This is a genomic window from Planomonospora antibiotica, assembly GCF_014647955.1.
Taxonomy (GTDB): Bacteria; Actinomycetota; Actinomycetes; order Streptosporangiales; family Streptosporangiaceae; genus Planomonospora; species Planomonospora parontospora.
The window spans coordinates 169,967-392,759 of record NZ_BMQE01000001.1 but is presented as its reverse complement, the minus strand read 5'-3'; the positions used below and the strand labels follow the sequence as shown (position 1 = coordinate 392,759).

General features: G+C 73.4%; 208 protein-coding genes, 1 pseudogene and 1 riboswitch (2 of these 210 cut by a window edge). Of the genes and pseudogenes, 99 read left to right on the top strand and 110 right to left on the bottom strand.

What is annotated here, in order from left to right; translation table 11 throughout:
- The 11 genes from IEZ06_RS01800 to uraD all read right to left on the bottom strand — a co-directional run.
- Positions 1-1,798 carry the 5' portion of a tetratricopeptide repeat protein gene (locus tag IEZ06_RS01800; RefSeq protein WP_189234864.1) on the bottom strand. 329 nt of this gene lie to the left of the window's left edge, so 1,798 of the gene's 2,127 nt are visible here — the first part of the coding sequence; the start codon lies at positions 1,796-1,798; the stop codon falls past the left edge of the window.
- Entirely contained in the window at positions 1,785-2,195 is a 411-nt protein-coding gene (locus IEZ06_RS01795; protein WP_189234863.1) for a hypothetical protein, read from the bottom strand. Before IEZ06_RS01795 ends, IEZ06_RS01800 begins: the two co-directional genes overlap by 14 nt.
- Before the next feature lie 121 nt (positions 2,196-2,316).
- Entirely contained in the window at positions 2,317-3,264 is a 948-nt protein-coding gene (alc, locus tag IEZ06_RS01790) for an allantoicase (RefSeq protein ID WP_189234862.1), read from the bottom strand.
- 118 nt (positions 3,265-3,382) lie between these two features.
- A complete protein-coding gene (gene allB / locus IEZ06_RS01785) occupies positions 3,383-4,675 on the bottom strand; it encodes an allantoinase AllB (protein WP_229797701.1) in 1,293 nt (430 codons plus the stop codon).
- A 198-nt stretch (positions 4,676-4,873) separates the two neighbouring features.
- Entirely contained in the window at positions 4,874-6,184 is a 1,311-nt protein-coding gene (locus IEZ06_RS01780) for a glycerate kinase (protein ID WP_203871706.1), read from the bottom strand.
- A 96-nt stretch (positions 6,185-6,280) separates the two neighbouring features.
- Positions 6,281-7,741 carry an 8-oxoguanine deaminase gene (locus IEZ06_RS01775; protein ID WP_229797700.1) on the bottom strand — a complete coding sequence of 487 codons (1,461 nt, stop codon included), beginning with the start codon at positions 7,739-7,741 and terminating at the stop codon, positions 6,281-6,283.
- Positions 7,742-7,812: 71 nt separating this feature from the next.
- On the bottom strand, positions 7,813-8,298 hold the full coding sequence (locus tag IEZ06_RS01770; protein WP_189234860.1) for a (2Fe-2S)-binding protein: 486 nt from the start codon (positions 8,296-8,298) through the stop codon (positions 7,813-7,815).
- The gene (locus IEZ06_RS01765; RefSeq protein WP_189234911.1) at positions 8,298-9,173 is read right to left on the bottom strand and encodes an FAD binding domain-containing protein; all 876 of its coding nucleotides are present in this window, start codon (positions 9,171-9,173) and stop codon (positions 8,298-8,300) included. The genes IEZ06_RS01770 and IEZ06_RS01765 overlap by 1 nt, the downstream gene beginning before the upstream one ends.
- A 12-nt stretch (positions 9,174-9,185) precedes the next feature.
- Positions 9,186-10,082 (bottom strand): factor-independent urate hydroxylase, encoded by an 897-nt coding sequence (pucL, locus tag IEZ06_RS01760; RefSeq protein ID WP_189234859.1) that lies wholly within the window; start codon positions 10,080-10,082, stop codon positions 9,186-9,188.
- 1 nt (position 10,083) lies between these two features.
- The gene (uraH, locus tag IEZ06_RS01755; RefSeq protein ID WP_189234858.1) at positions 10,084-10,398 is read right to left on the bottom strand and encodes a hydroxyisourate hydrolase; all 315 of its coding nucleotides are present in this window, start codon (positions 10,396-10,398) and stop codon (positions 10,084-10,086) included.
- Positions 10,395-10,970: a 2-oxo-4-hydroxy-4-carboxy-5-ureidoimidazoline decarboxylase gene (gene uraD / locus IEZ06_RS01750; protein ID WP_189234857.1), complete on the bottom strand. Its 576-nt coding sequence runs from the start codon at positions 10,968-10,970 to the stop codon at positions 10,395-10,397. The genes uraH and uraD overlap by 4 nt, the downstream gene beginning before the upstream one ends.
- A gap of 308 nt (positions 10,971-11,278) precedes the next feature.
- Between uraD and IEZ06_RS01745 the strand changes: the two genes are divergently transcribed.
- Entirely contained in the window at positions 11,279-12,121 is an 843-nt protein-coding gene (locus IEZ06_RS01745) for a deoxyribonuclease IV (protein ID WP_189234856.1), read from the top strand.
- A 574-nt stretch (positions 12,122-12,695) separates the two neighbouring features.
- Here IEZ06_RS01745 and IEZ06_RS01740 read toward each other — a convergent pair.
- Both IEZ06_RS01740 and IEZ06_RS01735 read right to left on the bottom strand, forming a co-directional pair.
- A complete protein-coding gene (locus IEZ06_RS01740) occupies positions 12,696-13,454 on the bottom strand; it encodes a LytR/AlgR family response regulator transcription factor (protein WP_189234855.1) in 759 nt (252 codons plus the stop codon).
- Positions 13,455-13,694: 240 nt separating this feature from the next.
- Positions 13,695-14,315: a sulfite oxidase-like oxidoreductase gene (locus IEZ06_RS01735; RefSeq protein ID WP_189234854.1), complete on the bottom strand. Its 621-nt coding sequence runs from the start codon at positions 14,313-14,315 to the stop codon at positions 13,695-13,697.
- A 345-nt stretch (positions 14,316-14,660) separates the two neighbouring features.
- Here IEZ06_RS01735 and aroF point away from each other — a divergent pair, with 345 nt between their 5' ends.
- From aroF to IEZ06_RS01720, 3 genes are all read left to right on the top strand, one after another.
- Positions 14,661-15,698, top strand: a complete 1,038-nt coding sequence (gene aroF / locus IEZ06_RS01730) for a 3-deoxy-7-phosphoheptulonate synthase (protein WP_189234853.1) — start codon at positions 14,661-14,663, stop codon at positions 15,696-15,698.
- 287 nt (positions 15,699-15,985) lie between these two features.
- Complete coding sequence (locus tag IEZ06_RS01725; protein WP_189234852.1) at positions 15,986-16,231, top strand: hypothetical protein; 246 nt, start codon at positions 15,986-15,988, stop codon at positions 16,229-16,231.
- A 334-nt stretch (positions 16,232-16,565) separates the two neighbouring features.
- Positions 16,566-16,850 carry a YiaA/YiaB family inner membrane protein gene (locus IEZ06_RS01720; RefSeq protein WP_189234851.1) on the top strand — a complete coding sequence of 95 codons (285 nt, stop codon included), beginning with the start codon at positions 16,566-16,568 and terminating at the stop codon, positions 16,848-16,850.
- 17 nt (positions 16,851-16,867) lie between these two features.
- Here IEZ06_RS01720 and thiI read toward each other — a convergent pair whose 3' ends face one another.
- Complete coding sequence (gene thiI / locus IEZ06_RS01715; protein ID WP_189234850.1) at positions 16,868-18,070, bottom strand: tRNA uracil 4-sulfurtransferase ThiI; 1,203 nt, start codon at positions 18,068-18,070, stop codon at positions 16,868-16,870.
- Between the two features lie 106 nt (positions 18,071-18,176).
- Positions 18,177-18,806 (bottom strand): response regulator, encoded by a 630-nt coding sequence (locus IEZ06_RS01710; protein ID WP_203871709.1) that lies wholly within the window; start codon positions 18,804-18,806, stop codon positions 18,177-18,179.
- Positions 18,807-18,979: 173 nt separating this feature from the next.
- Here IEZ06_RS01710 and IEZ06_RS01705 point away from each other — a divergent pair, with 173 nt between their 5' ends.
- Positions 18,980-19,585, top strand: coding sequence for a hypothetical protein (locus IEZ06_RS01705; protein ID WP_189234848.1), 606 nt, complete (start codon positions 18,980-18,982; stop codon positions 19,583-19,585).
- On the opposite strand, the gene macS is transcribed toward IEZ06_RS01705, so the two are convergent.
- A complete protein-coding gene (gene macS, locus IEZ06_RS01700) occupies positions 19,539-20,684 on the bottom strand; it encodes a MacS family sensor histidine kinase (protein ID WP_189234847.1) in 1,146 nt (381 codons plus the stop codon). The genes IEZ06_RS01705 and macS overlap by 47 nt on opposite strands.
- Before the next feature lie 80 nt (positions 20,685-20,764).
- On the opposite strand from macS, the gene IEZ06_RS01695 reads away from it, so the two are divergent.
- The gene (locus tag IEZ06_RS01695) at positions 20,765-21,619 is read left to right on the top strand and encodes an MHYT domain-containing protein (protein ID WP_189234846.1); all 855 of its coding nucleotides are present in this window, start codon (positions 20,765-20,767) and stop codon (positions 21,617-21,619) included.
- A 51-nt stretch (positions 21,620-21,670) separates the two neighbouring features.
- Here IEZ06_RS01695 and IEZ06_RS01690 read toward each other — a convergent pair whose 3' ends face one another.
- From IEZ06_RS01690 to IEZ06_RS01670, 5 genes are all read right to left on the bottom strand, one after another.
- Positions 21,671-22,696, bottom strand: coding sequence for a 6-phosphofructokinase (locus IEZ06_RS01690; RefSeq protein WP_189234845.1), 1,026 nt, complete (start codon positions 22,694-22,696; stop codon positions 21,671-21,673).
- A 243-nt stretch (positions 22,697-22,939) separates the two neighbouring features.
- Positions 22,940-23,896: a lactonase family protein gene (locus tag IEZ06_RS01685; protein WP_189234844.1), complete on the bottom strand. Its 957-nt coding sequence runs from the start codon at positions 23,894-23,896 to the stop codon at positions 22,940-22,942.
- 73 nt (positions 23,897-23,969) lie between these two features.
- Positions 23,970-24,587 carry an NAD(P)H:quinone oxidoreductase gene (wrbA, locus tag IEZ06_RS01680; RefSeq protein ID WP_189234843.1) on the bottom strand — a complete coding sequence of 206 codons (618 nt, stop codon included), beginning with the start codon at positions 24,585-24,587 and terminating at the stop codon, positions 23,970-23,972.
- Between the two features lie 297 nt (positions 24,588-24,884).
- Positions 24,885-26,030 carry an alkaline phosphatase PhoX gene (locus IEZ06_RS01675; RefSeq protein WP_189234842.1) on the bottom strand — a complete coding sequence of 382 codons (1,146 nt, stop codon included), beginning with the start codon at positions 26,028-26,030 and terminating at the stop codon, positions 24,885-24,887.
- Between the two features lie 307 nt (positions 26,031-26,337).
- On the bottom strand, positions 26,338-26,805 hold the full coding sequence (locus tag IEZ06_RS01670) for a Dps family protein (protein WP_189234841.1): 468 nt from the start codon (positions 26,803-26,805) through the stop codon (positions 26,338-26,340).
- Positions 26,806-26,919: 114 nt separating this feature from the next.
- Between IEZ06_RS01670 and IEZ06_RS01665 the strand changes: the two genes are divergently transcribed.
- The 3 genes from IEZ06_RS01665 (at position 26,920) to mmuM (ending at position 31,106) form a co-directional block, all read left to right on the top strand.
- The gene (locus IEZ06_RS01665) at positions 26,920-27,558 is read left to right on the top strand and encodes a MerR family transcriptional regulator (RefSeq protein ID WP_189234840.1); all 639 of its coding nucleotides are present in this window, start codon (positions 26,920-26,922) and stop codon (positions 27,556-27,558) included.
- Positions 27,555-30,098: a VIT domain-containing protein gene (locus IEZ06_RS01660; RefSeq protein ID WP_189234839.1), complete on the top strand. Its 2,544-nt coding sequence runs from the start codon at positions 27,555-27,557 to the stop codon at positions 30,096-30,098. Before IEZ06_RS01665 ends, IEZ06_RS01660 begins: the two co-directional genes overlap by 4 nt.
- 144 nt (positions 30,099-30,242) lie before the next feature.
- The gene (mmuM, locus tag IEZ06_RS01655) at positions 30,243-31,106 is read left to right on the top strand and encodes a homocysteine S-methyltransferase (protein WP_189234838.1); all 864 of its coding nucleotides are present in this window, start codon (positions 30,243-30,245) and stop codon (positions 31,104-31,106) included.
- A 29-nt stretch (positions 31,107-31,135) separates the two neighbouring features.
- On the opposite strand, the gene IEZ06_RS01650 is transcribed toward mmuM, so the two are convergent.
- Entirely contained in the window at positions 31,136-31,567 is a 432-nt protein-coding gene (locus IEZ06_RS01650) for a DoxX family protein (protein ID WP_189234837.1), read from the bottom strand.
- Positions 31,568-31,653: 86 nt separating this feature from the next.
- On the opposite strand from IEZ06_RS01650, the gene IEZ06_RS01645 reads away from it, so the two are divergent.
- On the top strand, positions 31,654-32,130 hold the full coding sequence (locus tag IEZ06_RS01645; RefSeq protein WP_189234836.1) for a MarR family winged helix-turn-helix transcriptional regulator: 477 nt from the start codon (positions 31,654-31,656) through the stop codon (positions 32,128-32,130).
- A gap of 20 nt (positions 32,131-32,150) precedes the next feature.
- On the opposite strand, the gene IEZ06_RS01640 is transcribed toward IEZ06_RS01645, so the two are convergent.
- From IEZ06_RS01640 to IEZ06_RS01630, 3 genes are read right to left on the bottom strand one after another with little or no spacing between them, the layout of a single operon-like run.
- Entirely contained in the window at positions 32,151-32,510 is a 360-nt protein-coding gene (locus tag IEZ06_RS01640) for a FluC/FEX family fluoride channel (RefSeq protein WP_189234835.1), read from the bottom strand.
- Entirely contained in the window at positions 32,507-33,022 is a 516-nt protein-coding gene (locus IEZ06_RS01635) for a FluC/FEX family fluoride channel (RefSeq protein WP_189234834.1), read from the bottom strand. The genes IEZ06_RS01640 and IEZ06_RS01635 overlap by 4 nt, the downstream gene beginning before the upstream one ends.
- A complete protein-coding gene (locus IEZ06_RS01630; RefSeq protein WP_189234833.1) occupies positions 33,019-33,732 on the bottom strand; it encodes a lysophospholipid acyltransferase family protein in 714 nt (237 codons plus the stop codon). Before IEZ06_RS01630 ends, IEZ06_RS01635 begins: the two co-directional genes overlap by 4 nt.
- 149 nt (positions 33,733-33,881) lie before the next feature.
- Between IEZ06_RS01630 and IEZ06_RS01625 the strand changes: the two genes are divergently transcribed.
- Positions 33,882-34,646, top strand: a complete 765-nt coding sequence (locus tag IEZ06_RS01625; protein ID WP_189234832.1) for an alpha/beta hydrolase — start codon at positions 33,882-33,884, stop codon at positions 34,644-34,646.
- A 68-nt stretch (positions 34,647-34,714) separates the two neighbouring features.
- Positions 34,715-35,197 (top strand): hypothetical protein, encoded by a 483-nt coding sequence (locus IEZ06_RS01620; RefSeq protein ID WP_189234831.1) that lies wholly within the window; start codon positions 34,715-34,717, stop codon positions 35,195-35,197.
- 22 nt (positions 35,198-35,219) lie between these two features.
- Here IEZ06_RS01620 and IEZ06_RS01615 read toward each other — a convergent pair whose 3' ends face one another.
- The 7 genes from IEZ06_RS01615 to IEZ06_RS01585 all read right to left on the bottom strand — a co-directional run bounded on the left by IEZ06_RS01615 (position 35,220) and on the right by IEZ06_RS01585 (position 41,433).
- Positions 35,220-36,371 (bottom strand): WD40/YVTN/BNR-like repeat-containing protein, encoded by a 1,152-nt coding sequence (locus IEZ06_RS01615; protein WP_189234830.1) that lies wholly within the window; start codon positions 36,369-36,371, stop codon positions 35,220-35,222.
- Positions 36,372-36,527: 156 nt separating this feature from the next.
- On the bottom strand, positions 36,528-37,379 hold the full coding sequence (locus IEZ06_RS01610) for an endonuclease/exonuclease/phosphatase family protein (RefSeq protein WP_307811629.1): 852 nt from the start codon (positions 37,377-37,379) through the stop codon (positions 36,528-36,530).
- Between the two features lie 54 nt (positions 37,380-37,433).
- On the bottom strand, positions 37,434-38,378 hold the full coding sequence (locus IEZ06_RS01605; protein ID WP_189234829.1) for an ROK family glucokinase: 945 nt from the start codon (positions 38,376-38,378) through the stop codon (positions 37,434-37,436).
- A 22-nt stretch (positions 38,379-38,400) separates the two neighbouring features.
- Entirely contained in the window at positions 38,401-39,006 is a 606-nt protein-coding gene (locus IEZ06_RS01600; RefSeq protein WP_189234828.1) for a DUF5304 family protein, read from the bottom strand.
- A complete protein-coding gene (locus tag IEZ06_RS01595) occupies positions 38,999-40,168 on the bottom strand; it encodes an ArsA family ATPase (RefSeq protein ID WP_189234827.1) in 1,170 nt (389 codons plus the stop codon). The genes IEZ06_RS01600 and IEZ06_RS01595 overlap by 8 nt, the downstream gene beginning before the upstream one ends.
- Positions 40,165-40,602: an SRPBCC family protein gene (locus IEZ06_RS01590; protein WP_189234826.1), complete on the bottom strand. Its 438-nt coding sequence runs from the start codon at positions 40,600-40,602 to the stop codon at positions 40,165-40,167. Before IEZ06_RS01590 ends, IEZ06_RS01595 begins: the two co-directional genes overlap by 4 nt.
- 63 nt (positions 40,603-40,665) lie before the next feature.
- Complete coding sequence (locus IEZ06_RS01585; RefSeq protein WP_084007938.1) at positions 40,666-41,433, bottom strand: metallophosphoesterase family protein; 768 nt, start codon at positions 41,431-41,433, stop codon at positions 40,666-40,668.
- A 230-nt stretch (positions 41,434-41,663) separates the two neighbouring features.
- Here IEZ06_RS01585 and IEZ06_RS01580 point away from each other — a divergent pair, with 230 nt between their 5' ends.
- Positions 41,664-43,469, top strand: coding sequence for an AMP-dependent synthetase/ligase (locus tag IEZ06_RS01580; RefSeq protein ID WP_189234825.1), 1,806 nt, complete (start codon positions 41,664-41,666; stop codon positions 43,467-43,469).
- 135 nt (positions 43,470-43,604) lie between these two features.
- Here IEZ06_RS01580 and IEZ06_RS01575 read toward each other — a convergent pair whose 3' ends face one another.
- From IEZ06_RS01575 to IEZ06_RS01540, 8 genes are all read right to left on the bottom strand, one after another.
- Positions 43,605-44,741 carry a glycosyltransferase family 4 protein gene (locus IEZ06_RS01575; RefSeq protein WP_189234824.1) on the bottom strand — a complete coding sequence of 379 codons (1,137 nt, stop codon included), beginning with the start codon at positions 44,739-44,741 and terminating at the stop codon, positions 43,605-43,607.
- Entirely contained in the window at positions 44,738-46,030 is a 1,293-nt protein-coding gene (locus IEZ06_RS01570; RefSeq protein ID WP_189234823.1) for a M48 family metallopeptidase, read from the bottom strand. The genes IEZ06_RS01575 and IEZ06_RS01570 overlap by 4 nt, the downstream gene beginning before the upstream one ends.
- Positions 46,027-46,806 (bottom strand): hypothetical protein, encoded by a 780-nt coding sequence (locus tag IEZ06_RS01565; protein WP_189234822.1) that lies wholly within the window; start codon positions 46,804-46,806, stop codon positions 46,027-46,029. The genes IEZ06_RS01570 and IEZ06_RS01565 overlap by 4 nt, the downstream gene beginning before the upstream one ends.
- A gap of 249 nt (positions 46,807-47,055) precedes the next feature.
- Positions 47,056-47,562, bottom strand: a complete 507-nt coding sequence (locus IEZ06_RS01560; protein WP_189234821.1) for a C40 family peptidase — start codon at positions 47,560-47,562, stop codon at positions 47,056-47,058.
- Positions 47,563-47,671: 109 nt separating this feature from the next.
- Positions 47,672-47,830, bottom strand: a riboswitch (cyclic di-AMP (ydaO/yuaA leader).
- A gap of 402 nt (positions 47,831-48,232) precedes the next feature.
- Positions 48,233-49,219 carry a C40 family peptidase gene (locus tag IEZ06_RS01555; RefSeq protein ID WP_229797699.1) on the bottom strand — a complete coding sequence of 329 codons (987 nt, stop codon included), beginning with the start codon at positions 49,217-49,219 and terminating at the stop codon, positions 48,233-48,235.
- A 287-nt stretch (positions 49,220-49,506) separates the two neighbouring features.
- Complete coding sequence (locus tag IEZ06_RS01550; protein ID WP_189234819.1) at positions 49,507-50,829, bottom strand: NYN domain-containing protein; 1,323 nt, start codon at positions 50,827-50,829, stop codon at positions 49,507-49,509.
- A 132-nt stretch (positions 50,830-50,961) separates the two neighbouring features.
- Positions 50,962-51,642 carry a response regulator transcription factor gene (locus IEZ06_RS01545; protein WP_268245569.1) on the bottom strand — a complete coding sequence of 227 codons (681 nt, stop codon included), beginning with the start codon at positions 51,640-51,642 and terminating at the stop codon, positions 50,962-50,964.
- A 216-nt stretch (positions 51,643-51,858) separates the two neighbouring features.
- Positions 51,859-53,118, bottom strand: a complete 1,260-nt coding sequence (locus IEZ06_RS01540) for a sensor histidine kinase (RefSeq protein ID WP_229797698.1) — start codon at positions 53,116-53,118, stop codon at positions 51,859-51,861.
- A 246-nt stretch (positions 53,119-53,364) separates the two neighbouring features.
- On the opposite strand from IEZ06_RS01540, the gene IEZ06_RS01535 reads away from it, so the two are divergent.
- Positions 53,365-55,236, top strand: a complete 1,872-nt coding sequence (locus IEZ06_RS01535) for a DEDD exonuclease domain-containing protein (RefSeq protein ID WP_373293775.1) — start codon at positions 53,365-53,367, stop codon at positions 55,234-55,236.
- Between the two features lie 44 nt (positions 55,237-55,280).
- The gene (locus IEZ06_RS01530) at positions 55,281-55,568 is read left to right on the top strand and encodes an Lrp/AsnC family transcriptional regulator (RefSeq protein ID WP_068894257.1); all 288 of its coding nucleotides are present in this window, start codon (positions 55,281-55,283) and stop codon (positions 55,566-55,568) included.
- Here IEZ06_RS01530 and IEZ06_RS01525 read toward each other — a convergent pair.
- The 3 genes from IEZ06_RS01525 to IEZ06_RS01515 form a co-directional block, all read right to left on the bottom strand.
- Entirely contained in the window at positions 55,552-56,379 is an 828-nt protein-coding gene (locus IEZ06_RS01525; RefSeq protein ID WP_189234817.1) for a sensor histidine kinase, read from the bottom strand. The genes IEZ06_RS01530 and IEZ06_RS01525 overlap by 17 nt on opposite strands.
- A gap of 186 nt (positions 56,380-56,565) precedes the next feature.
- On the bottom strand, positions 56,566-57,615 hold the full coding sequence (gene trpD / locus IEZ06_RS01520; RefSeq protein ID WP_189234816.1) for an anthranilate phosphoribosyltransferase: 1,050 nt from the start codon (positions 57,613-57,615) through the stop codon (positions 56,566-56,568).
- A 141-nt stretch (positions 57,616-57,756) separates the two neighbouring features.
- Positions 57,757-58,155, bottom strand: a complete 399-nt coding sequence (locus IEZ06_RS01515) for a DNA-binding transcriptional response regulator (protein ID WP_189234908.1) — start codon at positions 58,153-58,155, stop codon at positions 57,757-57,759.
- A gap of 195 nt (positions 58,156-58,350) precedes the next feature.
- On the opposite strand from IEZ06_RS01515, the gene ctaE reads away from it, so the two are divergent.
- From ctaE to qcrB, 4 genes are read left to right on the top strand one after another with little or no spacing between them, the layout of a single operon-like run.
- Positions 58,351-58,968 carry an aa3-type cytochrome oxidase subunit III gene (ctaE, locus tag IEZ06_RS01510; RefSeq protein WP_189234815.1) on the top strand — a complete coding sequence of 206 codons (618 nt, stop codon included), beginning with the start codon at positions 58,351-58,353 and terminating at the stop codon, positions 58,966-58,968.
- Positions 58,955-59,797, top strand: a complete 843-nt coding sequence (qcrC, locus tag IEZ06_RS01505; RefSeq protein WP_444544030.1) for a cytochrome bc1 complex diheme cytochrome c subunit — start codon at positions 58,955-58,957, stop codon at positions 59,795-59,797. Before ctaE ends, qcrC begins: the two co-directional genes overlap by 14 nt.
- Positions 59,794-60,906, top strand: a complete 1,113-nt coding sequence (gene qcrA, locus IEZ06_RS01500; protein ID WP_189234813.1) for a cytochrome bc1 complex Rieske iron-sulfur subunit — start codon at positions 59,794-59,796, stop codon at positions 60,904-60,906. The genes qcrC and qcrA overlap by 4 nt, the downstream gene beginning before the upstream one ends.
- Positions 60,903-62,564 (top strand): cytochrome bc1 complex cytochrome b subunit, encoded by a 1,662-nt coding sequence (qcrB, locus tag IEZ06_RS01495; protein ID WP_189234812.1) that lies wholly within the window; start codon positions 60,903-60,905, stop codon positions 62,562-62,564. The genes qcrA and qcrB overlap by 4 nt, the downstream gene beginning before the upstream one ends.
- An 88-nt stretch (positions 62,565-62,652) precedes the next feature.
- On the opposite strand, the gene IEZ06_RS01490 is transcribed toward qcrB, so the two are convergent.
- From IEZ06_RS01490 to ctaC, 4 genes are all read right to left on the bottom strand, one after another.
- On the bottom strand, positions 62,653-63,930 hold the full coding sequence (locus IEZ06_RS01490) for a L,D-transpeptidase (RefSeq protein WP_189234811.1): 1,278 nt from the start codon (positions 63,928-63,930) through the stop codon (positions 62,653-62,655).
- A 236-nt stretch (positions 63,931-64,166) separates the two neighbouring features.
- On the bottom strand, positions 64,167-64,562 hold the full coding sequence (locus IEZ06_RS01485; RefSeq protein ID WP_068894263.1) for a cytochrome c oxidase subunit 4: 396 nt from the start codon (positions 64,560-64,562) through the stop codon (positions 64,167-64,169).
- Positions 64,559-66,220 carry an aa3-type cytochrome oxidase subunit I gene (gene ctaD / locus IEZ06_RS01480; protein WP_189234810.1) on the bottom strand — a complete coding sequence of 554 codons (1,662 nt, stop codon included), beginning with the start codon at positions 66,218-66,220 and terminating at the stop codon, positions 64,559-64,561. Before ctaD ends, IEZ06_RS01485 begins: the two co-directional genes overlap by 4 nt.
- On the bottom strand, positions 66,217-66,969 hold the full coding sequence (ctaC, locus tag IEZ06_RS01475; RefSeq protein WP_307811628.1) for an aa3-type cytochrome oxidase subunit II: 753 nt from the start codon (positions 66,967-66,969) through the stop codon (positions 66,217-66,219). Before ctaC ends, ctaD begins: the two co-directional genes overlap by 4 nt.
- 215 nt (positions 66,970-67,184) lie before the next feature.
- Between ctaC and IEZ06_RS01470 the strand changes: the two genes are divergently transcribed.
- The 3 genes from IEZ06_RS01470 (at position 67,185) to IEZ06_RS01460 (ending at position 69,114) form a co-directional block, all read left to right on the top strand.
- Positions 67,185-68,321, top strand: coding sequence for a cysteine desulfurase family protein (locus tag IEZ06_RS01470; protein ID WP_189234809.1), 1,137 nt, complete (start codon positions 67,185-67,187; stop codon positions 68,319-68,321).
- A gap of 35 nt (positions 68,322-68,356) precedes the next feature.
- Positions 68,357-68,626 carry a sulfurtransferase TusA family protein gene (locus IEZ06_RS01465; protein WP_068894267.1) on the top strand — a complete coding sequence of 90 codons (270 nt, stop codon included), beginning with the start codon at positions 68,357-68,359 and terminating at the stop codon, positions 68,624-68,626.
- A gap of 65 nt (positions 68,627-68,691) precedes the next feature.
- Positions 68,692-69,114, top strand: a complete 423-nt coding sequence (locus IEZ06_RS01460; protein ID WP_189234808.1) for a CBS domain-containing protein — start codon at positions 68,692-68,694, stop codon at positions 69,112-69,114.
- Positions 69,115-69,200: 86 nt separating this feature from the next.
- Here IEZ06_RS01460 and IEZ06_RS01455 read toward each other — a convergent pair whose 3' ends face one another.
- Together IEZ06_RS01455 and erpA are read right to left on the bottom strand one after the other, a co-directional pair.
- Entirely contained in the window at positions 69,201-70,187 is a 987-nt protein-coding gene (locus IEZ06_RS01455) for a carbohydrate kinase family protein (RefSeq protein ID WP_189234807.1), read from the bottom strand.
- A 140-nt stretch (positions 70,188-70,327) separates the two neighbouring features.
- Positions 70,328-70,681, bottom strand: a complete 354-nt coding sequence (gene erpA, locus IEZ06_RS01450) for an iron-sulfur cluster insertion protein ErpA (protein WP_068894270.1) — start codon at positions 70,679-70,681, stop codon at positions 70,328-70,330.
- A gap of 181 nt (positions 70,682-70,862) precedes the next feature.
- Here erpA and nadA point away from each other — a divergent pair, with 181 nt between their 5' ends.
- On the top strand, positions 70,863-72,017 hold the full coding sequence (nadA, locus tag IEZ06_RS01445; protein ID WP_203871705.1) for a quinolinate synthase NadA: 1,155 nt from the start codon (positions 70,863-70,865) through the stop codon (positions 72,015-72,017).
- Between the two features lie 49 nt (positions 72,018-72,066).
- Here nadA and IEZ06_RS01440 read toward each other — a convergent pair whose 3' ends face one another.
- The 3 genes from IEZ06_RS01440 to IEZ06_RS01430 all read right to left on the bottom strand — a co-directional run bounded on the left by IEZ06_RS01440 (position 72,067) and on the right by IEZ06_RS01430 (position 75,835).
- Positions 72,067-74,538, bottom strand: a complete 2,472-nt coding sequence (locus tag IEZ06_RS01440; protein WP_189234805.1) for a serine/threonine-protein kinase — start codon at positions 74,536-74,538, stop codon at positions 72,067-72,069.
- Positions 74,539-74,705: 167 nt separating this feature from the next.
- Complete coding sequence (pspAA, locus tag IEZ06_RS01435) at positions 74,706-74,984, bottom strand: PspA-associated protein PspAA (RefSeq protein WP_068894272.1); 279 nt, start codon at positions 74,982-74,984, stop codon at positions 74,706-74,708.
- Positions 74,981-75,835, bottom strand: coding sequence for a PspA/IM30 family protein (locus IEZ06_RS01430; RefSeq protein ID WP_189234804.1), 855 nt, complete (start codon positions 75,833-75,835; stop codon positions 74,981-74,983). Before IEZ06_RS01430 ends, pspAA begins: the two co-directional genes overlap by 4 nt.
- Before the next feature lie 146 nt (positions 75,836-75,981).
- Here IEZ06_RS01430 and IEZ06_RS01425 point away from each other — a divergent pair, with 146 nt between their 5' ends.
- Positions 75,982-76,590, top strand: coding sequence for a DUF3043 domain-containing protein (locus tag IEZ06_RS01425; protein WP_189234803.1), 609 nt, complete (start codon positions 75,982-75,984; stop codon positions 76,588-76,590).
- Between the two features lie 175 nt (positions 76,591-76,765).
- Here IEZ06_RS01425 and IEZ06_RS01420 read toward each other — a convergent pair whose 3' ends face one another.
- Complete coding sequence (locus IEZ06_RS01420; protein WP_189234802.1) at positions 76,766-78,151, bottom strand: SMI1/KNR4 family protein; 1,386 nt, start codon at positions 78,149-78,151, stop codon at positions 76,766-76,768.
- 56 nt (positions 78,152-78,207) lie between these two features.
- Here IEZ06_RS01420 and IEZ06_RS01415 point away from each other — a divergent pair, with 56 nt between their 5' ends.
- Positions 78,208-79,206, top strand: a complete 999-nt coding sequence (locus tag IEZ06_RS01415; protein WP_189234801.1) for an aldo/keto reductase family protein — start codon at positions 78,208-78,210, stop codon at positions 79,204-79,206.
- A 172-nt stretch (positions 79,207-79,378) separates the two neighbouring features.
- On the opposite strand, the gene IEZ06_RS01410 is transcribed toward IEZ06_RS01415, so the two are convergent.
- The gene (locus IEZ06_RS01410; protein ID WP_189234800.1) at positions 79,379-79,588 is read right to left on the bottom strand and encodes a hypothetical protein; all 210 of its coding nucleotides are present in this window, start codon (positions 79,586-79,588) and stop codon (positions 79,379-79,381) included.
- A 123-nt stretch (positions 79,589-79,711) separates the two neighbouring features.
- Here IEZ06_RS01410 and IEZ06_RS01405 point away from each other — a divergent pair, with 123 nt between their 5' ends.
- Complete coding sequence (locus tag IEZ06_RS01405) at positions 79,712-80,686, top strand: bifunctional adenosylcobinamide kinase/adenosylcobinamide-phosphate guanylyltransferase (RefSeq protein ID WP_189234799.1); 975 nt, start codon at positions 79,712-79,714, stop codon at positions 80,684-80,686.
- A gap of 66 nt (positions 80,687-80,752) precedes the next feature.
- Positions 80,753-81,784 (top strand): adenosylcobinamide-GDP ribazoletransferase, encoded by a 1,032-nt coding sequence (locus IEZ06_RS01400; protein ID WP_189234798.1) that lies wholly within the window; start codon positions 80,753-80,755, stop codon positions 81,782-81,784.
- 126 nt (positions 81,785-81,910) lie between these two features.
- On the opposite strand, the gene IEZ06_RS01395 is transcribed toward IEZ06_RS01400, so the two are convergent.
- The 3 genes from IEZ06_RS01395 to IEZ06_RS01385 all read right to left on the bottom strand — a co-directional run bounded on the left by IEZ06_RS01395 (position 81,911) and on the right by IEZ06_RS01385 (position 84,367).
- Positions 81,911-82,846 carry a CPBP family intramembrane glutamic endopeptidase gene (locus IEZ06_RS01395; protein WP_189234797.1) on the bottom strand — a complete coding sequence of 312 codons (936 nt, stop codon included), beginning with the start codon at positions 82,844-82,846 and terminating at the stop codon, positions 81,911-81,913.
- Positions 82,847-82,976: 130 nt separating this feature from the next.
- Positions 82,977-84,023: a DUF1648 domain-containing protein gene (locus IEZ06_RS01390; RefSeq protein ID WP_189234796.1), complete on the bottom strand. Its 1,047-nt coding sequence runs from the start codon at positions 84,021-84,023 to the stop codon at positions 82,977-82,979.
- Positions 84,020-84,367, bottom strand: coding sequence for a GntR family transcriptional regulator (locus IEZ06_RS01385; RefSeq protein ID WP_189234795.1), 348 nt, complete (start codon positions 84,365-84,367; stop codon positions 84,020-84,022). The genes IEZ06_RS01390 and IEZ06_RS01385 overlap by 4 nt, the downstream gene beginning before the upstream one ends.
- Before the next feature lie 91 nt (positions 84,368-84,458).
- Here IEZ06_RS01385 and IEZ06_RS01380 point away from each other — a divergent pair, with 91 nt between their 5' ends.
- From IEZ06_RS01380 to IEZ06_RS01340, 9 genes are all read left to right on the top strand, one after another.
- Complete coding sequence (locus IEZ06_RS01380) at positions 84,459-85,982, top strand: leucyl aminopeptidase (RefSeq protein WP_189234794.1); 1,524 nt, start codon at positions 84,459-84,461, stop codon at positions 85,980-85,982.
- Positions 85,983-86,099: 117 nt separating this feature from the next.
- Positions 86,100-87,479: a dihydrolipoyl dehydrogenase gene (lpdA, locus tag IEZ06_RS01375; protein ID WP_189234793.1), complete on the top strand. Its 1,380-nt coding sequence runs from the start codon at positions 86,100-86,102 to the stop codon at positions 87,477-87,479.
- A gap of 35 nt (positions 87,480-87,514) precedes the next feature.
- Positions 87,515-88,981 (top strand): 2-oxoglutarate dehydrogenase, E2 component, dihydrolipoamide succinyltransferase, encoded by a 1,467-nt coding sequence (gene sucB, locus IEZ06_RS01370; protein ID WP_189234792.1) that lies wholly within the window; start codon positions 87,515-87,517, stop codon positions 88,979-88,981.
- A 177-nt stretch (positions 88,982-89,158) separates the two neighbouring features.
- Positions 89,159-90,052, top strand: a complete 894-nt coding sequence (locus IEZ06_RS01365) for a TIGR01777 family oxidoreductase (protein ID WP_189234791.1) — start codon at positions 89,159-89,161, stop codon at positions 90,050-90,052.
- A gap of 40 nt (positions 90,053-90,092) precedes the next feature.
- Positions 90,093-90,830 (top strand): Type 1 glutamine amidotransferase-like domain-containing protein, encoded by a 738-nt coding sequence (locus tag IEZ06_RS01360; protein WP_189234790.1) that lies wholly within the window; start codon positions 90,093-90,095, stop codon positions 90,828-90,830.
- A 29-nt stretch (positions 90,831-90,859) separates the two neighbouring features.
- Positions 90,860-91,537: a lipoyl(octanoyl) transferase LipB gene (gene lipB, locus IEZ06_RS01355; RefSeq protein ID WP_229797696.1), complete on the top strand. Its 678-nt coding sequence runs from the start codon at positions 90,860-90,862 to the stop codon at positions 91,535-91,537.
- A 186-nt stretch (positions 91,538-91,723) separates the two neighbouring features.
- Complete coding sequence (lipA, locus tag IEZ06_RS01350) at positions 91,724-92,653, top strand: lipoyl synthase (protein ID WP_189234788.1); 930 nt, start codon at positions 91,724-91,726, stop codon at positions 92,651-92,653.
- A 302-nt stretch (positions 92,654-92,955) separates the two neighbouring features.
- A complete protein-coding gene (locus IEZ06_RS01345) occupies positions 92,956-93,633 on the top strand; it encodes a DUF4191 domain-containing protein (RefSeq protein ID WP_189234787.1) in 678 nt (225 codons plus the stop codon).
- Positions 93,633-94,511, top strand: a complete 879-nt coding sequence (locus IEZ06_RS01340; RefSeq protein ID WP_189234786.1) for a class I SAM-dependent methyltransferase — start codon at positions 93,633-93,635, stop codon at positions 94,509-94,511. Before IEZ06_RS01345 ends, IEZ06_RS01340 begins: the two co-directional genes overlap by 1 nt.
- A 151-nt stretch (positions 94,512-94,662) precedes the next feature.
- On the opposite strand, the gene IEZ06_RS01335 is transcribed toward IEZ06_RS01340, so the two are convergent.
- Positions 94,663-95,127: an RDD family protein gene (locus IEZ06_RS01335; RefSeq protein WP_068894289.1), complete on the bottom strand. Its 465-nt coding sequence runs from the start codon at positions 95,125-95,127 to the stop codon at positions 94,663-94,665.
- Between the two features lie 136 nt (positions 95,128-95,263).
- Here IEZ06_RS01335 and IEZ06_RS01330 point away from each other — a divergent pair, with 136 nt between their 5' ends.
- The 4 genes from IEZ06_RS01330 (at position 95,264) to IEZ06_RS36035 (ending at position 98,636) form a co-directional block, all read left to right on the top strand.
- Entirely contained in the window at positions 95,264-96,292 is a 1,029-nt protein-coding gene (locus IEZ06_RS01330; RefSeq protein ID WP_189234785.1) for a hypothetical protein, read from the top strand.
- Positions 96,293-96,452: 160 nt separating this feature from the next.
- Positions 96,453-97,877 (top strand): type I glutamate--ammonia ligase, encoded by a 1,425-nt coding sequence (gene glnA, locus IEZ06_RS01325; protein WP_189234784.1) that lies wholly within the window; start codon positions 96,453-96,455, stop codon positions 97,875-97,877.
- 103 nt (positions 97,878-97,980) lie between these two features.
- Positions 97,981-98,271, top strand: a complete 291-nt coding sequence (locus IEZ06_RS36040; protein ID WP_229797695.1) for a hypothetical protein — start codon at positions 97,981-97,983, stop codon at positions 98,269-98,271.
- A 41-nt stretch (positions 98,272-98,312) separates the two neighbouring features.
- Positions 98,313-98,636 (top strand): dihydrofolate reductase family protein, encoded by a 324-nt coding sequence (locus tag IEZ06_RS36035; RefSeq protein WP_229797694.1) that lies wholly within the window; start codon positions 98,313-98,315, stop codon positions 98,634-98,636.
- A gap of 121 nt (positions 98,637-98,757) precedes the next feature.
- Here IEZ06_RS36035 and IEZ06_RS01315 read toward each other — a convergent pair whose 3' ends face one another.
- Positions 98,758-99,261, bottom strand: coding sequence for an FBP domain-containing protein (locus IEZ06_RS01315; RefSeq protein ID WP_189234783.1), 504 nt, complete (start codon positions 99,259-99,261; stop codon positions 98,758-98,760).
- A gap of 67 nt (positions 99,262-99,328) precedes the next feature.
- Between IEZ06_RS01315 and IEZ06_RS01310 the strand changes: the two genes are divergently transcribed.
- From IEZ06_RS01310 to IEZ06_RS01295, 4 genes are all read left to right on the top strand, one after another.
- A complete protein-coding gene (locus IEZ06_RS01310) occupies positions 99,329-99,898 on the top strand; it encodes a TetR/AcrR family transcriptional regulator (protein ID WP_189234782.1) in 570 nt (189 codons plus the stop codon).
- 138 nt (positions 99,899-100,036) lie between these two features.
- Entirely contained in the window at positions 100,037-100,258 is a 222-nt protein-coding gene (locus IEZ06_RS01305; protein WP_189234781.1) for a hypothetical protein, read from the top strand.
- Positions 100,259-100,375: 117 nt separating this feature from the next.
- Entirely contained in the window at positions 100,376-100,972 is a 597-nt protein-coding gene (locus IEZ06_RS01300) for a C40 family peptidase (RefSeq protein WP_189234780.1), read from the top strand.
- Between the two features lie 25 nt (positions 100,973-100,997).
- On the top strand, positions 100,998-101,858 hold the full coding sequence (locus IEZ06_RS01295; RefSeq protein ID WP_189234779.1) for an LLM class flavin-dependent oxidoreductase: 861 nt from the start codon (positions 100,998-101,000) through the stop codon (positions 101,856-101,858).
- Positions 101,859-101,884: 26 nt separating this feature from the next.
- On the opposite strand, the gene IEZ06_RS01290 is transcribed toward IEZ06_RS01295, so the two are convergent.
- The 5 genes from IEZ06_RS01290 to glnA2 all read right to left on the bottom strand — a co-directional run bounded on the left by IEZ06_RS01290 (position 101,885) and on the right by glnA2 (position 109,797).
- On the bottom strand, positions 101,885-102,958 hold the full coding sequence (locus IEZ06_RS01290) for a hypothetical protein (protein WP_189234778.1): 1,074 nt from the start codon (positions 102,956-102,958) through the stop codon (positions 101,885-101,887).
- Between the two features lie 170 nt (positions 102,959-103,128).
- A complete protein-coding gene (locus tag IEZ06_RS01285; RefSeq protein ID WP_189234777.1) occupies positions 103,129-106,116 on the bottom strand; it encodes a bifunctional [glutamine synthetase] adenylyltransferase/[glutamine synthetase]-adenylyl-L-tyrosine phosphorylase in 2,988 nt (995 codons plus the stop codon).
- Between the two features lie 194 nt (positions 106,117-106,310).
- Entirely contained in the window at positions 106,311-107,036 is a 726-nt protein-coding gene (locus IEZ06_RS01280; protein WP_189234776.1) for a PaaI family thioesterase, read from the bottom strand.
- 254 nt (positions 107,037-107,290) lie between these two features.
- A complete protein-coding gene (locus IEZ06_RS01275; RefSeq protein ID WP_189234775.1) occupies positions 107,291-108,220 on the bottom strand; it encodes a serine/threonine-protein kinase in 930 nt (309 codons plus the stop codon).
- Positions 108,221-108,435: 215 nt separating this feature from the next.
- Positions 108,436-109,797, bottom strand: coding sequence for a gamma-glutamylpolyamine synthetase GlnA2 (gene glnA2, locus IEZ06_RS01270; RefSeq protein ID WP_068894311.1), 1,362 nt, complete (start codon positions 109,795-109,797; stop codon positions 108,436-108,438).
- 326 nt (positions 109,798-110,123) lie between these two features.
- On the opposite strand from glnA2, the gene IEZ06_RS01265 reads away from it, so the two are divergent.
- A complete protein-coding gene (locus IEZ06_RS01265; protein WP_189234774.1) occupies positions 110,124-111,074 on the top strand; it encodes a terpene synthase family protein in 951 nt (316 codons plus the stop codon).
- A gap of 114 nt (positions 111,075-111,188) precedes the next feature.
- Here the strand turns inward: IEZ06_RS01265 and IEZ06_RS01260 are convergent, their stop codons facing one another.
- On the bottom strand, positions 111,189-112,187 hold the full coding sequence (locus IEZ06_RS01260; RefSeq protein ID WP_189234773.1) for an ArsR/SmtB family transcription factor: 999 nt from the start codon (positions 112,185-112,187) through the stop codon (positions 111,189-111,191).
- A gap of 47 nt (positions 112,188-112,234) precedes the next feature.
- On the opposite strand from IEZ06_RS01260, the gene IEZ06_RS01255 reads away from it, so the two are divergent.
- The 7 genes from IEZ06_RS01255 (at position 112,235) to IEZ06_RS01225 (ending at position 122,823) form a co-directional block, all read left to right on the top strand.
- Entirely contained in the window at positions 112,235-113,554 is a 1,320-nt protein-coding gene (locus IEZ06_RS01255; RefSeq protein ID WP_189234772.1) for an MDR family MFS transporter, read from the top strand.
- Positions 113,555-113,648: 94 nt separating this feature from the next.
- Positions 113,649-115,658, top strand: coding sequence for a sensor histidine kinase (locus tag IEZ06_RS01250; RefSeq protein WP_189234771.1), 2,010 nt, complete (start codon positions 113,649-113,651; stop codon positions 115,656-115,658).
- Between the two features lie 79 nt (positions 115,659-115,737).
- Positions 115,738-117,234: a BTAD domain-containing putative transcriptional regulator gene (locus IEZ06_RS37435; RefSeq protein WP_189234770.1), complete on the top strand. Its 1,497-nt coding sequence runs from the start codon at positions 115,738-115,740 to the stop codon at positions 117,232-117,234.
- Between the two features lie 2 nt (positions 117,235-117,236).
- Positions 117,237-119,378 (top strand): sensor histidine kinase, encoded by a 2,142-nt coding sequence (locus IEZ06_RS01240; protein ID WP_229797693.1) that lies wholly within the window; start codon positions 117,237-117,239, stop codon positions 119,376-119,378.
- A 336-nt stretch (positions 119,379-119,714) separates the two neighbouring features.
- On the top strand, positions 119,715-119,990 hold the full coding sequence (locus tag IEZ06_RS01235; protein ID WP_068894317.1) for a hypothetical protein: 276 nt from the start codon (positions 119,715-119,717) through the stop codon (positions 119,988-119,990).
- 191 nt (positions 119,991-120,181) lie between these two features.
- On the top strand, positions 120,182-121,966 hold the full coding sequence (locus IEZ06_RS01230; RefSeq protein WP_189234769.1) for an NAD+ synthase: 1,785 nt from the start codon (positions 120,182-120,184) through the stop codon (positions 121,964-121,966).
- Between the two features lie 224 nt (positions 121,967-122,190).
- Entirely contained in the window at positions 122,191-122,823 is a 633-nt protein-coding gene (locus IEZ06_RS01225; RefSeq protein WP_189234768.1) for a Uma2 family endonuclease, read from the top strand.
- Between the two features lie 79 nt (positions 122,824-122,902).
- Here IEZ06_RS01225 and IEZ06_RS01220 read toward each other — a convergent pair whose 3' ends face one another.
- The 3 genes from IEZ06_RS01220 to IEZ06_RS01210 form a co-directional block, all read right to left on the bottom strand.
- Positions 122,903-123,520 carry a TetR/AcrR family transcriptional regulator gene (locus IEZ06_RS01220; protein WP_189234767.1) on the bottom strand — a complete coding sequence of 206 codons (618 nt, stop codon included), beginning with the start codon at positions 123,518-123,520 and terminating at the stop codon, positions 122,903-122,905.
- 7 nt (positions 123,521-123,527) lie between these two features.
- Positions 123,528-125,087 (bottom strand): MFS transporter, encoded by a 1,560-nt coding sequence (locus IEZ06_RS01215; RefSeq protein ID WP_189234766.1) that lies wholly within the window; start codon positions 125,085-125,087, stop codon positions 123,528-123,530.
- A gap of 117 nt (positions 125,088-125,204) precedes the next feature.
- Positions 125,205-126,407 carry an MFS transporter gene (locus IEZ06_RS01210; protein WP_229797692.1) on the bottom strand — a complete coding sequence of 401 codons (1,203 nt, stop codon included), beginning with the start codon at positions 126,405-126,407 and terminating at the stop codon, positions 125,205-125,207.
- A gap of 167 nt (positions 126,408-126,574) precedes the next feature.
- On the opposite strand from IEZ06_RS01210, the gene panB reads away from it, so the two are divergent.
- Positions 126,575-127,435, top strand: a complete 861-nt coding sequence (panB, locus tag IEZ06_RS01205) for a 3-methyl-2-oxobutanoate hydroxymethyltransferase (RefSeq protein ID WP_189234764.1) — start codon at positions 126,575-126,577, stop codon at positions 127,433-127,435.
- 199 nt (positions 127,436-127,634) lie between these two features.
- Here the strand turns inward: panB and IEZ06_RS01200 are convergent, their stop codons facing one another.
- The 3 genes from IEZ06_RS01200 to IEZ06_RS01190 form a co-directional block, all read right to left on the bottom strand.
- Positions 127,635-128,555 carry a threonine/serine dehydratase gene (locus IEZ06_RS01200; protein ID WP_189234763.1) on the bottom strand — a complete coding sequence of 307 codons (921 nt, stop codon included), beginning with the start codon at positions 128,553-128,555 and terminating at the stop codon, positions 127,635-127,637.
- 35 nt (positions 128,556-128,590) lie between these two features.
- Complete coding sequence (locus IEZ06_RS01195; protein ID WP_189234762.1) at positions 128,591-129,598, bottom strand: DUF2278 family protein; 1,008 nt, start codon at positions 129,596-129,598, stop codon at positions 128,591-128,593.
- A 195-nt stretch (positions 129,599-129,793) separates the two neighbouring features.
- On the bottom strand, positions 129,794-130,972 hold the full coding sequence (locus IEZ06_RS01190) for a trans-sulfuration enzyme family protein (protein ID WP_189234761.1): 1,179 nt from the start codon (positions 130,970-130,972) through the stop codon (positions 129,794-129,796).
- Positions 130,973-131,243: 271 nt separating this feature from the next.
- On the opposite strand from IEZ06_RS01190, the gene IEZ06_RS01185 reads away from it, so the two are divergent.
- Genes IEZ06_RS01185 through IEZ06_RS01170 form a run of 4 tightly spaced genes read left to right on the top strand, consistent with a single transcriptional unit; the run spans position 131,244 to position 134,780 of the window.
- Complete coding sequence (locus IEZ06_RS01185; RefSeq protein ID WP_189234760.1) at positions 131,244-132,158, top strand: ABC transporter ATP-binding protein; 915 nt, start codon at positions 131,244-131,246, stop codon at positions 132,156-132,158.
- Between the two features lie 2 nt (positions 132,159-132,160).
- Positions 132,161-132,928 (top strand): ABC transporter permease, encoded by a 768-nt coding sequence (locus tag IEZ06_RS01180; protein WP_189234759.1) that lies wholly within the window; start codon positions 132,161-132,163, stop codon positions 132,926-132,928.
- 29 nt (positions 132,929-132,957) lie between these two features.
- The gene (locus IEZ06_RS01175; RefSeq protein WP_189234758.1) at positions 132,958-134,178 is read left to right on the top strand and encodes a sensor histidine kinase; all 1,221 of its coding nucleotides are present in this window, start codon (positions 132,958-132,960) and stop codon (positions 134,176-134,178) included.
- Positions 134,175-134,780 carry a response regulator transcription factor gene (locus IEZ06_RS01170; RefSeq protein WP_189234757.1) on the top strand — a complete coding sequence of 202 codons (606 nt, stop codon included), beginning with the start codon at positions 134,175-134,177 and terminating at the stop codon, positions 134,778-134,780. The genes IEZ06_RS01175 and IEZ06_RS01170 overlap by 4 nt, the downstream gene beginning before the upstream one ends.
- A gap of 55 nt (positions 134,781-134,835) precedes the next feature.
- Here IEZ06_RS01170 and npdG read toward each other — a convergent pair whose 3' ends face one another.
- Positions 134,836-135,501, bottom strand: coding sequence for an NADPH-dependent F420 reductase (npdG, locus tag IEZ06_RS01165; RefSeq protein ID WP_189234756.1), 666 nt, complete (start codon positions 135,499-135,501; stop codon positions 134,836-134,838).
- A 176-nt stretch (positions 135,502-135,677) separates the two neighbouring features.
- On the opposite strand from npdG, the gene IEZ06_RS01160 reads away from it, so the two are divergent.
- Complete coding sequence (locus IEZ06_RS01160; RefSeq protein WP_189234755.1) at positions 135,678-136,268, top strand: hypothetical protein; 591 nt, start codon at positions 135,678-135,680, stop codon at positions 136,266-136,268.
- Positions 136,269-136,285: 17 nt separating this feature from the next.
- Here IEZ06_RS01160 and IEZ06_RS01155 read toward each other — a convergent pair whose 3' ends face one another.
- Positions 136,286-137,242, bottom strand: a complete 957-nt coding sequence (locus IEZ06_RS01155; protein ID WP_189234754.1) for a LysR family transcriptional regulator — start codon at positions 137,240-137,242, stop codon at positions 136,286-136,288.
- A 127-nt stretch (positions 137,243-137,369) separates the two neighbouring features.
- On the opposite strand from IEZ06_RS01155, the gene IEZ06_RS01150 reads away from it, so the two are divergent.
- Entirely contained in the window at positions 137,370-138,035 is a 666-nt protein-coding gene (locus tag IEZ06_RS01150; protein WP_189234753.1) for a cyclase family protein, read from the top strand.
- A 106-nt stretch (positions 138,036-138,141) separates the two neighbouring features.
- On the opposite strand, the gene IEZ06_RS01145 is transcribed toward IEZ06_RS01150, so the two are convergent.
- Entirely contained in the window at positions 138,142-138,321 is a 180-nt protein-coding gene (locus IEZ06_RS01145; protein WP_189234752.1) for a hypothetical protein, read from the bottom strand.
- A gap of 45 nt (positions 138,322-138,366) precedes the next feature.
- On the opposite strand from IEZ06_RS01145, the gene map reads away from it, so the two are divergent.
- A complete protein-coding gene (map, locus tag IEZ06_RS01140) occupies positions 138,367-139,215 on the top strand; it encodes a type I methionyl aminopeptidase (protein ID WP_189234751.1) in 849 nt (282 codons plus the stop codon).
- A 4-nt stretch (positions 139,216-139,219) separates the two neighbouring features.
- Here map and IEZ06_RS01135 read toward each other — a convergent pair whose 3' ends face one another.
- From IEZ06_RS01135 to IEZ06_RS01120, 4 genes are all read right to left on the bottom strand, one after another.
- Complete coding sequence (locus IEZ06_RS01135) at positions 139,220-139,630, bottom strand: sensor histidine kinase (RefSeq protein ID WP_189234750.1); 411 nt, start codon at positions 139,628-139,630, stop codon at positions 139,220-139,222.
- A gap of 181 nt (positions 139,631-139,811) precedes the next feature.
- Complete coding sequence (locus IEZ06_RS01130) at positions 139,812-141,848, bottom strand: bifunctional copper resistance protein CopD/cytochrome c oxidase assembly protein (RefSeq protein WP_203871703.1); 2,037 nt, start codon at positions 141,846-141,848, stop codon at positions 139,812-139,814.
- 160 nt (positions 141,849-142,008) lie between these two features.
- A complete protein-coding gene (locus tag IEZ06_RS01125) occupies positions 142,009-142,641 on the bottom strand; it encodes a copper resistance CopC family protein (RefSeq protein WP_189234749.1) in 633 nt (210 codons plus the stop codon).
- Positions 142,642-142,694: 53 nt separating this feature from the next.
- A complete protein-coding gene (locus IEZ06_RS01120; protein WP_189234748.1) occupies positions 142,695-143,987 on the bottom strand; it encodes a helix-turn-helix domain-containing protein in 1,293 nt (430 codons plus the stop codon).
- Between the two features lie 842 nt (positions 143,988-144,829).
- On the opposite strand from IEZ06_RS01120, the gene IEZ06_RS01115 reads away from it, so the two are divergent.
- The 3 genes from IEZ06_RS01115 (at position 144,830) to IEZ06_RS01105 (ending at position 151,451) form a co-directional block, all read left to right on the top strand.
- Positions 144,830-147,694, top strand: coding sequence for an AfsR/SARP family transcriptional regulator (locus IEZ06_RS01115; protein WP_189234747.1), 2,865 nt, complete (start codon positions 144,830-144,832; stop codon positions 147,692-147,694).
- A gap of 107 nt (positions 147,695-147,801) precedes the next feature.
- Entirely contained in the window at positions 147,802-150,039 is a 2,238-nt protein-coding gene (locus IEZ06_RS01110) for a xanthine dehydrogenase family protein molybdopterin-binding subunit (RefSeq protein ID WP_203871700.1), read from the top strand.
- A 35-nt stretch (positions 150,040-150,074) separates the two neighbouring features.
- The gene (locus IEZ06_RS01105) at positions 150,075-151,451 is read left to right on the top strand and encodes an NCS2 family permease (protein ID WP_229797690.1); all 1,377 of its coding nucleotides are present in this window, start codon (positions 150,075-150,077) and stop codon (positions 151,449-151,451) included.
- Positions 151,452-151,514: 63 nt separating this feature from the next.
- Here the strand turns inward: IEZ06_RS01105 and IEZ06_RS37065 are convergent, their stop codons facing one another.
- Positions 151,515-152,669 (bottom strand): SecDF P1 head subdomain-containing protein, encoded by a 1,155-nt coding sequence (locus IEZ06_RS37065; protein ID WP_203871699.1) that lies wholly within the window; start codon positions 152,667-152,669, stop codon positions 151,515-151,517.
- A 222-nt stretch (positions 152,670-152,891) separates the two neighbouring features.
- Here IEZ06_RS37065 and ald point away from each other — a divergent pair, with 222 nt between their 5' ends.
- Positions 152,892-154,007, top strand: a complete 1,116-nt coding sequence (gene ald, locus IEZ06_RS01095; RefSeq protein WP_189234745.1) for an alanine dehydrogenase — start codon at positions 152,892-152,894, stop codon at positions 154,005-154,007.
- A 123-nt stretch (positions 154,008-154,130) separates the two neighbouring features.
- Here ald and IEZ06_RS01090 read toward each other — a convergent pair whose 3' ends face one another.
- Positions 154,131-155,156: a TerC/Alx family metal homeostasis membrane protein gene (locus IEZ06_RS01090; RefSeq protein WP_189234744.1), complete on the bottom strand. Its 1,026-nt coding sequence runs from the start codon at positions 155,154-155,156 to the stop codon at positions 154,131-154,133.
- Positions 155,157-155,578: 422 nt separating this feature from the next.
- Here IEZ06_RS01090 and IEZ06_RS01085 point away from each other — a divergent pair, with 422 nt between their 5' ends.
- The 6 genes from IEZ06_RS01085 (at position 155,579) to IEZ06_RS01060 (ending at position 160,371) form a co-directional block, all read left to right on the top strand.
- Positions 155,579-155,848 carry a hypothetical protein gene (locus tag IEZ06_RS01085; protein ID WP_189234743.1) on the top strand — a complete coding sequence of 90 codons (270 nt, stop codon included), beginning with the start codon at positions 155,579-155,581 and terminating at the stop codon, positions 155,846-155,848.
- Between the two features lie 897 nt (positions 155,849-156,745).
- Positions 156,746-156,946 (top strand): hypothetical protein, encoded by a 201-nt coding sequence (locus tag IEZ06_RS01080; protein ID WP_189234742.1) that lies wholly within the window; start codon positions 156,746-156,748, stop codon positions 156,944-156,946.
- Between the two features lie 18 nt (positions 156,947-156,964).
- Positions 156,965-157,513, top strand: coding sequence for a MauE/DoxX family redox-associated membrane protein (locus IEZ06_RS01075; protein ID WP_189234741.1), 549 nt, complete (start codon positions 156,965-156,967; stop codon positions 157,511-157,513).
- Positions 157,514-157,529: 16 nt separating this feature from the next.
- Complete coding sequence (locus IEZ06_RS01070) at positions 157,530-158,072, top strand: peroxiredoxin family protein (RefSeq protein WP_189234740.1); 543 nt, start codon at positions 157,530-157,532, stop codon at positions 158,070-158,072.
- Positions 158,069-159,919 carry an ABC transporter ATP-binding protein gene (locus tag IEZ06_RS01065; protein ID WP_189234739.1) on the top strand — a complete coding sequence of 617 codons (1,851 nt, stop codon included), beginning with the start codon at positions 158,069-158,071 and terminating at the stop codon, positions 159,917-159,919. The genes IEZ06_RS01070 and IEZ06_RS01065 overlap by 4 nt, the downstream gene beginning before the upstream one ends.
- Positions 159,916-160,371, top strand: a complete 456-nt coding sequence (locus IEZ06_RS01060) for a S26 family signal peptidase (RefSeq protein ID WP_203871698.1) — start codon at positions 159,916-159,918, stop codon at positions 160,369-160,371. The genes IEZ06_RS01065 and IEZ06_RS01060 overlap by 4 nt, the downstream gene beginning before the upstream one ends.
- A 98-nt stretch (positions 160,372-160,469) precedes the next feature.
- On the opposite strand, the gene IEZ06_RS01055 is transcribed toward IEZ06_RS01060, so the two are convergent.
- On the bottom strand, positions 160,470-161,093 hold the full coding sequence (locus IEZ06_RS01055) for a thioredoxin-like domain-containing protein (protein WP_189234738.1): 624 nt from the start codon (positions 161,091-161,093) through the stop codon (positions 160,470-160,472).
- Between the two features lie 199 nt (positions 161,094-161,292).
- On the opposite strand from IEZ06_RS01055, the gene IEZ06_RS01050 reads away from it, so the two are divergent.
- The gene (locus IEZ06_RS01050; protein ID WP_229797689.1) at positions 161,293-161,868 is read left to right on the top strand and encodes a DUF305 domain-containing protein; all 576 of its coding nucleotides are present in this window, start codon (positions 161,293-161,295) and stop codon (positions 161,866-161,868) included.
- Positions 161,869-161,965: 97 nt separating this feature from the next.
- Positions 161,966-162,265: a DUF3467 domain-containing protein gene (locus IEZ06_RS01045; RefSeq protein ID WP_196452586.1), complete on the top strand. Its 300-nt coding sequence runs from the start codon at positions 161,966-161,968 to the stop codon at positions 162,263-162,265.
- Positions 162,266-162,414: 149 nt separating this feature from the next.
- On the opposite strand, the gene trpS is transcribed toward IEZ06_RS01045, so the two are convergent.
- From trpS to IEZ06_RS01025, 4 genes are all read right to left on the bottom strand, one after another.
- Positions 162,415-163,380 carry a tryptophan--tRNA ligase gene (gene trpS / locus IEZ06_RS01040; RefSeq protein ID WP_189234736.1) on the bottom strand — a complete coding sequence of 322 codons (966 nt, stop codon included), beginning with the start codon at positions 163,378-163,380 and terminating at the stop codon, positions 162,415-162,417.
- A gap of 158 nt (positions 163,381-163,538) precedes the next feature.
- The gene (locus tag IEZ06_RS01035) at positions 163,539-164,618 is read right to left on the bottom strand and encodes a threonine aldolase family protein (protein WP_189234903.1); all 1,080 of its coding nucleotides are present in this window, start codon (positions 164,616-164,618) and stop codon (positions 163,539-163,541) included.
- A 92-nt stretch (positions 164,619-164,710) separates the two neighbouring features.
- The gene (locus IEZ06_RS01030; protein WP_189234735.1) at positions 164,711-165,349 is read right to left on the bottom strand and encodes an SDR family NAD(P)-dependent oxidoreductase; all 639 of its coding nucleotides are present in this window, start codon (positions 165,347-165,349) and stop codon (positions 164,711-164,713) included.
- Positions 165,346-167,553, bottom strand: a complete 2,208-nt coding sequence (locus IEZ06_RS01025; RefSeq protein ID WP_268245568.1) for a DUF6421 family protein — start codon at positions 167,551-167,553, stop codon at positions 165,346-165,348. The genes IEZ06_RS01030 and IEZ06_RS01025 overlap by 4 nt, the downstream gene beginning before the upstream one ends.
- Before the next feature lie 161 nt (positions 167,554-167,714).
- Here IEZ06_RS01025 and IEZ06_RS01020 point away from each other — a divergent pair, with 161 nt between their 5' ends.
- From IEZ06_RS01020 to IEZ06_RS01010, 3 genes are all read left to right on the top strand, one after another.
- Positions 167,715-169,184, top strand: coding sequence for a UvrD-helicase domain-containing protein (locus IEZ06_RS01020; RefSeq protein WP_189234734.1), 1,470 nt, complete (start codon positions 167,715-167,717; stop codon positions 169,182-169,184).
- A gap of 180 nt (positions 169,185-169,364) precedes the next feature.
- On the top strand, positions 169,365-169,730 hold the full coding sequence (locus IEZ06_RS01015) for a DUF2267 domain-containing protein (RefSeq protein ID WP_068894347.1): 366 nt from the start codon (positions 169,365-169,367) through the stop codon (positions 169,728-169,730).
- Positions 169,731-169,888: 158 nt separating this feature from the next.
- The gene (locus tag IEZ06_RS01010; RefSeq protein WP_189234733.1) at positions 169,889-170,869 is read left to right on the top strand and encodes a phosphotransferase; all 981 of its coding nucleotides are present in this window, start codon (positions 169,889-169,891) and stop codon (positions 170,867-170,869) included.
- A 5-nt stretch (positions 170,870-170,874) separates the two neighbouring features.
- On the opposite strand, the gene gdhA is transcribed toward IEZ06_RS01010, so the two are convergent.
- Complete coding sequence (gene gdhA, locus IEZ06_RS01005; RefSeq protein ID WP_189234732.1) at positions 170,875-172,218, bottom strand: NADP-specific glutamate dehydrogenase; 1,344 nt, start codon at positions 172,216-172,218, stop codon at positions 170,875-170,877.
- A 717-nt stretch (positions 172,219-172,935) separates the two neighbouring features.
- Between gdhA and IEZ06_RS01000 the strand changes: the two genes are divergently transcribed.
- The 3 genes from IEZ06_RS01000 to IEZ06_RS00990 all read left to right on the top strand — a co-directional run bounded on the left by IEZ06_RS01000 (position 172,936) and on the right by IEZ06_RS00990 (position 175,564).
- A complete protein-coding gene (locus IEZ06_RS01000; RefSeq protein ID WP_189234731.1) occupies positions 172,936-173,628 on the top strand; it encodes a hypothetical protein in 693 nt (230 codons plus the stop codon).
- Between the two features lie 101 nt (positions 173,629-173,729).
- Positions 173,730-174,899: a sensor histidine kinase gene (locus IEZ06_RS00995; protein WP_189234730.1), complete on the top strand. Its 1,170-nt coding sequence runs from the start codon at positions 173,730-173,732 to the stop codon at positions 174,897-174,899.
- Complete coding sequence (locus IEZ06_RS00990; RefSeq protein ID WP_068894356.1) at positions 174,896-175,564, top strand: response regulator; 669 nt, start codon at positions 174,896-174,898, stop codon at positions 175,562-175,564. Before IEZ06_RS00995 ends, IEZ06_RS00990 begins: the two co-directional genes overlap by 4 nt.
- A 76-nt stretch (positions 175,565-175,640) precedes the next feature.
- On the opposite strand, the gene IEZ06_RS00985 is transcribed toward IEZ06_RS00990, so the two are convergent.
- The 8 genes from IEZ06_RS00985 to IEZ06_RS00950 form a co-directional block, all read right to left on the bottom strand.
- Entirely contained in the window at positions 175,641-177,161 is a 1,521-nt protein-coding gene (locus tag IEZ06_RS00985) for a serine/threonine-protein kinase (protein WP_229797688.1), read from the bottom strand.
- 8 nt (positions 177,162-177,169) lie between these two features.
- Complete coding sequence (locus IEZ06_RS00980; protein WP_189234728.1) at positions 177,170-178,855, bottom strand: hypothetical protein; 1,686 nt, start codon at positions 178,853-178,855, stop codon at positions 177,170-177,172.
- A gap of 130 nt (positions 178,856-178,985) precedes the next feature.
- Positions 178,986-179,585: a Uma2 family endonuclease gene (locus IEZ06_RS00975; RefSeq protein ID WP_229797710.1), complete on the bottom strand. Its 600-nt coding sequence runs from the start codon at positions 179,583-179,585 to the stop codon at positions 178,986-178,988.
- Between the two features lie 66 nt (positions 179,586-179,651).
- On the bottom strand, positions 179,652-180,497 hold the full coding sequence (locus tag IEZ06_RS00970; RefSeq protein ID WP_189234726.1) for an adenosylcobinamide amidohydrolase: 846 nt from the start codon (positions 180,495-180,497) through the stop codon (positions 179,652-179,654).
- Complete coding sequence (locus tag IEZ06_RS00965; RefSeq protein ID WP_189234725.1) at positions 180,466-181,269, bottom strand: ABC transporter ATP-binding protein; 804 nt, start codon at positions 181,267-181,269, stop codon at positions 180,466-180,468. The genes IEZ06_RS00970 and IEZ06_RS00965 overlap by 32 nt, the downstream gene beginning before the upstream one ends.
- On the bottom strand, positions 181,266-182,297 hold the full coding sequence (locus IEZ06_RS00960) for a FecCD family ABC transporter permease (RefSeq protein ID WP_373293774.1): 1,032 nt from the start codon (positions 182,295-182,297) through the stop codon (positions 181,266-181,268). The genes IEZ06_RS00965 and IEZ06_RS00960 overlap by 4 nt, the downstream gene beginning before the upstream one ends.
- Entirely contained in the window at positions 182,298-183,248 is a 951-nt protein-coding gene (locus IEZ06_RS00955; RefSeq protein ID WP_189234724.1) for an ABC transporter substrate-binding protein, read from the bottom strand. It lies immediately after the preceding gene.
- A 342-nt stretch (positions 183,249-183,590) separates the two neighbouring features.
- A complete protein-coding gene (locus IEZ06_RS00950) occupies positions 183,591-184,442 on the bottom strand; it encodes a Gfo/Idh/MocA family protein (RefSeq protein ID WP_203871697.1) in 852 nt (283 codons plus the stop codon).
- 105 nt (positions 184,443-184,547) lie between these two features.
- Here IEZ06_RS00950 and IEZ06_RS00945 point away from each other — a divergent pair, with 105 nt between their 5' ends.
- Positions 184,548-185,129, top strand: coding sequence for a histidine phosphatase family protein (locus IEZ06_RS00945; RefSeq protein ID WP_189234722.1), 582 nt, complete (start codon positions 184,548-184,550; stop codon positions 185,127-185,129).
- Positions 185,130-185,264: 135 nt separating this feature from the next.
- Positions 185,265-185,696, top strand: a complete 432-nt coding sequence (locus tag IEZ06_RS00940; RefSeq protein WP_189234721.1) for a hypothetical protein — start codon at positions 185,265-185,267, stop codon at positions 185,694-185,696.
- A gap of 21 nt (positions 185,697-185,717) precedes the next feature.
- Here IEZ06_RS00940 and IEZ06_RS00935 read toward each other — a convergent pair whose 3' ends face one another.
- From IEZ06_RS00935 to IEZ06_RS00925, 3 genes are all read right to left on the bottom strand, one after another.
- Positions 185,718-185,975: a hypothetical protein gene (locus IEZ06_RS00935; RefSeq protein ID WP_229797687.1), complete on the bottom strand. Its 258-nt coding sequence runs from the start codon at positions 185,973-185,975 to the stop codon at positions 185,718-185,720.
- A gap of 122 nt (positions 185,976-186,097) precedes the next feature.
- Positions 186,098-186,334, bottom strand: a complete 237-nt coding sequence (locus tag IEZ06_RS00930) for a DUF397 domain-containing protein (RefSeq protein ID WP_189234719.1) — start codon at positions 186,332-186,334, stop codon at positions 186,098-186,100.
- The gene (locus tag IEZ06_RS00925) at positions 186,335-187,201 is read right to left on the bottom strand and encodes a Sco1979 family transcriptional regulator (RefSeq protein ID WP_189234718.1); all 867 of its coding nucleotides are present in this window, start codon (positions 187,199-187,201) and stop codon (positions 186,335-186,337) included.
- A gap of 177 nt (positions 187,202-187,378) precedes the next feature.
- On the opposite strand from IEZ06_RS00925, the gene IEZ06_RS00920 reads away from it, so the two are divergent.
- Together IEZ06_RS00920 and IEZ06_RS00915 are read left to right on the top strand one after the other, a co-directional pair.
- Entirely contained in the window at positions 187,379-187,912 is a 534-nt protein-coding gene (locus IEZ06_RS00920) for an ATP-binding protein (protein ID WP_189234717.1), read from the top strand.
- A 387-nt stretch (positions 187,913-188,299) separates the two neighbouring features.
- Complete coding sequence (locus IEZ06_RS00915) at positions 188,300-190,699, top strand: helicase-associated domain-containing protein (protein ID WP_189234716.1); 2,400 nt, start codon at positions 188,300-188,302, stop codon at positions 190,697-190,699.
- A gap of 133 nt (positions 190,700-190,832) precedes the next feature.
- On the opposite strand, the gene IEZ06_RS00910 is transcribed toward IEZ06_RS00915, so the two are convergent.
- A complete protein-coding gene (locus IEZ06_RS00910; protein ID WP_189234715.1) occupies positions 190,833-191,861 on the bottom strand; it encodes an ABC transporter substrate-binding protein in 1,029 nt (342 codons plus the stop codon).
- A gap of 83 nt (positions 191,862-191,944) precedes the next feature.
- On the opposite strand from IEZ06_RS00910, the gene IEZ06_RS00905 reads away from it, so the two are divergent.
- The 3 genes from IEZ06_RS00905 to IEZ06_RS00895 are packed head-to-tail and all read left to right on the top strand — an operon-like array spanning position 191,945 to position 194,843.
- A complete protein-coding gene (locus IEZ06_RS00905) occupies positions 191,945-193,000 on the top strand; it encodes a FecCD family ABC transporter permease (RefSeq protein WP_189234714.1) in 1,056 nt (351 codons plus the stop codon).
- Positions 193,001-193,035: 35 nt separating this feature from the next.
- Positions 193,036-194,046, top strand: a complete 1,011-nt coding sequence (locus IEZ06_RS00900) for a FecCD family ABC transporter permease (protein WP_189234713.1) — start codon at positions 193,036-193,038, stop codon at positions 194,044-194,046.
- A complete protein-coding gene (locus IEZ06_RS00895; protein ID WP_189234712.1) occupies positions 194,043-194,843 on the top strand; it encodes an ABC transporter ATP-binding protein in 801 nt (266 codons plus the stop codon). The genes IEZ06_RS00900 and IEZ06_RS00895 overlap by 4 nt, the downstream gene beginning before the upstream one ends.
- Before the next feature lie 66 nt (positions 194,844-194,909).
- Here the strand turns inward: IEZ06_RS00895 and IEZ06_RS00890 are convergent, their stop codons facing one another.
- Positions 194,910-197,432 (bottom strand): penicillin acylase family protein, encoded by a 2,523-nt coding sequence (locus IEZ06_RS00890; protein WP_189234711.1) that lies wholly within the window; start codon positions 197,430-197,432, stop codon positions 194,910-194,912.
- Between the two features lie 189 nt (positions 197,433-197,621).
- Positions 197,622-199,286, bottom strand: a complete 1,665-nt coding sequence (locus IEZ06_RS00885; RefSeq protein WP_189234710.1) for a DUF885 domain-containing protein — start codon at positions 199,284-199,286, stop codon at positions 197,622-197,624.
- A gap of 187 nt (positions 199,287-199,473) precedes the next feature.
- Between IEZ06_RS00885 and IEZ06_RS00880 the strand changes: the two genes are divergently transcribed.
- Positions 199,474-199,794 carry a GroES family chaperonin gene (locus tag IEZ06_RS00880; RefSeq protein ID WP_068896762.1) on the top strand — a complete coding sequence of 107 codons (321 nt, stop codon included), beginning with the start codon at positions 199,474-199,476 and terminating at the stop codon, positions 199,792-199,794.
- A 40-nt stretch (positions 199,795-199,834) separates the two neighbouring features.
- Here the strand turns inward: IEZ06_RS00880 and IEZ06_RS00875 are convergent, their stop codons facing one another.
- Positions 199,835-200,794: a WD40 repeat domain-containing protein gene (locus IEZ06_RS00875; RefSeq protein ID WP_189234709.1), complete on the bottom strand. Its 960-nt coding sequence runs from the start codon at positions 200,792-200,794 to the stop codon at positions 199,835-199,837.
- Positions 200,795-200,934: 140 nt separating this feature from the next.
- Here IEZ06_RS00875 and IEZ06_RS00870 point away from each other — a divergent pair, with 140 nt between their 5' ends.
- Complete coding sequence (locus tag IEZ06_RS00870) at positions 200,935-201,450, top strand: GNAT family N-acetyltransferase (protein ID WP_229797709.1); 516 nt, start codon at positions 200,935-200,937, stop codon at positions 201,448-201,450.
- 33 nt (positions 201,451-201,483) lie between these two features.
- On the opposite strand, the gene IEZ06_RS00865 is transcribed toward IEZ06_RS00870, so the two are convergent.
- The 3 genes and pseudogenes from IEZ06_RS00865 to soxR form a co-directional block, all read right to left on the bottom strand.
- Positions 201,484-201,927, bottom strand: coding sequence for a TIGR02611 family protein (locus tag IEZ06_RS00865; RefSeq protein WP_189234707.1), 444 nt, complete (start codon positions 201,925-201,927; stop codon positions 201,484-201,486).
- A gap of 277 nt (positions 201,928-202,204) precedes the next feature.
- The gene (locus IEZ06_RS00860) at positions 202,205-205,156 is read right to left on the bottom strand and encodes a cellulose binding domain-containing protein (RefSeq protein ID WP_189234706.1); all 2,952 of its coding nucleotides are present in this window, start codon (positions 205,154-205,156) and stop codon (positions 202,205-202,207) included.
- 345 nt (positions 205,157-205,501) lie between these two features.
- Positions 205,502-205,945, bottom strand: a pseudogene (gene soxR, locus IEZ06_RS00855) (redox-sensitive transcriptional activator SoxR); the annotation flags it as partial.
- A 51-nt stretch (positions 205,946-205,996) separates the two neighbouring features.
- Between soxR and IEZ06_RS00850 the strand changes: the two are divergent.
- Positions 205,997-206,419 carry a PPOX class F420-dependent oxidoreductase gene (locus IEZ06_RS00850; RefSeq protein ID WP_189234704.1) on the top strand — a complete coding sequence of 141 codons (423 nt, stop codon included), beginning with the start codon at positions 205,997-205,999 and terminating at the stop codon, positions 206,417-206,419.
- A gap of 127 nt (positions 206,420-206,546) precedes the next feature.
- Here IEZ06_RS00850 and IEZ06_RS00845 read toward each other — a convergent pair whose 3' ends face one another.
- On the bottom strand, positions 206,547-207,542 hold the full coding sequence (locus tag IEZ06_RS00845) for a LacI family DNA-binding transcriptional regulator (protein ID WP_444544029.1): 996 nt from the start codon (positions 207,540-207,542) through the stop codon (positions 206,547-206,549).
- A 168-nt stretch (positions 207,543-207,710) separates the two neighbouring features.
- Between IEZ06_RS00845 and arfA the strand changes: the two genes are divergently transcribed.
- The 5 genes from arfA (at position 207,711) to IEZ06_RS00820 (ending at position 213,269) form a co-directional block, all read left to right on the top strand.
- Positions 207,711-209,219: an arabinosylfuranosidase ArfA gene (gene arfA, locus IEZ06_RS00840; protein WP_189234702.1), complete on the top strand. Its 1,509-nt coding sequence runs from the start codon at positions 207,711-207,713 to the stop codon at positions 209,217-209,219.
- Positions 209,220-209,222: 3 nt separating this feature from the next.
- Positions 209,223-210,563 (top strand): ABC transporter substrate-binding protein, encoded by a 1,341-nt coding sequence (locus tag IEZ06_RS00835; RefSeq protein WP_189234701.1) that lies wholly within the window; start codon positions 209,223-209,225, stop codon positions 210,561-210,563.
- Entirely contained in the window at positions 210,560-211,453 is an 894-nt protein-coding gene (locus IEZ06_RS00830; protein ID WP_203871695.1) for a carbohydrate ABC transporter permease, read from the top strand. Before IEZ06_RS00835 ends, IEZ06_RS00830 begins: the two co-directional genes overlap by 4 nt.
- Before the next feature lie 49 nt (positions 211,454-211,502).
- A complete protein-coding gene (locus tag IEZ06_RS00825) occupies positions 211,503-212,357 on the top strand; it encodes a carbohydrate ABC transporter permease (RefSeq protein ID WP_189234700.1) in 855 nt (284 codons plus the stop codon).
- Positions 212,358-212,447: 90 nt separating this feature from the next.
- Complete coding sequence (locus IEZ06_RS00820; protein WP_189234699.1) at positions 212,448-213,269, top strand: patatin-like phospholipase family protein; 822 nt, start codon at positions 212,448-212,450, stop codon at positions 213,267-213,269.
- A gap of 85 nt (positions 213,270-213,354) precedes the next feature.
- Here IEZ06_RS00820 and IEZ06_RS00815 read toward each other — a convergent pair whose 3' ends face one another.
- Together IEZ06_RS00815 and IEZ06_RS00810 are read right to left on the bottom strand one after the other, a co-directional pair.
- On the bottom strand, positions 213,355-213,594 hold the full coding sequence (locus IEZ06_RS00815; RefSeq protein WP_189234698.1) for a helix-turn-helix domain-containing protein: 240 nt from the start codon (positions 213,592-213,594) through the stop codon (positions 213,355-213,357).
- A gap of 48 nt (positions 213,595-213,642) precedes the next feature.
- Complete coding sequence (locus IEZ06_RS00810; protein ID WP_229797686.1) at positions 213,643-213,858, bottom strand: DUF6158 family protein; 216 nt, start codon at positions 213,856-213,858, stop codon at positions 213,643-213,645.
- 142 nt (positions 213,859-214,000) lie between these two features.
- Between IEZ06_RS00810 and IEZ06_RS00805 the strand changes: the two genes are divergently transcribed.
- The 3 genes from IEZ06_RS00805 to IEZ06_RS00795 all read left to right on the top strand — a co-directional run bounded on the left by IEZ06_RS00805 (position 214,001) and on the right by IEZ06_RS00795 (position 217,743).
- Positions 214,001-215,020, top strand: a complete 1,020-nt coding sequence (locus IEZ06_RS00805) for a LysR family transcriptional regulator (protein WP_189234697.1) — start codon at positions 214,001-214,003, stop codon at positions 215,018-215,020.
- A gap of 77 nt (positions 215,021-215,097) precedes the next feature.
- Complete coding sequence (locus IEZ06_RS00800; RefSeq protein WP_189234696.1) at positions 215,098-216,633, top strand: S1 family peptidase; 1,536 nt, start codon at positions 215,098-215,100, stop codon at positions 216,631-216,633.
- A gap of 225 nt (positions 216,634-216,858) precedes the next feature.
- Positions 216,859-217,743 carry a hypothetical protein gene (locus IEZ06_RS00795; RefSeq protein ID WP_189234695.1) on the top strand — a complete coding sequence of 295 codons (885 nt, stop codon included), beginning with the start codon at positions 216,859-216,861 and terminating at the stop codon, positions 217,741-217,743.
- On the opposite strand, the gene IEZ06_RS00790 is transcribed toward IEZ06_RS00795, so the two are convergent.
- Positions 217,685-218,104 (bottom strand): hypothetical protein, encoded by a 420-nt coding sequence (locus IEZ06_RS00790; protein WP_068896778.1) that lies wholly within the window; start codon positions 218,102-218,104, stop codon positions 217,685-217,687. The genes IEZ06_RS00795 and IEZ06_RS00790 overlap by 59 nt on opposite strands.
- 118 nt (positions 218,105-218,222) lie before the next feature.
- On the opposite strand from IEZ06_RS00790, the gene IEZ06_RS00785 reads away from it, so the two are divergent.
- The 3 genes from IEZ06_RS00785 to IEZ06_RS00775 all read left to right on the top strand — a co-directional run bounded on the left by IEZ06_RS00785 (position 218,223) and on the right by IEZ06_RS00775 (position 221,838).
- Positions 218,223-220,097: a sensor histidine kinase gene (locus tag IEZ06_RS00785; protein WP_189234694.1), complete on the top strand. Its 1,875-nt coding sequence runs from the start codon at positions 218,223-218,225 to the stop codon at positions 220,095-220,097.
- Between the two features lie 169 nt (positions 220,098-220,266).
- On the top strand, positions 220,267-221,448 hold the full coding sequence (locus IEZ06_RS00780) for an ROK family transcriptional regulator (protein WP_189234901.1): 1,182 nt from the start codon (positions 220,267-220,269) through the stop codon (positions 221,446-221,448).
- Between the two features lie 186 nt (positions 221,449-221,634).
- Complete coding sequence (locus tag IEZ06_RS00775; RefSeq protein ID WP_189234693.1) at positions 221,635-221,838, top strand: hypothetical protein; 204 nt, start codon at positions 221,635-221,637, stop codon at positions 221,836-221,838.
- A gap of 87 nt (positions 221,839-221,925) precedes the next feature.
- On the opposite strand, the gene IEZ06_RS00770 is transcribed toward IEZ06_RS00775, so the two are convergent.
- Both IEZ06_RS00770 and IEZ06_RS00765 read right to left on the bottom strand, forming a co-directional pair.
- Positions 221,926-222,495, bottom strand: a complete 570-nt coding sequence (locus IEZ06_RS00770) for a hemerythrin domain-containing protein (protein WP_189234692.1) — start codon at positions 222,493-222,495, stop codon at positions 221,926-221,928.
- 268 nt (positions 222,496-222,763) lie between these two features.
- A protein-coding gene (locus IEZ06_RS00765) for a hypothetical protein (protein WP_189234691.1) crosses the window boundary here: on the bottom strand, positions 222,764-222,793 show its final stretch. The gene runs 156 nt beyond the window's last position; the window shows 30 of its 186 coding nt (coding positions 157-186); its start codon lies off the right edge, out of view; it ends in the stop codon at positions 222,764-222,766.

Below are 222,793 nucleotides of genomic sequence, written 5' to 3'. Positions count from 1 at the left end.
AGGTCCGTTCGCGGACGTCCAGAACGGCCCGGTACAGCAGGAGGGCATCGTCCAGGCGACCGGTCTCCTCGTAGACGCTGGCCACCTTGTCAGCGCTGGTCAAGGTCTCCCGGTGGGCCCCGCCCAGGAGGCGGGCACGATCCGCCCAGGTGCGTTCGTGCAGCGGGACGGCCTCGGCCAGACGGCCCGCCGCCCGGTAGGCCTCGGCCAGGCCGTAGCGGTTGGCCAGGGCGTAGGGGTGGTCCGGTCCCAGGACCCGTTCGCCGTCGGCCCAGGTGCGTTCGTACAGCGGGACGGCCTCGGCCAGACGGCCCGCCGCCCGGCAGGCCTCGGCCAGGAAGTAACGGCCGATCACGGTGTCGGGATGGCCGTCACCCAGCACCCGCTCGTAGTCGCCCAGCAGGTCCCGCAGCAGGGGAAGGGCCCGGGCGAAGTCGGCGAGCTCGGCCAGGCGGATGCCGCACTCGCCGCGCCGGCCCATCAGGGCGGGGGTCAGCAGGCCTGCGGACCGGGCGACGGCGTACAGGACGTCGATGTGCTCGTGCAGGGTCTCCACCTCGGCGCGGGCGCCCCAGACCGCGGCGCCGTACGGGACCGAGGAGGCGAACGCCTCCAGCAGGCCCGTGGCGTCGTCGACGGCTCGCCGGAGCCGGTCATCGTGGTGGGCGCGCTCGCGCAGGACGCGCTGGACCAGGCGGTGCATGAGAACCGCTGAGCCGTCCGCGCTGAAGCCGATCAGAGCGGCGTCGGCCAGATCGGCCAGGATCTCGTCGAGCCGCTCCCCGGCCGTCTCCCCGGCGGAGCCGGAAGGCGTGCCCGCCGGGTTCGCCGCGGCGTGCAGCAGGGTGCGGGGGATGCCCGCCGGCGACAGCACCGCCAGCGTCTCCAGTGTCTCCCTGGCGCCCTCGACGGAGCCTTCGGCCTGGGCCACCGACAGCAGGATCGCCTGCGCGGTGCCGGCCGGGTAGGCGTCTTCGGCCCGGCTGCGCAGGTGCTGCTCCAGCGGGAACGACCGAAGCCTCTGCAGGTAGCCCGCATACGTGAGGTGGCGGCGGGAGACGAACGACGCCGCCTGGGCCAGTGCCAGCGGCAGGTGGCCGAGCTCGGCGGCGAGCTCGGCGGCGCCGTCCGCGTCGTCCCGGCCGGTGCGCTCGGCCAGGTACGCCCGCGCCTGACCGGGGGTGAAGACCTCGACCTCGACCGTGGCGCAGTGTCGGCCGAAGGCGCGGTTGCGGGAGGTGACGAGCACCCGGACGGCGCCGGTGGCCGGGCACCAGCGCCGTACCAGTGCCACGTCGGCGGCGTTGTCGAACACCACCAGTCCCGGCTCGGTGCAGGCGGCCAGCCATGCCCTGGCTCTGCGCGCGGCGGTGGCGGCGTCGTCGTCGGCGCCGCGCACGCCCAGCCGGGTGGCCAGGGCGTCCAGTCCGGCCAGGATCCGGTCTTCGGTCTCGGCCGAGATCCAGATGATCAGCGGCCAGCCGGCCGCCTGGCGGTCCCAGGCGTAGGAGGCGGCCAGCAGGGTCTTCCCGACTCCGGGGGCACCGATCACCGCGCAGACCGCCGCCGCTCCCCTCACTCCGGCGTGGGCGGCGTGCACGCGAGCCAGGAGGTCCTCGCGCGGCTGGAAGGCGGGGGGCGGCCCCGGGATGTCGTCGCCCTCGACGATCCGACCGGGCGCGGGCTCGGGCCGCGGGTAATGGTGGTGGTGCTCTTCTCTCCCGACGTTCTTGCCGATGACCTCGCCGTTGAAGGTGCCGCCGGAGAAGTCGACGTGGTCGCCGTCAGCCGCGCGCATCGGATCCTCCCCGCGGATCGGCCGCGGAGGCGGGACCGGTGACGGACTTGCCGGTGACGGGGCCGTTGAAGGTGCCGCCGGAGAAGTCGACGTGGTCACCGCCGTAGGCACGCGCGGGAGGCGCCGGCGCCTCGGGCCGCTCAGCGGTGGCCGCGGGCTCCGGCCGTCCCCGCGGCCCCGCCGCGGGTGGACCGGTCTCCGGTACGGCGGGCGCGCCGGTGAGCCGCTGCCCGGCCAGGAGCGCGGCCGCCGACAGCGCGACCGCGGCCAGGCCCCAGCGCCAGTCCCACACACCGTCGTCGAGGATCTGGTTCGCGGCCACCGCCACCGCGACTCCCAGGAGCGCCGCGACCGCGAGCAGCGCGCCTCTCCGCCAGGACGTACGCCGATCCGCCATGTCCTCATCCTGACGGGCGGAGCGCGCGACCGCGATCCATGATGCCGAACCGCGACCGGTCTTTCCGCCCCGCACGGGCCGTCCCTCATGCCGCGCCGGCCGCCCGGTGCGCCGCGGCGGCTCAGCGGCTGAGGAGGCCGTGCAGTCGGACGCGGGCGAGGCCCCCGTCGGGGTAGACGTCGACCCTGACGTGGGTGGCGGCCGCGGCGCCGTCCAGGCGGAAGCGGTGCCGTGTGTCGGGCTGCAGGCGGGTCCGGGGCAGCAGCTCGAACTCCCGTCCGTCCGCCATCCCGGTGAGCGAGACCCAGCCGGGGGCGTTGAACACCAGGTTGGTGGTGTCGATCTCGGCGAGTCTCACGACTCCGGCGCCCGCCAGGCGGATGACCAGCCAGTCGTTGCCCCCGTCGCGGCGGCGGCGGGTCTCCCAGCCCTCGGCCTGGTTGCGGGCCGAGCCGGGGGCGATGACGTTGCCGGGCGAGGAGTAGAACCCGTCGGAGCAGCCGGTGACCAGCCCGCCGTTCTCCAGGGCGGCCAGGTCGAGGCCGAGGCCGTCGTAGACCGACAGATCGGGCCGGGCCTCCCCGTGCACGCGCAGGCGGGCGATGCCGCCGTCGGGGAACGCGTTCAGCCGGACGTACGTACGGCGGTGCCCGTCGGCGACCTCGAAGAGGTGCTCGGCGTCACCCGTCAGGGCGCTCCTCGGAACGATCTCCGTCCACTCGGCGGCCCGGAGCTCGGCGACCGTGGGATACCCCTCCACCGAGGCGGCCTCCACCGACGCGTAGGGCGGGTGGTTGCCGGTGAACCACGCGGTGTCGATCACGATGCCGCGGATCACGCCGGGCAGGCCGAGCCGGACCAGCGCCCAGTCGTGGCCCGGCTCGCGGCGGCGGCGGGTCTCCCAGCCGTCGTAGACCTGCCCCTTGGCGCCGAAGGTGTGCGGCTGGAAGGCGGGGCGCCCGGGGCGGATCAGGCTCTCCTTCTCGGCGAAGGACTCGTCACTGGCCGCGACGACCGAACCTCCGTGGGTGCGCAGGGCCAGGTCGGGCAGCGAGGTGAACGCCTTCACGGGAGAGCCTTTCCGGTGCGGGTGTGCCGCGGCGGCCGGTGGGGGCGTGCGGTCCCGGCGCGAGGCCGCCGTGGACGGGGCGGCCGGCGGAGGTGCGCGCCCCGATCCGGCCAGCCGGTCACAGGAGCCTGCCCAGGGGTGCCCCGCCCGCGATCCGGCCGCGCAGCCAGGTGGCGCGGACGACCCCCCGGAGCGTCCTGCCGTGGTACGGCGTGACCGGGTGCCGGTGGTGCAGGGCCGGGGCGTCCACGGTGCGGCTCGCACCGGGGTCGAAGGCGACCAGGTCGGCGTCGGCCCCCGCGGCGATGGCGCCCTTGCCGTCCAGTCCGGCCAGGGCCGCGGGGTTGCGGGCCATCCAGCGGACCACGTCGCCCAGGCCGTGGCCGCGCCGGGACGCCTCGGTCCACACCGCCGCGAGCCCCAGCTGCAGGGAGGAGATCCCGCCCCAGGCGGCGGCGAAGTCGGGCACCTTCAGGCCGGGGGGAGAGGGCGAGTGGTCGGAGACGACGCAGTCCAGCACCCCGTCGGCCAGACCCCTCCAGAGCGCGTCCCGGTTGTCCTCGGAGCGGATCGGCGGGCAGCACTTGAACGCGGTGTCGCCCTCCGGCACCTGCTCCGCGGCCAGGGTGAGGTAATGCGGGCAGGTCTCGGCGGTGATCCCGATCCCGGCCCGCCGGGCCCGGGCCAGCGGCTCCAGGCAGAGCGCGGACGACACGTGCAGGATGTGCGCCCGCGCGCCGGTCTCCCGCGCCATCCGGATCACCAGCTCGACCGCGCGGCGCTCGGCCTCGCCCGGCCGGGAGGCGAGGAACTCCGGGTAGGCGGGCCCGGCGGGCTCGGTGAGCAGCTCCGGGGCCTCCGCGTGCACGATCACCAGGCCGCCGAAGGAGGCGGCCTCCGCCAGCGCGGCCCGGAGCCCGGCGGCGTCCAGCGGCGGGAACTCCTCCACCCCCGACGGGGACAGGAAGCACTTGAAGCCGCGGACCCCGGCCTCGTGCAGGGGGCGCAGCCGGCCGAGGTTGCCGGGAACCGCTCCGCCCCAGAAGCCGACGTCGACCGCGCACCGCCCGGCCGCGGCCCGCCGCTTGGCGGCCAGCGCGGCCGGGTCCACGGTGGGCGGCAGCGAGTTGAGCGGCATGTCCACGATCGTGGTCACGCCGCCCGCGGCGGCGGCCCGGGTGGCGGTGGCGAAACCCTCCCAGTGCGTGCGGCCGGGCTCGTTGACGTGCACGTGGGTGTCGACGAGTCCCGGCAGCAGCGCGACGTCTCCCAGGTCGACCCGCTCGGCCGCCTCCGGGGCGGCGCCGGGGTCGTGCACCCCGGTGATCCCGCCGTCCCGTACCGCCACCGCCGCGGGCCGCTCCCCGTCGGGCAGCACCGCCCGGCGGGAGGTGATGACCAGATCGTGCACGGGTGTCCTCCAGCGGGTCCCGGGGGCGGAGCGGTCGAGCGGACCGGCCCGGACCGACCGGCCCACCCGGACCGGGCGGCCCGGGTGGGCCGGTCGGTTTGGGGTGAGCCGATCCTGTCCGGGCTGTTCAGGCGGTTCGCCCATGTCCGGGCGGTCTGGGTGAGTCGGCGGAGGTCGGTTCGGGGTGGGTAGGGGCGGTCAGAGCCAGTCGGCGGCCAGCTCGGCGGTGAGGCGTTCGAGCAGCGGGCCCGCCTCGGCCATGCAGCGCTCGGGGTCGGGCTCGACGTCCGTGAGGGCGTAGGCCGCCCGGATGCCGGCCTTGCGCAGCTCCTCGTCGCCGAGGGCGCGGCGGCCGCAGACCGCGACGACCGGGACTCCTTCCAGTCCCGCGGCGGCGGCGACCCCGGCCGGCGCCTTGCCGCGCAGGGTCTGCTCGTCCAGCGAGCCCTCCCCGGTGACCACCAGACGGGCCCCGGGGAGGGCTCGCTGGAAGCCGAGCAGGTCGAGCAGGTACTCGATGCCGGGGCGGATGTCGGCCCGCAGGAAGGCGACGGCGGCGAAGCCCACGCCTCCGGCGGCCCCGGCCCCCGGCTGCGCGGCGACGCCCATCGGCCGGACGACGCCGTCGTGCTCGATCGCGCCGGTCAGGCCGTGGGTGTGCGCGGCGACGGCGGCCAGGCGGGCCAGCGCGGCCTCCAGCAGCCTCACCTCCTCGCCGGTGGCGCCCTTCTGCGGCGCGTAGACGGCGGCGGCGCCGTACGGGCCGAGCAGCGGGTTGTCCACGTCGCAGGCCACCACGAACTCCACGCCGTCCAGCGGCACGAGCCCGGAGGTGTCGATCCGCGCCAGGTCCCGCAGGGCGGCTCCGCCGGGTGGCAGTTCCCGGCCGTCCGCGTCCAGGAAGCGCACGCCGAGCGCCGCCATCATCCCGGCGCCGCCGTCGGTGCAGGCGCTGCCGCCCAGGCCGAGGACGATCCGGCGGGCGCCGCGCCGTACGGCGTGCGCGATGAGCTCGCCGGTGCCGCGGCTGGTCGCGGTGAGCGGGGCGAGCCTGACCCCGCCGTGCGCGGCCGGGCCCCCCGGCCCGGGTGATCCCGGCGTCTGCCCGGAGGACGTCCCGGCGGGCGCCTCGGCCGGGATCACGGCAGGCGCCTCGGCGGGCGGCAGGCGCCGGAGGCCGGAGGCCTCGGCCAGCTCGATCACCGCCGTCGGCACCCCCGGCCCGGACGGATCGGACCCGTCCGGCGTGCCGGAGGGGTGCCAGGCGTAGGCGGCGCGGACCGGCTCGCCGACCGGCCCGGTCACCCGGACCTCCACCCGCTCGAACCCGCAGGCCACGACGGCGTCGACGGTCCCGTCGCCGCCGTCGGCCACCGGCAGCGCGACCACGGCGACATCCGGGTCGGACCGGCGCAGACCCGCCGCGACGCGGGCGGCGACCTCGGCTCCGGTCAGCGATCCCTTGAACTTGTCCGGGGCGATGACGATGTGCCCCGACGGCTCAGACAACCTTGCTCCCTGGTGGAGAATCACAGGGCGTGCGGCCCTGCCCGGTGCGAGCGGGCAGGGCCGCACGCCCGGATCCGGTGATGTGGAGCACCATCATCACATTTGTCCCGGCAAAGGTCCGACCTCCCCGGCGGTTGCGAGCCCCTGCTCCTCCGCCAGACGCATGAGGCGGCGGTGGGCGGCGCCTCCCGCCCTGCCGAGCTCGTCCTGGGCCACGGTGCGCAGCTCGTCGTCCGCCACGACCGTCTCCCCGCCCACCAGCAGCCGGGCCAGCGGCGGCTGCCGGGTGCCGAGGACGAGGGCGGCGACCGGGTCGGTCACGGCCGAGGCGAAGGGGGTGTCCGTCCGCCAGAGCGCGACGTCGGCGAGCTTGCCCGGCTCCAGCGAGCCGATCTCGGCCTCGCGGCCGAGGTTGCGCGCGCCGCCGAGGGTGGCGATCTCCAGGGCCTGGCGGGCGGTCAGCGCCGCGGGACCGTACCGCGCCCGCTGCAGGAGCAGGGTCTGGCGCATCTCGCCGGACATCGAGGTCAGCTCGGCGGAGGCGCTGCCGTCCACGCCGAGGCCGACGACGGCGCCGCGCCGGAGCATGTCCGCCACCCGCGCGATGCCCGCGCCGAGGCGGCCGTTGGAGCTGGGGCAGTGCGCCGAGCCGGTGCCGGTCTGCGCGAGGACGTCGATGTCGGCGTCGCTGAGGTGCACCGCGTGGGCGACCCACACGTCCGGGCCGAGCCAGCCGAGCCTCTCCATGTAGCCGACCGGGCGCAGCCCCAGCTGCGCCAGGCAGTGCTCCTCCTCGTCCAGGGTCTCGGCCAGGTGGGTGTGCAGCCGCACGCCCTTGTCGCGGGCCAGCGCGGCGGCCTCGGTCATCAGGTCGGCGCTGACGGAGAACGGCGAGCAGGGCGCGACCGCGATGCGCAGCTTCGACGAGAAGGACGGGTCGTGGTGGGCGTCGATCGCCTCGGCCGTGGCCGCGAGGATGTCGTCGAGCCGTTCGACCACGCTGTCCGGCGGCAGCCCGCCCGCCGAGCGGCCCCGGTCCATCGAGCCGCGCGCGGGGTGGAAGCGCACGCCCACCTCGCGGACCGCCTCGATCTCCGCGGCGAGCAGGTCGCCGCGGCCCTTCGGGAAGACGTAGTGGTGGTCGGAGGAGGTGGTGCAGCCGGACAGGGCGAGGAAGCCCAGGCCGGCGCCCGCCGCGCCGTGCACGACCTCGGCGTCCATCGCCGCCCAGACGGGGTACAGCGCCACCAGCCATTCGAAGAGCGTGGCGTCCTGGGCGAGTCCCTGGCTGGCCCACTGGTAGAGGTGGTGATGGGTGTTGACCAGGCCCGGGGTGGCCAGGCAGCCGGTCCCGTCGATCCACTGCACCCCCTGCGTGGCGCTCATCGCCGGGGCCGGGCCGGGGCCGAGGGCCGTGATCCGGTCGCCGTCGATCCTGATGTACCCCCGGGGGATCTCCTCGCCGGCCACCGGGGCGATGTACGCGTTCTCGATCAGGACGGTGCCCCCGCGCGGGCCTCCGCCCGCGCCCGCGCCCGCACCCGTGCTCCGGCTCACGCCCGCGCTCCGGCCCGCGCCCGTGCTCCGGCTCACGCCCGTGCCGCCGGGCGCGGGAGCCGCCGCCGGGCTCACCGGCGGGCCTCCCCGCGCCCCGCCCTGCGGGCCGCGGCGAGCCGCACCGCGTCGAGGATCTTCTCGTAGCCGGTGCACCGGCACAGGTTCCCGGCGAGGGCCTCGCGGATCTCGGGGTCGGAGGGGCGCCCGGTCCGCTCGATCAGGTCGTGCGCCTGGACGACGAGGCCGGGGGTGCAGAACCCGCACTGGACGGCGCCGCACTCGACGAAGGCCCGCTGGACCTCGTCGAGCCGGTCGCCGTCGGCGAGCCCCTCGACGGTGCGGACCTCGCGGCCCTCGGCCTGGCCGGCCGCGACCAGGCAGGCGCAGACGGTCACGCCGTCGAGGTAGACCGTGCAGGAGCCGCACTCGCCCTGCTCGCAGGCGTTCTTGGAGCCGGGCAGGCCCAGGCGCTCGCGCAGGACGTACAGCAGGCTCTCGCCCTCCCAGACGTCGTCGGCCGTCCGGCGGCGGCCGTTCACGGTGAAGGTGACGCGCATCAGCCGGTCCTCCTCTCGGGGCCCGCGGCCCGCAGGTCGTTCCAGGCCCAGGTCAGGGTACGGCGGGCCAGCACGGCCAGGGCGTGCCGGCGGTAGGCGGCGGTGCCGCGCACGTCGTCGATCGGGGCGGCGGCCCCGGCCACCAGCTCTCCGAAGCGGACGAGCACGGCCTCGTCGAGCGGCCCGTCCCAGTCGAGCTCGGCGGCCAGGAACTCCTCGGCGGCGGCGGCCCGGCGGGGGGTCGGGGCGGCCGAGCCGACGCCGGTGCCCACCCGCCGCTCACCGGGGCGGAGCACCAGGGCGAACGAGCAGACCGCGATCACCATCGCGTTGCGGGTGCCCACCTTGGAGAAGTACTGGGGTCCGGTGGCCGGGTGCGCCCAGAACGCCCGGATCAGCTCGTCGGGCTCCAGCGCGCTGCGCTTGACGCCCAGGTAGAACTCCGTCGCGGGGATCATCCGCACGCCGCGGGCGGCGGACTCGACCTCGATGACCGCGTCCGCGGCCAGCAGCGGCGGGTGGCCGTCCCCGGCGGGGGAGGCCGCCCCCAGGTTGCCGCCCACGGTGCCCCGGTTGCGGATCTGCGGCGAGCCGACCGTCCGCGCGGCCTGTGCCAGGCCCGGCAGCCGGTCGCCGAGCTCGTCGATCAGCCGCGTGTACGGCACGCCCGCGCCGACCCGGAGCCGGCCGTCCTCCTCGGCGGACCAGGCGGCCAGCTCGGCGACCCGGTTCAGGTCCAGGAGCGCCTCCGGGCGGCGGACGGCGAAGTTGATCTCGACCATCACGTCGGTGCCTCCCTGGACGGGCAGCGCCTCCGGCCGCTCCGCCTTGGCGGCCAGCGCCTCCGTCCAGTTCCCGGGCCGCAGGAAGTCCATCGCCGTCACCCGTCAGTCCCACGCGAAGCCGGCGCCGGGGGCGCCCTCGGACAGGACCGCGCCCTCGATCAGCCCGTAGGGGCGGTCGGCGGCGTAGAAGACCTCTCCGGGGTTGTCCAGCCCGAACGGCTCCAGGTCCACCGGGAAGTGGTGCCGGTTGGGCAGCGCGAGCCGTACCTCGCAGATCTCCGGGCGGGTCTCCAGCGCCCTCCTGCCCATCGCGTAGAGGGTCTGCTGGAGGGAGAGGCTGTGCGTCTGCGCGAACGCCTCCAGCAGGCAGCGCCGTACCTCGGCGTGGGACTTCGCGTAGGAGCCGCCGGGGGGCGGGTCCGGCGAGGCGTGCCGCCAGCGCGCCGTCACGGCGGTGGCCAGGATCCGGTCGGTGGCGGGCGCCAGGGTGGTGTACTCGTCGCGGGCGAACCCGTGGAACTCCGAACCGGTCGTGTTCATGACCGTCAGGTCCGCCAGGCCGGAGACCACGGTGGTGCGGCCGTCGGCGTCGTGGTGGACGACGCAGGTGCGCACCCCGGCGCCCGAGCGGACGAAGGAGTGCCGCCGGTCTCCGGGGTCGCCCGCGGGCGTGATCCGGTCCCAGGAGTACTCCTCGATCTCCACCCGGGCGTGCCGGATCGGCGGCTGGGAGCCGACGTGGTGCCGGGCCAGCAGGAGCGCGAACTCCTCGATCTGGTCCACCCCGTGCCTGCGGGCGAAGGCGTAGACGGTGTTCTTCTGCGTGTCGGTCGGCAGCACCGCGGAGTTGTCCCCGGTCAGGTGGGCGTCCTCCATGTCGCCGGAGAGCGCCGTGCTGACGTTGAGGTCCTTGAGGTGGTGGACGCCACCGTCGCGGGTGACGCGGACCAGACGGGTCTCCGCCTTGCCGTAGCGGTTGGGGCCGAGGACGACGGGCACGCTAGCTCCCCCTGTAGGTCGAGTAGGCGAACGGGCTCAGCAGCAGCGGCACGTGGTAGTGCTCGTCCGGGTCGCCGACCCGGAAGGCGACGCACACCTCCGGATAGAAGGAGTCCGTGCCGCGCGCGGCGAAGTAGGCGCCGGTGTCGAAGACCAGCCGGTGCACACCCGGCCCCGGCCGCCATCCCTCGATCCGGCCGTCGGCGTCGGTACTCCCCTCCGCGACCGGCGTCCCGTCGTCCGCCAGCAGCCGTACGGCGACGCCCTCGGCGGGGCGGCCGACCGCCGCGTCGAGCACGTGCGTGGACAGGCTCATGGCCCCTCCCCCAGCAGTCTCACCAGCCGCAGCAATGTGATCTTCTCCAGTTCGGCCCGGACGGTCCGGCGCTCGGTCTCCTCGTCGCAGGCCAGCCTCCCCCGCAGGCGCTCCAGCAGCTCCGCGGCCGACAGGCCGGTGGCGCAGACCAGGTAGACGTGGCCGAAGCGCTCCTCGTAGCGGCGGTTGCCCTCGGCGAGCGCGTCGAGCACCTCCCGTCCGGCCCCGGCCGTGCCGGACTGCTCGCGGCGCGACCAGGCGGACTCCCGGCCGGCCCCGGCGGCGCGCTCGCCGATGCGCGGGTGCGCGGCCAGCGCCCGGAGCACCTGCGGCCAGTCCAGCTCCCGTACGGCCGCGCCCGCCGCCGCGGTCAGCCCGGCGAGGTCCCGGTAAGGGCGCCCCGCGGCGACGGCGCGGGCGAAGGCCGGCGAGGCGCAGCACGCCAGCAGCCCGGCCTCCGCCTCGGCGGCGCCGAGCGCGTTGAAGCCGGCCAGTCCCGCCGGGGACCCTCCGTCCGGCCCCGTGCCCGGCCCCGTTTCCGGCCCCGCACCCGGCTCCGTGTCCGACTCCATGTCCGGCTCCGTTTCCGGCTCCGTGTCCGACTCCATGTCCGGCTCCGTTTCCGGCTCCGTGTCCGACTCCATGTCCGGCTCCGTTTCCGGCTCCGTGTCCGGCTCCATGTCCGGCCCCGTGTTCGGCATGGCAGCAGTACACACACCGGCCCCGGCCCGCCTCTTCGGCGGATCCTGACCAGAGGCGCCCGGCTCCGCGGCAGATGCTGCCAACGGACACGTCCGGGGATCCGCCCCCGCGCTGCGACCGTCCACTCCTGTCACCCTTCCCGGAACCGTCGCGGTCAGCGCCTAGACTGGGCGGCATCATGACTTCTCTCTCCCTCATCGGCGGGCACGTCTCCGTCACCGGAGGCCTGGCCAAGGGCGGACTGCGGTCCGCCGCGGACATCGGCGCCGAGATGATCCAGGTGTTCGTCACCAACCCCCGCGGCTGGGCCCTGGCCGCGGGCGACCCGGTCCAGGACGAGCTGCTCCGCGCGTCGGGCACGGTGACCTTCGTGCACGCCCCCTACCTCGTCAACCTCGGCACGCCCAGCGCCGACACCCTGGAGAAGTCGGTGGCGACCGTACGGCACGGCCTGCAGCGCAGCGCGGCCATCGGCGCCAGGGGGCTGGTCGTGCACACCGGGTCGGCGGTGAGCCAGACCCGCGACGAGGCCCTGCGCCAGCTGCGCGAGCGCCTGCTCCCGCTCTTGGAGGAGCTCCCCGACGACGGCCCCGACCTGCTGCTGGAGCCGATGGCCGGGCAGGGCGGGATGCTCTGCGCGACCGTCCAGGAGCTCGAGCCCTACCTGGCGGCGCTCGACTGGCACCCCAAGGCCGGCATCTGCCTGGACACCTGCCACGCCTTCGCCGCCGGCCACGACCTGTCGACCGCGGAGGGGGTGCGGGAGACCCTCGACTGCCTGCACGCGGTCGCGCCGGGCCGGCTCCGGCTGATCCACGCCAACGACTCCAAGGACGTGTGCGGTTCCAAGAAGGACCGGCACGAGAACATCGGCGCGGGCCACATCGGCGCCGCGGCGTTCGCCGAGCTGATGCGCCACCCGGCGGCCGCCGGGATCCCGCTCTGCATCGAGACCCCCGGCGGCGCCGACAAGCACCGCGAGGACATCGAGCTGCTGAAGAAGCTCCGCGACGAGCTCTGACGGCTCCCGGCCCGCGATCCCGGCCGCTCGGCGCCGTCTCCCGGTCGCTCCGGGGCCCCGGCCCGCTGCCGTCCGGGGCCCTCTGCCGTCCGGCGGCGCCCTGCGCCCCGCCCGCCGCGGTCCGGCGGCGGCACGCGCCCCGGCGGCGCCGGGACACCCCGCCGCCGGGGATGCGACGGACGCCCGGCCCGCGATCCGGCCGCCCCCGTGGGGCCGGATCACGCCTCGGCCCGCGAGCCGTCGCGGGCGTCCCCCTCACACCGGAGACCGCCGGACCCTCCCCCCCGGGTTTCAGGGTCCGGCGGCCGGGCGGCCGTCCACCGCCGCCCACCCGGAACTCCACCCGCCAGATCCTGCGAGCCCTGCGGCTCCGTCCCCCCTGGCCGGGCGGATCGACTCTCCGATGCAGGAACACTATGGGGGTGCCTGATCAGGGGAAACCGGCTTTCGGGGCAGCGCGCTGAACGGTGTGTAGTTATCGGCGTACGGAGAGTGGCGACACGACGAGCGGTCATCGGGCTACGACGAACGGTCCTCCGCACCGCCGGAAGACTCCACACCCACCATCACCGGCTCATGTCCCGGCGACCGGAGGCCGGCCCTGGAACTGGCGGACCAGCTGCTCGCGGACCTGCCGGGTGTGGCGGCGGCTGATCGGCAGCGTCTCGGTGCCGACCTGGAGCACGGCCCTGCCCCCGTCGAAGCGCATCTCCTTGACGTGCCGCGCCGACACCAGCGTGCTGCGGTGGATGCGGATGAACCCCGCACCGGACCAGCGCCGCTCCAGCGCGGCCAGCGACATGCGGATCAGGTAGCTGCCGTCGACGGTGTGCAGCCGCACGTAGTCCCCCCGGGCCTCGGCGAACCAGACCGACTGCCGGGGGACGAACCGGGTCCGCCCGCCGAGTTCGACCGGGATGACGTCCTCCGGACCCGGCGCGGGCGCCACCGCCGCCGGCAGCGCGGCCTCCAGCCGCCGGACGGCCTCCGCCAGCCGGTCGGCGCGCACCGGCTTGAGCACGTAGTCCACCGCCTCCAGGTCGAACGCCTGCACGGCGCACTCCTCGTGGGCGGTGACGAAGACCAGGCGGGGCGGCCGGGGGAACCCGGCGACGAGCCTGGCCAGGTCCAGGCCGTCGAGGCCGGCCATCCGGATCTCCAGGAAGAGGCCGTCCAGCCGCTCCCCCGCGCCGATCATCGCGACCATGTCCTGCAGCGCCCGGACGCCGCCGGAGGCGGTGGAGACGTGCTCGATGCGGGGATCCTGGCGGAGCAGGCGGGCCAGCTCCGCCAGGGCGGGGATCTCGTCGTCGACGGCCAAGACGCGCAACATGGCCCACACGTTGCCCACTGGGCACCGGGACCGCAAGCGATACGGCGAGCAACGGGTAAAGATCCGGCTACAACGCGTCATCCCGGCCGCGTTCCCGGGAGGCGCGGGACCCCGGCCCCGTTCCGGAGGAGGCGCGGGGCTGCGGATGACCGGGTCCGCCCGCCCACCGGCGCGCCCGGACCGGGTGGACGGCGCCCCCGGGCCGGCGGGGCGCACCCGCCGCGCCCGTCCCGCCTCCGATCAGGGCGGGCCTTCGCCCGGCTCCTCCTGGTACGAGTAGCGCTGCTCCCGCCACGGGTCGGCGATGTTGTGGTAACCGCGCTCCTCCCAGAAGCCGCGCCGGTCCTCCACGAGGTACTCCACGGCGCGCACCCACTTGACGCTCTTCCACGCGTACAGGTGCGGGACGACCGCCCGGACCGGGTGGCCGCGCTCCGGCGAGAGGGGCTTGCCGTCCAGCTCCGTCGCCAGCAGGGTGTGCTCCCGGGCGAAGTCGCTCATCCTGACGTTGGCGCTGTAGCCGTACTCGCCCCAGATCATCACGTGCCTGGCCGCGGGCGCGGGCGGGGCGATCTCCAGCAGCGTGGCCGCGGACACCCCGGACCACTCGTTGCCCATGATCGAGAACTTGGTGACGCAGTGGAAGTCCGCCAGGACCGTCGTGCGGGGCAGTCCGGAGAAGCGCTCCCAGGAGAAGCGGTGCGGTTCGCCCGACGCGGTCGCCCCCATGACCTGCAGCTCCCACGTCGCCGGGCGGAAGGCCGGCACCCTGCCGTAGTGGATCACCGGACGCCCTCTGGGGACGTACTGCCCGGGGGGCAGGCGGTCCTCCTCCAGCGGATCCTGGGTCCGATCCACCATCACTCCCCTCGCCGTTTCCCCGTTGGCACGGGGGCAATCCTGCCACCGCCCGTTTCCCGGCGGACGGGCGGCTCCCTCTTTGCCCGGACGCCGCGCGCCGCGGGACCGCGCGTTCCGCCAGATGAGACGGGAGCGCCCGCGAGGCGGCGGGTGCGCTAGCATTCCGGCGATGCGTACCGTGTTCTGGTTTTGGTATGGCGACGGACCCGTGGGTCGGACCGTTCGCCTCCAGATGCTGCGCTGACAGCCAGGCGAACGCGAAGGCCCCGGGTCCGGATTTCGGACCCGGGGCCTTTTCGTTTTCCCGCAGGCCGCTCACCCCGGCCGCTCACGACAAGGAGAGACATGGTCATCGTCATGGCCCCCGAGGCCACCCGGGAAGACATCGAGACGATCGTGGAGGTCATCACCGCGGCGGGCGGCAGCGCGTTCGTCAGCCGCGGGGTGAACCGTACGATCATCGGCCTGGTCGGCGACGTCGCCCAGTTCGGTGCGCTGAACCTGCGCGGCATGCGGGGGGTGGCGGACGTGATGCGGGTGACCGCGCCGTACAAGCTGGTCAGCCGCGACAACCATCCGGAACGCTCCACGGTCCGCGTCGGCGGTGTGCCGATCGGGCCCGGCACCGTGACCCTGATCGCCGGCCCGTGCGCGGTGGAGACCCCGCAGCAGACCCTGGAGGCGGCCGAGATGGCCAAGGCCGCCGGGGCCACCCTGCTGCGGGGCGGCGCCTACAAGCCGCGCACCTCCCCCTACGCCTTCCAGGGCCTGGGCGAGGAGGGGCTGCGCATCCTCGCCGACGTGCGCGCGGCGACCGGGCTGCCGATCGTCACCGAGGTCGTCGACGCCCACGACGTCGACCTGGTCGCCTCCTACGCGGACATGCTGCAGATCGGCACCCGCAACGCGCAGAACTTCGCACTGCTGCAGGCCGTGGGCGGGGTCGGCAAGCCCGTCATGCTCAAGCGCGGCATGAACGCCACCATCGAGGAGTGGCTGATGGCCGCCGAGTACATCGCCCAGCGCGGCAACCTGGACATCGTGCTGTGCGAGCGCGGGATCCGCACCTTCGAGACCGCCACCCGCAACACCCTGGACGTCTCGGCCGTCCCGGTCGCCCAGCGCCTCTCCCACCTGCCGGTCATCGTCGACCCGTCCCACTCCGGCGGCCGCCGCGACCTGGTCCTGCCGCTCACCCGCGCCGCCATCGCGGTCGGCGCCGACGGTGTGATCATCGACGTCCACCCCCACCCGGAGCAGGCTCTGTGCGACGGCCCCCAGGCCCTGGTCAACGGGGACCTGCGGGAGCTCGCCCGGGTGATGCGCCAGCTCCCGCCGCTGCTGGGCAAGAGCGCGGTCGGCGACGCCCTGGCCTCCGCCTGACCGGTGGCCGGCGGCCCGGCGGCCCGGCGGCTCAGTGGCCCGGCGGCTCAGTGGCCCGGCGGCTCAGTGGCCCGGTGGACGATCCGTAGACGAGGTGATTTTTCATCACTCACGGCACTTGTTCACTATTAGTAGTTGATTAGTAACTATATGTGTTCAAAGTGCGAGTGGCGGGTATTGAGGTTCCGGGACCGGCTCCGTCCCCGCCGAGAGGCGGCCAGGAGGGAGCCGGAGACGATCGAGTTCCGGTCCGCGACGGGCCGGACGGAGAAAGGAAACCCAGTTCCATGAGCAAGACCTTGTCTCGCATCGCACTCACCGGTGTCGCCGCGGCCACGCTGGTGCTCTCCGCCGCCTCCGCCGCCCTGGCCGGCGGCTACCAGACCGGTGGCTGCGGCGGCGGCTTCGGTTTCGGCGGCTACGGCGGCAACTCCTACTACAACGCCAACCAGTCGGCCGCCGGCCCGCAGGGTGCCGCCAGCACCAACCTGTGCACCGGCACCGGAGGCGGTCTCTACGGCGGTCTGTGGTAGACCGCCGGTTCTCCATAAGGCGCGCAGGCGAGGCCCCGTCCGGTGCGGACGGGGCCTCGCCCTGCGCGCGAAGGGCCTTCCGCCCCTCGCGGCGCGGACCGCCGCACGTACTCGTGACTCCTCCGCTCCCTGAAGGGAGCGGCTTCTCGCTTTCCTCTGCCGAGGTGGGCGACGGACAAGCCCTGCCCGTTTCAAGCAAAAACACCGTAACAGGGAAGCGACTCCCCTGCCGGGTGAACCCGGCAGTCCCCTCGCTAGATCTGACGGACGACTCACGGACGACTGAGTATCCGCACGGACGCGCCGCCCCTCCCGGGGCCGGATCCTGGACGGCATGACGAAAGCGATCCAGCCCAAGAACACCGGCGCCTTCTACGTCCAGGCGGTCCTGTCCTTCGGCGTGTCCGTCTCAGCCGTCGCCATCGGCCTGGCCTACCTCCCGGTGGACACCTGGGTCCGCGCCTTCCTGTCCATCGGCGTCCTCTACGTCGTGACCTCGACCTTCACCCTGGCCAAGTGCGTGCGCGACCGCCAGGAGCTCTCCGAGGTCACCTCCAGGGTCGACCAGGCCCGCCTGGAGAGGCTCCTGGCCGAGCACGACCCCTTCAAGGTCGACTGACGGCGGGGGCGGGGTCCTCAGCCCTCCAGCTTGTACTCCTGCAGGGAGTCGGCCAGCTGCACGGCGAGCTCCTCGGCGTCGAGGCGCTTCTCGATCTGCTTCAGGTCGGCGATCTTGGCCGCCGTCTCGGCCCGCCGGGGCGCCAGCAGCGTGCAGCAGTCCTCGTCCGGGAGCTCGGAGATCGCCAGGGTGCCGATGCGGCGGGCCTCCGCCATGATCTCGGTCTTGTCGAGGCCGATCAGCGGGCGCAGGATCGGCAGGTCGACCGCGTCGTCCTGGGCGGTGATGTTCTGCAGGGTCTGGGAGGAGACCTGGCCCAGGGAGTCGCCGGTGACCAGCGCCCCGGCGCGGAGGCGGTGGGCGACCTCCTCGGCGGTCTTCAGCATCAGGCGGCGCTGGGCGATGACCGCCAGGCGGTCCTGGCCGGAGGCCTTGATGGACTGCTGCGCCTTGCCGAACGGCACCACCCACAGGCGGGACCTGCCCTGGAACTTGTCCAGCGCGCGCACCAGCGCGTACGCCTTGTAGATGGACTCGGAGGTGGTGAAGGGGATGCCGGAGAAATGCAGGAAGTCCACTCTCAGGCCCCGGCGCATCATCCGGTAGGCGGCGACCGGGGAGTCGATGCCGCCGGACATCAGGACCAGGCCGCGCCCGCTGGTGCCGACCGGCAGGCCGCCCTGGCCGGGCAGCCCGTCGGTGTGCACGAAGACCTCGTCGCGGTCCACCTCGATGGAGACGACCAGCTCGGGGTTCTTCAGGTCCACCGGGAGGCCGTAGATGTCGTTGAGCTCGCCGCCGACCGTGCGGTCGAGCTGCATCGAGGTCAGCGGGAAGCGCTTGTCGCGGCGGCGGGAGCGCACCGCGAAGGAGACCCCGCGCTTGACGTCCTCGCGGTCGGCGAGCAGCTCGATCGCGGCCTTGAAGACGGCGTCGGGGTCCTTGGCGACCCGCCAGGCCCGATGGATCCAGACCAGGCCCGGCACGTAGGCGACCCGCTCGGCGACCGCGTCGGCGGTCTCGGCGCTCGTCCCCTCCGGCAGGAACAGCGCGATGACGCCGTGGCGCTGCCGCACGTCCACCTTGAAGCCGAACTCCTTCAGGGCCGCCTTGATGTTGGCCTGCAACCGCTGCTCGAAGACCTCGCGGTTGTTTCCCTTCAGGACGACCTCGCCCAGCTTGAGCAGAACGCAGGGCTCGCCCAGTGCGGACACGGCCATGGTGGAACCTCCGGTGGAGCGTCGGGGGAAGGGTCGTGGGGCGACCGCCGGGTGTCGCGGGCGGCCGTCAACAGGCAACGCCGCGCCGGGGCCACTTTAGTCCCGCCTACGACCCGTCGAGGCCCTGCTCGATGGCGTAGCGGACGAGTTCGACGCGGTTGTGGAGCTGGAGCTTGTTCAGCGTGTTCTGGACGTGGTTCTGCACGGTCCGGTGGGAGAGCACGAGCCGCTCGGCGATCTGCCGGTAGGACAGCCCCTTGGCCACCAGGCGCAGCACCTCGGTCTCCCGCTCGGTCAGGCGCGGCCCCTCCGCCGGAACGGGCCGGGCGGCCAGCCGGCGGTACTCCCCCAGGACCAGGCCGGCCAGCCCGGGGGTGAACACCGCGTCGCCGTCGGCGGTGCGCCGGACGGCTTCGAGGAACTCCTCACGGCTCGACGACTTCAGCAGGTAACCGGACGCGCCGGCCTTGACCGCCTCCAGCACGTCGTCCTGCTCGCCGCTGGCCGACAGCACCAGCACCCGGGGCGGCGCGTCCGCGGCCGCCAGCCCCCGGGCCACCTCCACCCCGGACAGGTCGGGCAGCTGCAGGTCCAGCACGACCACCTCGGGCCGTACGGCCGCGGCCACCCGGAGCGCCTGCCGGCCCTCGCCGATCGCGGCCACCACCTCGTATCCCGCCTCGGCCAGGTCCCGCGCCACCGCGTCCCGCCACATCGGGTGGTCGTCCACCACCATCACCCGCATCCGGCCAGCGTATTACCGCGCGGAACCGCCGTCCCGCCCCGGCCCCGCCGGACCGGTGGAGCCGGGGCCCCCGGAAGCCGGGCGGATGGCGAAAAAATGGCCCGCGGGCGGGATATCCCTCCACGGAAGGCGGAGATGGATCCGGACGAGCCGGGAGGAGTGACATGACGAGACGCTTCAGGATGTTGCTGGTGGCCGCGCTGGCCCTGACCGCCTGTTCCTGCGGCAACGAACGGCTCGCGCCGGAGATCGGCCAGGAGGAGATGGCCCCGAACGACGGCGGGAACGGGTTCCAGGACGGCATCGCGATCAGGAACGTGATCCTCGTGGGCGGCTCCGCCGGGAAGGCGCTGGCCTCCGGTGCCGGGGCCCCGCTGCACATGGTCCTGATCAACAACCGGACCGCCCCCGACCGGCTCGTCGCGATCAGCGCGCCGGGCGTGTTCCAGGGGGCCGATATACCCGGCGGCGGCGTCGACCTGCCGGTCCGGCAGCCCGTCGGCACCGGCCCGGTGCCCATGGCCCTGCTGACGGGAGCGAGCAGGCAGCTGTCCGTCGGCGGATTCGTCCCCGTGGAGCTGCGCTTCCAGCAGGCCGGGACGGCCCGGCTGGAGGTTCCGGTGATGCCGGCCACCGAGTGGCGGACCACGCTCTCGCCCTGGCCCTCGGCCCCGGCGGCCCCCTCCCCGACCTCTCCGCTCAACCCCACCCCCGGGGCGCCGGTCAGTCCCTCGCCCACCGCTCCGGCCGGTCCTTCACCGACGGGCTGACCGGGACGGACATCTCGATCTCGGTGCCGCGTCCGGGGCCGGACACCATGGTGACCGTCCCACCCAGGTCGGCGATCCGGCCCCGGATCGACTGGGCGACGCCGAGGCGGCCCTCGGCCTCGGCCTGCTCCAGGCGGCCGGCGGGGATGCCCGGCCCCTCGTCGCGGACCGTCACGGTGACCGTCCCGCCGTCGTCCTCGGCGAAGACCCAGGCGGGGGCCCTCGCCCCGCAGTGCCGTACGACGTTGTCCAGGGCCGCCCCCGCCGCCGCGGCCATCTCCTCGGCGGTCCGCGCGGGCAGCGTCAGCGGGGTGGCCGGGGTGGAGACGGTGACCGTGCCCGAGGAGTACGCCCGCAGCAGGACGCCCAGGTCGGCGGTGCCCGCCGCGGGCGCCTCCGGGCGGAGCCTGACCAGTTCCCGCAGGGCGGCCTCCTGCTCTCCGGCGAGCCTGCCCAGCTCCGCCGCCTCCCCGCCGAGCCGCAGGCCGCGCCGCTGGACCAGCGCGAGCACCTGGAGCACGGAGTCGTGGATGCCGCGGGCGAGCCGCTCACGCTCCCGGCCCGCCGCCTCCAGCTCGATCGCCTGCTGCATGCGGGCCTCGGCCTGCCGGGCCAGCCGCGCGACGTGCCCGACCAGCACGCCCGCCAGGAAGAGCAGCACGGTCCCGTTGACCGGCAGGTCCCCGGCGCCGGAGCCGAACACGTCGCGCGTCCACAGGTCGGCCAGCGAGACGATCGCCGCGGCCGCGGCTCCGGCCCGGCGTCCGCCGTGCACGCCCCAGGCCAGTACGGCGCCGCCCATCCAGGTGGCGGTGATCGGCATGCTGCCCTGCTGGTGGGGGCCCTGGATCGCGGGTGTGCTCAGCAGGCAGCCGACGGTCACGAGCATGTCGGCGGCGAGCAGCGGCCGGCCGCGGAGCTCCTCGACGGAGTAGGCGAAGATCGTCGCCACGGTCCACAGGGCCATGACTCCGATCACACTCCAGCCGGCCGCCGGGTGCTCGTAGCCTCCGGCGCGGACGAGCAGAAGCGCCGCGTAGCCGAGGGAGGCGACGCGGAAGACCGCGACCGTCCGCCAGAACGGGACTTCCATCCCCATCGACACCCGAGCCCCTCAACCGTCACATATGTCCACTAAGGGTAATAATGGGGTAATTCCCTCTCGCAAAGAACTGGACCATGTCTCACGTCGACCACTTCTCCCACGGCCTGGTGACCCCCGTACTGGCCTACCTCATGTCGGGGGTCGGCTGCATGCTCGGCCTCATGCTCACCGCCAGGGCGCGGACGGCCGAGGGCCCCGCACGGGCGCGCTGGCTGATCGGCGGCGCGCTGTCCATCGGCGGCACCGGCATCTGGGTGATGCACTTCGTCGCCATGATGGGCTTCTCCGTCGACGGCTCGCAGATCCGCTACGACGTGCCCCTCACGGTCGGCTCGGCCGTCCTGGCGGTCGCCGTGGTCGGCGCGGGCCTCTTCATGGTCTCGTACGGCGGGCGGAGGACCGCGGCGCTCCTCGGCGGCGGCCTGCTCACCGGGCTGGGCGTGGCCGGCATGCACTATCTCGGCATGGCCGCGATGAACATGCCGGCGCACGTCTCCTACGACCCGGCGCTCGTCGGCGCGTCGGTGGCGATCGCGATCGCCGCCTCCACGGTGGCGCTCTGGTTCGCCCTGCGGGTGCGCGGCGTCCCGGCCACCGGCGGCGCGGCGCTGATCATGGCCGTCGCGGTCTGCGGCATGCACTACACCGGCATGTTCGCCATGGACGTGCAGCCGACGGCGTCCCCGGTCCCGGTCGGCGGGGCGCAGGGCGTCGACTTCCTGCTGCCGCTGCTGGCGCTGGTCGGCCTGCTCACCCTGGGCCTGCTGCTGAGCGTCGTCCTGTCCCCCTCCGAGCAGGAACTGCGGGAGGACGCCGAGGTGATGGCCCGGCTGGACGGCCGGGTCACCGAGGGCTTCCCCGCCCTCCCGCGGACCGGGGCCGCCCCCCGCCCGGAGGATCCGTCGCTGTTCGACCCCTCCGGACGGTGAGGCCCGGCCGGCGCCGCGGGCCCGGGCGGGCCCCGGCGCCGGGACGCGGGCTCAGCCGAAGAAGACCTCGGCCTCCTCGTAGCGGCCGGGCGGGACGGTCTTCAGCTCCTTGGTGCCCTCCTGCAGGGGGACGCGGACGATGTCGGTGCCCTGCAGGGCGACCATGACGCCGAACTCGCCGTCGTGCACCGCGTCGATGGCCTGCAGGCCGAAGCGGGTGGCGAGCACCCGGTCGAAGGCCGTGGGCGTGCCGCCCCGCTGGATGTGGCCCAGCACGGTGGTGCGGGCCTCCTTGCCCGTGCGCTTCTCGATCTCCTTGGCGAGCGTCTCGCCGATGCCGCCCAGCCGGACGTGGCCGAAGGCGTCGAGCTCGCCCGCCTGCAGCGCCATCTGGCCCTCGACGGGGTGGGCGCCCTCGGCGACCACGATGATGGGCGCGTAGCGGGTCTTGAAGCGGGACTCGACGTAGGCGCAGACCCGGTCGATGTCGAACGGCTTCTCCGGGATCAGGATGACGTTGGCGCCCGCGGCCATGCCGGCGTGCAGCGCGATCCAGCCCGCGTGGCGGCCCATGACCTCGCAGATCAGCGCGCGGTGGTGGGACTCGGCGGTGGTGTGCAGCCGGTCGATCGCCTCCACCGCGATGTTGACGGCCGTGTCGAAGCCGAAGGTGTAGTCGGTGGCGTTGAGGTCGTTGTCGATCGTCTTGGGCACGCCGACGACCTTCACGCCCCGCTCGAAGAGCTGCGTGGCGACGCCGAGCGTGTCCTCGCCGCCGATGGCGATCAGGGCGTCCACCCCGGTCTGCGCGAGGTTGTCCTTGATCTTCTCGACGCCGCCCTCGATCTTGATCGGATTGGTCCGCGAGGAGCCGAGGATCGTGCCGCCCCGGGGCAGGATGCCCCGCACCGCCTGGATGTCCAGCGGCATGGTGTCGCCCTCCAGCGGGCCGCGCCAGCCGTCCCGGAATCCGACGAACTCGTGGTCGTAGACTCCCACCCCCTTGCGCACGACGGCACGGATAACGGCGTTCAGGCCGGGGCAGTCGCCGCCCCCGGTCAACACTCCAATACGCATGGCATCCTCCGGTGGTGGTTCCGAGGTGATAAGGCCAGACTAAGCGGGGTGACACGACCGGCGGGGATCTCCCACGCCGACGCATGGCATTCTGCCTCCACAGCGGCCCAGTGGTCTAGACCAAAAGGCGGTCGGCGTCCGCGCGCCGTCCGCCCCGGGGCCGCGGACGGGCACCCGCCGACCGCCGCGCGACCGCGGCGCCCGCACCCCGGCGGGCGCCCGCCCTCCACCCCGCCGCGGCGCTCACGTCCCCGGCAGCGGGAGCACGCACGACGGCGTGCCGCTCTCGAAGACCGCCTCGGCCCGCTGGGGCACCCCGTCCTCCATCGGCAGTACGGCGACGCCGCCGGAGTTCTGGTTGGCCACGTACATCCGGTCGCGCGCGACGGCGAAGTGCCGCGGCCAGGCGCCCCCGCAGGACACCTCGGCGACCCTCTCCAGACCGGGCGCGGACAGCACCGCGATCGTGTCCGGCCCCCGGTTGGCGACGTAGACGAACCGCCCGGACACCTCCAGGTGGGAGGGGTGGTTCTCGGCCCCGGTGCCGCTGGCCGCCGTGACCGCGGTCTCCCGCCAGTCGGAGTCGTAGGCGCGGACCGTGCCGTCCAGTTCCCCGGCCACGTACCAGCGGTCCCCGGCCCGGGCCAGGTGCCGGGGGCCCATGCCGGCCGCGAGCCGTACCGGGCCGCCGGGGTGCGGGGCGACCTCGCGGCCGCCCTCGACCGTGAAGCGGCGGACCTCGTCGGCGCCCAGGTCGGTCACGTACAGCACGCCGTCGGGGCCGAAGGTCGCCTGGTGGGCGTGGGCGCCCTCGCGGTAGGGGAAGGTCTGCACGGTGGTGAGCAGCCCCGCCTCGTCGATGCCGTGCACGCTCACCGTGCCGTCGCCGTAGTTGGCCACCGCCAGCAGCGTGCCCGCCGGGTTCACGGCCAGGTGGCAGGGGAACGAGCCCTCGCTGGGACGGCTGCCCAGCGGCGACGGCACGCCGTCCGCGCCCCGGGCGAAGACCTGCACGGTGCCCTGCTCGGCCTCGCCCACCGCGTAGAGCACGGGGAGGCGCGGGTGGACGGCGAGGAAGGACGGCCCCGGAGCCGCCGTCGCGCCGCGCCGGGCCAGGCCGTCCAGCTCCATCAGCACGATCCCGGCGCCCGACCCCCCGGTGTCCGGGGTGTATCCGCCGACATACGCGATCTCCGCCATGATTCTCCCGCCGTCATCGACTCTTGACCGGTCCGTGACCTTAGCGCAGTCACCTCGCGGCGGGTCCCAGGGGTCAGCCCGCGGCTCCGGCCTTCAGCCGCCCGGCGATGGTCACCACCCGCCTGGCCATGTGGTCCAGGGCCGTGTACTGCACGTCGGTCAGCGGGTCGCTGTTGGTGCCGCCGGTGACGTGGGAGACGCCGTAGGGGTTGCCGTCGGCGAACTTCGACGGGTCCGTGTAGCCGGGCGCCACCACCAGCCCGCCGAAGTGGTGGATGGTGTTGTAGAGGGCCAGCAGGGTGGACTCCTGGCCGCCGTGCGCGGTCATGGTCGCGGTGAACCCCGCGTAGACCTTGTCGGCCAGCATCCCCTGCGACCACTGGGGGCCGAGGGTGTCGATGAACTGCTTGAGCTGGCTGGAGATGTTGCCGTAGCGGGTCGGCGTCCCCAGCAGCACCGCGTCGGCCTCCACGATGTCGTCGGGCACCGCCTTCGGCTCGTTCTTGGTGTCGTCGAAGTGCTGGCTCCACGCCGCGTTGGAGGCGATCGCCTCCTCCGGCGCCAGCTCGGGCACCTGGCGGAGCCGGACCCGCGCGCCCGCCTCCTCCGCTGCGCTCGCCAGCCGCTTGGCCATCGCGTGGACGGTGCCGGTCGAGGAGTAGTAGATGACGGAGACTCTCACATCGGTCACGGGTCTGCTCCCTGTCAGGCGGGCGAGCCGCGGAGAAGCGCGGCGAGGAGGCGGGGAGGCGAACCCGGGCGCTCCCCGCCCCCGGCACCTACCCCCGGCCGGTGACCGGCGATCCCGCCCGATCCGGATCCGGACGCGCCGCAGACCGATTCCGGGACGGGGATCTCCCCGCGCGCCCCCTCCGGCGCCTCCCGGCCCCGGAGGGGGAAAGGCCACGGGCGCCCCGGAGGCGGGAGGAAGGCCGCGGGCGGCCCCGACGGCGACGGGCCGCCCCGGGCGGCGCCGGGGAAGGGACGCTCAGCCGCGGAACGGGCCGGTGACCTCGTAGGTGACGCCGTCGGTCCCGGCGGAGTCGCCCCGGGCGCCGCGCTGGGAGGAGAAGTACAGCCGGCGGCCGTCCGGGGAGAAGGCCGGGCCGGTGACCTCCGACCCGGCGTGGCCGTCGACCCGGAGGAACGGCGAGACCAACCGGTCCGGGGTGATCAGGTTGATCTCCATGTTCCCGCCGTCCTCGGCCACGTACAGGTCCCCGGCGGGGGTGCCGGTGATGTTGTCCACCCCGGTCAGCGGGGAGCCGGCGTCGTAGGCGACCTCCAGCCGCCCGTTCTCCGCGTCGTAGGCCCACACCCGGTCGTCGCCCTTGGTGGTGAAGAAGCAGACCCCGCCGTCGTAGTGGCAGCCCTCACCGCCGGAGAAGTGCAGGGCGGCGCCCACCTGGTGCCGGGTCGCCTTCAGCGGCGCGGCGGGGTTGGGCACCCGCTCCCAGGTCACCGGCCCGGTGGCCGCGCCCCTGCCCCCGCCGCTCCCGCAGAGCACCTCCAGCCGCCCGGCCGTCAGGTCCCCCCACACGTCCGGCCGGAACCGGTAGAAGCAGCCGTCCGGCTCGTCCTCGGTGAGGTAGACCACCTGCCGGTCGGGGTCGCAGGCGGCGGCCTCGTGCTTGAACCGGCCCATGGCCAGGCGCGGCATCGCGGCGCGCTCGCCGTACGGGTCGCACTCGAACACGCGGCCCCGCAGGACCTCCTCGCACGACAGCCAGGTGTTCCAGGGCGTGCGCCCGCCGGCGCAGTTGAGGTTGGCGCCCGAGAGGATCCGGTAGGCGCCGCGGATCTCGCCGCCGGCCCCGAACCTGATCGCCGAGGCCCCGCCGAGCAGCGGGATCTCGGAGTTGGACACGTAGATCCAGCCGGCGCCGTCGGGGAAGCAGGCCCCGCCGTCGGGCGCCGCGTGCCAGAGCGTCCCGCCGACCCTGCGGCCGGTGCGGGCGACGATCCTGCTGGTGAAGCCCTCGGGCAGCGCGACGCCGTTCGCGTCGGGCGCGCGGAGCGGCCCGTAGGGGCCCGTCCCCCGCGCGGCCGCGCACGCGGCCCCCCGCCAGAGGGATCCCGTCAACGCCGCGCCCGCGGTCAGTCCTCCGGTGCGCAACAACGTACGGCGGAGCATGGCGCCTCCTCGCTGCCTTCACGGTACGCGGGCCAGTCGACCGGATCCGGGTGAACACGGCCACCGTCCCGATTGAAACTCTGCGGAAACCCGGAAGGCACGCGTTTCGGCCGATCCGCTCTCGTCTCCGGCCGGCCGCGCCCCCTGCGGCGGATCGCGCCCTGCGGCCCCTCCTGCGGATCGCGGCGTGCGAAGGCGCCCCGGCATCGGGCCGGGGCGCCTTCGCCCGCCGCGCCGGGGCACCCTGACGGAGGCACCCTGGCGGAGGCACCCGCCACGGTGCCGCCTCAGCGGCCGGGCGGGCCGTTCAGCGCTGCGCCTGCATCATCCAGTGGTGCTTCTCCACGTCCTGGGTGACGGCGATGAAGATGTCCTGGGTGACGGGGTCGGCCTCGGCGGTGGCGTCGACCCGCTCGCGCATCCTGCGGCCGATGGACTCCAGGATGTCCGTCATCGCCGCGACGACCTTGTCGACGTCCAGGTAGCCGGAGTCGAGCTGGGGCACCTTCGTGGAGTTCGCGACGGTGCCCGCGCGGCCGTCGGGCGTGACGTCGAGCGCCACCGCCCTCTCGGCGACGGTGTCGGCGTGCGCCCGGGCGAAGGCGACGATCTCGTCCAGGTGCAGGTGGATCTGGCGGAAGTTGCGGCCGATCACATTCCAGTGGGCCTGCTTGGCCAGGAGCGAGAGATCGAGGAGATCGATGAGCGCGCCCTGCAGGGCCTCTCCGACGATCTTCTTGTCACCGGGCTGAAGCGGGCCGGTGATGGTGGCCATGGGACGTACCTCCATTGTCGGCGTCGGTTGTTTTCTTGCGAACCAGAGCCGCCCATACCCACCGATACCGGACCTATGTTGACACTGTAATAATTGCAGTGTCACTATGAGGGAATGGAATGGACGATCGGCGAACTGGTGGAGCGGGCCTCGGCGGCCCTCCCTCCGCCCGCCCGGCAGGGCGGGCGGGTCAGGGACGTGCCCAACGAGCGCCTCGTCCGGTGGTACGCCACGATCGGCCTGCTCGACCCGCCGGCCGCCCGCCGGGGCCGCGTCGCGCTGTACGGCAGGCGCCACCTGCTCCAGCTGATCGCCGTCAAGCGGCGGCAGGCCGAGGGCCGGAGCATCGCCGAGATCCAGGCCGAGCTCGCCGGGGCGACCGACCGGACCCTGGAGGAGATCGCCCGCCTCCCCGCCTCCCCGGACGGGGATCCGGCGCCCCGCGGCGCCCGCCCGCGCTTCTGGACCGGTCCTTCCACCCCTCCCGCCCCGGCGCGCAACGGCCCGCCCGCCTCCCCCGCCGCGGCACGCAACGGGACGGCGGCCTCCTCCTCCCCCGTTTCCCCCGCCCCGGTTCCCTCCGCCGCCGCGGCCGTGCCCGCGGTGCGGCTGGCCGCCGGGGTGACCCTCCTGCTCGACGGCGCGAGCCGTGTCCCGTCCCACGACGACCTCGCCGAGATCGCCGCCGCGTCCGAGACGCTCCTGGCGGTCCTGCGCGAGCGTGGGCTCGCCTCTCCGGAAGGAAAGCCATGACGATCAACTCCATCACCCCGCTGCGGCCGGACGAGTGCGAGCCGGTCCCCGACGCCGGGCTGGGCGCGCTCGTCACCGAGCGCGGCAACCTGCCCCTGGAGAGCGTGGACATCGCCGCCGAGGTCGCCGGCCTGGCCGCCGGGGTGACGGTGACGCAGTGCTTCCGCAACGCCTTCGACGTGGCGCTGGAGGCGACCTACGTCTTCCCGCTGCCCGACCGGGCCGCGGTCACGGCCTTCCACATGGAGGCCGACGGGCACGTCGTCGAGGGCGTGCTGAAGGAGCGCGGCCGGGCCAGGGCCGACTACGACCGGGCGGTCGCCGAGGGGCGGCGGGCGGCCATCGCCGAGGAGGACCGGCCCGACGTCTTCACCATCCGGGTCGGCAACATCGTGCCGGGCGAGCGGGTCACCGTACGGCTCACGCTCGACCAGCCGCTCCCCTACGAGGACGGCGCGGCGACGTTCCGCTTCCCGCTGGTCGTCGCCCCCCGCTACATCCCCGGGGCCCCGCTCGACGGCGAGCAGGCCGGCGACGGCTGGGCCGCCGACACCGACGCGGTCCCCGACGCCTCGCGCATCACCCCGCCGGTGCTGCTGCCCGGCTTCCCGCACCCGGTGCGGCTCTCACTCGCGGTCGCGGTCGACGCCGCCGGGCTGGAGCTGCGCGAGGTCCGCTCCAGCCTGCACACGGTCCTGCAGGACGGCCGCACCGTACGGCTGACGCCGGGCGAGCGGCTGGACCGCGATTTCATCCTGCGCCTGTACTTCGACGCCTCCACCGCCCTGACCCTCGTCCCCGACCCGGACGGCCCGGGGGACGGCGGCGAGGGCACGTTCGCGCTGTCCGTGGTCCCGGAGCCGGGGCCCTCCGCGCCCGCGCCCGCGCCGAAGGACGTCGTGCTGGTGCTGGACCGCTCGGGCAGCATGACCGGCTGGAAGATGGTCGCCGCCCGGCGCGCCGCCGCCCGCATCGTCGACACGCTGACCGGCGACGACCGGTTCGCCGTGCTCGCCTTCGACACCGTGGTGGAGCACCCCGGACGGCTCGGCGAGGGCGGCGGCGAGCTGGTGCGGGCCACCGACCGCAACCGCTACCGGGCGGTGGAGTACCTCGCCCGGCTGGAGGCGCGCGGCGGCACCGAGATGGTGGAGCCCCTGGAGCGCGCCGCCGCGCTGCTCGGCGACTCCTCGCGGGACCGGGTGCTGGTGCTGGTCACCGACGGGCAGGTGGGCAACGAGGACCAGATCCTGGAGCGGACCGCGGGGCGGCTGGCCGGCGTGCGGGTGCACACGGTCGGCATCGACCAGGCCGTCAACGCGGGCTTCCTGGGTCGGCTGGCCGGGCTCGGCGCGGGCCGGTGCGAGCTGGTGGAGTCGGAGGACCGGCTGGACGAGGCCATGGAGCACATCCACCGCAGGATCGGCGCGCCGCTGGTCACCGACCTGTCCCTGGCCGGGGACGGCCTCGACCCGCTCCCCGGCTCGACCGGCCGCCTCGGCTCGGTCTACCCCGGCGTGCCGCTGACCGTCCACGGCCGCTACCGGGGCGCGACCGGGGCCTCCGCGGGCGTGGTCCTGCGCGGCCTGGACGCCGCCGGACGGCCCTGGGAGCGGCGGATCACCGGGACGCTCGCGCACAACCCCGCGGTGCGCTCGATCTGGGCGCGCGCCCGGCTGCGCGACCTGGAGGACCGCTACGCGGCCGGGGACCGCTCGCTGGAGGGGGAGATCGTCTCGACCTCGCTGGAGTACGGCGTGCTCTGCCGGTTCACCGCGTTCGTCGCGGTCGACAGCCGGGTGGTCGCCGAGGGCGGCCCGGAACACCGGGTGATCCAGCCGGTGGAGCTGCCCGGCGGCTGGGAGACGCCCGCGGCCGCGGCCGCGCCGATGATCATGGCCTCGATGCCCCTGGCCATGGACGCGGGCATGCCCGCCCCGCGGGCGGCCGCTCCCGGAGCACCGCCCCCCTCCCCCGCTCCGGGGTACGGCGCGGGCGCGCCGGGCGGGACCGCCGGAGCCTTCCCGGAGGCCTTGCCGGGCGCGCTTCCGGACGCCTTCCCCGGTGCCTTCCCGGACGCCTTCCCGGACGCGGAGGCCGGCCCGGTCCCCGACGCGGGGGTCGGCGCGTTCCCGGACGCGGGCGGCGACGCGTTCCCCGCGCCGCCGGGCGGAGCCCCCGTCCCGCGCGCACCGATGAGGTCCCGGTCCGTCCCGCGTCCCGGCTCCCCCGCCGGGGTCCCGGCCGGCTCCGGCGCGCAGGACGACGCCCTGCGCACGCAGCTGGCCGAGGAGCTCCGGCGGCTGCGGGCCGCCGAGTCCCTCCCGCCCGCCGAGCGGCTGCGCCTGCTGTCCGACCTGGGCAGCCGCCTGGCCGCCCTGGCCGTCTTCCTCGGCGGCCACGCGGAACTGGAGGCGCTGGCCGGTGAGCTGGCGTCGGCGGGGCCCGGCGCGGACGCGGACGCGCTGTGGCGGCAGGCCGTCCGGACCCTGGAGGCACTGAGCGGACCGGAACGGCGCCGTCCCTTCTGGAAGCGGTGACACCGGCTGGAAGCGGTGACACCGGCTGGAAGCGGTGGCACCGGGCCCGGTGACCGGCCGGAGGAGCGGCCGGTCACCGGGCCGTCCCGGGGCTTCGAGATCGTCCGCCGGATCACCCCGTCATCCGTGACGTACAGTGGCGGGGTGGTGATTCTCGACGGCGGGCTGGCCACCCATCTGGAGTCGCTGGGCGCGGACCTGGGCGACGAGCTGTGGTCGGCGAAGCTCCTGGTGGAGGACCCCTCGCTGATCCGGCGGGCGCATCTCGACTACTACGCCGCGGGAGCGCAGGTGGCGACCACGGCGAGTTACCAGGCGAGCATCCCGGCGTTCGTACGCCGGGGTCTGTCCGCCGGCCGGGCCGAGGAGCTGATCCTGCTCTCGATCCGCCTGGCCGTCGAGGCGCGGGACGCCCACGGCGAGGGCGCGGTGGCCGCCAGCGTCGGCCCGTACGGCGCCCATCTCGCCAACGGCGCCGAATACACCGGCGACTACGACCTCGACGAGGACGGCCTGGTCGCCTGGCACCGGGACCGCTGGCACATCCTGGTCGGCGGCGGAGCCGACTTCCTGGCGTGCGAGACCGTCCCGTCGTACGCCGAGGCCCGCGCGCTGAGGCGGTTGCTCGACGAGACCCCGGGCGTGCGGGCGTGGATCAGCTTCTCCTGCCGCGACGGCGAGCGCATCAGCGACGGCACCCCCATGCGCCGGGCCGCCGGATTGTTCGCGGGCCATCCCCAGGTCCTCGCCGTCGGAGTCAACTGCACCGCGCCGCGCCACATCCCCAGCCTGATCGGGCAGATCGAGGGCAAGCCCGTCATGGTCTACCCGAACTCCGGCGAGACCTGGGACGCCGCGGCCCGCCGCTGGCGCGGCCTGGCCGACCCGGCCGAGTTCGGCGCGGCGGCGGCGGGATGGCACGCCGCGGGTTCGGACTTCGTCGGCGGCTGCTGCCGTACGACCCCGGAGCACATCCGGCAGATCCGCGAGCACGTCTACGGCGGCTAGGCGTCCTGCCTCGCGAGGCCGGCGCGCGGTCAGACCGAGGTCGTGGCGTCCGTACGGCCGCGGCGGTGCTGCCAGAGGGAGTCGGCGGCCAGGGCCCCGCCGCCGCTGAAGCCGACCATCAGGCTGGCCGCCGCCAGGGCGAGGACGTACTCGTAGCCGCCCTTGTCCGCGCCGAACCCCGCCGCTCCGTGGACGAAAACGATCGCGCCGAGCATGTTGAGCGCGAGCAGGGTGCCGAAGAGCGGGAGCGCGGCGCCCACGATGAGGGCGATCCCGCCCACGACCTCCAGGATCGCCACCGCCGGTGCCGCGAGGCCCGCCAGCGGGATCCCGACCGACTCGAAGAACGCCGTCGTCCCCGACAGCCCGGAGCTGAACTTCATCCAGCCGTGCACCAAGAAGATCGCGCCGATGACGACGCGTCCCACCAGGAACGCGATGGGCCTGACTCGATCGATCACACCGGACATGACGCCTCCCATTGGTTCGAATCCGAACCACCACCTAAGCAGATAGTTCAAATTCAAACAACCTGTAGACTGAGCGGATGACGGGGACGCGCTGGCTCGCCGAGCACGAGATGGTCGCCTGGACGGCTTATCTGACCGCCTCCCATCTGCTCGAACGGCGCGTCGAGGAACAGCTGAAAGCGGACGCGGGCTTGACCCACGCCCAGTACGAGATCCTGGCACGGCTCTCCGCCGCCCCCGGCCGGCGACTTCGCATGACCGAGCTCGCCCACGGCGTGGTGGCCTCCAAGAGCGGGCTGACCTATCAGATCAGCAGGCTCGAGACGATGGGCCTGGTGACCCGGGAGACCTGCCCCTCCGACGAGCGCGGGGTGCTGGCCGCGCTGACCGGCGAGGGCATGGCGTGTCTCGAACGCACCGCACCGGGCCACGTCGCCGTCGTCCGTGCGCTCCTCATCGACCTGCTGGAGCCGGGCGAGCTGGAGACGATGACCCGCGTCATGCGGAAGATGGAGGCGGCGATGCGCGGTGATGCGCCCCCGCCATCCCGTTGACCCTGTTCATCCCATCGGTCCTACCAGGCTATCCGGCCGAGGGCCGCCCCGGCGAACGCCGCCGCCAGGCCGACCGCCAGCGTGAGCGCCAGGTTCGCCGCGGCCAGGCGCCGCTCGCCGGCCCCGGCCAGGCGCAGCACGTCGTAGGCGAGCGTGCTGTAGGTGCTCAGCGCCCCGCAGAAGCCGGCGCCGCCCAGCGTGAGCGCCCAGCCCGGGAGCCATCCGGCGGCCGCCCCGGCCGCCAGCAGGCCGAGCAGGAACGAGGCGGCCGTGTTCGCCGCGAGGATCCCCCACGGGAAGCGGGGGCCGGAGCGCGAGGCCGCCAGGTGCCGCAGCGCCGCCCCGGCCGCTCCACCCAGCGCCACCAGCAGCACGCTCATCCCGTCCGGCGCTCCCGCCGCGCCCTCCGCGCCCGCCTTGCCAGGACCGTCCCGGCGAGTGCCGCCGACACCGCCAGGACCGGGGTGACGACGAGATAGGAGAGCGCCGTGGCCGGCCGGCCCAGACGGACCAGTTGCTCCACGTCCACGGCGAAGGAGGAGAAGGTGGTGAACCCGCCCAGCACCCCGGTGGACAGGAAGGGCCCGGCCAGCGGGTGGGGCTCCAGCGCCACGAGCATCACGACGAGCGCCCCGATCAGCAGGCAGCCGAGCACGTTGACCGCCAGGGTGGTCCAGGGGAAGCCGCCCGGCGCGGTCGGCAGCGCCGCGCCCAGGCCGTGGCGGGCCAGCGCGCCGAGCGCACCGCCGCAGGCGACCGCGGCGGCGGCGGCCCGCCGCGGTCCGGCCCGGAGCGGGCGCGCCGGCAGGAGCCGGGACGGGAAACGGGACCGGGCCCGCGACCGGAGCCGGGCCGGACGGCGGGGCCCGGGCCGGCCTCCCGCGCCGTTCAACGCCGCCCGGCCTTCTTCGCCTCCTTCGCCGCCTGGGCCGCCTCGGCCTTGGCGCTCGCGGCGTACTTGTCGACGTACTCCTGGCCGCCGAGCTCCATCAGCGCGTACATGATCTCGTCGGTGACGGCACGCAGGACCAGGCGGTCCTCCTCCATGCCGTAGTAGCGGGAGAAGTCCAGCGGCTCGCCGAACCTCACACCCGGGCGGATGCCCAGGCGCGGGAGGGGACGACCGGGGGGCATCATCTCGAAGGTGCCGACCATCGCCCACGGGATGACCGGCGCGCGGGACTCCAGCGCCAGCCGCGCCACACCGGTCTTGCCCTTGTAGAGGCGGCCGTCGTGGGAACGGGTACCCTCGGGGTAGATGCCGAGCACGTTGCCCTCGCTCAGCACGCGCAGGCCGGTGCGGATCGCCGCCTCGCTGGCCTTGCCTCCGGAGCGGTCGATCGGCACGGTGCCGACGCCGCTGAAGAAGGCCCGGCTGAGCATCCCCTTGAGGCCCCTGCCCGTGAAGTACTCGGCCTTGCCGAGGGAGATCACCTTGCGCGGAAGGAACAGCGCCCCGAAGAAGTGGTCGGCGAACGACAGGTGGTTGCCGGCCAGGATCACCGGGCCCTCCTTCGGCACGTTCTCCACCCCCTCCTCCCAGGGGCGGAAGATCAGACGGAGAAGGGGCGCGAGGATGGCCTTCACCACCCAGTAGAACACTCGATGCTCCTTTGGTTGACAGGAAGCGACCTGGAGTTATCTTCCCACCTCAAGGCTCTGTCACCTACACCGCGAAACCACACAAATCACCCTCTCGCAAAACAGGCCCCGAACATGCGACGATCAGGCAGGCCTGACAAGGAGTCACAATGCCAATCATGTCCGGCGCGGAACCGTACCACCACGCGGGAGGCCCGGTCGGGGTGCTGCTCTGCCACGGCTTCACCGGCTCTCCGCAGTCGCTGCGCCCCTGGGCGGAGCACCTGGCCGAGGCGGGGCTGACCGTGGCGCTGCCCCGGCTTCCCGGGCACGGCACCACCTGGCAGGAGATGAACCGCACCCGCTGGGAGGACTGGTACGCCGAGCTGGACAAGACGCTGGCGGACCTGCGGGGCCGGTGCCCCGAGGTCTTCGTGGCGGGCCTGTCGCTGGGCGGCTGCATGGCGCTGCGCCTGGCCGAGGTGCACGGCGAGGGCATCAGGGGCGTGGTCGTCGTCAACCCCTCGATCGCCAACGACGTCCCGCTGCTCAGGCTCGCGCCGCTGCTGCGCCTGTTCGTCCCCTCCGTCCAGGGGGTCGCGGGCGACATCAAGAAGGAGGGGATGGTCGAGGTGGGCTACACGCGCACCCCGGTCAAGGCCGCGGCGAGCCTCCCCCGCCTCTGGGCGCTGACCCAGGCCGAGCTGGACAAGGTGATCCAGCCCGTCCTGGTCTTCCACAGCCCGCAGGACCATGTGGTCAAACCGACCAGTGTGCATATTCTTCGTGAGAGGCTGACCGGGGGGAATCTGGACGTCGTCGAGCTCACCGACAGCTACCACGTCGCGACGCTCGACAACGACGCCGACCGGATCTTTGCGGAGAGCCTGGAGTTCATCAGGACGAACGCCTCTGTACCCTTGCAGAGAGACTGATCGCCAGCGGGGGATGCGCGGTCTCCGGAGAAGGAAGTGATCAGGCCATGAGCGACGGGCCCAGCTAGGTGACACCGCAGAGCGACGAGGACGAGGTCTGGCGGCAGATCGTCGCGTCCTTCAACGACACCGCCGAGCACGACTCGGCCGACCAGCCGTGGCCGGACAGCGAGAACCTCCCCGCCGACCCCCCGCGCCGGGTGGTCAGGACCCCGGAGGAGGACGGCCGCACCGTGGCGGAGGAGGACGGCCGCACCGACGCCGGCACCGACTCCGATCCCGCCGCCGGGCAGGAGGACGACGAGGGGCACTACGTTCCTCCCCCTCCGCCGCCGCTGCCCAAGTCCGACGCCACCGCCAAGATCGCGTGGACGGCCCTGTTCGGCGGTCCCGCCTACCTGCTGGTGACCGCCGCGGCCGGGTGGGAGCTGCGCGGCTGGGCGCTGTTCACCGCGGTCGCCGCGTTCATCGGCGGCTTCGTGGCGCTGGTGGTGCGGATGGGGGACGGCCCGCCCGGCGGCTCCGGCTGGGACGACGGCGCCGTCCTCTGAGCCCCCGCGTCCGGGCCGGGCCTCACGACCTGGACCGGGCGGAGCCCCCCTGGTCGGCCGGGCTCTTCGTCGCGAAGCGCTCGATCACGTCGGTGTAGCGCCCGTTGCCGTCCACCACGTGGCCGACGGTCCAGACCGTGCCCGTGCCGGGCAGGTAGGCCGCCGACTGGAGCCTGATCGTCCGGGGGGACGGGGACGGGGCGCCGTGCAGCGTCTTGACCTTGCGGCCGTCGTAGCGGAGCAGGAACGCCTCCCCCGGACGCGCCAGGTCGACCCCGGAGATCCAGAAGCGGTTCTTGCGGTCGCCGGTCACACCGTACAGTCGCACGTCCTGGTCGGGCAGGTCCACCCTGGACCACTTCTTGCCGTTCCAGGACAGGACCAGCGGGACGACCTGCCCCGAGTCGCGGTAGACGCCGCCGACGGCCAGCGCGCGCCTGGACCCGTTGAGGTGGACGTCGCGCAGGTAGCCGCCGGGGATGTCCGGGGCGGGGAAGGACTTCCACTGCCCGCCGGACGACCTCATGATCAGCGGTTTGCCCCCGGTGTCGCCGACCGCCCAGCCGTCCCCCTTGGCCGTCACCGCGACGCCGTACAGCGTGCCGCGCCCTTCGGCGGCGGTGAGCGTCCACTTCCCGCCGGAGCCGGTGACGATCAGCGGCTGCCTGGCGCGGCGCCCCACGGCGACCACCCGGTCCGGGACGGCCGCCACCCCGCCCAGCCAGTCGCCCACGTGCAGTGTGTCGACGGTGACCCGGTCGAAGGCCGAGCCGTCCCCCCTGGCGAGGTACGGCAGGCCGTCGTGGCCCTCCCCCACCGCCCACAGCTCGGTCGCCGACGCCGCCGCGACCGAGCGCAGGAGCCCGGCCCCGGTGGGGTCGTTGCGGATGGGGACCTCGGTCCAGGTCCGGCCGTTCCAGTGGGTGATGGCCCCCCGGCTCTGCCAGACGTCCCACACGCTCTGCTGCCCCACCGCCCACACGTTTCCGGCGGAGATCCCGGCGACGTCGGACAGGGATCCGTCACTGCTCAGCCGGGCGGTCGCCGGTGCCTGCCAGGCCTCCGCCGCAGGCGGGCGGACGGGATCGGCGTGCGCGGCCGGCGCGTGGAGGAAGGGCAGAAGCAGGCCTCCCGCGCACAGCGCCAGGGCACGCCGCGGAAGGCGACGGGTCATGCACCAAATGGTACGGGTGATGCCCGCGCCATGTGTGCGGCTCCCCGTCCTCGGCCGCACCTCCGGCCGCTTCCCGCGGTACGCGCCCCGGCGCAGACGCCCTGCCCGCCCTGCCCGGAGCGCCCTGCGCGGGCGGCGCGTCCCCCGCGGGCGCGTTCAGCCGCGGGGGTCGGCGGACCGGGCGCAGTCCAGCTCGGCGACCACCGGCAGGTGGTCGGTGGCGGCGGCCAGGTCGGCGGGGTCGGCCTCGATCCCGCCGCAGGAGACCACGGAGACGCCGGCCACCGCGAAGACCGCGTCGATGCGCTTGCCCGGGTTCCGGGCGGGGAAGGTGAGGCCGTCGCCGCGCGGCGAGACGGCGTAGCAGTCGGCCAGCCGCCCGGTGAGGTGCCGCCAGGCGGGCTGGTGCGCCTGCTCGTTGATGTCCCCCGCGAGCACGGGCAGCGCACCGAACCGGCCGGCGACGTCCTCGACCAGGTCCAGCGCCTCGCCGGCGTGGTGCAGCCGGGCCTCCTGGTCGAGATCCAGGTGGACGCAGCCGACGGCCACGCGGGCGCCCTCCGCCTCCACCACGGCGATCGCGATCGCCCGCCGCTCCAGGCCGGGGAAGTGCCTCAGCAGGCGGCCCTCGCCGTGCAGCAGCCGGACGCCCGGCCCGGTCAGCACGGCCAGGCCCCCCGCCCGCAGTCCCGCGGCGACCTGGAGGCCGCCGAAGGCGGCCAGCCGCCGCCGCCTGCAGCGCCAGCACAGGAAGCGGGGCGCCTCCTGCACGCAGAGCACGTCGGCGCGGAGGGCGGCGACCACCCGTCCCAGCGCCGCGACGTCGTCGCGCATGGAGCGCACGTTGTAGCTGGCGACCCTGAGCACCACCGTGACCTCGCAGGCGACCTCGGACTGCCGGGCGCCGGCCCGGCCGGGCCCGTCGGCGACGACGGTGTCACCGTCCGCCGCCGACGCGTGCCGCGAGCGTAACCGCGCCGGGCGCTCCGTGCCAGGGTCTCCGGTCATCCGGCCGGCACCCCGCGGCGCCCCGCCGGTGCCGCTCCGGCCGGCCCCTGCCGGTCAGCGCCTCCGGGCGAGGTCGGCGGCGCCGACGAGACCGGCGGAGGCGCCCAGCTCGGCCAGGCGGATGTCGGCCAGGGGGCGGTGCCCCCGGCCGGTCAGGTTGCGGCCGAAGGAGTCGCGGACCTGGTCGATCCAGAGGTCGGCGGCGCGCGAGACGCCGCCTCCGAGGATGAAGCAGCCGGGGTCGAGCACCGCGGCGAGGTCGCTCAGCCCCTGGCCGAGCCACTCGGCCATCGAGGAGAAGGCGGCCAGCGCCGCCGGATCGCCCTCGCGGGCGGCGTCGGTGACCTCCGGGCCCTCGATGTCGGCGGGGGTGCCCCCGGCGATCTCCAGCAGCCGGGCCGCCCGCGCCGGGTCGGCCTCCGCGATCAGCCTGGCCTCGGCGACCAGGGCGTTGCCGCTGGCGTACTGCTCCCAGCAGCCGAGGTCGCCGCAGCCGCACAGGCGCCCCTCGGGGACCACCTGCATGTGCCCGAACTCGGCGCCCATGCCCCAGCGGCCCCGGTAGAGGGCGCCGTCCAGCACCATGCCGCCGCCGATGCCGGTGCCGACGGTCACGCACACGACGTGGCTCTCCCCGCGGCCCGCGCCGAACCTCGCCTCGGCCCAGGCCATCGCGTTGGCGTCGTTCTCCACCACGACGGGCAGGCCGATCAGGCCGGAGACCTTCTTCTGCAGCGGCTCCTCACGCCAGGCGAGGTTGGGCGCGAACCGGACCAGCGAACGGGTCTCGTCGATGAACCCGGCGGCGCCGAGACCGACGGCCTCGATCTCCCGGTCCTTCGCCAGCTCCGCCACCGCGTCGGCGATCGTGTCCGCGACGCGGTCGGGGCTGTCGGCCGGAGTGGGGCGCAGGCTCTGCGCGACGATCCGCCCGCCGTCGTCCACGACGCCCGCCGCGATCTTGGTGCCGCCGATGTCAACGCCGATGGTCAGCGCCATCTCTCACCCTTTCCCTCTGGGCTCACCCCAGGTCGATGTGCTCCACGGGGGTGTCCTCCCGCGAGGCCTCCCGCTCCCGCGCCCGCTGCGCGGCCGAGGGCCTGTTCAGCGCGTCGACGGCCGACTTGAACGCGGCGAAGAGCTCGGAGCCGGCCTGCACCAGGTGGTCGGTCACCTGGCCGCCGGACTCGCGCTGCGCCGCCATGGCGCGGCAGACGGGGCAGGCGCGGCAGATGTACTCCTCGTCGTGGTCGGAGACCGCCTCCTCCCACACGTCCCTGCCGCCGCGGCCGCCGCCGCCGGAGAACGCGCTGCCGAAACCGGTCATCGTGCCCTTGACCAGGTTCTTGCGCAGTTCCCGCGCGGCCTTGCGCTGGAGCGCGTCGAAGAGCTTGAGCGCCTCCTCGGCCGCGCTCCCGAGCGGGTCGCCCCCGCCGCTCCGGGGAGCGCCGGAGCCCGCCGCCCCGGCGGTGCCCCCCGTGCCCCCGGTGTCTCCAGTGCTCCCCGTGCGGTCGGTCCCGCGGCCCGCGGCCCTCTCGCTCCCGGCGTCGCGGCCGTTCCGGTCGTGTCGGCCGGTCCGATCGCTCATGTCGTCCGGGTTGTTCGTGTTTCCGGTGTTCTCAGTCATCTGGCCCTCCCGATTGGAACCGTACCCGCAGACGGCCGTCCGAGAGCGCGGCGTCCCGCACGCCCCTGCGGGCCAGTGCCGCGGGCAGGGCCAGGACCCTGCGGTAGGGGCCCACGGTGACGATCAGCTCGTCGCCCTTCCTCGCCAGGTCCACCTGGCCCTTCTCGGCGAGCGGCAGGGCCAGCAGCAGCTCTCCCTCTGCGGTGATCCGCAGCGGCGGTTCCCCGGCGGGCGGGGCGAAGGCGTCGGCCTGGCCGTACATGGCCTCGGCGACGCGGGCCAGCGCGTCCGGGCCGACGGGCTCGGCGTCCAGGTAGGGGACGGTGTGCACGGGCAGCGGCGCGAAGGACTCCGCCACCTCGGCCAGGTGCCTGGCCTGGGCGGCCACCCACCGCTCCCGCCACGGGTCGGCCCCCTCGGCGGGGAAGACGCGGTTGGCCACCACGGCGTCGACGCGGTAGCCGTACAGACTGAGGGAGGTGAGCGTGCGGCGGGCCTCGGCGAGCACCACGGCCTCGGGGGTGAGCACCAGCCGGACGCTGGCGTCCGGCCCGGTCAGCAGCTCGCGGACCTCCATCAGCGCCCGGTGCAGGCGCTCACCCGCGCCGACCACGTGGTCGTCCGGGACGCTGACCATCGCCACGCGGCGCACCAGCGGGGAGAGCGTGCGCAACAGCCGCCTGCCGACCGGGAGCAGCCGGTTGACGTGCCAGTCGAGGGCCTCGGGCAGGGCGAGCAGCCGGAGCGTCTCGGCGGTGGGCGCGCAGTCGACGACGATCACGTCCCAGCACCCGGTCGCGGCCTGCTCGCGCAGCTCCAGCAGGGCGATGACCTCCTCCGCGCCGGGCAGCACCGTGATCTCCTCGGCGGTGACCGCGTCGAGGCCCAGCTCGGCGAAGACCCCGCGGGCGTAGTCGCGCAGCTCGCCCCACTGGCGCTCCAGCGACCGCTGCGTGTCGACCTGGTGCAGGTAGAGGCAGGGCTCGATCTCGGAGGGCTCGGCCGCGGCGGTCACCCCGAGCGCGTCGGCCAGCGAGTGCGCGGTGTCGGTGGAGACCACCAGCGTCTTGAGGCCGGACCTGGCCGCGAGGACGGCGGTGGCCGCCGCCGCGGTCGTCTTGCCGACCCCGCCCTTGCCCGTGAAGAGCAGGACCCGCGTCATGCGCTCTCGACGCGCTTCTTCAGTCCCTTCAGGGCGGTGTCGATGATGACCTTCTCCGCCTTCCGCTTGATCATGCCGATCATCGGGACCTTGAGGTCCACGGCGAGCTCGTAGGTCACCTCGGTGCCGCCGGCCGACTCGGCCAGGCGGTAGCTGCCGGTGAGGCCGGAGACCATCTTCCCGCCCTCGGCGACGGTCCAGTCGACGGACTCGTCGCCGTGCCAGGTGTAGGCGAGGGAGTACTCGTCGCTGATCACGCCCGCGTCCAGGACGAACCTGACCCGCTCCGGGCGGCCGTCCGGCCCGGTGGACAGGACCTGCGCGGACTTCACCTGCCCCGCCCACTCGGGGTAGGCGCCGAAGTCGGCGATCACCGTCATGATGGTCGACCGGTCCGCGCCGATCGTGATGCTCGAGGTCGTGCGATCAGCCATGGGGTTACCGTACTACCGCTCCCCCCGCGCCCGCCTCAGCCCGGCGATCTCACCGCCGCGGCCTCACCACTCCAGCGCGAAGGGCGTCCCGGTGCCCCGGAAGTGGCCCACGTTGACGCACTCGGTCCTGCCGATCCGCACCCGGCTCGCCAGGGGCTGGTGCACGTGGCCGAAGAGGGCGTAGCGCGGCCGGGTCCGCCTGATCGCCTCCAGGGTCGCCTCGCTGCCCCGCTCGAAGCGGCGGGCGACGACGTCGTAGAGGAGCTCGGGGACCGCCGGGGGGATGTGGCAGCAGAGCACGTCCACCTCGCCGACCGCCTCGACCTTGCGGGCGAACTCCTCGTCGTCGATCTCGTTCGGCGTCCGGTACGGCGTGCGCAGCCCGCCCCCGACGAAGCCGAACCTCAGGCCGCCGATCTCGGCGGTCTCCCCGTCCAGCACGCGGTGGCCCGGGCGGGCGTACTCCGGCCAGTAGCGCGGCAGGTCCACGTTGCCGGGGGTGAGGTAGGCCGGGACGGGCATCGCGGCGAAGAGCTCGCCGTACTGGCGGCGGACGGAGCGCTCGATGTGGTCGCGCGGGTCGCCGTCCAGCGACGCCCAGAGCCCGGCGGACATGGCGCGTGCCTCGTCGAACCGCTTGGCGGTGCGCAGGGCGATGAACTCGGCGGCCCGCTCCGCGCCGAAGAGCTCGGCGAAGATGCCCTGGGAGTGGTCGTCGTAGTCGACGAAGAGGATCAGGTCCCCCAGGCAGACCAGCGCGTCGGCGCCGTCCCCCGCGCGGGCCAGGGCGTCGGCCCTTCCGTGCACATCGCTCACGACATGAACCCGCATGCCGGACATCCTAGCCAGCCGGCGCCCGGCCCCTGGGCCATAATTCCGACATAAGTAACAAATAGGATGCGACGCCTCGGGCGTCGGCCGCTTCAGAGGGTCCTGCAGGGCGAGGCTGATAGCGTGAAATCGCCCTTCGTAACGCCTGGGTGACGAAACTACCCACGCGTAACTTATCGCGATAACTTCCTGTTAACCCATCTCGATCCGTGCGTATTCAGGAGTGACCCGTGCGCGAGTACAGCGTTCCCGTGCTGGTGGATGTCCCCTCTTCCGCCAACCTGACCGACACGGTGTTCCAGCGCGCCGAGCGGGAACCGGGCGCCGTCGCCCTGCGCCGGAAGGTGGGCGGGGACTGGGTCGCCGTCACCGCCGGGGAGTTCCGCGACCAGGTCGCCGCCGCGGCCAAGGGCCTGATCGCCGCGGGCGTCGAGCCGGGCGACCGGGTGGCCCTGATGTCGCGCACCCGCTACGAGTGGACCGTGATCGACTACGCGATCTGGTCCGCCGGCGCGGTCGGCGTGCCGGTCTACGAGACGTCCTCCGCCGAGCAGGTGAAGTGGATCGTCTCCGACAGCGGCGCCAAGGCGATCTTCGTGGAGCTGGAGTCCCACGAGGAGACCGTCCGCGAGGTCCTCCCCGAGCTCGGCGGGCTGGAGCACGTCTGGCGCATCGAGGGCGGCGAGGCCGGTGGGGCCCTCGCCGAGCTGACCGCGGCCGGCGCCGGGGTCTCCGACGAGACGCTGGAGGAGCGCAGGAGCGGGCGCGGCATCGCCGACCTGGCCACGATCGTCTACACCTCCGGCACCACCGGCCTGCCCAAGGGCTGCCGACTGACCCACGACAACCTGCTGTTCACCGCGCGGAACGTGGCCCACGGCCCGCTGGAGCGGCTGTTCACCGTGGAGAACCGCTCCGTGCTGCTCTTCCTGCCGCTCGCGCACGTGTTCGCCCGCGTCATCCAGCTCGTGCTCATCGAGACCGGCACGGTCATGGGGCACACCCCGAACATGAAGAACGTCGCCCCCGACCTGCAGGCGTTCAAGCCCACCTTCCTGCTCGGCGTGCCGCGCGTGTTCGAGAAGGTCTACAACGGCGCCGAGCAGAAGGCCACGGCCGAGGGCAAGGCCAAGATCTTCCACGCCGCGGCGGGCACGGCCATCGCGTGGAGCCGGGCGGAGTCCTCCGGCGGCGCCGGACTCGGCCTCAGGCTCAAGCACGCCCTGTTCGACAAGCTGGTCTACGGCAAGCTGCGCGCCGCCACCGGCGGCAACCTGCGCACCGCCGTGACCGGCGGTTCGGCCCTGGGCGAGCGGCTCGGCCACTTCTTCCGGGGTGTGGGCATCGAGGTCCTGGAGGGCTGGGGCCTGACCGAGACCTCCGCGCCCTCCACGGTCAACATGCCCGGCGCCAACAAGATCGGCACCGTCGGCAAGCCGTTCCCCGGCGTCACCATCGGCATCGGCGACGACGGGGAGATCCTCGTCAAGGGCCGCCACATCTTCAAGGGCTACTGGAAGAACGACGAGGCCACCGCCGAGGCGATCGACGCCGACGGCTGGTTCCACACCGGCGACATCGGTGAGCTCGACGCCGAGGGCTACGTGCGCATCACCGGCCGCAAGAAGGAGATCCTCGTCACCGCGGCGGGCAAGAACGTCGCCCCCGCCCCGCTGGAGGACCGCATCCGCGCCCACCCCCTGGTCAGCCAGGCGCTGGTGGTCGGCGACGACAAGCCGTTCGTCGCCGCGCTGGTCACCCTCGACCCCGAGGCGCTGGAGCCGTGGAAGGCCGCCAACGGCAGGGAGGGGGCCACGCTGGCCGAGCTCAGCACCGACCCGGTGGTCATCGCCGAGGTGCAGAAGGCCGTCGACGACGCCAACCGGTCGGTCTCCAAGGCCGAGCAGATCAAGAAGTTCACGATCCTCGACATCGAGCTCAGCGAGGAGACCGGGCACGTCACGCCGAAGCAGTCGATCAAGCGCAACGTCGTGATGCGCGACTTCGCCAAGCAGGTCGACGAGCTGTACGGCTGAGCCCGCGGGACCGCGGAGCCGCCGGACCGGGGCGGCCCGCTCCGGGACCCGGTGCGGCGGGGCGGCCCGCGGTCCGCCCGCCCTGCCCGCTGCGGGACCGCGTCCGGTCCGGGCACCCGGTTCCGGCCGCGTCCTTCAGACGTCCCGGTCCGGGTCCAGGATCCGGGTGAACCGGGACACCACCAGGTCCCAGCTCCACTCCCGGCCGACCCACTCGCGCCCGCGCTCCCCCATCGCCCGGGCGCGGGCCGGATCGCCGAGCAGTTCCACCAGCGCGGCCGCCACCGCCCCGGGCGAGCCGCCGTCCACGACGAGGCCGGTCTCGCCGGGCAGCACCGCGTCGGGAGCCCCGCCCGAGGAGCCCGCCAGCACCGGCAGCCCGCTGGCCGACGCCTCCAGGTAGACGATGCCGAGCCCCTCGACGTCGATGCCCCCCAGCCGGGTGCGGCAGGGCATCGCGAACACGTCTCCCAGGGCGAAGCAGCCCGGCAGGTCCTCGGCGGCCACGGACCCGGTCAGCCGGACCGAGTCGCGCAGGCCCAGGCGGCCGGCCAGCCGCTCCAGGCTCCCCCGGTACGGCCCGCCGCCGACCAGCAGCAGCCGGGCGTCCGGCACGGCCCGCAGCACCCGGGGCCAGGCGCGGAGCAGCGTGTCCTGGCCCTTGCGCGGCACCAGCCGGGAGACGCAGACCACCACCGGCCCGGCGGCGCACCACGACCGGAGCGCGGAGCCCTTCCCGGACGGCTCCGCCCCCGGGAGGAACACGCCGGTGTCCACTCCAGGCGCGAGCCGTACCAGCTTCTCCTCCGGGATCACCGCGGCGAGCAGCCGCCGGGTGTACTCGCCCAGGTAGGTGACCGCGTCGGCGTGGCCGCCGATCCCGGCCAGCAGCCGCCGGGCCGCCGGGACGCGGGCCCAGGACGCCTCGTGGCCGTGGGTCAGCATCACGACGCGCTCCGCCCCCGCCGCCCGGAGCCGCGGCGCGAGCAGGCCGAGCGGGGCCGCCGCCCCGAACACCACCGTGTCGCACTTGTGCTCGGCGAGCAGGCCGGCGGCCCGGCGGGCCACCCGGGGGGTGGGCAGCATCAGCGAGGTGGGGTGGCGCACGACGGGGTACGGCTGGCGCGCGTCGAAGGCCTCGCATCCGGCCCAGCGGGGGGCGTAGACGACCACCGAGCCCGGGGGCATGCGGACGGCGAGCCCGTGCACGAACGACTGGATGCCGCCGGGGCGGGGCGGGAAGTCGTTGGTGACGATCAGCGTGCGCTTCACGGCTCCGGCAGGCCGTTCAGCGCGGCCCAGGAGCGCGCCGCGGCGATCCGCTCCGGGATGGCGGGGTGGGAGGCATAAAGAACATATTCAACGACATCTGGTGATAAATCAGAAATATTGGCCACGGCCAGCCGCTTCTGCATGGCCGCGAACGTGGCCGGGTCCCGCGTCAGGTTCAGCGCGTGCACGTCGGCCCGGGCCTCGATGTGCCTGCTGACCACGTTCTGCAGGGGCCCGGAGAGCACGGTGGCCAGGCTCAGCAGCCCCATGACCAGGCCGGCGGCCCGCGGGTCGGCGAGGGAGCCGACCCCGGTGCGCCGGCGCAGCGGGCCGGACGAGGCCACGAGGTACAGCAGGCACGCCCCGCAGGCCGCGCCCAGGGCGCCGACCAGCGTGCCGTACAGCACGTCGCCGGTGGCGGCGTGGCCCAGCTCGTGCGCCACGACCAGCTCGACCTCGTCGGCCGGGGCCCGCAGCAGCGTGTCGTAGACCACGATCCTGCGGGTCGCGCCGAATCCGGAGACGTAGGCGTTGAGCGCGGTGGTCCGGCGGGAGGCGTCGGCGACGAGCACGTCCTCGACCGGCACGCCGTCGCGCTCGGCCATGGCGAGCAGGTCGTCGCGGAGCGGCCCGGCGGCCATCGGCGAGAAGTCGTTGAAGACCGGCTCCACCAGCACCGGATAGGCGAAGGAGACGGTCACGGTCAGCGTGAAGGCGCCCAGCGCGGCGGGGATCCACCAGCGCGCGAAGCGCCGGGCCAGCGCGACGACGGCGAGCACCATGACCGCGGTGAGCGCGGTCCTGATCCCGATGTTCTTGAGCCGGTCGGCGGCCCACGACGGCCAGTCCTGGGTGGACAGGCCGTAGTCCCGCAGGTGGACCTCCTGCCACATCCCGAGCGGCCAGCGCACGAGCTCCACGGCCGCCGTGACGGCGAGCACGCCGAGCAGCACCCGCAGCCACCACCGTCCCCCCGGCAGCCGCTCCAGCAGCCGCGCGCCCAGCGGGGTGGCCACCAGCAGCCCGGCCGCCACCAGGGTGAGGCCGAGCGACAGGTAGGCGGGCGGGCCGACCACGGCGTCGAACGCCTGGGACCGGGCGATCTGCCCGGCGGTGAAGTCGCGGGCCGGGTCCGGCTCCACCCGCGGCGCCGCCGCGGGCAGCGCCCGCCACGGCGTGCTGAGCGCCACGACCGCCAGGGTGACCGCGCCGAGGGCGGCCAGCGCCCAGCCCGCCGCCCGCGGGCTCCCGGGCCGCGCGCCGGGCGCCCGCGCGGTGCTCGACGTCATGCGAGTTCCTTCCGGAGGTGGTCGCGCCAGCCCGCGGTGAACTCCGCCGCGGTCAGGCCGAGCGTGGTCTCGACATCGCTACCGTAGAGCCTCACGAGGGCCCGCTCGCCGAAACGTGCGGCGACGTAGCGGCAGGCGAGCCAGGCCTCCTCGTAGACCTGCGCGAGCCGCGCCCCGCCGGGGGCGAAGTCGGCCGGGCCGGGCAGCCGGTCCGGCAGCACGCCCGCCCGCACCTCCCGGGCCAGCTCCGCGGCGGCCCGGCGGACGTCCAGCCCCGTGCCCGCGTAGCCGACGTAGTCGGCGAACCCCTCCGACAGCCACATCGGCACCCGGCCGCCCCGGGTCGCGCCGGTGGCCACGTGGACGAGCTCGTGGGTGAGGACCACGTCCCTGCCGACCTCGCTGAGCCGCGCGTAGCCGCCCGGCAGGACGACCACCCGGTCCGCGGTGGCCAGCGCGGCCAGCCCGCGCGTGGCCGCGATCCCGGAGGCGCCCGCGAGCACCGCGGCCTGCGCGTCGGTCTCCGGGAACAGGACCACCGGGCGGACCGGCCCCCAGATCGCGGCGATCCTGCGGCGGGCGCGGTCGGCCCGGGCGGCGAGGTCCGCCAGCAGACCCGCGACGGCGCGGTCCCCGACGACGACCGAGCCCTCCCCGCGGACCACGACGGCTCCCGGCCACGGGACGGCCGGGAGCGGCGCGGACGCGGCCAGAGCGGCGCCCGTGAGCGCCAGCATCCCGGCGAGTACGGCGCGGCGCCCCTGGGGGACGGACATGTGCGCCGATGCTACGCGACGCGGGCCGGCGGATCCGCCCGGGCGCCGGGCCCGGAGCGGTCCCCGCTCCGGGTACGCGGGCGGCCCCGTTCCGCGTGCCGGACGCCCGGCCGCCGCGCCGACGACGCGGGGCGGCCCCTTGAAACCGCCGTCCCCGTGCCGGACGCGGAGCGGCCCCGACCGTCGCGGGGACGGGCGGGGCCGCTCACCTGCGCCTCCGGCGGCACACCCGCCGCCGGACCGGCCCGGTCAGACGCCGGGGCGGACCGCTCCGGCGAAGGAGGAGCGGTAGTAGTTCTTCAGCTTCACGATCCGGACCGTCCTGCCGCTGCTCGGCGCGTGGACCATCCTCCCCTTGCCGACGTAGATGCCGACGTGGCCCTTGCCGTAGAAGAAGAGCAGGTCACCGGGGCGCAGGCTGCGCCACGAGACCTTCTTCCTGACGGCGCGGTACTGGCTGTGCGTGATCCGCGGGAGCCGTACCCCCGCCTTGCGCCAGGAGTACTGCGCCAGGCCCGAGCAGTCGAACGCACGAGGACCGGTCCCGCCCCAGCGGTAGGGGGCGCCGACCTGCCGCTTGGCCACCGAGACGGCCTTCGCCGCCTTCGCCTTCTGCCGCGCGGCCTTGCTCAGCCTGGTGGCCGCCTTGGCACTCGCCCCGGTGAGGGGGGCACCGCTCACCTGGGTGACCGCGACGGCTCCGGCCTGTACCGCGGTCGCGCCGTTCGTCGCCGCCCGCGCCTGCGCGGAATTCATTCCGACCGCACCGGCCGACGCGGTCAGAGTGAGCACGAAACCGCCCACGGAAAGGCGAAAAAGGCGCGACGAACAGGGGTTCTGCAGGGTGGTAGACAGGATTTCTCCTTGGGACTTCCACTGATGCCTACCGGGTTAGCTGACGGATTCGGGCAGGGAAGACGCCCTACGGCACAACGGCGTGCCGATTCACCCCTGGCAATGGGATCATGCCTTTGGTTCCCCGGTTCCATGCCTCATGGCTGCATGGATTCGGCAGGTCACGACGGTGTCGGTGCTTCGCGTGACCGCTTGGATTATTCATCTGGACACGGCTTGAGAGGCCGGTGCACTGCGACGGCATGGCTTGCTCGTCGCGACGCCAGAAGTTACCCCGATCCCCAAACATCGGCAAAGACGCTGCCCCGTTCGAAGATCGGGGAGCCTCTTCTCTCTTTTCATAACCGCTGGATAACGGCGAGTCCACCACCGCGATATGACCCTCGTCACATTTGGAAATCCGCTGCCTGAACGTTGTCACTTCCGTAACTCCAGTCACAAGAGTGATGATCTTGACCGGATACGGAAGAGCCCGCGGGCACGGGGCTCGCGGGCTCAGGCGTCGCGGACGGGGCGGGACGGGATGGGACCGGACGGGACGGGACGGAGACGGAGACGGATGAGGGACGGATCAGGGACGGACCGCGCCCACCAGACGGCGGCCGTACGCCGACAGGTCGACGACCTTCACGACGTCGCCGGTCTGCGGGGCGTGGACGATCTGGCCGCCGCCGACGTACATGCTCACGTGTCCCAGACCCTCGCTGAAGATGAGGTCTCCGGGCTGGAGGTCGTCCAGGGAGACCCTGCGGCTCGCACCCCAGCTCCACTGCTCCCAGGTCGTCCGCGGGAGGCTGACGCCCCCGGCGCGCCAGGCGGCCTGCACCAAGCCGGAGCAGTCCCAGCCGCCGGGTCCCGTGCCGCCGTACTGGTACGGCTTGCCGACCTGGGCGAAGGCGAACTGGAGCGCCTCGCGGGCGCTCCCCGAGGCGGAACCGGTGTAGGTGATGCCGGGGCTGTTCGGATTGCCCGCCCGGTAGGCGCCGAGCTCGCGCAGGAGCTTGATCTGGGCCTTGACCATCTTGTCGGCCTTGGCCTTCTCCTCGGCCAGCTCGTCGCGGTACTCGTCGGCCTCCGCCAGGGCGGCCTTGGCCTTGTCCCGGTCGGTCCGCAGCGTCTTGGTGGCCTCGTCGAAGGCGTTGAGGGACTGGGCGCGCAGGGCCGACATCTGGTCCACCGCGGCCAGGCCGCTCAGCAGGTCGCTCGGGTCGGGCCTGGTGATCAGGCTCTCCCAGCCGGTCACCGTGCCCGCCTGGTAGCCGCTGACGGCCATCGCGACCAGCTCCCGGCGCAGCCCGGCGACCTTCGCGCTCTGCTTCTCCAGGGCGCCGTTGAGCGTCCGGTAGCGCGTGCGGGCCTTCTTCCACTTCTCGCCGGCCTGGTTGTACTTCTCAACGATCTTGTCGGCCTGGTCGTTGAGCTTCTCCAGCTTCTTCTTCGCCTCGGCGATCGTCGGCTTCGGATCGGCGAGCGCGTCGCCGGCCGGCAGCGCCGGCAGCAGGAACGCCACGAGAGCCAGTCCGGCCGCCACGGGCACCCGCCCATAACACTTCGGCATACCCGCCACGGCCACTACTACGCCCTCCCGCCGTAAAGACCTGGGGCGAATAGTACAGAATCAGTAAGGTCCAGCTCACCTTTTCGGTCGCTTCCCCGTCCTCCCGCTCCCGCCGGACGCTGCCGGGCGGAGATGGGGAGCGGCCCCCCGCGGGGGCGCGGGCGACAGGCCGGCGGGACGCGGGAGCGGTTCCGGGAAGGGCGGGCGACAGGCCGGCGGGACGCGGGAGCGGTTCCGGGGAGGACGGGCTCAGGCCGGCGGGACGCGGGAGGGGCTCCGCGGAGGGCTCAGGCGCGTCCGAGGCGTTTCAGCAGCAGTGCGGCGGGCACCGGCCGCGCCCCCATACGGCGGACCGACTCGGCCACCTCGCGGTCGGAGGAGACCACCGCGAGCGCCCGCCCGACGGGCTCGGCGCGGACCAGCTGGCGGATCAGGTCGTCGGCGATCTGCCCCGGCGCGCTGAACAGCACCCGGACCCCTCGCGGCGCCGACACCGGGACCGGCCCGTCCAGCTCGGCGCCGTCGAAGACGCAGGTCAGCTCGGTCCGGGTCTGCGCGTACAGCGCACCGAGCCCGGTCAGCAGGCGGTTGCGCTGGTCGGCCAGGGTGAGCGTGCCGTAACCGGTCTTGGTCACGTTGTAGCCGTCCACGATCAGATGGATCTGCGGCAGCGCGAGCAACTGGTCGAGCAGAGCGGGGTCGTCGTCGGCGAGCGCCCGGGCGGGGACCGCCCGGACCCCCGGCCTGCCGGGGGCGACCGAGGCGACGGAGTCGGCCGGCCGATTGATGCCCGAGGGCAGCGCCAGCTCCCTGCGCAGCCCGGCCGCGGCGTCCGCGAGCGCGTCGAGCAGCACGCGGACCTTGGTGTCCTCCTCGCTGCGGCCTTCGCGGGCGGCCCGGCGGGCGGCCTCCAGCTGCCGCTCGGAGTCGGACAGGCGCTCCCGCAGGCGGCGCAGCTCGCTCTCCCCCGCGCTGCCCGCCGCCGCGGCGGCGGCCCTGGCCTCCTGCGCGGCCTCCTCCATCGCCGCGGCGTGCGCCTCGGCCGCCCTGGCCCGCTCCCGGGCCGCGTGCAGCTTGTGCCGCAGGTCGGAGACCTCCGCGCGGGCGGCCTTGAGCTGCTCGCGCAGCCGCTCTGCCTCCTCCCTGGCGGCGGTCTTCTGCGCGGCCAGCTGCTCGCGCAGCCGGGTGACCGCCTGCTCCTGCGCCGAGCCCTCCGCGACGGCCGCCGAGCGCTCCAGATCGGCGCGGGCGGTCTCCACCATCTCCACCCAGCCGGGCGGCCTGGTCAGATAGGCCGCGGCGGCGACCAGGACGGGCTCGGCGGCCGGGGGCACGACACCCTCCGCCAGCCCGGCGACCAGCTCGGGCAGGCTCGCCGCCAGGACCTCGGCGACGGCCTCCCGGAACTCCTTGTCCGTCTCCAGCTGCGCCGCGATCGGCGTGCCGCCCAGCCGGGCCCGCTTGCGCGGCTCGAACCTGGCGATGTTGCGCAGCGGCGGCGGCACCGCGGCGGCGGGCATGGACCCCAGGACCTGCGACGCCAGGTCCACGACGTGTGAGCGGACCTGCTCGGGCAGCGGACGAGACAGGCCCTCTCCGGCTGAACTCATCAACGGCCCCTACTCGGATCGGTCTATCCGTCAAGGGTACGGCCCTCCCACCCCGCCCCCGACACGGTGGGACACCGGCCGCGGCTTCCGTCCGGCGGGCGGCCCGCCGCCGTACGGCACGGCGGGGACCGGCTAACCGAGGTGCCCGGCGTCCTGGACGGTCAGCGCGATCTGGACGCGGTTGTTCAGCCCCAGCTTGGCCAGGATCCGGGAGACGTGGGCCTTGACCGTCGCCACGCTCATGTACAGCTCGGCGGCGATCTCCGCGTTCGACCTCCCCCTGCCGACCGCGAGCGCGACCTCCCGCTCCCGGTCGCTGAGCCCGGACAGCAGCCCCAGCGCCCGCTCGCGGCGCGCACCGGCGCCGTCGTCGGCGACGTGCGCGATGAGCTGGCGGGTCACCGCGGGCGAGAGGATGGGCTCGCCCGCCCCGACCCGGCGGATCGCGGCCACCAGGTCGGCCGGCGGGATGTCCTTGAGCAGGAAGCCGGCCGCTCCGGCCCGCAGCGCCCGCAGCACCTGGGCGTCGGCGTGGAACGTCGTCAGGACGACCACCTCGGGCGCCGGGGCGACGGCGCGCAGCCGCTCGGTCGCGGTCAGGCCGTCCACCCGGGGCATGCGGATGTCCATCAGCACCACGTCGGGCCGGTGACGGGCCACCAGGACCGGCACCTCGTCCCCGTCCGCGCCCTCCCCCACGACGGCGATGTCACCGGAACCGCCGAGGATCATCGCGAGACCCGCCCGGACGAGGGCGTCGTCGTCCACGATCAGCACCCGGATCACCGGGCGCGGCGCCTCCCCGCCGGTCACGCCACCAGGGCCGACCGGAGCGCCCGGACCGCTCCTGACATCGTCCGCGCCGCCCGGACCGACCGGACCGCCGCCCGTACCACCCGTACCGTCCCCGCCACCGCCCGGACCGCTCCTGACGCCGTTCGCGCCGTTCGCGGCATCCGTATCATCCGTATCGCTCATATCACCCGTATCATCCATGCTCTCCCGCACCGTCCACACCGTCCACGCCGCTCATTCCGGCCACGGCAGCCACGCGCCGAGCCGGAACCGGCCGTCGGGCGCCGGGCCGTACTCCAGGCGGCCTCCCATGAGCTCGGCGCGCTCGGTGAGCCCGATCAGCCCGGTGCCGCTGCCCGGCATGGACCGGCCGCCCGTCACGGGATTGACGACCTCGACGGTGAGCCCCTCGCCGGGCCCGCCCGCCACGGTGAGCCCCACCGGCGCGGCGGCGGCGTGCTTGCGCGCGTTGGTCAGCCCTTCCTGCGCGATCCGGTAGGCGTTGCGGCCGAGTCCCGCGGGGACCCCGGACGGGTCGCCGACCCGCAGGTCGAGCTCCACCTCCGTGCCCGCCAGCCGGGACTCCTCCACCAGGTCCGCCAGGTCCGCCAGGGTGGGCTGGGGCCGGTCCGGCCGGTCGGACGCGGCCTCCCCGGCGGTCGCGGAGCCGCCGCCGTCCTCCGGGTCCCCGGAGCCGAGCCGGAGCACGCCGATGACCTCGCGCAGGTCCTGGAGCGCCTGGTGCGCGCCCGAGCGGATCACCTCCGCCGCCCTGGCCACGTCCTGCGGCGGCATGTCCGGCCGGTACTCCAGGGCACCCGCGTGCACGCTGAGCAGGGAGAGCCGGTGGGCGAGCACGTCGTGCATCTCCCGGGCGATCCTCTCGCGCTCCAGCCGCCTGGCCCGCGTCACCTGGAACGCCGCCTCCACCTCGGCCCGCTCCGCCCGGTCGCGCAGGGAGAGCACGAGCTGCCGGCGCGCCCGCACGAACATCCCCCAGCCCACCACGACCAGCAGGACCAGCACCGACACCAGCATCTCCATGGCGTAGGGCATCGTGGGGTCGGGCCACAGCTCCAGGTAGACCGGGAGCGTCAGCAGGTTCACCCCCACCACCAGCGCCATGGGGCGGAACGGCCGGTGCACCACCACCGTGAACAGCGCCACCAGGGCGGGCACGCTCGCCATGTTGGAGACGGTCGCGACGAGGGCGAGCACGAGGGCGAGACCCACCGGCCAGCGCCGGCGCAGCCACACCGCGACGCACGCGAGCGCGCCCACCACCTGGTCGATCGCGCGGATCGGTTCGGCGGCGCCGACCAGGCCGTGCACCTCGTCCGCGGTGATCAGACCCAGACCGGCGGAGAGCAGGAAGACGGTGATGTCCACGATCCAGTCGCGGGTCGAGCGCCGGACCGCCGACCGCCTCCCCTCCGGGGCGTCCTGCAGGGTCGCGGGCAGCAACCACCGGTACTCCAGCGCGTGCTCGGTCACATGTCATGACATTACGACCGGAGGAGGCGTCCCGGGAACCGACCAAAGTCGATGCCGTGCCGCTTCCGCCCGCTCTCCGCGCGGGCCGCCGTCCGCTCTCCGGCCGGGCGGGGTCCGCTCGCCGAGCCTCGGGTCCGCTCTCCGGCCGGGCGGGGTCCGCTCGCCGAGCCTCGGGTCCGCTCTCCGGCCGGGCGGGGTCCGCTCGCCCGCCGGAGCCTCCGGCGCCGAATGTCGGTCGGGGCTCCTATGGTCGTGACCGTGGAACATGCCGTGCAGGGAACGCTGGACGAGCTGGGCACCCCGCTCAGCCAGATCACCTTCGTGGTCTTCGACCTGGAGACCACGGGCGTCTCGGCGGGCGAGCACGCGATCACCGAGATCGGCGCCGTCAAGGTCCGGGGCGGGCAGGTGCTGGGCGAGTTCGCCACCCTGGTCGACCCCGGGACTCCGATCCCGCCGTTCATCTCGGTGCTGACCGGCATCACCGACGCCATGGTCGCGCAGGCCCCCCGGATCGAGTCCGTGCTCCCCTCCTTCCTGGAGTTCGCCGCGGGCTCCACCCTGGTGGCGCACAACGCGGGCTTCGACGTCGGGTTCGTCAAGGCCGCCTGCGCCGCCTTCGGATACCCCCCGCCCGCCCATCCCGTCGTCGACACCGTCACCCTCGCCCGCAGACTGCTGACCCGCGACGAGGCGCCCAACTGCAAGCTGGCCACGCTGGCTCGGCTCTTCAGCTCGACCGAGCCCTGCCACCGCGCCCTCTCCGACGCCCGCGCCACGGTGGACGTGCTGCACGCGCTCATCGAGCGGGCGGGCTCCTTCGGCGTGCACACCCTGGAGGAGCTCAAGGGCTTCACCCGCGCGCCCACGCCGGAGCAGCGCCGCAAACGGCACCTGGCGGAGGCGGTCCCCGCCGCGCCGGGCGTCTACGTCTTCGAGGACGAGCGCGGCGACGCACTCTACGTCGGCAAGAGCGTCAACCTCCGCACCCGGGTGCGGAGCTACTTCACCGCGAGCGAGACCCGCCCCCGGATCCGGGAGATGGTCGGCATCGCCGCGCGGGTCCGGCCGATCGTCTGCGCGACCCCGCTGGAGGCCGAGGTGCGGGAGCTGCGGCTGATCGGCGCGGCCAAGCCCCGCTACAACCGCAGGTCCCGCTTCCCGGAGAAGGTCGTCTGGCTCAAGCTCACCGACGAGCCCTTCCCCCGCCTGTCGGTCGTCCGCGAGGTCAAGGACGACCGGGCCGCCTACCTGGGCCCGTTCACCAGTGTCCGCGCCGCCGACGACGCCCGCACCACGCTGCACGAGGCGGTGCCGCTCCGTCAGTGCACCGAGCGGCTCTCCCCGCGCAGGGGCCGTCCCGCGTGCGCGCTGGCCGGGATCGGCAGGTGCGGCGCGCCCTGCGAGGGCCGCCAGAGCCCCGAGGAGTACGGCCGGCACGCCGCAGCCGCCCGCCGGGCCATGGAGGTGGACGCCTCCCCGGTCTTCACCGCGGTCGAGGCGAGGATGGCGCGACTGGCCCTGGAGGAGCGCTACGAGGAGGCCGCCGCCGACCGCGACCGGCTCGCCGCCTACGTCCGCGCCTCGGCCCGCATGCAGCGGCTCCGGTCGCTGACCTCGATCCCGCAGCTGGTGGCCGCCGCCCCCGCCGCGGGCGGCGGCTGGGAGATCCACGTCGTCCGGTACGGCCGCCTGGCCTCGGCCGGGGTGATGCCCGCGGGCGCCCATCCGGCGCCGTTCGTGGACGCGCTGACGGCCACCGCCGAGACCGTCGTGCCCGGCCCCGGGCCCACCCCCGCGGCCGGTGCGGAGGAGACCGAGTGCGTGCTGCGCTGGCTGGAGGGACCGGGTGTGCGGCTGGTCCGGATCGAGGACGGAGCCGGGGGCCTCGCAGGGGGACCGGCGCAGAGCGGGGAGGACGGAGCGGAGAGCGGGACGGGGAGCGACCGGAAGGGCGCGGCGAGCGGCCGGGAGGGAACGGCGAGCGGGACCGGCCCCGGGTGGAGCCTGCCGATCACCGGATCGGCCCGCCTGATGGCGCGGCTCGAGCGGGCCTACCGGGCCGGGCCGGAGCCGGGGGAAGCGCACCGGCGGCGCGAGGGCCGGCCGCTGCGCTGATAACTTCGGCACCAGACAAGCCGTACTCAACGAGGAGGAAGCTCGTGGTCACCGCGATCGTGCACATCAACGCCGAGGTGGACAGGATCCCCGAGGTCGCCCAGACGATCGCCGAGATCGACGGGGTGAGCGAGGTCTACTCCATCACCGGCGAATACGACCTGCTGGTCATGGTCCGCGTCGCGGCCTACGAGGAGATCGCCGAGGTCGTCCCCGGCCGGATCAACAAGGTGGACGGGGTGCTGCACACCGAGACGCACATCGCCTTCCGCGCCTACTCCCGGCACGACCTCGAAGCGGCCTTCTCCATCGGCCTCAACGAGGCGGACTGACCGCCGCCCAGGGCGGGTAGGTCGCCCGGGCGTCCACCGTGGGCAGCCGGGCCCGGAGCTCGGACCCGCCCTCCTCCAGGGACACGGTCTCCAGCGTCCCGCCGAACAGCGTGACGCGCTCCCTGATCCCGACCAGGGCCGGTCCCGCGGTGTCCGCGATCCCCGTGCCCGCCCCGGGGCCGGCCCGCCCGTCGTCGCGGACCAGGAGGTCCAGAAAGCCCGGCCGCCAGCGCAGCGTCACGCAGGCCGACCGGGCCCCGGTGTGCCGCAGCGTGTTGCCCAGCGCCTCCTGGACGATCCGGTAGGCCGACAGCTCCAGGGCCGGGCCGATCTCGACGGGCCTGCCGTCCTCGACCACGTCCACCGAGAGCCCCTCGGTGCGCACCCGGGCCAGCAGGTCGGCGAGGTCGGCCAGCCGGGGCTGGGGCGCCCTGGTCCGCACCCCGCCCTCGGCGCCCTCGGCGCGCAGCAGTCCCAGCGCGCGCTGCAGCTCGGCGAGCGCCTGGCGGCCGGACTCCTCGGCCGCCCAGAGCGTCTCCCGTGCCCGGGCCGGATCCTTGTCCATGATCATTCGTCCCGCGCCGACGCCGAGCGTCATCATGCTGACCCCGTGGGCGACCACGTCGTGCAGTTCGTGGGCGATGCGCGCCCGCTCCCGGGTCAGGGCGGCGCGGGCCAGGGCGTCCCGCTGACCGGCCCGCTCGGCCTGCTCGTCCCGGAGCCGCCGGGCCAGGCGCCGGCGGTCGCGGGCGAGCCACGCCGCCGCCGCGGCGAGGACGACCACCGCGGACAGGGACAGGAGTCCGCTCACCGGGTCCCCTCGGGCGCGGGGATCCCGGGCCCGGGCCACGGGGAGACGGAGATCGGCAGGTCGGCACGGAACATGACGGGCAATGTACGGCCTCCGCCGGAGGCCCCGCGTCCCCTCGCAGACGGATGCCCCGTCCTCCCCCGAGGTGAGTGCCCGCCGGCTCCCGTCAGAGCCGCGGCTCCGCCGTCACCGGCCCGGCCGCAGGGACCCGCTGACCTCGATCCAGCGGGAGAGGGCGGCGGCGGCGGCTCCGGAGTCCACGGCCTCGGCGGCCCGGGTGTGCGCCGCGGCCATCGCGGCGTCCAGGTCGTCGCCCGCGCCGTCCAGCGCGACCAGCGCGGCGGCGGCGTTGAGCAGCACCGCGTCGCGCACCGGCCCGGTCCTGCCGCCGAGGAGGTCGTGTACGGCCTGCGCGTTGAAGGCCACGTCCCCGCCGCGCAGCGCGTCCGCCCCGGCCCGGGGGATGCCGAGCACGGCCGGGTCGAAGACGGTCTGCGTGGCGACGCCGTCCCGGACGATCCAGACCGTGGAGGTGGTGGCGATGGTGAGCTCGTCGAGTCCGTCGTCGCCCCGGAAGACCAGGGCCGAGACGCCCCGCTCGGCGAAGACCCCGGCCACGACCGGGAGCATGCGCGCGTCGTAGACCCCGATCGCCTGGGCGGCCGGACGGGCCGGGTTGGTCAGCGGGCCGAGGAAGTTGAAGACCGTCGGCACGCCGAGCTCCTTCCGCGGCGGGCCGGTGAAACGGAACGCGGGGTGGTAGACCGGCGCGAAACAGAAGGCGATGCCCGCCTCCGCGGCGACCCTGGCGGTGTCCGCCGGGGCCAGGTCGAGCACCACGCCGAGGTGCTCCAGCACGTCGGCGGCCCCGCAGGAGGAGGAGGCCGCGCGGTTGCCGTGCTTGACCACCCTCGCGCCGGCCGCGGCGGCCACGATCGCCGCCATGGTGGAGACGTTCACCGTGTGCGCCTGGTCTCCGCCGGTGCCGACGATGTCCACGACCGGGCCGTCGACCGAGAGCGGGGTGGCCAGCTCCAGCATCGTGCGGGCCATGCCGGTCACCTCCGAGACCGTCTCGCCCTTGGCGCGCAGCGCCACGGCGAAACCGGCGATCTGCGCGGGGGTCGCCGAACCGGACATGATCTCTTTCATCGCCCAGGCGGTCTCGTCCGCCGTCAGGTGCTCACCCGCGAGCAGGGCCGACAGCAGCGCGGGCCAGGTGGTGCGCGCGTCCATGAGGGTCTCCAGAGTGGTCTACCGGTCGTGCAACGGCGGTCGGGGTTGCGGCGGAGAACCGGGCCGGCCGCTCCGGCGCCGGCCCGGTGGGGGCGGCCGCAGCGGCCTCTCCGTGTCTCCCGGGCGTCGCCCGGGTGTCTCCTAGCGCGCGGGCAGGCGGGTGGAGAGCCGGCGGCGCATCAGGTCGGCGACGGTGTCGGCCAGCACCACGGGGTCGATCGGCTGGGGCACGACGGCCTCGGCGCGCGACCACTCGGCCAGCCAGCGGTCGTCGCGGCGGGCGATCAGCAGGCAGATCGGCGGGCAGTCGTGGACCTCGTCCTTGGCCTGCCGGGCGACGCCCATGCCCCCGGCCGGCTTGGCCTCGCCGTCGAGCACCGCGACGTCGATGACGCCCGAGTCGAAGTGCTGGACGACCTTCGCGTGGGTGGCGCACTCCACGATCTCCACGAGGGGCACGTCGGCGGCGGGGCGGCGGCCGATCGCCTCGCGCACCCTCTGCCGGGTGCTTGCGTCGTCGCTGTAGACGAGGACCCTCATCTTGTCGTCGGTGCTCAAGGTCGCGCTCACTATCCCTTGTCGATGTATGGTCACCTGGGATGCTACCGGTCGGCCCGCCCGGAGACCCAGACCGGAGACAACAGGGCGCGGATTGCCCCTTACGTCCCGATTAAAGGGACGTTTACCCCCCCTACCGGGGGGCCGTGCGGCGACCCGACCAGGGGAGCCGCAATAATGCTGCCCGTGGCGACAGCATCCGCAATCTCAACGACGACGACAGCACACTCGTCCAACAGACCTGACCTGGTCAGCGTCGGGACGATCGTCTGGCTGTCCTCCGAGCTCATGTTCTTCGCGGCGCTGTTCGCGATGTACTTCACCATCCGGTCGGTGAGCCTCGGCCAGGGCATGCCCTGGCCCGAGGCCCACCTCAACGTCCCGTTCGCGTTGGCCAACACGATCATCCTGGTCCTGTCGAGTGTGACCTGCCAGCTGGGCGTGTGGGCCGCCGAGAAGGGCCAGGTCGCCAAGCTGCGCTTCTGGTACATCGTCAGCTTCCTGATGGGCGCCGTCTTCGTCGCCGGTCAGCTGTACGAGTACAGCCAGCTGGTCCACGAGGGTCACACCCTGTCGCACAGCGCGTACGACTCGGTGTTCTACCTGACCACGGGCTTCCACGGCCTCCACGTGACCGGTGGACTGATCGCGTTCCTGTTCATGCTGGGACGCACGTACGCCGCGAAGCGCTTCACCCGTGAGCAGGCGACCAGCGCGATCGTCGTGTCCTACTACTGGCACTTCGTCGACGTGGTCTGGATCGGCCTTTTCGTGACCATCTATGGCATCCATTAAGGAATCGGGGATCTCTGTGAATAGGATCACCGCTGGGCGGCGGCATCCCCTCGCGAGATACGCCGTCCTGCTTCTGGCCTTGGGGCTGCTGGGGTTCACCTACACCCTGGCGGCCCCGACGAGCGAGCGGGCCGACGCGGCCATCGCCTCCGGCAAGGCCGACGACGTGGCGGAGGGCAAGAAGCTCTTCGAGCAGAGCTGCTCCAGCTGCCACGGCCTCAACGCCGAAGGCGTCGAGGACCGCGGCCCCAGCCTGGTGGGCGTGGGCGCCGCCTCCGTGGACTTCCAGGTCAGCAGCGGCCGCATGCCCCTGGCCAACCCCGGAGCGCAGGCCCCGCGCAAGCAGCCCGCACCGTGGGTGAACGACGACACGGTCCGGCAGCTCGCCGCCTACGTCCAGTCGCTCGGCGGCGGCCCGACCATCCCGACGGCCGAGCAGGTCGACGCCTCCAAGGGCGACAAGGCCAAGGGCGGTGAGCTCTTCCGCGCCAACTGCATCCAGTGCCACAACTTCACCGGCGAGGGCGGCGCGCTGACCCAGGGCAAGTACGCGCCTCCGCTCTACCCGGCCAGTGAGAAGCAGATCTACGAGGCCATGATCACCGGCCCGCAGGCCATGCCGGTGTTCAACGACAGCATCATCACCCCCGAGCAGAAGCGGGACATGATCGCCTACATCGTGGGCGTGCGCGAGCAGAAGGACCCGGGTGGCGCCGACCTCGGCCGCATCGGCCCCGTCACCGAGGGCCTGGTCGCCTGGATCGTGGGCCTCAGCCTTCTCTCGCTGGCCGCTATCTGGATCACCGCGAAGAGGCGACAGGCCCAATGACAGACAACAATCACGACATCGAGCAGCCGGGTGAGCGCGTTCCCAAGCGCGTCATCGGCACGCCCTCGCACGCCGCCACCGGCACGCCGCTGCTCGGCGCCGAGGAGCGCACCGGCCCCGCCGAGGTCCCCGGCGTGAACCTGCAGGACGAGGCGACGGCGAAGAAGGGCGAGCGGATCGCCGCCCTCTGCTTCCTCCTCGCCTTCCTGGCGGGCATCGCGTTCATCGTCTCCTACGTGGCCTTCCAGGTCGGCGACCTGGACAGCGCGGCGACCTCGAACCTGGCCCTGGGCAGCTCGCTCACGGTGGCGCTGCTGGCCCTGGCCTCGGGCATCGTGGTCTGGGTCCGCATGGTCATGCCCAAGTACAAGCTCGTCCAGGAGCGCCACGAGATGGCCTCCGACGGCGAGACCCGGGCGTACGTCGGCGAGACCTTCCTGCAGGGCGCGGCCGAGAGCGGCATCACCAAGCGGCCGCTGCTGCGCCGTACGCTGCTGGCCGCCGCGGCCCCGCTGGGCCTGGCCCCGCTGGTGCTGCTGAAGGACCTCGGCCCGCACGAGTACGCCGACTTCCCGAAGAAGCTGCGGCACACCGTCTGGGGCGAGAAGACCAAGGAGGGCAAGCAGCGCAGGCTCGTCGTCGAGGGCACCGGCGCGCCGATCCGCGCGGCGGACTTCAACTCCCCCGGCGGCATCCTGTCGGTGGTCCCCGAGGGCTACGAGCACGATCTGAACGAGCTGGCCAAGTCCACGCTCATCCTGATCAAGTTCCGTCCCGAGGAGCTCAAGTCCGGCACCAACCGCAATTGGGCACCGGACGGGATCGTCGCATACTCTAAAATCTGCACGCACGTCGGCTGCCCCGCTGCACTGTACGAGCAGACCACGCACCACATCCTGTGCCCGTGCCACCAGTCGACCTTCGACGCAGCCGACGGCGCCAAGGTCGTCTTCGGTCCGGCCGCCCGGCCTCTGCCCCAGCTGCCCATCGCGGTGGACGGCGAGGGCTACCTCGTCGCCACCGGGGACTTCCCGGTCCCGCCGGGGCCGAGCTTCTGGGAACGCGGCGACGCCGAGGCCGAAGCCCGTGAGAAGGGAGGCCAGTCGTGAGTGACGGAACCGTCCCGAAGCCCATCGCCGGCACCAGCTCGTTCCTCGACGACCGGCTGGGCGCCGGGAACTTCATGCGGCGCAACCTCCGCAAGGTGTTCCCGGACCACTGGTCGTTCCTGCTGGGCGAGATCGCGCTCTACTCGTTCATCGTCCTGCTGCTGACCGGCACGTTCCTGACGTTCTTCTTCAAGCCGAGCATGGAGCACGTGATCTACGAGGGCTCCTACGCCCCGCTCCAGGGCATCGGCATGTCGGCGGCGTACGCCTCGACGCTGGAGATCAGCTTCGACGTCCGCGGCGGCCTGCTCATGCGGCAGATGCACCACTGGGCGGCGCTGCTGTTCGTGGCCGGCATGATGGTCCACATGCTCCGCGTGTTCTTCACCGGGGCCTACCGCAAGCCGCGCGAGCTGAACTGGCTGATCGGCGTCGGCCTGCTGACCCTGGCCCTGCTGGAGGGCCTGACCGGCTACTCCCTCCCCGACGACCTGCTCTCCGGCGCCGGTCTGCGGATCACCGAGGGCGTGGCCATCTCGCTGCCGCTGGTCGGCACCTGGATCACGTTCTTCCTGTTCGGCGGCGAATATCCGGGCGAGGACGTCATCTCCCGGTTCTACTCGCTGCACATCCTGCTCATCCCGGGCATCCTGCTGGGCCTGATCTCCGCCCACATGATCCTCATGTGGGTGCAGAAGCACACCCAGATGCCGGGCAAGGGCCGGACGAACAAGAACGTGGTGGGCGCACCGTTCTACCCGGCCTTCATGGCCAAGGCCGGCGCCTACTTCATGTTCACCTTCGGCGTCATCGCCCTGCTGGGGACCTTCGCCCAGATCAACCCGATCTGGCTGTTCGGCCCCTACACGCCGGCGGACATCTCGGCGGGTTCGCAGCCCGACTTCTACATGGGCTTCCTGGAGGGCGCGCTGCGCCTGATGCCCTCGTGGGAGATCAACCTGTTCGGGCAGGGCGGCGGCACGCTCCCGCTGAGCGTGCTGATCCCGGCGCTGGTCCCGATGGGCATCATCATGACGGGCCTGGCGGTCTACCCGTTCGTCGAACGCTGGATCACCGGCGACAACCGCGAGCACCACGTCGTGGACCGTCCCCGCAACAACCCGCACCGCACCGCGATCGGCATCTCCGCGATGACGTTCTACGGCGTGCTGTGGCTGCTGGGCGCGAACGACGAGCTCTCCTGGGTCCTGCACGTCTCGCTGAACTGGACCACCTACGTGGGCCGGGTCCTGGTCTTCGTGGCCCCGGTGATCGCCTACGTGGTCACCTACCGCATCTGCCTCGGCCTGCAGCGCAAGGACGCGGCGATCATCGGGCACGGCGTGGAGTCGGGCGTCATCAAGCGCCTGCCCCACGGCGAGTACATCGAGGTCCACGTGCCCCCGTCGCAGGACATCGAGGCGCACATGCGCGGCAAGGGGGCGGTCCCGACCCTTCCGGGCGCGGGGAACGGCTCCGACGGCGTCCCGCCGAAGGCCCTGCGCGGCCCGATCGGCAGGCTCCGGGCCAAGATGAGCGCCGCCTACGGCGGTGAGAAGATCCCGCTGGACGACGGTCACGGTGACGGCCACGGTCACGGTCACGACGACCACGCGGCCGTCGGCACCGGTGGGGACGACAAGCCCGCCGTCCACTGACGGACCGGCGGCACAGCGGAAGAAGAGGGCCCGGGCGGATCATCCGCCCGGGCCCTCCGTCGTTCCCGTCCCTCCTGGGTTCCCGCCGTCACTGGCCGGCGGAGGACCCGATCCCCTCGGTGGTGAAGCCCTTGAGCGTGCTCCACCTGCTCCACTCCGCCCAGTCCTCCTGCCAGTGGCCCCAGCCGTTGGTGGGTTCGAGCTCGCGGGGCGAGCCGGTGATGATGATGGGGTCGCCGATCAGGGTGTTGTCGATGAACCAGCGCGCGTTGGCCGGGCTGACGTTGACGCAGCCGTGGCTCACGTTGGCGCGGCCCTGCGAGCCGACCGACCACGGGGCGCTGTGGACGTACTCGCCGCTGTTGGAGATCCGGACGGTGTTGTAGACGGTCTTGCGGTAGTAGCCGGGCTGACCGGGACCGATGCCGGGCGAGATCATGATGGTCACCGGCTCGCGGGACATGGCCAGGTGGATGCCGCTGGTCGTGTGGTACTTCCAGACGCCGCCCTGCCCCGCGCTCATCGGGATCTCCCTGATCTCCTCGCCGTCGCGCCGGACCGTCAGGCGGTGGGCGTGGACGCTGCCCGAGGTGATCTGGGATCTGCCGATCCGGAAGTCGAGGACGTGGTCGCGCCTGCCGTACAGGCCCTCGCCGCCGCGCACCCCCGACAGCCGCGCCTCCAGCCGGACCCGGGTGTGGGCGGGCCAGAACCGCTTCGGCCGGAAGTGCACGTTCCGGTCGTCGAACCAGTGCCAGGCGCCGTGGACCGGCTTGGAGGTGCGCAGCAGCAGGTTGCGTTCGACGGAGAGCCGGTCGGTGACGTCCCGGTCGAATGTGATCATGATGGGCATGCCGACGCCCACGGTGAGGCCGGTGTAGTCCCTGTGCGGCAGGAGGCTCTGCACGGCGAAGCCCTCGGCGGCCCGGACCGTGGTGAAGGAGCTGGTGGACTCCGTCGTGCCGCCCTCCGGATCGGCCGCCAGCACGGTGACCTCGTAGGTGGTCCCGGGGGCCGCCGTCCCCCGGCTCCGCCACTGGGTGCCGTCGGCGCTCAGCACGCCCGGCAGCGCCGCCCCGGAAGAGCCCTTGGCGCCCTTCACGGCCCGTACGGTGACCTTCTCCAGGGTCCCTCCCCGGACGCCGACCAGGACGGTCGTGTCGGTCGGCACCCCCTGGCTGCCGTCGGAGGGCATCACCATCACGGCGGGTTTCTCGCGCACCGCCTGCGGCGCGGCCGCACCGGCCCGGGCGGACGGTTCCGTCGGGCCCTCGGTGCCCGCGGCGGCGGCCGCCGGGCATGACACCGCCAGCGCCAGGGCGAGCAGCCCCGGCCCATAGGTCGAACCACGGATCGCCTGCCGCACTTGTGCTCCCTCTTCCCGGCCTGTCTCCAGATTTCGTTATTACCCGGAGTAAGCGGGCGAGCACGTCGCGGAGATACGCGAGTGATCAACAAACCTCAAACAAATCCAAAAAGCGGGCCGTGGAAGGAATTCCACGGCCCGCTCCCGGCGTCCGGAGGGCGTCGCGGCGACGCCCGCGGGGCCTCTCGACCTGCTCGGCGCGCTCGGTGCGCCGGTTCTCGGCGCACCCGGTGCGCTCAGTGCGAGAAGTTGCCCCGGTAGTACTCGAAGACGAAGCCGATCATGGCCATGATGATCGCGAAGACGCCGATGATGAACAGCCACCAGCCGATGACCAGGCCCACGGTGGCGAGCGCGACGGCCAGGCAGACGAAGAGCGGCCACCAGCTGTGCGGGCTGAAGAAGCCCAGCTCGCCGGCGTCGTCGCTGATCTCGCCCTGCTTGTTGTCCGACGGCTGGTCGCCGATCCGCCGGGCGGTGTACATCAGGTAGTACCCGATCATGAGGGCGAAGCCGACCGAGATCGCCATCGCCGTCGTGCCGACCGGTTCCTTGGACCAGAACCAGTAGACGACGTCCACCGCGGCGAAGAAGATGCCGCAGAGGATGAACAGCCAGCCCTGAACCTTCATCGGACCTCCTCCAGCTCACGCTTGGCCGGGGCGTACGGGTGCTTGAGGTCGAACGCGGGACGCTCGGACCGGATGCGCGGCAGCGAGGTGAAGTTGTGCCGCGGCGGCGGGCAGGAGGTGGCCCACTCCAGGGAGTTGCCGTAGCCCCACGGGTCGTCCACGGTGACCTTGGGCGCGGTCTTGGCCGTCTTCCACACGTTGTAGAGGAACGGCAGCGTGGAGGCGCCCAGCAGGAACGCGCCGACCGAGGAGACCATGTTCAGGTCGGTGAAGCCGTCGATCGGGCTGTAGTCGGCGTAGCGGCGCGGGAAGCCCTGCGCGCCCAGCCAGTGCTGGACCAGGAAGGTGGCGTGGAAGCCGACGAACAGCGTCCAGAAGTGGAACTTGCCGAGCGTGTCGTTGAGCATCTTGCCGGTGAGCTTCGGCCACCAGAAGTAGAAGCCGGCGAACATCGCGAAGACCACGGTGCCGAAGACGACGTAGTGGAAGTGCGCCACCACGAAGTAGGAGTCCGTCACCTGGAAGTCCAGCGGCGGGGAGGCCAGGATGACGCCGGTCAGGCCGCCGAACAGGAAGGTGACCAGGAAGCCGACCGAGAACAGCATCGGCGACTCGAACGACAGGTGGCCCCGCCACATGGTGCCGATCCAGTTGAAGAACTTCACGCCGGTCGGGACCGCGATGAGGAACGTCATGAACGAGAAGAACGGCAGCAGCACCTGGCCGGTGGGGAACATGTGGTGCGCCCACACGGTGATCGACAGGCCGGCGATGGCGATGGTCGCGCCGACCAGGCCGATGTAGCCGAAGAGCGGCTTGCGGCTGAAGACCGGCAGGATCTCCGTCACGATGCCGAAGAACGGCAGCGCGATGATGTACACCTCGGGGTGGCCGAAGAACCAGAACAGGTGCTGCCAGAGCAGCGCGCCGCCGGTGGCCGAGTCGAAGATGTGCGTGCCGAGCTTGCGGTCGGAGTAGAGCGCGAGCAGCGCGGCGGCCAGCACCGGGAAGGCCATCAGCACCAGGATCGAGGTGAGCAGGATGTTCCAGGTGAAGATCGACATCCGGAACATCGTCAGTCCCGGCGCGCGCATGCAGACGATCGTGGTGATGAAGTTGACCGAGCCGAGGATCGTGCCCAGACCGCTGATGGTCAGGCCGGCGATCCACAGGTCGCCGCCGATGCCCGGCGAGCTGATCGCGTTCGACAGCGGGGTGTAGGCGAACCAGCCGAAGCTGGCCGCGCCGTTCGGGGTGAAGAAGCCCGACAGCGCGATGGTGCTGCCGAACAGGAACAGCCAGTAGCTGACCATGTTCAGCCGGGGGAACGCCACGTCGGGCGCGCCGATCTGCAGCGGCATGATCGCATTGGCGAAGCCGGCGAACAGCGGGGTGGCGAACATCAGCAGCATGACCGTGCCGTGCATGGTGAACAGCTGGTTGAACTGCTCGTTGCTGGTGAACTGCAGGCCCGGCTGGGCCAGCTCCGCCCGCATGACCAGCGCCATCACGCCGCCGATCAGGAAGAACACGAACGAGGTGATGAAGTAGAGGTTGCCGATCACCTTGTGGTCGGTGGACGACGCCCACTTCGCGATGATCGACCCCTTGCGGGTCGGCACCGGCGCGGGGGCGCCGGGCTGGTTTTCTGCGGTCACTGGGCACCCGCCTGGCTAGCGATGTACTGGTCGAATTCGGCCTGGGAGACGAGCTTCACGCGGAAGAGCATCCGGCTGTGGTCCACGCCGCACAGCTCGGCGCAGCGGCCGGCGTAGGTGCCGGGCTTCTCCAGCGTCTCGACCTGGAACTTGTTCTGCACGCCCGGGATCACGTCGCGCTTGAACTGGAAGGCCGGCACCCAGAAGGAGTGGATGACGTCCGGCGAGACCAGGTCGAACTCGATCCGCTTGCCCACCGGGAGCTTCAGCTCCGGGGCCTCGGCGGCCATGTAGCTGTCCGCGGGCCTGCCGATCACCTGGACCTGCTTGCCGCCGACCTCGGTGGTGAAGCGCCAGCTCCACTGGAAGCCCTCCACCTTGACCTTCACGTCCGGGGTGGCCGACATCTCGTTGATGTAGTTCTGGTCCCGGGCGGTGAAGTAGAACAGCACGCTGACCATGATCAGCGGCACGATCGTGTAGAGCATCTCGATCGGCAGGTTGTACCGCACCTGCGGCGGCAGCTCCGCGGAGTTCTTCCGCTTGCGGTGGAACGCGGCGGACCACAGGATCAGGCCCCACACGACCGCGCCCGTGGCCAGAGCCGCGATCCAGGATCCGTTCCACAGACTCTGGACGGCCTCGGCCTGCTTGGTGATGCCCTCCGGCATGCCGCCTCGGGACCACTCTTCGGCACTGCACGCCGTCGCGGACACCAGCAGCAGCGCCAGAGCGGCAGTGCGTGGCACCCGGCGGCGGGCCAACGGACGCCGTGCAGAACGGCGGGTCGGACTCACGGATCGCCTACCCCACAGATGAAGCCCAAGAGTCGCTCCTGGGCGGTCGTTTATTCAGATTCACAGCATGCAGTTCACAGCTTCACGCTGGGGGACACATTAGCGCGGACCGCCCCCGGTCCCCCGCCCGCCCCCGGTTGTGGCGTGCGGGATGCGACGATTGGGGCGTGGCGTACTTCGACGCGGCCTCCACCGAGCCGCTGCATCCCCGGGCACGCGAGGCGCTGGTGGCGGCGCTCGACGCCGGCTGGGCCGACCCCGCACGGCTGTACGGTTCCGCCCGCCGGGCAAGGATGTTACTGGAACAGGCCCGGGAGGAGGTCGCCGAGGTGCTCGGCGCCCGGCCCGACGAGCTCTCCTTCACCACGTCCGGCACCCAGGCGATCCACCTGGGCGTGCTGGGCGCCCTGGCGGGACGGCGCCGGGCGGGCCGCCGCCTGGTCGTCTCGGCGGTGGAGCACTCCAGCGTGCTGCACGCCGCAGGCGTGCACGAGCGCGACGGCGGCGAGGTGGCCGCGGTGGGCGTCGGCCGTACCGGCATGGTCGATCCGGCGGAGTTCGGCGCGGCGGTCGCCGCCGAGGGCACTGCGCTGGCCTGCCTGCAGAGCGCCAACCACGAGGTCGGCACGGTCCAGCCGGTGGCCGAGGCCGCGGAGGCGTGCGCCGCGGCCGGGGTGCCGCTGCTGGTGGACGCCGCGCAGACGGCGGGCCGCCTGCCGGTGCCCGCCGGGTGGTCGGTGCTGACCGCCAGCGCGCACAAGTGGGGCGGGCCCGCCGGCGTCGGCGTGCTGGCGGTCCGCAAGGGCACCCGGTGGCGCAGCCCGCTGCCGGAGGACGACCGGGAGCGCCGCCGGGTCCCGGGGTTCGAGAACGTGCCCGCGGTCGTCGCGGCGGCCGCCGCGCTGCGGGCCATGGCGGCCGAGTCGGCCCGCGAGGGCGAGCGCCTGTCGGCGCTGGTCGACCGGATCAGGTCGGAGGTGCCCCGGCTCGTCCCCGACGTCGAGGTGATCGGCGATCCCGTCGCGCGGGTGCCGCACATCGTCACCTTCTCCTGCCTCTACGTGGAGGGCGAGGCGCTGCTGACCGAGCTGGACCGGGCCGGTTTCGCGGTGTCCTCCGGAAGCTCCTGCACGGCGAGTACGCTTCGTCCATCGCACGTCCTGGAAGCCATGGGCGTGCTTACGCATGGGAATGTCCGGGTATCGCTGCCCCGGGGCGCGTCCGCCGCGGACGTCGACCGCTTCCTCGCCCTGCTGCCGGAGACGGTGCGCAGGATCCGCGAGGAGGCCGGGGTCAGGTCGTGAGGCATCGTGAGAAGAAGTCGGGGAGTGAGAGCGTGATGTCGTCCAGGCAGGCTCCTGCGGAGGAGGCCGTCCAGCCACCGGCGCTGACCATCGACGCGCTGGGCAAGAAGTGCCCGATCCCGATCATCATGCTCGCCGAGCGGATCAACGAGGTCCCGCTGAACGCGGTCGTCTCCGTCCTCGCCGACGACCCCGCGGCCTTCACCGACGTGCCCGCCTGGTGCCGGCTGAAGTCCCACCGCCACGTGGCCAGCCACGAGCTCCCCGAGGGGGGCTGGGCGATCCACGTGCGACGCAATTACTGATTCGTCCGGAAAGTGGGTACAGCTCCCCCCGAAGTGCCATCCATACGTTCTCGGGGGGAGACACCATGAGCGGGGAGACCGCCAAGGATCTGATGAGCGCCGGCTGCCAGTGCATCCAGGCCGAGGAGACGCTCGACCGCGCCGCGCAGCTCATGCGGGAGATGAACGTCGGGGCGCTGCCCATCTGCGGCAGCGACGACCGGCTCAAGGGGATCATCACCGACCGCGACATCATCGTGAAGTGCATCGCCGAGGGCAAGGACCCGGCGCGGACCACCGCCGGAGAGCTCGCCACCGGGCTGGTCTGGGTGCCGGCCGAGGCCAGCGTCGAAGAGGCCCTGTCCAAGATGGAGCAGAACCAGATCAAGCGGCTCCCGGTGATCGAGAACGGCCGGATCGTCGGCATGATCAGTGAGGCCGACCTGGCCAAGAACCTGCCGGACGACAAGCTCGCGGACTTCGTCCACCGCGTCTACGCCAGGGCCTGAGGCCCTCGCGAGGGCTCGGTTCCCGCGCCCCGTCCCGGGCGGCCGCGCGCCGCCCGGGACCGGTTCCGGAACCGGGGCCGGGGAGGTCAGGCGTGGTGGCAGCGCACGAACCCGGCCACCTCGGCGGCGGCCTCGGCGCCGTAGGCGTCGGTGAAGCGCTCCAGGAAGACCTTCTGGCCGAGCTCGTACTCCTGGCAGCCGACGCGCTCCAGGACGTGCGTGGCGGTGAGGTTGCCGATCTGGCCGCAGCGCTCCAGGGACAGGCCCCAGGCCAGACCCGCCAGGAAGCCCGCGCGGAAGGCGTCGCCGACGCCGGTGGGGTCGGCCTTGCCGAGCTCGGGGGCCGGGGAGACGTGCAGCGACGGCTCGCCCTTGCGGTCGATCACGGCGCCCTTGGGACCGAGCGTGGTGACGCGGACGCCGACCCGGTCCAGGACCTCCTCGTCGGACCAGCCCGTCTTCTGCTCGATCAGGCCCTTCTCGTAGTCGTTGCTGAACAGGTAGGCGGCGCCGTCGATCAGCAGGCGGATGTCCTCGCCGGGCATGCGGGCGAGCTGCTGGGAGGGGTCGGCGGCGAACGGGATCGCGCGCTGGCGGGCCTCGTCGGTGTGCCGGAGCATCGCGTCGGGGTCGTTGGGGCTGATCAGCACCAGGTCGAGCCCGCCCACCCGGTCGGCGATCGGCTGCAGCTCGATCAGCCGGGCGTCGGCCATCGCGCCGGTGTAGAACGACGCGATCTGGTTGTGCTCCTCGTCGGTGGTGCACAGGAAGCGGGCCGTGTGGTACGTCTCGGAGATGTGCACCGAGCCGCAGTCGACGCCGTGGCGCTCCAGCCAGGAGCGGTAGTCGGCGAAGTCGGCGCCGACCGCGCCGACCAGGATCGGCGACAGGCCCAGGCAGCCCATGCCGAAGGCGATGTTGGCCGCGCAGCCGCCACGGCGGACTTGCAGGTCGTCCACGAGGAACGACAGGGAGACCCGGTCGAGCTGGTCGGCGATCAGCTGATCACCGAACCTGCCCGGGAAGGTCATCAGATGGTCGGTCGCGATTGAGCCGGTGACGGCGATGCGCACGGGATCCTTCTCCTCGTTGTCAGCATCTTCGGGCGGTGAGCCACGCAAGAATACGCCAAGTCACGGCACGTGAAAGCCCTGCCGGGTGAGGAACGTCTCACCTGGCAGGGCTTTTCAGGCGTGCCGGCCGTACGGCCGGTTCAGTTGAACGAGTCGCCGCAGGCGCAGGAGCCCGTGGCGTTCGGGTTGTCGATCGTGAAGCCCTGCTTCTCGATCGTGTCGACGAAGTCGACCGTGGCGCCCACGAGGTACGGCGCGCTCATCCGGTCGGTGACCACGCTGACACCGTTGAAGTCCGTGACGACGTCGCCGTCCATCGAACGGTCGTCGAAGAAGAGCTGGTAGCGCAGGCCGGAGCAGCCGCCGGGCTGCACGGCCACACGCAGCTGGAGGCCCTCCTCGCCCTGCTGCTCCAGCAGGCTCTTGACCTTGGCCGCGGCCGCGTCGCTCAGGATCAGGCCCTGCGCCGTGGTCTCGCTGCTCTCAACCGACATGTGGTGACTCCCGCGTCTACGTCAACCGCCCGTCTGAACGGCTGTCTGTTCCTGACGTCCTTCTCAGACGCTACCAACACCCGCGGGATGCCATGCATTCCGATCCCCCGACCCCTCGGAATAAATCCCCCGGACCGTGTGTCATGATTAGTCGTCACTTAGACGATAAGGGGGTGTGGTCGTGACGACCACCGAGACCGGGCTTCCGCTCTTCGTCCTCGGCCGCCAGGCCGACCCGCACAGTGAGCGCGGGGTGGACTGCCCGGGTGAGCTGCCGCCGGCCTCCGACCCGGCGCTCGTGGAGCGCGCGGAGCGGGCCAAGGCGGCGCTCGGCGACCGGGTCTTCGTGCTCGGCCACCACTACCAGCGCGACGAGGTCATCCGGTTCGCCGACGTGACCGGCGACTCGTTCAAGCTCGCCCAGCAGGCCGCGGCCCGTCCCGAGGCCGAGTACATCGTCTTCTGCGGCGTGCACTTCATGGCCGAGTCGGCCGACATCCTGACCGGCGACTCCCAGAAGGTCGTGCTCCCGGACCTGGCCGCCGGGTGCTCCATGGCCGACATGGCCACCTTCGACCAGGTCGAGGAGTGCTGGGACGCGCTCGCCGACGCCGGCATCGCCGACGTCACCGTCCCGGTGACCTACATGAACTCCAGCGCCGACATCAAGGCGTTCTGCGGGCGCAACGGCGGCGCCGTGTGCACCTCCTCCAACGCGCGCCGGGCCCTGGACTGGGCCTTCTCCCGCGGCGAGAAGGTGCTGTTCCTGCCCGACCAGCACCTGGGCCGCAACACCGCCGTACTGGAGATGGGCCTGTCCCTGGACGACTGCGTCGTCTACAACCCGCACCGGCCGAACGGCGGCCTGACCGAGCAGCAGCTCCGCGACGCCAAGATGATCCTGTGGCGGGGGCACTGCTCGGTGCACGGCCGGTTCACCGCCGAGAGCGTGGACGACGTCCGCGCGCGCATCCCCGGCGTCAACGTGCTGGTCCACCCCGAGTGCCGGCACGAGGTGGTGGTCAAGGCCGACCACGTCGGCTCGACCGAGTACATCATCAAGATGCTCACCGAGGCCCCGGCCGGCTCCTCCTGGGCCATCGGCACCGAGCTCAACCTGGTCAAGCGGCTCGGGACCATGTTCCCCGACAAGAACGTGTCGTTCCTGGACCGGACCGTCTGCTACTGCTCGACGATGAACCGGATCGACCTGCCGCACCTGGTGTGGGCGCTGGAGTCCCTGGCCGCCGGCCAGGTCGTCAACCGGATCACCGTGGACCCCGACACCACCCACTGGGCCAAGGTCGCCCTGGACCGGATGCTCGCCCTGCCGTGACCCCCCGGTCCCGCCGTGGAGGGCCACGGCGGGACCGGAGGTACGGCGGTCAGCGCACCCGGGTGTAGCGCATGAACTGCTTCTCGTACTCCTTGGCGTCCGCGGTCTCCGCGAGCACCCGCTTGACCTCGCCCTTCAGGTCGATCACGACCGCCTCGAAACCGGAACCCCTCGCCCGCCAGGCCGCGATGTGCTGGTCGTCGTACCAGCCGACGACCCGCTTGGTCGCGAAGGGGATGCGGGCCTGAGGCTCCCCGTCGGCGGCGGTGGACCAGACGCAGATCTCCTGCTCGGTCCCCTTGCAGTACGTCATGATCAGCGACCCGGACGGGTTGACGTCCTCCCCCTCGACCGTGAGCGGCTTGCCCACGTCGAGCAGGGTCTGCAGGATCGTGCCCTGGAGGTCGTAGAAGCGGATGCGGTGGGTGTCGCCGTCGATCGCCCAGGTGCCGACCGCGCGGCCGTCACCCCGCCAGAAGTAGCTCCACGTCCCGGCGTCCTTCTCCTTCACCTTGACGATCTTCGCCTTCCGGGCGGCGATGTCGATGATCGCGTAGCCGTACGGGTGGCTGGGCTTGGTCGCGTCGGTGTCCGCCTGGTAGAGCGTGACCAGTCCCTTGCTCCCATCCGGCGACCACTGCGGCAGCGACGGGTAGACCGGGGCCTTGGTGAGCCTGACCTTGTTCACCGCGCCGCCGGCCCGGTCGATGATCGAGACCAGGGCGTAGCTGTCCTTGTCGTACTGCAGGTCGGTGGCCAGCGCCCCGGTCCCCTCGGGGTTCACCGTGTAGTCGATGTACTGGTCGGCGGCGGCGAAGTCGTTCGCGCCGTGCTCGCGGGCGTAGACGTGGAACTTCCCGGCCGTCTCCAGGCTGTAGGAGGTCAGCCGGATCGGGTCCTCGTCGCTCTCGTGGATCGTGGTGGAGCTGCCCGGGAGCTTGATCTCCCGGGCGGCCTCCGGCACCCGGGCGGCGACCGGGCTGGGCGTGGCGTCCTGCGTCGCGGGCGCGCTGGCGGCCGCCGAGGGGGACGGGGTCACCTCGGACCCGCCGTCCCGCAGCGCCAGCGTGACACCGCCGCCGGCGACGAGCGCCACCGCGAGTCCCGCTCCGACCGCGATCCAGACCCGGCGCACCCGCCCGGTCCCGCGCGCCCCCGCGCCCTGCCCCCCGGGCCCGCCGTACGGCGCGGCGCCCTGCGGCGCGCCGTACGGCGGGTGCTGGCCGTACCCGCCGGGGCCCGGGTGCGGCGCCTGCCCGCCGGGGGCCGTGGGCTGCGCGAACACGCCGCCCGGGTGCCCCTCGGGACCGGGGTGGGGCACGCCGCCCTGCGGCGGGACGCCGTATGTGGTCTGCCCGAACCCGCCGGGGCCGGTCTGGTGCGGCGGGTAGCCGCCCGGCCCCGCCTGCTGCGGGAAGCCGCCCGGGCCGGTCTGCTGCGGGAAGCCGCCCGGGCCGGTCTGCTGCGGGTGGCCGCCGGGACCGGCCTGGTGGGCGAACCCGCCCGGTCCGGCCGGGTGGGCGAAGCCTCCGGGTCCGGTCTGGTGGGCGAAGCCTCCGGGTCCGGTCTGGTGCGGCGGGCGGCCCTGGGCGCCCTGCGGGTGGGGGAAGCCGTCCGGGCCCGGGCCGGTCTGCTGGGCGGCCGCGGCCGAGCCCTCGGCGAGGATGCCCTGGGGCGGGACCGGGGGCGCGCCGCCCGTCGTGCCCGCGCCGCCGTGGCCGAGCAGGCGCATCAGCGCCTCGCTCGCCGTCGGGCGGAGCTTGGCGTCCTTGGCCAGGCAGTCGCCCACCAGCTCGCGCAGGGCCGCGTCGCCGATGGCCGACAGGTCCGGCTCGGCGTTCATGATGCGGTTGAAGATCGCCGGCAGGCTGTCGGTGCCGAACGGCGGCGCCCCGGTGGCGGCGAAGACCATGGTGCAGCCCCAGGCGAACATGTCGGCGGCCGAGCCGGCCGCCTCTCCCGCGAGCTGCTCGGGGGTCATGTAGGAGGGGGTGCCGATCGCCATCGCGGTCAGCGTCGAGGTGCGGTCGAGGGCCTTGGCGATGCCGAAGTCGATGACGCGGGGGCCGTCGGGCGCGAGCAGCACGTTGGACGGCTTGAAGTCGCGGTGCACGATCCCCGCCTGGTGGATCGCGACGAGCGCGGTGACCGTGCCGATCGCGAGGCGGTGCAGCGCCGAGCCCGAGCGCGGGCCCTCGGCGGCCACGACCGCGTCGAGCGTCGGCCCGTCGATGTACTCGCTGACGATGTACGGCCGGTGCTGGTCCACTCCGGTGTCCAGCACCGCGGCGGTGCAGAACGGCGAGACGCGCTGGGTCGTGCTGACCTCGCGAACGAAACGTTCCAAAGCCTCCTCGTCCTGTGCGAGGTCGGCACGGAGCAGCTTGACCGCGACGCGCGCTCCCGACTCGGACTCACCGAGGTAGACCGTTCCCTGGCCCCCCTCGCCGAGGCGCGCGGTGAGCCGGTACTCGCGCACCCGCTCGGGGTCCCCGGGGCGCAAGGGCGCAAGGTCCGGCATAGCGACACCCTCTCTCACTGGGCTTTTTCTGTCCCATTGTGAGGGCAAATCTCCGCAACCTGCACATCAACCCCGGGCAGGGGCACAGAAAAGGCCCGCCCGATGCCGGGAGGGCCCGGCCCGGGGCGGATCCGCTCCGCTCCGGGCATCCGTGGAGGAAGGGTGCGCTATCCGGGGATCAGGCCCTCGTCCCCCAGCATCTCCCGGACCTCCTCCATCGAGGCGTCGGCCGGCGGCAGGATCAGCTCCGACGGCTCCAGGCTCTCGTCCGGCAGCTCCCTGCCGACCTCGCGGACCTTGTCCAGCAGGGCGTGCAGCCGGCCCCGGAACGTCTCCTCGTCCCCCGCCTGGATGGCCGCCTCCAGCTCGCCGTCCAGCTTGTTGAGCGCGGCGAGGTCGTCGGCCGCGATCTCGACCTGCCCCTCGCCCATGATGCGAACGATCACTGGCCCTCCCCCGGCTGGCGGTACTGCTGGGTCGGCTGCTGCGGCTGGCCGTACGGCTCGGCCTGCGGCGGCTGCTGCTGGTACTGCTGCTGCTGCGGGGCCGGCTGCTGCTGCGGCTGTCCCTGCTCGATCGCGCTCTTCGGCGCGGGCGCCTGGCCCAGCTCGGCCTTCATCCGGGCGATCTCCAGCTCGACGTCGGTGCCGCCGCCCATCCGGTCCAGCTCCGCCTGGATGTCGTCGCCGCGCGACCCGCTGAAGTCGTCCAGCGCGCCGCTGGCGAGCAGCTCGTCGATGGCCCCGGCCCGCGCCTGCATCTGCGCGGTCTTGTCCTCGGCGCGCTGGATCGCCAGGCCGACGTCGCCCATCTCCTCGGAGATGCCGGAGAAGGCCTCGTTGATCCGCGTCTGCGCCTCGGCCGCGGTGTAGGTGGCCTTGATCGTCTCCTTCCGCGTGCGGAAGGCGTCGACCTTGGCCTGGAGGCGGTGCGAGGCGTGGGTGAGCTTCTCCTCCTCCGCCTGCAGGTTGTCGTGCTGCACCTTCAGGTCGGCGATCTGGGTCTGCAGGCCGTTGCGGCGGGTCAGCGCCTCGCGGGCGAGGTCCTCACGGCCCACGCTGAGCGCCTTGCGCCCCTGCTCCTCCAGCTTGCGCGCCTGCGCCTCGATCTGGTTGATCTGCAGCTCGACCCTCTTGCGCGAGGTTGCGACGTCGGCCACGCCCCGGCGCACCTTCTGCAGCAGCTCCAGCTGCCGCTGATAGGAGTAGTCCAAGGTCTGGCGCGGATCCTCCATCTTGTCCAGGGCCTCGTTGGCCTTGGACTTGAAGATCATGGAAAGTCTCTTCATCACGCTCATGCGCGTCGGCCGTCCCCTTCTTCAAATGCGCTTCAGGCCACCCCAGTGATTCCGGCCCCCGGCAAGAGCGGCGGAGCCACATAGGGTTCACCCTACGCATAACGCACGGGGGCGTCACTAAGTTGCAGTCCCGGTAGGCTGACCTTGTGTTCCGACGTACCCAGACCACCGCGGACGATTCCCCCGTCTCCGCCACCGATCCTAAGCCTGCGGGCAAGGGGCGTCCCACACCCAAGCGCCGGGACGCCGAAGGCCGTCGCCGCCAGCCGGTGACCGCTCCCAAGAACCGCAAAGAGGCCTACAAGAACCTCCGCGAGCGCCAGGCCGCCGACCGGGCCAAGGCCCGCGAGGGCATGATGCGCGGCGACGAGCGCTACTTCCCGGCCCGCGACCGGGGTCCGGTCCGCAAGTTCGCCCGTGACTGGGTCGACTCCCGCCGCCTGGTCAGCCAGTACTTCCTGCCGTTCTCCCTGGCCATCCTGCTGCTCACCTGGATCCCCTTCCCGGTCGTCGTCCGCGGGCAGGTCACCGCGGCCGTGATCGGGATCGGCTGGCCGATCATGATGCTCGGCGTCCTGTTCACCTCGATCTGGGTGTCCTGGAAGGTCAAGAAGCTCGCCGCCGAGAAGTTCCCCGGCGAGAGCCTGCGGGGCGTCGGCTTCTACGCGGCGATGCGCGCGCTGCAGATCCGCAAGCTGCGCTTCCCGCCGCCGCAGTTCCTCCCCGGCGGCAAGCCGGTCCCGCCGAAGAAGTAGCCGTCCTCGACCGCGCCGGGCCCCGCCCCCTCCCGGGGGCGGGGCCCGGCGCGTTCCGCCGCAAAAGCCGCGGTCTCCGAACGCGTCCGCACGGCGGCACCCGCCCTGCGAGGTGCGGCCGCCACCGCCCGGACGCGGCCCGGACCGCACGGGAGCGGTCCTGCCGGCTCGGAGGTCAGCCGCGGCCGGTCCCGTCCCGGAATCTCCATTCCAGCGCCCCGCCGCGGACCACCGGTTCCCAGTGGCCCACGGACCCTCCGTTCTCCAGGGCGTCGGCGGTCATGCGCAGCAGAGCGTGGTAGGAGCGGACCCGGACCCCGCCCGGGGTGAAGGACGTCGCCCCGCCGCCGTTCTCGAAGGAGCCCTCGCCGACGTCCCGCCGTACGGAGTCGACGACGAGCTCGCCGCCGGTGCCGTCCGAGCCGACCGGGATCAGCCGCCCGTCCCACCACTCCCCGCGGTCGTCGGCTCCCTCCTGCACCCGTTCGATCTTGCACAGTCCACGCCAGTCGTCGCGGATCTGCCGGACGCTCAAGGACTCGTAGCCCATGGGGCCGAACCCCCACGACGAACGGCCGGCTCGGGATCCGTCGTGCCGGAGCAGGGAGGCCTTCAGGTCGTCGGGGAAGCGCAGGCCCATCTGCGCCTCGGCGACCGCGATCGTGCGGGCGCGGGCGGGGCCGGCGAGCGTGCGGTGGGTCTCGGGCGCGTTGGCCTTCAGCCACCGTTCGATCCGTGCCCACTGCCGGTTCACGGCGCGGGTCACCTTCGCGTCGACTCTGCGCACCACCGGGGCGCCCGGCCCGGGAGCGCAGTCCAGGTCGGATCCCGGGGCCCCGGGTTCCGGCGATTCGCCGGCGCGCGCGGGCGTCCCGCGTCCCGGACCGGAGGGGGACTCCGTCCTGCCGGTCCGCGGGACGACGGTGGCGACGAGGGGGCCGCCGCCTCCGGGTGCGGTCGTGGCCGTCGGCGCCGTGCAGAGAGCGTGCAGCCGGCCGTCCGCCAGCCGGGTGGGTGCGGTGCAGTCACGGCCGGCCGTCATGAACGGAAGCTCCTCGTCGCGGAAGTAGTGCTCCTCCACGTACGGGGACGCCGCCCCGGGCCCCTCACCGGAGAAGACCGCCGTCTCCAGAACCTGGGCGGCGAAGACCAGCACGCCCAGGGCGACCGCCGCGGAACCCCAGCGCACCACACGCCGGCGGGTCGCCTCGTCCAGGGGCGGCCTCGGCGGTCTCGGCTTCGGTTCGTACGGCCTGCGCGCGTAACGCGCCAGGTCGGCGGCGGTCGGAGTGCCGAGGATCGGGGCGGGGGGCCACGGCGCCACCGCCTCCCGATCCGCTGCGGCCTCCTCCCCCGGACGTGTCCGGGGATCCCCGCGGGGATCCTCCCGCCCGCCGGAGGCCGTACGCGTCCCGCGGTCCGCCCCCGGCACCGCCCGTCCGTCCGGACGGGCGGTGCGGCCCCGAAGCCGCACGACCGCGACCACCACCGCGACCGCCACCGCCGTCACGGTGGCCGCGAGCGCGAGCCGTACCCATCGATAAGTGATCAAACGCCGCACGCCGGGCAGAGTATCCCGGATCAGATCTTCAGCCGCCGCCTACTAGGGTCGAAGACATGGAATTCCGTCACCTCGGCCGCAGCGGTCTCATGGTCAGTGAGATCAGCTACGGCAATTGGATCACGCACGGCTCCCAGGTCGAGGAGGACGCCGCCAAGGAATGTGTGCAGGCGGCGCTCGACGAGGGGATCACCACCTTCGACACCGCCGACGTGTACGCCGGGACCAGGGCGGAGGAAGTGCTCGGCCGCGCGCTCAAGGGCGTGCGCCGGGAGTCCCTGGAGATCTTCACCAAGGTCTACTGGCCGACGGGTCCCGGCCCCAACGACCGCGGGCTGTCCCGCAAGCACATCACCGAGTCGATCCACGGCTCGCTGCGCCGCCTGCAGACCGACTACGTCGACCTGTACCAGGCGCACCGGTTCGACCACGAGACGCCCCTCGAGGAGACCCTCAAGACCTTCGACGACCTGGTCCGCCAGGGCAAGGTCCTCTACGTGGGCGTCAGCGAGTGGAACGCCGAGCAGATCGCCGCGGCGCTGAAGATCGCCGACGAGATGGGCTTCGACCGCCTGGTCTCCAACCAGCCGCAGTACTCCATGCTGTGGCGGGTCATCGAGGCCGAGGTCGTGCCGCTGTGCCAGAAGGAGGGCCTCGGCCAGGTCGTCTGGTCCCCGATCGCCCAGGGCGTGCTCACCGGCAAGTATCTCCCGGGCCAGCCGCCGCCCGCCGGCTCGCGGGCCACCGACCCGACCGGGGGCAACTTCATCTCCCGGATGCTCTCCGACGACGTGCTCACCCGCGTCCAGGAGCTGAAGCCGATCGCCGCCGACCTCGGCCTGACCATGGCCCAGCTCGCGGTGGCGTGGGTGCTGCAGAACCCGAACGTCTCCTCCGCCATCGTCGGCGCGACCAAGCCCGAGCAGGTCCGGGACAACGTCAAGGCGGCCGGGGTGAAGCTGGACGCCGAGGTGCTGAAGAAGATCGACGACGTGCTGGACCCGATCGTCGAGCGGGACCCGGCCAAGACCGTCAGCCCGCCCAAGCGCCCGTAGCCGCGACGGCGGAGCGGGACGCCCCAGGGCGTCCGCGCACCGCCCGGGCGCCCGTACCGACGGTGCGGCAGGGACGTCCCAGGGCGTCCGCGCACCGCCCGGGCGCCCGTGGCCGCGACGGCGGCGCCCGGGGGCGGCCCCCGCTCCCCAGCGTGGGGAGCGGGGGCCTCTCCTACTCCTCGCGCAGCGACATCCCGGCGTACTCGACCCGGTCGTCCTCCAGGAGGGTGACCTTCTCCACGCCGGCGGCGAGCAGCTCGCGCCAGTTCTCGCCGAGCCAGGACTCCGCGTCGGCCTGACTCGTGAACGCGTCGCCCGGCATCATGACCCCCTCGGTCACCTCTCCGCCGTTCGCGTCCTCGTAACGCCAGCGCCACACCATGCCACACGCTCCCTCTCGCCGGTGCGCCGCCGGTCCCAGCCGGTCTCCCGGCGGCTCCGTGAGCCTACGTGATCTCGAAGTGCGGCGCACCGGTCATCCGCCGCGCCGTGCGACCCTTTCCGGGTGGAAGTCCTGTTCGAGGGTACGGCGGGACCGCTCGGCCGGCCCGTCCCCGGCTGCCCCTGCGCCTCCTGCGGCCGCCTGCCCGTCCCCCGCCGCCCCACCCGGGTCCTCGTCGACGGCCGCCCGCTCCCGCAGGACGGCTTCACCGTGGTCGCCGCGGACGGCGGCCGCCTGCTGCACGCCGCCCCCGGTTTCGTCCCCGACCCCGCGGACGACCCCTACGACGTCGTGCTCCTCGACGTGCTGGACCGGCCGGAGCGGCTGGGCCTGCTGCGGCGCCTGGGCCTGGTGACCGGCCGCACCCACGTCGTCGCCGTCGGGATCGACCACCGGGTGCCGAGCGAGGCCGAGCTGGAGCGGCGGCTCGCGCTGTGGGGGGTGCGGGCCGTACCCGACGGGACGCTCCTCGACGCCCGCGGGCCCGCGCCCGCCCGGCCGGAGCCGCCGCGCCGGACCCTGCTGCTGGGCGGGTCGCGGTCGGGCAAGTCGGCCGAGGCCGAGCTGCGGCTGCTGGCCGAGCCCGAGGTCGTCTACGCGGCGACGGGGCCGTCCGGGGACGGCGACCCGGAGTGGCTCGGCCGGATCCGGGCCCACCGGGAGCGGCGTCCCGCCCACTGGAGCACGGCCGAGACCACGGACCTGGCCGGGCTGCTGGCGGACGCGCGGTCCCCCCTGCTGGTCGACGGCCTGGGCACCTGGGTCACCGCCGTCCTCGACGGGTGCGGCGCCTGGGACCGGGCCCCGGAGGCGCTCGCCCGGGTCGAGGCGCGCTGCGACGAGCTGGTGGCGGCGTGGCGGCGGACGCGGGTGCGCGTCGTCGCCGTCTCCGACGAGGTCGGCCTGGGCGTGGTCCCCGCCACCTCCGGCGGGCGGCTCTTCCGCGACGTGCTGGGCCGCCTGAACCAGCGCCTGGCCGCCGAGTCGGAGGAGGTGGCCCTCGTCGTCGCCGGGCGCCTGCTCCCCCTGCCCGTCTGACGGCCCGCTCCCGGCCGGGCCGGGCCGTCCCGGCGGGCGGACGGCCCGGCGCTACGATCGTCGGTCATGTCTGGAGAACCGCCCCCGGAGAGCACCGGCACCCCCGGGAACACCGGCGGGCCCGGGGCTTCCGGCGGTCCGTCCGCGTTCGGTGACGGGCTCCGGCTGGCGGTCGGCACGCTGAGCGTTTTCCCGGTGCGGCCGGGGACCGTGGACCGCCGGGCGGGCGGACGGGCCATGGCGCTCGCCCCGCTGGTCGGCGCACTGCTCGGCGGGGTCGCCGCGGTCGTGCTCTCGGCCGCGCTCTGGCTGGAGGTCTCGCCGCTGCTCGCCTCGGTCCTGGCGGTCGGCACGCTCGCGCTGCTCACCCGGGCCCTGCACCTGGACGGGCTGGCCGACCTCGCCGACGGGCTGGGCAGCGGCAGGCCCGCCGGGCAGGCCCTGGACATCATGAAGCGCTCCGACATCGGCCCCTTCGGCGTGGTGACGCTGGTCCTGGTGCTGGGCGTCCAGGTCGCGGCGCTGGCGGAGGCCTCCGCCGCCGGATACGGGCCCGTCGCGCTGGTCGCCGCCTGCGTCGCCGGGCGGCTGGCGATCACCTGGGCCTGCCGGGAGGGCGTCCCGGCGGCCCGGCCGGGCGGGCTCGGCGCGATGGTCGCGGGCACCGTACGGCGCGGCCCCGCCCTGGCCGCGACCGCCCTGTCCCTGGTCGGACTGGTGGTGCTGACGTGCGCCTACTGCCTCGGGGCCCTTCGCCTGCTTCCTCCGGACGACGCCTTCGGCCGCCGCTACGCGGCGTACACCTCTGTGGAGGGCACGGGCATCGGTTCCTACGCGGCACTCGAGGGGATCGAGGCAGGTCCGGCCCGCTCGGACGTGGTGGGCGTGTCCCTCGCCCCCGCTGCCGATCTCCCCGCGAGCTGGTCACCGCTCATCGTGTTCCTCGGCCTTCCGGCGGTGGCGGCCGGACTGCTCGCCGCGTCGGTGCTGCGGCGCCGGGCGGTGCGGCGGCTGGGCGGGATCACCGGGGACGTGCTCGGCGCGCTCGCCGAGACCGCCGCGGCCGCCGCCCTGTTGGCCTGCGTGGCCCTGTGGTGAGCCCTGAGCCCTGTGGTGGGCCCCGCCGGGCATCCGGGCGCGACGGGACGGAAGACAACCCGCGCCGAGGACCCGGGCCGCGACCTCGGCCGGTGAGCAGTGGACGGTGGCCTGCGGACGGCGTTCTCAGACGGCGGCTTCGGACCGTGACACGGCGGGCCGCCGTACCGGCCAGCGCCGCAGCAGCACGGCGGAGACCGCCGCCAGCAGCGCCGAGCCGACCAGGCCGGTGATCCCGGCGACGACGAGGTCCGGCGGGGCTGCGGCGTCGCCCAGGAGCAGCGGGACGCCCGCCGTGGCGTTGAGCGCGCCGTGGCCGACGGCCGCGGGCCAGACGCTGCCCGAGTACAGCCGGAGCCAGCCGAGCAGGGCTCCGTACGGCACGCAGAAGACGATGAAGAAGGGGGCCGCCCAGGCGCCGAGCGCCGGGTAGTTGTAACCGAGCAGGGTGAGCGGGGCGTGCCAGGCCCCCCAGATCACCCCCGACAGCAGCAGCGCCCGCGCGGTGCCCAGCGGCATCAGCCGGGGCAGCAGCCAGCCGCGCCAGCCCCACTCCTCGCCGAACGCCGCGACCGTGTTCGTCAGCGGCCCGACCAGCACCGCCACCGCGAGCTGGGCGGCGACCAGGACATGGGGGTCGGCGGCCGGGGCCCGGCCGGGATCGGCTTCGGCGAGGGTCTGGCGGAACAGGCTGAGCCCGTCGAGGTCGAGGCTGAGCAGGCCGAGGGCGGCGCTGACCGCGGTCGCCGCGACGACCAGCAGCGGGGTGCCGAGCCAGGCCAGCGCGACGAACGCGGCCGTGCGGCCCCGGCGCTCGCCGAGGGTCAGGCCGGTGCCCGCGGCCCACTCGCGCCGGGAGGTCCGGGGCGCACCGCTCCGCCCGCCGTACAGCCGGACGGCCAGGGCGCCGAGGGCGGGGGTGGACATCATCGCCAGGCCGATCGCCAGGGCGGCCGGGGAGCCGAGTGCGACGCCCCCGAGCCAGAGAGGGGAGGCGATCAGCCAGGACAGGCCGAACGCGACGGACAGGAACACCCACAGGTCGGTGGGTCGGCGGGGCATGGCGTCACCTTTCACAGGCGGGACCGGCCCGCCCGCGGACGGAGGGGGCGGGCCGGAGGGGAACGGGGTGAAGGCTCTGCGCCGACGTGCGGATCGGCCGGGCGGTAGGGCTCGTGGCGGCGGGGTCCGGTCACGGGCGGAGGGCGTCGCTCTCGGCGGCGTAGGCGTTGAGGAGGGCGGCGCCGCGCTCGGCGTCGTCGGCGGAGACGGCGAACTCGCCGCCCGTGGTGCGGCGGACCACCAGGTGCTCGCCGCCGCGGAGCATGAGGGTCATCCGCCCGGTGCCGGGCACGCCCCGCAGCCCCCATCCCCCGACCTGGGCGGGGGTGGCCCGCTCCGCCCGGGCCGACTCGATCGCACCGGCGGGCACCCGGTAGGCGGGCCGGGCCAGCGGCCCGAAGCCGACCCGCAGGCCGTCGGCGTCGACCCTGACCTGGATCGTGGCGGTGGCGAGCCCGAGCAGCGCGGCGAGGGCGGTGGCCGCGGCGGTGGTCCAGGCGGCGGAACCGTCCAGGACTCCCACGGCGGCCAGCACGGCCGCTCCGGCCGAGGCGGCCAGCACCACCCCCGAGAGGGCGAGCAGCCACGGGTTGGAGGTGCGGCTCACCCAGACCGCGCGCCGGCCGGGGCGGAGCCGCAGGCTCGGCGCCTCCTCCGCGCGGGCCGGGGCCCGGTCCGGCCCTCCCCTGCCGAGCCATCCCGCGAGCACGCCCACCGCGACGGCGGCGCCCAGGACGGCGAGGACCGTCCAGCCGGGCAGCAGGGCCCGCCGCCAGTCGCCCGCGTCGAGGTTGGCCAGGAGCGTGGCGCCCTGGACGCCCAGCGCGAACACGGCCCAGCCGAACAGGAAGCCCCACCACTGCACGCGCGTCGGCCGCCCGCGCAGGGCCGCGCCGTGCAGGGCGGCGCCGAGCAGGAACGCCCAGGCCACGCCCCACAGGGCCAGGCCGGTGGCCAGGTCGCCGGCGAAGGGCATGCTCCGGTCCGGGACGGAGCCGCCGCTCCAGTGGATCGCCATCGGCTCGGGCAGGCGGTCGCGGAGCGCGAGCGGCACGGCGACCAGGACCGCGGTGACGAGCGCGCCCCAGACGGCGGCGACGGCGACGGCGAACCCCCGGGAGGAGGCGCGGCCGCCCGGCGGGGCGGACGTGGACGGCCGGCGGGCGGAGTCGGTCATGAGAGCTCCCTGATGATGTGGATGACTTCTTCGGGGCCGTAGCCGTACCGGTCGGCCTCGGCGAGCAGTTCGCGCACGGCCTCCGCCAGCGCCCCGCGGGCGTCCGGGCGGCTCAGCACGCTGACGCCCCGGCCGCGGCGGAACTCCAGCAGGCCCTCGTCCCGCAGCTCGCGCAGCGCGCGCAGGACGGTGTTGGCGTTGATGCCGAGCGCGTCCGCCAGGTCGCGGGCGGGCGGCAGCCGGTCACCGGGGGTGTAGGACCCGTCGGCGATGGCTCGGCGGATCGTCCCGGCGACCTGTTCGTGCAGCGGCCGGGGGTCGTTCAGGTCCAGAGTGAGCAACATGGTGCTATCGACACTAGCACCACATATGAGATGAAGCTACTTCGAATAGCACCATTCAAGGTTTACCGATTGGTAGGACGACCCCTCGTTTATGCGTACGGCCCCGGCAGGACTAGCATCGGCCTACGTGACCACTGTGCGGCTGAACTCAAGTGACAACGTCGTCTCTTTCGATACCGAAGCGCTGGTCGTCGGAGTCCACACCGGTCCGGACGGCCTGCGCGCCGCCCCCGGGGCCGAGGGGCTCGACGAGGCGTTCGGCGGCAGGCTCGCCGCCACCCTCGGCGCCATGGGCGTCAAGGGCAAGCCGGGTGAGATCGCCAAGGTGCCGACCTTCGGCGCGCTGACCGCCCCGCTCCTCGTCGCCGTCGGCCTCGGCGACGCCCCCGAGGGGGACTACGACCCCGAGGTCCTGCGCCGCGCGGCGGGCACCGCGACCCGCGCCCTGGCCGGGACCGGCCGCGTCGCCCTCGCCCTGCCCGCCGCGGACGCGGAGCGGACCGCCGCGCTGGCCCTGGGCGGGCTGCTCGGCGCCTACTCCTTCACCAGATACCGCACCGGCGGGGAGCAGACCGCCCCGGTCGGCGAGATCACCGTGCTCAGCCGCGCCGAGGGGGCCGAGGCCGCCGTCGGGCGCGCCGCCACCGTCGCCGCCTCCGTCTCCCTGGTCCGCGACCTGGTCAACACCCCGCCCTCGGACCTGTGGCCGGCCCGCTTCGCCGAGATCGCCGAGCAGACCGGCGCCGAGGCCGGCCTGTCGGTGGAGGTCCTGGACGAGAAGGCCCTCAAGGAGGGCGGCTACGGCGGCATCGTCGCCGTCGGCCAGGGCTCGGTCAACCCGCCCCGCCTGGTCCGGCTCGCCTACAGCCACCCGGAGGCCGCCAAGACGGTCGCGTTCGTCGGCAAGGGCATCACCTTCGACTCCGGCGGCCTGTCGCTCAAGCCGACCGCCTCGATGGACTGGATGAAGTCCGACATGGGCGGCGCGGGCGCGGTCTTCGGCGCGCTCGTCGCGATCGCCCGGCTCGGCCTGAAGGTCAACGCGGTCGGCTACCTGTGCCTGGCCGAGAACATGCCGAGCGGCACCGCCCAGCGCCCGTCGGACGTGTTCACCAGCTACGCGGGCAAGACCGTGGAGGTGCTCGACACCGACGCCGAGGGCCGCCTGGTCCTGATCGACGGCATCGCCCGCGCCGGCGAGGACTCCCCCGACCTGATCGTGGACGTCGCCACGCTCACCGGCGCGCAGATCGTCGCGCTCGGCTGGCGTACGGCCGGCGTCATGGCCAACGACGACGAGCTCCGCGAGGAGGTCGTCCGGATCGCCGCCGAGCAGGGCGAGAGCACCTGGGGCATGCCCCTGCCCGACGAGCTCCGCAAGGGGCTCGACTCCCCCGTCGCCGACATCGCCAACCTGCACCCCGAGCGCTTCGGGGGCATGCTGACCGCGGCCATCTTCCTGCGGGAGTTCGTGCCGGAGGGCGTGCGCTGGGCGCACATCGACATGGCCGGTCCCGCCTTCAACAAGGGCGAACCGCACGGCTACACGCCGAAGGGCGGGACCGGGGCGATCACCCGGACCCTCGTCGGCCTCGCCGAACAGTACTCGCGCTGAGGTCAAACCCTGCGCGAGCAGGGAACACGCGGCGTGGACAAGTGAAAAGATGCGCTTGCCGGGGCCCGGTCAGAAGCCGGCCCCCGGCGGCATAACGATCCGACAAGGAGCATTCCTGTGGCTGATGGCAGCGGCCCCTACGACATCGTCGTCCTGGGTGGCGGTAGCGGTGGGTATGCCTGCGCTCTGCGGGCGGCCGAGCTGGGCAAGACGGTCGTGCTGATCGAGAAGGACAAGATCGGCGGCACGTGCCTGCACCGGGGATGCATCCCCACCAAGGCCCTCCTCCACTCGGCGGAGGTGGCCGACGAGACGCGTGAGAGCGAGAGCTACGGCGTCAAGGCCCGTTTCGAGGGCATCGACGTCCCCGCGGTCCACGCGTTCAAGGACAAGATCGTCACCCGCGCCTGGAAGGGCGTGCAGGGCCTGCTCAAGAGCAAGGGCATCACGATCGTCGAGGGCGAGGGCCGCCTGGCCGGCCCCAACCGCGTCGCCGTGGGCGACGACGTCTACGAGGGCCGCAACATCGTGCTGGCCACGGGCTCGGCGCCCCGGTCGCTGCCCGGCCTGGAGATCGACGGCGAGCGCATCATCACCAGCGAGCACGCGCTCAAGCTCGACCGCGTGCCGGCCTCGGTGGTCGTCCTCGGCGGCGGCGTCATCGGCGTGGAGTTCGCCAGCGTCTGGCGCTCCTTCGGCGCCGAGGTGACGATCGTCGAGGGCCTGCCGCACCTGCTCCCGCTGGAGGAGGAGTCCAGCTCCAAGCTGCTGGAGCGCGCCTTCCGCCGCCGCGGCATCAAGCAGGAGCTGGGCGTCTTCTTCGAGGGCGTCAAGACCACCGACACCGGCGTGGTCGTCAGCCTGGCCAACGGCAAGACCCTGGAGGCCGAGCTGCTGCTGGTGGCCGTCGGCCGCGGCGCCGTCACCGCCGGCATGGGCTTCGAGGAGAACGGCGTCGCCATCGAGCGCGGCACCGTCGTCGTCGACGAGCACTGCCAGACCAGCGTGCCGGGCGTCTACGCGGTCGGCGACCTGATCCCGACCCTGCAGCTCGCCCACGCCGGCTTCGCCGAGGGCATCATGGTCGCCGAGCACATCGCCGGGCTCAACCCGCCCGCGATCGACTACGACGGCGTGCCCCGCATCACCTACTCCGACCCCGAGGTCGCCTCGATCGGCATCACCTCGGCCCAGGCCCGGGAGAAGGGCCTCGAGATCGTGGAGATGACCTACGACCTCGCGGGCAACCCCAAGAGCCAGATCCTGGGCACCCAGGGCGCGGTGAAGGTCATCGCGCAGAAGGACGGCCCGGTGCTCGGCATCCACATGGTGGGCCGCCGCATCGGCGAGCTCGTCACCGAGGGCCAGCTGATCTACAACTGGGAGGCCCTGCCCTCCGAGGTCGCCCAGCTCATCCACGCCCACCCGACCCAGTCGGAGGCCGTCGGCGAGGCGATGCTCGCCCTGGCCGGCAAGCCGCTGCACGTCCACAACTAGTCGAAGCCCTCACTCGGAACGCGAGAGAAGACACCATGCCGAAGTCCGTACAGATGCCCCAGCTCGGCGAGAGCGTCACCGAGGGCACCGTCACCCGCTGGCTGAAGAAGGAGGGCGAGCGCGTCGAGGCCGACGAGCCGCTCCTCGAGGTGTCCACCGACAAGGTGGACACCGAGATCCCGTCGCCCGCGGCCGGAATCCTCACCAAGATCATTGTCGCTGAGGACGAGACCGTCGAGGTCGGCACCGAGCTCGCCCTCATCGACGAGAACGCCACCGAGGGCGCCGCCGCCCCCGCCGAGGCCCCGGCGGCCCCGGCCCCGGAGCCGGAGCCCGCCCCCGAGCCGGAGCCCGCCCCGCAGGCGCCGATCTCCTCGATCCCGCAGCCCGCCCCGCAGGCCCCCGCCCCGCAGGCGGCCCCGCCCGCGCCGGCCCCGCAGGCCGCGGCTCCGGCGCCCCAGGCCCCGCCCGCGCCGCAGGCCCCCGCCCCGGCGCCGCAGGCCCCGGCCGCGGCTCCCCAGCCGTCCGCCGAGAGCCCCTACGTCACGCCGCTGGTCCGCAAGCTCGCCAGCGAGCACAACGTGGACCTCGACAGCCTGAACGGCACCGGTGTCGGCGGCCGCATCCGCAAGCAGGACGTGCTGGAGGCCGCGCGCGCCCAGCGCGAGCGGACCCCCGCCCAGGCTCCGGCCGCCGCCGCCGCGCCCGCCCCGCAGGCCGCCGCCCCCGCGCAGTCCGCCGCCCCGGCTCCCGAGCCGGTCTCGGTGGACACGACCCTGCGCGGCCGCACCGAGAAGATGTCGCGCCTGCGTCAGACCATCGCCAAGCGCATGGTCGAGTCGCTGCAGGTCTCGGCGCAGCTCACCACGGTGGTCGAGGTCGACGTGACCAGGATCGCGCGCCTGCGCGACCGGGCCAAGGGCGAGTTCCAGCGGCGCGAGGGCGTCAAGCTCTCCTTCATGCCGTTCTTCGCCCTGGCGACGATCGAGGCGCTCAAGCAGCACCCCAAGCTGAACGCCACGATCAACAGCGAGACCAACGAGGTCACCTACTTCGACGTCGAGCACCTCGGCTTCGCGACGGACACCGAGCGCGGCCTGCTCGTCCCGGTGATCAAGAACGCCGGCGACCTCAACATCGCCGGGCTGGCCCGCAAGATCGCCGATCTGGCCGAGCGCACCCGCACCAACAAGGTGAGCCCGGACGAGATCACCGGCGGCACGTTCACGCTGACCAACACCGGCAGCCGCGGCGCGCTGTTCGACACGCCGATCCTCAACCAGCCTCAGGTCGGCATGCTGGGCACCGGCTCGGTCGTCAAGCGCCCGGTCGTGGTGGACACCCCCGACGGCGAGGTCATCGCCGTCCGCTCCATGGTCTACCTCGCGCTCAGCTACGACCACCGCCTGGTCGACGGCGCCGACGCGGCCCGCTTCCTGACGACGGTCAAGCGCCGCCTCGAGGAGGGCCGCTTCGAGAACCAGCTGGGCCTCAACGCCTAGCCCCCGTTCTCTCCCTCCGGGCCGGCCCGCCTTCCGCGGGCCGGCCCGGTCCCTTTTCCCGGCCGGTCCCCGCGGGTCCCGGTGCCCCCGGCGGGTCCGCTCATCCGTCCCGCCGCCCGGGAAGGCGCTCCGCGGCGCCTCCGGGAGATCTCGGGAACGGCCGGTTAGATTGGCCGCATGACGACCATCATGACGGGTTCCTCCGGGTTGCTCGGCTCGGCGCTGACCAGATCCCTGCGGGCCGACGGCGTCCGGGTGGTCCGGCTGGTACGGCGGGCGCCGCAGAGCGCCGACGAGTCGTTCTGGAACCCGGGCAAGGGCCTCGTCGACCCGGCGGCCCTGGAGGGGGCCGAGGCGGTGGTCCACCTCGCCGGCGCGGGGATCGGCGACCGCCGCTGGACCGAGGAGCACAGGCGCGAGGTCCTGCGCAGCCGGGTGGAGGGCACCCGCACGCTGGTGACGGCGCTGACCCGGCTCTCGGCCCCGCCCGCGGTGCTGCTGTCGGGGTCCGCGGTCGGCTACTACGGCGATACCGGCGACCGCGAGGTGGACGAGTCGGCCCCCTCCGGTGAGGGCTTCCTCGCCGAGGTGGTCCGGGCCTGGGAGGCCGAGGCCGAGCCGGCCGCCGCCGCGGGGATCAGGACGGCGACGCTCCGGACCGGGCTGGTGCTCAGCGGCGAGGGCGGCATGCTCCGCCGCGTCCTGCCGATCTTCAAGCTCGGCCTGGGCGCGCCGCTCGGCTCCGGGCGGCAGTACTGGTCGTGGATCTCCGTGGACGACTGGGTGCACGCCGTACGGCACGTCATGGGCGAGCGGACGGTCGAGGGGCCGGTGAACCTGACCGCCCCGGAGCCGGTGACCAACGCCGAGTTCACCTCGGCGCTGGCGCGGGCGGTGCACCGGCCGGCGATGCCGCTGCCCGTGCCCGCCCCCGTGCTGCGCGCCGCGCTCGGCGGGTTCGCGCAGGAGGGCGTGCTGACCGGGCAGCGGGTGCTCCCCCGGCGGCTGCTCGACTCGGGCTATGCGTTCCGGCATATCCACCTCAACGAGGCACTCTCCGCCGTACTCTAGGGTCCCTGTTCCCACTGGAGTCACCGGGGAGATCGACATCATGAGCAGATCCGGCCAGTCGCACATCCTCGCCATCGGCGGCGGCTCGTTCCGCCCCTCCGCCCGCTACGGCTTCGTCGAGGCGAGCGGGCTCCTGCGCTACGGCCTCGACCTGACCGGCCAGGACCGGCCCCGGCTCGGCCTGCTGGCCACCGCGACGGGCGACGACGCGGAGTGGCTGCTGAAGATGTACGGGGCGTTCCGCGAGTGGGACGTCGAGCTCAGCCACCTGACGGTGTTCCCGATGCCCAACGTCGAGGACCCGGGCGAGTGGATCCTGAGCCAGGACATGATCTACGTCAGCGGCGGCAGCGTGGCCAACCTGGCGGCGCTGTGGCGGCTGCACGGCCTGGACGAGGCCTTCGAGGAGGCCTGGAAGGCGGGCGTGGTGCTGTCCGGGCAGAGCGCGGGCGCGCTCTGCTGGCACGTCGGCGGCAACACCGACTCCTTCGGCCCCGCCCTGCGGCCGTGGTCCGACGGCCTGGCGCTGCTGCCCTACTCGTGCGGCGTGCACTACGACTCCGACCCGCAGCGGCGCGAGCTGCTGCACGCGTCGGTGGCCTCCGGCGAGCTGCCCGGCGGCTACGCCGCCGACGAGGGCGTCGGGCTCCACTACGTCGGCACCGAGTTCATCCAGGCCGTCAGCGTACGGCAGGGCGCCTGCGCCTACCGGGTCGAGCACGACGGCGCGGACGGGGTCAAGGAGTTCCGCATCGAGCCCCGGCTCCTCACGTCCTGATGTCGGACCGGTCAACTACTCTTGAACCTGTGAGTGAGCTGGCAGTCGTCCGTCTCGGCGTTGATTTCCCCTACGAGCAGGCCTGGGATCTCCAGCGGCGGATCCACGCCCGGCGGGTCGCCGGGGAGGCGCCCGACACCTGCCTGATGCTCGAGCACGCCCCGGTCTACACCGCCGGGCGGCGCACCGCCCCGCACGAGCGGCCCGGTGACGGCACTCCCGTCATCGACGTCGACCGCGGAGGCCGGATCACCTGGCACGGTCCGGGCCAGCTCGTCTGCTACCCGATCGTCCGGCTGCACGAGCGCCTGGACGTGGTCACCTACATCGGCCTGCTGGAGGAGTCGCTCATCAAGGTCTGCGCCGACTTCGGGGTGCAGGCCGGCCGGGTCTCCGGGCGCAGCGGCGTCTGGGTCCCCGGCGACCCCTCCCACGGCCTGCCGGACCGGCAGGTCGGCGCGGTCGGCATCCGGGTGGCCGGCGGCGTCACGATGCACGGCTACGCCCTCAACTGCTCCAACGACCCGAGCTGGTACAACCGGATCGTCCCCTGCGGGTTCGCCGACGCCGGCGTCTCCTCGCTGTCGGCCGAGACCGGTCGCCGGATCGTGGTCGACGACGTCATGCCGTACGCCGAGAAGCGCCTGGCCGAGGCCCTCGGCGTGGAGAGCCGCGACCTGCCCGAGGAGGACCTCTTCCGGCGGTAGGGGCGGGCGGCCTCCCTCGGCGGCGACCGGTTCCCTCCCGCGGTCCCCCCGCCGTTCCCGTGAACGCTCCTCCGGCCGCACCGCGGCGGCCCCCCGCCGCCGTCGTGGCGCTCCTCCGGAGGTCCCCCCGCCGCCCCTGCGGCCCCGGGTCCGCTTCCCGGTGCGGGGGGACGTAAGGTGAGAGGCGTGACCGTAGCTCCAGAAGGCCGAAAGCTCCTCCGCCTGGAGGTTCGCAACGCCGAGACCCCCATCGAGAAGAAGCCCGAGTGGATCAAGACCCGGTTCCGGACCGGGCCCAACCACACCGAGCTGCGGGCGCTGGTCAAACGCGAGGGCCTGCACACGGTCTGCCAGGAGGCGGGCTGCCCCAACATCTCGGAGTGCTGGGAGGACCGCGAGGCGACCTTCCTCATCGGCGGCGACCAGTGCACCCGGCGGTGCGACTTCTGCCAGATCGACACCGGCAAGCCCAAGGAGTACGACACCGACGAGCCGCGCCGCGTCGCCGAGTCGGTCCGCCAGATGGGCCTCAACTACGCGACCGTGACCGGTGTCGCCCGCGACGACCTGCCCGACGGCGGCGCGTGGCTGTACGCCGAGACCGCCCGGCAGATCCACACGCTGCTCCCCGGCTGCGGCGTCGAGCTGCTGGTCCCCGACTTCAACGGCGACCAGGGGCAGCTGGAGGAGGTCTTCTCCGCCCGGCCCGAGGTGTTCGCGCACAACATCGAGACCGTGCCGCGGATCTTCAAGCGCATCCGCCCCGGCTTCCGCTACGAGCGCTCCCTGGAAGTGATCAGCAAGGCCCGCCGGGCCGGGCTGGTGACCAAGTCCAACCTGATCCTGGGCATGGGCGAGGAGCCGGAGGAGGTGCTGGAGGCCATGCGCGACCTGCACGAGGCCGGGTGCGACCTGCTCACCGTCACCCAGTACCTCCGGCCCACCCCGCGCCACCACCCGGTGGAGCGCTGGGTCAAGCCCGAGGAGTTCGTGCAGTTCGCCAAGGACGCGGAGGCCATCGGCTTCGCCGGGGTCATGTCCGGACCGCTGGTCCGCTCCTCCTACCGGGCCGGGCGCCTCTACAAGCAGGCCGTCGAGGCGCGCCAGAACGCCTGACGGTCCCCGGGGGCCCGAGGGCTCCGGCCTCACACCTCCTCCGAAGGGCTCCGCGTTCCGCGCGGGGCCCTTCCGCCGCCCGCCGTACCCTCTCGGCCACCGCGCGGTCTCCGCCGCGCCGCTTCGCCCGTCCGCCCGTCCGCCGCCCGTCCGCCGCTCGCCCACCCGTCCGCCGCTCGCCCACCCGTTCGTCCGCCCGTTCGTCCGCCCGTCCGCCGCGGCCTCTCCGGGCACCCTGCGCGGAGCGGCGCTCGAAGGTCACATTTTCATTTCTTGACCCCGGGATTTGTATCCTTCTGAGCATGGCCAAGAAGCCCGAAGTCCCAGAGACCCCGGGGCGCGTCAAGCAGCTCCGCATGATCGCCAAGATCATCAAGCAGGCCGACCCGAAGGGCATGCCGATCGTCTACGCGTCGGCGCTCGGCACGCTCGTCCTGTGCGTGGTGATCGGCCTGGTGACGGGCTGGTGGCCGCTCTACGTCATCGGCGTGATGCTGGCCCTCACCGTCGGCCTGGTCGTGTTCGGCCAGCTCGCCCAGAAGGCGCAGTACTCCATGCTCCACGGCCAGCCCGGCGCCGCCGCGGCGGTCCTGCAGGGCATGCGCGGCAACTGGGAGGTCACCCCGGCCGTCGCGGTCAACCGCGACCAGGACATCGTGCACCGCGTCGTCGGCTACCCCGGCATCATCCTGGTCTCCGAGGGGCCGGGCAGCCGCGTGCAGAAGATGCTCGTCGCCGAGAAGAAGCGGGTCCAGCGGGTCGCGCTCGACGTGCCGGTCTACGACGTCCAGTCCGGTGACGGCGAGGGCCAGATCCCGATCGGCAAGCTCCAGCGACACCTGATGAAGCTGCCCCGCAACCTCAAGAAGCCCGCGGTCTACGAGATCAACAACCGGCTCAAGGCGCTGCCCCAGACGCTGCCGATGCCCAAGGGCCCACTGCCGCGCGGCGCGAAGATGCCCCGCCCGAAGATGCGCTGATGTCCCCGGAAGGGGTCGAGCGCCGTCCGGTGGACGCCGTCGCCACCTCGCGGGCCAACCGCGGCTGGTGGGACGGCGCCGCCGACGACTACCAGGCGGAGCACGGCCCGTTCCTGCGGGACGCCGGTTTCGTCTGGTGCCCCGAGGGCCTCGACGAGGCCGACGCCCGCCTGCTGGGCGACGTGGCGGGCAGGGACGTCCTGGAGATCGGCTGCGGCGCGGGCCAGTGCGGGAGGTGGCTGGCCGGGCAGGGCGCCCGGGTGGCCGCCTTCGACCTGTCGTTCCGCCAGCTCCAGCACTCCCGCCGGATCGACCTCGACCACGCCGCCGGAGATGGTTCCGGCGGCGCTCTCGGGGATGACCCCGGCGACGGTCCCGGCGGCGCCGGGAGTGGTCCCGCCGGCCGGGCCCTGCCGGTGGTGCAGGCCGACGCCGAGGCCCTGCCCTTCGCCGACGAGTCGTTCGACCTGGCCTGCTCGGCGTACGGCGCGCTGCCGTTCGTGGCCGACGCGACGGCCGTGCTCGCCGAGACCCGGCGGGTGCTGCGACCCGGCGGCCGCTTCGTCTTCTCGGTCAGCCATCCGGTCCGGTGGGCCTTCCCCGACGATCCCGGGCCCCGCGGGCTGACCGCCGACCGCTCCTACTTCGACCGCTCGCCGTACGTGGAGGTCGGCCCCGACGGGGAGCCGAGCTACGTGGAGCACCACCGGACGATGGCCGACTGGGTCGACTGCGTCACGGCGGCGGGGCTGGTCCTTGCAGCGCTGACGGAGCCGGAGTGGCCGCCGGGCCACGACCGGGTCTGGGGCGGATGGAGCCCGCTGCGCGGCCGCCACCTGCCCGGCACCGCGATCTTCACCTGCGTCCGGCCGCGCTGACAGGCCGTCCCGGTTTCCGCCCGGCCCGGTGCCGCGCCCGTCTGCGCTGCTCCCGCCGGTGCCGTCCCGCCGGTGGACCGCGCGGGCCGGCCGCGCACCGATCGGCCGCCCGCGGGCGGCCGTCACGTCCGCCGGCCGCCCACCGTACGGGTCACATCCGCACGACCACCGTGTTCGCCGCGCGGTCGTGCAGTCCGCGCTGGTCGCGGTCCCAGATCAGCGCGGGTACGGCCAGGCAGAGCAGCAGCGTGCGGACCGCGACGGCCACCGGGCCGGGGCGGCCGCCGTCGAGCGCGGCCACCCGGATGCCGAGCAGGCGCATGCCGAAGGTCATCCCCATGGTGCCCACCAGGAGCAGGGTCGTGCCCGCGAAGATCGCGAGCGGGACCCATCCCCGCTCGACGGGGTCGACGCCGAGGAAGCCCTGGGCGATGGCCCAGGTGCAGATCAGCCAGTCGATCACGATGGCGCCGAGCCGGCGGCCGAATCCGGCGACCGCGCCGCTGCCCTCCTCGGGCAGCCCGAGCCGCTCTCCGGGGTAACCCAGGTCGATTCCGGCGGACCTGACCCCGCCGAGCCACGTCTGGGTCCATCGGGGCTGCTGCCTGCTGCTCATGCCCTCAACGGTATCCGCCGCCCGGTCCGCTCCCGAACCCGGCGGGGCCGATTTCCCAGACGGGACGAAAGCGTCCATTATGGTCGCCAGCATTCTCACTCACCACTTGCCGCCGGAGCACCCCCCAGTGTCAGACATGGACGACATCGACCGGCGCTTCCAGGAGCTCACCGCCCAGATCGACGAGGAGGAGCGCCGGAAGCGGAGCCGGGCCGTCGAACGGGAGTGGGCGCACCTGCCCCGGTTCAGGCGCCGCCGCCGGCGGCGGATCATCGCGGCGTCCGCGGCCGCGGCCACCGCGGTCCTGGTGGCGGCTGCGGGGGTGCTCGTCACCTACCGGCCGGAGCTCCTGGACTCCGTGGGCACCGTTCTGGCCGAGCGGCTCCCCGTCTTCGGGGAGAGCCCCGTCCCGGCCCCGGAGGAGGCGGCGGCGCCGGGGGCGGAGCCGATGGTGCCCTCCCCCTTCGACGGCTCTCCGGCCGCCGACTACGCCGACGGGACCGAGGGCCTGGTGATGCCGCCCGCCAGGGCGGTCGGCGGGCTGGGCAAGAAGGACGTCGCCAGGCTGCTCGACCGGACCCGCGCCCTGCTCGAGGCCTCCAATCTGGACCACCGCACCCTGCTCGAGGGTGATCCCGTGCCCTTCGCCAGGCTGCTGCCCGCCAGGAACCGCGCGTGGTTCCTCCAGAACGTCGACGGGAAGAAGAAGCGGCGGGGCGAGCACGTCGACACCCGCTACTGGCTGACCAGCTTCGCCCCCGGGAGCGCCAGCCTCGCCACCGATGTGATCAAGGTCCACGGGACGGCGAAGCTCTCCTCCTTCCGGGAGGACGGGGTCTCCGGCGCCCTGGTCAAGGTGGACTACCTGTTCGTCTACGCCGTGCACCGCCCTGGCCTGCCGTACACCACCAGGCGGGTCATCGCCCGCAGGATGGGCGAGGTCGGGATGTACCGGGAGTCCGGCGAGCCGGTGATCTGGATCCGCGACTGGCGCTCCGGCGGCGTCACGGGCGTCCGGTGCGACGTCGACGACGCCTTCGTGCACCCGTCCTACGAGGACTCCCCCGAGGACGAGGAGGCCACCAGGGCCACCGGCGCCCCGGTCGATCCATACGATCTGGCGGACCGCTCCGACGGGGACTGCTGGCTCGCGTCCAGAACCTGAAAACCGGGCAAAGGAGGCGTTGCTCCCACTCGATGACACCCGCCCTCCGGGCTACCGTGGAGGGGGCTCCGCTTAACACGGGTGAAACAAACGAGACACGGGGCGGTAACGGCGCAGGCCTACTTTCGGTCCGATAGCCCGTGCCCCTTGGGAGGTTCGCGTGTTCAACTCCGCCGACGACGTCCTGAAGTTCATCAAGGACGAAGGAGTGCAGTTCGTCGATGTCAGGTTCACCGACCTGCCCGGGACGACGCACCACTTCACCTTCCCCACGGAGAACTTCGGCTCCAGCGTCTTCACCGACGGCCTGATGTTCGACGGATCGTCGATCCGCGGCTTCCAGGCGATCCACGAGTCGGACATGCTCCTGCTGCCCGACCCGTCGACGGCGGTGCTGGACCCGTTCCGGCAGCACAAGACCCTGAACCTCAACTTCTTCGTGCACGACCCGCTGACGGGCGAGGCCTACAGCCGCGACCCGCGCAACGTGGCCCGCAAGGCCGAGGAGTACCTCCGCGGCACCGGCATCGCCGACACGGTCTACTTCGGCCCCGAGGCGGAGTTCTACATCTTCGACGACGTGCGCTTCGAGACCAGCGCGCACGCCAGCTACTACCACATCGACTCCATCGAGGGCGCCTGGAACACCGGCAAGGCCCAGGAGGGCGGCAACCTCGGCTACAAGCCGCGCTACAAGGGCGGATACTTCCCGGTGCCGCCGATGGACCACTTCACCGACCTGCGCTCGGAGATGGTCCGCCGCCTCATCGACGCGGGCATCGACGTGGAGATGCAGCACCACGAGGTGGGCACCGCCGGCCAGGCCGAGATCGACTTCCGGTTCAACACGCTGCTCAAGGCCGCCGACACCCTGATGCTGTACAAGTATATCGTCAAGAGCACGGCCCTGGAGCACGGCCACACCGTCACCTTCATGCCCAAGCCGATCTTCGGTGACAACGGTTCGGGCATGCACTGCCACCAGTCGCTCTGGAAGGACGGCGAGCCGCTCTTCTACGACGAGGTCGGCTACGCGGGCCTGTCCGACACCGCCCGCTACTACATCGGCGGCCTGCTCAAGCACGCCCCCTCGCTGCTGGCCTTCACCAACCCGACGGTGAACTCCTACCACCGCCTGGTCCCCGGCTACGAGGCCCCGGTCAACCTGGTCTACTCCCAGCGCAACCGCTCGGCGTGCATCCGCATCCCGATCACGGGCTCCAACCCGAAGGCCAAGCGCATCGAGTTCCGCGTGCCGGACCCCTCCTGCAACCCGTACTTCGCCTTCGCCGCCCAGCTGATGGCCGGCATCGACGGCATCCGCAACAAGATCGAGCCGGTCGAGCCGGTCGACAAGGACCTCTACGAGCTCCCGCCGGAGGAGGCCCGCAACATCCCGCAGGTGCCCGGTTCGCTGCCGGAGGTGCTGGCCGCGCTGGAGGCCGACCACGAGTACCTCCTGGAGGGCGGCGTCTTCACCCAGGACCTGATCGAGACCTGGATCTCCTACAAGCGCGAGAACGAGGTCGACCCGATCCGCCTGCGCCCGCACCCGCACGAGTTCGAGCTCTACTACGACGTCTGACCGGTCACCGCGCGGTGAGCTGCATGTTCATCGCGCGGTCCCCGTCCGGTTCCGTCCGGGCGGTGGACACCGCATCGATCGGGGCGTCGGCGATACTGGGGGCGTGGAGTACGTGTCCAGAGTGCCGCGACCACCGCTGGACGGGCTGATCGACGACCTCTACTACCTGGAGGGCGCGCCGCCGTACGCCCGGCTGACGCTGCTCGAGCAGGAGCTGATGCGGCGGCTGTGCGAGACCGTCGGCCTGGGGCTGGTCCGCCATACGAGCAGCGCCAGCGGTGACGTCCCGTTGGACGGGAGCGGCGGGCTGAAGGTGTCGCAGACCTCCTCGACTACACCCGGCCGTACTGGGAGATCGGGGTCACGATCGCCGGCCGCCACGTCTTCGACCTGACGGACGGCTGGGACGGCAAGCCGCCGAGCGGCATCGACCACGTGGTCGTCGTGACGCACCGGCCGCAGCCCGAGGGCTGGGACCCCGAGGCGCCGTTCCACTTCGTCGACGGCGTCGAGGCGGCCGTGGCCAGGGCGCGGGAGCTCGCGGGTGACCGCGTGGTCGAGGTCGCCGCCGGCGACGTCGGCGGCCAGATGCTGGCCGCGGGTCTGGTCGACGAGGTGCGCATGGACGTCGTGCCCGTGGTGTTCGGGTCCGGCAAGCGCTACTTCGGGCCGGTCGACGCGCAGCACCTGTTGGAGGACCCTGACGTGGTGGTCCAGGGCGACCGGGTGCTCCACCTGCGCTACCGGGTGCGCCGGTGACCGATCTGAGCGGGTACGCGAGGGGAGGCATTCGTCGGCCCGGCCCGGTGTGCTCGGGCATCTCACCTGCGTGTGCATCGCGGCCCGGTGAGCCGGCGTGCCCGCCCGCTCACCCGTACGGTCATCCGGTCACCTTGTCCAGGAAGGAGTGCAGGTTGGCCCGGGTGCGGACGGCCTTCTCCGCCGGGGTGAGGGACTCCTCCACGACGACCACCCCGTCCCCCGCGGCCTGCTTCCTCCCCCGCGTGTAGAGCGAACAGGCAAGGTCGGCGCAGAGGTACTGCCCGACCGAGTTGCCCTGGCGGCCGGACTCACCGGTCCGGCGCGCGGTCATCAGCGCCACACCGCCGCCGGGGTGCGTGGTCAGGCACAGTGAGCACATGCTGCGCGAGGTGAAGCCGCGCGATCCGCCGGATGTCGCCCGGAGGGAGACCCCGACGAGGCGGTCGTCGCGTTCGGCGACCAAGTAGGCGCGTTCGGGCGCGCCCGGATCTCGCCAGCCGAGGAAGTCGAGGTCCTCCCAGGGCTGGTCGGCGAGATCCTTGGGGAGGCCGAGGCGCTTGGCCTCGCCCTTGGAGCAGTTGACGAACGAGGTGCGGATGTCGTGTTCGGTGACCGGTCTCATGAGCGGGGAGGCTAGTCTTTCTTAAAGCAGGTAGGCAAATGCTTAAAACCTTTAAGAAGGGCGGGGCATGGCACGAGCAGGGCTGACCGCGGACCGTCTGACCCGGGCGGCGGCGGATCTGGCCGACGAGATCGGTTTCCAGAACGTGACCGTCTCGGTGCTCGCGCGCGGATTCGGAGTCAAGCCCGCGGCGCTGTACTCGCACGTCAAAGACGCACAGGAGCTGAGGGTCAGGGTGGCGCTGCTCGCCCTGGCGGAGCTCGCCGACAGGGCCGCCGCCGCCCTGGCGGGCCGTGCGGGCAAGGACGCGCTGGTGGCCTTCGCGAACGCCTACCGGGACTACGCCAAAGAGCACCCGGGCAGGTACGCCGCGATGCAGATCGGACTCGACTCGGAGGAGCTGGACATCGGCCCGGCGATCCGGCACGCGGAGATGACGAGGGCGATACTGCGCGGATACCGCCTGCCGGAGCCCGACCAGACGGATGCGGTCCGCATGCTGCACAGCACGTTCCACGGCTACGTCAGCCTGGAGATGGCAGGCGGGTTCCGCCGTACTCCCCGGGAGGTGGACGCCTCCTGGTCCAGGACCCTGGACGCCCTCGACGCCGTCCTGGGGAACTGGCCGTCCCCCTGACGCCCGACGCCGCCCCCGGCGCGCCGCACCCGGGGCCGCGCCACCTGGGACGCCCGGGACGCAAGTGGTGTCCCAGCGCTTTGCAAGCGGTCATCGGTATTCATTGAGGGCACAGAACCGCACATTCAGGAGAAAACCGTGTTCCGCACCGTCGCCACCACCGCCGGCGTCATCGTCATCGCCCTGTCCTCGCTCGTCGCCTGCAGCGTGGACGACGAGGCGTGCGCCGCCTCGGCCGGCACCACGGCGACCACCCGGTTCGTCCAGACCTCCACCGGTTTCACGGCGGACCAGAAGCCGAAGCCCAAGAAGACCAAGAAGAAGGTCGACATCGACGTCGACATCGACGACTGTGACTGAGCATGCGGGTCACCGGCTTCCGCGGCGTCACTGCAGGCCCGGCGGCGCTCACGCGGAACGGCGGGCCGTCCGACAGAATGAATCTTGACTTATCCCCATAGGACAGGATTCACCAGGATGACCGAGGCCGCCGGGAGGGCTCCCGCGCGCCGCCGACGGCCGGCGGCCGCGGTCGTGCTCGCGCTGCTCCTGCCGTTCGCGAGCGCCTCGGTCCCGGTACGGCCCTCCGTCACACCGGACCGGCTGGTCGCCGTCGCCCGCGCGATCGAGGCGGGGCACGCCCGGCCGGGGTGGGAGGGCGGCGCGATCCCCTACTCCTGGGGCGGCGGCCACGGCGAGCGGCCCGGCCCCTCCCTGGGGACGTGCCGGGGCTACCGGGGATCGATCAGGCCGTGCCCGGCCGCCGGGACGCTCGGACTCGACTGCTCCGGCCTGGCCCGGTGGGTCTACCACCTGGCCTACGGCCGCGACGTCCTGGGCCCGGGGAACACCGACGACCACCTCCGGCGGCTCACCAGGGTGCCGGCCGCGCACGCCCGCCCCGGCGACCTGGTCTTCTACGGCGAGGTGAGCGGGCGCAGAGTGCGGACCCACCATGTCGGGATCTACGTCGGCCAGGGCATGATGATCAATGCGTTGAGAACCGGCACCGAGGTCCGCACCGATCCCGTCACCCGGATCGAGGATTTCGCCGGATATTTCCGATACCTGTGACCACCGGCCGATCCAGAGGAGAGACATGCGCCTGGGCGTGATGTTCGAACGCGACCTTCCCCCCGAGTCCCTCATCCCCTTCGCCCGCAGCCTGGACGACACCGAGGTCGAGGACCTGTGGGTGGTGGAGGACCTGGGCTGGACCGGGTCGATCTCGTCGGCGGCCACCGCGCTCGCCGTCACCGAGCGGCTCCGCGTCGGCATCGGGATCGCCCCCGCCCCGCTGCGCAATCCGGCCCTGCTGGCCATGGAGCTCGGCAACCTCGCCCGTGTGCACCCCCACCGGCTGGTCGCCGGGATCGGTCACGGCGTACAGGACTGGATGCGTCGCGCAGGGGCCCTCGCGCCGTCGCCCCTGGCTCTGCTGGAGGAGACCGTCACGGCCGTGCGGGCGCTCCTGCGCGGGGAGACGGTCACTCTCGAGGGCCGGGCCGTACGGCTCGACGGGGTGAGCCTGGTGCACCCGCCCGCCGTGCCGCCGCCGGTGCTCGCCGGGGTGGTGCGCCCCCGGTCGCTGGAGCTGTCCGGACGGGTGGCGCAGGGCACGATCCTGCCCGAGGGGTTCGGCCCCGAGCGGGTCGGGGAGGCCCGCGAGATGATCGCCGCGGGCGGCGGGAAGGACGGCCACGAACTGGTGGTCTTCGTCCACCTGTACGTCGGCGACGACCCGGAGCAGGTCCGCGAGGCCGTACGGCCCGCCGCGGTGGGGCAGGCGGGCTTCCTGGGCGTCGCACCGGAGGACGTGCCGATGGCGGCGGGCTCCGCCGGGGAGGCGGCCGACGTCGTGCGGTCGCTGTGGGAGGCCGGCGCCGACACCGTGGTGCTCCGCCCGGTCGGCCCCGAGCCGCTGGGGCACGTCGACCGGGTCCTCGCCGCCCTGCGTTGACCCCGGGCCCCCGGCCGTCCGGACGGCTACGAGCGGTGCCGGAAGCCGGTGAGGCGGCGCAGCACGTCCCACCAGAAGGGCGCGCCGAACAGCAGGGCGATCATGGTCAGGACGTAGCCGGGCCAGTGCCCGGGGGTGATGAGGCGGTCCCACCAGACGGCGCCGTTCCAGTTGAAGGACGGGTCGCCGCCGTCCGGCGGAAGGGAGACGCTCACGATGGAGTGGTCGAAGATCTTGACGAGGGCCGGCGAGCTGAAGGACTCGGTCACGCAGCCGAGGGCGTCGGTCGAGACCGTGGGGTCGCATCGCTCCCGCAGGCCGGCGAGCGCCTCCTGGCCGCCCTCCGCCACGGCCGCCACCGCGGCCCGGTAGGCGTTGTCGCGCAGCAGGGTCTTGCCGTACTCCAGCGCGTCCATGCCCAGCAGCAGGGTCAGCGCCGCCCCGAGCGCGAACAGCACCCACTTGACGTAGCGGCGGTACAGCGTGGACAGGCGCTGCATCTCGCCGTCGAACCAGTTCTCGACGCCCTTGCGGAACTTGTCCAGATCGCGCTGGGCGCCCTCCCAGACGCCCTTGAGGTGCCCCGCCAGCGGGCTGCCGACGGCCTCCAGCTTGGTGAGCAGGCCGTCCACCCCGCCCTCCTCGGCGGAGACCAGCTCCATGACCGCGCCGGAGAAGCGCTCGGGCGGGATGTCGGCGATGGTGGTCCGCGCCCCCTTGGGGTGGTCGATCTCCTGCAGCCGCCGGTAGAGCCGCGCGGTCATGTCGACGTCGGGGGCGGGCTCCTCGGCCGCCAGCACGGCGGTGGGATCGACGGGCATCGGCGCGACCACGGGAGGGGCGGGGTCGGGGCTGTGCTCGGGCCGCGGATCGTTCCTGGAGAAGGGCAGCCTGGCGAAGACGTCGGCGACCTTGGACGGGATCCACGACGTCCCGTCAGCGGAGCCTCCGTCCATGGTGTCGCGCAGGTAGGCCCAGAGGAACTTGCTCCGGATCCCGAGCAGGCGGACGAAGGCCTCGTTGACCCCGCTCACCAGGAGCGAGAGCAGCAGGAAGGCCAGCACGAGCCCGATGGCCAGGTCGACGTAGACCGATATCACAAGAGATCACCCGCACCGTTACTACACGCACGGCACAGCCGGCGCAAGGAGACTCTGCGATTCCGGTAAAACCGGCCCAGGAACCGCCGGTTCCCGCGGAAGACGCGCCCCGCGGCTCACCGCAGCGGCCGGTTCCCGCAGAAGGCGCGCCCCACGACTTCCCGGGGCGGTCAGCTCTCGTAGAAGACGCGCTCCACGACCTGGCGGGCCCGCCGGGTGACGCGGCGGTAGTCGTCCAGGAAGTCCTCGCTGGCCTCCGGCGGGTAGCCGAGCGCCCGGGACAGGAGCGTGCGCTCGCGCACGTCCGCGGGGATGGAGTCGGCGGCGCGGCCCCGGACCAGCATGATCGCGTCGCGGATGCGGGAGGCGAGCCGCCAGGCCTCGGCGAGCACGGCCTCGTCCTCGGCGGGCAGCAACCCTTCGGCGACCGCCGCGCGCAGCGCCTCCAGGGTGCGGGTGGTCCGCAGCGACGGCAGCTCCCCGGCGTGGCGGAGCTGGACGAGCTGGGCCACCCACTCCACGTCCGACAGCCCGCCCCGGCCGAGCTTGGTGTGCAGGGCCGGGTCGGCCCCGCGCGGCAGCCGCTCCGCCTCCATCCGCGCCTTCAGCCTGCGGATCTCCCGTACGGCCTCGTCCGGGACGCCCCCGGCCGGGTAGCGCAGCGGGTCGGCCAGCGCGAGGAACTCCCCCCCCAGGTCCGCGTCCCCGGCGCAGAAGCGGGCGCGCAGCAGCGCCTGGGACTCCCAGGGGGCCGACCAGCGCCCGTAGTAGGCGGCGTAGGAGGCGAGCGTGCGCACCAGCGGCCCGGCCTTGCCCTCGGGACGCAGACCGGCGTCGACGAGCAACGGCGGGTCGGGGGCGGGCAGGGCCAGCAGGCGGCGCAGCTCGTTGGCCACCGCGTGGGCGGCGCCGGCGGCCTCCTTCTCGGCCGTGCCGGGCAGCGGCGCGTGCACGAACATCACGTCGGCGTCGCTGCCGTAGGAGCACTCCAGCCCACCGAGGCGGCCCATGGCCATCACCGCGAACCTGGTGCCCAGCGGGGTCCGCCGCTCCATCTCGATCTTGCCGATCGCGGCGTCCAGGGCGGCCTGGACCGTCACGTCGTTGAGCGCGGACAGCGCCTGGCCGACCTGCTCGACGTCGAGGTGCCCGGTCAGGTCCGCCACCGCGGTGCGCAGCAGCTCCCGGCGGCGCAGGGCCCGCGCCGCGACGACCCCGGTCTCGGCGTCCCCGGGGTAGCGGCCGACCGTGGCCCGGGCCTCCGCCAGCAGCGCCCGCGCGGGCCGGGGGTCCAGCTGGCTGTCGGAGCCGAGCATCGCGACGGCCTCGGGGGCGTGCAGCAGCAGCCCGGTGACGTACCGGCCGGTGCCCAGGAGCCGCGCCAGCCGTTCGGCCACCGCGGTCTCGTCGCGCAGCAGCCGGAGGTACCACGGGGTGGTGCCCAGCCGGTCGGAGATCTGGCGGAAGCCGAGCAGGCCCGCGTCGGGGTCGGGGGCGTCGGCGAACCAGCCGAGCATGACCGGCAGCAGCGTGCGCTGGATCGCCGCCCTCCGGGAGACCCCGCTGGTCAGCGCGCTGATGTGGCGCAGCGCCCCGGCGGGGTCGGTGTAGCCGAGAGCCTCCAGCCGGGCCTGCGCGGCGGCGGCGGACAGGCGCACCTCGGACTCGGGCAGCCGGGCCACGGCCGCCAGCAGCGGCCGGTAGAACAGCTTCTCGTGCAGGCGGCGGGCCTGGTTCGCGTGCCGCTTCCACCGGGTGGTGAACTCCCCCACCGGGTCGGCGCTCATGCCCAGCGCCCGCCCGAGCCGCCGCAGGTCGGCCTCGGACTCGGGCACCACGTGCGTACGCCGGAGCCGGTGGAGCTGGAGCAGGTGCTCGATCTGACGCAGGAACGTGTAGGCCTCGGCGAGCGCCCTGGCGTCCTCCCGCCCGACGTAGCCGCCCCGGGACAGGGCCGCCAGCGCGGAGAGCGTGGCGCGGCGGCGCAGCAGCGGGTCGGAGCGGCCGTGCACGAGCTGGAGGAGCTGGACGGCGAACTCGATGTCGCGCAGGCCCCCGGGCCCGAGCTTGATCTGCCGCCCGGCCTCCTCGGCCCGGACGTGGGCCTCCACGCGGCGGCGCATCGCCTGCACGTCCTCGACGAACCCCTCCCGGGCCACGGCCTGCCAGACCAGCTCGTCGACGGTGTCGGCGTAGCGGCCGCCGAGCTCCGGGTCGCCCGCGACCGGGCGGGCCTTCAGCAGCGCCTGGAACTCCCACGTCTTGGCCCAGCGCCGGTAGTAGGCCCGGTGGCTGGCGAGGGTCCGCACCAGCGGCCCGGCCTTTCCCTCGGGGCGCAGCGCGGCGTCCACCTCCCACAGGGAGCCTTCGGGGGTGGCGGCCGAGCAGGCGCGCATCATCCCCTGGGCCAGGCGGGTACCGAGCCGGACGGCCTCCGTCTCGTCCATCCCCTCGCCGGGCTCGGCGACGAAGATCACGTCGACGTCGCTGATGTAGTTGAGCTCCCGGGCGCCGCACTTGCCCATGCCGATGACGGCCAGCCGTACCCCGTCGCACTCGGGGTGCTGGGAGCGCGCGACGGCGAGCCCCGCCTCCAGCGCGGCGCCGGCCAGGGCGGACAGCTCCGCGGTGACCTCGGCGAGGGTCATCTCCCCGGCCAGGTCGCGCGCGGCCAGGTGGAGCAGGCGGCCCCGGTAGGCGACGCGCAGCGCGGACAGGACCTCCGTGCCGGAGCCCGCGGCGCGCGGTCCGGCCCCTTCGGGGTCGGCCCCGACGGCCAGGAGCAGCTCGGCGCGGAGCCCACCGCCGGACGGCCGGTCCGCGGCCCGCTCGCCTTCGAGCAGCCGCCGGTGCTCCGGGTGCCGGACGACGTGCTCTCCCAGCGCGGCGCTGACGCCGAGGACGCGCAGCAGCCTGGCCCGCAGGCCGGGGTCCGCGTGGAGCGCTCCGAGGACGCCCGGGTCCCGTTCGGCCAGCCGGGTGAGCGAGGTGAGCGCCAGGTCGGGGTCGGCGGTGGCGACCAGGGAGTCCAGCAGGCCGAGGTCCCCGGCGGTCTCGGGGCCCAGCTCGCCGAGGAGGCGCTCGGCCCTGGCCCCGTCGACGAATCCGAGCCGGGCCAGTCGTCCGGCGGTCGTCTGGATCCGGGGCACGGTGTTCACCGTCCCTCCCTCGTCTGCGATCGCGGGCACAGCTGACGCCTCCCCATCTTCGCATCAGGGGATCGCGGGCACACGCCGCGCCGCCGGGGCCCCGGGCGCGCCCGGGTGTCCTGCCCCGCCCCCGCCCGCCGCCGTACGGCCCGCGGGCGGGTCTGCCCCTACGGCCCGCCGTACGGGCCGCTGTACGGCGACGCTCAGGCCGGCATGATCCAGGTCGCCTTGGCGGCGGCCACCAGGGTGCCGTCCACCTCGTAGATCGCGCTCTCGCCGAAGAGCTTGCGGCCCTCGCGGCCGGTGGCGCGGGCGACCACGGAGTAGGTGCCGCCGGGGTAGACGCGGCGGTGGACCCGCGCGGTCAGGCGGCCCAGGAGCGCGAACTCGCCGGGCGCGAAGTGGGCCCAGCCGGTGGCGCAGTCGAGCGCGGCCCAGATGACCGCGTCGGGGACGACGCCGTCCTCGTCGGTGACGGTCATCGGCACGCGCCAGCCCGCCGCGACCAGGTCGGTGCCCTCCACCGGGCCGGGGAAGATCCGCAGACCATCGCCGGGGGCGCGCAGTCCGCAGACGAAGCAGCCGGGGAAGGCGTGCCCGGCCAGGCCCGGGAAGCCCCGCTCGGCGTGGGCCGCGTCGGCGAAGGGCACGAACGCCGGGGCGTCGAGCGGCTCGGCGACGTCGATCGCCTCCACGAGGAGCTCGTCGCCCCGCGTGAGGGTGGCGGTGTTGGCGAGCTGGCGCAGGTCCAGCGGGGTCTCCAGCGGGGTGGGCGCGTGCAGCGTCACCTCGACGGCCGAGCCGTGCCGGGCGCCGTTCAGCGCCTCGGAGACCGTGCCCGCGATCCATCCGCCGTTCGCGGTGCCCTCGGGTCCGCGGAAACGTGCCGGAACGGTCACCACGGTCTGCAGACCGGCAGCCGTCGTCATGCCGCACCTCCTTGTCGCCTTATATGGCGATTAAGTGTCAAGTTTCAACAAGAAAAGGACCAACCGATTTTACCGAAGCGGTCGCGTGTACAGCCGACCAGGGGTCGGTGGCGCCTTGCGGGCCATCGGTGACGGGGGTATGACGCCGCTGGAGGCGCCATGGAGCACACGCCTCAGCAGGCACTTTCGCACCAGAGGATCCCATGCCCGCCCCATGGCGCGCACACTGCCCACCAGCTGCGGGACGAATCTCCTCAGAAGACCCGAGAAGCATCCGGCAGAGCACTCCCGGCGAGTCCCGGCGGCGCTCCGACCCGGTCGCCGCCCCAGTCGCCGCCGCCCCAGTCGCCGCCCCGGTCGCTGCCGCCCCGGTCGCCGCCGCTCCGGCCGGGCAGGCCGAGCACCAGGTCGCGGGAGGAGGGGCGGGCGCCGGGGTCCTTGTCCAGCGCGGCGGCGGCCAGCGACCGCAGGGGCTCGGGCAGCGCGTCCGTCGACGGCTCACCGGTGAGGACCCGGTGCAGGACCGCACCCACGCTGCCGGCCTCGAACGGGCTGCGCCCGGTCGCCGCGAACAGCACCACCGCACCCCAGGCGAACACGTCGGCGGCGGGGCCGATCCGGGCCGCGGTCAGCACCTCCGGAGCCGTGTACGGCGGGGAGCCGACCACCCGGGCGGGGAAGGCGGACGACGTCCGCCTGGTCCGGGCGATGCCGAAGTCGATGACGCGGGGGCCGTCGGGACCGAGCAGAACGTCGTCCGGTTTGAGGTCGCGGTGGACGACGCCGGCCTCGTGGATGGCGGCCAGCGCGGTCGCGACCGCGGCGGCGAGCCCTACCAGCCGGTCGCCCGCCAGCACCCCGTCCGCCCGCACGGCCTCGCGCAGACTGGGTCCGTCGACGTACTCGCTGACGACGTACGGCTCCGGCCCGTCCTTATCCGCCGCGATCAGCCGGGCGGTGCAGCGCGAGACGACCCGCTGCGCCGCGGCCGCCTCTCCGGCGAAGCGCGCCCGCAGCACCGGGTCGGCCACCACGTCGCCGTGCAGCACCTTGACCGCGACCCTGACGCCGGCCTCGTCGCAGGCCTCGTAGACGACCCCCTGGCCTCCGGCCCCGAGCCTCGCGGTCAGCCGGTAGCCGCCCAGCCGCTCCGGATCCTCCGGCGCCAGCCCTGTCCGCCCCACCCGTGCACCTCCGTGACGTGTTCCAGCTGTCTTGGACGCACCGGATGACGCGATTGTTCGGGATCGAGGGGGACGACCGGCGTCGACGAACCTCCGCCGCCGGGGACACCGGCGGCCGCCCTCGGTCCCGGACCGGTGGAAAGGCCCTGGGCCGAACGGTTCGGGGCCGTCCGACCCAGAGTCCTTTACGAAGTAAGTACCGGTCTGACCTGGCCTTACAGGACCGGCAGGTAGCGGCCCAGCTCGAACTCGGTGACCTGGCGGCGGTAGTCGTTCCACTCGGCGCGCTTGTTGCGCAGGAAGTAGTCGAAGACGTGCTCGCCCAGGGTCTCGGCGACCAGTTCGCTGCGCTCCATGACGGCGATGGCCTCGTCGAGCGACTGCGGGAGCGGCGCGATGCCCAGGGCCCGGCGCTCGGCGCTGGTCAGCGCCCAGACGTCGTCCTCGGCGCCCGGCGGCATCTCGTAACCCTCCTCGATGCCCTTCAGCCCGGCCGCGAGGATCAGCGCGAAGGCCAGGTAGGGGTTGCAGGCCGAGTCGAGGGAGCGGAACTCGATGCGGGTGGAGCCGCTCTTGTGCGGCTTGTACATCGGCACGCGCACCAGGGCCGAGCGGTTGTTGTGGCCCCAGGAGATGTAGCTGGGGGCCTCGCCGCCCTGCCCGGCGATGGCCTCGGCCCCGCCCCACAGGCGCTTGTAGGAGTTGACCCACTGGTTGCAGACCGCGGTGATCTCCGCGGCGTGGGTGAGCAGGCCGCCGATGAAGGACCGGCCGATCTTGGAGAGCTGGTAGTCGGCGCCGGGCTCGTAGAAGGCGTTGCGGTCGCCCTCGAACAGCGACATGTGGGTGTGCATGCCGGAGCCGGGGTGCTCGGTGAAGGGCTTGGGCATGAAGCTCGCCCAGATGCCCTGCTCCAGCGCGACCTCCTTCATCACCAGCCGGAAGGTCATGATGTTGTCGGCGGTGGTGAGCGCGTCGGCGTAGCGCAGGTCGATCTCCTGCTGGCCGGGGGCGCCCTCGTGGTGACTGAACTCCACCGAGATGCCCATCGACTCCAGCATCATGATCGCGTTGCGCCGGAAGTCGTGGCCGGAGCTGTGCGGGGTGTGGTCGAAGTAGCCGCCCTCGTCGATCGGCTCCGGGCGCGTGCCGCGCTCGGGCCGGTTCTTCAGCAGGAAGAACTCGACCTCGGGGTGGGTGTAGAAGCTGAAGCCCATGTCGGAGGCCTTGGCCAGGGCCCGCTTGAGCACCCAGCGCGGGTCGGCGTGCGAGGGGGAGCCGTCCGGCATGAGGATGTCGCAGAACATCCGGGCCGCGGCCGGGTTCTCACTGCGCCACGGCAGGATCTGGAAGGTGGAGGGGTCGGGCTTGGCCAGCATGTCCGACTCGTAGACCCGGGCGAACCCCTCGATCGCCGAGCCGTCGAACCCGATGCCCTCGGCGAAGGCCCCTTCGAGCTCGGCCGGGGCGATGGCCACCGACTTGAGGAACCCGAGCACGTCGGTGAACCACAGCCGGATGAACCGGATGTCTCGCTCCTCGAGAGTGCGGAGGACGAACTCCTGCTGGCGGTCCAATGCTTCTCCTCCATAGCCGACGTGGTGCGACACGCCTGGTCGCCCACCAGTCTGCCCGCTGCGTGTTTCGCACACGTTACGAGGAATCACGGGGAGATGCGGCATCGGGGCCGCCCCTGGCGCCGATGCCGCCGGGCTCCGCCCACACCGGCCCCTCACCGGCCCCCCACCGGCCCCCCACCGGGCCTCCTCTGGCCCTCTCGATGTCTCCGCCGGGCATTCACCTGCGTTCTTCCCGTCGCGCCTCCGCGGAACCCGGGTGACCGCCTCACTACAGTGAGCGATCGGGAAAAGACGTGATGTTCCGCTCCGGGGGGAAGACGACGATGTACACCGAACTCCGCACCCCGCCCCGCGCGGCCGCGCTGCTGGCCCCGCTCACCGAGCGGCTCGCGGCGATGTCGGCGCCGTGCCCCATGCATCCGTCGGTCCACCGGATCGAGGCCGCGCTCATCGAGTGGTCCCGCCTGACCGGCCTGGAGGTCGACCGGGCGGCGGCCCTCCACCGCGTGGCGGGGCGGGCGTTCGCCCGGTGCGACACGGGCGCGGCCACCCTGTTCGCGCGCTGGCTGGCCTGGGCGCGCCGGTTCCGGGAGGAGTCCGACGCCTACGCCGGGGTGCTCATGGTGGCGGAGGGCGCCGAGCCGGGGCCGCGGCCGGTGGAGCGGGCCTTCGCCGGGCTGTGGCGCGAGTCCGCCGCGGGCATGGGCCGGGAGTGGCACGAACGGTTCCTGGCGGGGCTGACCGCCCAGCGCGCGGCCCTGCTCGACACCGCGCCGCCCGCTTCCCGGCCTGCACCCGCGCCACCCGCTCCCCGGGCCGGGCCCGCATCCGCGCCACCCGCTCCCCGGGCCGCGACCCCGCTCCCGGCCTGGACGCCGGACCGCCCCGCGCGGAGCAGGACCCTCTCCGGTCCCTACCTGTTCGATCTGGTGGAGCCGTGCCTGGGGGTGGAGGTGCCGGCCCCGGTGGCCGCCGACCGCCGGTGGCGGGCGCTCACCGAGGCGAGCGGCGACGTCGTCGCCTGGTGCGGCGACCTCGCGGCCGGGCACCGTACGGCCGGGCCCGGCGGCGAGGCGGCCGCGGAGCGGATCGTCGAGCGGCTGGTGGTCCGGATGGAGGAGTTGTGGACGGCGGCCTGGGCGGTCCCCGTGCTCGCGGAGCGGCACGGCCTCGGGCTGGCCGCCGGCCGCGACGTGACGCGGGTGGCCTGCGCGTTCCTGACCGTCTCCCGGGCCCACCTGGAGCACCTCCTGGAGTCCTGCCGCGCCCGGTGACTCCGTCGCCCTTCCTCATCGTGAGCGAGTCCTGGAGCACCTCCCGGGGTCCTGGAGCACCTCATGGAGTCCTGCCGCGCCCCCGCCGCCGCCGCGTCCCCCGCCCCCTTCCGCTCAGGAGGCGCAGACCAGGGAGTCCCCCACCGGCGTGCGCCGGTAGACGACCTCGCGGCCGAGGCGGTGACGGGTGACCAGTCCGCCTCCGGCCAGGACGGTCAGGTGCTGGCTGACCGCGCCCGGGGTGAGCTCCATGCGGCGTGCCAGGGCCGTGGTGGTCGACGGGTCGGCGAGGGCGGTGAGGATCTGCGCGCGGGTCCGGCCGATCAGCGCGGCGAGCGCGCCCGGGGCGGGCGGCGGGCTCGCCGCCCAGAGGGTGCCGACCCCGTTCGCCGGGTAGACGAGCATCGGCTGGTACGGCTCGACCACCGCGGCCGTGTCCGGCCACCAGAAGGCGGTGGGCACCAGCACCAGCCCGTCGCCGCCCAGCGGCGCGGAGTAGGACCAGTTCCGCACCACCGCGAGCCGGTCGCCGCGCCAGCTGACGTTCGGGTGCAGGTCGGCGAAGAGCTCCCGGGCGCCGCCGGCGGCGAGCTGCCGGGAGCGGCGCATCACCTCGCCCTCCAGCAGTGCGTGGACCCGGGGCCAGAAGTCGGCGAAGGCCGTCTCCCAGTAGCGCTGCAGGGTGTCGGCGACCCGCGCCACCCCGGCCGCCGGGTCCGCCCGGAACCGCTCGATGGCACCGGGGTCGGTCCCGGCCACCCAGCCGGCCTCCGCGGCGGCCCGGTCGGGCGGTGTGCGCCGTACCCGCTCCAGCTCGGCGGCGAAGTCGGGCATCGGCGTGTCGGGCGTGGGGGTGACGAAGTCCACGAGGTAGCCGCGCTGCGGGACCAGCGCGAACAGCTCCGACAGGTCCAGGCCCGCCAGGCGGGGCCGTACGGCGCGCAGCCAGGGCAGGTGCAGGGAGTGCCGGGCCGGGTCGCGGAGCGTGCGCAGGCTGGCGACCAGCTCCCAGATGGGCGAGAAGGCGAAGCGGATCCGGGCCACGTCGTCGGGGGCGAAGATCCACTCGACGTGGCAGGAGGCCTTCCGGAAACCGCACGACTGTTCAGGCACGGCTAAAAGATTCGCATCCGCACGACCGGCTGTCCAAACCTTGGGCCATGACGAGCACGACCCTCACCAGCCCCTCGTTCCTGCAATCCAAGATCGGCGGCCTCCCCCGGGCCTTCTGGGCGCTGTGGGCCGGGACCCTGGTCAACCGGGTGGGCATGATGGTCGAGCCGTTCATCGGCGTGTACCTCACGCAGGCCCGCGGCATGTCCCTGGCCGCCGCGGGCGCGGTCATGGCGGTCTTCGGGGCGGGCTCGCTGATCTCGCAGCCGCTGGCGGGCTGGCTGGCCGACCGGTTCGGGCGGCGGGTCACGCTGACCGGCGGCATGGTCGCCACCGCCGCCACCATGGGGGCGCTGGGGGCCGCCGCCTCGCTGCCGGCGATCGTGGCGTCGATGTTCGTGCTCGGCGTGACGATCGACGCCTACCGGCCCGCGGCCAACGCCCTGGTGGCCGACCTGGTCGCGCCGGAGGACCGGCCCCGCGCCTACGGCCTGCTCTTCTGGGCGCTGAACCTCGGCTTCGCGGTCGCCATGGTCGCCGGCGGCTGGTTCGCCGAGGCCGGGTACGGCTGGATGTTCGCCTTCAACGCGACCACCTCGGTCCTCTTCGGACTGCTGGTGTGGCGGGCGGTGCCGGAGACGCGGCCCGCGCCGGGCGGGCGGGCGGCGGGCGGCGGCTACGGCGCCGTCTTCGCCGACCGCCTGATGGTCGCCTTCATCGTGATCTCCGTGCTCTCCACCCTGGTCTACGCCCAGGCGTTCACCACCCTGCCGCTGGCGATGACCGGCGCGGGGCTGTCCCCCTCGGCCTACGGCCTGGTCATGGCGGTCAACGGCGTCCTGATCGTCCTCATCCAGCCGCTGACCGGCGACTGGCTCGGCAGGCGGGACCACAGCACCGTGCTGGCGGTCGGGTTCGCGGTCATCGGCGGGGGCTTCGCGCTGACCGCCTTCGTCTCCGGCGTCGCCGGGTACGCCGCCACGGTGGTCGTCTGGACGCTGGGGGAGATCGTCACGGCCGGCGTCCCCGGGGCGGTCGTGGCCGCGCTCGCCCCCGCCCACCTGCGCGGGCGCTACTCCGGGATGTACGGCTTCGCCTGGTCGGCCGGGACCATGCTCGCCCCGCTGCTCGGCACCCGGCTGCTGGCGGCCGGTCCCGCCGTCCTCTGGCCGGTCGTCGGGGCGATCGAGCTGGTGGCCGCCGCGGGCCTGCTCGCGATCGGCCCGGCGCTGCGCCGCCGGGCGCGCGCGGCGGAGACGGAGACGGAGACGGAGACTGAGACGGAGACGGAGATGACGGCGGCGGAGACGATAATGACGGCGGCGGAGGCAGAGTCCGCGGCGACGAAGGCCGGACCGGCGCGTTGATCGTCCGTTGATCCGATCCGATCCGGTTTGATCGGATTGCTGTCCGCGCCGGTTAGGGTCCTGTCACATCGTGTTTCGTGAAAGGACCGACCATATGCGCGGGCTGGACAGGCTGTCCGCCGTGGTGGGCCCCGGGCGGGCGCGGGCCGCGGCGGCGGCGATCGCCGCGGCGGCCGTGGCCATGGAAATCGCCGACATCTGGGTGACCGCCCGGCTCCCGCAGTCCCCCTACACCCCGCTGCCGTTCGCCCCCGAGGACGTCGCGGGGACCGCCTTCCCGATCTTCGGAGCCCTGCTGGTCTTCCAGCGCCCGCGGCTGCTCGTCGGCTGGGTGCTGGCGGTGGGCGGACTGGCCTGCGCCGCCAACATCCTGGCGGCCAACGTCGCCCGGCTGCACGCCCCGACCCCGTACTCCCCGGACGCGCCCGTGCTGCTGTGGGTGATCGTCGGCCAGAGCTGGGCGCTGGCCTCGTTCCTGCTGGGCGTGCTGCTGCCGCTGGTGCACCCGACCGGCCGGCCGCCCTCGCGCCGCTGGCGTCCGCTGATCGTCTTCGCGGGCGCGGTCATGGCCCTGGACGGTGTGCTCCAGGCGGCGGTCCTCCTCCGGGCGGTCCCGGCGCAGCCGGTCCTCAGAGAGGTCCTGCACTGGCTGTCGGCCGCGTCCATGGTGCTGGCGGTCGCCTCCCTCGCCGGGCGCCTGCGCGGGGCGGATCCGCTCGATCGGCGGCGGATCCTCTGCCCGCTGGTGGCGACGACGACCGTGGTCGTTCCCTGGGTGGTCGGCGACCCGTTCTGGTGGCTGGCGTCGTTCACCATCCCGCTCGTCCCCGCCGCGATCGCGTTCGCCATCCTGCGGCACCGCCTCTACGGCATCGACACGCTGATCACCCGCGCGCTGGTCGGCGCCGGCCTGGTGGGCGTCATCGGCGGCGTCTACGTGGCGGTGGGCACCGCCACGAGCCTGCTGCTGTCCGACGTGGACCGGATCGGCGGCCTGCTCGCCGCGCTCTGCGCGGGGGCGTTCTTCCACCCGCTCCGCAAGGTGCTCCAGCGCGGCGCCGACCGCCTGCTCTACGGCAGCAAGGGCGATCCGGTGGCACTGGCCGCGGAGGTGCGGTCCCGGCTGCAGCGGGCCGACCCGGCCGAAGGGCTGCAGGCGGCCCTGGAGGTGCTGCGCGAGGGGCTCTCCGTCACCGGCGTGGCCGTGCGCTTCCCGCCCCGGCCCGCCGGCGGGACCGGTGGGACCGCCGGACCCCACGCCGGGCCGGCCGACGAGGTCTCGGGTGAGCTCGGCGAGGTGGTCCGGCGGGTCCCGCTGGTCTGGCACGGCGAGCCGGTCGGCCGGCTGCTCATCGGCCGCCCCGGAGCCCGGCGGCTGCCCGCGGCGCACAACGAGCGGGTCGTCTCCGCGCTCACGCCGTACATCGCGGACGCCGCCCACGCGGTCCTGCTGGTCGACACGCTGCGGCGCTCGCGCGAGCGGATCATCGCCACCCGCGAGGAGGAGCGCCGCCGCCTCCGCCGCGACCTGCACGACGGTCTCGGCCAGTCGCTCAGCGGCATGGCCATGTCCATCAACGCGGCCCGGCTCTCCCTGCACACCTCCCCCGAGAGCGCCGAACGGCTGCTCGACGGCCTGCGCTCCGGCATGGACAGCGTCACCAGCGACATCAGGCACCTGGTGTACGGCCTGCGCCCACCGGCCCTGGACGAGCTCGGGCTGGCCGGCGCCATCGGGGAGATGGCCGGGCCGGAGGTCGCGGTCGAGGTGCGCGGCGACCTCACCGGGCTGTCGGCCGCCGTCGAGGTCGCCGCCTACCGGATCGTCCAGGAGGCCCTGACCAACGCGCGCCGGCACGCCCGCGCCCGCACGGTCCGGGTCTCGCTGGAGCGGAGCGGGCAGCTGGGCGTCCGGGTGAGCGACGACGGCGTGGGCGTGCCCGCGGGCCGGCGCTCGGGGGTCGGGCTGGCGTCGATGCGCGAGAGGGCCGCCGAGCTCGGTGGGACCTGCATGATCACCTCTCCGCCGGAGGGCGGCACCGTGGTCGAGGCGGTGCTTCCGCTGGCCAGCGGCACGACCGTCGAGGCGGGGCCCACCGGATAACCGATTCCTTACAGGATGCGAACGATGGTGAATTTTGCCGTATTGCCATAGTCCAGGTGGTCGTACCCTTACCACTGCGATGCTGACTTTCCGTGCCCTCGGACCGTTCCAGGCGCGCCACGGCGACGTGGTGCTCGACCTCGGCGGTCAACGCCAGATGGCGGTGCTTGCCCGGCTGCTCGTGGCCGGTGGCCGCGCCGTCCCGGTGAGCGTGCTCATCGACGAGCTCTGGCCGGGTGAGCCCCCCGCCCAGGCCCTGTCCACCATCCAGGGATACGTCTCGCGGCTGCGGCGCGCGCTGGAGCCGGACCGCGCCCCCCGCAAGGAGGCCGGGGTCCTGGTCTCGGCCCCGCCGGGGTACGCGCTGCGCGCCACCGCCGAGCAGGTGGACTCCTGGCGGTTCGAGGGCGCCGTCAAACTCGACGGCGACCCGGCCGCGGTGTGGGCGCGCACGGAGGAGGCGCTCGCGCTCTGGCGGGGACCGGCGCTGGCCGAGTTCTCCGACCTGGCCTGGGCGGTGACCGAGGCGGGACGGCTGGAGGAGCTCCGGCTGACCGCGGTCGAGCGCCGGGCCGACGCCGGGCTGGCCCTCGGCCACTCCGCGGCCCTGGTCGCGGACCTGGAGGCGCACGTCTCGGCCCACCCGCTCCGGGAGGAGGCCTGGCGGCTGCTCGCCCTGGCCCTCTACCGCGGCGGCCGGCAGGGGGACGCCCTCGGCGCGCTCCGGCGCGCCAGGGCCGTGCTCCGCGACGAGCTCGGGCTGGACCTGGGCGCCACGCTGCAGCGCCTGGAGTCGGACATGCTCGCCCAGGCCCCCCATCTGGACCCGCCCGCCCCCCGGGCCGCCCAGGCCGTCCAGGTCGCGTCCCCGGAGGCGCCCGGGGAGGCGGGGACGCCCCCGGGGACGGAGGCCGAGACCCTCCGCGTCGTCGTGGTCGACGACCAGGCGCTGGTCCGCACCGGACTGCGGGTGGTGCTGGACAGCGAGCCGGGCTTCGAGCTCGCCGGGGAGGCCGAGAACGGCGAGCAGGCGATCGCGCTGGTCCGCGAGACCCGTCCCGACCTGGTGCTGATGGACATCCAGATGCCCCGGCTGGACGGCCTGACCGCCGCCCGCCGCATCCTCGCCGACGAGGACCCGCCCAAGGTGATCATGATGACCACGTTCGGCACCGACGACAACCTCTACTCCGCCCTGCGGGCCGGGGTGAGCGGCTTCGTCCTCAAGACCTCGGCCCCCGAGCAGCTCATCACCGCGATGCGCGCCGCGCAGGCCGGGGACGCGCTGATCGACCCGGCCGTCACCACCCGGCTGATCGCGGCCTTCGCCGGGCACTCCGACCCCGCGGCCCCGCCCGCGCTCGCCGGTCTCGGCGACGCCGAGCTGGACCTGCTGAAGCTGATCGCCCGCGGACTCACCAACCGGCAGATCGCCGCGACCCTGTCGGTCCCCGAGCCGTCCGTGGCCGAGTCGGTGGGCAAGCTCCTGGCGCACCTGGGGCTGTTCGACCGCGCGCAGCTCGTCGTCGCGGCGTACGAATCAGGCCTGGTCAACCCCGGTGACGTGAGCAGGTAGCCGTGTACGTAGAGGCGGGGGGCACCCCGGGCACGGGGGCGCGCGACGGCGTCGTGACCGGTGCCAGGAGCGTGCCGCGCCGCGTCGTGACCGGTGCCGGGGGCGTGCCGCGCCGCGTCGTGGACGCCGTCAGCCTCGACGTCCCGCGCCGGAGCCCGCTGACCGCGCTGCTGGCCTCGCCGCGGCGGCTCGCCCCCGTCGTGGTCGCCGTACTGGCCGTGGCGCTCACCGTCACCGGATCCGCCGCGCGCCTGCGCCTGCCGCCCGAGTGGTCCCTCGACGTGCCCGCCTCCCCCGATCACGCGGCGGGGCTGATCTTCCCCGTGGTGGGCGCGTTCCTGCTGGCGCACGGCGTCCGCCCGATCACGGGCTGGCTGATGTGCGCCGGCGGCCTGGGCTGCGCGGTCCACGTCTTCGCCGACGCGGCCACGCTCTCCGCCGCCTCCGCCGGGGACCTCTCCGCCGCCGGCTACCTGCGCTGGTTCAGCGTCGCGGGCTGGGGCGCCGGCGGCATGCTGCTCGCCGTCATCCTCCCGCTGCACTCCCCCGACGGCCGCCTGCCGTCGCCGCGCTGGCGGCCGGTCGCGGCGCTGGGCGTCGCCGTGCTGGTCGCGCAGGCCACCGTGCAGATCCTCCGCCCGACGCCCCGCCCGGAGGCCTACCCCTACCCGCAGGTGATCCCCAACCCGCTCGCGGTGGAGGCGCTGGCCCCCTACTACCGGCCGGCGCTGTCGGTCCTCAGCACCCTGGTCTCGGCGCTCGTGGTCACGGCCGTGCTCTCCCTGGTCCTGCGCCTGCGCCGGGCCGATCCCGTCGTCCGCCGGCAGATCGCCTGGCCGCTGTCGGCCTTCGCGGTCTACAGCGTCTGCCTGATCGCCGGACCGGACTGGTGGCTGGCCGCCACGATCTGGACCGGCCTGATCCCGGTGGCCATCGCCTTCTCCGTGCTGCGCTACCGCCTGTACGGCATCGACACCGTGATCAGCCGGGCCTTCGTGGCCGCCGGGCTGGTCGCCGCGGTCAGCGTCGTCTACTTCGGCGCGGGCGCCCTCGCCGGGATGGCCCTGTCGGACTACGACCGGGTCGGCGGCCTGGTCGCCGCACTGTTCGCGGGCGCCTTCTTCCACCCGCTCCGCCACCTGCTCCGGCGCCTGGTCGACCGGCTCATGTACGGCACGCACGGCGACCCGGCGGTCCTGGCCGCCCGGCTGGCCCGGGAGGTCGGGGAGGCCGAGCCCGCGGGCGCGCTGGCGGCCGTCGCCGCCGTGATCCGCGACGGGCTCTGCGTCACCGGCGTCACGATCGAGGTGCGCGGCCCGGGCTCCCGGCAGGTGACGCTCGGCCTGCCGGGACCCGCGCCGCGCGCGGTGCCGCTGGTCTGGCACGGAGAGCCGGTCGGCCGCCTGCTGATCGGCTCACCGGGGCCGCGCAGGTTCGCCGCGGCCCACAACGAGCGGCTGATCGCCGCGGTGACGCCGTACGTGGCCGACGTGGCGCACGCCGTACGGATGACCGCCGACCTGCAGCGCTCCCGCGAGCGCATCCTGACCGCCCGGGAGGAGGAGCGCCGCCGCCTCCGCCGGGACCTGCACGACGGGTTGGGCCACGCGCTGACCGACATGGCGATGTCGATCAACATGGCCAGGATCAGCCTGCGCGCCGCCCCGGCCTCCGCCGACCGGCTCCTGCTCGACCTGCGCAGCGGGATGGACTCGGTCAGCCAGGAGATCAGGGAGCTGGTGTACGGCCTGCGCCCGCCGACCCTGGACGAGCTCGGGCTGGCCGGCGCCGTACGGGCTCTGGCGTCCGAAGGGGAGCCGCCGGTGACGGTGGAGACCTCGGGCGATCTGTCCGACCTGCCCGCGGCGGTGGAGGTGGCGGCCTACCGGATCGCCCAGGAGGCGCTGACCAACGTGCGCAAGCACGCCCGGGCGCGCACCGCGACGGTCTGCCTGCGGCACGAGGGCCCCTCGCTCACGGTCCGGATCACCGACGACGGACGCGGCCTGCCCGAGGCCTCCCGGTCGGGGATCGGGCTGGTCTCGATGCGCGAGCGCGCCACCGAGCTCGGCGGGAGCTGTGTGATCGTCGGCGCCCCCGGCGGCGGCACGGCCGTGGAGGCCGTCCTCCCCCTGCCCCGCTGACCGCCGGACGTCCGGCCGGGCGGCCCGGCCCGGCCGCCCTTCCCGCTCAGCTGACCGCCGGGCGGCGGGCCCGGCCCGGCCGTCCTTCCCCGCCCGGCTCCTCCCCGCCGGGAGAAGACGCGCCGGGCGTCTCGCAAGGGTTGATCAATATGTTTATCGATCATGTCCATCAGTAGTTAGATCGTTACACTTCGTGTTTTCGGCCGGAGGCGGCCAGGGAAGCACAGCTGGCGTACGGCGGTTCCCGGCCCGTCCGGGGCCGTCGCACAGGGCCCTTTCGGGTGCTCCATCCCATGCGCCGGCGGAGGCCGGCGGAACAGAGAGGAAACATCCACCATGACCATGACGAAGTTGCGGCGTGCCCTGGTGATCGCGGGAGCCGCCTCGGCCCTGGGACTGGCCTTCCAGACCGCCGCCCTGGCCGGCGGCGGCACGAGCTTCGAGCAGAACTCCAGCAGCGCCGGCAAGTTCGGCGCCTTCAACAGCAGCGTCCTGTCCGGCACCGGCGGAGGCCACGGCGGTCACGGCAGCGGCGTCTTCTTCAAGCAGTCCTACAGCCAGGCCGGTCCCGGCGGCGCCAGCAGCAACTCCACCACCAGCGCCGCCAACTGAGCCCTGACCGGCTCTGACCGGCTCCTCCCCGGCGGCTCCGCCGGGGACCTCCGGACCGCCCGCGCCCGCGCCCGCGGTCCGGAGCGGTGGCGGTTCCCCGCCGGCGAGCACCCCTCACCGGCGGGGAGTCCTGCGGGGATCCACGGGACCGGCCTTCGCCGCCCGGGAACGCCCGGCAATAGGGTGGCAGCGTGGCCCAACTCCGAATCGCACTTGCCCAGACCAACCCCGCGGTCGGCGACCTGACCGCCAACGCCGACAAGCTCGTCGAGTGGACCCGCCGCGCCGCCGACCGCGGCGCGCACCTGGCGGTCTTCACCGAGATGTTCCTCACCGGCTACCCGGTCGAGGACCTGGTGCTGCGGAACTCGTTCGTGGAGGCGTCCATCGCGGCGGTCGGGGCCGCGGCCCGGCGGCTGGCCGAGGAGGGGCTCGGCGAGATCCCCGTGGTCGTCGGCTACGTCGACCGCGCCGACCGCGCCCCGCGCGTGGGGCAGCCCAAGGGCGCCCCGCTGGACGCGGCGGCGCTGCTGTACCGGGGACAGGTGGTCGCCAGGACCGCCAAGCACCACCTGCCGAACTACGGCGTCTTCGACGAATACCGCTACTTCGTACGCGGCGACCGGTTGCCGATCTTCCGGCTGCACGGCGTCGACGTGGCGATCGCGGTCTGCGAGGACCTCTGGCAGGACGGCGGCCCGGTCGCGGTGGCGGCCGAGGCCGGAGCCGGGCTGCTGGTGGTGCCGAACGCCTCGCCGTACGAGCGGGAGAAGGACGACGTGCGGCTGGAGCTCGTCTCCCGGCGGGCGCGGGAGGCCGGGTGCGCGCTCGCCTACGCCAACCAGGTCGGCGGGCAGGACGAGCTGGTCTTCGACGGCGACTCGATCGTCGTGGCCGCCTCGGGCGAGCTGGTCGCGCGGGCCGCGCGGTTCACCGAGGAGCTGCTGGTGGCCGACCTGGACCTGCCCGAGGCCACGTACGGCGGGCTCGGCTCCTTCGAGGTGGACGCCGGGGACGGGACCGTCATCACGGTGGAGCGGCTGGAGCTGTCGGCCCGCCCGCTGGAGCCGTACGACCCGGAGCCCCCTTCGGTCGCCGGGCACCTGGACGACACCGCCGAGGTCTACTGCGCGCTGGTGCTGGCCGTGCGCGACTACGTCGCCAAGAACGGCTTCCGGTCGGTCATCCTCGGGCTGTCCGGCGGCATCGACTCGGCGCTGACGGCCACCATCGCCTCCGACGCGATCGGCCCCGACCGGGTCCACACGGTGATGATGCCCTCGCGCTACTCCTCCGACCACTCCCTCGGTGACGCCCAGGAGCTCGTCGACCGGCAGGGGGTCAACGCCCGGATCGTGCCGATCGGCGCCATGGTGGAGGCCTTCGAGAAGGAGCTCTCACTGACCGGCCTGTCGGAGGAGAACCTCCAGGCCCGGGTGCGCGGCATGATCCTGATGGGCCTGTCCAACGAGCACGGCCACCTGGTCCTGACCACCGGCAACAAGAGCGAGCTGGCCACCGGCTACTCGACGCTCTACGGCGACTCCGCGGGCGGCTTCGCCCCCATCAAGGACGTGCTCAAGACCCTGGTGTGGGAGCTGGCCCGCTGGCGCAACGCCCAGGCGGGCGCCGAGAGCGAGTTCCTGCACGGCTTCGCAGTCCCGCCGATCCCGGAGAACTCCATCACCAAGGAGCCCAGCGCCGAGCTCCGCCCCGGCCAGCGCGACACCGACTCCCTGCCGGAGTACGACGTGCTGGACCGGCTCCTGGACGACTACGTCGAGAAGGACATGGGCTCGGCCTCCCTGGTCGCCGCCGGGCACGACCCCGACCTGGTCGCCCGGGTCATCCGCCTCGTCGACCTGGCCGAGTACAAGCGCCGCCAGTATCCCCCGGGCCCGAAGATCACCCCGAAGAACTTCGGCCGCGACCGCCGCCTGCCCATCACCAACCGCTGGCGCGAGACCGCCCCCTGACGCACTGTCTCCGGTTCTCCCGGAGACCGGTCCCTGCCCGGGCGACGACGGAGCCGCACCCGGGCCGGACCGGAGCCCTCCCTTTCATCGCTTTCCGTGTTCGTCAGGCAAACTCACGGTGACGTCGGTAATCTCCCGCTGACGATCTCGACGTGACCGCTCCGCTCCTGGCACCGCGTCAGGGGCGGTGCCAGACTGGCGGCATGGAAAGCGAGGAACGGCGCATGAGCGCACTGCCCGACGAGGGGTGGCCGGAGGCGGATCCGCGGGAGCACCGCCGCTCGCTGATCCTGCTTCCCCGGCATTCCGGGCCCTACACCGTCGAGGACTGGCTGGCGCTCCCCGAGACCAGGGAGCGCATCGAGCTCATCGACGGGAGTTTCGTAGTGAGTCCTGCCCCCGCCTACGATCACGCGCTCTGCGCCCAGCGGCTCGTGCGCATCCTCCTCGACGCCGCCCCGAACGACGTCGAGGTGGTGGAGGCGGCGAACGTCCAGGTCCGCGAGGAGGGGTTCATCCCCGACATCGTGGTCGGACCGGCGGAGCCCATGATCGCCGGTGAGGTCCGGCTCGACTCCGGCGACCTGCTGATGGCCGTCGAGATCGTCAGCCCCGGCAACCGGAAACGCGACTACCTGGTCAAGCCCTCCTCCTACGCCGCCGCCGGCGTCCCGGTGTTCATGCGGGTGGAGCTGCACGGCGAGGAGGGCGCGATGCCGCTGGTCGAGGTGTTCACCGCCAAGGAGGGCGAGTACGTCAAGGTCGCGGCGGCGCGGGCCGGGCAGACGCTCTCCCTGACCGAGCCGTACGAGATCGTCTTCGACCCTGCCGCCCTGGTCGGACCGCGCCGCCGCTGACCGGCCGTCCTGGCCGGACCGCGCCGCCGGCCGGCCTCGGTCCTCACCCGACCGCGTCGCCGACGGGCCGTACGGGCGCTCAGCGGGGCGCCAGACCGGCCATGAGGTGGTCGACCAGGCGCTCGACGAGGTCCTCGGGGTGCTCCCCGCCCTCGCCGGACCCGGCCGACTTGACGTACCACATCATGCTGCCGACCACCGTCGCCATCGCGACCGGGAGGTCGAGGTCGGGCCGGAGCTCGCCCGTCTCGATCCCCCGGCGCAGCAGCGCCCTCAGCGCCTCCTGGCGGGGCCTGATCACCGCCTGGCGGATCCGCTCCACCAGCTGGGGGTGGCGGTCGGCCTCGTTCATCGCGATGTTCATCACGCACCGGCTCCGCACGTCGTACGCCTCGCGCCCGATGACCTCCAGGTAGGCGGCGAGGTCCGCGCGGACGGTCCGGCCCTCCAGCGGAGGGATCGGCGCCTTGAGCGTGGCCAGCGCGTCGACGACCAGGTCCTCCTTGCTGGACCAGCGCCGGTAGATCGTGGTCTTGCCGACGCCCGCGCGGGCGGCGACGGCCTCGATGGAGAGCTCGGAGAGGCTGACGCTCTCACTGATCAGGTCGAGGGCCGCCTCGATGATCGCCTTCTCCGCCTTGGCGCTGCGGGGACGGCCCGCGGGGCGGGCGGGCCGGGTCTCGTCCGTGGTCGTCATAGCGGGCCTACACTACCGCTGCTTCCTTGCCGTGCTCCCTGTCCGGTTCCGCGGCGGGGGCGTTCCCGCCGGGCAGCCACTTCAGCACCACCAGTGCTCCGGCCAGGGCGATCCCGGCCGAGACCAGGGCGGTGAGGTGCATGCCGTCCAGGAAGGCCCGGAAGGCGGGCCCCATCAGCGCGGCGCCGCCCTCGCCGAGCCCCTGGGCGACGGCGAGGGTGCCGGTCAGCGACTCGCCCGCGACGTGCCGGGCGTCCTCCGGCAGACCGGCCAGGGCCGGGGTGATCCCGTCGCGGTAGGCGGCCGAGAGCAGCGAGCCGAGCAGCGCGACGCCGAGCGCGCCGGCGATCTGGCGGACGGTGTTGCTCATGGCCGAGCCGACGCCGGCCTTCTCGCGGGGCAGCGCCTCCATGATGGCGGTGGTCGCCGGGGGCATGATGTTGGCCATCGCCGCGCCCTGGACGAAGAAGACGACCTCGATGAAGAGGATCGGGGTGTGCTGGTCCATCAGCGCGTAGGCGGCCAGCGCGGCGGCCACGACGACCATGCTGACGGTCGCGGTCGGCTTGGCGCCGAAGCGCCCGGCCATCCGCTGGCTGAGCGGGGCGAAGATGAGCTGCGCCGCGGCGAACGGGATCATCAGGGCCCCGGCCTGCAGCGCGCTGAAGCCCAGCACGATCTGCAGGTAGAAGACCAGGAAGAACATCGCGCCCATCATCGCGAAGAACACGATGCCGACCATGGCGATCGCGGTGGAGAAGCGCGGGTCGCGGAAGTAGGTGACGTCGAAGGCCGGGTGGTCGATGCGGCGCTCGTACCAGACGAAGGCGGCCAGGACGGCCAGGCCCAGGATCGTCGGCACGAGGACCTCGGCGCTGGCGACCGTGGCGAGCTCGCCGCCGCGGATGATGCCGTAGGTGACGGCGACGAGGCCCACGATGGACAGCAGCACGCCGACCGGGTCGAGCCGGGACGGCCGGGGGTCGCGCGACTCGGGCACGACCAGCCCGATGAGCACCATGCTGATCAGCACGATCGGCAGGTTGATCAGGAAGACCGAGCCCCACCAGAAGTGCTCGATGAGCAGCCCTCCGGTGATGGGGCCGATCGCCACGGCCAGGCCGACGCCGCCGGCCCAGACGCCGATCGCCTTGCCGCGCTCGGCCGGCGGGAAGACGTTGGAGATGATCGCCAGCGTGGCGGGCATGATCGCGGCGCCGCCGACGCCCATGAAGGCTCGGGCGACGATCAGCTGCATCGGGTCCTGGGCGTAGGCGCTGGCCAGCGAGGCCAGGCCGAACAGGACCATGCCGATCATCAGCATGCGTTTGCGGCCGGTCCGGTCGCCGATCACCCCGAAGGTGAACAGCAGTCCGGCGAAGACGAGGGTGTAGGAGTTGATCGCCCACTCGAGCTCGCTCTGGGTGGCGCCCAGCCCTTCCACCGGGTCGGCGATCGTCTTCAGCGCGACGTTGAGGATGGTGTTGTCGAGCACGACCGCGAGAAGGCTGAAGACCAGCACTCCCAGGATCTGCCAACGTCTCGGATGACCGAGCTTCTGGTCCACGGGAACCCCTGTTTCGATACGCTCTAGTTTCGCAACGAGAGCGTATCGCTATCAATTTCGATACGCAACAGCACCGTTTCGTATTAACTCCCCGTTCGCCTCCCCGTCCGGCCGGGGTCAGGCGGTCGTCTTCGCGGCGACCGGTCCGGGCTTCCCCGCCGGAGTGCGCGGCCCTGCGCGGAACGGCAGGGCGACCAGCACCATCACCACGCTCACCAGACCCGCGGCCGCGAAGGCCCAGCCCGGGCCGGGGCCGTCGATGACCGCGCCGGCGATCGGCGCGGAGACCGCCCCGCCCAGCAGGAGCGCCGTCCCGTGCAGGCCCATCGCCTCACCCCGGGCCCCGGCGGGCACCATCCGGCTGACCGCCTCGACCGTGGAGGAGATGCCGGGCGCGCAGAGCACCCCGGCCGGGACGAGCGCGGCGACCACCCAGCGCCAGTCGTCCCCCACCAGGCCCACCGGGATGGTGAGCAGGCCCATGGCGCCGATCAGCAGCAGCGGGGAGAAGCCCCGGGGCAGCCCGCCGTAGACGAGGCCGCCCAGCAGCGAGTAGAGGCACCAGATCCCGATCGCCAGTCCCGTCCAGGCCGTGTCGCCCGCCCGGTCCATCGTCGCGACCAGCGACAGCTCGGTGGCGGTCAGCACGAAGGTGGCCGCCGAGGCGGTGCCGAGCAGGGTGACCAGGCCCGGGGTGAGCCAGCGGCGCCGGGAGACCTTCTCCGCCGGGGCCGCCAGTTCCTCGGCGGAGCGGACCGGCGGGTTCAGCAGGACCAGCGCCGCGCCGGAGCCGACGAGGCCGACCGCTATGGCGCACATCGTCCACACGCCGCCGAGCGCGGTCATCCCGGCCACTCCGAGCGCGGGCCCGGCCATGTAGGACAGCTCCACCAGGATCGAGTCCGCGGAGAAGCCGATCCTGCGCTGCTCCTCGGGGACCATGGCCGCCAGGCACTGCCGGATCACGCTGAACACCGGCAGCGCCAGCAGGCCGGCCAGCGCGGAGGCGACGACCAGCACCGGGAACGGCATGGCCCACGCCGTGCTCCAGAAGAGCGCCTGGGCCGCGGTGGTCGCCAGCAGGACGGGGCGCAGGCCGTAGGAGTCGACGAACCGCCCGGCCAGCGGCGAGCCCACGGCCATGCCCACCGTGCAGGCAGCGGTCACCGCGCCCGCCCACGTGTAGCCGAGATCGAGCTCCTCGGCCACGTGCAGGACGAGGGTGATGTTCACCGCGGTGGACGGGATGCGCGCGAGCAGGCCCACGAGCAGCAGCGTCCGCACCCCGGGCAGGGCCAGCAGACGACGGTAAGGTTCCATGGCCATTTTTATTGCTTACCTCCGCCTGCATTGTGCCGCACCCGGCCGGCACCCCCGCCACCGGATTACCGGCGAGTCAAGGGGTGTTTAACCCATCGGACGCATGTCATCATCGGAATCGTCCGGGGACGCCACAGGGGCGCCTCGAGACTCTCAGGAGGCTTTCCGTGTCCTCTTCCGTGCCCTCTTCCGCCGCCGTCCCGCAGACCACCGCCCTGTACGGCGGGCAGTCCGGGCGAAGGATCACCGTGCGCGACATCGCCGCCGCCAAGGAGCGCGGCGAGAAGTGGCCGATGGTCACCGCGTACGACGCGATGACCGCCCGGGTCTTCGACGAGGCCGGCATCCCGGTGCTGCTCGTCGGCGACTCGGCCGCCATGGTCGTCTACGGCCACGACTCGACGCTGCCCGTCTCCGTCGACGACCTGATGCCGCTGACCGCGGCCGTGGTGCGCGGCTCCTCCCGGGCGCTGGTCGTCGCCGACCTGCCGTTCGGCTCCTACCAGGCCTCCACCCAGCAGGCGCTGGAGACGGCCGTGCGGTTCATGAAGGAGGCGGGTGCCCACGCGGTCAAGCTGGAGGGCGGGCGCCGGGTCCTCCCCCAGGTCGAGGCCCTGGTCGCGGCCGGCATCCCGGTCATGGCCCACCTCGGCCTGACCCCGCAGTCGGTCAACGCCTTCGGCGGCTACCGGGTGCAGGGCCGCGGCCAGTCCGGCGACGAGCTCATGGCCGACGCCAAGGACCTGGCGGCGGCCGGGGCCTTCTCCGTCGTCCTGGAGTGCGTCCCCGCCGACCTGGCCGAGCGGGTCACCGCCTCCCTGCCGATCCCCACGATCGGCATCGGCGCCGGTCCGGCCACCGACGCCCAGGTCCTCGTCTGGCAGGACCTGATGGGCCTCACCGCCCGCCCGGCCAAGTTCGTCAAGAAGTACTTCAACCTGGCCGAGGAGATGGACCACGCGGTCCGCGCCTTCGCCGACGAGGTGACCAGCGGGGCCTTCCCCACCGCCGAGCACAGCTACCGCTGATCCCCTGCCATCCGGCCGCCCGCCGTACCCCACGCCCGTCAGGCCGGTACGGCGGGCGGCCTCGGTCCGCGCCGGGCACCGGATGCCCGGCGTCCGGGCCGGTACGGCGGGCGGCAGCGGTCCGTGTCAGGCGTCAGGCCCAGGCTCTGGCTCTGGCTCAGGCTCGGGCTCGGGCTCTGGCTCGGGCTCGGGCTCGGGCTCAGGCGAGTGTGGCGGGGTCGGTGTTGGCGCCGCAGACGATGACGGCCACCCGCTCCCCGGGGGCCGGCGTGTAGGCGCCGCAGCGCAGGGCGGCCAGGGCCGCGGCCCCGGCGTGCTCGGCGGCGATCCGGCAGGACCGCCACAGCTCGTGGCGGGCCTCGACGATGGCCTCGTCGGGCACCAGGACGCTCTCCACCCCGGCGGCGCTGGTGACGTCGTAGGCGATCCGGCCGATCAGGCTGGCGCCGAGCGCGTCGGCGCCCACCCCGCTCACCTCCACCCGGACCGGCCCTCCGGCGGCCAGGGCTCGGTTCAGGGTGGGGATCCGCTCGGGCTCCACCGCCACCACCCGGGCCCGCCCGCCGAGCGCGGCCGTCACCCCGGCGACCAGCCCGCCGCCGCCGACGGCGACGAGCACGGTGTCGACCCCCCCGCTCTGCTCCAGCACCTCCAGCCCGACCGTGCCCTGCCCGGCGACCACGTCGGGCTGGTCGTAGGCGTGGATCTCCAGCGCTCCGGTCTCCGCGGCCCGCTTGACGGACGCCTCGTAGGCCTCGGCGTAGATCGCGCCGGTCTGGGTCACCTCCGCCCCCAGCGCCCGCAGCCCGGCGACCTTCACCGGGCTCGACACCGTCGGGACGAAGATCTCGGCGCGCAGCCCGAGCGCCCGCGCCACGTGCGCCACCGCCAGGCCGTGGTTGCCGCCGCTGGCCGCGATCAGCCCCGCCTCGGGCAGGTCTCCCGCCTCCCGCGCCGCCAGGGCGCGGTTGAAGCCGCCCCTGGCCTTGAACGACCCGGAGTGCTGCACGGTCTCCAGCTTCAGCAGCAGCCCCGGCTCCGCCTCCAGCAGCGGGGTGCGGCGGGCATGCCCCGCGATGCGCGCCGCCGCCCGCTCCACGTCCTCGATCGACACGCTCATCCGCGGCACCCCTCGTCCATCTCCCGGCTCACGTCTCAGAAGGTCAGCGTCCAGCCCTCGCGCCGGCCCTGCGCCGAAGTGTAGGAGACGCCGTGGACCTTGAGTCCGGCCGCGTCCAGCAGGGTGATCGTGCCGCCGCCGTCGCCCAGCGCGAACGGCTCCCCGACCGGCACGGCGAGGACCGCGCCGGGGGCCAGCGCCCCCGCCGGGAGCGGGAGGGCGTTCCCCCGCCGGTCGGTGAGCCGCCAGCCGGCGAGGTCCACCGGGGCGGGCGAGGCGTTCAGCAGGGTGACGGTCTCGCCTCCCGGCCCGGTTCCGGCGGGGTTGACCAGCGCGGCCAGGATCCGGACGGGCGCCTCGCCCGGGCCGGGCCGGACCGGGACCTCCTCCAGTGCGTGCCCGGTGACGTCGTCGGTGCGCCAGGACTGGGACTGGAAGGCCAGGAAGATCGCCACCCACCGGGACTCGCCGGGGAAGGACAGCAGCAGCCCGCCGTCCTGCCAGACGCCGTCGTCGCCGCGGAAGCGCCGCGAGTTGCCCTGGTTCATGTGGATGTCGTGCACGCCGTTGCCGGGCAGGAAGCCGAAGACCTTGTCCCGGGTGCGGGGTTCGGGGCCCCACCGCTCGCCGAAGGCGTAGACGATCGCGGCGGGGTCGGCGGCGGCCCGCTCGACGTAGTGGTCGAACTTGTCGGCCAGGTCGTTGTCCACCCCCGGCACGTCGGGCGGGAGCGCGCGCATCGCGGCCGGGTCGAACAGGTTGCCCCGGACGAAGTCCAGCGCGGCCCCGCCGGGGGCGGACGCCAGGGCGGTCCAGCCCCCGGCGGTCCGCGGCAGCAGCGCGGTCAGCGGGTGCCGGAAGTCCTCGTCGGCGTGGTAGAGCAGCTCGGAGGGGGCCTGCTGGGACAGGACGTTGACCGCGATCCGGTAGGAGGCCCCCGCGTCGTCGGTCAGATGGAGCTGGTAGTGGGGGGTGTCGGTGGACCCCTCCCGCCGCCGCTCGACCGCCCGGCCGGCCAGGACCCCGTAGCTCTTCAGCGGCATGGCGCCACCCCCGCAGGACGCTCACGGAAGGGCGGCCCGGGAAGCGGGCCGCCCGCCCCGATGCTACCGCGCCCCGGCTCGGGATCCCAGGTCATGACTGCAGGTCACAGTCCCTTTTCGGGGCCGGTTCAGGACTCAGGACCGAAAGAGCGCCTGCTTTCCAGGGCCGGTCCAGCGGGCCGGTTCAGGACCGGTTCAGGACCGGGAGAGCGCCTGCTCGAAGTCGGCCCACAGGTCCTCGACGTGCTCGATGCCGACCGCCACCCGGACGGTCCCCTCGCCGATCCCGTGCCGGGCCAGTTCCTCGGCGGTCAGCGACTTGTGGGAGGTGGTCGCCGGGTGCAGGATCAGCGTCTCCACGCCGCCGAGCGAGGGGGCCAGCAGCGCCAGCCTTACAGAGCTCATGAACCGCTCCCCGGCGGCGCGCCCGCCGACGAGGTCGAAGGAGAAGACCCCGCCGAAGCCCGGCAGCAGCTTGGCGGCCAGCGCGTGCGAGGGGTGCGAGGGCAGGCCGGGCCAGTGCACGGCCGCGACCGCCGGGTGGGCGTCCAGGCGCAGCGCCAGCTCGTGGGCGTTGGCGCAGTGGCGCTCCATGCGCAGCGGCAGGGTCTGGATGCCGCGCAGGGTCAGCCAGGCGGCGAACGGGTCGGCGGTCGCGCCCAGGCCGACGGCGTACTTCCACACCGTGCGGTGGAGCTCGTCGGAGGCGAAGACCGCGATGCCGCCGAGCACGTCGGTGTGGCCGCTCAGGTACTTGGTCGTGGAGTGCACCACGATGTCGGCGCCGTGCTCGATCGGGCGGCACAGGATCGGCGAGGCGAAGGTGTTGTCCACCACCGAGACCAGCCCGGCCTCGCGCGCCGCGGCGCACATCCCCGGCAGGTCGGCAACCTGGGTCACCGGGTTGGCGATCGTCTCCAGGTAGACCAGCTTCGTGGACGGCCGTACGGCGGCGCGCAGGGCGGCGGGATCGTCCTCGGGGACGTAGGAGACCTCGATGCCGAACCGCGCGGTCAGGTCGTTGAGCGTCCCGGCGGTGCCGCCGTAGAGGGCCTTCTGCGCGATCACGTGGTCACCGGGCCGCAGCAGGCCGAGCAGCACGGAGTTGATCGCGCCCATGCCCGAGCCGGTGGCCACGGCGCCGACCCCGCCCTCCAGGCCCGCGACGGCCTCCTCCAGGGAGCGGACCGTCGGGTTCGACAGGCGGCCGTAGACGAAGGGCCCGTCGGGGCGGTTCATCCCGTCGGCGAAGACCGCCGGGTCGTCGAAGACGAAGCCGGAGGTCTGGTAGAGCGGCACCGTGATCGGGCGGCTGCCCTCCAGCGGCGGCTGGGGAAGGTGAACGGTACGGGTCTCCGGGCGAAGCTCACTCATGTGTCAACGATGTCCGCTCAACGAGATGATGGCCAGGTCCAATAAGGACGATTAGTCCACTGTCCGCTTCAATGTAGATGAACCACTCATCTCACCCCGCCCAGGGGTCGTCATGATCCGCTCCTGGCGATCACAGCGGGGGACCGCCCGGCTCGCGCCGACCCCGCCACCGCCCCGCCCGGCCCGGCCCGGCCCGGCCCGGCGGATCGTGACCGCCGAGTCGTGAATTCCTCACTGTTCCCGGCCCGTGCGGCCCTGGAGGATCGTCGGCATGACAGCGATCGAGGTGGACGGGCTCGTGAAGGGCTACGGGGGGTTCGAGGCGGTGCGAGACGTCTCGTTCTCCGTCGGGGAAGGTGAGATCTTCGCCCTGCTCGGGCGGAACGGCGCGGGCAAGACCACGACGGTCGAGGTGCTGGCCGGGTTCCAGCGGGCCGACTCCGGGACGGTGCGGGTCCTCGGGCTGGACCCGGCCCGGGACCGGGTCCGGGTGCGCAGGCGCACCGGGATCATGCTCCAGGAGGCGGGTTTCTTCCCGGACCTGACCGTGGCGCAGACCGTGGACGCCTGGCGGGACTTCGTCGCCGCGCCCCGGCCGCGCGACGAGGCGCTCGGCCTGGCCGGGCTGGACGCCAAGGCGGGCACGAAGGTGCGCCAGCTCTCCGGCGGCGAGAAGCGCCGCCTGGACCTGGCGCTGGCCGTGCTGAGCCGTCCCGACGTGCTCTTCCTCGACGAGCCGACCACCGGGATGGACCCCGAGGCCCGGCAGAACACCTGGGAGGTCATCCGGGACCTCGCCGGACAGGGCACCACGATCCTGTTGACCACCCACTACCTGGAGGAGGCCCAGCGGCTGGCCGCCAGCATGATGATCATGGACAGGGGCCGGGTGGTCGCCTCCGGCGGCATGGCCGAGACGCTGGCCGCCCGGGCGGGCCGGGTCGCCTTCGAGCTGCCCGCCGGCGTCGCGCCGGAGGACCTGCCGGTCCCGGTCGCCTCGGTGGAGGGCCGCACCGCGGTCTGCCGCGTGGAGGATCCCGACCTGGCCGCGCAGACCCTGCTGGGCTGGGCGGGCGAACGGGGCCTGCGCCTGCGCGGCCTGGAGGTCCGCACGGCGAACCTCGAAGACCTGTTCCTGGACCTCGCCGCGGGCGAGGGGACTTCCCCGAAGGCGGAGGTGGCGTGACCGTGTCCACACGTGATCTGGCGGTGGTGGCCCGCTTCGGCGGTCGGCTCTACTGGCGCGACAAGGTCGCGCTGAGCACCTCCGTGACCCTCTCCCTGGGACTGGGCATCGGGATGCCGCTGCTGATGGACCGGCTCCGGGGCGGCGCGGAGGCCGTGCTCGACGCGCACCTGGGGGTGCTCGCGATGATCCTCGTCATCGCGACGTTCAACCAGATCACGGTGACGCTCACCGCCCGCCGCGACCAGCTCCTGCTCAAGCGGATGCGGTCCACCGGGCTGAGCGACCGCGACGTCCTCGGCGGCGAGATCGGCAACCTGGTCGTGCAGACCACGCTGCTGACCGCCGTGGTCTCGGTGGCGCTGTACGCGACGACGGGCCTGCCGGTCCCCCGCGACCCGCTGCTGTACCTGGTGGCCGTGGTCGCCGGGGTCACCGTCCTGTGCCTGCTCGGCGCCGCGTTCACCGCGGCCGTCCCGCGCACCGAGGTCGCCGGTGTGATGACCATGCCGTTCTTCTTCCTGGCCGGGGCCGCCGCGGGCGGCTTCGGCCCGCTCCTGGAGATGCTCCCCGGCTGGGTCGGCACGGTGCTGGGGTTCCTGCCCACGGGCGCGGTGGTCGACCTGGCCCGCACGGCCTACGCCCCCGGCGGGACCCTCGCCGGGGACCTGCAGGCGGCGGCCGTCCCCCTGCTGACCCTCGCCGGATGGGCGCTGCTCGGGCTGTTCGCGATCGCCCGCTGGTTCCGGTGGGAGCCCCGCAGGTCATAGGTTCCCAGCGAGCACGTATGTTTCCGGACATGAGAGTCACCCCCCAGCGCCTGGCCGTGGGGCTGGTCGTGCTGATCTCCGTGGGCTTCACGGTCTTCCCGGTCATCACGATCGCCCGGCTCGGCGGGACACCCGGGCTCGTGGTGCTCGCGACCTGCCTGCCCGGTTTCTTCGTGCCGTTCTTCCTGCACCTGCGCGCCGCCCTGCGCGGCGCGGAGCCCGGCGCCCCCACGGTCCTGCTCGCGGTGCAGGCGGTCGCGGCCTACGCGCCCGTCCCGGTCCTCGACGCCCAGCTCGAGTACCTGGGCTACTGGTGGACCGGGACGCCGACCATCCTGCTCGGCTCGGTGCTCCTGCGCCTGCGCCCGCCGGCGGCCCTGGGCTGCCTGGTCCCGATGGCGGCGGCCCAGTTCGCCCTGGGCTGGCGCTACGCCACGGAGCCCGCGCAACTGCAGCACGCCTTCTACCAGGTCATCACCCTCATCGTCACCGGGTTCGTGATCTACGGGGTGACCCGGCTGGTGGTGGTGAGCCGGGAACTGGAGCAGGCCAGGACCCAGCTGGCGGAGGCGGCGGTGCTGCGCGAGCGGCTGCGCATCTCCCGCGACCTGCACGACGGGCTGGGCAGCAGCCTGACCGCGATCGCGCTCAAGGGCGACCTGGCCCGCAGGCTCGTCGGGCGCGACCCCGACGCGGCCGGGCACGAGCTCGCCGACCTGGTCCGGGTCGCCAGGGACGCGGCGCAGGACGTGCGGCAGGTCGCGCGCGGCTACCGGGAGATGTCCCTGCGCGAGGAGGTGCGGCGGGGCGCGGCGCTGCTGGCGGCCTCCGGGGTCGAGGTCCAGGCCAACCTCGCCGACCTGGACCTGGCGCGGCCGGTGGACGAGGCCCTGGCCTGGGCGGTGCGCGAGGGGATCACCAACCTCGTCCGGCACAGCCGGGCGACGACCTGCTCGATCAGCACCTCGCGGACCGCGGGGACCGTGCGGCTGGAGCTGGTCAACGACGGCGCGCCCGAGCGGGCGGCCGACGGCTCCGTGCCGGAGGAGCGGGCGGCCGACGGCACCGGACCGACCGGCCTGCGGGAGCGGGCGGCCGACGGTGGCGGGCTTGCCGGGCTGCGGGAGCGGGCGGCCGACGGTGGCGGGCTTGCCGGGCTGCGGGAGCGGGCGGGCGGCCTGGGCGGCTCCCTGCGCGCCGAGCGGACCCCCGGCGGCGGGTTCCGGCTCGCGGTGGAGGTGCCCGCGTGATCCGGGTGCTCCTCGCGGAAGACATGCACATGATCCGCTCGGCCCTCGTCGCCCTGCTCCGCCTGGAGTCCGACATCGAGGTGGTCGCCGAGGTCGTCCGGGGCGACGAGATCGTCCCGGCGGCCCTGCGGACCCGGCCGGACGTGGCGGTCCTGGACATCGACCTGCCCGCGGTCGACGGCATCACCGCCGCGGCGGAGCTGCGGGAGCGGCTGCCCGGCTGCCGGGTCCTGATCCTCACCGCGCTGGGCCGGCCCGGCGAGGTGCGCCGGGCCCTGGCGGGCGGCATCGAGGCGTTCCTAGTCAAGGACGCCCCCGGCGACCGCCTCGCCGACGCGATCCGGCGCACCGCCCAGGGGCTGCGGGTGCTCGACCCGGAGCTGGTCACCGCCGCCATGGAGTACGGCGCCAGCCCGCTCACCGCCCGGGAGCGGGAGGTGCTCGCCGAGGCCGCGCGCGGCGCCCCGGCCGAGGAGATCGCCGCCCGGCTGCACCTGTCCGCCGGGACCGTGCGCAACTACCTGACCGGCGCCGTCGGCAAGACCGGGGCCCGCAACAAGGTCGACGCCATCCGCATCGCGCAGGACGCGGGCTGGATCTGACCCGGCGGGCGGCGGCCGTACGGCGCCCCGCGGGACCCGGTGCCGGGCGGTCCGGTCAGACGTCGGTGAGGCGGAGGCCGGCGTGGGCCTTGTAGCGGCGGTTGATCGAGATCAGGTTGGCGGTCAGCGCCTCGACCTGGTGGGCGTTGCGCAGGCGGCCGCCGTACACGCCGCGGACGCCGGCGATCCGCCCGGCCAGCGCCTGCACGGTGTCGGTGGCCTCGCGGTCGTCGCCCAGGACCAGCACGTCCAGCTCGACCTCGTCGACCTCGGGGTCCAGCAGCAGGACGGCCGAGACGTGGTGGAAGGCCGCGACCACCCGGCTGTCGGGCAGGACCGCGGCGGCCTGCTGGGCGGCGCTGCCCTCCTCCACGGCCAGGGCGTGGGCGCCCTGCTTGTCGAAGCCCAGCGGGTTGACGCAGTCGACGACGACCTTCCCGGCCAGCTCGGCGCGGAGCGACTCCAGGGTGGCCTTGTGGCCGTCCCACGGCACCGCCACGATCACGATGTCGGCCTCGGCGGCCACGGTCGCGTTGTCCGCCCCGCGCGCCCGCGCGCCGACGGCCTCCGCCGCCTCCCGGGCCCGCTCCTCGCTGCGCGACCCGATCAGCACGGTGTGCCCGGCGAGGGCGAACCGCCTGGCCAGCCCCTTGCCCTGGTCGCCGGTGCCGCCCAGGATCCCGATGGACAGCCCGCTCACGTCCGGAAGGTCAGTGCTCACTCGTCGCTCCTCGTCGTCCTCGCCCGCCGCGGACCGGGCCCGTCGGCCCCGGCGCGTGCGGTCCGCTCCGCCGGCGGTGACCGGCCCGTCCCCGGGTCCGTCCCGCCTCCACGCCAGATGATGCCAGGCCCGCGTTCCGCGGACGGCCCCGGGGCACCTGGGGCACGATTGTCCGCATGGACGGTGGATCGGTGGCCCTGCTGCGCGAGGTCCTGGAGTCGACCGGGTGGGTGGAGCGCACCCGCGAGCTGGGACGCGCCCTGCGCACGACGCGCTCCCCCGGCGGCCTGCTGGTGGTCGGCACCCCAGCCGGGGAGCCCTGGCACCTGGCCGCGCACCTCGGCGACGAGGCCCGGCTCTCCGGCCTGCCCCAGCTCACTCCGACGCTGGTCCGCTGGTCCCCGCCCCCGGACGCCCCCGCCCACCTGCGGATCGGCCTGGAGCGGATCGAGAGGGCCCGGCGGGGGGAGACGCTGTTCGTGGTGGCGGAGGAGCGGGCGCCCGACCCGCTGCTGGAGCGGGTGAGCGACGCCCGCCGTACCGGGGCGACGATCCTCGCCCTGGACGGCGGCGACCCCGACCTCGAGGGCCTGGCCCACGACGCGCTGGCGGTCCCCGTCCGCGCTCCTCTCTCCTTCGACGGGGCCCAGCACCTGGTGAGCATGGCCGCGGGCGAGGAGGCCCGCCCCGCCGGGCGTCAGGCCGGTCTCCGCGCCCGCCTCGCCCGGCTGCTGGAGCGGCTCAGCGGCCCGCACGTCCCCGACTGACCCGCCGGGCGGCGAGGTCAGTCCTGCGGTCGCCGGCGCGGCCTCCCCCGCTCCCCGGTCCGCTCCGCCAGGCCGGCCGCGGCCTCCCGCAGCGCGTCGACGACCACGGCCTGCACGGGGTCCGGCCTCCTCGACCCGGTACGGCCGGCCCGGGTCACCGCGTCCAGCCGCCGGGCGCCAACCCCGGTGATGCCGGTGACCACGACCTCGCTGCCGGGGGCCTCCAGCAGGGCCAGGGACGGCACGATCGCCGCCCCGTGTCCCGCCGCGACCAGGGCGAGCGCGGGCGGGAACTCCTCGATCACGTGCGCCCGGCGCGGGGTGAAGCCGTGCAGGGCGGCGAGCCGTTCCAGCGCATGGCCGCAGGCCTGGTCGGGATGGCCGGCCACCCAGGGCAGGTCCGCCAGGTCGGCCACGTCGCGGGGGGCCTCTCCCCAGCCGGGCGGCACGACGATGCGGTACTCGTCCACGTGGAGCCGGTGGGCGACCAGTGACGCGGGCACGGGGGCGGGCCGATCGGCGTCGTGCTCGACGATGGCCACGTCCGCCCCGCCGAGCCGGAGCTCCTGGAGCGCGGCGGGGCCGTACAGCTCGACGACGCGGGGCTCGACCTGCGGGTGGCGTTCCGCCAGCGCGGCCAGGGCGGGCACCAGCAGGTGCCGGATGGCGGTGGGGAACGCCGCGACGGAGACCGGGCCGGACAGCCGCTCGGTGAAGCGGATGAGCTCCCGCCTGGCCTCGGCCAGCTCCTCCTCCACCCGCTCGGCGTACCGGGCGAGGACCGCGCCGGCGGGGGTCAGCACGGCCCGGCGCTGCGAGCGGTCGATCAGCGCGAGGCCCACCTCCCGTTCCAGCAGGGCCAGCTGCTGGGAGACTGCGGAGGGGGTGACGTGCAGCGCCTCGGCCGCCAGCATGACGCCGCCGCGCCGGGCGACCTCGTGCAGGACCCGGAGGCGGCGGGGGTCGATCTCCATGCAGTTCAGCTTACGACGAGGTTTAGAACACTTAACTTGCGCTTCAGGGATCGTTGCCGGGACCATCTCCTCGACGCCGTCGCGCGACCCGCGCCGACCGGTCCGAGAAGAAAGCGGTGAGCGCCCCGTGCCCCGACTGATCGAGCTGAGCCACCGGATCACCGAGGGGATGGTCACCTACCCGGGCGTCCCCGGGCCCCGCCTCGGCGTGCACCTGAGCCGGGAGGCCTCACGCGAGGTCTACGCGCCGGGCACCGAGTTCCACATCGGCAGCATCGAGCTGGTCGCCAACACCGGCACCTACCTCGACACCCCGCACCACCGCTACCCGGACGGCCCGGACCTGTCGGGGGTGCCGCTGGAGGCGCTCGCCGACCTGCCCGGCCTGGTCGTGCGGGCCGAGGGCCTGCGCTCGGTCGGCGTCGGCCTGCTGGAGGGCCTCGACGTGCGGGGCAGGGCCGTGCTCGTGCAGACCGGCTGGGACCGCCACTTCGGCACCGAGGCCTACCTCCGCGACCACCCCTACCTCGAGCCGGAGGCGGCGAAGTGGCTCGCCGACCGGGGCCCGGCGCTCGTCGGGATCGACTCCCTGAACATCGACGACACCCCGCCGCGCGGGGAGCGCCCCGCGCACACGCTGCTGCTGGGCGCGGGGATCCCGATCGTGGAGCACATGACCGGCCTGGCCGCACTGCCCGACGCGGGGTTCCGCTTCCACGCCGCCCCGCCGATGGTCGCGGGCATGGGCACCTTCCCCGTGCGGGCGTACGCGGTCGTCGGGGACCCGTCCTAGCCGCTCGGGGAGAGCTGCCAGGCCGCAGCGCAGGCCGTGAACCCGGTGCAGCCCTCATGGTCCTGGCCGCTCGGGGAGAGCGGACCGGTCCCCGGCGCCCGGCCGTTCAGTCCTCTTCCCAGGCCTCGTCCTCGTCCTTCCACCGCTCGTTGCGGCCGGCCGCGGTCCTGAGGGCGTCGGCCGCGGCCTGGCGGGTCTCGTACGGGCCCATGCGGTCCTTGTTCGGGCAGCCCTGCTCGGGCTCGACCGCCATGTGCTTCAGGCAGAACCACCACTGATCACTCATAGCGGCAATCCTGCCCGGTGCGAACGGCAATTAGACTGTGCAACCATGACGACAGTGCTCCAGCCCGGGCGGGTCTCGCCCCTGCGCAAGGTTCCCGCCCACATCCAGCGGCCGGAGTACGTCGGGAAGAAAACCCCGAAGACCGGCGAGCCCGACGTGAAGACCCCCGAGATCATCGAGAAGATGCGGGTCGCCGGCCGGATCGCCGCCCAGGCGCTCCAGGAGGTCGGCCGGCACGTGGCGCCGGGGGTGACCACCGACGAGCTCGACCGGATCGGCCACGAGTTCCTGCTCGACCACGGCGCCTACCCCAGCACCCTCGGCTACCGGGGCTACCCCAAGTCGCTGTGCACCTCGATCAACGAGGTCATCTGCCACGGCATCCCGGACGACACGGTGCTGCGCGACGGCGACATCGTCAACGTCGACATCACGGCCTTCATCGGCGGCGTGCACGGCGACACCGACGCCACCTTCCTGGTCGGCGACGTGGACGAGGAGTCGCGCCTGCTGGTCGAGCGCACGCTGGAGGCCACCAACCGGGCCATCAAGGCCGTCGCGCCGGGCCGCCGGCTCAACGTGGTCGGCCGGGTCATCGAGGCCTACGCCAAGCGGTTCGGCTACGGCGTCGTGCGCGACTTCACCGGCCACGGCATCGGCACGACCTTCCATTCCGGCCTCGTCGTCCCGCACTACGACGACCCGTCGCTGGCGGTCACCCTGGAGCCCGGCATGACGTTCACCATCGAGCCCATGCTGACGCTCGGCACCATCGACTACGACATCTGGCCCGACGGCTGGACCGCCGTGACCAGGGACCGCAAGCGGACCGCCCAGTTCGAGCACACCGTCCTCGTCACCGACACCGGCCACGAGATCCTGACGCTGCCTTAGCCGTTCAGACCCGTCCGCGCGGCACCGTCGCGGTGACCGTGGTGCCGCCGCCGGGCACCCCGTTGACGGTGAGCGCGCCGCCGACCTCCTTCAGGTGGGCCCGCATGGCGGTGATGCCCCGCCCGATGGCCGCGCCGTCGAACCCGATCCCGTGGTCGCTCACGGTCATCCGCAGCCCCCGGTCCCCCAGCGTCACCGCGACCGAGACGGTCTTGGCCAGGCTGTGCCGTTCCACGTTCGCCAGCGCCTCGGCCAGCGCGGCCAGGACGGCCCGGACGACCAGGTGGGAGGCGTCGCGGGAGGGGAGCGCCCAGATCTCCACGGTGATCCCCGTGCGCGCCGACCAGTCGGCGAGACGCTCCTCCAGCGTCTGGGCGAGGCTCCGTCCCTCGCGCATGCGAAGCTCCTCGGACATACGCCAACTCCTCCTGACGCGCACGGCTACCGCCGGTCCCCCGACCGGGCACGTGAATGAGCATGGTGCGCGACAGTCGGACGCCGCACCCGCTGGGATGTCTACCCATTCCCCCTGATCGAAAGGCTACCTCGCGGCGCGTAAGGCAGCGGTGAGGGGATAGAAGGCCGTAGCCGCAGGGCTACTCGGCGCGATCACGCTTGTCGAGCTTTGCCAGAAAATCGTTGTAGGCGTCGAGTTCGGCGTCGCCGCTGCCTCCGGTGCGGGCCGCGACGGCGTCCGCCCGGCGGTCGGCGCGGCGGGCCCTGCGGTCGTCGTCGCGCCACCACTGGAAGGCCAGCGCGAGCAGCACGATCAGCGTCGGGATCTCGCCGAAGCCCCAGGCGATGGCGCCGCCGGTCCGCTGGTCGGCGAGCGAGGACTCGCCCCAGGTCCGGCCGAGCTGGTCGTACCAGCCGGCGGCCAGCACGGTGCCCATGCTCATCAGCGCGATCCCGAAGAACGCGTGGAAGGGCATCGTGACGAACAGCACGACCAGCCGGGCGACGTGCGGCAGCTTGTGCGGGGCCGGGTCCACGCCGATGATCACCCAGAAGAACAGGCAGCCGCTGACCAGGAAGTGCACCGTCATCGCGATGTGGCCGAGGTGCTCCTCCATCGCCTCGGCGAACAGCGGGGTGAAGTACAGCGCGTAGGTGGAGACGATGAAGATCGCGGTCGCGATCGCCGGGTGGCCGACGAAGCGGACGAACCTGCTGTGCAGGATCGTGGTCAGCCACTCGCGGGGCCCCCGGTCACCGCGGCGCACGGCGGGCTTGAGCGCCCGCAGCGCCAGGGTGACCGGGGCGCCGAGGACCAGGAAGATCGGGATCAGCATGGAGAGCGTCATGTGCTCGGCCATGTGCACGCTGAACAGCACCTTGGCGTAGCGGGCCACTCCGCTCTGGGTGGCGAGGACCAGGATCAGCACCCCGGTGAACCACGCGGCGGTGCGGCCCCACGGCCAGGCGTCGCCGCGCCGGGCGAGCCGTACGACCCCGGCGAGGTAGAGTCCGCCGAGCAGGGCGGCCAGGGTGCCGGAGAACAGGTCGAACCACCACAGCGAGGCCAGGTTCCCCAGGGAGATCTCCGGCGGCATGGTGTAGCCGAGGAGCTCGAAGGCCCGGTCGACCGGGAGGATCGCCGGGGGCGGCGCGGTGCGGGACAGCGCCACGGCCAGCCCGACCGCCGCGAACATCACCACGATCTCCCCGGTGGCGAACCGGACGAACGTACGGCTCCCGCCCGAGGCCAGAGCCGGCAGGGTGCGCCTGCGGTGCCACCAGCCGGCCGCGCCCAGCAGCGCGAACGCCGCGGTCTTGGCCAGCAGCAGCGCCCCGTAGGCGGAGGTGAACAGCTCGGAGACCGAGGTGAGCCGGGCCAGCACGCTGAACAGGCCCGACAGCCCGACGCCGGCGAAGCACCACAGCGCCAGCGTGGAGAAGCGGGCGGCGGCCACCTCCAGGCGCGGCTGCCCGCGCACCGCGTGGGCGCAGAGCACGCCGAGCCCGCCCACCCAGAGCGCGAGGACCACCAGGTGCACGGCGACGCCGGTGGTGGCCAGGTCGTGGTTGGGCGAGGAGGCGGAGTGACCGGTCAGCGCGGGCGGGAGCAGCGTCACCAGGGCGAGCGCGAGCAGGCCGCCGGCCGATCCGACGGTGATCGCCCCGCGGGCGAACAGGGCGATGGCCACCGCGAAGAGCACCACCAGGGTGAGCGCGATGCCCTGCGAGACCTGGCTGGCGTAACTGGTCAGCTCGTCGCCGCCGAGCACGTCGGCGACGGGCATGCCGAGCGCCTCGGACAGGCTGAAGACCATCGTCGCCGCCGCGGCGGCGGCCCAGACGAGGCCGAGCCACGAGGCGGCCTTCACGTAGGCGAGGGCGGGCCTGCCGAGCAGGCCCTTGTCGCTGGGCAGGAGGATCGCGGCGGCCAGCAGCGCGCCCACGGTGAGCACGCCCGTCACGTCCATCACCAGCTTGGACAGCGGCAGTCCCCAGCGGGTGAGCATGCCCTGGTCGGGCAGGCCCGGGATGATGCGGGGGGTCGCGGCGCCGCCCGCGACCATGGCGATCACCAGGGCGGCGACGGCCGCGCCCGCCCCGGCCAGCGCAAGACGCACCGTCCGGCCGTTCCCGTCCGGCGCGGGCTCCCCGCCGCCGTTGCTCCCGGCCCGCAGGGGCTCCCCGTTCCGGCCGGTCCCGGCCCGCTCCGCGGTGCTCACGTGTTCTCCCCCGCCGGTCCCGCGAGCGACGCCGCCGTGCCCCCGGCCCGCCCGCCCATGGGTTCTCCCCCGCCGGCCGCGTGAGCGACGCCGCCCGTGCCCCCGGCCCGCCCGCTCACGGCTGCTTCCTGTTTCGCATGCTGAGGAACAGGCCGATGCCGACGCCGGTCACGCCGCCGAAGACGAGCCACGCCCAGCCGGGCACTCCCCCGGAGTCCTCCGTGCCGCCGGCCGGAGTGGCGGCCGCCGGGGGCGCGGTCGGTGCGGCCTCGGCTGGGGCCGCGCTCCCGCTCGGGGCCGCACTCTCGGCGGAGTCGCTCTCGTCAGGCGCCGGGCTCTCCGCCGGGGTGGCGCTCTCGGCCGGGGCCGGAGAGGCGTCCGGAGACCCCGTCAGGGTGAACGGGATCTCCCCCTCGATCGGGTGGCCGTCGGAGGAGACCACCCGGTAGGCGATGACGTATCTGCCCGGCGGGAGCCCGGCCTCGACCTTCTGCGTCACCACCGTGCCGTCCACGACGGCCTTGCCGGCCTGGCGGGGCGTGTCGTCCCCGTCGCGCACGACGACGTTGGGGAAGCGCACCCGGGCGGTGAACGTCAGCTTCACCTCCTCCAGGCTCTCCACCTTCGCGTTCGCGGCAGGGTCGCTGCTCTTGAGCGCGTCGTGGGCGAGGGCCGGCGAGGCGAGGGCCGTACCGAAGGCGAGGACCGCGAGAAGTGCGAGGGCGGCCGCGAAAGGGGAAGTCTTCATGGCACCCCCAAGGCTACCGACGCCGACGCGCGGTCCCCACCTCCGTGTGTGCTCTACAGGCCCGCGCAGGCCAGGGCCCGCTGGTAGGCCTCCACGCTCCGGTCGGTCTCGTCGATGCGCTCCAGGATCCGCGCGGCGGTCAGCCAGGAGTGGGAGGTGTAGCGCGTGACGGGCAGCGGCTCCAGCAGTCCGGCCGCCGCCGCGAGCTCCCGGGTGGTCTCCTCCGTCCTGCCGAGCTCGGCGAAGACCTGACCGGCCACCAGGTGGGCGTCCGCCTGCAGGTCCTCCGGCATGCCGTCGAGCATGGACAGGACCGACCGGATGTGCAGTTCGGCCTTCTGCGGAGAACCCAGCAGGAGCTCGGCGCGGGCCAGGCCCATCGCGCAGCGCATCTTGTCCATCGAACTGGCGGAACTCTCCTCGAGCTCCTTCTCCACCTTCACCAGCAGGTCACGCCAACTCTCCGCCTCCTGCGGACGCAGTTTCGACATGATCACCGCATAGTCACCCCGAAGCCGCGCATAGCGACGCGGGTCGCCGTACTCGGACTGAATGGCCACGGCTTTTTCGAAATGCGCGGTGGCCTCGTCGTCACTCCCGATTTCGGATGCCAGGATCGCCGCCTGCCAGTGCGCGAGAGTGCGCGCCAGAGGGGTGTCGAGCCGCTCGGCCGCGGCGACGAGCTCGGCGGAGAAGTGGCGAGCGCGCAGCAGGTCGCCTCGTTCGATGTAGGCGGCGAGCGCCTGCACCCCCAGCCTGATCAATCCGTCGGTCCAGACGGGACGCACCGCTCCGCCCAGGATCTCCTCCACGACCTGCACCGCCTGGGCGAGCCTGCCCTGCTCGCGGTAGCAGATGGACAACTGGGTCACGATGTCGATGTGCCGGTCGGGAGAGATCTCGGATGCCTCGCGCTCACGCAATCCGATCAGCAGGGCGATCGCCGCATCGAGGTCGCCGCAGGCCCGAGAGGCGAGTGCCAGGCCGTACTCGGCCTCTTGGCGCAGCTGCGGCAGCCCGGCGAGCCCTTCGTCGGCGAGCAGCTCAGCGTAGCGGGTGCGCGCCTCGACGACCTCGCCATTCTCCATGGCGAGCTTGGCATAGCCCAGCCCGAGCTCGATCTCCCGCATCTGCTCGGTCGTCACGCCGTTGATCAGGTAGGTCAGCGAGCAGTCGAGTTTCTGCGCCAGCAACTCCAGCACGGCCGGGGTCGGGGTGCGCTTACCGCTCTCGATGAGGGAGACATAGCTGTCGGACAACTCCGGGTGCGCGAGCTGCGCCTGGGAGAGGCCGCGTTGACGGCGCATGGTCTTGATACGCTGTCCGACCAAGTCTTGACCAGTCACGTTGCTCCTTGAAAGATGTTGGTCGAGCAGCAGAACCTACGACAGGAGTCCCCCCGTGCGTCGACGTCTCGCCATCTCTGCCCTCGCCGCCTTCGTCACGGCCGTATTCGCCGTTTCGGTTAATGCTACGGCCGCAGGCGCCGATTCGTCCCCCTCCCGTCAGGGAGAGATCCGGATCCAGCTCAGCCCTCTCAACAACGCCGAGTAGAGCCGCCGCCACGACACGCGACGCAACTCGTCAACGTGTCTCCAGGACGCTCGGCATATACCTTGCACGCTCCCCTGGTCCGGGATGCGCCGAGCGTCCACCCACACTGAAGATCCATCCCCATCGCCGCGCCGGCCGCCCCTACCTCGCGACAACAGCGGCCTGGCGCGAGAAAATCACACTTCGCCGTTCAACACAAGAGCGAGACGCCATTCCGTCGGCGGTTCCTCCGGCGACCGGCGCCTTCCGGCCGCATCGCGTGGACAATCGATCGCCGAGGTCTCCTCCGCGAACCGCGCGCGTCCTTACGGGGATCTCCGGCACCGCTTTCGCCAGGCCTCTTCCATACCCGGCTGCGACACGGGATCCGGAACGCCAGGTGAATTGCGTGGCCGACACGGACGCTCACTGTTTCCACACCCGCTGCGACAAGGCCGCGCCGTACGGCCGACCGCAAGCCGGACGACCACCCAATGGGTTTCCGGTACACCACCGGTACATTACAAATCAACACAATTAGATAATCTGGCGACTTAAGCGGACAATCAAATATCATCGATCGCTTAAAGCTCATAGGAACGTACGGGACGACCCGCACACCATTGGGATGGGGACTCGTCAGGTGAGATTTTCAATGCTCGGCGTCCTGACGGTGCGCCGCACCGATGGAGGGCTCGTCCCCCTCCGGCGCCGCAAGCATCGGCAGCTCTTGGTGACGCTCCTGCTCAAGAGCAACGCGTCCGTCTCCACCGACCACCTGGTGGAGTCCCTGTGGGAGGCGGCCCCGCCCCCGTCGGCCGAGCAGAACCTCAAGACCTACGTCCACACGCTGCGCAAGCTGCTCTCCCCTGACGACCCCCGCTCGGCACCGATCAAGACGCACGGCACGGGATACCTCATCGCCCTCGAGCCGGACGACCTCGACCTCCTCGTCTTCCAGGACCTTGTACGGCAGGGCAGGAGGGCTTCCCTCAACGGGGATGTGGAGACCGCGTGCCGGCGCCTCGAACAGGCTCGCGGCCTGTGGCGGGGTGACCCCCTTCAGGACTCGAGAGGCAGCCGCTTCCTGGACGAGGCCGCCGACCGCCTGGCCGAAGAGGGGCTCTCCGTCCTGGAGGATCTCGCGGAACTCCGGCTCCGCCTCGGCAGGCACCTGGAGGCGATCTCCGACCTCCGCTCAGCGATCGCGGCGTACCCGCTGCGGGAACGACTCTGGCAACGGCTCATGCTGGCCCTGCACCGGTCGGGGGACCGGGTCGGAGCACTCGAGGCCTACCAGCGCTTCAGGAAGGTCCTCGTGGAGGAGACCGGCCTGGAGCCGGGCCGGCAGGTACAGGAACTCCACCAGCGCATCCTCACCTCGGGTTCCGAGACCGGTCCGGTTCCGTCCGCCGGCGCCTCCCAGCCGTCCGAGGCCCGACCCGCACCTCCCCGCCAGCTACCACGTGACCTAACGGGTTTCGTCGGGCGCACCGAGGAGCTCGTCCGGCTGCGCTCGCTGCTCGTCCCCTGGGACGGCAGTCCGCCGCACCATGTGACCGCGATCACCGGGCCGCCCGGATCGGGTAAGTCGGCGCTGGCCGTCCGGGCCGCGCACGCGGTCGGCCGTGACTTCCCCGACGGGTTGCTCTACACCGACCTGCACGGGGCGACACCCGGGCTCCGGCGGCTGGAGCCGCTGGAGGTGCTCGGCCGGTTCCTCCGCGATCTGGGGGTCTCCCCGCAGGCCGTGCCGGACGACGTGGACGAGGCGGCGGCTCTGTGGCGGAGCACCCTCGACGGGCGGAAGGTCCTCGTCGTGCTGGATGACGCCGCCGACCTGGCCCAGATCCGCCCGATGCTCTCGGTCCCGGTGGGGAGCGCGATCCTGGTGACCAGCCGGGAGAGTTTCGCCCTGGTCGGCGACTGCGCGCGGGTGCGGATCGGCGAGCTGCGCCGGACCGAGGCGTCGGCCATGTTCGCGAAGCTGATCGGCGCCGAGCGGGCCGCCGAGGACCTCCGGGCGACGGGGCGGCTGATCGAGCTCTGCGGGGGCCTGCCGCTGGCCGTAGGCATCGCGGGGGCCCGGCTGGCGAACCGGCCACGCTGGGCGGTGGCCGACCTGGTCGCACGGCTGGAGGACGAGCGGCGGCGGCTGCACGAGCTGGAGGCGGGCGATCTGGCGGTCCGCTCCAGCCTGGCGGTCAGCTACGACCTGCTGGCGGGCGGCGCGCACCCGCTCGACCGGCTGGCCGCCCGAACCCTGCGCATGCTCGGTGTGCTCCAGGTCGCCGATGTGACGGCCCACGTCGTCGGCGCGCTCCTCGGCGAGCCCGCCGACCTGGCGGAGCGGGCGTTGGAACGGCTGGTGGACGCGCATCTCGTCGAGTGCGACGAGCCGGGCCGCTACCGCCTGCACGACCTGGTGCGGCTCTTCGCCCGTGAACAGTCGGCGCTCGATGGCCCGGAGGCCAACGGCGCCGCGCTGAACCGGGCCCTGAAGGCGTACATCGCTACGGCTCATCTCGCCATCCGCCTGGGCGGCCATCCCGTCCTGGCCCGGTCCCGGGTCGAACCCGGCGAGAATCCGGCCCCGCTGACCTCGGAATGCGATGCCGACACGTGGCTGGGACGCGAGTGGGCCAATCTCATGAGCGCCGCCTCCCAGGCCATGGAGAGATCCGCGGAGAAGGAGGGGGAGACCGTCCGGCTCGGAGCGAACCTGGTGTTCGCCTTCTTCTGGTACACCCTCTACAGAGGTCTCCGGACGCGCACTCTCGCAATCAGCCATGAGGCGCTCCGCGCCGGACAGCGGCTCGGTGATCCCCTGGTCGAGGCGCTGGGCCACAACCATCTGGCCGACGCCTACACCACCGCCTACCGGTACGCGAAGGCCGCCGAGCACTATGAGGAGCAACTGGTCCTCTACCGCAGGCTGGCCGATCCGTGGGGCGAGCAACGCGCACTGGGCGGGCTCGCCAACGCGTACAGCGATCTGCAACGTTACGAGGAGGCCATCCGGTGTGCCGGAGCCCAGCTCGTGATCTGTGAGGCCATCGGCCACGGATCAGGCGAATGCTTCTCCCTGCTCAAACTCGGTGAGGCGCTCCACCGGGCCGGCCGGAGCGATCAGGCGCTGTCGGCCCTCGACAGAGCGCTGCAGCAGAGCCGGATCATCGGCAACCTCCGCTATGAGGCCTCGGTATTCGAGAAATTGGGGGACCTCCACCTCGATCTCAACGACCCCCTGGCGGCGAAGAACCATTACGAGACCGGCCTCGCTCTCTCACATGCTGCGAAGATGACCATCAATGAGCCGTACCAGTTGCTCGGCCTCGCCCGTTCCTGCCGTCTCCTCGGAGAGCTCGACCAGGCGGAGCTCTACGCGACCCGCTCCCTCGACGTCGCCCGGACGATGGAGGACCATGTGCTGGAGGAACTGGTGGCCAAGGAGCGGTCCGCCATCCTCACCGCCCGAGAGGAGACCGGCTCCGCGGTGGGCGAGGTCTCGGCACGCTGAACGTCCTGGACGGGCCGCCACAACCGCAACAGTCGCCAACCGCGGGGCCCCGCGTTCCGCGCTGTCTGCCATGGACGGGCTCTGAGCTGCGCTGATGTACTGGAGCCGTGAGCGAGATCGAGACACGGCAGAGTCAGGGCATCGGGGAGAGCCTGCTGCGGCCCGACGGGACGCTGAAGGTGACCGGCGAGTTCGCCTACTCCTCCGACCTGTACCTCGCGGACATGGTCTGGGGTGTGACCCTGCGCAGCCCGCACCCGTCGGCGTGGATCCGGTCGGTCGACGTCGGGCCCGCCCTCGCCGTGCCGGGCGTGCTGGCCGTACTCACCTGCGAGGACGTGCCGGGCGAGAAGTACTACGGCCTGGAGCACCGGGACCAGCCGGTGCTCGCGATCGACCAGGTCCGCTACCAGGGCGAGCCCGTCGCGCTGGTGGCCGCGGACCACCCCGAGCTGGCCCGGCGGGCCGCCGCGGCGATCGTCGTGGAGTACGAGGTCCGCGAGGCGGTGACCGACCCGCGCCGGGCCGCCTTCGACCCGGACTGCCCGAAGGTCCACGAGCACGGCAACGTGCTGCGCCACCAGCCGGTCCGGGTCGGCGCCGGGCTCGACGACGCCGCGGACCTCACCGCCCCCGTCGTGGTGACCGGCGAGTACGAGGTCGGCATGCAGGACCAGGCCTTCCTGGGCCCCGAGTCCGGCCTGGCCGTGCCCGCCGAGGACGGCGGGGTGGACCTGTTCGTCGCGACCCAGTGGCTGCACGCGGACCGCGACCAGATCGCGCCGTGCCTGGGCCTGCCGCCGGAGAGGGTACGGCTCTCGCTGGCCGGCGTGGGCGGCGCGTTCGGCGCCCGGGAGGACCTGTCCATGCAGGTCCACGCGTGCATGCTGGCGCTGCGCACCGGCCGCCCCGTCAAGATGGTCTACCACCGCGAGGAGTCGTTCTTCGGCCACGTGCACCGGCACCCGGCCCGGATGCGCTACGAGCACGGCGCGACCCGCGACGGGAGGCTGGTCTACGTGAAGGCGGAGATCCTGCTCGACGGCGGCGCCTACTGCTCCTCCTCCCGCGCCGTGGTCGGCAACGCCGCCTCGCTCGGGGTCGGGCCGTACGAAGTGCCGAACGTCCGCCTCGACGCCTACGGCGTCTACACCAACAACCCGCCCTGCGGCGCGATGCGCGGCTTCGGCGCGGTGCAGGCCTGCTATGCCTACGAGTCGCAGATGGACCGGCTGGCCGAGGCGTGCGGCCTCGACCCGGTGGAGATCAGGGTCCGCAACGCCGTCTCCCAGGGGTCGCGGCTGGCCACCGGGCAGGTCGTCGACTCCCCCGCGCCGCTCGCCGGGATGCTCCGCGAGCTCGCCGCGATGCCCCTGCCCCCCGAGCCGGCGGGCGGCCTGCTGGACCTGCCGGGCGGCGCCGGTCGGACCACCCGCGGCGAGGGGGTGCGGCGCGGCGTCGGGTACGGCGTGGGCATCAAGAACATCTGCTTCTCCGAGGGCTTCGACGACCACTCCACCGCCCGGGTCCGGGTGGAGCTGCTCGGCGGCGAGCCGCACGCGCTGGTGCACACCGCGGCGGCGGAGGTCGGCCAGGGGCTGGTCATGGTCCAGGAGCAGGTCGCCCGCACCGAGCTGGGCGGCCTGGGCGTCGGCCGGGTGACCGTCGCCGGGGCCGACACCTCGGTCGGCTCTGCGGGGTCGTCGTCGGCCTCCCGGCAGTCCTACGTCACCGGCGGCGCGGTCAGGGCGGCCTGCCGGGCCGTGCGGGAGCGGCTGGAGGAGCTGTGCGCCGGCGGGGCGTCGCTCGCCGAGGCGCTGGAGCGGCACGGCCCGGTGGAGGAGACGCGCGAGTACCGCCACCGGCCGACGTTCCCGATGGACCCGGTCACCGGGCAGGGCGACTCCCACACCCAGCTCGCGCTGTGCGTGCACCGGGCGGTCGTCGACGTGGACACCGAGCTCGGCCTGGTCAAGGTGGTGGAGCTGGCGGCCGTGCAGGACGTGGGCCGGGTGCTGAACCGGCTCGCGCTGGAGGGGCAGATCCACGGCGGCTCGGCGCAGGGGCTGGGCCTGGCGCTGATGGAGGAGATCCAGGTCGCGGGCGGCCGGGTGCTGAACCCCTCGTTCACCGACTACCTGATCCCCACCGTCCTGGACATGCCGCCGATGCGGGTCTCGATCCTGGAGAACCCCGACCCGCACGCGCCGTACGGCCTGCGGGGCGCGGGCGAGCCGCCCACGCTCTCGTCGACCCCGGCGGTGGCCGCCGCGGTGCGGGCCGCGACCGGGCTGGCCCTGCCCCGGGTGCCGATCCGTCCCCATGACATAGCGCTGAGCGGGTAGGAAGCGGGCGTCCCCCGCCGTTGAGAGGGGGACCGGTGGATCGCTTCTTCGAGCTGTCGGCGCGCGGGACGACGGTCGGCCGGGAGGTCCGGGGCGGCGTCACCACGTTCATGGCGATGGCCTACATCGTCCTGCTCAACCCGATCATCCTGGGCGGCGCCGCCGACGTCACCGGGGCGCGCCTGTCGGTCCCGCAGCTCACCACGGCCACCATCCTGACCGCGGCGGTGAGCACCCTGCTGATGGCCGTGGTCGGCAACGCGCCGTTCGGCCTGGCGACGGGGCTGGGACTGAACGCGGTGGTCGCCTACCAGGCCGCGCCGCACATGACCTGGGCGCAGGCCATGGGGCTGGTCGTGCTGGAGGGCCTGTTGATCGTGCTGCTGGCCGTCTCGGGGCTCCGGCAGCTCATCATGAACGCCATCCCGCTCGCGCTCAAGCACGCGATCAGCGTGGGCATCGGCATGTTCATCGCGTTGATCGGCCTGGTCGACGCCGGGTTCGTCGCTCCGGGCACCGGCACGCCCGTGCAGCTGGGCACGGCCGGGCACCTGTCGGGCTGGCCGGTGACGCTGTTCTGCCTGGGGCTGCTGCTGATGATCGTGCTCTACGTGCGCCGGGTCCCGGCGGCCATCCTGATCGCCATCGTGGTCACCGCGCTGGCCGCGGTCGCGGTGGACTCGGTGGCGCGGGTCGACCCGGCGAGCTGGGGCGTCGTGGTGCCCCGGCTGCCGGAGGCGGTGGTGGCGGCCCCGGACTTCGGGCTCCTCGGGCAGGTGGACCTGTTCGGCGGGTTCGCCCGGGCCGGGGCGGTGACCGCCACGGTCGTGCTGTTCACCCTCGTGCTGTCCGGCTTCTTCGACGCGATGGGGACCATCATCGGCGTGAGCGACGAGGCCGGGCTGGTGGACGAGCGGGGCCGGGTCCCCCGGCTGGGCGCCATCCTCACCGTGGACGGCGTGTCCGGCGCGATCGGCGGGCTCGCCGGCGCCTCGGCCGGGACGGTCTTCGTCGAGTCGGCGGCCGGGGTCGGCGAAGGCGCCAGGACCGGTCTGGCCGCCCTGGCCACCGGCGGCCTGTTCACGCTGTCGCTGCTGTTCACCCCGCTCGCGACGGTCGTCCCGGCCGCGGCGGCGGCGCCCGCGCTCGTGCTGGTGGGGGCGCTGATGATGACCCAGGCCAAGAACGTGCCCTGGGACGACCTGTCCCTGGCGATCCCGGCCTTCCTGACGATCGCCATCATGCCGTTCACCTACGGCATCACCAACGGCGTCGGCGCGGGCGTGGTCTCCTACACGGTGATCCAGGCGGCGCTCGGCCGGGGCCGGGAGATCCCGTGGCTGCTCTGGGTGGTCACGCTGGTCTTCACGGTGTACTTCGGCATCGGCGCCGTCGAGCAGGTCGTCTCTTGACGGCGGTCAGGGCCGGCGGGCGGACGGCGGGCCGCCGTCCGGCGGCGGGCGGGCCGTCGGCGGTCAGGGCCGGTCGCTGTCGCAGGCGACGCCGTCCCCGTCCCCGTCGACGTACCAGGCGTACTCCGGGTCGCTCTCCTTGAAGTACGGGCCGTAGCCGGCCGCGGTCGCCTCCCGGCAGGTGCCGAACCTGCGGTCCGTGCCGCCCGCACCCGCCCGGTCCGCCCCGGTACGGCCGGAGGGGGCGGCGGCGGGAGCCGTGGTGGCCTGGCCGGCCGGGGCCGTCGTTCCGGTGGCGGGCGCGCTGGCCGGAGGGGTGACGGGTGCGGTCGCCGCCGGGTTCGTCGCGGCCGGGGCGCCGGTCGACCCGGAACCGGTGGGGTTCGTCCCGGTCGGACCGAAGCCGGTCGGATTCGTTCCGGTCGGCCCGGCCGTGGGCGGGGTGGTGGCCGGTGCGCCGGTCGGGGCGGTCGTCGGCGGGGACGTGCCCGCCGCGGTGCCGCGCAGCCGCGCGACCATCGCCTCCGCCTGCTCCCTGGTGAAGGAGCCGGCGATCTGCATGCTGTCCTCGGTGATCACTTCCCCGACCCGGGGGGCCGCCAGGACCCTTCCGCCGACGACGATGGCGATCTGCTGGTCGACCGCCTCCTCGGTCAGGCTGTTGATCCGGTCGTGGAACGCGGGCGCGAAGGTGATCCGGACCGCGTAGGAGCCGTCGCTCCCCCGGACCGCGTCGATCCCCCGTACGGCGGTCACGTCGACCCCCGCGGCGACCTCGTAGCAGACCTGCCCGGCCTCGTCGGGGACACCCTCGGGGGTCGTGCACGGCCCCGACTGCGCGGCGGTGACCGGGGCGAAGTGGATGGGCGCCGGCAGCCGCTGCGGCGGCGGGGCGCCCAGCGGCACGCCGGGGTTGCGGGTCATGAGCACCGCGATGGTGGCGAGCACGCCGGTGGTCAGCACCACGAGGACCAGCGCGACGATGAGGACGGCGGTGGTGGCCCGGCTGGCCCTCGGCCCGCCCGGCGTCCCGGGAGCCTGCCCGGGGACCGCTCCGGGAGCCGCGCCCGGCCGCGACGGGCCGGAGTGCGGGCCGGGGAACGGGACGCCACCGGGGAACGCCTCGGTCCGCGCCGGACCGGGGACCGGCGGGCCGGACGGAGCCGGTGGAGGTCCCTGCGGCTCCGGCGTCGCGCCGGGTCCCGAGTGCTTCCCCATCGTCATATCCCCGCGTTCTCCACGTGTGCTGGCGTGAGCCTACCGATCTCCACAGGGAGTGCGTAATCAACCGGTAAAGGCCGGTTCGAGAAACACGATGAGCTGCGGCCGCTGACAGATTGTCGTCAACACCGGTCGATTCCTTCCACCCTGGGCATGGTGGCCTTTTCCTCGGGAACGCAAAGTGAAGGAGGACCGCAGGCGGCGAACCCTGGAGGAGTCGTGAGGATCGCAGTTCCCCGAGAGGTCAAGAACCACGAGTACCGCGTGGCGCTCACCCCGGCCGGAGTCCACGAGTTCGTCCGGCAGGGCCACCGCGTCTTCGTGGAGAAGGACGCCGGGGCCGGGTCGTCCATCCCGGACTCCTCCTTCGAGGGCGCCGGTGCGACCATCCTGGACTCGGCCGACGAGGTGTGGGCGGAGGGCGAGCTCGTCCTGAAGGTGAAGGAGCCCGTCCAGGAGGAGTACCACCGGATGCGCAAGGGGCAGGTGCTGTTCACCTACCTGCACCTGGCGGCCTCCGAGGGCTGCACCCGCGCCATGCTGGACGCCGGGGTCACGGGCGTCGCCTACGAGACCGTGCAGACCCCCGACGGCCGCCTGCCGCTGCTGGCGCCGATGTCGGAGGTGGCCGGGCGGCTCGCCCCGCAGGTCGGGGCCTACCACCTGATGCGGCAGGGCGGCGGGCGCGGCGTGCTCATGGGCGGGGTGCCTGGCGTGCACGCGGCCAGGGTGGTGGTGATCGGCGCGGGGGTGTCCGGCATGAACGCCGCCGTCATCGCGCTGGGCATGCACGCCGAGGTGGTGCTGCTGGACAGGAGCATCGACCGGCTCCGCCAGGCCGACGCCGTCTACCGGGGGCACTGCCGTACGGTCGCCTCGAACATGTACGAGATCGAGCGCGCCGTCCTGGACGCCGACCTGGTCATCGGCGCCGTGCTGGTGCCCGGCGCGAAGGCCCCCACCCTGGTCACCAACGACCTCGTCAGCCGGATGAGGCCCGGCTCGGTCCTGGTGGACATCTCCATCGACCAGGGCGGCTGCTTCGAGGACTCCCGGCCGACGACCCACGCCGACCCCACCTACCGCGTGCACGACTCGGTGTTCTACTGCGTGGCCAACATGCCCGGCGCGGTCCCGCACACCTCGACCCACGCGCTGACCAACGTGACCCTGCCCTACGCGCTGTCCATCGCGGAGCTGGGCTGGCGGGAGGCCCTGCGCCGCGACCCGTCGCTGGCGCTGGGCCTGAACACGCACGAGGGGCACCTGACCAACCGGCCCGTGGCCGAGGCGCACGGGCTGGAGGCGGTGCCCCTGGAGCGGATCCTCCCCTGACGGCTCCGGCGGCTCCGGCGGCTCCGGCGGCTCCGGCGGCTCCGGCGGCTCCGGCGGCTCCGGCGGCTCCGGCGGCTCCGGCGGCGAGAGTACGCGGCGGCCTCCCCGCGGGCCGCCGCGCGGTCAGCGCCCGGCGGACGAGGACACCGAGTCCGGGTCGCGGCGGTCGTCGCGGCGGTTGGCGTACACGCTCGTGGCCGTGACCGTGGCCAGGACGCCGATGATGACCCCCAGCGAGACCGGGGTGGGGATCTCCGGGAGCCATGTCCAGATGCCGTGCGCCCAGTGCAGGATGAGCTTGACCCCGATGAAGGCCAGGATGACGCTGAGCCCGTGGTTGAGGTGCCGCAGCTTCGTCAGGACGCCCTGCAGGACGAAGTAGAGCGCCCGCAGGCCCAGTAGGGCGAAGGCGTTCGTGGCGAAGACGATGTACGGGTCCTCCGTCACGCCGTACACCGCGGGCACCGAGTCGACGGCGAAGACGATGTCGGTGGCGAAGACGGCCACGACGGCCAGTGCGAGCGGGGTGAGGGCACGGCGGCCTCCCTCCCGGACCACCATGCGGAAACCCCGGTAGTCGCTGGTGACCGGCATGAAGCGGCGCAGCAGCCGGACGGTGCGCATGGAGGAGATGTCGACCTCCTGCTCGTGCCCGCCCAGCGCGTCCCTGAGGATCTTCACGGCGGTGACGATCAGCACCCCGCCGAAGAGCAGGAACGCCCAGGTGCCGCTCTGCAGGACGGCCGCCCCGAGCGCGATGAAGATCACGCGCAGCACCAGCGCCCCGACGATGCCGTACAGCAGGACCCGCTGGGCCAGGGCCGCCGGGACCGCGAAGGCGGCCAGCAGCAGCATGAAGACGAACAGGTTGTCCACAGACAGCGACTTCTCCACCACGTAGCCGGTGAAGAACTCCACCGACACGGTGGAGCCGTGGTCCACCCAGAGGTAGACGCCGAAGACGAGGGGCAGCACCAGGTAGAAGACCGACCAGCCCACCGCCTCGCGCATCCGCACCTCGTGCGGGCGCCGGGTCAGCAGGGAGTCGAGGACGAGCAGCAGCAGCAGGACGGCGACGCTGATCGTCCACATCCCCGGCGTGCCGATCGTCTCAAGGTCGGCCGCGAGCAGGCCTGCCTCAGCGGGCATGGAGTCTCCTCGAACGTGCGTGATCGTTCGAGGTCTCCTTCACCCGCTTGGAGCGGGCGGCCGCCCGAGGACGCTCTGGGGTGTCCGTATTGACCGGGCCGGCGCTTGGGAAGTACTCCCCTCGCCACCAGGCTAGAGCACGCCGGAAGGTTGTCAACGTGGTGGGCCGGTCGTCCGGCGGCGGCCGGAGCCCTCGGGGCCGCCCCTCCGCACGGGGTGTTTGACCAGGTGCGCCGGGAGGCGGATAGTGGAAGCACAGCTCGGAGGGGAGTACCCGCCGTCCGACGCCCCGACCGTCACCACGGTCCCCGCCGATCCGGGAAGACCCGGCGGGGCGGCCCTCCTCGCCGGGGAGGGTGCGGGAAGACCTCCGTCTCCACCGCCGTGCCCGTCCGCGCGCACGGCGAGACCCGGAGGTTCCCATGTCGCTCGCCGTGCTCCTGGAGGTCCTGCTGGGCGTGCTGCTGACGGTCTCCGCGATCGTCGCCGTCGCCGTCCTGTGGCCGGGGGGACCGCCGCCGCCCCGGCCCCCCTCCTTCCTCGACCCGCCCCCCGCCTGCCGTCCTCCGGTCACCGGCGGACGGCCCCGGCCCGCGGCGGACCGCCGGAGGGCCGGTCGGCGGCCGGCCGCGCGAGGGGGCGGCCGGCCGCGCAGGCTGAGGGGTGGGACCGGCTCCCGGCCGGCGTCCTGATCCCGCCCGGGACCGCCGGGGTCAGGTCGTGAGCGTGGTGCTCGGCGACGGGGTCGCGGCCGGGCCCGCTTGACGCGCCCCTCGTGGCTTCTCGAATGCGCACGGCGCCGTCCGGCCCGCGATGAGGACCGGACGGCGCTTCACTGTGCCCGGCGGTGCGGAAAGCACGGTGGTGCGGAAATCACTGCGCCCGGCGGCGTGAAAACCGATTCAACGCTCCCTACCCATGATCACCGGGCTCCAACCCATGAAAAAGCTCACACGCTTTTCGATCTTGACTGGCCGATGTCAGCGAACAAAGAATGCAGTCATGTAGAACGAGCTGCACGAACAGGAAATACAAGTCCCACCCATAACGGCCGGCACAGCCGGTCGAAGCCGGGCTTTCTTTTTCCCGGACGTCCGCACGACGCGCCCGGAACACCCGGGTCCGGCACCCCGACATAAGCGGACCGGAACTCCGCAGCCACGGCATGGACCCGGCGGGCACGCTCCCACCTGGCACTCCCCGACGGGAGCTCGACACGGCGCACACCTGCGGGCAGTCGGATGATCCGCAGGCGTGCGCCGCCCGGCGGGACCCGGGAGCCCCCGCGGGCGGAATTCCCGTACGGCGGCCGATCTCCGGCGCACCGATATACGGAACGCTGGAATTCGGCGACGAAGAGCGTTCGCCCGCGCACCGAGAGTCCGCATGGTTGAGAGTCCGCCACCGTTCCCCCTGATCAACCGGCAATTCGCATAGAAAACAAGCGATATCTCGATTGCATCTCTGAATGGCATTGTTTCAATAACATTGGTCGGTTATCTTGTGTGAGGTGTCGCCCCGGACGCCACTCCGGCCGCATCCGAACCCCTCGTATGCGGAATCGCGACGCCCGAGGAAAGGGAGCACACATGATCAGAAGACTGGAAGCGCTGGGGGATCGGATGCTCAACCGGTTCGTGCCGGCCACGACCGCGGCGGCGAGCTGTCCGTGCGGCTCCTACCCGTACACGGGTCCGTGCGTGTACTACGTCAGCTGCGGTGGCGGCCGGCACAAGGATTGCTACTGCGCGGACAGCGCCCGCTACATCTCCTGCAGCAGCTGCCACTAGAGGCAACCGAGGTCGTTGATGGCATACGTCCTTCTGGGCTGCCAGGTGCTCGTGGCGGTTGTCTTCGCGGCAGCGGTGGCCGGCAAGCGGTCCGGTGAGGCGTTCGCCGAGTTCACGGCCTCGACCGGCCGGCTGCTGCCGCCCCGCCTCGCGGGATGGCGGCAGCCGGCCGCCCGAGCGGTGTTCGCCGCCGAACTCGCCGTGCCGGTCCTGGTGGCCGTCCCAGCCACCGCGGTGGCGGGGTTCACCCTCTCCCTCGTGCTGTTGACCGCGTTCACCGCCGGGATCGCCGGGGCGCTGCGGCGGGGCGAACGCGCCCCGTGCCGCTGCTTCGGTTCCTCGGCCACGCGCCTGGGCCCCGCGGACCTGGTCCGCGACCTGTTCCTGATCGTCGTAGCGCTCACCGGCGTCATGGCGGCGCTGCTCGTACCGGCCGGGCGGGCGTGGCCCGCCTCTCCCGCGACCGCGGCACTCACGGCGGTCGCCGCCCTCGCCGGCGCCGCCCTCGTGATCCGCCTGGACGATCTCATCGCTCTCTTCGCCCCCACCTCCATGTCATCGAAATAAGAAGGAGGCAGCCGACATGTTCGTCGCCGCGGCCCTCACCCTGTGCGCTGTCCTCACCGTCCTGAACCTCATCCTCACCCTCGGCGTGATCCGCCGGCTGCGCGATCACACCGACCGCTTCACCGAACTGGCCGGGGCCGGGACCGTGCCCGAACCGATCATCGGCGTGGGCACCCCGATCCCCTCGTTCACCGCCACCTCCGTCACCGGGGAGCGGATCACCGACGCGCAGCTGGCCGAGGGCGGGATGGTGGGCTTCTTCTCCACGACCTGCAGCACATGTGAGGAGTGGGCGCCGCGGTTCGCCTCGGCCGCCAGATCGCTACCGGGCGGGCGGAGCCGGACGATGGTCGTGGTCGTGGCCCCGTCCGAGGAGGACGCGGCCCGCATGACGGCGGAGTTCGAGGGCGCGGCCACGGTCGTCCGCGAGGTCGCCGACGGCCCTCTCGCCACCGCGTTCAAGGTCTTCGGTTACCCCGCCATGTGCCGCGTGGGCGGCGACGGCACCGTGGCCGCCGTCGGAAGGGACGCCGTGACGGCCGCGCCGGTGACGGCGTGAACGGAGCTCCGGCAGCGGTCCGGCTCACTCCGCGGACCGCTCTGGGCCACGCCCGCACGGCCGTACGGCTGGCTCTGGAAGCCGCTCCGGGAAGCCTGGCCGGACTGGCGGTCCTGGCGGTCGCCACGGGGCTGGCTCCGGTGGTGACCGCGTGGCTCACCCGGTTCGTGCTGGACGGGCTCGTCGGCGGCATGGCCGGGCGGACGCTGGTGTGGGCGGCCGTGGCGCTGGCCGTCACCGGGATCGCCGCCGTCATCCTGCCCCGGTTGGCGCAGTACGCCGAGTCCGAACTGGGAAGACGGGTCCGGGTGACCGTGGCCGACCGCCTCTACAGCGCGATGAACGACCGGCTGCGAGGGCTGGCCCGGCTGGAGGACCCCCGGTTCCACGACCGGATCCGGCTGGCCCAGCAGTCCGGCAGCACCAGCCCCGGCGACCTGGTGAACAGTGTGACCGGGATCGGGAGGAGCACGCTGACCCTCTCCGGCTTCCTGGTCACCCTGCTGCTGATCAATCCGTGGCTGCTGCTGGCCGTGGCCGTCGCCGCGGTCCCCACCGCCCGCGCGGAGGTCCTGATGGGCCGGCGCCGGGTCCAGGCGATGTGGCGGATCGGCCACGCCGAACGGCGGCAGTACTTCTACGCGAACCTGCTCAGCGCCCCGCGCGAGGCCAAGGAGGTCAGGCTCTTCGGGCTGGGCGCCTTCTTCCGGGACCGCATGCTCACCGAGCTGCGCTCGGTCAATGCCGCCAACCGGGCCCTGGACCGGCGGGAGGTGGGAGTGCAGGGCCTGCTCGGCGTCCTGGGCGCCGCGGTGGCCGGAGGCGGCCTGGTCTGGGCGGTCCTGGCCGCCCGGGCGGGACTGCTGACCGTGGGCGACGTGACGGTCTTCGTGGCCGCGCTCGCCGGGGTCCAGGGTGCCATCTCCGGGATCGTGGCGCAGATGGGCGGCGGATACCAGGCTCTGCTCATGCTGGACCACTACCGCGTGGCGACCACGGTGGAACCCGACCTGCCGGTCCCGGCCGCCCCCACCCCCGTCACGGCGCTGACGGGAGGCATCGAGTTCCGGGACGTCTGGTTCCGGTACGGGCCGGACCGGCCGTGGGTGCTGCGCGGCGTGGACCTCACCCTCCCCGCCGGGCGGACCACCGCGCTGGTCGGGCTGAACGGTGCCGGAAAGAGCACCCTGGTGAAGCTGCTCTGCCGGCTCTACGACCCCGTCCGCGGCCGGATCCTCTGGGACGGGACCGACCTGCGGGAGATCGACCCGGCCGAACTCCGCGAGCGGATCGGCACCGTGTTCCAGGACTATGTCGAGTACGAGCTCTCGGCGGCGGAGAACATCGGGCTGGGGAATCTGGCCCGTCTCCGGGACCGGGACCGGATCGAGGCCGCCGCCCGGCGGGCCGGGGTTCATCAGGTGCTGGCCTCCCTGCCGAACGGCTACGACACCATGCTGACGAGGATGTTCGTGGAGGGCGTCGACGAGGAAGGGCCGGAGACCGGGATGCTGCTCTCCGGCGGCCAGGGGCAGCGGCTGGCGCTCGCCCGGGCGCTGCTGCGGGACGAGCGGGACCTGCTCATCCTCGATGAACCCAGCTCCGGTTTGGACGCCGAGGCCGAAGCGGAGATCCACACCCGGCTCCGCGAGCACCGCGCCGGCCGTACCAGCCTGCTGATCTCCCACCGCCTGAACACCATCCGCGACGCGGACCTGATCGCGGTCCTCTCCGACGGGAGGATCGCCGAGCACGGGGAGCACCACCGGCTGATCGCCGAGGACGGCGCCTACGCCCGGCTCTTCAACCTGCAGGCCCGCGGCTACACCGAAACGGCGCCGCGGTGATCCGGCAGGCGGCCGTGGCCGCAGCGGCGGCCGCAGCCGTGCTCACGGGGTGGCTGGTGTGGCTGCGCCGGCGGCACCTGGTGGTCACCGTGCGGGGCCCCAGCATGGCGCCCACCTACCGGCACGGCGACCGGGTGCTGGTACGCCGCCGCCGGGGCGGCCGGCTGCGGACCGGCCAGGTGGTAGTGGTGGACCTGCCCGAGGGGATACGGCCTCTCCCGGAGGGAGTCGGCCCGGAGGAGGCCGTGATCCACCGGCGGGTCATCAAGCGCGTCGCCGCCGTCGCCGGGGAACCGGCACCGTTCCCCGTCGAGGGGGCCGAGCCGGTGGTTCCCCCCGGCTGCCTGGCGCTCCTGGGGGACAACCCGGACGGCAGCGGAGACTCCCGGCAGTACGGCTACGTCCCCGCCGACGCCGTGGTGGGTGTGGCGCTCCGCCTCCTGCGGAGGTGACGGCCGTCCTCGGATGCGGGTGCTCCCCGGAAAATGCGGAGGCGACGCCCGGCCTCACGGCCGGGCGTCGCCTCCGGATCGGGTCAGGGGTGCCCGGATCAGGGCAGGGGCTCGCCCTTCCCGCCGGAGCAGGCCGCGCCGAGCTCGGGGGTGCCGGGACCGTTCTTGAACTTGGCGATGAACTTCGGCAACCGGGGGTCGTCCGCGTCGGTGATGCCGGTGAGCTGCTTGCCCCAGGAGCTGGCGACGATCGGCGACGGAATGCCGGGGAAGGGGCTCAGGAGCATGTAGTCGCCCTGCTTGCGGACGAGCTCGCGGAGCTTCTCGATCTGGTCCTTGGGGAGGTCGGGACGGTAGGTGATCCACACGGCCCCGTGCTCCATCGAGTGGACCGCGTTCTCCTTACCGACCGGCTGGTCGTAGACGCCGCAGTTCTGCCAGTCCGGAGACGGCGCGTGCGGTCCTCCCACCGGCGGATTCTCCTTGTAGGTGACCGGGTCGGTGGTGTGCTCGCTTCCCACGTACGTGAAGCTCTTCACCGCGTCCAGGGAACTGGCGGCACGCTCGTTCACCAGGTAGAAGCCCACGAGACCCACGAGCAGAAGGATGATGAGGCCTCCGCTGCCCCACATCAGGAGCGCGGTCCTGCGTTCCTTCGCCTTCTGCTCCGCACGCATCTTGGCGAGCGTCTCCCGCCTCGCCTGCGTCTTTTCCTTCGACATCGATCCTCCACCCGGTGACCGGTTCCGAGTCACCTTATGCCCTAGTGGCGTATGCGGAGAATAAGGGGGGATGGGCGGCGCACGCTAACGTGCCGCCCGTCAGGGTGAGTAGGCTTGACAGGTCATGGAAAGTCCCGCAGAAGAGTCCTCGAAATCCCGGCGACGTCCGATACTCGTCCTGATACTGGGCTGCCTGGCGGTGGTCGCCGTCACGACCCTCGTCATGGGCCGGAGCGCCGAACCCACCGACGCCTCCGCCGAGGCCGGGTTCGCCCGCGACATGGCGGCCCACCACGCCCAGGCGGTCGAGATGTCGTTCATAGCCAGGGACGGCACGGAGGACGAATCCGTTCGCGGACTCGCCTACGACATCATCATCACGCAGACCGCCCAGCGCGGCATGTTCATGGGCTGGCTGCAGCAGTGGGAGCTCGGCCAGGCGACCGAGCGGCCGTCGATGGCCTGGATGGCCGGTCACGGCCACGGCGGTACGGCCGGCGCCCCCGCCGCCATGCCCGGCATGGCGAGCGCGGCGGAGCTCGACCGGCTCCGCAAGGCGACCGGCAGGGAGCAGGAGATCCTCTTCCTCCAGCTCATGATCCGCCACCACGAGGGCGGCGTGCAGATGGCGGAGGCCCTGCTCAAGCTCTCCGATCGTGACGAGGTGGTCACGATGGCGCGGCACATCGTGAACACGCAGGACGGAGAGATCAAACTGATGAAGGACATGCTGAAGCAGCGGGGTGCCCAGCCGCTGCCGTCCATACGGCAATGAGTCAGGCATACATGTGAATAGCGTCAGCGCGTTCCCTGCGCGGCCGGATTCCGGCCGGGGCGGCATGGCGGAACCGATCTGGCCGGAGGAGACTTAAGTGGTGAACGACGAGCCGGAGAACCGCCTGGAGGTGAGCATCTCCGCCGAGGTCGAGATGGGGCAGTACGCCAACTTCGCCTCGGTATGGCACACCCAGGATGGTTTCGTCCTGGACTTCGCGGTGATCACCAGACCGCCCCAACTGGCCAACGACCCCTCGTCGGGCCAGCACTTCGTCAGCGTGCCGACCCGGATCGTCAGCCGGATCCGCATCCCTCCGAGCCAGGTCTTCGAGCTGATGAAGGCCCTGGAGCAGCAGCTCACCCAGTACGAGCAGGAGACGGGCCACAAGCACTGACCACGCGCCCCGCCCGCTCCGGGGCCCGCTCCGGCCCCCGGGCCGGCTCCGTCCCGGGTGCGGCCGCGGCCGGGACGGAGCCGGCCCGAGGCCGTACCTCGGGCCGGTCCTGTCGTCCGGTCTCCGGCCGGGCCCGGCCGGAACCGGTCTCAGGCCAGGCCCATCGCCGCCCGGGCGGCCGCCACGACCTCCGAGGCGCGCCCGGCCGCCCGCGCGGCGTGCGTCTCCAGCAGCCGGTCGAGTTCCGCCGGGTCGGCCGAGAGCTCGCCGAAGCGCCGCCGGACCGGGGCCAGCGTCTCGGTGACCGCCTCGGCCGTGTCCTTCTTGAGCGCGCCGTACGAGGCGTAGGAGAGCGACTCGACCGGCCGCCCGGTGCAGGCGGCGAGCAGGGCGAGCAGGTTCGACACCCCCGGCTTCGCCTCCGGGTCGTGGCGGACCTCCGTGCCGGAGTCGGTGACCGCTCGCATGATCTTGCGCCGGACGTCGGCCGGCTCGTCCAGCAGGTGGACCGTCCCCGCGTCGGAGCCGTCGGACTTGCCCATCTTGGCGGTGGGCTCGGCCAGGTCCATGACGCGGGCGGCCAGGCGCGGGTGCACGGCCTCCGGGACGGTGAAGGTCTCGCCGTACAGGTGGTTGAAGCGCAGGGCCAGGTCCCGGGTGAGCTCGACGTGCTGGCGCTGGTCCTCCCCCACCGGGACGAGGTCCGCCCGGTGCAGCAGGATGTCGGCGGCCATCAGCGCGGGATAGGTCAGCAGGGACAGGCGCACCTCCTGCCGGCCCGCCGACTTCTCCTTGAACTGGATCATCCGGTGCATCTCGCCGTAGTGGGCGGTGCTCTCCAGCAGGTAGGCCAGCTCCGTGTGGGCGGGCACCCGCGACTGCACGTAGACCCCGGAGCGGTCCAGGCCGCAGGCGAGCAGCAGGACCGCCGCCTCGCGGGTGCGGGCGCGCAGCCGCTCGGGATCATGCCTGATCGTCAGGGCGTGCAGGTCGGCGACGGCGTAGACGCAGTCGGCCTCGTCCTGCAGCCGTACGGCGGGCAGGATCGCGCCGAGGTAGTTGCCGAGCGTCAGGCGGCCGGTCGGCTTGAACGCGGAGAAGACGCGCTTGGTCATGGTGGGTCCCCTTCTCGGTGAGGGACCGCCGGACCACCGGCCGCAGGGGTGGAAAGGAAAAGGCCGCCGGTGAACGGCGGCCGTTTTCGTGTGCGCAGTCGGGGCTGGCTAGCGGGTCCGCCGGAGGGCGGCCCGCCACAGACCCAGGCTGCGGTGGTTCATGCCGGGAATCCTACCTCCTCCGCGACGGCGGCGGCGAAGGCGTCGACGTCGGCCTCGGTGGTGTCGAACGCGGTCATCCAGCGGACCTCGCCGGTGGCCTCGTTCCAGGTGTAGAAGCGGAAGCGCTTCTGCAGCCGCTCGGTGGCGTCCCGCGGCAGGATCGCGAAGACCGCGTTGGCCTCGACCGGGCGCGGGATCTGCACGCCGGGCACGTCCCGGACGGCGTCGGCGAGCCGCCGGGCCATCGCGTTGGCGTTGCGGGCGTTGCGCAACCACAGGTCCCCGGCGAGCAGCGCCTCGAACTGCACCGAGACGAACCGCATCTTGGAGGCCAGCTGCATCGCGGTCTTGCGCAGGTAGCGCAGGCCGCGCACGGCGTCCGGGTTCAGCACCACGACGGCCTCGCCGAACATCATCCCGGCCTTGGTCCCGCCGAAGGAGAGCACGTCCACCCCGGCGTCCGCGGTGAACGCGCGCAGCGGCACGTCCAGCGCGGCGGCGGCGTTGGTGATCCGGGCGCCGTCGAGGTGGACGAGCATGCCGAGCCCGTGGGCGTGCTCGCAGACCGCCCTGATCTCCTCCGGCGTGTAGAGCGTGCCCAGCTCGGTCGTCTGCGTGATCGAGACGACCCTCGGCTGGGCGCGGTGCTCGTCACCGAAGCCCCAGGCCTGCCGGTCGATCAGCTCGGGGGTGAGCTTGCCGTCCGGGGTGGCCACGGGCAGCAGCTTGAGCCCGGCCGTACGCTCCGGCGCGCCGCCCTCGTCGGTGTGGATGTGCGCCGACTCGGCGCAGACCACGGCCTCCCAGTGCGCGGTCATCGCGCGCAGCGCGACCACGTTGGCGCCGGTGCCGTTGAACACCGGCCAGGCCTGGGCCGCCGGGCCGAAGTGGGCGCGGAAGACCTCCTGCAGCGCCTCGGTGTAGACGTCGTCGCCGTAGGCGGTCTGGTGCCCGCCGTTGGCGAGCGCGATCGCGGCGAGGATCTCCGGGTGCACGCCGGCGTAGTTGTCGCTGGCGAAGCCCTTCACCGCCGGGTCGTGCCTGCGGACGGCGCCGGTCGGCGCGGCGTCCGCGATCCCGGTCACCGCGCCTGCGGTCGCGCCCGTGGTCGCGTCCGGGGTCGCGGCCGCCGTGGTCGCGCCCGTGGTGGTGTCCTTGCTCTCGTCCGTCACTGCGTCAGGTCCATTCGGGTGCCGTTGGCCTCGGTGTCCCACAGGCCCTCGATCGCCGCGGCGAGGTCGTCGACGTCGGTGAAGCCGGGGAACCTCTTGTCCGGGTCCGCGGCGCGCATGCCCTCGTGCACGAGCGCCTTGACCACCAGGATGTTCGCGGTCGCGCCGGTCCCCTCCAGGGCGTCGGCGAAGGCCAGGGTCCAGGCCTCGGCGGCGGCCTTGGCGGTGCCGTACGCCGCGTTGCCCTGGGTGGGCCGCTCGGCGGCCTTGGCGGAGACGATCGCGAACCGGCCGCGCGCGCTCTCCTTGAGCAGCGGTTCGAAGGCCAGGGTGACGTGCTGGAGGGTGCGCACCAGCAGGTCGTGCAGGAGTGCCCAGTCCTCCAGCCGCGTCTCGGCGAAGGTCTTCGAACCGCGCCAGCCGCCGACCAGGTGCACCAGGCCGTCCACGCGGCCGTGCTCGGCCCGGATGTCCGCGGCGAGCCCGCGCACGGCCTCGAAGTCGAGCAGGTCGACCGCGAGTGTGCCGTCGGCGCCGGACTTGTCGACGCCGATGACGGTGTGGCCCTGGGCGGTGAAGCGGCGGACGGCGGCCTGGCCCGCGGGGCCCGCCGCGCCCGCGACGACGATGATCATGCTCGGATCCCCTTCGTGGAGTCGACGACCTCGCCGAGCTTACGGCGCAGCGCCTCGTAGAACATGCTCAGCGGGAACTCGTCGGGCAGCACCGCGTCCACCACCGCCTTCGGGAAGCCGTCCGTGGGCAGGGCGTCCACGCCCTTCGCCCAGACCGAGGCCGGGTGCGGCTCGACGTAGGCGGCGACGAGCTCGTGCGCGGCCAGCCAGTGGGCCAGCTTGGCGCGGTCGATGCCGTCGCGGTAGAGCTTCTCCACCTCGCCGCGCAGGTCGGCGACGCCGCCGGCGAGCCGGGACCAGTCGACGCTGAGCCGGTTGTCGGTCCACCGGACGACGTCGTTGCGGTGCAGGTAGGCGAAGAGCAGCTGGCCGCCGAGGCCGTCGTAGTTGCGGACCCGGCCACCGGTGATCGGGAAGCGGAACAGCCGGTCGAACAGGATGGCGTGCTGGACGTACCGGACGTGCGGCACGCCCTCGGCCTCCAGCCGCACCGCCTCGCCGAACGCGGTCAGGTCGCAGCGCAGCTCCTCCAGGGAGTAGAGCCAGTACGGCATGCGCTGCTTGATCATGAACGGGTCGAACGGAAGGTCGCCGTGGCTGTGGGTGCGGTCGTGGATCAGGTCCCAGAGCACGAAGGTGTCCTGGGCCAGTTCCTGCGACTCCAGCAGCCGGGCCGCGTCCGGCGGCAGGGCCAGCTTGAGCGTGTCGGCCGCGGCCCGGCCGACCCGGCGGAAGCGGGCGGCCTCGCGGTCGCAGAAGATGCCGCCCCAGGTGAAGCGGGCCGGGGTCTCGCGGACCGCGACGGTCTCGGGGAAGAGCACCGCGGAGTCGGTGTCGTAGCCGGAGGTGAAGTCCTCGAAGGCGATCGGCACGAACATCGGGTTGTCGTAGCGGGCCGCCTCCAGCTCGGCGAGCCACCGCGGCCAGACGGTCCGGATCCAGACGGCCTCGACGTGCCGGCGGGTGCTGCCGTTCTGCGTGTACATCGGGAAGACGACGAGGTGCTCCAGGCCGTCGATCCGCTGGGCGTCGGGGTGGAAGGCGTCGAGCGAGTCGAGGAAGTCGGGGACGCCGAGGCCCTGCGCGACCCACTTGCCGAAGTCCGCGACGACCGCGTCGAGGTAGGCCGCGTCGTGCGGGAAGCGCGGCGCCAGCTCGGTGATCCGGTCGACGATCTCGGAGATCAGGGCGACCGCCAGGTCGCGGTCCCCCTCGATCGAGCCGTCCTTCGCCTGCAGCGGCTGAAGCCGCTCCACCGCGTCCTTGAGCCCGGCGAAGGCGGCCCGGGTGTCGTCGCCGCCGCCGGTCCGCCCGGCCCGCTCGGGGACCCGGGCGGCCCAGGTGACGAGGTTGCCCCAGAGCGCGGCGTGGTCGTGGTCGTCGATCGAGTCGTCGCCGAACAGGTCGGAGTCGGCGACCACGACGACGCGCCCCCTGCCGTGCCGTACGGCCAGCGCGAGCGGCCGGCCGGCGGGATCGGCGGTCGGGGAGGTCGAGAAGAGCACGGTGACGTCCCCGGGGGCGAGGCCGGGGTCGGCGGACAGGACGCCCGCGCGGTAGAAGCAGGCGCGGCGGGCCCCGGCCAGGAGGTCTTCCTCCCCGGTCTCGCCGGGCACGCCCATCACCCAGGAGGCCACGCCGTTGTGGGCGTTGCGGGGGTCCTGCACGGTGGTGTGCTCGACGCGGACGCCGAAGACATCGAGGAGGTCGGCGAGGTTGCTGCCGTACTTGTCCTGCTCGCACTCGGCCAGCACGACGAGGCCGCCGCCCCCGGCGACGTAGGTCTCGATCGCGTCGAGCTCCTCGGCGGGGAAGACCGGGCTGCCCAGGCCGGTGGTGCGCTCCCAGCGGCCGGCCGAGGGGTGGGCGATCACGAGCACGTCGGTGCCGTCGAGGACGGCCGGGGTGATCGCGCCCCCGGCGGTGCTTCCGGCCGCGCCCCCGGTGGCGCCTCCGGCGGTGCTTCCGGCCGCGCCCCCGGCCCCGGTTTCCGCCGCGTTCCCGGTGGCGCCTCCGGCGGTGCTTCCGGCGGCGTCCCCGGTGTGCGCGGTGACGGTGTGGCCCAGGCGGCGGAGCAGCTCGGCGGCGCGGGCGTAGCTGTTGTCGTCCGGGTGGCCCGGGTTCATCGCCTCGGCCACCTCCCGCCGGATGGTCCACGACTCGCTGTGTGCCTCGTCGAACAGCACCCGCGGGAATGCCCTCACGAAAGATCCTCCTGCCATCCGGTCTTATTGAGGGAAAATATACACATCTTGCCCGAATATCGACACACCCCTTATCCTCTGCATGGGATCCGCAGGGATGCGGACCCGGCCGGGACCCGCCCGGCGACACGGACCGGCGACACGGAGGAGTGCACCCGCGCGTGAGCACCTCCGCGGCGGCCGGGCCGGACGAGCTGCGCGACGCGCGCTCCCACCCGTTCGTGGTCTGGCGGACCTTCCTCCATCCCGATCAGCACCGCATCGCCTACCGCGGGTCGTACTCCGGCCCGGCCCAGGTCTCGGGCGGTCCCGGGACCGGCAAGACGACCATCGCCCTGCACCGGGCCGCCCACCTCGCGCACCGGCTCGCCGCGCACGGGCCCGGCGGGACGGTGCTGCTGACCACCTACGCCCGCAACCTCGCCGAGGCGCTCGACCGCCAGCTCGCCGTGCTCATCGGCGACGAACGGGTCCACCGGCGCGCCGAGGTCTCCGGGATCGACCGGCTGGCCATGCGCACCGTCCGCGGCGCGCTCGGCCTCTACCCGCAGACGGTCTCCCGGCCCGACCTCGAACGGGCCTGGGACGCGGCCGCGCGGCGCTCCGGGCTCCCGTACGGCGGGGGCTTCCTGCTGCGCGAGTGGGAGCAGGTCGTCCTGGCGCAGGACATCCGCGGCGAGGAGGCGTACCTCGCCTGCGCGCGCCCCGGCCGGGGGACCCGGCTGCCCCGCGGCCGCCGGGCGGCCGTCTGGCGGGTGATCGCCGAGGAGACCGGCCGGCTCCGGGCGTCGGGGCGCTGGACCTACCTGCAACTGGCCGACGAGGCGGCCCGGCTGCTCCGGGAGCAGGCGGCGCCGCCGTACCGGCACGTGGTGGTCGACGAGGCGCAGGACCTGCACCCGGCGCAGTGGCGGCTGCTGCGCGCGGCGGTGGCGCCCGGCCCCGACGACCTGTTCCTGACCGGCGACCCGCACCAGCGCATCCACGACCACCGGGTCTCGCTGTCGTCGCTGGGCATCGAGGTGCGGGGGCGCAGCCACCGGGTGCGGATCAGCTACCGGACCACGCAGGAGATCCTCGACTGGGCCGTGCCGATCCTGGGCGGCGCGTCCGCGGCGGGCCTGGACGGGGGCGACGACGACCTGGAGGGGTACCGCTCCCCCGTCCGGGGCGACCGGCCGGCGGTGCTGCGGGCCGCCGACGCCGCCACCGAGCTGGCCGCGCTGGCCGGCCAGGTCCGCGTCTGGCTGGACTCCGGCGTGGAGCCCTCCGCGATCGCCGTGATCACCCGGTTCTTCGGCATGGCGAAGGCGGCGCGGGAGACGCTGACCGCCGCGGGCGTGCCCACGGCGTTCCTGGGCGGCGGCGACGAGCGCGACACCGTGCAGGTCGGCCTGATGCACAAGGCCAAGGGCCTGGAGTTCCGCTGCGTCGCGGTCATCGGCGCCTCGGCCGAGCTGGTCCCGCACCCGTCCGTGCTGACCGCCGAGGACGAGGACCCGGTCACCCGCGCGCTGGACCTGCAGCGGGAGCGCAGCCTGCTCTTCGTCGCCTGCACCCGGGCCCGCGACCGCCTGTACGTCTCCTACACCGGCGACCCGAGCCCCTTCCTGCCCGCCGCCGTTCCATAGCGGCCGGGCACCGGGGCACGAAGGCCGGACGCGCGGAGCCCGCACACCGGGGCGCGGAGACGGACGCGCGGGGCCCGGACGCCGGAGGGGGCGGCGGCCGGTTCACGGCTTGGTCAAGGATCGTTTGGCACCGTGGGGACCGGGCACGCCTCCGAACCGGATAGGAGGGGAGGAAACGCCATGAACGAGGGCGAATTCATCAGAGTGGTGTGCAACGAGTCAGGACTCACCCAGGACCAGGCGGAGATCCTGACCCAGGCCACGCTGGAGACACTGGCCGAACGCCTGACCCCCGAGGAGGCCGACGACCTGGCGTCCCAGCTTCCCGAGTCGATGCAGGACCTGCTGCTCTCGGATCGCGAGACCCCCGACGACTTCGGGCTCGACGAATTCGTCCGGCGGGTCAGCGAACGCTCGGGAGCGGACGTCTCCGAGGTCAGGGAGGACGTGCACTCGGTCTTCTCCGCGCTGCGCCTGGCCACCGCCCCCGGAGAGCTCGACGACGTGCTCTCCCAGCTGCCGAGGGAGTTCGCGGAGGTGCTCTGAGAATCCCTGCGGGCGTCCGGCCGCTTCCCGGGGGAAGTGCTCCGGCGGCCCGGCCGTGCCGTTCTCCGTGCCGAACGGCCGGCTGGTCCTGCTGATCGGCCTGGTCGCCCGCGGGCGGGGGTCGTCGGGCGGCCCCGCCGCCCGATAGCGTGACGGCCGTGACGAACAGCGGCCCAGGAGGCACGCCCGGAGCGGGCGACGGTGCGACGGCGACGGGCGCGAGGCCGGAGTGGGCGGCCGAGCAGGACGTCCGGGAGGACGACGCGGCGGCGCTGGTCGGCGGGCAGTTCCCGGACCTGCGCGGGGCGCCGGTCCGGCTGCTGGCCACCGGGTGGGACAACACCGTCCACCTCGTCGGTGAGCGCTGGGCGTTCCGGTTCCCGCGCCGGGCCGTCGCGCTGCCCGGCGTCGAGCGGGAGATCGCGACGCTGCCGATCCTGGCCGCGCGGCTGCCGCTGGTCCTGCCGGTGCCGGCCCGGGTCGGGCGGCCGTCCGGGGCCTATCCGTGGCCGTTCTGGGGCGCGGAGCTGATCCCCGGCGAGGAGCTGGCCGAGGCGGATCTCTCCGAGGAGGGGCGGGTGCGGGCCGCCGCCGGTCTCGGCGCGTTCCTGCACGCCCTGCACGCCCCGGAGCTGGCCGCCGAGGCGGGCGGCGGCCTGCCCGTCGACCCGATGCGCCGGGGCGATCCGGCCATCCGGGCGGCGATGGCCCGGGAGCGGCTGGGCCGGCTGGTACGGCGCGGCGCGTGGACCCCGGACCCGGCCGTCGACCGGCTCCTCGCCGAGGGCGAGCGGGCGGGCCCGCCGCCCGGTCCCGCCGTCGTCTCCCACGGCGACCTGCACCTGCGACATCTGCTGGTGGACCCGGACGGGCGGGCGACCGGCGTCATCGACTGGGGCGACCTGTGCCGGGCCGACCCGGCGGTCGACCTCTCCCTCGCCTACGCCGGTTTCGACGGGGCCGCCCGCACGGCCCTGCTCTCGGCCTACGGGCGGCCCGTCGGTCCCGGGCGCGAGCTGGCGGCGCGGGTGCTCGCGGTGTGCCTGTGCGCGGTGCTCGCCGACTACGCCGAGTCCACCGGCCGCGCCCGGCTGCTGGCCGCCTCCCTCGCCGGCCTCCGCCGCGCCGTCGGCGGCTGACGAGGTCAGATCAGGCCGAGGGAGAGCATGGCGTCGGCGACCCGCTTGAAACCGTCGATGTTGGCGCCGGCCACGTAGTCGCCCGGCATGCCGTACTCGTCGGCGGTCTGCAGGCAGCGGGCGTGGATGTCGCGCATGATCTCCTGGAGGCGGCGCTCGGAGAACTCGAAGCTCCACGAGTCGCGGCTGGCGTTCTGCTGCATCTCCAGCGCGCTGGTGGCCACGCCGCCCGCGTTCGCGGCCTTGCCCAGGCCGAAGGCCACGCCGGCCTCCCGGAAGACCCGGATGCCCTCCGGCATGGTGGGCATGTTGGCGCCCTCGCCGACCGCGACGCAGCCGTTGCGCACCAGCGTCTCGGCGTCGCGGCCGGTGAGCTCGTTCTGGGTGGCGGACGGCATCGCCACCTCGCACGGCACCTCCCAGATGCTCCGGCCCGCCACGAACCTGGCCTCGCCGCCGCGGCGCTTGGCGTAGACGTCCACGCGCAGCCGCTCGACCTCCTTGACCTGCTTGAGCAGGTCGAGGTCGATGCCCTTCTCGTCGACCACGTAGCCGGAGGAGTCGGAGCAGGCGACGACGGTGCCGCCGAGCTGCTGGACCTTCTCCGTCGTGTAGATCGCGACGTTGCCGGAGCCGGAGACCACGACACGCTTGCCGTCGAAGGACGTGCCGCGGGCCTTGAGCATCTCCTCGACGAAGAACGCGCAGCCGTACCCGGTGGCCTCGGTGCGCACCTGGGCGCCGCCGTAGCTGAGCCCCTTGCCGGTGATCACGCCGGACTCGTAGCGGTTGGTGATGCGCTTGTACTGGCCGAACAGGTAGCCGACCTCGCGCCCGCCGACGCCGATGTCACCCGCGGGGACGTCGGTGTACTCGCCGATGTGGCGGTAGAGCTCGGTCATGAAGCTCTGGCAGAAGCGCATGATCTCGCGCTGGGACCGGCCCTTGGGGTCGAAGTCCGAGCCGCCCTTGCCTCCGCCGATGGGCAGGCCGGTCAGGCTGTTCTTGAAGATCTGCTCGAAGCCGAGGAACTTCACGATGCCGAGGTAGACCGAGGGGTGGAAGCGCAGGCCGCCCTTGTACGGGCCCAGCGCGCTGTTGAACTCGACCCGGAAGCCCCGGTTGATGTGCACCTCGCCCTGGTCGTCCTCCCACGGCACCCGGAAGATGATCTGCCGCTCGGGCTCGCAGATCCGCTCGATGATCTTCGACTCGGCGTACTCGGGGTGCTTCCCGAGGACCGGCCCGATGCTCTCCAGCACTTCCCGGACGGCCTGGTGGAACTCGGTCTCGCCCGGGTTCCGGCGCAGGACGCTGTCGTAGATGGATGCCAGTTTCTCGTGCAACATCACTTGTCTTCCTGATTGTCGGATCTCACAACTTTGGTCTAGACCTTATGAGATGCCCGTAACACGCCGTTTACCGACCCTGGAAGATGCGCACGTCCTGCCCGCCGGCAGGACTTCCGGATCCCCGGGCGGCGGACGGCAGGAAGGGGCCGGGGAACCATCGTCCAGCACGGAGCACCAGCTCAGGCCCCCGGCACGGGTAAGGAAACCTTCATCTTCGGTGATCCTCGAAGCACCGGCCGGACTCCGGAGTTCCGCCCGGATTCCGGAAGTGTCGTCCATATTCTGAGATGCCGTCCAGGCGCCGAAGCCCCGGCCGGGCACAGGTGGCAGCGGAGTGACGTCGGCCCGCTCCGGGTCGCGGATTGCGAACCGAGGACTGCGAAGCAGGGAGCACGGACCGGGGATCGCGGACCACGGACCACGGACCACGGGCTGCGGGCTGCGGGCTGCGGATCGGGGGCCGGGGATCGCGGATCGGGGATCGCGGACTCAGGCCATGACTCCGGAGGGGACCCCGGGGGACGCCTCTTACCCCGGCAGGAGGACGCCGGATCAACCCCGCGGCGGACGACCCGGCGGCGGGCGGCGGAATACCTTCCTGGCGACAGTTCCACGCAGGCGGCCCCGTACGGGATCCGTACCGGAGGCGGCGGGATCCATCCGCGTCCACCCCGGCGCCTGCGCACCGTGACTCCGCACAGGCAGGGAAACCCCGTGTTCAAGGACTCCGCAGACTTCAGGCGCGTCGCCTCCGGCGTGCTGCTGATCGTCGCCCCGCTCCTCCAGGCGATCGCCGTCATCCTCGACCCCGGGACCTGGGGCGACGAGCGCGAGGCGGTCAGCTTCGGCGACGACCCCGTCCTCGCCCAGGTCCAGTCGGTGCTCTACCACTGGGCGTACCTGCTGATGGCGCTGGCCGCCCTCGGCCTGCTGCACGTGATGCGCCGCCGCGCGGCGGTGTTCGGGCACATCGCCGGCCCGCTCGTCATCCTCGGCTACATCAACCTGTCGGGTCTGCTGATGGCCGACCCGGTGGAGTGGTGGCTCGGCCGGCACCACAGCCCCGAGGAGGCCACCCGCATCATGGACGAGATGGTGAACCTGCCCGGTGTCGTCTTCGGCTTCCAGATGCCGTGGATCTTCTTCGCCATCTTCGGCATGCCGGTCCTGGCCGTCGGCGTCTGGCGGGCCGGCTTCGCCCACTGGTGGATCCCGCTCGTCCTCGCGGTCGGCTACGGCGGCTCGATGTTCGTCGGGTACGGCCCGGCGACCGTCGTCCTGTGGGGCATCCCGGTGGCCGCACTGGGCGCCCTCGGCGTCAGGATGCTCCGGATGAGCCGGGAGGAGTGGATCTCCTACTATCCCGCCGCCTCCACCGCCGCCGCGCCCGCGGGCGTCGGAGCCTGAGTGCCGACGGCCCCTGCGGGGACTTGTGGCCCACTTGCAAGCCACTTGGTTGGGCGTTTTGTCCTATATGCAATAGCGACGCGAGGGTTTAGTCTCCCCGCATGGCGCTTCCCCTCACCCTCTCCCGGCACCTCCGCACGGTGCCGGGAGTCGATCTGCTGATCGGCGCCGCGATCATCGCCCTCGGCACGCTCGAGGCGTTCACCGTCGCGACCGAGTACGGCGCGGCCGAGACCCCCGAACTGTGGTGGATCGGCCAGGCGCTCGTCACCGGCGTGCTCGTCTGGTTCCGCCGCAAGGCCCCGGTCGCGGTCTTCATCCTGATGATCCTCATCCAGTACGCCTGGCACCGGCAGGGCTACGAGCACTGCCAGGTCTGGCAGCTGTTCTCCCTGCTGCTCGTCTTCCACACCGTCGGCGCGGAGCTGCCGCTCCGGCCCGGCCTGGCCTGGGCCGTGACCGGCGTCCTCGTCTTCGACTCCGGCGCGGTGGACCACCGGTGGCTCCCGGCGGAGGAGGTCATCTTCCTGACCGTCGTCTTCGGCTCCGCCTACCTCACCGGCCTGGCGGTCAACGCCTACGCCACCCGGGCCCGCCGCCTGGCCGAGCACGCCGTACGACTGGAACGCGACAGGGAGCGCCGGGCCGCCGAGGCCGTCGCCGAGGAGCGCACCCGCATCGCCCGCGAGCTGCACGACGTCGTCGCGCACAGCGTGAGCATGATGGTCATGCAGGCCGGGGTGCTGCGCCGGAGGGGCGGGGGCGACGCCGACGCGCTGCTCGGCATCGAGCGCTCGGGCCGCGAGGCGGTCGAGGAACTGCGCGTCATGCTCGGCGCCCTGCGCATGCCGCTGGACGAGGCCATCCCGCAGCCGGGACTGGACCTGCTCGCCATCACCGTCGACTCGCTCGCCTCCTCGGGCCTGCGCATCACGCTGTCCGTCACCGGTGAGCCCGTACGGCTCGCGCCGGGGCTGGACCTGTCCGCCTACCGCATCGCGCAGGAGGCGCTCACCAACGCCGTCAAGCACGCGGCCGAGTCCGAGATCTCCGTCCGCGTCGCCTACCTGGACGACTCCGTGGAGGTGGAGGTCCTCGACACCGGCGGGACCGGCGCCGGCGCGGCGCCGGAGCTGTCGACCGGCAACGGCCTCATCGGCATGCGCGAGCGCGCCACCCTGTTCGGCGGCACGTTCGAGGCCGGCCCGCGCGCCGAGGGCGGGTTCCGGGTCCGCGCACGGCTCCCGCTCTCCCTGGAGGTGCTCGTATGAGCGACGTCATCCGCATCGTGATCGCCGACGACCAGGCGATGGTCCGCGCGGGCCTGAAGCTCGTCGTGGAGAGCGAGCCGGGCATGGAGGTGGTCGGAGAGGCCGCCGACGGCCTGGAGGCCGTCGCGGTGGCCCGCCGCACCCGGCCGGACATCGTCCTGATGGACATCTCCATGCCCCGCATGGACGGCCTCACCGCGGCCCGGCAGCTGCTCGACCAGCCGGACCCGCCTCGGGTCGTCATGCTCACCACCTTCGACACCGACGAGAACCTCTACGCCGCGCTGCGGGCGGGGACCAGCGGCTTCCTGCTCAAGGTCTCCCCGCCCGAGCAGCTCGTCGAGGCCGTCCGCGTCGTGGTCGGCGGCGACGCCCTGCTGGACCCGGCGGTGACCACGCGGGTCATCGCGTCCTTCGCCGGCCGCCACGAGCCCGCGCCGCCGCCCCGGCTCGGCGAGCTGACGCCGCGGGAACTGGAGGTGCTGCGGTTCCTGGCCCGCGGCCTGACCAACGCCGAGATCGCCAAGGAGCTCTTCGTCGGCGAGGCGACGGTCAAGACGCACGTGGCGCGGGTGCTCATGAAGCTGCACCTGCGCGACCGCGCCCAGGCCGTGGTGTTCGCCTACGAGTCCGGAGTGGTGCGGCCGGGCGCGGCGGTCGGCTAGGGGCCGGCCGGAGGCCCTCCCCGTCTCCGCCGCTCCCCGCCCGGCGCGGTCCCGGCCTCCGCCGCTCCGGCGGCGCTCACGACTCCGGGAAGGTCACGCTCCGCACGAGCCGGCCCGCCAGCGTGTCGTCGCAGCGGCCCGACGCGCAGAAATAGATCATCAGGGCGGGTTCGTCCGGTCGCTCCACGGCGTAGCCGACGAAGTCGAGCCGGCCGCCCTGCTGCGGGTCGGCGATCGACCCCTCCAGCCGTACGGCGGGCCGTCCGCCGACCCGGACCTGCACCACCTCGGAGAAGACGCTCACCGTGCCGGGCAGCGAGGACTGCAGCGTCTCCTGGAGCTGCTGGGCGCCGCCGCGCGGGTCGAGCGTGTCCAGCGTCTGCGCGTAGACGCCGGTGGCCTCCTCCGGCTCGGCCTTGATGATCTCGTTGACCGCCGCCCAGTCGGCGGTGACCGGCGTGCTGAACAGGGTCCGGAACTCCTCGGCCCGGGGAGCGGAGACCGTGAACACGTCCGCGTGCTGGATCGTCGTCCAGCCGGCCGGGTGCTCAAACGCGACCGGCACCGCGGCCGAGCCCCGGTAGGCGGCCCACGCGTCCTCGCCCCGCAGGACCAGGGCGAGCGCCGCGACCAGCGCGATGATCACCGCGATCGCCGCCCCGGCCCCGAGGAGGATGCGCCGCCCGCCCGTCCGGGCGCGCGGCCTCCCCGGCTGTTCGCCGGCCGGCCGGGTCTGCTGCAGCCGGTAGGACTGGCCGCTGATCGCGTCGCGCAGCGCGGTGACGAACTCGGCGCAGCTGTCGTAGCGCTGCTCCGGCGCCTTGGCCAGCGCCCGCGCCATCACCGCGTCGACCTCCGGCGGCAGCTCGGGCCGGAGCGTGGTGAGCGGCGTGGGCGGCTCGGCCAGGTGCGCCCAGAGCAGCGCGATCTCGTTGTCGCGCTGGAACGGCAGCCTCCCCGCCAGCGCCTCGTAGACCACGCAGGCCAGGCCGTACTGGTCGCAGCGGCCGTCGATGGTCTCCTTGTTGATCTGCTCGGGCGACATGTAGCGGGGGGTGCCGATGAACTGGTCGGTCTGGGTCAGCCCGGAGATGGAGGTGCGGTGCTTGGTGATGCCGAAGTCGGTGAGGTAGACGTGCTCGCCCTCGGTGTGCCCGGCGATCAGGATGTTGGCGGGTTTGACGTCGCGATGGATCAGGTCGTGCGCGTGCGAGGTGTCCAGCGCGGCGGCGACCTGCGTGAAGATCCGGCTGACCTGGCTGACCGGGAGCGGTCCCCGGTCGTAGAACAGGCGGCGCAGGTCGGGGCCGTCGACGTAGCGCATCGCGATGTAGAGGGTGCCGTCGGCCGCGGCGTCCGCCTCGTAGATCGGGATGATGTTGGGGTGGTCGATGCTGGCGACCGTCCGCGACTCCAGGATGAAGCGCTGTCGGAACCGGTCGTCCTCGCCGAGCAGCGGGTTGAGGACCTTCAGCGCGACCCGGCGGTTGAGCCGCGAGTCCACCGCGAGGTAGACCACGGCCATGCCGCCCTTGCCGATGACGTCCTCGACGTAGTAGCCGGCCACTTCCTGGCCGATGAGCGCTCTCTCGTTCACCGGCGCCGTCACGCCTCGGCCGGGTGGCCGCAGAAGCCGCAGAAGCGGTGGGCGTGGCCCAGCCGCATCCCGCAGGCGGTGCAGTACTTCTGGGCGGCCGTGCCCGGGTGCGTCCCGGCGGCTCCCGCTCCGGCTCCCGCGGCCCCCGGGGCGGTGTCGCCGCCGTTCGGCGCGACCCCGTCCGGTCGCCCGGGGTCGCGGGCGACCAGCACGGGTCTGCCGGGGCCGGTGGACGGCCCGCCCGGAGCCGCGGACGGCCCGCCGGGACCGGTGGGCGGGTCTCCGGGTGCGATCTTCGGCAGGGCGGGGAAGGACCGCCCGACCACGACCGTGGGGTTGGCCCCCTCGTCGACCGGGGGTCTGCGCGGGATGGCGACGGGCGGCTCGGGGACCGGCACGCCCGTCTCGACGGTCCCGGCCTCCGCGGGCTCCGGGGCCTGCGCGGCCCCGCGCCGCCACAGCAGCAGCGCCCCGGCGGCCACCGCGGCCACCAGCACGCCGCCGCCGGCCAGGAACGGCCAGAGCGGCATTCCCCCGCCGCCCGCGTCCGCGTCCGCGGCGGCGGGGGCCCGCTTCGTGCCCTCGTCCTCGGCGGTGCCCCGCTTGGCCTGCGAGGTCTTCAGGTGTGCGGCGGCCACGACGTGGCCGGGGTAGAGGTCCAGGACGCGCTGGAAGGCCGGGACGGCGTCTCCGTAGTACTCGGTGTGGAAGCGGGTCAGCGCCTGCTCGAACGCGGCGTCGATCGGACCGCGCCGCGCGGGCACCTTCGCCTCGGCCAGCGCCGTGGTGATCTCCCGGACGCCGATCATCCGGGCCTCCTTGCCGCCGCCCACGAGCAGCCCGACGACCTCGCCCTTCTTGTCCTCGATCACCGGGCCGCCGAGCAGCCCCTTGTCGACGAGGGCGCCCAGCTTCACCGGTTCGTCGGCCTTGCCCTCGGGGTCCTTGAACCGCCTTCCGCCGTCTCCGGCGCCCCCGGCCCGCAGGTGCGCGATCTCCACGGTCTCCGGCCGGTCGGCCGCGGGCCGCCCGGTGAACCCGGCGACCGCGACCGGGGAGCCCTCCTTGTCGGGCACCTTGGCGGCCAGCGGCGCGGTGGGCATGCCCGCCCCGCCGTCGGCGCGCCCGACCGGCACCAGCACCGCCGGGCTGTCAGGGTCGTCCCCGGCGCGGGCGATCTCGGCCCGGAACCCCTCGGCGTCGGCGGGGGCGATGTTCGGGAAGATCCGGATCTCCGTGGCGACGTCGACGATACAGGTCGCCGTGGAGCTCTTCGGCGGGTAGCACTCCTGCAGGTGGTGGTCGAGCCGGTCGTCGCCGAGCTTGTGCCGCTCGAAGTCATCGGGGATCTTCACCTTGTGGTGCTCGGCGAAGATCCGGTTCGCGGCGTACACCGCGACGTCCTTGCCGGTCTCCACCACGCGGGTCAGGGTGACGACCGCGCCCTCGGGGTTGACCACGGTCCCGGTGCCGCTGCCGATCGGCACCTCGTAGCTCCGCTCGACGTGGACCAGTTCGCCGAGGTGGTCGAGGAGGGTGATGTCCACCTTCGCCGTCGCCTCGACGCGCACCACCGCGGGGGTCACCAGGTCGGTGATCCCGCTGGGGTGTTCGTGCGCCAGGGCGGCGGGCATCGCGGCGACCGCGAGTGCCAGGCCGCCGAGGAGTGCCAGAGCCGTTCCGAGCCGCCGCATCACCACTCCATAGGGGATAGGACCAGGGTGGCAACCTATCGCCGGAAGTCAATAGAGCACCGCATCGATGGCGGATCGATCGGGAAACGATCGGCTCTCCGGCCCCGCCGGCCCGGCTCTCCGGCTCCCGTCAGCCGCGGCGGCGGAGCAGCGCGGCGGGGTCGAAGGAGACCCCGAACGGGACGACCAGGGTGGCGGTCTCCCCCGCCTCGTGCCTCTCGGCGGGCTTGTACTCGTCGCCGGCGAGCTCGTGGACGTGCAGGGACGGCCCGTCGTCGAGCTCGATCCGCCAGTAGGCGGGGATGCCCGCGGCGGCGTAGGCGGACCGCTTCAGGTGCCGGTCCCTCCCCTGGGTGCTGGGGCTGACCACCTCGACCGCCAGCAGGACGTCCTCCGGCCGGAACATCGGCTCGTTCGTCTCGACGGCCTCCGTCGGCACCACGACGAGGTCGGGGATGAAGAAGTCGCGGGGCCCCACCCGGAGGTTGACCTCCGGCAACGGCTGCAGCTCCAGTGGCGCGGCGTCCTCCAGGATCCGCAGCAGGCGCGCGATCGCGAGTTGGTGCATGGGGACAGGCGAGGGACTCACCAGCAGGCTCCCGTTGAAGAGCTCGTAGCGGTTCCCGTCGTCGGGGAACCGCAGCAGGTCGTCGACGGTGAACGGCGGCTTGCCCTGGAGAACCGTCCGCTCGCCCTTCGGCTCCGTCGCCGGCTCCGTCGTTGCCATCATCGTCACCCGTCCGAGTATGGAGAGTCCCGCCTGCGCCGACATGCTACTTCCCGGAATTCCCTCACTTCATGTGCACGTCCCGTCACGCCCCGCCCAGTCGCGGGCGCCCCGCTGTACGGCCCGGTGCACGGCGCGGGCGGCGCGGGCGCCCCAGACGGAGCGGGGACCGCCGAACAGCTCCCCCGGGCCGCCGGGATCACCGCCGCCCGGCCCCGCCTCGGGTACGGCCACGCAGACCGCGTCGGAGGCGGTGCCGGTGCAGCCGAAGCCCTCCTCGACCAGGGCCTGGGTCTTGGCCTCGGTCACCGTCATGACCAGGTTGACCAGGGCGGCGTCGCTCACCGGGACCGGGACGGCGACGATGATGTTGATCGTCCCCGGCCGGTGCAGGGGGGCGAGCTCGGGGTCGGGGACGCCCTCGGGGGCGGCGGCCCAGGTGGGGACGCGCAGGCCCACCGTGGCCACGGCCTCCGCTCCCCCGTCGGCCGCCCGGGTGAAGCGGTCCACCGCGGCGGCGGTGAGCATGCCGACGCCGGGCCCGGCCGGGGCCATCTCCCGCAGGTGGTCCGCCGGGTCCATGCGCGCGTAGCCGCCGGGCACCTGGGCGTTCAGCACCCACTCGACCGGCCCGATGCCGCCGCCGACCATGGCCGAGGAGATCGCCCGCCACCCGGGACCGGGCCGCCACAGCAGCGAGGCCAGCCGGACCCCGTCCTCGCGGCGGTGGCTCAGCTCGAAGGAACCCCCCGCGAGGCGGCCCGGCCCCGCGGCCTCCGCTCCGACGCCGTCCCGCCCGCCCCTCCGCGGAGCCTCGGGTCCGGCGCCGTCCTGTCCGGAACCGGAACCGGCCGGCTCGGGGGGCCGCGGCGCGAGGAGCGGTTCAGGGACCGGACGCGGGGGGCTCGATGTCATCGGGGCGCTCCAGGTGGACTCCGGGCCTGCCGCCGGGACCGGTCTCGATCCGGACGCGGGCGCCGAAGTGCTCGTCGATCAGCTTCTCGGTGAGCACGTCCGCGGGGGCTCCCGAGGCCGCCACCCTACCGCGGGAGACCAGCGTCATCGTGTCGGCGTACTGCCCGGCCACGCTCAGGTCGTGCAGGGTCGTGACCACGGTCAGCCCGTCGGCCAGCCGGAGCCGGTCCACCAGCTCCAGGACCTGCTGCTGGTGACCCAGGTCGAGGGCGGTGGTGGGCTCGTCGAGGAGCAGGACCGGCGCCTGCTGGACCAGCGCCCTGGCCAGCACCACCCGCTGGCGCTCGCCGCCGGACAGCCGGCCGAGCCGCCGGGAGGCGAACGGCTCCAGGTCGAGCCGCTCCAGCACCGACGCCGTCACCTCGCGGTCGGCGCGGCTCTCTCTGCCCAGATAGGGGATGTACGGCGTGCGGCCCAGCAGGGCGTAGTCGAACACGGTCATGTCGGCCGGGAGGGCCGGGGACTGGGGGGCGTAGGCGATCAGCCGGGCCCGGTCGCGGGGCTTGAGCCGCCGGACGGGGACGTCGTCGACGAGCACCTCCCCCGAGCAGGGCAGCACCCCGGCCAGGGCCTTGAGCAGGGTGGACTTGCCCGCGCCGTTGGCGCCGATCACGGCGAGCCAGTCGCCGCGGCTCACCGCCAGGCCGACACCGGCCAGCACGGTCCTGCCGTCGAGGACGACCTCCAGCCCGCGCGCCAGGATCCGGCTCATGTGCCCGCCTGCCTGGTCATGCGCAGGACGGCGACGAAGAACGGCGCGCCGACGAAGGCGGTGACCACGCCGATGGGCAGTTCCGCCGGGGCCAGGACGGTCCGGGCGAGCACGTCGGCCAGGACCAGGAAGGCCGCGCCGCCGAGCAGGGAGAGCGGGAGCACGATCCGGTAGGAGCCTCCGGCCAGGCGGCGCACGACGTGCGGGACGACGATGCCGACGAAGCCGATCAGCCCGCTGACGGCGACGGCCGCGGCGGTGGCCAGGGAGGCGGCGAGCAGGACGGCCAGCCGTACCCGGGCGGCGCGCAGGCCGAGGCTGGCGGCCTCGTCGTCGCCGACCGAGAGCACGTCGAGCAGCCGCCCGTGCAGCAGCAGGATCCCCACCGAGACGGCCGCGTAGGGGGCGGCCAGGGTGATCTGCCCCCAGCCGCCGCCGACGTCGCCGAGAATCCAGGCGTAGATGCGCTCCAGCTCGTCGACGCCGAGCTGCTGGACGAACGTCTGGACCGCGGTCAGGAACGACGAGACGGCGACCCCGGCGAGGACCAGGGTGGCGGTTCCGCCGCCCCGGCCCGCGACGTTGCCCAGGGCGTAGGCGAGCAGCACGCCGCCGACGGCTCCGGTGAAGGCCGCGACCGGGATGACGAGGGCCTCGCCGTTCCCCTTCAGGAACACGATCGCCGCCGTGGTGGTGAGCCCGGCCCCGGCCGCGGCGCCCAGCAGGTAGGGGTCGGCGAGCGGGTTGCGGAACACGCCCTGGTAGGCGGCCCCGGCGACGGCGAGCAGGCCGCCGACGAGCGCCCCGAGCAGGACCCGGGGCAGCCGCAGCTCCAGCAGCAGGTTCCGCTCGACGGGGGCGAGGCCGGAGTCGGCGGAGACCAGCGGGAGCCAGTCGAGCAGCTGCAGCACGACCCCGCCGGGGGCGATGTCCGCGGCCCCGGCCAGCAGCCCGGCGACCATGCTGGCGAGCAGGGCGCCGAGCGCGAGGGCGAGCGCGCCGGGCCTCAGCCGGGAGGAGCCGGTCACCTACTCGGACGCGGCCTTGCTCACGGCCTCGCCGACCTGCTGGGCGAGGTCGGCGACGCGCGGGCCCCAGCGGGAGGCGACGTCGTCGTCGAGGGCGATGACCCGGTCGCCGGTGACCGCGGAGAGCTTCGACCAGCCGGGACGCTTGGCCAGGGTCTCCCCGGACTGGCCGCAGCACTTGGTGTCGGCGAGGAAGATCAGGTCGGGGTCGGCCTGGGCGACGAACTCCGCCGAGAGCTTGGGGTAGCCGCCGGCCAGGTCGGGGGCCTTGTCGGCGATGTTGGTCAGGCCGAACAGAGCGTAGACCTGGCCCACGAAGGTGGTGGAGGTCACCGAGTAGGGCGTGGTGTCCAGCTCGTGGTAGTAGGTGAGCTTCTTGTCCTTGGGCGCCGCCGCCACGACCTCCTCGATCTTCTTCTTCATCCCGGCCACGACCTCCTCGGCCTTGGCCGCGTTGCCGGTGGCCGCGCCGAGGTCGGTGATCTGGTCATAGGCCTCGTCGAGCTTGGCGGCGGCCGGCTCCAGCAGCACCGGGACGCCGACCTTGCCCAGCTTGGCGACGATGCCGTCGGTGTCGGTGGCGAGGACGACCAGGTCGGGCTTCTGCGCGATGATCGCCTCGGCGTTCGGCTTGAATCCGGACAGGTCCGTCCTGGGCGCCTCGGCGGGGTGGCTGGACTGGTCGTCCACCGCGACCACCTGGGGGCCGGCGCCGACGGCGAACAGGGTCTCGGTCGCGGTGGGCGACAGGGAGACGATCCGCTCGGGCCGGGCGGTGACGGTGACGGAGCCGTTGCCCGCCTCGACCGTGGCGGGGAAGCCCTTCGCCGAGGGGGCGGGGGTGGCGGCCCCCTCCGGGGAGGCGGTGGCGGGGGCCGGGCTCTGACCGCAGCCGGCCAGGGCCAGTGCGCTCAGGAGGGCGCCCGCGAAGGCGGTACGTACGGGCCTCACGGGAGGTCCTTTCGCTTACTGGAAACGAGGACCCGCGAGAACCACGACGGATCACCCTTTCCACGAGGGTTGACGGCGTCGGCGCGGCGGGAGGCGACCTGGCTCGACCCTGCGGGGCCATGACAGTTGCGGGACAGCGCCGGACTCGCACCGGACTTCGCTCCACACCGCGCGTCGGACGAACGGTATCAATCCTCCCCCGCGCTCCCGTCCCGCGGGGTGCGCGCACCGGCGTGCGGCGCGGCGGCCGGGCACGCCGGACCGGGGCCCCGCGAGGGCGGCGGGCGCACCGGACCGGGATCCTGCGAGGGCGGCGGGCGCACCGGGCGGTGCCGGGCGGGCTCAGCCGAGCTGGGCCTCGGCCTCGGTGATGATCTCCTGGAGGCGCAGGCCGTGCGCGGCGTCGAGGGGGTGCCCGCCGCGTCGCACGGTCTCGGCGAACTCGGCGACCATCGTGGGGAAGGCGTCGGCGCCGAGCGCGTCGCCGTCGAGGGACTCGCCGCCGAGCCTGCCGTACACCTCCACCCGGGAGGGCGGGGTCGGTCCCGGCACGCTCATGCAGAGCGAGGCCTCGCTGACCGCGCCGGTCTCGTGCTCCAGCAGCAGGCCGACCCAGCCCGTCGGATTGCCGTGCGCGCGCACCCCGGTGACCGTGCCGAGGGCGGCGTCCAGCATGTCGATCATGTGCGGGCCGACGTCGAGGACCGCACCGCGTTCCAGCCGCCAGGGGGTGGCGAAGTGCCCGCCGAGCAGGGCGCCGGAGACGTTGGAGGCGTACCCGCCGAACGGCTCGACGGCCGACACCCGGGCCAGGAACGCACGGGTGGCCGCCGAGTAGCGCCAGGTCAGGCACATCTGCGAGGCCACCCCCGCCTCGCCGACCGCGTCGGCCAGCCGCCGCGCGCCGTCCAGGTCGGCCGCGAGCGGCTTCTCCAGCAGCAGCGCCTTGCCCGCCTTCGCGGCGAGCACCCCGAGCTCGGCCTGCACGGCCGGCGGCACCGAGAAGACCACCGCCTCGCAGACGTCGAACAGCTCCTCGATCCGGTCGAAGACCGGGGCACCGAACCGGGCGGCCGCCTCGGGCCTGCGCGCCCACACCCCCGCCAGCTTCGTGTGCGGCCCGGCCGCCAGCGTCGGCGCGTGCACCATCTCCGCCCATGGCCCCGCACCGACCAGACCCACAGATATCGTCACGGATCCAGCTTGCCACGGATCTCCGGAACGCACGGGGCGTCGGCAGGGGCATCGGCAGGGGCGGCCACGGGCGGGCACGGGCCGTACCGGCATGATGGTTCCACCATGGACGAGATGATTCTGCTGCGGCACGGCGAGACCGAGTGGAGCCGGGACAGGCGGCACACCGGGCGCACCGACATGCCCCTCACCGCCAGGGGCGAGGACCAGGCGCGGGCGCTCGCCCCGCTGGTCGCCGGCGGGGGTTTCGGCCTGGTGCTGGTCAGCCCCGCCCTGCGGGCGCGCCGGACGGCCGAGCTCGCCGGACTGGAGCGCTACGAGACCGACCCGGACATGTGGGAGTGGGACTACGGCGGCTACGAGGGCATCACCACCGCGTCGATCCGCGAGACCCGTCCCGACTGGTATCTGTGGCGTGACGGGGTGGTCCCCGGCGACGCCGCGCACCCGGGGGAGAGCATCGCCCAGGTCGGCGCCCGCGCCGACCGGGTCATCGCCCGCGCCCGGCGGGCACAGGGCGCGGTGGCGCTGGTCGCCCACGGCCACTACCTGCGGATCCTGGCCGCCCGCTGGCTCGGCCGGCCGCCCGAGGAGGGCCGCTTCCTGCGCCTGGACACCGGCACCTACTCCCGTCTCGGCTTCGAGCACGGCCGACCGGTGCTCCTCACCTGGAACGCCCCGGTCTGACGCCCCGGCCGGACCGGCGCACGCCCCCGCCGGCGGCGCCACTGATCTAACAAAGCACTACCGGCCCGGCCGTCGGGAGGCGGGGGAACGGGGGTAGGGAACGGGATTCAGGCCCGACCACCGCTGGGAGGACTCATGAGGTTCCTGGCTCGCGCACACCAGCTCCCCGCCCGGTTCGCCGCCGGGGCGATCATCCTCAACTCGGGGCTCGGCAAGCAGGACGCCGACAAGCAGACCGCCGCGGGACTCCACGGGATGGCGGCGGGAACCTACCCGTTCCTCAAGGACATGGACCCCGAGAAGTTCACCCGGCTGCTCTCCGGGGCCGAGATCGCCCTCGGCGCGGCGCTGCTGATCCCGGTGGTGCCGTCGCTGCTGGCCGGAGCCGCGCTCACGGCCTTCGCCGGAGGGCTGCTCGGCCTCTACCTGAAGACGCCCGGCCTGCGGCAGGAGGGCAGCCTGCGCCCGACCCCGGAGGGCAACGCCATCGCCAAGGACGTCTGGCTGCTCGGGATCGGCGGCGGCCTGGTGATCGAGGAGCTCGTCTCCTGCCCCGGGCGGCCCTGATCGCGCCGTACGGCGCGCCGCTCAGGCCGCCACCGCGGCGGGCAGCGGTCCCCGGCCGGTCAGCCACTCCACGACCTGCCGGTGGCCGTGGCAGGCGTCCTCGAAGCGGCCCCAGTGCCAGTAGCGCGGCTGGTCGCGCACTCCGGTGACCCAGGTGCGGTAGGCCACCGGGGTGCGTTCGCCGTCCCGCCCGGCCGCCGGGGCGACGCCGTAGGTGCGGATCACCACGCGGCCGCCCGGCGCGAACAGCACGTCGTCGGCCACGGGGTACAGGGTCATCTGGTCGATCATTTCGAGCCCCCAGGTTCGGTGTGGTCCGAACTCTGCCCGGTCGGCCGGCTCCGCCTGTTACGCCACCGGCGCGCGCAGGTTAACCTGCGCGCGCGGAGGTAAAAACGGCGTTACACCACCAGGCCGTCGAACTCGCCGTCCTTGACCCCGAGCACCAGCGCGCGGATCTCGTCACGGGTGTAGATCAGGGCGGGGCCGTCGGGGAACCGGGAGTTACGGACCGCGACGCTGCCGTCCGGCAGTTCGGCGAGCTCGACGCAGTTGCCCGTCGAGTTGCTGTAGCGGCTCTTGCGCCAGCGGGCCCCGGCCAGGTCCGTGGCCGGCATGCCGTTGTAGGTCTGCTCCATTTACATCTCTCTGAGAAGGTCGCCGAGGATCTCGGCGGTGCCCCCGGGCGTGGTGCTCTCCACGCACAGCTGCTCCATGGCCGTGAGGTAGGGGTCGATGTCCTCACGTTTGTCCAGGTAGAGGGCACCCCAGAGCTGCTCGACATAGACGACGTCCGACAGGTCGGACTGGGGGAATCGCAGGATGCTGAACGCGCCGCCCTCGGCCGCGTGCATGCCGAACCGGAAGGGCATCACCTGGATGGTGATGTTGGGGAGGGTGGCCACCTCCAGCAGGTGCCGGAGCTGCTCGCACATGACCTCCCGGCCTCCGATCGGCCGTTTCAGCGCCGCCTCGTCGATGACGGCCCACAGGCGGAGTCCGTCCTTCTTCGACAGGCGCTCCTGCCGCTGCATGCGCATGTGCACGCGGCGCTCGATCTCGGCGTCCGGCACGTCCGGGTAGCCCAGCCGGATCACGGTGCGCGCGTAGGCCGACGTCTGCAGGAGACCGGGCACGAACTGCACCTCGTAGGTGCGGATCACGTTCGCCGCCTCCTCCAGCCCCACGTAGGTGGCGAACCAGTTCGGCAGCAGGTCGCCGTACTTGTGCCACCACCCGGGGGTGTTCGCCTCGCGGACCATCTCCAGCAGGCTGCGCCGCTCCGCGTCGTCGAGCACGCCGTACAGGGTGAGCAGGTCCTCCACGTCACGCGTCTTGAAGCCGACGCGGCCCAGCTCCATGCGGCTGATCTTGGACTCGGAGGCGCGGATGTGGAATCCGGCCACCTCCCGGGTGAGCCCCTTCTCCTCCCGCAGCCGGCGCAGGCTCGCGCCGAGCATGATGCGCCGAACAGTGGAACCGGTACCCGGCGGATCAATGGACACGTGGTGCTCCTTGCTCGCTTCCTGATCGACAGTGTGTCACTTCGCGGCCCGGGAATCCCCGACCGCAGACAAGATCCCCTTTCCTTCCGGATTACCGAAACAGGGGTAACCGTAGCGGTTGCAACCACCTCGTGCACGTGCATTCGCTCTTGCACATGCACGGGAGTTCAGGCCATCATGATCTGCGTGCAGTCCGCCCACATCGCGCCCCCGCGCCCCGCCTGGACGGCGCTCGACTGGTGGCCCCCCGTCGGCTGGTGGCCCGATCCGGCGCGTGACCTCCTGACCGCGTCCGCCCCGCCACCCGGCCCCTCGGCGGCCAGCGCCACCTTCGTGCTCCCCCCGCACGCCGAGTCCGTGCACTCCGCGCGGAGCTTCGCGGCCGGGACCCTCTCCGGCTGGCGGCTCGACGACCTCGGCGAGAACATGGGGCTCGTCGTCTCGGAGCTGGCCACCAACGCCATCAGGCACGGTCTCCGGCTGGCCGCGGACCGCACCAGGGAGCCGGTCCGGCTGTCGCTGATCCGCAGGGACCGCATGGTCGTGTGCGCGCTCAACGACCCGGGCGCCGGGTCCCCCACCCTGCGCGACCCCTCCCCGCTCGATGTCGGCGGGCTGGGACTGCACATCGTGGAGTCGCTGAGCGTCCGCTGGGGCTGGGCACCGCTCGCTCCGTACGGCAAAATCGTCTGGGCGGTCCTGCGGGCCTGACGGCCCCGGACCCGGACCCGGCGCTCCGACGGCCCCGGCCGACCTCCGTACCGACCCCCGACCCCGGCCCTCGAAGCACCGCGTCCTCCCGGACGCCCCGAAGACCTCCCCTGGAAAAGGCGCCGCCTCTTCCCCTCACCTGGCGCCCGCCGGTCCCGGGCCCGGCGCTCCCCCCGCCGCCGGACCCGGGACCGGCCACTCCCCCGCCGGGCGCCGCACCGCGCTCGTTCGGCCAAGCTTGTCGCGTTCTGCGTGGTGCAGCCCCTATGGGAATGCCCTCTGCATTACCGTTGGTGACTCCTGCACTCCCTGAAGGGAGCGGCTTCCCGCTCTCCCCGACGGCTCCCGGAGAGTCCCCCACGCACGATTCCATAAGAGAGCTGCGAGATGGACGATCACCTGCTCGGCTGGTTGAAGACCCTCGACGAGGAGCGGCTCGCCCGGATCCTGGCCAACCGGCCGGACGCCATCGCTCCCCCGTGGCCGCGCCGCCTGGGCACGCTGGCCCAGCGGCTGGGCAACGGCTTCGCCGTGATGGAGGCGCTGCGCGCGCTGCCGCTGCCCGCGCTGGAGGTCGTGGAGGCCGCGCTGGCCCTCGGCGACCAGGTCGGCTCCGCGGAGCTGGCCCGCTTCCTGCGGGTGCCCGAGGAGGCACCGGCCCCCTGGCTCGCCCTGCTGTCCGACCACGCCCTGGCCTGGCAGGACGACGAGGGCCGCATCCGGATCGCCGGCGCGCTCGCCCGCTGGTGGACGACCCCCTGCGGGCTCGGCGAACCGCTCGCCCGCTACCTCGACTCCTGGACGGTCAGCGCGGACGCCCTGCGCTCGCTCGCGCGCTCGCTCGGCCTGCCCTCCGGTTCCAAGCGCCGCACGGCCGCCGCGATCGCCGAGGCGCTGTCCGACGCCGGCCGGGTCACCGCCCTCCTGGCCCGCGCCCCGGAGGGCACCGCCCGGCTGCTGGAGGGCTTCGCCTGGGACGGGCCGGTCAGCGACGTGGACGGCGGCCGGTTCGTCGTGCCCGGCTCCCCGGAGAAGTGGGCCGCCGACCACGGCCTGCTCTTCCGGACCAGCTGGAACGTGGCCGAGATGCCCCGGGAGGTGGCGCTCGCGCTGCGCGGTCCCGACTACCGGCCGCCCTTCACGCCCGACCCCCCCGACCTCGCCACGCTGCCGGTCGACCCGGAGACCGTCGACCACCTGATGACCCTGGCCGCCCCGCACGTGGTCGAGCGCTGCGCCGCCATGCTGGAGAACGCCGCCAAGACGCCGCTGCCGCTGCTCAAGGCCGGCGGGGTCGGCGTGCGGGAGGTCCGCCGGGTCGCCAGAGAGACCGGCTGCGACGAGGACGAGACCCGGCTGCTGCTGGAGGTGTGCGCGGTGGCCCGCCTGCTGGCCTGGGACGAGCCGGCCGGCGGGCTGGTGCCCACCGACCGGTTCGACCGCTGGCGGCTGGACGACGCGCCGGCCCGGCTCCGGGTGCTGCTGGCGGCGTGGTGGCGGATGGAGCGCTCGTCGCTGCGCCGGACGCGCGGCAAGTACGGCACGGTGCTCGGCGACGACCCCGCCGGAGCCGCGGTGGCCCGCATCCGCCGGGCGGTGCTCGGCGTGCTGGCCCGCCTCCCGGCGAGTACGGCCTGCACCGACACCGGCGGCCTGGTCCGTCTCGTCCACTGGCACGCCCCGCTCCTGGACCCGGCGCTGCTGGCCGAGTGCGCCCCGGGGGTGCTGGAGGAGGCCCGGCTGCTCGGGCTCGTCGCCCACGGCGCCGTCACCGATCTGGGCCGCGCGCTGGCCGCCCTGGACGCCGCCGCGGGGGACGAGGGCGACGACGCCTGCCCGGCCGTCGAGCACGATCCGGGACTGGTGGAGTGCTCCACCCGCGCCATGGCCAGCGTCCGGCGCAGCGCCCTGTTCGGCGCGGACCTGACGGCGGTGGTGACCGGGCCGCCCTCGGCGGAGCTGGCGGCGCTGCTGGACCGCACCGCCGAGCGCGAGTCGCGCGGCACGGCCTCGGTCTGGCGCTTCACCCCGGTGAGCGTGCGCGGCGCACTCGACGCCGGTCACACCGCCGACGGGCTGCTGGCCGACCTCGCCGAGGTGGGGACGGTCCCGCAGCCCCTGGAGTATCTCGTGCGCGACGTGGCCAGGCGGCACGGGGAGGTCACCGTGACCACGGTCTCCTGCATCGTGCAGGCCTCCGACCCGGCGCTGCTGGCCGAGATCGCCGCCCACCGGCGGCTGGCCCGGCTGGGCCTGCGCCTGCTCGCTCCCACCGTGCTGGCCAGTTCGGTGCCGGCCGAGCGGACCCTGGCCGCGCTGCGCGAGAACGGCTACGCCCCGGTGCCGGTCGAGGACACCGGGGAGATCACCGTGCGCCGGACCCGGGTCGAGGAGCCGCAGGACGGCGGCCGGCTGATCCTGCTGCCCGGCGGGCAGGTGGCCGAGCTGGACCAGCCGGTCCACCCGCTGACGGAGCCCGCGCCCGACCCCCGTGAACACGCCCGGCGGCTGCTCGCCACCGGCTGCGAGGGCGGGCAGGCGCCGGGCCGCACCTGGGCGGTCATCGGCCGCATGGCCTCCCGGCTGCCGACCGCCCAGCAGTCCCTGCTCGGCTTCGTGGTGGACCGGGGCGTACGGGCGGCGATCACGCTGGCCGACGGCCTGACCGCCACCATCAGCCACGGCGAGCTGCGCAGCGGCGTGCTCGACGCGTGGTGCGAGGAGGCCGGGGACTACCTGGAGTTCCCGCTGTCGGACATCGTCGAGGTCCGGGGCGCCTACGCGTAGGCGCCCCGGGTCCGCGCGGATCCGGGGCGCCGCCGGTCAGGGCTTCCCGCCCGATCGGCTCACCGGGGCCGCTCCGCCGGTCAAGGCTTCCGCGCCCGATCGGAGGACCGGGGCCGCTCGGCCCCGGCCGGTGTCACAGCTTCTTCGCCTTGGCGAGGTTCGCGGCGAGCTCCTCCAGCACCGACGCGTAGCCCTGGTAGCTGTAGCGCTCCTCGGCGTGCCAGGGGTAGACCTGCCCGGCCTTGACCGCGGGCAGCTTGGCGAAGGTCGGCTTCTTCATCATCTCCTCGACCTTCATCGACTGGGTGCGGGCGTCGACGAGGATCACGTCCGCCTCGTAGGTGTCGGCGTTCTCCCAGCTCAGCGTCTGCCAGAAGCCCGTCTCGTCGACCTTCTCCGGCACGACGACGTCCAGGCCCAGCTCCTTGAAGTGGCGCACGTCCACGTGGTCCTTCGGGTCGGCGATCCACAGCGAGTCGGGGCCGCCCGCCATGACCATGATCTTCAGCTTCTTCGCCTCGGGCGTGGGCAGCGCCTTGCCCGCCGCCTCGAACCTGGCCTTGGCCGCCGTCACGTCGGCGGCGTTCAGGTCGGCGCCGAGCGCGGCGGCGATCTCGCCGTACCGGCCGATCACCTCGGGCAGGGTCTTGCCGACCAGCCGCACGCCGAGCGTGGGGGCGACCTGCTCGATGGTGGCGGCGGACTTCTCCGGGACGTACCAGAGCGTGTCCTTGTCGGCGCTGTACATGCCGCTGACGAGCAGTTCGGGCTGGAGCGAGATGTACTTCTCGACGTTGAACTCGTCCCAGACGTTGCCGAGCGACTCGACCTTGGTGATGTCGACCGGGCCCACCTGGGGGTCCTTGCTGCCGTCCTTCAGCCTGTGCGGGCCGAAGACCGCGATGGGCCGGACGCCGAAGTCCCAGAGCGCGGCGGCGGCGCCGACCTGGGCGACGACCCGGGTCGGGCGCTCGGGCAGGTCGATCTTCTTGCCGCGGTCGTCGGTGAAGGTCCACGGACCGGCCTCCGCCGCGGCGGGGGACGCGGCGCCCGCGGCGGGAGAGGTGGTCTCCGGCTGGCCTCCGCAGGCGGCGAGAGCGAACAGGGCTGCACCGAGGCCGACGGCCAGGACGCCTCGCCGGGACAGGACAGGCAGGGACATTTTCCCTCTCCAAAGGATAGGCTCACCTTATTACTTCCGGTTTAGATTAGCCTTGCCTAAGCGAGGATGTGAAAGGGGGCCGGGTGAGCACGGCCGATGTGGTCACGGTCGCCCCGGGCGACGCACGGGCCGGGCAGGCGCGGCGTTCCGCGCTGCTGGCCGCGGGGCTGCTGGCCGGGGTCGCGGTGCTGGCGCTGCTGGCGGCGGTCAGCATCGCGGTGGGGTCCCGCTCCGTCCCCCTCTCCACGGTCGTCGACGCGCTGACCGCCCCGGACGGCTCGGCCGACCACACGGTGGTCCGCGAGCTGCGCGTGCCGCGCACCTTCCTCGGCCTCGGCGTCGGCGCGGCCCTCGGCCTGGCCGGGGCGCTCATGCAGAGCCTGACCCGCAACCCCCTGGCCGACCCGGGCCTGCTGGGCGTCAACAGCGGCGCCGCGCTCGGCGTCGCCGCCGCCCTCGGCCTGCTGGGGATCTCCGACCCCGCGCTCTACGTCTGGTTCGCCTTCGCCGGGGCGGCCGCGGCCGCCGTGCTGGTCTACGCGCTGGGCTCGGCGGGCCGCGCCGGCTCCACCCCGGTACGGCTGGCGCTGGCGGGCGTGGCCCTGGGCATGGTCTTCAACGCCGCGTCCTCGGCGATCCTGCGGATCGACAGCGCCACCTTCGACCGGATGCGGTTCTGGCTGACCGGCTCCCTGGCCGGGCCGACGCCCGACGTGGCCGTGCGGCTCGCGCCGTTCCTGGCCGCCGGGCTGGCCCTGGGCCTGGCCCTGGCGGGGCCGCTCAACGCCCTGGCCCTCGGTGACGAGGCGGGACGCGCCCTGGGCGTGGGCGTCGGCCGCACCCGCGCGCTGACCGCCGTCGCCGTCACCCTGCTCTGCGGGTCGGCGACCGCCGCGGCCGGGCCGATCTGGTTCGTCGGGCTGGTCGTGCCGCACGGCGTGCGCCTGCTCACCGGCTCCGACCAGCGCTGGCTGCTGCCGTACACCGTCGTGTTCACCCCGGTGCTCCTGCTCGGCGCCGACGTCCTCGGCCGGGTGGTCGTCTCCCCGGCCGAGATCCAGGTCGGCCTCATGTGGGCCGTCGTCGGGGTGCCGGTGTTCATCCTCCTCGCCCGGCGCCGGAGGCTCGCCGCCCTATGACGACCACCTCGCCCCCTCTCGGAGCCCGTCGCGCCATGACCGTCCTGCGCCTCGCCTCCTGGTCGCTGCGCCTGTCCCCGCGCGGCCTCGCCGTCTGCCTCCTGCTCGTCGCCGCGGGCGTCGCCGTCAGCCTGGTGGCCCTGTCGACCGGCGAGTTCACCGTGCCCGTCCCCGACATCGTGGACTCGGTCTTCGGCCGGGGCACCCCGGCCGCCGAGCTCATCGTCTGGAAGCTGCGCGCCCCCCGCGTCGTGACCGGCCTGCTGGTCGGCGCGGCCTTCGGGCTGAGCGGGGCGATCTTCCAGAGCATCACCCGCAACCCGCTCGGCAGCCCCGACTTCATCGGGTTCACCGCGGGCGCGGCGACCGGCGGCATCGTCGCGGTCGTCCTGGGCGGCTCCGCCTGGCAGATCGCGGGCGGCTCGCTGCTCGGCTGCGTGGCGTGCGCGCTGCTGGTCTACGCGCTCTCCTTCCGCAACGGCGTGCAGGCCCACCGGCTGATCCTCGTCGGCATCGGGGTCAGCGCGCTGCTCACCTCCGCCGACTGGTACCTCCTGACCCGGGCCAACATCAACGACGCCGCCACCGCGGGGGCCTGGCTCACCGGCAGCCTGGGTGGGCGCGGCTGGGAGCACGCGCTCCCCGTCGCCTGCGCTCTGGCGGTGCTGCTCCCGGTCTGCGCCCTGGTCTCCCGCCCGCTGCGGATGATGGAGATGGGCGACGACTCGGCCAAGGCCGTCGGCATCCGGGTCGAGCCGGTGCGCGCGGCCGCGGTCACCGTGGGCGTGCTGCTGTGCGGGGTCGCCACCGCCGCCACCGGTCCGGTGGTCTTCGTCGCGATGGCGGCCCCGCAGCTCGCGCGGCGGCTCACCCGCTCCCCCGGCGTCACCATGCTCGCCTCCGCGCTGATGGGCGCGGTCCTGCTGGTGACGGCCGACCTGGCCGCGCAGCGCCTGCTGGCCCCGGTCCAGCTGCCCGTGGGGATCATGACCGCCGCGATCGGCGGCACGTACCTGGTGTACATGCTCCGGAAGGAACGACGTTGAGACTGCAGGGCACCGGACTGACGCTCTCCTACGACGACCGCGTGGTCGCCGCCGGCCTGGACGTGGCGATCCCGGACGGCTCCTTCACCGTGATCATCGGGCCGAACGCGTGCGGCAAGTCCACGACGCTGCGGGCGCTGGCCCGCATGCTCAAGCCCCGGGCCGGGACGGTCTGCCTCGACGGCGCCCTGATCACCTCGCTGCCGTCCAAGGAGGTCGCCCGCCGGCTCGGCCTGCTGCCGCAGAGCTCGATCGTGCCCGACGGCATCACCGTCGCCGACCTGGTCGGCCGGGGCCGCTACCCGCACCAGCGGCTGATGCGGCAGTGGTCGAAGCAGGACGAGGCCGCGGTCGGCTCGGCCATGGAGGCGACCGGCGTGGCCGACCTGGCCGACCGGTGCGTGGACGAGCTCTCCGGCGGCCAGCGCCAGCGCGTCTGGCTGGCCATGGCGCTGGCGCAGGAGACGTCGATCCTGCTGCTCGACGAGCCGACGACCTTCCTCGACATCGCCCACCAGATCGAGGTCCTCGACCTCTGCGCCGACCTGCACGAGCAGGGCCGCACCCTGGTCGCGGTGCTGCACGACCTGAACCAGGCCTGCCGCTACGCCACCCACCTGATCGTGATGCGCGAGGGCCGGATCGTGGCCGAGGGCGACCCCGCCGAGATCGTCACCGCCGAGCTGGTCCGCGACGTCTACGACCTGCGCTGCGAGATCATCACCGACCCGCAGAGCGGCACCCCGCTGATCGTCCCGGAGACCCGCCGCCGCGCCCGCACCGGCGCCACGGCCTGAGCCCGGGGGCGCCGGAGGCCGGGCCGCGGGCCCCGGGAGGGGCTGCGGGGCCCGGCCGGGCGCCGGTCACGGGGTGAGCGTGAGGGTGTTCTCGGCGGCCTGCCGTACGGCGGGCTCGGTGAAGCGCATCGGGGTGAGCCTCCCGTCGGCCCACAGCTCGGCCTGGTCGTCGTAGTTGGCGTGGAAGGCGTGGCCGGACGCGCCGGTCAGGTTGATCCACTCCGAGCGGTCCAGGTCGGCCAGGTCGACGACCATGCGCATCGACGGCACCCAGTTCACCTGGTAGCCCTCGGTGGCGTCCCAGCCGGTGGCGTTCACGGTGTCCTTGCCGCCGGCCGTGCGCAGCGGTCCCCGGTTGAACAGCCACTCGACCGGCGCGATGCCGCTCGTGCCGAAGGTCTCGTGGGTCAGGTCCAGGGTGTGCAGGTCGCCCCAGGCCCACTCGGCCGGGTCGCCGCCCAGCCGCTCGCGCAGCTCGGCGTCGGCGTCGGCCATCGCGGCCTTGAGCATGTCGTCGCGGCGCTCGGCCGTACCCTTGGTGCGCACGTCGTCCCAGAAGGGGTCCTCGGGCCTGTCCAGGAGGGCGCGGACCACCTCATACCACCGGTCGCCGCCGCCGGGCCGGGTGGGGCCGGTCAGCTCGTCCTCGAAGACCCGGGCGAGCAGGTGCTTCCAGACGGCGTTGAAGTAGGCGGCCCCGGCCGAGTCGCGGCCCTGGCCGAAGTCCCAGCCCTTGAGCGTGCCGTTGGGGGCGCCGAGGCGGAGCAGGTGCGGGACGAGGACCGGCGCGAGGTTGTTGCGGTCGTCCATCAGCAGGGCGCGCATCGTCTCGGAGGTGACCTTGCCCTTGGCGGTCTCCTCCTCGATCCGCTCCACGATCCGCTGCGAGCGGTAGCCGTGCGACCAGTCGGAGGTCAGGAACAGCTCCTCGCTCGGGCGCACGACCGCGTTGTTGGCGGTGACGATGTAGCCCTCGGGCGGGTTGTAGACGGACGGCAGCTTCTCGAACGGGATGAAGCCGGTCCACTCGTGCTCTCCGGTCCAGCCGGGCACCGGCATGGTGCCGTCGCCCGCCGAGCGGACCGGGATCTTTCCGGGGGCCTGGTAGCCGATGTTCCCGGCGGTGTCGGCGTAGATCAGGTTCTGCGCGGGGGCCTCGAAGGAGGCCGCGCCCTTGCGGAACTGCTCGAAGTCCTCGGCGCGGTTCATCAGCAGGATGGCGTCGGCGGTCCGGCCGGGGTCGAGCGCGGTCCAGCGCAGCGCCACCTCCAGGCCCTCGGCCTTCTCGCCCAGGCGGGCCGCCGCCCCGGGCACGGCCTCGCGGGCGTCTCCGAGCACGCCGGAGATGATCGGGCCGTGCCCGGTGGTGCGGACCTTCAGCTCGACCGGCTCGCTCCCGGCTACCTTGATCTGCTCGGTTCGCGTCTGGACCGGCTTCCATTCGCCCTCCACCTCGACGGTGTCGCCCTTGACGCGCTCCAGGTACAGGTCGGTGACGTCGGGGCCGAGGTTGGTGAAGCCCCAGGCGATCTTGTCGTTGTGGCCGATGACGACGCCGGGCAGGCCCGCGAAGGTGTATCCGGCCACGTCGTAGGGGCAGGCCGCGCTCTTGGTACGGCAGTGCAGCCCGGCCTGGTACCAGATCGACGGCATCCGGGGGCCGAGGTGCGGGTCGTTGGCGAGCAGCGGCTTGCCGGTGGCGGTGTGCGCCCCGCCCACCACCCAGGAGTTGGAGCCGATCCCGGCGGGGTCGCCGCCGGCGGTCCCGAAGAGGGAGGGCACGGCGTCCACCAGCGCCGCGACCTGGTCCAGCGCCTCGGCGGCGGCGGCCGCCTCGACCGGCCGGCCGCCCTTGGGCTCCTCGGCGGGCGCGGCGGTCACGATCGTCGCGTGCCGGTCGAAGGGATAGCCGGGGTGCAGCTGCGCGGCCCGCTCGGCGGGGAGCCGGGCGGCGACCAGCGCCCGGTCCAGCTCGGACTCCATGTTGGAGCGCAGGTCCCAGGCCATGGCCTTGAGCCAGGCCAGGGAGTCGGCCGGGGTCCAGGGCTCGGGCTCGTAGCCGCCGTTGGTGAGCTTGAGCACGCCGTACTCGAGGCTCCTGGCGGCGAAGCCGTCGTGCTGGACCATCCAGGCGTTCACCCCCGCCGCGTAGTCCGCCAGGGCCTGGCGGGTCTCCGGGAGCAGCAGGGGGAGCTCCGCCTCGGCGGTGCGCCGCCAGCCGAGGGTGCGGACCACCTTGTCGACCTCCAGGGTCGAGGCGCCGAACACCTCCGACAGGCGGCCCGCGGTCGTCTTGCGGCGGAAGTCCATCTCCCAGAAGCGGTCCTGGGCGTGCACGTAGCCCTGCGCCTTCAGCAGGTCGGCGGCGGCGTCGGCGTAGATGTGCGGGATGCCGTACCCGTCGCGGTGCACGGTCACCGGAGCGGCCAGGCCGGGGAGCCGGATCTCGCCGGACAGCTGCGGGAACGACCGGCGGACCGTCCAGGTCGCCGCCCCGGCGAGGACGACCGCCAGGACGACGAGCACGGACAGGACCCGGGCCGCCCAGCGGAGCGGGCGGGACAGACGGGCAAACGGAGCGATCCGCACGGAAAACGACCTTTCATCGCACAAGTGACGCGTCACCGATTGTGCGAGGTCCTCATGTGACTTCGGTTACCTGCAGGTAGCTTTTCGGACTCGGCACGCCGCACCGCCCCGCCACACACCCCGCCCCGCCGGGACAGGGGCAGGGGCAGGGGCAGGGGCAGGGGCAGGGGCAGGGGCAGGGGCGTGTCCCTAGCCCTCCAGGGCCACCCGGCGGGCGAGACCCAGGGGGAGGCTGCCGGAACCGGCCAGGGTGTCGTGGAAGGAGCGCAGGTCGCCGCGGCCCGCGGCCAGGTAGTCGGCGCGGATCCGGTCGATCTCCAGCGCCCCGGTCAGGTAGGACGGCGCCTGCGTGGGCCACGCGCAGTAGCGGTCGACCTCGCCCTTGGCGGTGCCCGGGGTGAGCGAGGACTTCGTCGTCATGAAGAGCTCGGCCTCCTCGATGCTCATGTCACCGCAGTGCAGCGAGGTGTCGACGATGATGCGGGCCGCCCGGAAGAGCCGGAACTCCAGGTGGGCGAGCTCCTGGGCGGGCTCGGCGAAGTAGCCCTGCTCGCGCATGGCCTTCTCCACGTACAGGGCCCAGCCCTCGGCGAAGTACGGCGTGCCGAAGAGCTTGCGGGCCCGGCGCGGGTTGCCCGCCGCCCACGACAGGTGCCAGTGGTGGCCGGGGTAGGCCTCGTGCACCGCGATGGAGGGCATCTGCGCGCGGGCGTTGGTGCGCAGCCGCTGGCGGACCTGCTCCGCGGTGAAGGAGTCCGGCGTGAACGGCACGAAGAAGTGCCCGGTCCGGGAGGCCGACAGCGGCGGCGGCGACATGTAGGAGGCGACGGACAGCACGGGCCGCTGGAACTCCGGCGACGGCACCACCCGGCACTCCTCGCCCTCGGCGAAGGTCACCAGGCCGCGCTCGCGCACGAACCGGCGGGCCCGCTCGGTCTCGGCCTCGTACTCGGCGCGCATGTCCTCCAGCGTCGGCGCGTGGTCGTCCTGGAGGGCCGCGATCGCCGCGTGCCAGTCGCCGGAGCCGCCCGGCAGCCTGGCGGCGACCTCGCGCATCTCCGCGTCGAGCTCGTCGTAGGCGGCCCTCCCGCGCTCGCGCAGCCCGGCCGCGCCGTAGTCGAGCATCTCCCGCTCGCGCAGCAGCCGGGAGTAGAGCTCCTCGCCCATCCGCCAGTCGCCCTCCGCCGCGAAGCCGCCGAGGAACTCCACCAGCGCGTCGAAGGCCGCCGCCGCGGGCTCGGCCGCCGCCGCCAGCCGGGCGCGCAGCCGCTCGTCGCCGACCAGGCCGGGCACGGTCACGGTGAGGAAGTGCCGGCCGGTCCGCGCCTGGCCGAGCCCTCGCTCGACCAGCAGCGGCGCCGCCAGCCCCCGGTCCAGGTTCGTACGGCAGGCCGCCAGCACGCCCGGCACCTCGGCCAGCCGTGCCACGGCGGCGTCCACCAGCTCGGCCTCGGGGGCCAGCCGGTGCAGGAAGGGGCTGAACATCGAGGCGAAGACCGGCCCGACGTAGAAGGAGGGGTCGCGCCGCCAGGACGGCCAGGCCTCCTGGGCGACCGACCCGCGGAGCGCGGAGACGACCAGCTCCCGGTCGATCCGGTCCTCGAACCCGCCGCCCTCCTCGCCCTGCCCGCCCTCCTCGCCCTGCCCGCCGTCCGCGCCTCCGGCGGCCTCCAGCCGCTCCAGCCGGCGCCGCGCCTCGCCCTCCCGGGCGGTGATGCCGGCCTCGGTGAAGTCTCCGAGGGTGCGGTCGTGGCCCGGCGCGCCCGCGAGGGAGGCGCGGACGGGGTTCGCGTCGAGGTACCAGTCGAGGAAGTCGTCGACCAGGCGGGCAGAATCGAGGGAGAGATCCGTCATGCGCGGTGAGCCTACCCGGCGCTCCCGGACCCGTGGCTCCCCCGAGGCCGCGCCCGCCGGACGCCGCGCCTCCGGGCACCGGCCCGGAGCCGCGGGAGGTCCGGGTGAGCGGGTCACGGCCGCGGGTCCGCGGGCGGGGCGGGGCCGATCAGCGGGTACGGCTCCGCCCGTCCCATAAACTGCTGCTGTGGCTGACCCGAAGTTCGAGATCCAGATGCTCCACGACCGCGTCATGGTCAAGGTCGAGCAGGAGTCCGAGGAGCGGCGCAGCACCGCGGGCATCGTGATCCCGGCGACCGTGAAGATCGCCAACCGCCTCGTCTGGGGCGAGGTCTGCGGCGTCGGCGCGAACGCCCGCGCGGTGAAGGTCGGCGACAAGGTCCTGTTCAACCCCGAGGACCAGTACGAGGTCGAGGTCCACGGCCAGACCTACCTGGTCATGCGCGAGCGCGACCTGCACGCCATCGCCACCCCGCAGACCGACAACGGCACCGGCCTCTACCTCTGAGCCTCCAGGTGCCCCGCGCCGGGCAGCCGCGGAACCCGGGTCACTTTCGGGTGTAGCCGAGATAGAGCTTCTTGTCCCAGTCGGCGGCGGAGAAGGCCGCCAGTGTCCGGACGGTCCTGCCCGTGAGGTCGCTCAGCACCACGCGGCGGGTCCCGCCGGAGACCAGGACCGCGATGAGGTGCCTCTCGTCCCACCAGCCCCAGATGCTCTGCGGCCGGATGCCCACCCGGGCGGCGACCTTGCCCGTGGTCCGGTTCCAGACGCAGACGTGCTCGGTGTAGGAAGCCGGGCACCACGTCGCCAGCGCGCGGCCCGACGGCGAGAAGGCGTCCTCGCCGCCGACCGGCGTGCCCGTCCCGGTCAGCGTGCGCCGGACCGACCCGTCCTGGCCGTAGAAGCGGGTGCCTCCCCGGTAGCCCGCGACGAGCTCGGTGCCGTCGGGGCTCCACCGGAAGGTCGCCGCCGCGTCCACCCCCGGCACGGTCACCGTCCGCGCCGACCCGGCGGCCGCGTCGACGATCACGAACCCGGTGGTCGCCCAGGCCGACCCGGACTTCTTCCTGACGGTCAGGACCGCCTTGCCCGCGTCGCGGGACCAGCGCGCGGAGTTCGCGACCAGGGGTTTGCGCACCGTCCGGATCCGGGTGCCCTTGCCCGACGCGACATCGAGGAGGACCACCGAGTCGTATCCGGAGCTGTAAGCGGCCGGGACCGCCAGTGCCCGGGCGCCCTTCGGCGCGACGGTGACCTCCGCGTCGCCGGTCCTCCTCGCGAACCCGGTGCCCCGGCGCAGGTAGGCGGCGCCCTTCAGCGTGTACGAAGTCACCCGTGCGGGGTCGGCGGAGTCCTCCCGCACGGTCGCCGAGGTGCCGGGCAGCTTGATGTCCACCGGCGCGGCCGTGTGCGCGCCGGCGTGCGCGGCGAGGGGGGCCGGCACGGTCAGCGCGGCCGCGATGACGGCGCCGCGGAGCAGTCGGTGAATCCCGCGAGTCAGGGGCACGGCCGCAGCCTAGGCCGGGAGATCCTCATGATTCGAGATCTATAACGAATCGGTTGGCCTAACAAGGGTGCCCCGCGGCCGGCCGCCGCTCCTCACGGGAGCGGAGCGCCGACCGGGTAGGCTCATCCGCCGTGGAACCCATGGAGATCACCGCGGGCACGCTGCACCTGCGGCCGTGGCGCGCCGCCGACGCCGGGGTGGTGGCCGGGGCCCTGCGCGACCCCGAGATCCGCCGCTGGGCGACCGCCTCCCCCGGCGTCCCCGATGAGAAGGCCTGGCTCGCCGACCGGATCGAGGGCTGGGCCGACGGTTCGTCGGCCTCCTTCGCCATCGCGGACTCGACCACCGGCGAGGTGCTCGGCCACATCAGAGTGCGGACCTGCGGCACCGGGACCGGCGAGGTCGGCTACTGGGTCCTGCCCCCGGCCCGCGGGCGCGGGGTGGCCGGCCACGCGCTCGGCGCGGTCGCCCGGTGGTCGTTCGCCTGCCTGGAGCTGTCCCGGCTGGACCTGCGGCACGCCGTGGCCAACCCCGCCTCCTGCGCGGTCGCCAGGAGGAACGGGTTCGCACTGGCCCGGCTGCTCACCCAGCCGTCGCCGGACGGAGGGGACGAGCTCGTCGAGATGCACCTGCACACGCTCGCCCCGCCCGCCTGATCCGTCCGCCGGGCGGCCGCCCTGACCCGCCGGTCAGCGGATGAGGAGCTTCTGGGCCTCGAGGACGAGGTCGACGCCGAAGCCGAGCTTGACGCCGAAGTAGACGATGGCGGTGGCGGTCGCGGCGGCGGCCAGGATGACCAGGCCCTTGACCGCGAGGTGCTGCCGGCCGAGCCAGACCATCCAGGCCGACAGGGTCCGCTTGCCGAACTCCAGCAGCCGGTGGGCCCAGTGGAACTCCAGGGCCAGCACCGCGAGGCCGGCGAAGACGACCGCCCAGCCGGGCCCGGGGAACGGCACCATGATGAGCCCCGCGACGACCAGCACGCCGCCGAGCGTGCCGATGACGATCTTCAGGGTGAGGCGGCCGGCCCGGGTGGCCCTGATGGCGTCCAGTCGGCCGTGCAGGCCGGAGCGGATGGGCGAGTGCTCGGCCGCCTCGGCCTTCACCGCCTCGGCGTCACCGGTCTCGCGCATGGTCGGGCCCTCCCCCTCCGCCGCTCCGGTCCCGGACGGTCGCCCGGCACCGTCCTGGGTGCCTCGCACCCCGTCTGAGATGGCCACGTGCTCCCCCGGACAGTCGGTTTCGTTCCAGGATAGGCCCGCGCGTCCGAGCTCGGCTCCTCCCCGCGGACGAGCCCGGCCTCGTGCCCCCGGAGGGCGCGAGGCCGGAAGACCGTCCCGCCGGGCGGAACCGGCCGTACGGCGGGCACGCCGTACGGCCGGAGCCTCCCGCGGGGTCACCTCACACGGGTCAGCCCGCGGTGCAGGTGACGGTGGCGGGGACGCCGTTGGCGCCGGTCCAGCTGGCCCCGAAGCCGAACGAGGTGGAGGCGCCCGCGTTCAGGTTGCCGTTCCAGCCCGCGTTCTCGACGGTGACGTCCGCCCCGGTCTGGGTGTGCACGCCGCTCCAGAGCTGGGTGATCTTCTGGCCGTCGGGGAAGGTCCACTTCACGGTCCAGCCGGTGATGGCGGCGGTGCCGGTGTTCTTGACCGTCACCTCGCCCTGGAAGCCGCCGGGCCAGGAGTTGGCGACCTTGTAGGCCGCGGTGCAGCCGCCCTCGGTGGATCCGCCGGTGGTGGTCTTGAAGGTCACCGGGTCGGAGGCGGCCGAGGTGTTGCCGGCGGCGTCGCGGGCCACGACGTAGTAGGTGTAGGAGGTGTCGGCGGTCAGTCCGGTCAGGGCGAACGACGCCGAGGAGGGCGAGCCGACCTTGACGTCCGTGGCTCCGGCCTCGCGGTAGACGTCGTAGCCCTCGACGCCGACATTGTCGGTCGAGGCCGTCCAGGTCAGCGTGGCGCCGGTCGAGGTGATCGCCGAGGCGGCCGGCCTGCCCGGCTTGGACGGGTCGGTGGTGTCGTCGTCCGGGGGCGTGGTGCCGCCGTCGCCGGTGTCGGCGTAGACGATGCCGCGGCCGTTGGTGCCCAGGTAGACGCGGCCGTAGATCCGGGGGTCGCCGGTCAGGGCCTCGCCCATGTTGCCGTACTGGTGCTGGTCGTCGTTGACCCGGACCCAGGTGGCGCCGGTGTCGTCGGAGCGGAAGACGCCGGTCACGCCGCCGATCGTGGCGACCGTGTAGAGCGCCTGGTAGCTCCGGCCCTCCGCGGCCTTGCCGAAACCGACGTTCACCGCGGAGGTGACGCCGGAGAGCTTGGTGAAGGAGGCGCCGCCGTCGGTGGAGCGGAACAGGCCGGTCTCGCCGGCGAGCCAGATGTGGCCCTCGCGGCCGGGCACGGCCTTGAACTTGACGTTGCCCTCGGCGGGCAGCCCGGTCGCCGCGGAGGCCGCGAACGTGGCGCCGCCGTCGGTGCTGGTGTAGAACCTCCCGGCGCTGAAGCCGTAGAACTTCCTGGCGTTCACCCGGTCGGACTCGACGACGGCGCCGGTCGGGATGCCGGTGGAGGCGGTCCAGCTGTTGCCGTAGCCGACCGCGTGGTGGACGGCCACGCCCTTGGGCGCCCAGACGAACCGGGAGCCGTCGGCGGCCGCGGCGACGGTGCCGCCCTCGTTGATCCCGCCGGGCTCGGTGCCCTGGAACCAGTTGGCGCCGCCGTCGGTGGAGAAGGCGACGTGGCTGTCGCCCGGCCGGTCGGCGTCGGTGAAGTTGCCCGCGCGGACCATGATGTCCGGGCTGGTCTCGGCGTAGTCGAGGCTGGTGGTCGAGGTGAAGGTCGGTGAGGTGAACATCATCGGCGGGACCTTGGTGAGGTCGGTGTGGCGGAAGCCGCCGATGTCACCGAGCGCGCTGACCAGGGGCGCGCCGCTGGGCGGGCTGATCAGGTCGAGGACGGCGGTCTCCTCCAGGCCCTCGACCATGGGCTTGATGGTGAACTGGCCGCCGGTGTCCCACTTCTTCAGGTCCTCGGTGCCGTAGATCGTGGCGCCGGTGCCGTACATCATCCGGTCGGAGTCGAACGGGTCGATCTCCACCGACTCGTTCATCCAGCCGAGCTTGGGCGCCTCCTCCGGCGGCTGCGGATTCGCCCCGAAGGTCAGCCACGGCGCGGAGGAGATGTCCATGGTGTAGCGCTTGGTCCGCTCGGGGTAGGAGCCCCAGTCCCAGATCCGGGTCCAGGTCGCGCCGGCGTCGGTGGACCGGAAGAAGATCGCGTCGGGCCACCAGGAGATCTGGGTGGCGACCATGATCGTGTTCGGGTTCTGCCGGTCGATGGTGAGGCCGCTGTAGCCGAAGTAGTCGTCGGCGGAGCTGGACGGGATCGGGCTGATCTGCGTCCACGCGCCGGTCTCGGTGTCCAGCTTCCACACGTCGCCCTTGGCCCCGTCGTACGGCCCGCCGGTGTCGCTGGTGGCGATGTACAGGGTGCCGCTGGTGTGGTCGAGCACGCCCTTGTGGGCGATGTAGCCGGTCGGCTGCCCGGCGACGCGGGCCCAGGTGGCGCCGCCGTCGGAGGAGCTGTAGACCGTGTTCTCCTTGTCGGCCACCCCGACGTAGATCTTCTGCGTGGCCTTGCCGGCCGTCGCCGAGGTCGGGTCGAAGGTCACCCAGACCACGCCGGGCCGGTGGCTCAGGTAGCCGTTGGGGTCGCCCGGGTCGGCGGCGTAGTCCCCGGGGTTGGGGAAGCTCGCGACCTTGGCCCAGGTGACGCCCTTGTCGGTGCTGCGCCACAGGCCGTTGCCGTCGGGTGCGCCGAGGTAGAGGATCCTGTTGTCGTTGGGGTCGACGGCCAGCCGCTCGCCCATCCCCCGGCCCGGCATGTTGCCGCCGAGCTTGAACGGCAGCTCGGTGGCCTGCCAGGTCTTTCCCTTGTCCGCCGAGCGCAGGATCGCGCCCTTGTTGGGGTCCCAGTCGTTGGTGTACATCCCGGCCGCGACGTAGACGCGGTTCGTCTCCACGGGGTCGGTGGCGAGGCTGACCACGCCGTTGTAGCCCCACTTGTCCCAGCCGACCCAGTCGAGCAGCGGGATCCAGCTCTTGCTGGACTGCTCCCACCGGTACGCCCCGCCGATGTCGGTGCGGGCGTAGACGAGGTTCTTCTCCTTCTGGTTGAAGATGATGCCCGGGACGAACCCGCCGCCGTCGATCCGGACGTTCTTCCAGTCGTTGGTCTCTGCGGCCGCGACCGAGGCGGCGGCCGCCAGGGCGCCAGCCGGGGCGGCCTGCGCCGCCGCGCCCGTGACGGCCGTGCCCGCCACCGCGCACGTCAGCGCCGAGGCGGCGAGCACGCTGACCAGTCTTCTTCGCATGTACGGCTTCCCTCCGCGGAGCAATGGACGAACCGCCATGCACGATCAGAGAGCGGGAACCTGACCTCCGACCGCCCGTGATGCGCGTGCATGAGCGCCCAGAGGTTCACACGGCCGTCGGCACACCGTCAATTAGTTTGAGTTCACAACCAACAAAGGCGAGGTGAGGCTCCGGTCCCGATGTAATTTTCACGCCGCGCCGGAGTCCGCCTCCCCACCCGGCTCCGCGACCGGCCCGGCACACGCCTCGAAGCCCGTCCCGGCGTCCGCCCTCCTGCCCGCTAAGGCGCCCGCCGGGCCGCCCGCCGACGCGTCCGCGCCCTCCCCCGGTACAGCGCAGCCGGCGGCGGGGGCGACCATCAGGCGCGAACCCGGTCCGCGGGCGGCCAGCACGTCGTCCGGGTTGGCCAGCGCGCAGCGGTCGAGGGACAGGCAGCCGCAGCCGATGCAGTCCGTCAGGCCGTCGCGCAGGCGCTGGAGCTGCCGGATCCGGTCGTCCAGTTCGGTCCGCCACAGCGCGGAGAGCCGGGCCCAGTCCTCGCGGTTCGGCGTCCGCCCGTCCGGCAGCGCGGAGAGCGCGTGCTGGATCGTCTTCAGCGGGATGCCGACCCGCTGGGAGACCCGGATGAAGGCGATCCTGCGCAGCGTGTCGCGGGTGTAGCGGCGCTGGTTGCCCGCCGTGCGGCGGCTGCGGATCAGGCCTTTGGCCTCGTAGAAGTGCAGGGCCGAGATCGCGACCCCGCTGCGGGCGGAGAGCTGGCCGACGCTGAGTTCCGTGGTCTGGGACACGGCCCGATCCTAACTTGACCTCAAGGTAGCTTGAGGTCGCAGTCTGGGCACATGACGACCGCAGACATCTCCGCACACGTGTTCACCCGGGCCGAACTCGACTACCTCGAAGGGCAGCGGCTCGGCCGCCTGGCCACCGTGGCACCCGACGGCACGGTGCAGAACAGCCCGACCGGCTTCCACTACGACCCCGCGACGGGCACGATCGACATCTACGGCCGCGCCATGGGCACGACCAGGAAGTTCCGCAACGTCCGGGCGAACGGCCGGGTGGCCTTCGTGGTGGACGATCTCGCCTCGACCGACCCCTGGGTCGTCCGGGGCGTGGAGATCCGGGGCACGGCCGAGGCGGTCGAGGACCACGACCCGCCCTCGCCGTACCTCAGCCGGGAGGTCATCCGCATCCGCCCGGAGCGGATCATCTCGTGGGGCGTCGACCCCGCGCAGGGGGGCATGCGGGGCCGCGACGTCTGAGCCCTCACGGGGCCGGCGGACCCGGAGGCCAGGCGACTCAACGGGCTGAGCCGACTCAGCCCGCTCAGCCCGCTCAGCCCGCTCAGCCCGCTCAGCCCGCTCAGCCCGCTCAGCCCGCTCAGCCCGCTCAACGGCCCAGGGTGCTCTCCCTGGCCATGAGGCGGTAGCCGGCCCGGACCTCCTGGGGCGCGTGGCCGGACCGGCCGTCGATCCGCCGCCTCAGCAGGTCCACCGCGATCCGCGCCAGTTCGGCCTTGTCCGGGGCCACCGTGGTCAGGGTCGGGGTGCTGTAGCGGCCGTCCTCGATGTCGTCGAGCCCGGCGAGCGCGATGTCCTCGGGCACCCGCAGGCCGCGGGAGAGGATCGCGCGCAGCGCCCCCAGCGCCAGCAGGTCGTTGAAGCAGAAGACCGCGTCGGGCCGGTCGCCGCCGGCGAGCAGCCCGGCCATCGCCGCCGCGCCGTCCGCCCGCCGGTAGCGATCCACCCGCACCACCGTCTCGCCGAGCCCGTGCGCGGCCAGCGCCTCCCGGTAGCCGGCCAGCCGGAGCGGGGCCGTACCGCTGACCGCGCTGTCCTGCGCGCCCAGCGCGGCGACGCGGGTGCGGCCCAGGCCGATCAGGTGCTCGGTGACGTCGCGGGCGGCGCGGACGTTGTCGATCGCCACGTGGTCGGCCGGGCCGTCGTGGATGCGCTCGCCCAGCAGGACCAGCGCCGTCTCGTCGGTGCGGGCGGCGAGCTCGTCGGCGCCGATCGCGATGGGGCTGAAGATCAGCCCGTCCACCCGGTGGTCGCGGACCCCGTCGAGGATCTGCCGCTCGCGCTCCAGGCTCCCGTCGGTCTGCTCGATCACCACCAGCCACCGCTGCTCGGCCGCCGCGTCGATGACGAACCGCGACAGCTCCGCGAAGTAGGGCGCGTCGAGCTCGGGCAGCGCCAGAGCGATCACTCCGGTGCGCCCCCGCCGCAGGTTGCGCGCCGACAGGTTCGGCCGGTAGTCGAGCCGCGAGAGCGCCTCCTCCACCTTGGCGCGGGTGGCGGGCGCGACGTGCGCGTACCCGTTGACCACGTTGGAGACGGTCTTCACCGACACCCCCGCCAGATCCGCGACGTCACGCAGGCTCACCCCCACCCGCTCCCACCTCCCTGGCCGTACGGCTGCGCGAGCCGCACACGATCTGACGGGGTCGATCGTAACGCCCCGGTATCGACCTCCTACGCCCCTGTTTACAACGTTGGAACAACGTTGTACAAACGCACCACCGAAACACCGCGTTGACAGAGAGGTCGTGTCTTGCCGACGACCAGCGCCCGTCTCACCCTGGATCCCGCCTTCCGGATCGCCCCGGTGGAGCCCCGCCTGTTCGGCTCGTTCGTCGAGCACATGGGCCGCTGCGTGTACACCGGCGTCTTCGAGCCCGGCCATCCGCTGGCCGACGCCGACGGCTTCCGCACCGACGTGCTGGAGCTGACCCGCGAGCTCGGGGTGACCCTGGTCCGCTACCCCGGCGGGAACTTCGTCTCCAACTACCGCTGGGAGGACGGCGTCGGGCCGGTGGAGGACCGGCCCGCCCGGCTGGACCTGGCCTGGCGGAGCCTGGAGGGCAACGCCTTCGGGCTGAACGAGTTCATGGCCTGGGCGGCGAAGGCCGGGGTGGAGCCGATGATGGCGCTCAACCTGGGCACCCGCGGCGTGGCCGAGGCGCTGGAGCTGGTGGAGTACGCCAACTACCCCGGCGGCACCCGCCTGTCGGAGCTGCGCCGCGCGCACGGCGTGGACAAGCCGCACGGCGTGCGGCTGTGGTGCCTGGGCAACGAGCTGGACGGCCCGTGGCAGATGGGCCACAAGACCGCCCGCGAGTACGGCAGGCTCGCCGCCGAGACCGCCCGGGCGCTCAAGCGCTTCGATCCCGACCTGTCCCTGGTGGCCTGCGGCAGCTCCAACAGCGGCATGCCGACGTTCGGGGCGTGGGAGGCCGAGGTGCTGGAGGCGACCTACGAGATGGTCGACCACATCTCGCTGCACGCCTACTACGACCCGTCCGACGGCGACGCCGACTCCTTCCTGGCCAGCGCCGCCGACATGGACCACATGATCCGCTCGATCGCCGCCACCGCCGACCACGTCGGTGCCAAGCTGCGCAGCCGCAGGCGGATCAAGCTCTCCTTCGACGAGTGGAACGTCTGGTACCAGAGCCGCTTCCCCGGCGAGTCCTCGCTGGACTGGGCCGAGCACCCCCGCCTGATCGAGGACGACTACGACGTCACCGACGCCGTCGTGGTCGGCAGCCTGCTCATCACGCTGCTGCGCAACGCCGACCGGGTGGGCATCGCCTGCCAGGCCCAGCTGGCCAACGTGATCGCCCCGATCCGGACGGAGCCGGGCGGCCCGGCCTGGCGGCAGAGCGTCTTCCACCCGTTCGCGCTGACCGCCCGGCACGCTCGGGGCCAGGTGCTCCGGGTGGAGCCGGAGTGCGCGGCCATCCCCACCGCCAGGTACGGCGAGGTCCCCGCCGTCTGGGCCACCGCCACCTTCGACGACGCCACCGGCGAGACGGCGCTCTTCGTGGTCAACCGCGACCGGCGCGGGCCCTGCGAGCTCGAGGTGGCGCTCCCGGCCGGCCTGGTCCCGGTGGAGCACCTGGAACTCGCCGACGCAGACCTCTCCGCGGCCAACTCCGCCGCCGCCCCCGACCGGGTCGTCCCCCGCCCGGGCACCGGCCTCCGCCTCGACGGCCGCCGGGCCGCCCTCACCCTCCCGCCAGTTTCGTGGAGTATTGTCCGCTTCGCCCCCCAGGAGTAAGACATGAGCGATTCCTTCTCCCGCCGCTCCTTCCTCGGCCTGACCGGCGCCGCCGGCCTCACCGCCGCCCTGGCCGCCTGCGGCGGCGGAACCAAGATCGGCGCGGGCTCCTCCGCGCCCGCCTCGGCCGCACCGTCGTTCTCCGGCGGCGAGTACACCGGCCCCAAGGTCACCCTGGACTACTGGAACGGCTTCACCGGCGGCGACGGCCCGCACATGCGGGCCATGGTGGAGGCGTTCAACAAGGAGTTCTCCGGCCGGATCGAGGTCCGCAACATCACCCGCCGCTGGGAGGACCTCTACCCGGCCATGCCCACGGCCATCGCCGCCGGCAAGGGACCGGACGTGGCGATCATCCACAACGACTGGATCGGCACCTTCGCCGCCCGGCGGACCCTCATCCCGCTGGACGACGTGGTCGGGGCGCTGGAGCTGACCGAGGCCGACTTCATCCCCGCCGTGTGGAACGCCGGAGTCTTCGACGGCAAGCGCTACAGCGTCCCCCTGGACGTGCACAGCCTGGGCGACTACTGGAACCGCGAGCACCTGGAGAAGATCGGGCTGTCCGACGCCCCCGCGGACAAGGCCTCCTACGCCGACGCCCTCGCGGAGCTCAAGAAGGCCGGGATCGCCACCCCGTTCTGGATGCCGAACAAGTGGCCGGCGCACCTGATGTTCATGTCCCTGCTCTGGCAGCACGGCGGTGAGCTCTACAGCGAGGACGGCGCGAAGGCCCTGTGGGGCTCCGACCAGGGGGTCCAGGCGCTGAGCTGGATGGTGGAGCAGATCGACGAGGGCTTCAGCCCGCCCAAGGTCGCGATCGACACCCAGTACGCCGCCTTCAAGAACGGCAAGGTCAGCCTCACCTGGGACGGCATCTGGCAGATCAACGACCTCAAGGCGAACGCGCCGTCGCTGGAGTGGGGCCTGTCCCCGGTGCCGGACATCGGCGGCACCCCGGCGGTGTGGAGCGCCTCGCACAACTTCGTGCTCACCTCCCAGGCGGGCAAGGACCCGAACAAGGTGCAGGCCGCGAAGGCCTTCATCGACTCCGTCAGCCGCCGGTCCACCGAGTGGGCCAAGGCCGGGATGATCCCCGCCCGCAACTCCGTCCGCGAGGACCCCGCCGTCGCGGACCTGCCCCAGGTGGGCCTGGCCAAGGACGTGGGCGTCTTCCGCTTCCTGCCCGCCCTGCCCGGCGTCGGCGACGTCCAGTCCAAGGCGCTGGAGCTGGCGGTGGCCAAGGCCGTGCTGAAGCAGGCGAGCCCGGCCGAGGCCCTGAAGGAGGGCGTGGCCACGGCCGACAAGCTGCTCGCCGACAACAAGCGGAAGTACGGCCGGTGACCGTCCCGGGCGGGGCCGCGCGCCGGATGCGGTGGTGGACGCCGTACGCCTTCCTCGCGCCCTACCTCGCCCTCTTCGCCGTCTTCATGGTCCTGCCGATCGGCTTCGGGTTCTGGACCAGCCTGCACGAGTGGGACGTCAACCTGCCCGCCAAGCCGTTCGTCGGGCTGGAGAACTACACCGAGCTGTTCGACCCGTCCAGCGTGGACGGCGGGCGCTTCTGGCTGGCGATGCGGGCCACCGGGATCTTCACCCTGTTCTCCGTGCCGCTGCTGATCGTGCTGCCGCTGCTGGTGGCGCTGCTGATGAACGGCCGTTTCCGCGGGCGCAACCTCTACCGCGCCGTCTACTTCGCCCCGTACGTACTCGGGGTCGCGGTCGTCGGCTTCCTCTGGCGGTTCCTGCTCGACGGGAACATCGGCCTGGTCAACCACTACCTCGGCCTCGACGTGCAGTGGACCACCGACGTGCCGCCCGCCTGGGTCGCCCTGGTCGGCGTGACCGTGTGGTGGACCCTGGGCCTGAACGCGGTCATCTTCCTGGCCGGGCTCCAGGACATCCCGCGCGAGCTGCACGAGGCCGCGATGGTCGACGGCGCCTCGGCCTGGCGGCGGTTCCGCGCGGTCACCCTGCCGGGCCTGCGGCCGGTCACGGTGTTCGTGGTCAACGCCACCATCCTGGCCTCGGCCAACATGTTCGGGCAGTCCTACCTGATCACGGCGGGCGCGCCCGCCGACCAGACCAAGACCGCGATCTACCTCATCGCCGAGACCGGCCTGCGCCAGTTCGACATGGGCACCGCCTCGGCCATGAGCTTCATCCTGGCCGCCTGCCTCATGGCGGCCAGCGCCCTGGTGTTCGGCGCCTTCCGCGACCGGAGCGCGCGTTGACCCCCTCCCCGCGCCCGAAGGCGGGGGCTCCACGCCCGAAGGAGAATCGATGAACCTCAGGAGCCCCGGACCCCGGGACGCCCGCGGGCTGCGGCGGGCCCTGCTCCACCTGGTCCTCGCCGTGGTGGCGGCGCTGTACCTCAGCCCGCTGGTCTACATGTTCTCCACCTCCTTCAAGACCCGCGAGGGCTCCGGGTCCACCGAGCCGCAGTGGATCCCGGACCCCTTCTCCACCGGCGCCTACCGGGAGATCCTCACCAGCGCCGACAGCCCGATCCTGACCTGGTTCGCCAACAGCCTCATCGCCGCCACCGGGCACGCCGCGCTGGTGCTGGTCACCGCGGCCCCCGCCGCGTACGCGCTGGCCCGGCTCCGGTTCAGGGGGCGCGGCGCGATCTTCACCACGGTCGTGGCGACGCTGTTCGTGCCGCCCGTGGTGCTCCTGATCCCCAACTTCCTGATCGTCAACGAGCTCGCGTGGGTGGACAGCCTGCCCGCGGTGATCGTCCCCGCCGCGGCGGGCGCGTTCGGGGTGTTCTTCCTGCGGCAGTTCTTCCTCACCCTCCCCGGTGAGCTGGAGGAGGCCGCCGAGCTGGACGGCTGCAACCGCTGGCAGATCTTCACCGCCGTCGTCCTGCCCCTGTCCCGGCCGGCTCTGGTGACGCTGTTCCTGCTCTCCTTCCTCACCAACTGGAACGACTTCCTGTGGCCGATCTACGTCCTGCTCAGTCCCGACTCCCTGACCCTCCCCGCGGGCCTGGGCAACTTCCAGGGGGCCAACAGCATCCGCTACGACCTGCTGATGGCCGGGGCGGTGATCGCCAGCCTGCCGGTGATCGCGCTCTACCTCGTCGCCCAGCGCTGGGTGATCGAGGGCATCTCGCGCTCCGGGCTCAAGGGCTGACCGGACACCGGGGCGGACAGGACTCCGCGGACGACCGGCGCCTGTCGGAACCTCCGGGACTTCCCGGGGCGATCAGGTAAGAATGGTCGCATGACGAGAGCACTGGTGCTGGGCGGCGGAGGCGTCGCGGGGATCGCCTGGGAGGCGGGGGTCGTCACCGGTCTCCGGCGGGCGGGCGTGGACCTGGGGGAGGCCGACCTGGTGGTCGGCACGTCCGCCGGATCGGTGGTGGGGGCGCTCGTCTCCACCGGCGCGGACCTGGAGAGCGCGGTCGCGGTCCAGGCCGGTTCGGAGACCAGGGCGACCGTCCCGGCGGTCGACATGGAGGCGGTGATGGCCGCCTTCGGCATCCTGTACGACCCGTCCCTCGACCCGCGGGAGGCCCGGCGGCGGGTGGGCGCGATGGCACTCTCGGTCGAGGACACCGGGGCCAGGATCGAGACCATCGGCGAGCGGCTCCCGGTGCAGGAGTGGCCGGAGCGGCGACTGCTGATCACCGCGGTCGACTGCGGCACCGGCGAGTTCGTCGTCTGGGAGCGCGGCTCCGGGGTGCCCATGGTCACGGCGGTCGCCTCCAGCTGCGCCGTGCCGTGCGTCTTCCCGCCGGTGGAGATCGGCGGCCGCCGCTACATGGACGGCGGGGTCCGCTCGGCGACCAACGCCGACCTGGCGGAGGGCTCGTCGGCCGTGGTGGTCCTGGAGCCGCTGGCGCACCTCTCCCCCAGGGCCCGCTTCACCGCCGAGCTCGCCCGGCTCGGTGACGCGGAGATCGCCCACGTCGTCCCCGACGAGGCGTCCGCCGCCGTCTTCGGCGCCAACGTCCTCGACCCGTCCCTGTGGCGCCCGGCCTTCGACGCCGGCCTCGCCCAGGCCCCGGCCGTCGCCGAGGCCGTACGGAAGGCCTGGTGCTGAACGCGCCCGTGCGGATCGCCGGAGGGCCCCCGGTCCGCCCGGTCCGGGGGCGCTCCGGCGGGCCCGCCCGCCGCGCCGGACGGGCTCAGCGCTCCACCGACCAGTCGTGCGGGCCGAGGACGTGGGCCCCGCCCCGGGGCTCGATCCAGCCCTTCTCGGCCAGGGCGGCGAGGCTCCGCCGCACGGTCTCCTCGGGCAGGGCCGCCACGTGGGCGACGTCCGCCGTCTCGGCGACGCGGTCGTCCACGGCGAGGTAGGCCACCGCCTCGTAGACGGTCATGTCGTCGGTCGACAGCGTCTGGACATCATGGGGATCGTCTCGCATGGCCGTACCTCCTCGGTGGGGCCCGCCGGTCTCCCGGCGTGGCCGGTCTCAGCGCTGCCGGGCACCCTCGCGCAGCCGTTCGGGATCGACCTGGCGCTCGGGGTGGCGGCGCAGGTACTCCTCCTCGAGCTCCTCGGTCCGGGTGCTGTGGTTGGCGAGCGCGTCGGCCGAGCCGTGCAGGAACGTGTCCGTCCGGGTGGCGTGCAGCTGGCGCAGCTCGCGGATCAGGTCGTCCTCTGACAGGTCCTTAGGATCGATTCCCATCGTCATGGCATCCGCTTACCCCGTCACGGTCCGTCCTCACCTCCGGTACGGCATACGCCATTGGAACGATTCCACGAAAATGAGTCAGATTTCATGACTTGTTCTCATTGCGGCCATACCGTTGGGGCCTTACCTTCCCGGTATGGATCTAGAGCTCCGACACCTCAGGATCGTGCGCGCGGTCGCCGAGGCCGGGAGCGTCACCAAGGCGGCCACCCATCTCGGACTGGCCCAGCCTGCGCTGACCGCGCAGCTCAAACGGATAGAGCGGGTGCTGGGAGGATCTCTCTTCGACCGCGACCACAACGGTGCCAGGCCCACGCCTCTCGGAGAGCTGGTGCTGGCCCGGGCGAGGGTGCTGCTGCCCGCCGCCCGGGAGCTCCAGGAGGAGGCCGTGCGCTTCGCCAACGCGTGCGGGGAGATCCCCCGCTACCGGCTCGGCGCCACCAACGGACCGATCCTCGGAGGGCTGGTGGACCGGCTCGCGACGGCGTGGCCGTCGACGCCGGTGACGACCCACACCTCCTGGTCGGCCAGAGAACTGAACGCGATGCTCACCACCGGGCGGCTGGACTTCGCGATCATCGGTGCCTGCGGGGAGAGCCCGCCGCCGGTGGACGGGCCGGTCGTCTGGACGACCATCGCGATGGATCCGGTCTTCGTGCTGCTCAGCGAGGACCACCGGCTGATGGGCAGGAGGGAGGTCGAGCTGGGCGAGCTGGCCGACGAGCAGTGGACGGCCACTCCCGGCGACGGCTGCTTCAGCGACTGCTTCGCGGCGGCCTGCGCCCGCGCGGGCTTCACCCCGAAGACCGTCTACGAGACCGACGTGGCCACGTGCATGCACCTGGCCACCGTCGGCCGCGCCGTCGCGCTCTGCCAGGCGACCTTCCAGCCCGCGACGGGGCTGGGACTGCTCCCGCTCGCGGGAGCGCCGCTGCGGTGGCGGCAGCTGCTCGGCTGGCACCCGGAGTCACCCGTCGCCCGGGTCGCCCCGGTGATCGCCGAACACGCGCGGGCGGCCCACGCCGACGCCGTCCGGCGGAGCGCGCGGTACGCGGCCTGGCTGGACGGCGATCCCCGTTTCGGCACCGCACCGCAGGACCCCGACGCCCATCCCCCCTCCTCCGCCCTTCCGCCCGCTCCCATAACGCGGCGGTAGGGGCGAACTGGTAGATCCGCGCCTCATGCGCCCGCCGTTACGTTGACGGCGCACCCCCGAACATGAGGAGAGATCACATGCTCCGCAGGAATGCCGCGACGGCGGGTTTCGCACTCGCCCTCGCGCTGGTGGCCACCCCCGCCCTCGCCCAGGCCGGACCGGACGATGCCTTCACCCCGGGCAAGGCCGGCGCCGGCGACACCTCCACCGCCCTGTACACCGACGCCAAGGCGATGGCCGCCAAGGCCCCCGCCCCCGCTCCCGGCCTGGTCGACGCCCTGGTGCGCGACCTCGGCATCGACGCCGGTCAGGCGAAGACCCGCCTGGTCAACGAGGCCGCCGCCGCCAAGGTCGAACCGGTGCTCGCCGCCCGGCTCGGCGAGAAGTTCGGCGGCGCCTGGGTGGCCGGCCCCACCGCCGAGCTCGTCGTGGCGACCAGCGACTCCACGCAGGTCTCCGCCATCCTCAAGACCGGCGCGCAGGCCAAGGTGGTCCGGCACTCGCTCGCCACGCTCGACGCCGCCAAGGGCGCACTCGACGCCAAGGCCGAGGGCTCCCCCAAGTCGATCGCCTCCTGGTACGTCGACGTCCAGGACAACAGCGTCGTCGTCCTGGCGCGCGACACCGCCGAGGCCCAGGCCTTCGTGGACGCCAGCGGCGCCGACGCCTCCCTGGTCCGCGTCCGGCAGACCGCCGAACAGCCCCAGCCGTTCTACGACGTGCGCGGTGGCGACGCCTACTACATGGGCGGCCGCTGCTCGGTCGGCTTCTCGGTGACCAAGTCGGGCAGCCAGGGCGGTTTCGTCACCGCCGGCCACTGCGGTGACGTCGGCACCGCCACGCAGGGCCACAACCGGGTCGCGCAGGGCACCTTCCGCGGCTCGTCCTTCCCGGGCAACGACTACGCCTGGGTCGAGGTCAACAGCCAGTGGACCCCGACCGGCGTCGTGAACGCCTACAACTCCGGCATCCTGCCGGTCCGCGGCTCCACGCAGCGGGCGGTCGGCTCCTCCATCTGCCGGGCCGGCTCCACCACCGGATACCACTGCGGCACCATCGGCCAGCACAACACCAGCGTCACCTACCCCGAGGGCACCATCTCCGGCGTGACCCGCACCAGCGTGTGCGCCGAGCCCGGCGACTCCGGCGGCTCGTACATCTCCGGCGACCAGGCCCAGGGCGTCACCTCCGGCGGTTCCGGCAACTGCAGCTCCGGCGGCACCACCTACCACCAGCCGGTCAACGAGATCCTCTCGGCGTACGGCCTGACCCTGGCCACCGACGGCGGCACCGAGCCCCCGCCGCCCACCGGCTGCACCGGCTACGGCCGGACCCTCAGCGGCTCGGCCACGTCCTCCGGCCAGAACCTCTACAGCAGCGGCTTCACCGCCGGCTCGGGCACCCACCGGCTCTGCCTGGACGGCCCTAACGGCGTCGACTTCGACCTCTACCTGCAGAAGCAGAGCGGCTCCTCCTGGGTGAACGTGGCCAGCGGGACGAGCTCCGGCCCTGACGAGTCCTTCACCTACAACGGCACCTCGGGCACCTACCGGGTCCGGATCCACGCCTACAGCGGCACCGGCGCCTTCACCGTCGGCGTGACGACGCCGTAACACGACCGCAGCACCGCCGCGGCGGTGCCCGGGCTGCTCACGGGCACCGCCGCGGTCCCGCGCACGGCGCGGCACCCCCCGAACGGCGCCGCCATCCCCTCCGCTGGGGCGGCGGCGCCGCTTCACGTGCAGGACCCCTTCACTCGCGGGTCACGGCGGGTCGCGGTAGTCCGCACGCGGACCGCGGCGGGCGGAGCCGTACGGCGGCCGTACGAGAATGGAGGGATGAGCGAGTTCCCATCCCTGAGCGAGGGCGCGGACCTGTCCGAGGTGATCGCCTCCCTGTCGCGGTCGGCGGAGGTCCTGGCCCGGGTCGCCGACGAGGTGGAACGCGAGCCACTGCCTCCCGGCCTCGTCAAGGCCCTGCCCCGGACCGAGCCGGTCGCGCTGCTGCTGGCCGCCCGGTCCGCGGAGGGCGAGGGCCGCTCGTTCGAGGCGGCCGGCCTCGTCGAGGAGGCCCTCTCCCTCGACGCCGGGCTCGAACCGGCCCGGCGGGACGCGGAGGAGTACGCCGCCTGCCGTACCGATCCCGGCCAGGAGCTGCCCGCGCGGGCCGCGCACCTGTTCCGGCGGCTGACCGCCTACCTCTACCGGCCGGCCCGCCGCCACCTGGTCGGCGACCTGGTGGCCCGGAGCGTGCGGGTGGCCGAGCACGCCCTGGCCGACCTGGCGCTGTTCGAGTACGACGTGGTCGGCGAGTTCCTGGACGCGCGGGGCGAGTGGCTGCGCGAGGACGAGGTCGCGCTGCTGGAGTCGTGGCGGCGGACCCCGCTCCGGCTCTGGGAGGTCCTCGGCGTCGCCGGGCGGGAGATCACCCTGAGCGACGGCGACGGCGACGGCGGCGGCGGCGGCGGCGGCGGCGAGGTGACCCTGACCGACGAGCTCCTGCCCGAGCAGGCCCTGCCCGGCGACCTGATGCTGACCCGGCTGCTGCACGACGGGGCCGGTCCGCGCGTGTTCGGCCACCCGTTCAAGGTGGACCCGGCGCGCAGGGACGAGATGCTCGCCCTGCTCGCCGGTCCGGTGGACCCTTTCGCGATCGCGGCCTTCTTCAGGCGGCCCGCGCCGCCGGCGTCCGGCGGCTCTCCCACCACAGCGCCGCCCCGGTGATCAGGGCGCCCGCGCCCTCCCACAGGCCCACACCGAGGAACTTCGCGGGCGCCTCGCCGGTGACCACCAGGGTGGTGAAGACGGTGAAGGTGACCAGGCGGAACGGGACCGTCCAGAGGAAGAAGGGGCGGAAGTCCACGGCCGAGGCGAGCATGTAGTAGACGCCCATGTTCACCGCCGCCATCGACGAGGCGGCCATGTAGACGAGGGTGTAGTCGCCGGGCGCGCGCGTCTGGAGCACCTCGAACCCGAGCATCTCCAGCGTCGTGCCGGGTGAGACGAGCCCGAGCAGGCCGAGGAGGAAGGCCAGCAGGCCGAAGACGGCGATGGTCCAGCCGGACGGGGTGCGCGGTAGCCGCACGGGGTGCCTCCGAGGTGGGGAACGCGAGGGGGATCTGACCGACCGGCCGCGGGAGGTGTAGCCTCAGCAGCGATCTCTGATCGCGCATTTCATCACGAAATTCCCCCCGAGGCGACGTATGGACAATCCCGGCCGGCCGATCCGCTTCCGGATCACCGCCCTTCTGCTGGTGCCGATCGTCTCCCTCGTCCTGCTGTGGGGCTTCGCCGCGGCGCTGACCGCCGGGGACGGGATGCGGCTCCTGGAGATCAACACCCTGGTCGAGAGCGTGGCCACGCCCTCGGAGAAGGCGGTCGTCGAGCTGCAGAACGAGCGGCTGCACTCCGTCCGCTACCTGCGCGACAGGTCCGACCAGGAGACGGTCGTCCAGCAGCGGCTGGAGTCCGACCAGGCCCTCGCCGCCTTCCGCAGGACCGCCCTGTCGGCGGAGACCCAGGACGCGGTCGGCGACGACATGCGCATCCGGCTCACCACGCTCTTCGCCGAGCTGGACCAGCTGCCCACCGCCCGCGCCCTGGTCGACTCCCGCGACGCGGACACCACCCGGGTGATCCGCGCCTACAACAACATCATCGACTCGATGTTCCGCATGTACGACCGGATGATCCTGGTCCCCGACATCTCGATCTACCAGCAGGCCCGGTCGGTCACCGGACTCGGCGAGGCCAAGGAGCTCCTGGCCAGGGAGCGGGCGCTGCTGTCGGCCGTGGGCGCCGGGGGGAGGCTGACCGACACCGAGCACGCCGCGCTCGCCGAGACGGTCGCCGCCCGCCGGCTGGTGTACCGGCAGGCCATGGCCCGGCTCGACGCCGGGCTGCGCGGGCCGTACGACGCGCTCGGCGCCTCCCCGTCCTACCGGGCCTTCCTCGACCTGGAGTCGCGGACGCTGGCCTTCCGCACGCTGCCGATGGACCTGTCGCCGGTGGAGCAGCTCTGGGTCAAGGTGGAGCGCCAGCAGGTCGAGGTGGTCTCGCTGCTGACGGCCCGGGTCATCCCCGCCGCGGTCGCCATCCTGGTCCAGATCGCGGTCGCGGGCGGACTCGGCCTGGTCATGCTGATCCTGTCGGTGGTGCTGGCGCACCGGTTCGCCGCACGGCTCGCCGCCGAGCTGGGCGAGCTGCGGGACATGGCCATCCAGCTGGCGGAGGTGCGGATGCCCCGGCTGGTCGAGCGGCTCCGGCGGGGCCAGGACGCCCCCGAGGAGGCGCTTCCCCCGCTCGGCGGCACGCCGGAGATCCGCGACATCGGGCAGGCGCTCGACACGGTCCGGCACACCGCCTACGAGGCGGCGGCGGACCAGGCGAGGCTGCGCAGGGGCGTCAGCCAGGTCTTCGTCAGCCTGGCCCGGCGCAACCAGTCGCTGCTGCACCGCCAGCTCACCCAGCTGGAGGCGATGCAGCGCAAGGAGGAGCAGCCGGAGACGCTCTCCGACCTCTACCGCCTGGACCACCTGACCACCAGGATGCGCCGCCACGCGGAGAACCTGATCATCCTGTCCGGCGCGGCGCCGGGCCGGGGCTGGCGCAAGCCGGTGCCGGTGGTGGACGTGCTGCGCGCGGCCGTGGCGGAGGTCGAGGAGTACGCCCGGGTACGGGTGCTGCCCGCGCCCCGGGCCTCGCTGACCGGCGCGGCCGTGGCCGACCTCATCCACCTGGTCGCGGAGCTGGTGGAGAACGCGACGGTGTTCTCCCCGCCGCAGACCCGGGTGATCGTGCGGGCCGAGTGGGCGGCGGCCGGGCTGGCCGTCGAGGTGGAGGACCGCGGTCTGGGCATCCCGGACGCGGAGCTGGCCGAGCTCAACCGCCGCCTGGCCGCCAGGCCGGAGTTCGACCTGGCCGACAGCGACCGGCTCGGCCTGTTCGTGGTCGCCATGCTCGCCTCCCGGCACGGCGTCCAGGTCACCCTGCGCCCCTCCCCCTACGGCGGGATCAGCGCGATCGCCCTGATCCCGTCCTCCGTGCTGGCCGAGGAGGAGGCCCCCGCGCTCCCGTGACCCCGGGCGGTGCCCCCGGGCCGGTGCCGTGGACCCGGGCCGCGACTCCGGGAGCCTGCTCACTTATGGCGGGGATCAACCGAAGATAACTCCGCTATGGGCATAATGAAGGGGCGTCGCGGACGCAAGTCCCTTTGACGGGCGGAAACGAGGGGTGCTGACTGTGCGCATGCGGAGCGAGGGGGACGGTCCGATCTCCGGTGCGGGGGCGCTCCTGGGCATCCTGCGCGACGGGCAGGCCCGCACCCGGGCCGAGCTGGTGCAGCTGACCGGTCTGGCCCGGTCCACCCTGGCCCAGCGGCTCGACGCGCTCGTCAGCCAGCAGTGGATCGTCCCCACCGAGGAGGCGGTCTCCTCGGGCGGGCGCCCCGCCGTCGCCTTCACCTTCAACCGCTCCGCCCGCGTCGTCCTCGCCGCCGACCTGGGCGCCACGCACGCCCGGATCGCGGTCACCGACCTGGCCACCGAGGTGCTGGCCGAGCGCGCGGCCGAGATGCCGATAGACCGGGGCCCCGAGCCGACGCTCACCTGGCTCCAGCGGACCTTCGAGGAGATGCTCGCCGAGACCGGCCACTCGACGGCCGAGGTGTGCGGCATCGGCGTCGGGCTGCCCGGCCCGGTCGAGCACGGCTCCGGACGCCCGGTCAACCCGCCGATAATGCCGGGCTGGGACGGCTTCCCCGTCCCCGAGTGGCTCGGCGGGCGGATGGGCGTGCCCGTGCTCGCCGACAACGACGTGAACATCATGGCCCTCGGCGAGCACTGGGCCGCCCGCCCGGAGGCCGACCACCTCATCTTCGTCAAGATCGGCACCGGCATCGGCTGCGGCATCATCAGCGACCGCCGTCTGCACCGCGGCGCCCAGGGCGCGGCCGGGGACATCGGCCACATCCGGGTCGCCTCGGCCCTCGACACCGTCTGCCGGTGCGGCAACGCCGGCTGCCTGGAGGCCGTCGCCGGGGGCGCCGCGATGGCCGCCCGCCTGCGCGCCCAGGGGGTGGAGGCGGCGGACAGCCGTGACGTGGTCCGCCTGGTGCGGGGCGGCAACACCCAGGCCGTCCAGCTCATCCGCCAGGCGGGACGCGAGATCGGCGACGTCCTCGCCTCGATCGTGAACTTCTTCAACCCCTCGGTCATCGTGATCGGCGGCGACCTCTCCGAGGCCGGGGAGCAGGTGCTGGCCGGGCTCCGCGAGGTCATCTACAGCAGGTCGCTCCCCCTGGCCACCCAGCACCTGACCATCACCGCCAGCGAACTGGGCGACCGGGCGGGTGTGATCGGCGCGGCCGTCATGGTCGTCGACCACGTGCTGTCCCCCGGCACCGTCGACCGGTCCGTCGCCCCGGGCTGAGCCGCCGTCACGCCGGGTCCGCGCCCGCACCGCCGGAGCGGGGCCCGCCTTCTTGATCGTCTTCTCGCGACCGGGTGGCGCATGGTCTCCCGGCGGCCGGGTATGCCCGGTTCTGAGAGCCTGACGTGGGGAGACAGCGGCCGGGCGCGCCCGGCCGCACCGACAGACCCGTACGGGGGGAACACCATGGCGGAACCGAGAACGTCCGACCCGGACACCGGGGAGAGCCCGGAGGCCCTGTCCCCGGGCGGCTCCCGGCACCTGCAGAGCCCGCTCTCCCAGTCGCCGGACGCCCAGCCCGAAGGGGACGCCGAGGGCGGGGTCTGGGTGGACCCGCATCCGCCCGGGGCGGACTCGCCCGACGACGTGGAGGAGCCCTCCGACGACTGAGCCCGGCCGGGCCCGCGGCCGGAGCCGGCGGGTACGGCCGGGCGCGGCGACCGCGAGCGGTGCGGAGGCCGCGCCGGGCCGGAGGCGCTAGTCCTTCCCGCGGCCGGTGATCGCGTCGCGCATCCGGTCGACCAGGCCGGTCAGCGGCCCCACCATCATGTTGGCCGGAGGCTTGTCCGGCGCGGCCGGGTGCGGCCGCGTGGGGGCGATCTTCTTGATCGCCTGGACCTTCCGCCCCAGCTCGGCGAGCTGGGAGACGTCGCTGTGCGCGCGCAGCTTGGGGAAGAGCTCGTCCTCCTCCTCCCGGATGTGGGTCCGGATCTCCATCATCAGCTGCTTCAGCAGGGCCGCGTGGCCGGGGTCGGCGACGTCGGTCTGCTCCAGCCTCTTCATGGTCTTCTCGGCCTCGGCGTGCTCGGCCAGTTCCCGGTCGGCGAGCTGGTCGCCACCGGGCACGGCCCTGCGGACGGCCGGGTACAGGTACGCCTCCTCGGCGACCGCGTGGCGGACCAGCTCGATGATGGCCTTCTCGGTCAGCTGGCGGCGCCGCTCCATGTCGCTCGGGCTCAGCCGCTCCAGCTCGGTGAACATCTGCTCGACCTCGCGGTGGTCGTGCGTCAGCACGGCGACGACGTCGGTCTCCTGGACTGTGCTCATCGGCGGTTTCCTCTCTGCACCCGCGGACCGGCACCGGGGGCCTGCCCGGCGGCGGGTCGCCGCCGGTCGCGGCGGCCCCCGGCCGGTGCCGCGGCGGGACTCTCCCACCGACAAGGTCGCAAACGGAGCGGTGCGCGCACGGCCGACGCGACCGTGCCGAACAAGGCTTTTCCGCGGGATGCCCGCTTGATTACCTCGGTCCCCTAAGCGGGAGATCCGCCGCTGAGCGGCCTTTGCGCCCGACTCCCGGCCCCGCCGGGCTCCGGTGTCACACCTCGGTCGGCTTCTCGTACCCCTC

What these genes read in the sequence shown, in the direction of transcription:
- IEZ06_RS01795 (WP_189234863.1), bottom strand. Translation starts at nt 2,195, where the DNA reads ATGGCGGATCGGCGTACGTCCTGGCGGAGAGGCGCGCTGCTCGCGGTC.
- IEZ06_RS01770 (WP_189234860.1), bottom strand. Translation starts at nt 8,298, where the DNA reads ATGCGCGTCACCTTCACCGTGAACGGCCGCCGCCGGACGGCCGACGAC.
- IEZ06_RS01765 (WP_189234911.1), bottom strand. Translation starts at nt 9,173, where the DNA reads ATGGACTTCCTGCGGCCCGGGAACTGGACGGAGGCGCTGGCCGCCAAG.
- uraH (WP_189234858.1), bottom strand. Translation starts at nt 10,398, where the DNA reads ATGAGCCTGTCCACGCACGTGCTCGACGCGGCGGTCGGCCGCCCCGCC.
- uraD (WP_189234857.1), bottom strand. Translation starts at nt 10,970, where the DNA reads ATGGAGTCGGACACGGAGCCGGGTGCGGGGCCGGAAACGGGGCCGGGC.
- IEZ06_RS01745 (WP_189234856.1), top strand. Translation starts at nt 11,279, where the DNA reads ATGACTTCTCTCTCCCTCATCGGCGGGCACGTCTCCGTCACCGGAGGC.
- IEZ06_RS01740 (WP_189234855.1), bottom strand. Translation starts at nt 13,454, where the DNA reads ATGTTGCGCGTCTTGGCCGTCGACGACGAGATCCCCGCCCTGGCGGAG.
- IEZ06_RS01735 (WP_189234854.1), bottom strand. Translation starts at nt 14,315, where the DNA reads ATGGTGGATCGGACCCAGGATCCGCTGGAGGAGGACCGCCTGCCCCCC.
- aroF (WP_189234853.1), top strand. Translation starts at nt 14,661, where the DNA reads ATGGTCATCGTCATGGCCCCCGAGGCCACCCGGGAAGACATCGAGACG.
- IEZ06_RS01725 (WP_189234852.1), top strand. Translation starts at nt 15,986, where the DNA reads ATGAGCAAGACCTTGTCTCGCATCGCACTCACCGGTGTCGCCGCGGCC.
- IEZ06_RS01720 (WP_189234851.1), top strand. Translation starts at nt 16,566, where the DNA reads ATGACGAAAGCGATCCAGCCCAAGAACACCGGCGCCTTCTACGTCCAG.
- thiI (WP_189234850.1), bottom strand. Translation starts at nt 18,070, where the DNA reads ATGGCCGTGTCCGCACTGGGCGAGCCCTGCGTTCTGCTCAAGCTGGGC.
- IEZ06_RS01710 (WP_203871709.1), bottom strand. Translation starts at nt 18,806, where the DNA reads ATGGTGGTGGACGACCACCCGATGTGGCGGGACGCGGTGGCGCGGGAC.
- IEZ06_RS01705 (WP_189234848.1), top strand. Translation starts at nt 18,980, where the DNA reads ATGACGAGACGCTTCAGGATGTTGCTGGTGGCCGCGCTGGCCCTGACC.
- macS (WP_189234847.1), bottom strand. Translation starts at nt 20,684, where the DNA reads ATGGGGATGGAAGTCCCGTTCTGGCGGACGGTCGCGGTCTTCCGCGTC.
- IEZ06_RS01695 (WP_189234846.1), top strand. Translation starts at nt 20,765, where the DNA reads ATGTCTCACGTCGACCACTTCTCCCACGGCCTGGTGACCCCCGTACTG.
- IEZ06_RS01690 (WP_189234845.1), bottom strand. Translation starts at nt 22,696, where the DNA reads ATGCGTATTGGAGTGTTGACCGGGGGCGGCGACTGCCCCGGCCTGAAC.
- IEZ06_RS01685 (WP_189234844.1), bottom strand. Translation starts at nt 23,896, where the DNA reads ATGGCGGAGATCGCGTATGTCGGCGGATACACCCCGGACACCGGGGGG.
- IEZ06_RS01675 (WP_189234842.1), bottom strand. Translation starts at nt 26,030, where the DNA reads ATGCTCCGCCGTACGTTGTTGCGCACCGGAGGACTGACCGCGGGCGCG.
- IEZ06_RS01670 (WP_189234841.1), bottom strand. Translation starts at nt 26,805, where the DNA reads ATGGCCACCATCACCGGCCCGCTTCAGCCCGGTGACAAGAAGATCGTC.
- IEZ06_RS01665 (WP_189234840.1), top strand. Translation starts at nt 26,920, where the DNA reads ATGGAATGGACGATCGGCGAACTGGTGGAGCGGGCCTCGGCGGCCCTC.
- IEZ06_RS01660 (WP_189234839.1), top strand. Translation starts at nt 27,555, where the DNA reads ATGACGATCAACTCCATCACCCCGCTGCGGCCGGACGAGTGCGAGCCG.
- IEZ06_RS01645 (WP_189234836.1), top strand. Translation starts at nt 31,654, where the DNA reads ATGACGGGGACGCGCTGGCTCGCCGAGCACGAGATGGTCGCCTGGACG.
- IEZ06_RS01640 (WP_189234835.1), bottom strand. Translation starts at nt 32,510, where the DNA reads ATGAGCGTGCTGCTGGTGGCGCTGGGTGGAGCGGCCGGGGCGGCGCTG.
- IEZ06_RS01625 (WP_189234832.1), top strand. Translation starts at nt 33,882, where the DNA reads ATGCCAATCATGTCCGGCGCGGAACCGTACCACCACGCGGGAGGCCCG.
- IEZ06_RS01615 (WP_189234830.1), bottom strand. Translation starts at nt 36,371, where the DNA reads ATGACCCGTCGCCTTCCGCGGCGTGCCCTGGCGCTGTGCGCGGGAGGC.
- IEZ06_RS01610 (WP_307811629.1), bottom strand. Translation starts at nt 37,379, where the DNA reads ATGACCGGAGACCCTGGCACGGAGCGCCCGGCGCGGTTACGCTCGCGG.
- IEZ06_RS01605 (WP_189234829.1), bottom strand. Translation starts at nt 38,378, where the DNA reads ATGGCGCTGACCATCGGCGTTGACATCGGCGGCACCAAGATCGCGGCG.
- IEZ06_RS01600 (WP_189234828.1), bottom strand. Translation starts at nt 39,006, where the DNA reads ATGACTGAGAACACCGGAAACACGAACAACCCGGACGACATGAGCGAT.
- IEZ06_RS01595 (WP_189234827.1), bottom strand. Translation starts at nt 40,168, where the DNA reads ATGACGCGGGTCCTGCTCTTCACGGGCAAGGGCGGGGTCGGCAAGACG.
- IEZ06_RS01590 (WP_189234826.1), bottom strand. Translation starts at nt 40,602, where the DNA reads ATGGCTGATCGCACGACCTCGAGCATCACGATCGGCGCGGACCGGTCG.
- IEZ06_RS01585 (WP_084007938.1), bottom strand. Translation starts at nt 41,433, where the DNA reads ATGCGGGTTCATGTCGTGAGCGATGTGCACGGAAGGGCCGACGCCCTG.
- IEZ06_RS01570 (WP_189234823.1), bottom strand. Translation starts at nt 46,030, where the DNA reads ATGACGTCGAGCACCGCGCGGGCGCCCGGCGCGCGGCCCGGGAGCCCG.
- IEZ06_RS01565 (WP_189234822.1), bottom strand. Translation starts at nt 46,806, where the DNA reads ATGTCCGTCCCCCAGGGGCGCCGCGCCGTACTCGCCGGGATGCTGGCG.
- IEZ06_RS01560 (WP_189234821.1), bottom strand. Translation starts at nt 47,562, where the DNA reads ATGAATTCCGCGCAGGCGCGGGCGGCGACGAACGGCGCGACCGCGGTA.
- IEZ06_RS01555 (WP_229797699.1), bottom strand. Translation starts at nt 49,219, where the DNA reads ATGCCGAAGTGTTATGGGCGGGTGCCCGTGGCGGCCGGACTGGCTCTC.
- IEZ06_RS01550 (WP_189234819.1), bottom strand. Translation starts at nt 50,829, where the DNA reads ATGAGTTCAGCCGGAGAGGGCCTGTCTCGTCCGCTGCCCGAGCAGGTC.
- IEZ06_RS01535 (WP_373293775.1), top strand. Translation starts at nt 53,365, where the DNA reads ATGGTCGTGACCGTGGAACATGCCGTGCAGGGAACGCTGGACGAGCTG.
- trpD (WP_189234816.1), bottom strand. Translation starts at nt 57,615, where the DNA reads ATGGACGCGCGCACCACCTGGCCCGCGCTGCTGTCGGCCCTGCTCGCG.
- IEZ06_RS01515 (WP_189234908.1), bottom strand. Translation starts at nt 58,155, where the DNA reads ATGAGGGTCCTCGTCTACAGCGACGACGCAAGCACCCGGCAGAGGGTG.
- ctaE (WP_189234815.1), top strand. Translation starts at nt 58,351, where the DNA reads ATGCTGCCCGTGGCGACAGCATCCGCAATCTCAACGACGACGACAGCA.
- qcrC (WP_444544030.1), top strand. Translation starts at nt 58,955, where the DNA reads ATGGCATCCATTAAGGAATCGGGGATCTCTGTGAATAGGATCACCGCT.
- qcrA (WP_189234813.1), top strand. Translation starts at nt 59,794, where the DNA reads ATGACAGACAACAATCACGACATCGAGCAGCCGGGTGAGCGCGTTCCC.
- IEZ06_RS01485 (WP_068894263.1), bottom strand. Translation starts at nt 64,562, where the DNA reads ATGAAGGTTCAGGGCTGGCTGTTCATCCTCTGCGGCATCTTCTTCGCC.
- IEZ06_RS01465 (WP_068894267.1), top strand. Translation starts at nt 68,357, where the DNA reads ATGTCGTCCAGGCAGGCTCCTGCGGAGGAGGCCGTCCAGCCACCGGCG.
- IEZ06_RS01460 (WP_189234808.1), top strand. Translation starts at nt 68,692, where the DNA reads ATGAGCGGGGAGACCGCCAAGGATCTGATGAGCGCCGGCTGCCAGTGC.
- erpA (WP_068894270.1), bottom strand. Translation starts at nt 70,681, where the DNA reads ATGTCGGTTGAGAGCAGCGAGACCACGGCGCAGGGCCTGATCCTGAGC.
- IEZ06_RS01440 (WP_189234805.1), bottom strand. Translation starts at nt 74,538, where the DNA reads ATGCCGGACCTTGCGCCCTTGCGCCCCGGGGACCCCGAGCGGGTGCGC.
- IEZ06_RS01430 (WP_189234804.1), bottom strand. Translation starts at nt 75,835, where the DNA reads ATGAGCGTGATGAAGAGACTTTCCATGATCTTCAAGTCCAAGGCCAAC.
- IEZ06_RS01415 (WP_189234801.1), top strand. Translation starts at nt 78,208, where the DNA reads ATGGAATTCCGTCACCTCGGCCGCAGCGGTCTCATGGTCAGTGAGATC.
- IEZ06_RS01410 (WP_189234800.1), bottom strand. Translation starts at nt 79,588, where the DNA reads ATGGTGTGGCGCTGGCGTTACGAGGACGCGAACGGCGGAGAGGTGACC.
- IEZ06_RS01400 (WP_189234798.1), top strand. Translation starts at nt 80,753, where the DNA reads ATGTCTGGAGAACCGCCCCCGGAGAGCACCGGCACCCCCGGGAACACC.
- IEZ06_RS01395 (WP_189234797.1), bottom strand. Translation starts at nt 82,846, where the DNA reads ATGCCCCGCCGACCCACCGACCTGTGGGTGTTCCTGTCCGTCGCGTTC.
- IEZ06_RS01390 (WP_189234796.1), bottom strand. Translation starts at nt 84,023, where the DNA reads ATGACCGACTCCGCCCGCCGGCCGTCCACGTCCGCCCCGCCGGGCGGC.
- IEZ06_RS01385 (WP_189234795.1), bottom strand. Translation starts at nt 84,367, where the DNA reads ATGTTGCTCACTCTGGACCTGAACGACCCCCGGCCGCTGCACGAACAG.
- IEZ06_RS01380 (WP_189234794.1), top strand. Translation starts at nt 84,459, where the DNA reads ATGCGTACGGCCCCGGCAGGACTAGCATCGGCCTACGTGACCACTGTG.
- sucB (WP_189234792.1), top strand. Translation starts at nt 87,515, where the DNA reads ATGCCGAAGTCCGTACAGATGCCCCAGCTCGGCGAGAGCGTCACCGAG.
- IEZ06_RS01365 (WP_189234791.1), top strand. Translation starts at nt 89,159, where the DNA reads ATGACGACCATCATGACGGGTTCCTCCGGGTTGCTCGGCTCGGCGCTG.
- IEZ06_RS01360 (WP_189234790.1), top strand. Translation starts at nt 90,093, where the DNA reads ATGAGCAGATCCGGCCAGTCGCACATCCTCGCCATCGGCGGCGGCTCG.
- IEZ06_RS01345 (WP_189234787.1), top strand. Translation starts at nt 92,956, where the DNA reads ATGGCCAAGAAGCCCGAAGTCCCAGAGACCCCGGGGCGCGTCAAGCAG.
- IEZ06_RS01340 (WP_189234786.1), top strand. Translation starts at nt 93,633, where the DNA reads ATGTCCCCGGAAGGGGTCGAGCGCCGTCCGGTGGACGCCGTCGCCACC.
- IEZ06_RS01335 (WP_068894289.1), bottom strand. Translation starts at nt 95,127, where the DNA reads ATGAGCAGCAGGCAGCAGCCCCGATGGACCCAGACGTGGCTCGGCGGG.
- IEZ06_RS01330 (WP_189234785.1), top strand. Translation starts at nt 95,264, where the DNA reads ATGGACGACATCGACCGGCGCTTCCAGGAGCTCACCGCCCAGATCGAC.
- IEZ06_RS01315 (WP_189234783.1), bottom strand. Translation starts at nt 99,261, where the DNA reads ATGAGACCGGTCACCGAACACGACATCCGCACCTCGTTCGTCAACTGC.
- IEZ06_RS01310 (WP_189234782.1), top strand. Translation starts at nt 99,329, where the DNA reads ATGGCACGAGCAGGGCTGACCGCGGACCGTCTGACCCGGGCGGCGGCG.
- IEZ06_RS01300 (WP_189234780.1), top strand. Translation starts at nt 100,376, where the DNA reads ATGACCGAGGCCGCCGGGAGGGCTCCCGCGCGCCGCCGACGGCCGGCG.
- IEZ06_RS01295 (WP_189234779.1), top strand. Translation starts at nt 100,998, where the DNA reads ATGCGCCTGGGCGTGATGTTCGAACGCGACCTTCCCCCCGAGTCCCTC.
- IEZ06_RS01280 (WP_189234776.1), bottom strand. Translation starts at nt 107,036, where the DNA reads ATGACGACGGCTGCCGGTCTGCAGACCGTGGTGACCGTTCCGGCACGT.
- IEZ06_RS01265 (WP_189234774.1), top strand. Translation starts at nt 110,124, where the DNA reads ATGTACACCGAACTCCGCACCCCGCCCCGCGCGGCCGCGCTGCTGGCC.
- IEZ06_RS01255 (WP_189234772.1), top strand. Translation starts at nt 112,235, where the DNA reads ATGACGAGCACGACCCTCACCAGCCCCTCGTTCCTGCAATCCAAGATC.
- IEZ06_RS01250 (WP_189234771.1), top strand. Translation starts at nt 113,649, where the DNA reads ATGCGCGGGCTGGACAGGCTGTCCGCCGTGGTGGGCCCCGGGCGGGCG.
- IEZ06_RS37435 (WP_189234770.1), top strand. Translation starts at nt 115,738, where the DNA reads ATGCTGACTTTCCGTGCCCTCGGACCGTTCCAGGCGCGCCACGGCGAC.
- IEZ06_RS01235 (WP_068894317.1), top strand. Translation starts at nt 119,715, where the DNA reads ATGACCATGACGAAGTTGCGGCGTGCCCTGGTGATCGCGGGAGCCGCC.
- IEZ06_RS01225 (WP_189234768.1), top strand. Translation starts at nt 122,191, where the DNA reads ATGAGCGCACTGCCCGACGAGGGGTGGCCGGAGGCGGATCCGCGGGAG.
- IEZ06_RS01220 (WP_189234767.1), bottom strand. Translation starts at nt 123,520, where the DNA reads ATGACGACCACGGACGAGACCCGGCCCGCCCGCCCCGCGGGCCGTCCC.
- IEZ06_RS01210 (WP_229797692.1), bottom strand. Translation starts at nt 126,407, where the DNA reads ATGGAACCTTACCGTCGTCTGCTGGCCCTGCCCGGGGTGCGGACGCTG.
- IEZ06_RS01200 (WP_189234763.1), bottom strand. Translation starts at nt 128,555, where the DNA reads ATGAGCGTGTCGATCGAGGACGTGGAGCGGGCGGCGGCGCGCATCGCG.
- IEZ06_RS01195 (WP_189234762.1), bottom strand. Translation starts at nt 129,598, where the DNA reads ATGCCGCTGAAGAGCTACGGGGTCCTGGCCGGCCGGGCGGTCGAGCGG.
- IEZ06_RS01190 (WP_189234761.1), bottom strand. Translation starts at nt 130,972, where the DNA reads ATGAGTGAGCTTCGCCCGGAGACCCGTACCGTTCACCTTCCCCAGCCG.
- IEZ06_RS01185 (WP_189234760.1), top strand. Translation starts at nt 131,244, where the DNA reads ATGACAGCGATCGAGGTGGACGGGCTCGTGAAGGGCTACGGGGGGTTC.
- IEZ06_RS01175 (WP_189234758.1), top strand. Translation starts at nt 132,958, where the DNA reads ATGAGAGTCACCCCCCAGCGCCTGGCCGTGGGGCTGGTCGTGCTGATC.
- IEZ06_RS01160 (WP_189234755.1), top strand. Translation starts at nt 135,678, where the DNA reads ATGGACGGTGGATCGGTGGCCCTGCTGCGCGAGGTCCTGGAGTCGACC.
- IEZ06_RS01155 (WP_189234754.1), bottom strand. Translation starts at nt 137,242, where the DNA reads ATGGAGATCGACCCCCGCCGCCTCCGGGTCCTGCACGAGGTCGCCCGG.
- IEZ06_RS01145 (WP_189234752.1), bottom strand. Translation starts at nt 138,321, where the DNA reads ATGAGTGATCAGTGGTGGTTCTGCCTGAAGCACATGGCGGTCGAGCCC.
- map (WP_189234751.1), top strand. Translation starts at nt 138,367, where the DNA reads ATGACGACAGTGCTCCAGCCCGGGCGGGTCTCGCCCCTGCGCAAGGTT.
- IEZ06_RS01135 (WP_189234750.1), bottom strand. Translation starts at nt 139,630, where the DNA reads ATGTCCGAGGAGCTTCGCATGCGCGAGGGACGGAGCCTCGCCCAGACG.
- IEZ06_RS01125 (WP_189234749.1), bottom strand. Translation starts at nt 142,641, where the DNA reads ATGAAGACTTCCCCTTTCGCGGCCGCCCTCGCACTTCTCGCGGTCCTC.
- IEZ06_RS01115 (WP_189234747.1), top strand. Translation starts at nt 144,830, where the DNA reads ATGCTCGGCGTCCTGACGGTGCGCCGCACCGATGGAGGGCTCGTCCCC.
- IEZ06_RS37065 (WP_203871699.1), bottom strand. Translation starts at nt 152,669, where the DNA reads ATGGGGAAGCACTCGGGACCCGGCGCGACGCCGGAGCCGCAGGGACCT.
- IEZ06_RS01090 (WP_189234744.1), bottom strand. Translation starts at nt 155,156, where the DNA reads ATGCCCGCTGAGGCAGGCCTGCTCGCGGCCGACCTTGAGACGATCGGC.
- IEZ06_RS01085 (WP_189234743.1), top strand. Translation starts at nt 155,579, where the DNA reads ATGTCGCTCGCCGTGCTCCTGGAGGTCCTGCTGGGCGTGCTGCTGACG.
- IEZ06_RS01080 (WP_189234742.1), top strand. Translation starts at nt 156,746, where the DNA reads ATGATCAGAAGACTGGAAGCGCTGGGGGATCGGATGCTCAACCGGTTC.
- IEZ06_RS01075 (WP_189234741.1), top strand. Translation starts at nt 156,965, where the DNA reads ATGGCATACGTCCTTCTGGGCTGCCAGGTGCTCGTGGCGGTTGTCTTC.
- IEZ06_RS01070 (WP_189234740.1), top strand. Translation starts at nt 157,530, where the DNA reads ATGTTCGTCGCCGCGGCCCTCACCCTGTGCGCTGTCCTCACCGTCCTG.
- IEZ06_RS01055 (WP_189234738.1), bottom strand. Translation starts at nt 161,093, where the DNA reads ATGTCGAAGGAAAAGACGCAGGCGAGGCGGGAGACGCTCGCCAAGATG.
- trpS (WP_189234736.1), bottom strand. Translation starts at nt 163,380, where the DNA reads ATGACCAAGCGCGTCTTCTCCGCGTTCAAGCCGACCGGCCGCCTGACG.
- IEZ06_RS01030 (WP_189234735.1), bottom strand. Translation starts at nt 165,349, where the DNA reads ATGATCATCGTCGTCGCGGGCGCGGCGGGCCCCGCGGGCCAGGCCGCC.
- IEZ06_RS01015 (WP_068894347.1), top strand. Translation starts at nt 169,365, where the DNA reads ATGAACGAGGGCGAATTCATCAGAGTGGTGTGCAACGAGTCAGGACTC.
- gdhA (WP_189234732.1), bottom strand. Translation starts at nt 172,218, where the DNA reads ATGTTGCACGAGAAACTGGCATCCATCTACGACAGCGTCCTGCGCCGG.
- IEZ06_RS00995 (WP_189234730.1), top strand. Translation starts at nt 173,730, where the DNA reads ATGGCGCTTCCCCTCACCCTCTCCCGGCACCTCCGCACGGTGCCGGGA.
- IEZ06_RS00990 (WP_068894356.1), top strand. Translation starts at nt 174,896, where the DNA reads ATGAGCGACGTCATCCGCATCGTGATCGCCGACGACCAGGCGATGGTC.
- IEZ06_RS00980 (WP_189234728.1), bottom strand. Translation starts at nt 178,855, where the DNA reads ATGCGGCGGCTCGGAACGGCTCTGGCACTCCTCGGCGGCCTGGCACTC.
- IEZ06_RS00975 (WP_229797710.1), bottom strand. Translation starts at nt 179,585, where the DNA reads ATGATGGCAACGACGGAGCCGGCGACGGAGCCGAAGGGCGAGCGGACG.
- IEZ06_RS00970 (WP_189234726.1), bottom strand. Translation starts at nt 180,497, where the DNA reads ATGACATCGAGCCCCCCGCGTCCGGTCCCTGAACCGCTCCTCGCGCCG.
- IEZ06_RS00965 (WP_189234725.1), bottom strand. Translation starts at nt 181,269, where the DNA reads ATGAGCCGGATCCTGGCGCGCGGGCTGGAGGTCGTCCTCGACGGCAGG.
- IEZ06_RS00945 (WP_189234722.1), top strand. Translation starts at nt 184,548, where the DNA reads ATGGACGAGATGATTCTGCTGCGGCACGGCGAGACCGAGTGGAGCCGG.
- IEZ06_RS00940 (WP_189234721.1), top strand. Translation starts at nt 185,265, where the DNA reads ATGAGGTTCCTGGCTCGCGCACACCAGCTCCCCGCCCGGTTCGCCGCC.
- IEZ06_RS00935 (WP_229797687.1), bottom strand. Translation starts at nt 185,975, where the DNA reads ATGACCCTGTACCCCGTGGCCGACGACGTGCTGTTCGCGCCGGGCGGC.
- IEZ06_RS00930 (WP_189234719.1), bottom strand. Translation starts at nt 186,334, where the DNA reads ATGGAGCAGACCTACAACGGCATGCCGGCCACGGACCTGGCCGGGGCC.
- IEZ06_RS00920 (WP_189234717.1), top strand. Translation starts at nt 187,379, where the DNA reads ATGATCTGCGTGCAGTCCGCCCACATCGCGCCCCCGCGCCCCGCCTGG.
- IEZ06_RS00915 (WP_189234716.1), top strand. Translation starts at nt 188,300, where the DNA reads ATGGACGATCACCTGCTCGGCTGGTTGAAGACCCTCGACGAGGAGCGG.
- IEZ06_RS00910 (WP_189234715.1), bottom strand. Translation starts at nt 191,861, where the DNA reads ATGTCCCTGCCTGTCCTGTCCCGGCGAGGCGTCCTGGCCGTCGGCCTC.
- IEZ06_RS00900 (WP_189234713.1), top strand. Translation starts at nt 193,036, where the DNA reads ATGACCGTCCTGCGCCTCGCCTCCTGGTCGCTGCGCCTGTCCCCGCGC.
- IEZ06_RS00885 (WP_189234710.1), bottom strand. Translation starts at nt 199,286, where the DNA reads ATGACGGATCTCTCCCTCGATTCTGCCCGCCTGGTCGACGACTTCCTC.
- IEZ06_RS00870 (WP_229797709.1), top strand. Translation starts at nt 200,935, where the DNA reads ATGGAGATCACCGCGGGCACGCTGCACCTGCGGCCGTGGCGCGCCGCC.
- IEZ06_RS00865 (WP_189234707.1), bottom strand. Translation starts at nt 201,927, where the DNA reads ATGCGCGAGACCGGTGACGCCGAGGCGGTGAAGGCCGAGGCGGCCGAG.
- IEZ06_RS00860 (WP_189234706.1), bottom strand. Translation starts at nt 205,156, where the DNA reads ATGCGAAGAAGACTGGTCAGCGTGCTCGCCGCCTCGGCGCTGACGTGC.
- IEZ06_RS00850 (WP_189234704.1), top strand. Translation starts at nt 205,997, where the DNA reads ATGACGACCGCAGACATCTCCGCACACGTGTTCACCCGGGCCGAACTC.
- IEZ06_RS00835 (WP_189234701.1), top strand. Translation starts at nt 209,223, where the DNA reads ATGAGCGATTCCTTCTCCCGCCGCTCCTTCCTCGGCCTGACCGGCGCC.
- IEZ06_RS00825 (WP_189234700.1), top strand. Translation starts at nt 211,503, where the DNA reads ATGAACCTCAGGAGCCCCGGACCCCGGGACGCCCGCGGGCTGCGGCGG.
- IEZ06_RS00820 (WP_189234699.1), top strand. Translation starts at nt 212,448, where the DNA reads ATGACGAGAGCACTGGTGCTGGGCGGCGGAGGCGTCGCGGGGATCGCC.
- IEZ06_RS00815 (WP_189234698.1), bottom strand. Translation starts at nt 213,594, where the DNA reads ATGCGAGACGATCCCCATGATGTCCAGACGCTGTCGACCGACGACATG.
- IEZ06_RS00810 (WP_229797686.1), bottom strand. Translation starts at nt 213,858, where the DNA reads ATGGGAATCGATCCTAAGGACCTGTCAGAGGACGACCTGATCCGCGAG.
- IEZ06_RS00805 (WP_189234697.1), top strand. Translation starts at nt 214,001, where the DNA reads ATGGATCTAGAGCTCCGACACCTCAGGATCGTGCGCGCGGTCGCCGAG.
- IEZ06_RS00800 (WP_189234696.1), top strand. Translation starts at nt 215,098, where the DNA reads ATGCTCCGCAGGAATGCCGCGACGGCGGGTTTCGCACTCGCCCTCGCG.
- IEZ06_RS00795 (WP_189234695.1), top strand. Translation starts at nt 216,859, where the DNA reads ATGAGCGAGTTCCCATCCCTGAGCGAGGGCGCGGACCTGTCCGAGGTG.
- IEZ06_RS00785 (WP_189234694.1), top strand. Translation starts at nt 218,223, where the DNA reads ATGGACAATCCCGGCCGGCCGATCCGCTTCCGGATCACCGCCCTTCTG.
- IEZ06_RS00780 (WP_189234901.1), top strand. Translation starts at nt 220,267, where the DNA reads ATGCGGAGCGAGGGGGACGGTCCGATCTCCGGTGCGGGGGCGCTCCTG.
- IEZ06_RS00775 (WP_189234693.1), top strand. Translation starts at nt 221,635, where the DNA reads ATGGCGGAACCGAGAACGTCCGACCCGGACACCGGGGAGAGCCCGGAG.
- IEZ06_RS00770 (WP_189234692.1), bottom strand. Translation starts at nt 222,495, where the DNA reads ATGAGCACAGTCCAGGAGACCGACGTCGTCGCCGTGCTGACGCACGAC.